Genomic DNA, 226,819 nt, shown 5'->3' with positions numbered 1-226,819 from the left:
TCTGCAGCATGTCGTAGGTTTTCTTGTCATCCAGCGGGATGAAGTCGATGTTGACCAGTTCCTCATCCGGTGCACCGTCGCGCTTCTGGATACGGTGGATGGTTTCCAACGCCCACTTGATGATGGTCAGGGTACGCAGACCGAGGAAGTCGAACTTGACCAGGCCGGCCTGCTCGACATCGTCCTTGTCAAACTGGGTCACCAGGCCACCGCCCTCCTCGTCACAGGCGATCGGCGAGAAGTCGGTGAGTTTGGTCGGCGCGATCACCACGCCCCCGGCGTGCTTGCCGGTACCGCGCACCACGCCTTCGAGCTTGAGCGACATGTCCCAGATTTCCTGGGCTTCCTCGTCGTTCTTGAGGAAGTCGCGCAGCGGCTCCTCCATCTCGTAGGCCTTTTCCAGGGTCATGCCCACTTCGAAGGGGATCATCTTCGACAGTCGGTCAGCCAGGCCATAGGACTTGCCCTGCGCCCGCGCCACGTCGCGCACCACCGCCTTGGCCGCCATCGAGCCGAAGGTGATGATCTGGCTCACCGCGTTGCGCCCGTACTTCTCGGCCACGTAGTCGATCACCCGGTCGCGGCCATCCATGCAGAAGTCGACGTCGAAGTCGGGCATGGAGATCCGTTCGGGGTTGAGGAAGCGTTCGAACAGCAGGTCATAGGCCAGCGGGTCGAGGTCGGTGATCTTCAATACGTAGGCCACCAGGGAACCGGCACCCGAACCACGGCCTGGGCCGACCGGCACGCCGTTGTTCTTGGCCCACTGGATGAAGTCCATAACGATCAGGAAGTAACCGGGGAAACCCATCTGGATGATGATGTCGAGTTCGAAGTTGAGACGGTCGATGTAGACCTGCTTCTTCGCTTCGTAATCCGGCGTGTCCTTGGGCAGCAAAACTTCCAGACGCTCTTCCAGCCCCTCGAAGGAAGCGTGACGCAGGTAGTCGTCGATACCCATGCCATTGGGCGTGGGGAAGTCGGGCAGGAAGTACTTGCCGAGCTGCACCTCGATGTTGCAGCGCTTGGCGATCTCGACGGTATTCTCCAATGCCTCGGGCAAGTCGGAGAACAGCTCCCACATCTCGGCGGCGCTTTTCAGGTACTGCTGATCGGAGTAATTCCGCGGTCTGCGCGGATCGTCCAACGTGCGCCCCTCACCGATGCAGACACGGGTCTCGTGGGCCTCGAAGTCGTCCTGCTTGATGAAGCGCACATCGTTGGTCGCCACCAGCGGCGCCTCGACGCGATCGGCCAGGGCCACAGCGGCGTGCAGGTATTCCTCGTCGCCGACACGGCTGGTGCGCTGCACTTCCAGATAGAAACGATCCGGGAAAACCGCCATCCATTCGCGCAGGCGCGTTTCAGCCAGCGCTTCGTCACCGGCCAGTAATGCCATACCGACCTCGCCCTCGCGAGCGCCGGACAGCGCGATCAAACCTTCCGCCGCATCCTTGACCCAGTCGCGCTGGATGATCACCAAGTCGTTGCTCTGCCCTTCAGACCAGCCACGGGAGATCAGCTCGGTGAGGTTGCGGTAGCCCTTGGCGTTCATCGCCAGCAGGGTCAGGCGCGTCAGCGGGCCGTCTTCCTCGGCGCTGGCCATCCAGATATCGGCGCCGCAGATCGGCTTGACCCCGGCACCCATGGCGGTCTTGTAGAACTTCACCAGCGAGCACATGTTGCTCATGTCGGTGACCGCCACCGCCGGCATGCCGGCCCCCGCGACGGCCTTGATCAGCGGTTTAACCCGCACCAAACCATCGACCAGGGAGTATTCGGTGTGCAGACGCAGGTGGACGAACGCTTGAGTCATGGGCGGCCTTGCAGGTGAAAACGACAAAGCGCGGATTGTAGCCTAAGAGGGTCTGGCTGAGGGCCAGAGGTTCAACAGGGATGGCATATCCCGGATTGCATCCGGGCTACGCAGCTACACGTTTTCCAACAAAGCGCGCACCGGGGCGAAGGAACGTCGATGAATCGGCGTCGGCCCCAGGCGCAGCAGGGCCTCGAGATGAACGGGCGTGGGGTAGCCCTTGTGGCCGGCGATGCCGTAACCAGGATAGAGGCGATCCATCTCGACCATTTCGCGGTCGCGACTGACCTTGGCCAGAATCGAAGCGGCGGCGATGGCCGGCACCCGGCTATCGCCCTTGACCACCGGCGCGCTCGGCACTGCCAGTTTTGGGCAGCGATTGCCGTCGATCAGTGCCAGTCTGGGTGTCACGCTCAGCCCTTCGACGGCACGCTGCATGGCCAGCATGGTGGCATGCAGGATATTCAACCGGTCGATCTCCTCGACCTCGGCGCGAGCGATGCACCAGGCCAGGGCTTTTTCGCGAATCTCGTCGAACAGCGCTTCGCGACGCGCCTCGGAAAGCTTCTTCGAGTCGTTCAGACCAATGATCGGCCGCGCCGGATCGAGGATCACAGCCGCCGTGACCACCGCGCCACAAAGCGGGCCACGGCCGACCTCATCGACGCCTGCAACCAACTCCTCGACCAGCGTGAAATCAAGCCCCAGTTGCATCAGCCGCGCCCTGCCAATTTGAGCACGGCATCGGCAGCCGACACCGAAGCGTCGCGACGCAACGCGCGGTGAATCACGTCGAAGCCTTCGGTCTGTACCTGGCCACCGTCGATCAACGGCGCCACGGCCTGCGCCAGAGCCTCAGGAGTCGCCGCATCCTGAATCAGCTCAGGCACCAGCAGGCGCTCGGCCAGGAGATTGGGCAGTGAGATATAGGGACTTTTCACCAGGCGCTTGAGGATGCGATAGGTCAGCGGCGCCACACGATAAGCCACCACCATGGGGCGCTTGTACAGCAGCGCTTCCAGAGTCGCGGTACCGGAGGCAATCAACACCGCATCGCAAGCTGCCAGCGCCTCGTGGGAACGGCCGTTGAGCAGGGTCAGGGGCAAATCGCGCCCGGCCAGCATCTGCTCCAGCTGTTCCCGACGCTCGGGCGTAGCGCAAGGCAGCAGGAAACGAATGCCAGGACGAAGTGCACGCAAACGAATCGCCGCATCGAGAAACAGCTCACCGAGACGCGCGACCTCACCACCACGACTGCCGGGCATCAAGGCCACCACGGGCTCATCCTGCGGCAGATCCAGCGCCTCGCGCGCAGCAGCACGATCAGCCTGTGGCGCAATGGCATCGGCGAGCGGATGGCCGACGAAGCGCACCGGCACCTGATGCGCGTCATAGAACTGCGCCTCGAAGGGGAACAACGTCAGCATCAGGTCGCAGGCTTCACGAATCTTCAGCACCCGCTTCTGCCGCCAGGCCCAGACCGAAGGGCTGACGTAGTGCACGGTCTTGATCCCAGCGCGGCGCAGCTTGAGCTCCAGCCCCAGGTTGAAATCAGGCGCATCGATGCCGATGAACACGTCGGGCTGCGCGGCGATCAGGTCACGGGCGAGCTGACGGCGACGGCCAAGCAGTTCGAACAGACGGCCAAGCACCTCGACCAGGCCCATGACGGCCAGGCGTTCCATCGGGAAATAGGATTTCAGGCCTTCGGCTTCCATGCGTGCACCACCGACGCCAATGAACTCGGCATCCGGGTGACGCGCTTTGAGGGCCTGCATCAGGCCAGCACCGAGAATATCACCGGACGCCTCACCAGCGACCAGTGCGACGCGAAGAGGTCTAGTCATGAGAATCAGCGGGTAATGCCGCGCGTAGAGGCCTGGATGGAATCGCGAAAGATCGCCACTTCCGGGAACTGGGCGGCAGATTCGGCCAATTCGGCCAGCGCCTGCTCGACGGTCAGCCCCTGGCGATAGACCAGCTTGTAACCCTTGCGCAACGCGGCGATGGCCTCGGCAGAAAAGCCGCGACGGCGCATGCCTTCGAAGTTCATGCTGCGCGCTTCGGCCGGGTTGCCGAAGACGGTGACAAACGCGGGGACGTCCTTGCCAATGGCAGTGCCCATGCCGGAGAAGCTGTGCGCACCGATATGGCAGAACTGATGCACCAGGGTATAGCCAGACAGAATCGCCCAGTCATCGACCCAGACATGCCCGGCCAACGCCGTGTTGTTGACCAGAATGCAGTGGTTGCCGATTACGCTGTCATGGCCGATGTGGGCATAGGCCATGATCAGGTTGTGATCACCAAGGGTGGTTTCGCTGCGATCCTGCACGGTACCACGGTGAATGGTCACACCTTCACGGATGGTGTTGTGATCACCGATCACCAGGCGAGTCGGTTCGCCCTTGTACTTCAGATCAGGCGTGTCTTCACCAATCGAAGAAAACTGGTAGATGCGGTTGTGCTTGCCGATCACTGTCGGCCCTTTGAGCACTACGTGCGGGCCGATGACTGTACCCTCGCCGATTTCCACATCGGGCCCGACAATGCTCCAAGGGCCGACGACGACGTCGTCGGCCAATCTGGCACTGGGGTCGATGATCGCGCGGGGGTCAATCGAACTCATAGCTTGCGTTCCGCACAGATGATTTCAGCGGAGCAGACTTCCTTGCCATCGACAGTGGCGCGGCACTCGAATTTCCAGATGCTGCGACGGTCGCTCAGGTACTTGGCCTCCAGCACCAGCTGGTCACCGGGGGTAACGGGAGAGCGGAAACGCAGCTTGTCGGAGCCGACGAAATAGTACAGGGTGCCATCGGCCGGCTTCACGCCCATCATCTTGAAACCGAGGATACCGGCGGCCTGAGCCATGGCCTCGATGATCAGCACGCCCGGCATGATCGGATGCTCGGGAAAGTGACCGTTGAAGAACGGCTCGTTGATGCTGACATTCTTGTAGGCGCGAACAGTCTTGCCTTCGACGTCCAGGTCCACCACACGATCCACCAGCAGGAACGGATAGCGGTGCGGCAAATATTCACGAATTTCGTTGATGTCCATCATGTCCGGTTAAGCCTGTAAGAAAAGAAAAGAGCACGGCAACGCCGTGCTCAGGCATCAGATGAGACGTTTGCCGCTTGGGTCACGGCGGCCAGCTGTTTTTCCAGCTCACGCAGACGTTTGGCCATCTCGTCCAACTGACGAATACGGGCAGCGCTCTTCTTCCACTCGCCCGCCGGCTGCATGGCGGTACCGGAAGAATAGGCACCCGGCTCGGTGATAGAGCGCGTCACCATGGTCATACCGGTGACGAACACGTTGTCGCACACCTCGATATGGCCGACCATGCCGACACCGCCGGCGATCATGCAGTTCTTGCCGATCTTGGTACTACCGGAAATGCCGCAGCAGCCTGCCATGGCGGTGTTGTCACCGATCTGCACGTTGTGCGCGATCATGATCTGGTTATCCAGCTTCACGCCATTGCCGATCAGGGTATCGGACAACGCACCGCGATCCACGGTGGTATTGGCGCCGATCTCGACGTCATCACCGATGGTCACGCCACCGATCTGCGCGATCTTCTGCCAGACGCCCTTCTCGTTGGCGAAGCCGAAACCTTCACCGCCGATCACGGCACCGGATTGAATCACCACACGTTTGCCGATCTGCACGTCGTGATACAGCGTCACGCGCGGAGCCAGCCAGCCGCCATCGCCAATCACGCTGCGCGCACCAACCACGCAATGCGCGCCAATGCTGACCTCGGCACCAATGCGGGCGCCGCTCTCGATGACCGCGTAGGCACCAATGCTGGCGCTAGGATCGACCTGAGCATCATCTGCGACCTGTGCAGTGGCATGAATACCAGCGGCGGCCTTGGGCTTGCGATCGAACAGGTGAGAAAGCTGAGCATAAGCCAGATAAGGATTGGCCACGATCAAGGCATCGCCAGCGTAACCGTCGGCATCTGCAGCGGTCAGCAGCACAGCACCGGCCTGGGTCTGGGCCAGAAACTTGCGGTACTGGGCATTGGCCAGGAAGCTCAACTGTTCGGGCCTGGCCTCCTGTAAGGTGGCCAGGCCCGTGATGACCTTACCTTGGGCGCCACGCAAGGTGGCGCCCAAGCGCTCAGCCAATTGGCCGAGGGTAATTGTCACAGTCATGCTTAACGCATCTGATTCATGCGCTCGATGACTTGGCGAGTGATGTCGTACTGAGGTTTGACCTCGATCACTGCACCGCGCTCGAGCACCAGGTCGAAGTTACCGTTCTTGATGACTTCTTCGACCGCCTTGTCCAGATTCGGCTTCAGCTTGGCCAGCATTTCGCGGTCAGCGATGGCCTTGGCTTCATTGAGCTCCTTGGACTGGAACTGGAAATCACGGGCCTTTTGCTTGAATTCGAGCTCGAGGCGCTCGCGTTCGGCCTGCTGCATCTTCTCGCCATCTTTGACCATGCGATCCTGGATGCGCTTGGCGTCGCTTTCCAGAGTCTTGAGCTTGTTCAGCTGCGGGCCGAATTTCTTCTCGGCATCGACGGCGTAACGCTTGGCTGCATCCGACTCGAGCAGCGCCATCTGATAGTTCAGCACGGCCACCTTCATTTCAGCGAACGCCGGAGTGGCGATCAGAGCGGCGGTGAACAGAACCAGTTGAGTCAACTTACGCACAATGCACTCCTGCAACAAAACTGTTGGCTTTCGGTGGTACGGGTTTAGAAAGTTTGACCCAGGGAGAACTGGAATACCTGGGTATCGGCATCATTAGGCTTCTTGATCGGCATGGCCAGGCTGAAACTCAACGGGCCGAGTGCGGTGATCCAGGTCAGACCAACACCCACGGAGCTGGCCATGCTGCTGAAGTCGATGTTACAGCTGTCGCTCAGGCGCTTCTGCGTCGAGCTGCAGTTGGTGTCGAATACGTTACCCACGTCCCAGAACAGAGCAGTACGCAACGAGCGCTGATCCTTGACGAATGGCAGCGGGAAAAGCATCTCGACACCGCCTTGCACCAGCACGTTACCACCGAACGGCAGCGGATCCTGATCCGGGTCACGCAGGGTGCCTGGCTTGGTACCGGTGCTCGGAGTACTACGTGGGCCCAGGCTGCTGTCTTCGAAACCACGTACCGAGTTGAAACCACCGGCGTAGTAGTGCTCGTAGAACGGCAGCTCAGCAGTGGAGCCGTAGCTGTCGCCGTAACCCAATTGGGTGTGGAAACGCAGGGTGTAGTTGTCGCTGATCGGGGTGAATATCTGGCCACGGTAGTCGAGCTTGTAGAACGACAGGTCGCTACCCGGCAGGGTGGTTTCCAGCACCAGGCTTTGCGAATGACCACGGTTGGCCAGCACACCACGGTTCAGAGTCGACTCGGACCAACCGATCGAACCCTTGAAGTTCAGGTAGTTGTCGCCTTCGGCATCGATGAAATCGAAGATTTCATCAACGGTGTAACGACCGGTATCGATGCTGTCCTGCTGCACGGTCAGACCATAAGTCAGACGCGAAGTCTCGCTGATCGGGTAACCGATGCTGATACCAGCACCCAGGCTGTCCACCGAGTAGCTGGATACATCGACATCGAGCTCATCGTAATCGGTGGTGCGATAGAAGGCGTTGTAGCCCAGGCTGACGCCATCGACCGTCCAGTAGGGGTCAACGAAGCCGAAGCTGTACCGGGTCTGGTATTCACTGCGGGTCAGACCGATGCTGACGCGGTTACCGGTACCCAGGAAGTTGTTCTGGCTGATCGAGCCGCCCAGGATCAGACCAGCGTTCTGCGCGAAACCAACGCTGGCGGTGATGGAACCGGACGGTTGTTCTTCGACGCTGTAGTTGACGTCGATCTGATCGTCGGTACCCGGCACTTGCGGAGTTTCGACGTTGACTTCCTTGAAGAAGCCCAGACGCTCGAGGCGAACCTTGGATTGGTCGATCAAGTAGGTCGACGCCCAGCCACCTTCCATCTGGCGCATTTCACGACGCAGCACTTCGTCCTCGGACTTGGTGTTGCCACGGAAGTTGATGCGGTTGACGTAGGCACGCTTGCCCGGGTCGACGAAGAAGGTGATCGACACGCTCTTATCGTCGTCATGCGCTTCCGGCACGCCGTTGACGTTGGCGAAGGTGTAACCCTCGTTACCCAGACGGCGGGTGATCAGCTCGCTGGTAGTGGTCATGATCTTGCGCGAGAAGACCTGACCTTCCTTGACCAGCAGCAGAGCGCGAACATCTTCTTCCGGCACTTTGAGGTCACCAGACAGCTTCACTTCACGGACGCTGTACTTCTCACCTTCTTCGACGTTGACGGTGATGTAGACGTGCTTCTTGTCCGGGGTGATGGATACCTGAGTGGAGCTGATATCCATGTTGATGTAGCCGCGATCCAGGTAATAGGAACGCAGGCGCTCGAGGTCACCGGACAATTTCTCGCGGGCGTACTTATCGTCGTTCTTGAAGAAGGACAACCAGTTGGTGGTCTTCAGCTCGAACAGGTCGCTCAGGTCTTCATCGGAGAAGACGGTGTTGCCGACCACGTTGATGTGGGAAATGGCGGCGACGGTGCCTTCGTTGATGGTGATTTTCAGCGCCACGCGGTTACGCGGCTGCGGAATCACCTCGGCTTCGATCTCGGCCGAGTAGCGGCCCTGAGCCACATACTGACGTTGCAACTCGTTGCGCACGCCTTCGAGGGTCGCACGCTGGAAGATCTCGCCTTCGGCCAGACCGGACTGGTTCAGGCCCTTGAGCAGGTCTTCGGTGGTGATGGCCTTGTTGCCCTCGATCTCGATGCCGGAGATGGAAGGACGCTCGACCACGGTGATGACCAGCACATCGCCATCGCGACCGAGCTGGATGTCCTGGAAGAAACCGGTACGGAACAGGGAACGAGTCGCGTCGACCAGCTGACGATCATCGATGCGCTCACCGACGTTCAGCGGCAGTGCACCAAACACGCTGCCAGCGGAAACCCGCTGCAGGCCGTTGACGCGTATATCGGAGATGGTGAAGGACTCGGCGTGAACTTCGGCGATCATCAATGCGGACAGTACCGCAGGTAGCAGCAGACGTTTCATGAAGTCCTTTCTTATTCCAACTGACGATAAAAACTGCCGCGTAAGGCGACACTTGTAAATCTCAAGAACGTAATTCAGCAATGCTTACAGACGGCTGAGATCGTTGACCAGGGCCAGCAACATGACCCCGATGACCAGACTGATACCAATCTGCATCCCCCAACCCTGAACCCGCTCAGACAAGGGGCGACCACGCACCCACTCGACCAGATAAAACAGCAGATGCCCACCATCCAGTACGGGAATGGGCAGCAGATTGAGAACACCCAGGCTAATACTCAGATATGCAAGGAATTTCAGGAAATCCCCTACCCCCGACTCAGCCGAAGCGCCCGCCACTTTAGCAATGGTTATCGGCCCACTCAAGTTTTTTACCGAGAGCTCCCCGAACAGCATTTTCTTCAGCGAATCGAGGGTCAACAGGCTCATCGCCCAGGTTTGCCGAGCCCCTTCGGCAATACCTTCGAGCGGCCCGTAACGCACTTCGCGCAACATCTCGGGCGGCCATTCAACGCCCTGTACACCGGCCCCCAGATAGCCACTGCGGGCCTCACCCTCGCCACGCGAAGCCAGGGTCAGCGCGACATCGCGCGCCTGCCCGTCACGATCGATACGCAGGGTGATCGCCTCGCCCGGCAAGGCGCGTACACGGTCGACCAGAGCCTGCCAGTCAGCCAGTGACTCCCCATCAAGCGCCAACAAACGATCCCCAGCCTGCAAACCCGCGGCCTGCGCCGGCCCTTGCGGATCGAGCTCAGCCAGCACCGGTTCCAGGGCCGGGCGCCAAGGACGGATACCCAGCGAGCCAATCGGGTCGGGCTCATCAACACCGCGCAGCCAGTTATCCAACTGCACCTGCTTGGGCGTCTCGACCGTGGAGCCAGGTTCCAGCACACGCAGATTCAGCGTGCCGCTCTCGCCAAGACGGCGAATCAACTGCAGATTGACCGCAGCCCAGCCACTGGTGGCCTCACCATTGACCGCAACGATCTCCTGCCCTGCCTGCAGGCCAGCTGCTTGCGCCATGCTGTCCGGCTGCACGGCACCAATAACAGGACGCACCTGCTGACTGCCCAGCATGGCGACGAACCAGAAGAACAGTAACGCCAACAGGAAGTTGGCCAGAGGGCCGGCGGCCACGATGGCGATGCGCTGGCGCACGCTTTTACGATTGAAGGATTGCTCGACCAACTCCGGCGGTACATTGCCTTCGCGCTCATCGAGCATTTTGACGTAGCCGCCCAGCGGAATGGCGGCAATCACGAATTCGGTGCCATGCCGATCATGCCAACGCACCAGCGGTGTGCCGAAACCGACCGAGAAACGCAGGACTTTCACCCCACAACGGCGGGCAACCCAGAAGTGCCCATACTCATGAAAGGTGACCAACACACCCAGAGCAATCAGGGTGCCGACCAGCATGTACAACCCACTCATTTCTCTCTCCAGCCCTTAGAGCCTGCTCAAAGCCAGCTGCGCGTCGGGCCTGCCGTGTTAAGAACAGGCTCAGAATACTCACTTACAGCCCGTAAAGTCGGTCGCGACCCCGGCCGTTCTTCGCCTGTTTTTTGGGGGCCACCATCGGTATTGCATGCCTCTAGCTCGCAAGGCTTTGAACAAACCCCATCAGCAGCGGGCGAGCCACTCACCGGCCAATACGCGCGCCTGGCGGTCGACCTCGAACACCACGTCGAGCGCTTCGACTGCCTGCACGGGCTGCGCGTTCAACACGGACTCAATCATACGCGCGATATCGCTGAAACGGATGCGCTGCTGCAGGAAGGCCTCGACAGCTACCTCATTGACCGCATTGAGCATGGCCGGCGCACTACCACCAGCCTGAGCAGCCTCGCGCGCCAGACGCAGGCAAGGGAAGCGCTGCTCATCCGGACGCTCGAAATCCAGGCGACCGACGGCAAACAAGTCCAGCGGCGCAACCCCGGAATCGATACGTTGCGGCCAGGCCAGAGCATGAGCGATGGGCGTGCGCATATCAGGGTTGCCCAACTGGGCCAGCACCGAACCATCGACGTAATCGACCAGGGAATGAATCACGCTCTGCCGATGGATCACCACCTCAATCTGCTCAGGACGGGCGTCGAACAACCAGCAGGCCTCGATCATCTCCAGGCCCTTGTTCATCATGCTGGCCGAATCGACGGAGATCTTGCGCCCCATCGACCAGTTCGGGTGAGCGCAGGCCTGTTCCGGCGTGACATGCTCAAGATCCGCCAATGGCGTCTCGCGAAATGGCCCACCGGAGGCCGTCAACAACACACGCCGCACACCGACCGCTTGCAGGCCGCGCGCGTAATCGCCCGGCAGGCACTGAAAAATAGCGTTGTGCTCGCTGTCGATTGGCAGCAGAACTGCACCGCTACGCTTGACGGCCTGAATGAACAGCGCACCAGACATGACCAGCGCTTCCTTGTTCGCCAGCAACACCTTCTTGCCAGCCTGCACGGCAGCCAGAGTCGGCCTCAGCCCGGCAGCGCCAACGATCGCCGCCATCACGCAATCGACCTCTGCCGCAGCGGCGATGGCACACAGCCCTTCTTCGCCAACCAGCACTTCGGTCGTCAGACCTGCGGCGCGTAGGCTGGCTTGCAGCGTCTGCGCCGAACCGGCATCAGGCACCACCGCATAACGCGGGCGATGTTGCTGGCAGAGCGCGCCCAGCTCCGCCAGACGTGAAAAACCGCTCAATGCAAAAACGCTGTAGCGCTCGGGATGACGCGCGATCACATCAAGCGTGCTGAGACCGATGGAGCCGGTTGCCCCCAGCACGGTAACGAGCTGCGGAGCGCTCACAGCGAACCCCAGCCAGCCAGCCACAGCAGCGCCGCGAACAGCGGAATCGCCGCCGTCAGACTGTCGATGCGATCCAGCACCCCACCATGCCCCGGCAACAGATTACTGCTGTCCTTGATACCGGACTGACGCTTGAACATGCTCTCGGTCAGATCGCCAACCACCGAAATCAGCACCACCAGCGCCGCACCACCGAGTGCCAGCAGCAGGCCGGAAACAGACCAGCCTTGCTGCAAACCCACCAGCAGCGTGATCAGCAGGCTGGCAGCGAGGCCGCCATAGAGCCCTTCCCAGCTCTTGCCTGGGCTGACCTTGGGCGCCAGCTTACGCTTGCCGAAGGTCTTGCCGGCGAAATAGGCACCAATATCCGCGCCCCACACCAGCACCATCACGGCGATGATCAAAGCGTTGGCCTGCGGCCATTGCTTGAGCAGTACCAATCCCTGCCAGGCGGGCAACAGGATCAGCAGGCCGATCAGCAAACGCCCGGGCAAGCCGCCCCAGTAACGACTGCTATCGGGATAGCCGAGCACCAGCCAGATCGCGGCCAACCACCAGAGCACCGCCAACAGCAGCAACACCGGCGCGAGGGCCGGTAGCAGATAGATCACCACCAGCAAGGCCGCGACCACTGCCGCATACCCCACCCGCAGCGCCTGAGCCTCGAAACCCGCCAAACGCGCCCACTCCCAGGCGCCCAAGGTCACCACTGCACCGATGAACAAGGCGAAGGCGAGGCCGTCGAGCAGGAAAAAACCGCAAAGGGCGATGGGCAGCAGTATCAGCGCTGTAATTATTCGTTGCTTGAGCATTAGGAGCGCGCCTCAGCCTCCACCTGCTCGCTGGTCTTACCGAAGCGACGCTGGCGGGTGGCGAAATCGGCCAGTGCTTTGCGCATGGCCTCGTGCTTGAAATCCGGCCAGTAGAGGTCGGAGAAGTACAGTTCGCTGTAAGCCAACTGCCAGAGCAGGAAATTGCTAATGCGATGTTCACCGCCGGTGCGGATGCACAGATCCGGAAGCGGCAGATCACCAGTCGCCAGACAGCCCTGCAGCAGTTCAGGCGTGATGTCCTCCACCTGCAGATGCCCAGCTTGCACCTCGCGCGCCAGGCGCTGCGCGGCCTGAGCGATATCCCACTGGCCGCCGTAGTTGGCAGCCACCTGCAGGGTGAAACGACGCTCACCCGCAGTCAGCAACTCGGCCTCACGCATGGCCGCCTGCAACTCAGGGTGAAACCGCGAACGGTCACCGATGATGCGCAAGCTGATGTCGTTATCCCGCAGGCGCTTGGCCTCTCGGCGCAGCGCGCCCAGAAACAGTTCCATCAGCGCCCCAACCTCTTCGGCCGGGCGCTGCCAGTTCTCACTGGAGAACGCGAACAGGGTCAGCACCTCGACACCCGACTCAGCACAGACCTCGATCACCGCACGAACCGCGTCGACCCCAGCCTTGTGCCCAGCCACACCCGGCAACAGGCGCTTCTTCGCCCAACGGTTGTTGCCATCCATGATGATGGCGACATGCCGCGGCACTGCCCCCTGTTTGTTTTTGTCCATGTATGGGCGCTCAGCCGTCAAACGGCCATCAGATCCGCTTCCTTGACCTCTAGGGCCTTATCCACATCGCCGATGAATTTGTCGGTGATTTTCTGCAGCTCGTCAGCAGCACGACGCTCTTCGTCTTCGCTGATTTCCTTGGCCTTGGACAGCTTTTTCAGGTCGGCCAGGGCATCACGACGCACGTTGCGCACGGCAACCTTGGCATCTTCAGCCACGCCACGTGCCTGCTTGGTGTAGCCCTTGCGAGTTTCCTCGGTCAGAGCCGGCATCGGCACGCGGATGGTAGTGCCAGCGCTGCTTGGGTTCAGGCCCAGGTCGGAAGTCAGAATCGCCTTCTCGATGGCGGCGCTGAGATTCTTGTCATGCGCGACGATCTTCAGGGTACGGGCGTCCTCGACGGTGATCGCTGCAACCTGGTTCAGCGGCATGTCACTGCCCCAGGCCGGCACCTTGATGCTATCGAGAATGCTCGGATGGGCACGACCGGTTCGAATGGAGGCCAGGTTACGACCCAGCGCTTCCAGGGACTTGCTCATGCGTTCCTGAGCGTCTTTCTTGATGTCGTTGATCATTGTGCATCCTCCTCGATCAGAGTTCCTTCGGCGCCGCCCACTACAACGTTCAGCAGAGCGCCTGGCTTATTCATGTTGAAGACCCGCAGCGGCATGTTGTGATCACGGCACAGGCAGATGGCGGTCAGATCCATCACGCCCAGCTTGCGATCAAGCACCTCGTCATAGGTCAGGCGCTCGAATTTCTCGGCATGTGGATCCTTGAACGGGTCGGCAGTGTACACGCCATCGACCTTGGTCGCCTTCAGCACCACGTCGGCATCGATCTCGATGGCACGCAGGCAGGCTGCAGAGTCGGTGGTGAAGAACGGGTTGCCGGTACCGGCAGCGAAAATCACCACCTCGCCGGTCTTCAGGTGGCGCATGGCCTTGCGGCGGTCGTAATGGTCGGTGACGCCGACCATGGAGATCGCCGACATGACGATGGCCGGGATGTTCGAGCGCTCCAGCGCATCACGCATGGCCAGGGCGTTCATCACCGTTGCCAGCATGCCCATGTGGTCGCCGGTCACTCGATCCATGCCCGCGGCGGACAGGGCCGCACCGCGGAACAGGTTGCCGCCACCGATCACCAGGCCGACCTGCACGCCGATGCCGACCAGTTGACCGACTTCCAGCGCCATGCGATCGAGCACCTTGGGATCGATGCCGAAATCTTCCGAGCCCATCAGGGCCTCGCCGCTAAGTTTGAGCAGAATGCGTTTATAGCGAGGTTGGCGACCAGTCGTCTGCTGAGCCATTGCAAGTCTCTCCTGCGGCGGTATGAATGCTGTAGCAGCACCTTGGCACTGCGTTTGTCCGGCACTTCGACAGTGCCAGCGGCCGTTCGTTGGATACGACCACTACTTATTAGTAGCCCTTATTCGGCAAAGAGGCCGCCCGCGCAAACGGGCAGCCTCTCTGGGGACACATACCGAACAACCGATTACTGCTTGCTGGCAGCAACCTGAGCGGCAACTTCGGCAGCGAAGTCAGTCTCGGCCTTCTCGATGCCCTCGCCCACTTCGTAACGAACGAAGGAAACGACTTCAGCGCCGGCTTTCTTGACCAGGTCACCGACCTTGACTTCCGGATCCATGATGAAGGCTTGCTCAACCAGGCTGGCTTCAGCCAGGAACTTGGCGATACGGCCTTTGACCATGTTCTCGACGATGTTTTCCGGCTTGCCAGCAATCTTCTCGGCGTTCAGTTGCAGGAAGATTTCTTTTTCCTTGGCAACCAGCTCTTCGGAGACCTGATCCGGCGATACAACGGCCGGGTTGGAAGCAGCAACGTGCATGGCAACGTGCTTGGCCAGTTCGTCGTTGCCGCCTTTCAGGACAACCAGAACGCCAATGCGGTGACCGTGCAGGTAGGCACCAACGGTTTCGCCGGTAACGGCAGTCAGGCGACGGATGTTGACGTTCTCGCCGCACTTGGCAACCAGAGCCTCACGAGCGGATTCGCGCGAAGCGATCAGCGGAGCGGCGTCGGTCAGGTTCTGCTCGAAGGCTTCGTCCAGGCTTTCTTTCACGAAACCTTTGAAGTCGTCCTGCAGAGCCAGGAAGTCGGTCTGCGAGTTGACTTCGATGATCAGGCCACGGCCGCCTTCGACACGAACGGCGATGGAGCCTTCGGCGGCGATGTTGCCAGCCTTTTTGGCAGCCTTGATGGCGCCGGAAGCGCGCATGTCATCAATGGCCTTCTCGATGTCGCCACCAGCGGCAACCAGAGCCTTCTTGCACTCCATCATGCCTTGGCCGGTACGCTCGCGCAGTTCTTTAACCAGGGCTGCAGTAACTTCTGCCATCTTGAAAATCCTCTTTGGTAGGTCTTCAACCATTCACCCGCATGGCGGGCGATCAAATCTGTGAGTGGCAAAAAGGGGGCTTAGCCCCCTTCTTGCACAGCGCGTAACGCTAGATGCTTTGCGTTACCGCTTAGCCTTCGGCGCTCTCGGCAGCTGCGGCTTCTTCGACGAACTCTTCAGTCGCGCCGCCAGCGTTGCTGCGACCACGGATCACGGCGTCGGCCATGGCACCCATGTACAGCTGGATGGCGCGGATGGCGTCGTCGTTACCCGGGATGATGTAGTCAACGCCTTCCGGGCTGCTGTTGGTATCGACGATGCCGATAACCGGGATGCCCAGTTTGTTGGCTTCGGTGATAGCGATGCGCTCGTGGTCAACGTCGATCACGAACAGTGCGTCCGGCAGGCCGCCCATGTCCTTGATACCGCCCAGGCTGCGATCCAGTTTTTCCAGATCACGCGAACGCATCAGAGCTTCTTTCTTGGTCAGCTTGGCGAAAGTACCGTCCTGGGACTGAACTTCCAGCTCACGCAGACGCTTGATCGAGGCGCGGATGGTTTTGTAGTTGGTCAGCATGCCGCCCAACCAGCGGTGATCGACGAACGGCGAGCCGCAACGAGCAGCTTCTTCGCGAACGATCTTGCCAGCGGAACGCTTGGTGCCGACGAACAGGATCTTGTTCTTGCCAGCAGCCAGCTTCTCAACGAAAGCCTGAGCTTCGTTGAACATCGGCAGGGTTTTTTCGAGGTTGATGATGTGAATCTTGTTACGCGCGCCGAAAATGTACTTGCCCATTTTCGGGTTCCAGTAACGAGTCTGGTGGCCGAAGTGCACACCGGCCTTCAGCATATCGCGCATGTTGACTTGGGACATGATAGTTCCTTGATAAGTCGGGTTAGGCCTCCACGTATCCCAGCTTCCAACCCTCGAACTTGTCGAAAGGCACCCAGGAAACCGTGTCGATACGTGTGTGGGTTTGAGCTTTCGGACGTACCGCCCGTAAAGCGGCGCGTTTTATACCACACAAAGCCGCGACAAGCTACAAACCTCACGCCACAACACCTCATCACCGGCATGTCACTTGCTTCGCCCTTCGCTGCCTGTGGGGCTTGCGCCGCGTAGCTGTTAATATAAGCGCCTTTTCCGTGTGCACCCGAGAGCCCGATATGACCGTCACCCTCAAATCCCCCGAAGAAATCGAGAAAATGCGCGTGGCTGGCCGCCTGGCCGCCGAAGTGCTGGAGATGATCGGTGAGCACGTCAAACCGGGCGTCACCACCGACGAGCTGGATCGCATCTGCCACGACTACATCGTCAACGTGCAGAAGGCCATTCCCGCCCCGCTCAACTACAAGGGCTTCCCCAAGTCGATCTGCACCTCGATCAACCACGTCGTCTGCCACGGCATTCCCAACGACAAGCCGCTCAAGGACGGCGACGTGCTGAACATCGACGTCACTGTGATCAAGGACGGCTACCACGGCGACACCAGCAAGATGTTCATGGTCGGCAAGGTCGCCGAGTGGGCCGAACGCCTGGCCAAGATCACCCAGGAATGCATGTATAAAGGCATCGAACTGGTCAAGCCGGGCGCTCGCCTGGGCGATATTGGTGAAGTGATCCAGAAGCACGCGGAAAAGAATGGTTTCTCGGTCGTGCGTGAATACTGCGGCCACGGTATCGGCGCAGTCTTCCATGAAGAGCCGCAGGTACTGCACTACGGCAAGGCCGGCACCGGCATGGAGCTCAAAGAAGGCATGACCTTCACCATCGAGCCGATGATCAACCAGGGCCGCCCGGAAACCCGCCTGCTCGGCGACGGCTGGACGGCCATCACCAAGGATCGCAAGCTCTCGGCACAGTGGGAGCACACCGTGCTGGTCACCGCCGATGGTTACGAGATTTTCACCCTGCGCAGTGATGACACCATCGCGCGCACCTCGGCTGGTCACTGACTCGCAGGGTGCGCCATGCGCACCATGAACCGAAGCGCTGCGCACAGCGCGCACCCTACGACCTCTATATAAGGAAGGCACCTGCATGCCGCAGATGGACCCCGAACTGTTTGACCCCGGTCAGTTCCAGGCCGAGCTGGCCCTCAAATCCAGCCCCATCGCCGCATTCAAGAAAGCCATTCGTGGCGCGCACGAGGTCCTGGATGAGCGCTTTCGCAGCGGACGCGACATCCGCCGCCTGGTCGAGGACCGCGCCTGGTTCGTCGACCAGATCCTGCAGGAAGCCTGGAAACGCTTCACCTGGAGCGAAGACGCTGACATCGCCCTGCTCGCCGTTGGCGGCTACGGGCGCGGCGAGCTGCACCCCTACTCCGACATCGACCTGCTGATCCTCCTCGACAGCGCCGACCACGAGATCTTCCGCGAGTCCATCGAAGGCTTCCTCACCCTGCTCTGGGACATCGGCCTGGAAGTCGGGCAGAGCGTGCGCTCGGTAGAGGAATGCGCCGAAGAGGCGCGCGCCGACCTGACGGTGATTACCAACCTGATGGAGAGCCGTACCATCGCCGGCCCCGAGCACCTGCGCCAGCGCATGCAGCAGGTGACCAGCACCGACGCCATGTGGCCGAGCAAACACTTCTATCTGGCCAAGCGCGAAGAGCGCAAGGCGCGCCACGGCAAGTACAACGACACCGAGTACAACCTCGAACCCAACGTCAAAGGTTCGCCTGGCGGCCTGCGCGATATCCAGACCGTGCTCTGGGTCGCGCGCCGCCAGTTCGGCACGCTCAACCTGCAAGCTCTGGTCGGCCACGGCTTCCTGCTGGAAAGCGAGTACGCCCTGCTCTCCTCCAGTCAGGAATTCCTGTGGAAGGTACGCTACGCCCTGCACATGCTCGCCGGTCGCGCCGAAGATCGCCTGCTGTTCGACCACCAGGCGAAGATCGCCGCCCTGTTCGGCTACAAGGACGGTGAGGGCAAGCGCAGCATCGAGCACTTCATGCAGAAGTACTACCGCGTGGTCATGGGCATCTCCGAGCTGTCCGACCTGATCAACCAGCACTTCGAGGAAGTCATCCTGCGCGCAGGTGAAAGCGGCCCGGCGACGCCGCTGAACAGCCGCTTCCAGGTGCGTGACGGCTATATCGAAGTCACCCACCCGAACGTCTTCAAGCGCACCCCCTTCGCCATCATCGAAGTGTTCGTGCTGATGGCGCAGAACCCGGAGATCAAGGGCGTTCGTGCCGACAGCATTCGCCTGCTACGCGACAGCCGCGACCTGATCGACGACGACTTCCGCAAGGACATCCGCAACACCAGCCTGTTCATCGAGCTGTTCAAGTGCAAGGAAGGCATCCACCGCAACCTGCGGCGGATGAACCGCTACGGCATCCTCGGTCGCTACCTGCCGGAGTTCGGCCATATCGTCGGGCAGATGCAGCACGACCTGTTCCACATCTATACCGTCGATGCGCACACGCTCAACCTGATCAAGCACCTGCGCAAGTTCCGCTGGCCAGAGCTGGCGGAGAAATTCCCGCTGGCCAGCAAACTGATCGACAAGCTGCCCAAGTCCGAACTGATCTACCTCGCCGGCCTCTATCACGACATCGGCAAGGGTCGTGGCGGCGACCACTCGGAACTGGGCGCGGTGGACGCCGAAGCCTTCGCCCGCCGCCATCACCTGCCGGCCTGGGACAGTGCCTTGATCGTCTGGCTGGTGCAGAACCACCTGGTGATGTCCACCACTGCGCAGCGCAAGGATCTGTCCGACCCACAGGTAATCCACGACTTCGCCCAGTTCGTCGGTGATCAGACCCACCTCGACTACCTCTACGTGCTGACCGTGGCCGACATCAACGCCACCAACCCCAGCCTGTGGAACTCCTGGCGCGCCAGCCTGCTGCGCCAGCTCTACACCGAGACCAAACGCGCCCTGCGCCGCGGCCTGGAAAACCCGCTGGATCGCGAAGAGCAGATCCGCCAGACACAAAGCGCCGCGCTGGATACCCTGGTGCGCAGCGGTATCGACCCGGACGACGCAGAACAACTGTGGAGCCAGCTCGGTGACGACTACTTCCTGCGTCACACCGCTGGCGACGTGGCCTGGCATACCGACGCCATCCTCCAGCACCCCAACAATGGCGGCCCGCTGGTGTTGATGAAGGAAACCACCCAGCGCGAATTCGAGGGTGGCACGCAGATCTTCATCTACGCGCCGGATCAGCACGACTTCTTCGCCGTGACCGTAGCCGCGATGAGTCAGCTCAACCTGAACATTCACGATGCGCGGATCATTACCTCGAGCAGCCAGTTCACCCTCGATACCTACGTGGTGCTGGATGCCGACGGCGGTTCGATCGGCGACAACCCGGCGCGTATCCAGCAGATTCGCGCGGGCCTGATCGAAGCGCTGAAGAACCCGGACGACTACCCGACCATCATCCAGCGCCGGGTGCCACGCCAGCTCAAGCACTTCGCCTTCGCTCCGCAGGTGACCATCCACAACGACGCGCAGCGCCCGGTGACCGTGCTGGAGTTGACCGCTCCGGATCGCCCCGGTCTGCTGGCACGCATCGGGCGGATCTTCCTCGAATACGATCTGTCACTGCAGAACGCCAAGATCGCCACTCTCGGCGAGCGCGTCGAGGACGTGTTCTTCGTCACCGACGCCAATAACCAGCCGCTGTCGGATCCGGAGCTCTGCGCCCGCCTGCAGGAAACCATCATCCGCCGCCTGTCCGAGCCCAGCGCTCAACCCACGCAATTTTCCATCTGATTTCCGGACGTACCGATGAATCCAGCTCTCGACCAGCTCCAGCCCTATCCCTTCGAGAAACTCCGTGAACTGCTCGGCAACGTGCAGCCTGCGGCGGACAAGCGCCCCATCGCCCTGTCCATTGGCGAGCCCAAGCACCGCTCGCCGGAGTTCGTCGGCAAGGCGCTGACCGACAACCTCGACAAGCTGGCGGTATACCCCACCACGCTGGGCCTGCCAGAGCTGCGCCAGAGCATCGCCACCTGGTGCGAACGCCGCTTCGGCGTACCGCAAGGCTGGCTGGATGCAGCGCGCCATGTGCTGCCGGTCAACGGCACCCGTGAAGCGCTGTTCGCCTTCACCCAGGCCGTGGTCGACCGCAATGCCCAGGGCCTGGTGGTCAGCCCCAACCCGTTCTACCAGATCTACGAAGGTGCGGCGTTTCTCGCCGGCGCCGAGCCGCACTACCTGCCCTGCCTGGAAGCTCACGGCTTCAATCCGGATTTCGACGCCGTGCCGAGCGGGGTCTGGCAACGCTGCCAGATCCTGTTCCTGTGCTCACCGGGCAACCCCACTGGCGCACTGATTCCGCTCGACACCCTGAAGAAGCTGATCGCCCTGGCCGATAAGCATGACTTCGTCATCGCCGCCGACGAATGCTACAGCGAGCTGTACTTCGACGAAGACGCGCCACCACCCGGCCTGTTGAGTGCCTGCGCCGAGCTGGGCCGCAGTGATTTCAAACGCTGCGTGGTGTTCCACAGCCTGTCCAAGCGCTCCAACCTGCCAGGCCTGCGCTCCGGCTTCGTGGCTGGCGATGCTGACATTCTCAAGCACTTCCTGCTGTATCGCACCTACCACGGCTGCGCCATGCCGGTACAAACCCAGCTGGCCAGCGTCGCCGCGTGGAACGACGAGGCGCATGTACGCGCCAACCGCGACATGTACCGCGAGAAGTTCGATGCCGTGCTGGACATTCTCGGCCCGGTGATGGACGTGCAGCGCCCTGATGGTGGTTTCTACCTGTGGGCCCGCACTCCGGGTGACGACACCCACTTCACCCGCGATCTGTTCGTCAGCGAGCATGTGACCGTGGTGCCCGGCTCGTACCTGTCGCGCGAAGTGAATGGTGTCAATCCGGGGGCCGGTCGCGTGCGCATGGCGCTGGTTGCGCCGCTGGCCGAATGCATCGAAGCAGCCGAGCGGATCGCGCGTTTCATTCGCAGTACCTGACGATTCGGTACGCGCGACCACAAGCTGAATCGGCCTGAAGAAGCGGTGCGCACGGCGCACCCTACGTGACCCGCATTTACCCGCCCGTAGCCCGGATGCAATCCGGGATCATCGACCGAATAGCGCGCTCAGCCCTTGTGCAAGCGCGCCTCGGCGATATCCAGGTCACGCAGGATCTCGCTCAGCAGGTCATCGTCCAGCTCGTTGTCCTTGCGCATCCGGTACAGCTCCAGACGCTGGGTGCGCAGCGCCTGCAAGCGCATGCGGTATTCCATGCGATCCATCTCGCGCTGATCCTCACGCAACTCTTCGGTATCACGGGTACGTGATAACAGGTCACGGTATTCGCTCATCAACTTGGCCTTGATCTCGACCGACGCGATGGCGCCATCGGCGTCCGCCGCACGTTCGTCCTCGCGCTCCAGATAGCGAATGGCCGACTCCAGCACCTTGGCGCGATGCCGGTTCAGCTCACGCTCATGCAACGCCGCATTGTCTTGCGGCAGTAGCGGCAGGATTCGCGGCAACGCGGCACTGGCCACCAGCAGTGACAGCAGAATCACACCGGCAGCGATCAGGATCAGCAGATCCCGCTCCGGGAAGGCCTCACCACTATTGAGCAGCAACGGCAGCGACATCACGCCCGCCAAGGTGACAGCCCCACGCACACCGCCCAGGGTCAGCACTGCACTGAGCGCCACCCGCGACTGCCCGGCAAACCGTGTCGGCAACCCTCGCCAGCGCCGAAATGCACCGGACGCACGCCAGTAGCTATACACCCAGACAAAGCGCAGCAACATCATCACGGCATAGATCGCCACCACGCACAGCAACGCCCACAGCGCAAAAGACCAGGAGTCGTCATGCGAGCCCAGCGCCGCGCCAAGGATGTCCGGCAGTTGTAGCCCCAGCAGCAGGAAGATCAAGCCATTGAAGGTGAATTCCAGCAGCGTCCACACGCTGCGATTGAGCATTCGCGTGGTGGTTTGCCGCGGCAGCAGATCCAGCCGGCTCTGCATCATGCCAGCCGCCACTGCGGACAGAATGCCGGACAGCCCCAGGTGCTCGGCAGCCACATAGGCGGCGAATGGCAGCAGCAGAAGCAACAGCACATGCGGCGCCGGATCTTCCCAGCCGCGGCCGATCATCCAGGCGCGCAGGCGCCCCAGCAGATAGCTCAGCGCGACGCCGACCAGCAACCCGCCGACAGCCACCAGGACGAACTGCAGGCTGGCGTCACTGATCGAGAAAAACCCGGTCAGCGTCGCCGCCACCGCGAACTTGAAGGCCACCAGGCCAGAGGCATCGTTCATCAGCGCCTCGCCCTGCAGCAGGTTGTTCAGGGTGGCGGGCAGGCGCCCGTGAGTGATCGCCGACACGGCCACCGCGTCGGTGGGCGACAGCACGGCAGCCAAGGCGAAGCAGGCCGCCAGCGGCACCTGCGGCAGCAACCAGTGAATGAAATAACCGGCCCCCAGAATGGTGAAGAACACCAGGGCGAAGGCCAACAGCAGAATCGGCGTGCGCAACTGGCGGAACTGCCCTTTGGGCATGCGCCAGCCATCGACGAACAACAGCGGCGGGATGAACAACAGCAGGAACAGCTCCGGCTCCAGACGCACATGCAGCCCCAGCACGGGAATCGCCAGCAAGGCGCCGATCAGTATCTGCAACAGCGGCAACGGAAGTGGAATGAACTGGGCGGTGATACGGGTACCGCTCACCACCAGCAACATGATCAGGATGGTGTAGAGGAGTTGCATGGGCCAGCCTCAAGGAAGATAGGCTCATTCTAGAGACTCGCGCGTCGACGATGCGAGCCATGTTTCAAAGTATGACCAAAGTAATGCAGCAGCCCGACCCGAGATTTCGACAACCGAAAAAGCGCCGCAGAACTGCTGCGCGTCGCGGCTGTTCATGGCTGACTTTGCCGTCATGAGCTATCTGTAACACGCTGGCCCAACAGAGACGCTATCGGGCACACATGGCATAATGGCCGGCCAAATTTCGAAGACAGACCGCACCCGCCCAGTGGGGTGCCAGATACATAGGAAGTGCAATGAGTTACGTCCTCTACGGCATCAAAGCTTGCGACACCATGAAGAAGGCTCGCACCTGGCTCGACGAGCACAAGGTCGAGTACGCCTTCCACGATTACAAGAGCGCGGGCATCGACCGCGCCAGCCTGGAGAAGTGGTGCAACGAGCACGGCTGGGAAACCATCCTGAACCGCGCCGGCACCACCTTCCGCAAACTGGATGACGCGCAGAAAGCCGATCTCGACCAGGCCAAGGCCATCGACCTGATGCTGGCCCAACCGTCGATGATCAAGCGCCCGGTACTCGAGCTGGGCGACAAGACCCTGGTCGGCTTCAAGCCGGATAGCTACCAAGCCGCATTGGCCTGATCAATCTCACCCCGATTTCGTTGCAAGGAAACCATTTCATGACCACCTCTCTGTTCAGCATTGCTTTCGGTGTCGGCACCCAAAATCGCCAAGGCGCCTGGCTGGAAGTCTTCTACGCCCTGCCGCTGCTCAACCCTGCCAGCGAGCTGGTGGCCAAGGCTGCCGAGAAACTCGGCTACCAGGGCGGCAACCAGGCCATCGCCTTCTCCACCACTCAAGCGGGTGAGCTGGCCGAAGCGCTGAAAGGCATCGACGCCGCCCAAGCGGCCCTGCTGACCCGTCTGGCTGAAAGCCACAATCCGCTGGTGGCCACGTTCCTGGCCGAAGACGCCGCGCTGAGCAGCACGCCCGAGGCCTATCTCAAACTGCACCTGCTGTCGCACCGCCTGGTCAAGCCGCATGGCCTGAGCCTGGCTGGTATCTTCCCCCTGCTGCCCAATGTCGCCTGGACCAGCCAAGGTGCCGTCGACCTGGCCGAACTGGCCGAGCGTCAGTTGGAAGCACGCCTGAAGGGCAACATGCTGGAAGTGTTCTCGGTGGACAAGTTCCCGAAAATGACCGACTACGTGGTACCGGCTGGCGTGCGTATCGCCGACAGCGCGCGCGTGCGTCTGGGCGCCTACATCGGTGAAGGCACCACCGTGATGCACGAGGGTTTCGTCAACTTCAACGGCGGCACCGAAGGCCCGGGCATGATCGAAGGCCGCGTCTCCGCCGGCGTATTCGTCGGCAAGGGTTCGGATCTCGGCGGCGGCTGCTCGACCATGGGCACCCTGTCCGGTGGCGGCAACATCATCATCAGTGTCGGTGAAGGCTGCCTGATCGGTGCCAACGCCGGTATCGGTATCCCGCTGGGTGACCGCAACACCGTCGAGGCCGGCCTGTACATCACCGCTGGTACCAAGGTGAACCTGCTCGACGAGGGCAACGCCCTGGTCAAGGTGGTCAAAGCACGCGAGCTGGCTGGCCAGCCGGATCTGCTGTTCCGTCGCAACTCGCTGACCGGCGCCGTGGAGTGCAAGACCCACAAGTCGGCTATTGAGCTGAACGAAGCCCTGCACGCCCACAACTGATCCCACGTAGGGTGCGCCGTGCGCACCACAAGCCCATGCGCGCCCCGGTGCGCATGGCGCACCCTACGGGATAGGCCCTCATGTCACTGATCTCCCCCTGGCGCGCCGACTTCCCCGGCATTCTCGCCCTCGAGGCCGAAGGCCAGACCTATCTGGACAGCGCCGCCACCGCGCAAAAACCGCAGGCGGTGCTGGACGCCCTGCTCGCCTACCTGGCTGGTGGCGTAGCCAACGTGCACCGCGCTCAGCACCTGCCAGGCGAACGCGCCACACGTGCTTTCGAGACCACGCGGAGCAAAGCCACACAATGGCTGAATGCCGCTAGCGCCAATGAAATCCTCTTCACCCGCGGCAGCACCGAGTCGCTCAACCTGCTTGCCTACGGCCTGCAGCACCTCCTGTCGCCTGGCGAGCAGATCGTCATCAGCGCCCTGGAGCACCACGCCAACCTGCTGCCCTGGCAGCAACTGGCCAAGCGCCTCGACCTTGAACTGGTGGTGTTGCCGCTGAACGATGCAGGCGATATCGACCTGAGCGCAGCCGCCAGGCTGATCAGCCCACGCACTCGCCTGCTGGCGGCCTCGCAACTGTCCAACGTGATTGGCCGCTGGCAGCCGCTGGCAGAGTTGCTGGCCCTGGCCCGCGCGCAAGGCGCCATCACCGTGGTCGACGGTGCCCAAGGCGCCGTGCATGGCCGCCACGACTTGCAGGCGCTGGGCTGCGACTTCTACGTCTGCTCGTCGCACAAACTCTATGGCCCGGACGGGGTCGGCCTGCTCTACGGCCGCAGCGATGCCCTGAGCAGGCTCCAGCACTGGCAGTTCGGCGGTGAAATGGTGCTGGACGCCGATTACCAGGATGCGCGTTTTCGCCCTGCGCCCCTGGGTTTCGAGGCCGGCACACCAGCGGTCTCGGCGGTCATCGCCCTGGGCGCGGCGCTGGACTGGCTGAACAACCTGGATCACGCCGCCGTAGCCGCTCATGAAACAGCACTGCACGGAGAACTGCTGGCAGGTCTCGCCAGCCGCCAGGGTGTGCGCCTGGTGGGTGAGCCTCGACTGGCCCTTGCCTGCTTTCATGTCGATGGCGTGCATAACGCCGACCTGGCTCACCTGCTCAGTGAACAGGGCATCGCCGTGCGCGCCGGGCACCACTGCGCCATGCCGCTGATGAAAGGCCTGGGCCTGAGTGGGGCGATTCGTGTTTCGCTGGGCCTGTACAACGATGGCGACGACCTGCAGCGATTCTTCAGCGCACTGGATAGCGCCCTGGAGCTTCTGCGGTGACGGAAAACATACCACCCGCCGCCCAGGACGCACTGAAGGCCTTCAGCAACTGCCCCGGCTGGGAGCAACGTGCGCGCTTGCTGATGCAATGGGGCGAGCGCCTCGAACCGCTCAGCGATGAAGAACGCCGGGAAGACAATCGCGTGCACGGCTGCGAAAGCCTGGTCTGGCTGCTAGCCGAACAACGCGATGGCAAGTGGCACTTTCGCGCGACCAGTGACGCTCGCCTGCTGCGCGGCCTGCTCGCCGTGCTGCTGGTACGTGTCGAAGGCTTGAACGGGGAAGAACTGAGCGAGCTCGACCTGGTCGACTGGTTCCACCAGTTGGGCCTGCAACGTCAACTCTCGCCTTCGCGCAGCAATGGCCTCAATGCCGTGCTGCAACGCATGCGCGAGCTCGCCAGCTAGGCAACTCACAACGCCGCTCTATGCAGCGCAACCGCGCTCGCGCAGCGTCAGCCCACGCAGGAAATTGCGCAGAATCTGGTCGCCGCACTCCCGGTAGTGCTTGTGCCCCGGCGCGCGGAACAATGCGCCGAGTTCGGCCTTGGTCATCGGCAAGTCAGCCAATTGCAGAATGGCCTGGATATCGTCATCGCGCAGCTCGAAAGCCACCCGCAGCTTCTTCAGCACGATGTTGTTGCTCAGGCGCTTGGCCACCGGCATAGGCGGCCGGCTTTCATCCTTGCCGCGCTTGTAGAACACCAGCCCCTCGAGCACATGCGCCAGCAGCACATCGTTGCAGGATTGATAGCCGGCATCGTCCTCTGGCAACAGACAAGCGGAAATCAGACTCGGTGCTACGGGGTAGTCCGCCAGCTCGCACAGCGATGCCAGCCTGGCGTCGCTGATATTCAGCAGGTAGCGCAGGCTACGCAGCACATCGTTATTGGTCATGTTTGGGACTCTTGGGAGACATGTAGGTCAATCCAGCACCGCCTGAGCCGGCGCACTGGGTCGCCACTCATCGGCGTTGCCAGTGTTGAGTGCCTGCTGCAAACGCTGCAGATCACCGCGCTCGGCGAAGCGGCGCAGGCTGACGTTGAACTGCTGCAACAACTCGGCGCCCTCGGCGTCGTCCTTGCGGAACATCAGGCGCAGCGGCTCGGTATTCAACTGACGGGGATGGTGGACGATGTTGCCGCTATCCTTGGGAAACAGACGACGCAGCATTGCGTAGCCAACCGCACGATCCTGCGGGTGCAGGTCGATACGCCCCAGCTCCAGCAGTCGGAAGCTGGTGTCTTCCTTGCCGCTCTGCTCCACGTTCAAGCGCCCGGCCTGCATGGCCGCGTCGAATGCCGGGCCGTAGGAATAGCCCAGAGTCGTACCGATGCGGTAATTCAGCAGATCATCGACGGTCGTCCAGTCGAAGGCATGGTCACGGCGATAGAACAGCACGATCTCTCCACGCACCATCGGGTCGCTGCAGACACCGTAGTTGAGCCGACTGGGCGTACAGCTGTAGGGCATGATCGCGTTCAAATGCCCCTGCTGCAGCATCAATACGTTGCGATCCCAGGGATGGAAGATGTATTCGACGGCGTAGCCGACATCAGCGAATACGGCACTGACCAGACGCCCCAAAGCGCCGCCATCAGGGCGCTCCTGATCGATATAGGGCGCCCAGTCGCCAGTGCCGATACGCACTTTCTGCAGTTCGGCCTGAGCCGGCACCGAGATCAGGGCGGCCAACAACGCAGACAGCGCCAGAGAGGCGAGCATCCGTGCCCGAGGCCCTCTCAGCGAGACGCAAATAAAACGCCGGGAGCGTTTTTTGACGTCGCACTGCGACGGCCCGCAGGGTTGCCGCCAAGAATGGCGGGCAACAGAGAACAGGTACGACACAGAACACCTCAAATTCCAACAACAGGCCATGCATCCTGCCTCGCCAACTGCTGCCACTCCTTTGGCCCAGCATAGTCAAGTACCACGCACACGCCCGCCTTTGTGGACGGGTGCCTCTGGCGGTCACCTTGCCGCAGTAGTACAAGTGAGGCCATCACTCGCCTGCGACGGTTTATCACGCAACCGGTTTGCGCTCTGCCGGACGCCGAGCCCCAGCCACCAGCTTGTCCACCAGCTTGGCCGCAGCAGCCATGCCAAAGCTGGCGGTGACCATCATCACGGCGCCGAAACCACCCGCACAGTCCAGTTTCACGCCCTCACCGACGAAACCCTTGGCCTGGCAGACCGTACCGTCCGGCTTGGGATAACGTAATTGCTCGGTGGAAAACACACAGGGCACGCTGTAGGTGCGCCCCGGCGTACGGGAAAAGCCATAGTCGCGGCGCAGCATGCTGCGCACCTTGGCTGCCAGTGGGTCGTTGAAGGTCTTGTTCAGATCGGTGACCTGAATCTGCGTCGGGTCGACCTGCCCACCAGCACCGCCAGTGGTGACGATCTGAATCTTGCGTCGCTTGCACCAGGCAATCAGCGCCGCCTTGGCCGGTACGCTGTCGATGCAGTCGATCACCCCGTCGAGCTGTTCGGTGATGTACTCGGCCATGGTTTCGCGGGTGACGAAGTCCGCCACGGCGTGCACCACGCAGGCCGGATTGATGGCGCGGATGCGCGCAGCCATCTCATCGACCTTGGCCTTGCCCACCGCGCCTTCGACGGCATGCACCTGACGGTTGGTGTTGGTGATGCAGACGTCATCCAGGTCGAACAGGGAAATCTCACCCACCCCCGAACGCGCCAGGGCCTCGGCCGCCCAGGAGCCGACACCACCGATGCCGACCACCGCCACGTGCGCCGCTGCCAGGCGCTGATAGCCCTCCTGGCCATAAAGCCGGGCTATGCCGCCGAATCGCTGATCGTCTGTGCTCATCTCACCCCCCTGAACGAAGCCGCGCATTATAGGGATAGCGCTCTGCCCACCCAAGTCCACCAGACAGCCGGAGGCACCCGCGCAGGCAGTAGTTTTTCAGGCAGCCTGCTAAGATGGCGGGCTTTCACGCCAGCTGCTGTACCGGAGCCATCATGACCGCCCCCCTCTCCCCGACGCTCGAACTCGCCTTCGACCTGATCCGCCGCCCATCCGTGACCCCGGTCGATGAGGGCTGTCAGGAACTGATGATGCGCCGCCTGGCCGCCTGCGGTTTCGCGGTGGAGCGCATGCGCATCGAGGAAGTGGAGAATTTCTGGGCCAAACACGGTGGTGACGGCCCGGTGCTGTGCTTCGCCGGCCATACCGATGTGGTGCCCACCGGGCCGCTGGACGCCTGGCAGTACCAGCCATTCGACGTCTGCGTCGATGCCGACGGCATGCTCTGCGGCCGCGGCGCGGCGGACATGAAAGGCAGCCTGGCGAGCATGATCATCGCTGTCGAGCGCTTCGTCGCCGACTACCCCAACCACAAGGGCGCCATCACCTTCCTGATCACCAGCGACGAAGAAGGCCCGGCTCAGCACGGCACCAAAGCCGTGGTCGAGCGCCTGCGCGAGCGCAACGAGCGCCTGGACTGGTGCATCGTCGGCGAACCGTCGAGCACCACTCTGCTCGGTGACGTGGTCAAGAACGGCCGTCGCGGCTCGCTCGGCTGCACCCTCACCGTGTACGGCAAGCAGGGCCACGTGGCCTACCCGCACCTGGCGAAGAACCCGATTCACCTGGCCGCTCCGGCGCTGGCCGAGCTGGCTGCCGAGCACTGGGATCACGGCAACGACTACTTCCCGCCGACCAGCTTCCAGATCTCCAACCTCAATTCCGGCACCGGTGCCACCAACGTCATTCCGGGTGAGCTAAAGGCGGTGTTCAACTTCCGCTTCTCCACCGAATCCACCGTCGAAGGTCTGCAGCAGCGCGTCACTGCCATCCTCGACAAGCACGGCCTGGACTACCACCTGGAGTGGGCGCTGTCCGGCCTGCCCTTCCTCACCCAGCCGGGAGACCTGCTCGACGCCGTGGCCGCCAGCATCAAGACCGTCACCGGCCGTGAAACCACGCCGTCGACATCCGGCGGCACCTCGGACGGGCGTTTCATCGCGACCCTGGGTACCCAGGTAGTCGAACTCGGTCCGGTCAACGCTACCATCCACCAGATCAACGAACGCGTACTGGCCAGCGACCTCGACCTGCTCACCGAGGTTTACTATCAGACCATGGTCAAACTCCTCGCATGAGTCTGATCTGTCCCATCTGCCAGGCGCCGCTCGAGTCCAACGGCAGCGGCCTGGCCTGTGCGAACCGGCACAGCTTCGACCGCGCCCGGCAGGGTTACTACAACCTGCTGCCGGTGCAGCACAAGAACAGCCGCGACCCTGGCGACAACGCCGCCATGGTCGAGGCGCGCCGACGTTTTCTCGACGGCGGCCACTACGCACCGCTGGCCGCGCGCCTGGCCGCACTGGCAGCTGAGCACCAGCCCGCACGCTGGCTGGATATCGGTTGCGGCGAGGGTTACTACACCGAGCAGATCGCTCGCGCCCTGCCTGCCGCTGACGGCTACGCTCTGGACATCTCCCGCGAGGCAGTCAAGCGCGCCTGCAAACGCACCGCGCAATTGAGCTGGCTGGTGGCGAGCATGGCCCGCGTGCCGCTGAGTGACGCCAGTTGCGAGTTGCTGGCCAGCGTCTTCAGCCCCCTCGACTGGGCCGAGGCCAAGCGCCTGCTCGCCTCCGGTGGAGGCCTGCTGCGCATGGGGCCGACCCGTGTGCACCTGATGGAGTTGCGGCAGAAGCTGTACGACGAGGTGCGCGACTACGACGACGAGAAACACCTGGCGCTGATCCCGCCCGGCATGCACCTGGCCCACAGTGAAACCCTCGAGTTCCCGCTGCACCTGAACGACGCTCAAGCCCGCGCCGACCTGCTGGCCATGACGCCACATGGCTGGCGTGCCAGCGCCGAACGCCGTGAAGCGGTGATCGCCGAGCCCTTCGAAGTCACCGTCGCCATCCGCTACGATTGGATCGTTAAAGACTAGGACTGACCGCCATGCGCCAACCCGATATCGAGATCTACCTGAAAGACGCCGAGCGCGACGCCGTGGCCCAGTGGCTGGGCGAAGCCCTTGGCCAATGCAGCGAGTGGCAACAGAAAGGCCAGACCTTCAAATGCAAGGCCGGCGATGTACCGGTGACCTGGCTGCCGAAAGCCGTGGGCAAATGGCACAGCCTGTACCTGGAAAGCGACGCCACGCCCTGGGCCGATGACCTGGCCTGCGCCCGCGCGGCCCATGCCGCACTCGGCGTGCAGGTTCGCTGCGCGCCCGGCACCTGGGTAGAAGACGAAAGCGATGAGGAAGCCGATCGCTGGATCAAGGTCGATGCCGACGGCGAGACAGAAATCATCTGGCGCACCGAATAACTCGGTAAATCGGGGAGATCGTGCCAGGCATTCGGGTAGGGTTTCGCGGGATCGCCCAGGTCGTGCGCGCCAAGGCCGTAATGCGGTTTTCGGTGCGCACGGCGCACCCTACCGAGGAGTCGCCAGACACAAAAGCCTCGTCCGATCAGCCCTACGCACCAGGCGCAAGATCGGTGCAACCGCATCCCCCTGTGCCTCGCCTGGGCGCGCCGCAAGCCCTGAAAAATATCCAAAGACCGTTTATCGGTAAAAATATCCTTTATTTTTCAAAAACTTAATTAGTTATCTAGCTAAGCATTGGCGTACTTCCTGCTTGCCATCACCGGCATAGTTCCCTAGGGTAGTTCGCATGTGGTCCTTGATTGCCCCCATCAGTTCATTGCTGAGCGGGGTCGCGTTACTCCTGCTTGGCAATGGTCTGCTCAACACCCTACTGACCCTGCGTGGCGTCGCCGAAGGCTACTCCACCACGATGCTCGGCCTGATCATGTCCGGGTACTTCGTCGGGTTCCTGCTCGGCACCTGGCTGGCGACACCGCTGGTCAGGCGCATCGGGCACATCCGTGCGTTCGCCTGTTGCGCCGCCCTGGCCGCCATCGCTGCCCTGCTCCACCTGCTGCTGATCGATCCGTGGGTCTGGCTGCTGCTGCGCGTGCTTTACGGCCTGGCGCTGGTAACGCTGTACATGGTCATCGAGAGCTGGCTCAACGCCCAGGCCCCCAACGAGAAGCGCGGCCAGGTATTCGCCGTGTACATGGCGGTCAACCTCGGCGCCCTGGCCCTGGCCCAGCAACTGCTGCACCTGGCCGACCCGGTGCAATTCACCCTGTTCGCCATCGCCGCCATCCTTATCAGCGCCGCGCTGATGCCCATCACCCTCACCCGCCAGGCGCAGCCAGCCCTGCCCGAGTCGCCGCCGACCAACCTGCGTCATCTGTGGCAGATCGCGCCGTTGGCCATCATCGCCGCCGGCCTGTCCGGGCTGGCCATGGGCGGTTTCTGGGGCATGGCACCGGTGTATGCCAGCCTCGCCGGTTTCGACACGTCCGGCGTCGGCCTTCTGATGACAGCGACCATTCTCGGCGGCGCCCTGCTGCAATGGCCCATCGGCATCTACTCGGATCGCCACGACCGGCGCCAGGTGCTGCTCTGGGTGGTGCTGCTGGCGGTCGTTCTGGCGCTGGTGATGAGCCTGCTGCCAGCAGGCACGCTGCTGCTAGGCGCGATCTTCATCTGGGGCGGCCTGGCTTTTGCCATCTACCCCATTGCCGTGGCGCAGTTGATCGACCAGTTGCGCAGCGACGAGATTCTCTCCGGCTCCGCCAGCCTGCTGATGGTCAACGGCATCGGCTCGGTATGCGGGCCGCTGCTGGCCGGGGTACTGATGGAGCAGCTCGGCGCCAGTGCACTGCCGCTGTACTTCGCCAGCACCCTCGGCCTGCTGGCGGCCTACGCCTTCTACCGACTGCGCCATGTCAGCGATCTGGTCAGCGGCGACGCCGCCCACTTCGTGCCCATGCTACGCACCAGCCCGACGGTGCTGGAGCTGATGCCCGATGCACCACCGCAAGACCACGAAGCCGCGGAGGAACCCTCCCCCAACGCCTCCTGAACACCTAAGGAAGGCTGTTTCGGCAAGGCCCCGAGCCTACCCCAAGCAGCCAGAACCCGGCCCGGCTCTGCTTGCATTCGAGCAGAGCCGCAGCGGCCACTTCTGGAGAAACAACGATGCTATTAGCTACCGACCTGGATGGAACCTTTCTCGCTGGCGACCCCGAAGATCGTCTGAGCCTCTACCAGACCATCGCAGCCCACCCCGAAATCAAGCTCGCCTACGTCACCGGGCGCAGCCTGGAGGCAGTACTGCCACTGCTGGCTGACCCGACGCTGCCGCAGCCGGACTACATCATCGCCGACGTTGGCGCGACCCTGGTGCATGGCGACAGCCTGCAACCGATCCAGCCGCTGCAAAGCGTGGTCGATGCGCGCTGGCCTGGCGAAAGCCAGGTGGCCAGTGCCATCGAACCGTTCGGCCTGGAACGCCAGGACGTGCCACAAGCACGGCGCTGCTCCTACTTTTGCACACCCGAGCAGGCGGCCAACCCGGCGCTGCGCGAAATCGCCGACGAACTGGGCTGCGACCTGTTGTATTCCGCCGAGCTGTACCTGGACTTCTTGCCCAAGGGCGTGAACAAGGGCAGCAGCCTGCAGGCGCTGGCCGACTGGCTCGACCTGGATCACGATCAGGTGCTGGCCGCCGGCGACACGCTCAACGACCTGTCGATGCTCAGCGCCAGCTTCCACGGCGTCTGCGTCGGCCAGTCGGAAACCGCGCTGCTGGAAGCCACGCGCAGCCACTCGCGCACCCTGCACGCCAACCGCCCGGGCTGCGGCGGCATCCTCGAAGCCTTCGCCCATTTCGGCTTCCTCGGCGAGCACGGCATCGCCGCCGAACGCCGCCAGGCCGCTCAGCCAGGCAAGGCCGAACTGGTGATGGTCTATCACCGCCTGCCCTATGAGGAATACCGCAATGCCGCCGGCAAGCTACAGCGCCGCCGCCCCACTTCACCCAACGGCATCATCCCCACGCTGCTCAGCTTCTTCGGCGATGGCCGCCCCGGCTCCTGGGTCGCCTGGGCCGTGCACGAGGACGGCGACGAGCCGTTCGACAGCCACACCACGGTGGACGCCGAGCGCTATCCCAAGCTCACAGCCGCGCGGGTCAAGCTGAGCAAGGAGGAAGTCGACGTCTTCTACAAGCGCTTCTCCAAGGAAGCCTTCTGGCCAACGCTGCACACCTTCTGGGAACGCGCCACCTTCAACGAAGACGACTGGCAGGTATTCCTCAAGGTCAACCGCGCCTTCGCCGAGCGCACCGCGCTGGAAGCGGCCGAAGGCGCCATTGTCTGGCTGCACGATTACAACCTGTGGATGGTGCCGGCCTACCTGCGCGAGCTGCGCCCGGATCTGCGCATCGCCTTCTTCCACCACACCTACTTCCCCTCGGCGGACGTGTTCAACGTACTGCCCTGGCGTCGGCAGATCGTCGGCAGCCTGCTGCAGTGCGACTACATCGGCTTTCATATCCCACGCCAGGTGGAGAACTTCGTCGACGTCGCCCGCGGCGTGTTCCCGCTGAAAACCCTGGAACGGCAAAACTGCGCGCCGCGCTTCATCACCTACGGCTGCGCCGTGGGCCTGGAACGCATGACCACTGCGCTGGACACCGGCACCCGCCAGGTCAAACTCGGCGCGCACCCGGTCGGGCTGGATATCGACCGGGTACGTAACGCGCTGGAAGCACCGAAGATCAAGGAACTGATGGGCCAACTGCGCGAGGAAATGAAAGGCGTGAAGCTGATCCTCTCGGTGGAGCGCCTCGACTACACCAAGGGCATCCTGGAAAAACTCAACGCCTACGAGCGCCTGCTGGCCGACAACCCGGAACTGCTGGGCAAGGTCACCCTGGTCACCGTATGTGTCCCCGCGGCCAAGGAGATGACCGTCTACAACGAACTGCAAAGCCAGATCGAACAGGCGGTCGGCCGCATCAACGGCCGCTTCGCCCGCATCGGCTGGACACCACTGCAGTTCTTCTTCCGCAGCCTGCCGTTCGAGGAAGTCAGCGCCTGGTACGCCATGGCCGATGTCATGTGGATCACCCCGCTGCGCGACGGCCTCAACCTGGTGGCCAAGGAATTCGTCGCCGCCCAGGGCCTGCTCGGCGGACGCGGCGTGCTGGTGCTGTCGGAATTCGCCGGCGCGGCGGCCGAACTCAAGGGCGCCCTGCTGACCAACCCGCACGACCCCGCCGACCTGGCGCAGACCTGCTACCTGGCGCTGAACCTGCCCAAGAGCGAAGCCCAAGCGCGCCTGCGCGAGCTGTTCGATATCGTCTGCTACAACGACATCCGCCGCTGGGGCGAGGATTTCCTCGCCGGCGTGCAAATACAGGAAGTGCCCGAGCCACTGACGCTGGCAAGCTGAAACGCATGCCGCCCAGCCGCTCCTACGGTGCTCACCTGCTCGGTAGGAGCGGCTTCAGCCGCGACACATCCAAACCACTTGCAGGGTGCGCCGCGCGCACCAAAGCGGGCGAAGGGATGATGACGAGGGATAGAAAGGGCTTACCCCTCCTGGCTATCGATCACGCAATTGATCATCCACGGCACACCGAAGCGATCGGTGAGCATGGCAAAACGGGTCGCCCAGAAGGTGGACTGCAATTCCATCTGCACCTCGCCACCGGCCGACAACGCCTCGTACAGGCGCTCGGCCTCGGGCACATTGTCCACCTGCAGAGAAATGGAGCAGCCCTTGATGCCTTGGTGCGGATACTGCGGAATGGTGTCGGAAGCCATCAGAATCTGGTCGCCGGTGGTCAGGCAGACATGCATCACCCGGTCATGAAATTCCGGCGGCACCTCACTGGCATCCGGGCTTTCGCCGAAGCGCATCAGCTCCAGCTTGCCGCCCAGCAGCTCGGCGTAGAAGTTGAAGGCATCCTCGCACTGGCCGTCGAACATCAGATAGGCATGTATCTTCATCGCTACTCTCCTTGACTGTCACTGCTGATGCGCGCGCGGATACGTTCTTCCTGCTCACGCAACTCGGGGGTGAACTCGGCGCCGAAATCCTCGGCTTCGAAAATCTGCCGAATCTCGATATCGGACTCGCCAGGCATCGGGTTGGGGCAACGCTTGACCCAGTCGATGCAGGCCTGCAACGACTCGACCTGAAAGATCCAGAAACCGGCCACCAGCTCCTTGGTTTCCATGAACGGGCCATCGATCACCGTGCGCTGCGCCCCGGAGAAACGCACCCGCGCACCCTTCGCGCTCGGGTGCAGGCCTTCGCCGGCCAACATCACGCCAGCGGCCGCCAGCTCCTCGTTATAACGGCCCATGGCCGTGAGCAGCTCCTCGGAGGGCATCAGGCCAGCCTCGGAATCCGCAGTCGCTTTGACAATCACCATAAAACGCATCGCCTTTCTCCTTGTTCGAGTCGAGGTCGCACGCAGGATGGCTCCCTACGGCTGACAATGAACCCAGGTCGGGGTTCTATGCAGTAGTCGAACAGGCGACGGACGAATCGACAGGCATGCTGAAATATTCTTGGTGCGCACGGCGCACCCTACGGGATCGTGCGGTTCGTAGGGTGCGCCGTGCGCACCGCGTCATTCGCCATATGCACCCTCATCCACCCGGGCATCACTGCCCCAATCCGCGGGATACACGCCTTCCTTCACCAACCGATGAAAGCTCGACCACGGCCAATCCGCCACCCGACCGACCAAACCATGCTTCACCGGATTGAAATGCAGGTAATCCATGTGCTGGCGGTAGTCCTCTTCGCCGCAGATGCGGTGCTCCCAGAAACGCCGCTGCCACAGGCCCGACTCGCGGCGCAGGCTACGGCTGAGGCTGACCGCCCCAGGCATCACGACCGCCTGAGAGGTCAGACGCTTGATCATCGACCAACGCAAGCCGAAGTCGGCATCGCCTTGCGGCAGGCGCCAGAGGCAATGCAGGTGATCAGGCAGCAGCACCCATCCTTCGATGGCGAAGGGATAGCGAATACGAACCTGTTCGATGGACTTACGTAAAGCAACGCGCAACGGCGCATCGGTCAGCAGGGTGTGACGCTGGTGGCTGACCAGCGTGAAGAAATAGCAGGCGCCAGCATCACGGGCGCGGCGGTAATTGGACATTCCTTGTCTCCTGAATCCTTGCCGGCAGATTCAGGATAGTCGGCGGTGCGCACGGCGCACCCTACGCAACCGTAATCCTCGTAGGGTGCGCCGTGCGCACCGAATCCAACTCGGATCAGACGCGGAAGCGGCTGACCATCGATTGCAGCTGGTTGCCCAGACGCGCCAATTCGGCCGAGGACTTGGCCGTCTCGTCACTGGCGGTAGCGGTCTGTTCGGCAACGTCGCGCACGTTCAGCACACTGCGGCCGATTTCCTCGGCCACCGCGCCCTGCTGCTCGGCGGCGGCGGCGATTTGCTGGTTCATCGACTGGATGTTGGACACCTTGTGGTTGATCACACCCAGCGCATCACCGGCCTTGCGCGCCAGAGCCACGCTGCCCTCGGTGAGGCTGCGGCTTTCCTGCATGACGCTGGCCACCTGCTGGGTGCCGCGCTGCAGGGCGGCGATCAGGGTTTCGATTTCTTCGGTGGACTGCTGAGTGCGCCGCGCCAGCCCGCGCACCTCGTCCGCGACCACGGCGAAACCACGCCCCGCATCACCGGCACGCGCCGCCTCGATGGCGGCATTGAGCGCCAGCAGGTTGGTCTGATCGGCGACGGACTTGATCACGTCCATGACGCTGCCGATCTTGTCGCTCTCCTGCTGCAGCAGGTTCATGGCGTCGGTGGAGCGCGCCATTTCCTGCGCCAGCTCCTCGATCTGCTCGATGGCCTCGGCCACCACCTGATCGCCCTGATGCGCTTCCCGATCCGCATCCGAAGCGGCCAGCGAGGCCTGCTCGGCATTGCGCGCCACTTCCTGCACAGTCGCGGACATTTCCTGCATGGCGGTCGCCACCTGATCGGTCTCCAGCTTCTGACTGTTGACCCCGGCACTGGTCTGCTCGGTCACGGCCGAAAGCTCCTCAGCGGCGCTGGCAATCTGGCCGACGCTGTCGCGGATGCCACTGATCAACTGACGCAGGGTATCGCCCATGCGCTGCACGCCCTGTTGCAACATGCCCAGCTCGTCGCGCCGTGTGGTCGGTGGCAGTGCCGTGAGATCGCCCGAAGCGATGCGTTCGACCACCGCCAGGGTGTCGCTCAGCGGGCGGGTGATCTGACGGGTGATGACCCAGGCCGAGAACACGCCCAGTGCCAGGGCCAGCAGCGTGGTGATGATCTGCAGGCTACGCGCGGCCGCGGTTTCGCTGTCGCGACGGTCGATCTGAACCTGTGCCAGCGCCTCGCTCAACCTGACGATCTCGTAACCCTGCTGGGTCAGCTCGACGCGCGCGGCAACGATGGTGTCGTTGGCCTGACGAAAACGCTGCACCGCCAGCCGATAATCATCCAAACCACCGCGCACGGTATCGATGGCCGCGCTCTGCTCGCCGGCGAAAGCCGCGGCCAGTTCATCGATGCTCTTCACCGCGCGCTCGACCTGGGCGGTCACCAACTGCTCGGTCTGCGCATTGGGATTGGCCGTGTAGCCGCGCACTTCGTAACGCGTCAGTTGCAGGTTTTCACGCACGTCACGCACGGCCTGATAACGGCCAGGACGGCGCTCGTCGTACTCGCTCATCTGCTGCACGACGCTGTAGAGGCTCTCCAGGTCGGCGAACGCCTTGCGTGCCTGCACGCCCATTGCTTCACGGGCGGCGCGCGCCTGGCGATAAGCCTCGACCATACGACTGAAGGACTGCTGATAAAGCTCGATCTGCTCGGCCTGCTGCGCCAGCAGACGCACGTTTTCCTCACTGCGGAAACGGCTGCGCACATCGGCATGGGCGGTGCTGTAGTCGGACAGCGACTTCTGCACCTGCTCGGCAATTTTCTCGTCGCCATCGTCCAGCATGTAACGCAGGCGATTGACCCGCAGCTCACTGAGCAGGTTGTTGAGGTGGCTGATGTCCGCCGTCCAGTCGCTGCGCTGGATCAGACTGCCCATGCTGTTCCAGGAAACGCTGGCGAGGACCAGGGTCAGTGCCAGCACCAGGCCGAAGCCAAGCGCCAGCTTGCGGGTGACGCCAAGATTGGCGAACCAGGTGTTCATAAACATTCTCCAACTGCGGATATTTCAGGTTTCGCTGGAGAATTGTTTTTGTTGAAGCCAGCACGGGGTCAGCAGACGCCCAAGGCGACCAACACGGCACAGTGGTTAAATCCTTTTGTCGCGCCAGTGGCCAGCGGCCACCACGCAGTGCTATTCAGGCCAGTAGCTGCAACGCCTCGCTGCTGCACTGCCGGATACGCGACCAATCACCGCGCTCGACCCAGTCACGCTGGAACATCCAGGTGCCGCCGACGCACATGACGTTGGGCTGCTCCATGTAACGCTGCAGGTTGTCCACGGTGATGCCGCCAGTGGGGCAGAAACGTACGCCACCGAAAGGACCGGCCAGCGCCTTGAGCGCTGCCACGCCGCCGCATATTTCCGCCGGAAACAGCTTGAAGCGGCGATAGCCCAGGGCATAACCGATCATCAGCTCCGACGCGCTGCTGACGCCGGGCAGCAGCGGCAACGGATTGTCCAGCGCGGCCAACAGCAGCTCACGGGTGCTGCCCGGCGTGACGATGAACTGCGCACCGGCATCGGTCGCAGCGGCCAGCATCTGCTCATCGAGCACGGTGCCCGCACCGACGCAGAGCTCGGGGCGTTCACGGCGCAGGCGGCGGATCGCCTCCAGGCCATGCTCGGAGCGCAGCGTTATCTCCAGCACGCGCAGGCCGCCAGCAGCCAGCGCATCGGCCAGCGGCAGGACATCCGCCTCACGGGCAATGGTGATCACCGGCATGATCCGCGCCTGAGCGCAGATGCGGTCGATCTCGGCGGTTTTTTCGGCCATGCGCGCACGCAGGCTCTGATCGAGGCTGGTCATCAGGGGCACCAATGGATTTCGAGAGGGGAATTCAGGAAGGCCCGAATCGGCAGACGGGCGATTTCGCCGGGCGCCAGCGCCTCGGCCAATGTCGCCAGCTTGGCCTGGCCCTGTATCGCCAGCAGCGGCAAACGGGCACTGGCCAGCACCGGCAGGGTCAGGGTCAGACGCTGGCTCGGCTCGCTCGGCGCCTGCATCGGCAAGACACGTCGCTCGCAGCCTGGCTGCAGCGCCTCGGCCAGGTTGGGGCTGGCGGGAAACAGTGAAGCCGTGTGGCCATCGTCGCCCATGCCCAGCACCAACACGTCGATGGGCGCCAGCTCGGCGCAGGCCGCATCGGCCAGTTCGGCGGCCTGCTGCAGATTACCGGCGACCTGATAGAGGCTGAGAAAACGCGCCTCGGCAGCCGGCCCGCAGAGCAGATAGCGGCGCACCAGCGCCTCGTTGCTGCTGGCATGATTGACCGGTACCCAGCGTTCGTCGGCCAGGCTCACCACGACCTGTGCCCAGGGCAGCTCCTGCTGGGCCAGGGCTTCGAAAAAGGCGATTGGGCTGCGCCCGCCAGAGACCACCAGGGTCGCCCGACCACGCGTGGCGATGGCCTGGCGCAAGGCCTCAGCCACCTGCTGGGCCAGCGCATCCGCCAGCGCCTGCGCACTGGCGTGATCATGGGCAAGCACGCCTTCGGGCAGCTTCAGTTCAGAGATCGCCATACCAGCTCCTCCCGTCGCGAGTGATCAAGGCCACCGAGGCCATGGGGCCCCAACTGCCGGCCGTATAGGGTTTTGGCGCTTCGCCGAGGCGCTTCCAGCCGGCGATCAACTGGTCGCACCACTGCCAGGCGTACTCGATTTCATCCTTGCGCACGAACAGGTTCTGATTGCCGCGCATCACCTCCAGCAGCAGACGCTCGTAAGCATCGGGAATGCGTGCACTGCGGTAGGTGTCGGAAAAGCTCAGTTGCAGCGGACCGTTACGCAGCTGCATGCCCTTGTCCAGGCCCTGATCCTTGGTCAGCACCTGCAAGGTGATGCCCTCGTCAGGCTGCAGACGGATGACCAGCTTGTTGCCGATCAACTGGCGCTGCTCCGGAGCGAAGATGTAGTGCGGCGGCGCCTTGAAATGGATGACGATCTGCGACAGTTTTTGCGGCATGCGCTTGCCGGTGCGCAGGTAGAACGGCACGCCCGCCCAGCGCCAGTTGCGGATATCGGCCCGCAGCGCGACGAAGGTTTCGGTGTCGCTGCGGGCGTTGGCGTTCTCTTCCTCCAGATAACCTGGTACCGGCTTGCCGCCGCTGCTACCAGCCACGTACTGACCGCGCACCACGCGCTGGCCAAGTTGCTCAGCGGCAATCGGCTCCAGTGCCTTGAGCACCTTCACCTTCTCGTCACGGATGCTGTCGGCGGACAGGTCGCTGGGCGGATCCATGGCGATCAGGCAGAGCAACTGCAGCAGGTGGTTCTGGATCATGTCGCGCAACTGGCCGGCCTGATCGAAGTAACCCCAGCGGCCTTCGATGCCGACCTGCTCGGCCACGGTGATCTCCACGTGGGAGATGTGATTCTGGTTCCACTGGGTTTCGAACAGGCTGTTGGCGAAGCGCAGGGCAATCAGGTTCTGCACCGTCTCCTTGCCCAGGTAGTGGTCGATGCGATAGACGCGGTTCTCCGCGAACACCCTGGCCACCGCATCGTTGACCGCGCGTGAGGAGGCCAGGTCATGGCCGATGGGCTTCTCCAGCACCACCCGCGTGCGCTCGGCCAGTCCAGCCGCTGCGAGGTTGGCGCAGATGCCGCCATACACCGAAGCGGGCGTGGCGAAATAGGCGATCAGTTGATCCTGTGCACCGACCTGCTCGGCCAGCGCCGGGTAGGTCTCGGCCTCGAGAAAGTCCATGCGCAGGTAGCTCAGGCGCGCCATGAAGCGCTCGACTTCGCTGGCTGTCAGCTCCTGGGCTGGTACATACAGATGCAATGCCTGCTCGATGGCTGCCAGATGCCGCTGCGGCTCGCCCTCGTCCCGGGCGAGCGCGAGGATGCGCGTACCCTCGTGGAGCAAACCGGCGCGATCGAGCTGGTAAAGCGCGGGACACAGCTTGCGCAGAGCCAGATCACCCAGCGCGCCGAACAGGGCCAAGGTGCAGGATTCAAGCTTCAAAGCGGCCATGATTTTATTCTTTTATCAAGATGCACTAGAGATACCGGGTGATAGTGGTTTTATCAAGAGCAAATATTGTTATAGCAACAACATTCCTCCGGATTGAGCGATAATCAGTGGTGAGCACAGGGCGTGATCAGTAGGATAAGCCGGCCTTCTTACCGATCACCGTCACCCCTGGCGCGAAATCGCAAATCCGTTCAACGCCTGCTAGGAGCCCCTATGGACCGCGTGCGCAACCTGCTGGAACAGATCCAGAGCCGCCTGGACGACCTGAACAAGGCCGAACGCAAGGTGGCCGAAGTGATCCTCCACGATCCGCAGCAGGCCACTCGCCTGAGCATCGCTGCCCTCGCCCAGGCTGCCGGCGTCAGCGAGCCGACGGTCAACCGCTTCTGCCGCTCGTTCGGCACCAATGGCTACCCGGAACTGAAGATGCAGCTGGCGCAAAGCCTGGCCAGCGGCGCCGCCTACGTCAGCCGCGCGGTCGCGGCCGATGATGGCCCCGATGCCTATACCCGGAAGATCTTCGGCAGCACCATCGCCTCGCTGGACAGCGCCTGCCAGAGCCTCGACCCGCAGCACATCAGCCGCGCCGTCGACCTGCTGATCCAGGCCCGGCAGATCCACTTCTTCGGCCTTGGCGCCTCGGCCTCGGTGGCGCTGGATGCCCAGCACAAGTTCTTTCGCTTCAACCTGGCGGTCTCGGCCCATTCCGACGTGCTGATGCAACGCATGATCGCCTCGGTGGCGCACACCGGTGACCTGTTCGTGATCATTTCCTACACCGGACGCACCCGTGAACTGGTCGAGGTAGCGCGCCTGGCTCGCGAAAACGGCGCCTCGGTGCTCGGCCTCACTGCCGCCGGCTCGCCACTGGCCAGGGCCAGCACCCTGAGCCTGGACATTCCGCTGCCGGAAGACACCGACATCTACATGCCGATGACCTCGCGCATCATCCAGCTCACCGTGCTCGACGTGCTTGCTACCGGCGTCACCCTGCGCCGCGGCGTGGATTTCCAGCCGCACCTGCGCAAGATCAAGGAAAGCCTAGGTGCCAGCCGTTACCCGGCGGATGAAGAGCCGCTGTAAGCACTAAAAAGCGGGTGCGCACGGCGCACCCTACGGGATCGCTGCACACGGGTAGGGTGCGCCATGCGCACCGCGATAAACCCGAGGCCGACGCGGCAGCCGATCCTGAGGGGCTTCTGGTAGGCTTGCCGGCTTTTCCGAACCTGCCAGGAACCCTCCATGCATGCACTGATCGCCCTCAGCCGCTTCGTCGGCAACACCTTCGCCGTCTGGGTGTTGCTGTTCGCCATTCTGGCGTTCTTCCAACCGACGTGGTTCCTGCCACTGACCAGCTGGATCGTGCCGCTGCTCGGGCTGATCATGTTCGGCATGGGCCTGACCCTGAAAGCCGCCGATTTCCGCGAGGTGGCGCGTCGCCCCTTGGCCGTGCTGGTGGGTGTGCTGGCGCAGTTCATCATCATGCCCGGCACGGCCTGGCTACTGTGCCAGCTGTTCGCCCTGCCGCCGGAAATCGCCGTCGGCGTGATTCTGGTCGGCTGCTGCCCAGGCGGCACCGCCTCCAACGTGATCACCTGGTTCGCCCGTGGCGACCTGGCACTGTCGGTGTCGATCACCTCGGTTACCACCCTGCTCGCGCCCATCGTCACGCCGACATTGATCTGGCTGCTGGCGTCGGAGTGGCTGCCGGTATCCTTCAGCGCGATGTTCATTTCGATCCTGAAAATGGTGCTGCTGCCGATCATCCTCGGCTTGATCGTGCAACGCCTGCTGGGTGAACGAGTGAAAACCGCCGTGGACGTGCTGCCGCTGATCTCGGTGCTGAGCATCGTCGCCATAGTCGCCGCCGTGGTGGCCGCCAGCCAGGCACGAATCGCCGAGTCCGGCCTGCTGATCATGCTGGTAGTGGTTCTGCACAACAGCATCGGCCTGACACTCGGCTACCTGGCCGCCCGCCTGTGCGGCATGCCGCTGGCGCAGCGCAAGACCATGTCCATTGAAGTCGGTATGCAGAACTCCGGGCTCGGCGCCGCTCTGGCCAGCGCCCATTTCAGCCCGCTGGCGGCCGTACCCAGCGCCTTGTTCAGCGTCTGGCACAACCTCTCCGGCGCCCTGATCGCCACGGTCTTCCGGCGCATGGGTCAGGACGCCGAGAAGAGCGCCAACTGACGCACCAATCCGGAGCACCTTGCCCGAGCCGCGCCAATATGCACAATATTGGCGCACGCGAGGACGACCTCCGCATCCTGATCACAGGGTGGCTCATCCGGGGACGGCCCCTTCAGCACTCACTGGAGGTCATCATGTCCTGGATCATTCTGCTGCTTGCCGGCCTGTTCGAAGTCGGCTGGGCCATCGGCCTGAAGTACACCGAAGGTTTCACCCGCCCCCTGCCGACCCTGCTGACCGTCAGCGCCATGCTGGTCAGCCTCGGCCTGCTCGGCCTGGCCATGAAGGAATTGCCACTGGGCACCGCCTACGCGATCTGGACCGGCGTCGGCGCCGTGGGCACGGTGATCGCCGGCATCATCCTGTTCGGTGAATCCATGGCGCTGATGCGCCTGGCCAGTGTCGCACTGATCGTTACCGGGCTGATCGGCCTGAAGATGAGTCACTAAAGCTGGTGCGCGCAGCGCACCCTACAGAGCAGCATCATCGCCTTACTGTAGGGTGCGCCATGCGCACCAATATCAACGCCAATCGCCGCGCAATGCCTCGACCTGAGCCTGCAAGGTTTCGCGCTTGGCCAGCTCCGGCGCGACCGGCGCACCGGCTACCAGACACACCCGCGACCACAAGCGCCGGAAGAAGCCCTTGTTCGGGTCACGACTGAAGAAGCTGCCCCACAGCCCCTGCAACGCCATCGGGATCACCGGCACCGGATTCTCTTCGAGAATGCGCTCGACCCCAGCCTTGAACTCGTTGATCTCGCCATCACCGGTCAACTTGCCCTCAGGGAAGATGCACACCAGCTCGCCGTTGCGCAGGTACTCGGCAATCTTCTTGAACGCGGCGTCATAGATCAGCAGATCCTCGTTACGCCCGGCGATCGGCACGGTGCCGGCAGTGCGGAAGATGAAGTTGAGCACCGGCAGGTCGTAGATCTTGTAGTACATGACGAAGCGCACCGGCCGGCGGATCGCACCACCGATCAGCAACGCATCGACGAACGACACGTGATTGCACACCAGCACCGCCGGGCCTTCTTCGGGGATCGCCTGCAGGCCCTTGTGCTCGACGCGGTACATCGAATGCCCCAGCAGCCAGATGAGAAAGCGCATGCTGAACTCGGGGACGATCTTGAAGATGTAGCTGTTGACCGCGACGTTCATCAGCGAGATCACCAGGAACAACTGCGGAATCGACAGCCCGGCCACGCTGAGGAAGAGAATCGCGACGATGGCCGACGCCACCATGAACAAAGCGTTGAGAATGTTGTTGGCAGCGATTACCCGCGCCCGCTCGTGCTCGACGGTACGCGACTGGATCAACGCGTACAGCGGCACGATATAGAAGCCGCCGAACAGACCGATGCCAAGGATGCAGCCGAGAATCCACCAAGCCTGGCCGTAACCCAGCAGCGCCATCCAGTCATGCAGCCCGTCGCCCTGCGGGAATCCGCCAGAGAACCACCACAGCAGCATGCCGAACAGGGTCAGGCCGATGGAGCCGAACGGCACCAGACCAATCTCCACCTTGTGCCCACTCATGCGCTCACAGAGCATCGAGCCCAGCCCGATACCCAGCGAGAACACGGTGAGGATCAGCGTCACCACACTCTCGTCGCCATACAGCCACTGCTTGGCGTAGGCGGGAATCTGCGTCAGGTACACCGCGCCGAGGAACCAGAACCAGGAGTTGCCGACCAGCGAGCGCGACACCGCCGGGCGCTGGCCGAGGCCGAGCTTCAGGGTCAGCCAGGTCTGACGGAAGATGTTCCAGTCGATGCGCAGCGACGGCATGGCCGGCTCAGCGCGAGGGATGCCCAGACTGGCCAGGTAGCCGATCAGCGCCACCACCACCACGGAGCCGGCGACGATAGGCGCATAGTGACTGCTGGCCATCATGACTCCGGCGCCGATGGTGCCGGCCAGAATCGCCAGGAAGGTGCCCATCTCCACCAGGGCGTTACCACCGACCAGCTCTTTTTCCTGCAGATGCTGCGGCAGGATCGAATACTTCACCGGGCCGAACAGCGCCGACTGCGTGCCCATGGCGAACAGCACGGCGAGCATCAGCGTGAGATTGTTGAACAGCACACCGGCGGCACCGGCAAAGAGGATGAACACCTCCACCAGCTTGAGCTTGCGGATCAACGCGTCCTTGGCGAACTTCTCACCGAACTGACCGCCGAGCGCGGAGAACAGGAAGAACGGCAGGATGAACAGCAACGCGCACAGATTGACCAGAAGGTCGCGGTCGGCGTCCGTGTTGAGCTTGAACAGAATGACGAGAATCAGCGACTGCTTGAAGATGTTGTCGTTGAAGGCGCCGAGCAATTGCGTCACGAAAAACGGCAGAAAGCGCTTCTTGCCGAGCAGAGCGAATTGCGATTGTTGAGACATCGTCCATGGTCCTCGCGGGGGTCGAATTGCCCGCACAGGCATTTGACTGCAATTGCCCAGGCAAAAGCCACAGCGCAAATGCGAACGCCTTGGCGATACGACTTGCCGGGCGCACACCTCGTAGGGTGCGCTGCGCGCACCGGGAATACCGCGATACCAGCTTGGTGCGCACGGCGCACCCTACGAAACCCATCCGGCCCAACCCGTAGGGTGCGCTGCGCGCACCGGGCATACCGCAATATCAGCTTGGTGCGTACGGCGCACCCAACGAGGCCAGCCCCAACGAAGCGCAACTGGAGCTACGTATCGACCTCGCCCCCATATGACAGGCGAAAAAAAACGGCAGCCCAATCGGGCTACCGTTCTCGAACTCGGAGAAAACGTCAGTGCCCTCGCACTGACTACAACCTCACCTGCAATCCCTAGGGAATGCCTGCGCAGTCTGACAAAAGCCAGAGGCAACGTCCGTTTAGCTTTGTTAACTGCCTGCAAAGAAATGTAAACGACGGATGACTGGGCAGTCCGCGCCACGGCACAATCGCGCCCCATGAACACCTATCACCCCGCCTGCTGCAGCGCGCTCGACGATCACGATCCTCTGCCACGCCCACTGGCCGGCGCGCACCTGATCAGCACCCGCTTCGACCCGGCGCAGTTCGCCGCAGGCGACTGCGAGCGTTGCGACATTCCCCCGGTACGCGGCGTGGCCAAGCGCCAGAGTGAATACCTGGCCGGCCGCCTGTGTGCCCGTGAAGCCCTGCGTCGCCTCAACGGCCATGCCATTGCCCCCGCCGTCGGGGAAGATCGCGCGCCACAGTGGCCCGCTGGCGTAAGCGGCTCAATCACCCATGGCGATAACTGGGCCGCCGCCCTGGTGGCCGCCAGCGACCGCTGGCGCGCCATCGGCATGGACGTGGAACGCCTGCTACCAACCGAGCGCGCCCTGCGCCTGCAAGGCGAAATCCTCACGCCAGACGAACTGTCACGCCTCGACGACCTAGACGACCAGGCCCGAGCCCTGCGCATCAGCCTGACCTTCTCGTTCAAGGAAAGCCTGTTCAAGGCGCTCTACCCGCTGACCCTGACGCACTTCTACTTCCATGACGCCGAGCTGCTGGACTGCGACCACGACAGCGCGCGCCTGCGCCTGCTGATCGACCTGAATCACGACTGGCGCACCGGCGCCGAACTGGACGGGCAATTCGCTCTGTTCGACGGCAGGGTGCTGAGCCTGGTGGCGGTAGAGGCCTGACGCCGCTCAAGCAGTGCGCACGGCGCACCCTACGAAATCGCGGGCCGTGCGCACCAAACCCAACACGAATCGCGCCCTACTCTCCCTGACGCCGCGGCCATACCAGGCTGAAGCGCGCACCGCCCAGGCTCTCGCTGCGGCTGATCTGCGCGCGACCGCCGTGCCAATAGATGATCCGGCGCACGATGGACAGCCCCAGGCCATGCCCGCCCGAGGAGCGCGTGCGGCTGTCGTCCAGACGCAGGAAGGGGCTGAACAGCCGCTCCCAGGCCTCCTCCGGCACACCCGGCCCGTCATCCTCGACATCGATGCGGCAACGCTTGTAGCCCACCTGGCAACTGATCAGCACCCGCCCTTCGGCGTAACGCATGGCGTTGCTCACCAGGTTCTGCAGGGCGCGGTGCAGGTAACGCGGCTCGGCCTCGACCCAACAGGCGGTATCGGCCTGCACGCTGAGAATCGCCCCGCACTCCACGCGCACGGTGTTGCTCAGCGGCGCCAACTCTTCGATCACCTGATCGATCAGCGCCTTGAGCTCCACCTGCTGGAAATTCAACGCCGGCGAGCCCTGCTCCAGGCGCGCGTAGGTCAGCATCTCGTCCACCAGCTTGTCGAGATCCTGAATATCGCTGTCCATGCCGTCCATGTACTTGCGCCGGGCCGTTTCGCTCTCGGCATCGGCGATCATCTCCAGGCCGAAACGCAGGCGCGCCACCGGCGTGCGCAGCTCGTGCGACACCGCACGCACCAGCTCGCGCTGGGTACTCAACGAGGTCTGCAGGTGCTCGGCCATGGCGTTGAAACTGCTGGCCAGGCGCCCTACCGAGTCGGCACCACGGGTCGGCACGCGTGCATCCAGACGACCACTGGCAATCCGCGTGGCGGCCCCTTCCAACACGCGTAAACGCTGCTCCAACGAGCGCACCAGCAAGTAGACGATCAAGCCGATCAGGCTCAACCCCAGGGCGCCGATAAACACCAACAACTGCGGCGGATAAGGGTTCATCTGATACAGCGGGCCGATCTCCAGCACCCAGGGTGTGTCGACGATGCCGGAGAACACATGGATGGAATCACCGCCCCTGCCCAGCGCCATTACCGTATCGCCCTCGTCGATACGCCGACGCTGATCGAGATCGAGCAGCGCCTCATCCAGGCGCACCAGATGCAGGTCGAAGCCGAACTGCTTGGCCGCCTTCAACTCAGCCAGCCGCTGCGGCTGCTCGTCGACCGGGTAACGGATCAGTTCATCAATCAGCAGATAGTTGGTGGCCCGCGCCAGCTGCTCGCTGATCTGCTGAATCTCACCGGTCAGCAACAGCGGCTGCTTGCCGTCGAGCAGGCCGTAGACCTTGGCCGAGTGCGGGCCGGTCTGCTGCACCAGCACATGGCCGCGTTGCAGCCGATTGCGCTCGCCCGCCTCCAGGTGCACTTCGTCCATTTCCTGCAAGCGCAGCGGAATGCCCAGCAAGCGCGACCACACCACCAGGGCACGGCGACGTTCCACCTCGCTCATGCCCAGCAGATTGTCCGCCATCAGGCGGAAGGTGCCGCGCGCCAGCCCTTCACGGTACTGGTCGCCACGCACCTCGTTGACCAGGTGCAAGGTGCCGACGCCGAGCAGCGCCACCAGCACCAGGGCGGCGAGCATGCCGCCATAGATACGCAGGAAGATGGAGTTCATCGCGCGGCTCTCTGGCTGCTGAGCAGACCGAAGCAATCCAGGCTGAGATAACGCCCCTCCTGGTACTCGCACTCGCGGCGCACACCTTCGTGGGCAAAACCCAGGCCGCGCAGCAAACCGCTGCTGGCCGGGTTTTCCGTATCCACCACGGCCTCGATGCGGTGCAGATCCATCGCGTCGAAGCCATAGGCGATCACGGCCTCGAGGCTCTCGCGCATCACCCCGCGGCGCCAGTGCTCGGGCATCAGCCAGTAGCCCAGCTCGGCGCGACGGTGGCGCCGCTCCCAGTCGTTATAACCGCAAGCGCCGAGCAGTTCTGCCGGGTTGTCCGGACGGCAGATGCCCCACCAGATGCCCGTGCGTTCGAGCAGCAGTTCGCGGTACCAGTCCATCTGCGCCTGCGTGGCTTCCAGCGTGGCATAGGAAACGCCGTAGTAGCGGATCACCTGCGGGTCGGAAAGGCCAAGGAAGATGGAGCGGATATCCTCCTCGACGATCTCCCGTAAACGCAAACGCCCGGTCTCCAGAACAGGAAACCGGGCGTCTTCGCTGGCGCGAACGCTGTTCGCCGGCTTGCTCAAAGCAGCGCCTCCGCCGCCTCGGCAACGAACAGATAGCCCTTGCTGCGCACGGTCTTGATCATGCGCGGGTGCATCGGGTCATCACCGATCTTGGGCCGAATACGTGAAATGCGCACGTCGATGGAGCGATCCTGGCCGTCGTACTCGATGCCACGCAGGGCGCCGAAGATTTCCTCGCGCGACAGGATGCGCCCGGCGTTGACCGCCAGCAGCCACAGCAGGTCGAATTCGGCGCTGGTCAGCTCGATGCCCTGCTCGCCGAGCCAGGCCTCGCGCATCGCCTTGTCGATGGCCAGCGGGCCGAACTGCAGCCGGCGCGGCTCGCCATCATCGCGCTCAGCCTCGCCGCCCTGGCGACGCAGCAGTGCACGGATACGCGCCAGCAGCACGCGGGGCCGCACCGGTTTGCACACATAGTCATCGGCGCCCATCTCCAGCCCGAGCACCTGGTCCATGTCGTCGGTGCGCGCCGTCAGCATCAGGATCGGCCCCTTGTAGCCCGCGCGCACCTTGCGGCAGATGGTCAGACCATCCTCGCCCGGCAACATCAGGTCGAGCATCACCAGATCCGGCTGCTCGGCGAGAATCCGCGCCGCCGCCTTGGCACCATCGGCTTCGATAGCGACACGCAGGCCATTACCCTCCAGGTATTCCCGGGTCAACTGCGCCAGACGCTGGTCATCCTCGACGATGAGGATCTGCCACGCTTCTTGTTCCACACCCACTCCCCTCTGCACCAGGCCACGGCCGGAAAACGACGCCCATTCTAGGGGCTGCCCCCGCTGCGCGCGAGCGTCAGGCGCAGCGACCTGCAGAACCATCAGCGGTAAGCACAGCACATGCCAAAAGCACTATATATAGTGGTAGTCTGTGCGCTGCCGAACAGCTTCGACATCGCACTGAAATCCACCCGTCATGGGCGACGAACGGTCACCCACAGGCAGAACCAGAAATGACGGGGGCTTGCCCGCCAACACCCACAAGGCACTCACACCTTATCCACAGGTTGTTCTTCGCCGAGTACCTTGCATTGCCTCACACAGCGCACTATCTTGTATCCCCATCGCGAAGCACCCACCAGATATTGGGTTGAAGCGAAATACCGGACACAAGAATCACGCATCGCGCAAGCCCTTTTCGCAGCGTTTTCCGGTAATTGCACCGACAGATTCAAGCAAGCCCAGGCCAAGCCTGGGCTACAGCCGCGGAGCATACTCTCGAAGGTGCCCGTGAGCTGGTCAGGCAACGGACATATTCGTTGACCGACCACTATATGTAGTAGGCGGGGTGTGATAATGCCCCGCTTTGACTTTTGCGCCAGGACGGCATCCGAAGTCGTGCCCTACCTGCCCGCTCTTGCAACACCCCGTGCCCGGCCTCGCTGCCGCGTGCGGCTCAGTTGTTAATGGAATGAACGGCGGACAGGGCGCGGTTTCTAATCGTGACGTCCAACCAGAAAATTACAGAACACGGAGATCCCCATGCAGACCGACATCACTCGCGAGAACCCGCAGGCCGTGGCGCCGCAGACCGACGATTCCTCCCAGAATCTGGCTGCAACCGCTCCCGGCCAGCTACGCGTGATCAAGCGCAACGGCACCGTCGTCCCCTACACCGATGACAAGATCACCGTCGCCATCACCAAAGCGTTCCTCGCAGTGGAAGGCGGTACCGCCGCCGCCTCGTCGCGCATTCACGATACCGTCGCGCGCCTGACCGAGCAGGTCACCGCCACCTTCAAGCGCCGCATGCCGTCCGGCGGCACCATCCACATCGAAGAAATCCAGGATCAGGTCGAACTGGCTCTGATGCGCGCCGGCGAGCAGAAAGTCGCCCGCGACTACGTGATCTACCGCGAAGCCCAGGCCAGCAAGCGCAAGAGCGCCAACGCCGGCAGCGAAATCGCCCAGCCGCACCCGAGCATCCGCATCACCGCCGCCGATGGCAGCCTGCAGCCGCTGGACATGGGCCGCCTGCAAACCATCATCCGCGAAGCCTGCGAAGGCCTGGCCGAAGTCGACGGTTCGCTGATCGAGCGCGAAACCCTGAAGAACCTGTACGACGGCGTGGCCGAGAAAGACGTCAACACCGCCCTGGTGATGACCGCTCGTACCCTGGTCGAGCGTGAGCCGAACTACAGCTACGTCACCGCCCGCCTGCTGATGGACAACATCCGCGCCGAAGCCCTGACCTTCCTCAACATCGCCGCCAGCGCCACTCACCACGAGATGGCCGAGCTGTACGCCAAGGCCCTGCCGGCCTACGTCGAGGCCGGCGCACAGTTCGAGCTGCTCGACCCGAAACTCAAAGAGTACGACCTGGAGAAACTGGGCAAGGCGCTGAACCACGAGCGTGACCAGCAGTTCACCTACCTGGGCCTGCAGACCCTGTACGACCGCTACTTCATCCACAAGGACGGCATCCGTTTCGAACTGCCGCAGGTGTTCTTCATGCGCGTGGCCATGGGCCTGGCCATCGAAGAGCCGAAGAACCGCGAAGACCGCGCCATCGAGTTCTACAACCTGCTGTCCTCGTTCGACTACATGGCGTCGACCCCGACCCTGTTCAACGCCGGCACCCTGCGTCCGCAGCTGTCGTCCTGCTACCTGACCACCGTCCCGGACGACCTGTCGGGCATCTACGGCGCCATCCACGACAACGCCATGCTGAGCAAATTCGCCGGCGGCCTGGGTAACGACTGGACTCCGGTGCGCGCGCTGGGCTCCTACATCAAGGGCACCAACGGCAAATCCCAGGGCGTCGTGCCCTTCCTCAAAGTGGTCAACGACACCGCCGTGGCGGTCAACCAGGGCGGCAAGCGCAAAGGCGCGGTCTGCGCGTACCTGGAAACCTGGCACATGGACATCGAGGAATTCCTCGAGCTGCGCAAGAACACCGGTGACGACCGTCGTCGTACCCACGACATGAACACCGCCAACTGGATTCCGGATCTGTTCATGAAGCGCGTCTTCGAAGACGGCAAGTGGACCCTGTTCAGCCCGAGCGAAGTACCGGATCTGCACGACCTGACCGGCAAGGCCTTCGAAGAGCGCTACGAGTACTACGAAGCCCTGATCGAGTACGGCAAGATCAAGCTGTACAAGACCATCCAGGCCAAAGACCTGTGGCGCAAGATGCTCTCGATGCTGTTCGAGACCGGCCACCCATGGCTGACCTTCAAGGATCCGTGCAACCTGCGCAGCCCGCAGCAGCACGTGGGCGTGGTACACAGCTCCAACCTGTGCACCGAGATCACCCTGAACACCAACAAGGACGAGATCGCCGTCTGCAACCTGGGTTCGGTCAACCTGGTCAACCACATCGTCGACGGCAAGCTGGACATCGAGAAACTCGGCCGCACCGTGAAGACCGCTGTGCGCATGCTCGATAACGTCATCGACATCAACTACTACAGCGTGGATCAAGCGCGTAACTCCAACTTCAAGCACCGTCCGGTCGGCCTCGGCCTGATGGGCTTCCAGGACGCCCTGTACCTGCAGCACATCGCCTACGGCTCCGACGCGGCCATCGAGTTCGCCGACCGCTCCATGGAAGCCATCAGTTACTACGCCATCCAGGCCTCCTGCGACCTGGCCGACGAGCGCGGCAGCTACTCCACCTTCGAAGGTTCGCTGTGGAGCAAAGGCATCCTGCCGCTGGACTCGCAGCAGATCCTGATCGAAGCCCGTGGCCAGAAGTACATCGACGTCGACCTGTCCGAGTCGCTGGACTGGGCGCCGATCCGCGAGCGCGTGAAGAAAGGCATTCGTAACTCGAACATCATGGCCATCGCGCCGACCGCGACCATCTCCAACATCATTGGCGTGTCGCAATCCATCGAGCCGACCTACCAGAACCTGTACGTGAAATCGAACCTCTCCGGCGAATTCACCGTGATCAACCCCTACCTGGTTCGCGACCTGAAGAACCGCGGCCTGTGGGACAGCGTCATGGTCAACGACCTGAAGTACTACGACGGCTCCGTGCAGCAGATCGAGCGCATCCCGCAGGATCTGAAAGACCTGTACGCCACGGCGTTCGAAGTGGAAACCAAGTGGATCGTCGACGCTGCCAGCCGTCGCCAGAAGTGGATCGACCAGGCTCAGTCGCTGAACCTGTACATCGCCGGCGCCTCGGGCAAGAAGCTGGACGTGACCTACCGCATGGCCTGGTACCGTGGTCTGAAAACCACCTACTACCTCCGTGCCCTGGCCGCCACCAGCACCGAGAAGTCCACCATCAACACCGGCAAGCTCAACGCAGTGTCCGCTGGTGGTGACGAAGGCTTCTCGGCCAAGGCTCAAGCTCCTGCCCAGCAGGCAGCCCCGGCCCCGGCGCCAGTACCGAAAGCCTGTGCCATCGACGAACCAGACTGCGAAGCCTGTCAGTAAGGCTTTCGCGTGGATCTGAGCGGCACCCGCGTCGTTGCCTGGTAGGCCGGCCCCCATCACGTACTGAAGTACGCTCAGGGGCTCCGACCTACCAGGCGCCTAGCGCTCACTCGCTCAGCTGCACGCTCGAAGGTCTGATGCCGTTCTAGAGCAAATCAACAGTCAGTCCCCTCTCCCGCTTGCGGGAGACGACTGCAGGGATGCAGGAGGTAGGGTGAAGCAGGAAGCCCGAACCGAGGGCTAGGGAGAGGGCAAAGCTCTTCCGTAGGAGCGGCTTCAGCCGCGAAATTCGCGGATAAATCCGCTCCTACCCGAGCCTTGCCCCTCTCACAAATTCCCGCCCCTCCTCCTCCGGGTCGAGAGGCAACGGTCAGCCAGCAATCCATCGCCTGCTGACCAGTGGTACCCGTTTACCCTTGCGCGCATCACGCAACGGAACATAATTCAAATTATCTGTATATCCATACAGGCCGGTTTATTCACCGGCCCTCACGCAGGAGCCAAGCCATGCTGAGCTGGGATGAATTCGACAAGGAAGACGGCGCAGAAGCAGCCGCCGCAAGCAAAGCCACCGCACAAAGCGCCGGCACCAACTTCGACAAGCTCGACAGCGAAGCTGCCGGCTCGGTCGAGCAGGCACGCGCCGTCGACGCCAACGACTCCGACGCCGTAGCCCGCGCCAAGAAAGCCCTGAACGACCTCGACATCCAGGAAGGCCTGGATGACCTCGAAGGCGCTTCCGCGCGCGTACAGGTCGGCGACAAGCAGATGATCAACGCCCGCGCCGACCTCAACCAGCTCGTACCCTTCAAGTACGACTGGGCCTGGCAGAAGTATCTGGATGGTTGCGCCAACCACTGGATGCCGCAGGAAGTGAACATGAACGCCGACATCGCGCTGTGGAAATCCACAGACGGTCTCAGCGAAGACGAGCGCCGCATCGTCATGCGCAACCTCGGCTTCTTCTCCACCGCCGACAGCCTGGTTGCCAACAACCTGGTGCTGGCCGTGTACCGCCTGATCACCAACCCCGAGTGCCGCCAGTACATCCTGCGCCAGGCCTTCGAGGAAGCGATCCACACCCACGCCTACCAGTACTGCATCGAATCGCTGGGCATGGATGAAGGCGAGATCTTCAACATGTACCACGAGATCCCGAGCGTCGCGAAGAAAGCCTCCTGGGGCCTGAAGTACACCCGCTCGATCTCCGACCCGCAGTTCCAGACCGGCACTCCGGAAACCGACCGCCAGTTCCTGCGCAACCTGATCGCCTACTACTGCGTACTGGAAGGCATCTTCTTCTACTGCGGCTTCACCCAGATCCTCTCCATGGGCCGCCGCAACAAGATGACCGGCACCGCCGAGCAGTTCCAGTACATCCTGCGCGACGAGTCCATGCACCTGAACTTCGGCATCGACGTGATCAACCAGATCAAGATCGAAAACCCGCACCTGTGGGACGCCCAGATGAAGGACGAAGCGACCCAGATGATCCTGCAGGGCACCCAGCTGGAGATCGAATACGCGCGTGACACCATGCCGCGCGGCGTACTGGGCATGAACGCCGCGATGATGGAGGACTACCTCAAGTTCATCGCCAACCGCCGCCTGACCCAGATCGGCCTGAAGGAAGAGTACCCAGGTACTACCAACCCGTTCCCGTGGATGAGCGAGATCATGGATCTGAAGAAGGAGAAGAACTTCTTCGAGACGCGAGTGATCGAGTATCAGACTGGTGGGGCGTTGAGCTGGGATTGATTTCAGGACGCTCAAAATCATTTATCAGCGATAACCATTTCACTAAATGATGAAATGGTTATCGCTAAGTGATGACGAAATACGGAAGGAACTCGACCTGGAAAGCCAAAATATTGGCAAACCTCGAGAGAGGCAGGAATAAGATCAAAAATTTGACGCGAGCTATAATAGCTCGATAAAATCGAGTTTGCGTAGATTCTTACGCAAATAAGAAACCCAGACCGCAAGCGGTCTGGGCTTTAACGGCAATCCAAGGGGGAAAGTTTCTGAGGCCTACCCCAAGGAAAGCACTTCAACCCGATTAGGATTGAAGCTGGGCGCGGATTGTACAGACCAGATCTACTGTCTTCAAACTTTTAGGACGAAATGCCTTAAAGCGCAAGACAAGAAATGCTCTCGCCCCATCCTCGTACGAGTCGGGCTTACCTTGCCAATTAGGAGAAATCTCATGGCAAATGGCAGCAAGCCCGGTGAAAACACCGGAAAAAATGGCGGTATCTATCAGGAACAAGGCCCACGTGGTGGTCTCAAGGACAATTATGCAACCGTCCCAGATCGCACCTCCTTGCCGCCTACCAGCCAACCAGGGCACACCTGGGTGCAGGTAGAACGCACACCTGATAGCAAGCGCTAACGAAAACGATGATGCGGGGCGGCTCCGCCCCGCACTCATCTACAGAGTTTCATGTTTGAATGAGAAAAAATGGGCGAATTTCGCGTTTTAACGAAAAATGCGTTTCGCCGGAATCGAAAAGGTCGAATCAAACCTTTTGTTTTTCTTAATCGAACAGTTCACACCTTAGTAAAGGTGAGCGGTCAAGACCATTACATGGCCAATACGGCACCATTCATGAAGGGAAACTGAAATGCATGACTACGCTGTTTTTGGCCATGACAGAGCAATGATCGGCAGATGGTTAGGTGTTGTATCAATTGCTGTTGCGGGTGGGATATCACAATTTCTGGCTTGGACAACCAACCTGACCGGAATTGATGCATTCACTAGAGCAACCATCGCCACTGGAGCCGTTTATTTCGCCCTACACTGGACGTTCAATAAATGGGCATGGAAAATCCCCTACTTCTCAATACCCGACTTAAATGGAACTTGGGCTCTTCAAGGCCAGACCTTGAATGAAGATGGCAGCACAAGGTTTGATTGGGAAGGAGAAATTGGTATTGAGCAAAACTGGAAAGAAATTTCCGTTCACCTCAAGACCAAGAACAGCCAAAGCCAAAGCTACACGGCAACATTATCCAGACGTCATGGCCCTACCGGCGGGTGGCTATTAAGCTATAGTTATCGAAACGAGCCTGAGCTTGAGAGAACTCATGAACTTAACTCTCACAAAGGCTACTGTGAGATTGAGATAGATAAAACTCTATCCATGGGAAAGGCCTCATACTTCAACAGCAGTGGCAGAAGAACTTTCGGCACTATCACACTGAGGAAGACAGCATGATTGACTTCGAAAGCCGACTTAAGTCACTGAAAGAACGCAGACAAGGCTCTCGCGAGAGGGCTATCTTTGAAACCATGGACTCCTACTCTGCCAATCGAGCAATTTTGACAGGGCAAGATGTCAGAAAAAAAGAGTTTTTTGAACTTCTCAAGGAATCTACAGGCATTAAATATGCTGTCGGTGCAATGGCTGCAGTTGACGAAGCAGCGACCAAAGTTTCGGTCCGGGAAGGTGACAGGGTCGCAGACAGCCTGATCAAAAGCTTAACTGGGGCGGGAGAGTCTGTCACCAAGAGACTTCAAGGCTCAGTCGCCTTGGATATCCACATAAAGGGACACTCCGATGTTGACATGCTGATTATTGTGACCAATCCCGTCAACATCGAACTCCCACAAGTAACATCAAATGGCTATTCTCCAGCCACTGACCCTAGAAGTCTCTTGCAAATAATTAGAGACGTTCGTACAAAATCAGAAAATATATTGCCTGCAAATTTCCCAAAGGCTGATGTCGACTGCTCAAATAACAAATCCATTTGCATAAGCGGTGGAAGTCTTTCTCGGGATGTAGATGTAGTTCCGGCACTCTGGTTTGATACCATCCAGTATCAGCGCTCATTTCAAGAACATGATCGCGGTGTAAAAATCTACCACAAAGGCGATGACAAACTACTGCTGAATTTTCCGTTCTCGCATATCAAGCTAATAAATGACCGAGACGCTCAATATAGTGGAAACTTGAAGTGCGTTATTCGGCTAATGAAGAATATGATTGCCGACATGCCAGAATACAAGAAACGCATAGTCAAGCAACTTAGTAGCTACGACTTGGCAGCAATTGGATATCACATGAATAGCGACCTTCAGGCCCCCTATTACATGAGACTCTCTCTTATTGAAAAAACAAGAGCCCACCTGAATCTCTTGCTTGCAGCAAAGGATTATCGCAACTCACTGTTCGTGCCAGACAAGAGCCGTAAAATATTTGACACCGAGGGAAAAACCGAGGCGCTGTCTATTCTAAGTAAAGAAATGGATGACCTAGCTTTTTCGATATTCAAAGAGCTTCGCCCCTTCCAAGGCGCATATGACTCATCCACTATATTGACTAAGTCAATTTTTTGATCGCTCCCACGCTCCGAGGGTAATTGCCGTAGGCAATCGGGGGCAGACCACGATTTATCGTCTCCTTCCAATACCTGTTTCGCCCTTACGGCGAGTCACTTGACTCGCTTCGCTCGCCCTTCGGGCCAGCCTGCGGCTGTTACTCCGCTGCGCTCCGTTTCTCTTTACTCGCGCAGAAAGTAACCAAAGAGAAAGCGCGCCCGGCATCCGGGTTTCGCTACGCTCAACTCCCCTCGCTCCGGCGCTGCTCCGAGGGTCGTCGCGAAGGGCCATCCCTGGCCCATCACTCCTCGCTTGGCATCCATGCCAAACGCCCCTCTCCACAGCACCTCCACTCGGCCTCCTGACGGGAATCGGGGATCGCGGTGTTTGAACGTGTTGTGGAAGGCAGAGCAAAAAAGCAAAAGCAGAGCTTAAAGCGAGAGCATTGCGGCCAAGCCGCAATGCTCTCGCTTTGTTTGGTGCTGGATCGCCGATCTCGCAGACGACGCCAAACGTCCCGTCAGGAGGCCGAGTGGAATCGTTGTGTAAGGGGTTGAGCGGCATGGATGCCGCGAGAGCCGCGATGGGCCAGGGATGGCCCTTCGCGGCGTGCCCCTGAAACAGCGGTGGAACGAGGGAACCCGACGAAGTCGGGCCGGATGCCAGGGGCAAGATCTCTTGGTTACTTCTGGGGCGTTTGCCAGAAGTAACCCGCCGTAAGGGCGGAACCGGTATCAAGCGCCACACATTAGCGGCGGGATCACGCAAAACAAACCATCACAACGGTGGATGAAAAGAGCGTCATTCGCCCTACGAAATCACCGTCCTTGACCACTACTACCCACATCCCTACCCTAAGCGGCAGCGCCTAAGAAACGCTTCACGCAGCGGCAATACTGCTCCCGAAAGCAGCGGTGTATTCCATTGAGGTAATGGATATGCCTACCCAATCCGCATCCCCCACCATCCCCGCCCTTCCCGGCGAAATCCTCATCCCCCAGACCTTCACCCGCCACCGCAGGCAACTACGCGCCCTGCTGATCGAACAGCAATGCTGGTTCTGCGCAATGGATCTTGGTCGACTGATCGGCCAACCGCATCTGGACGAACGCGCCACACGCTCACTCGATACCGATCAGCTACTCGATGCCGTAATACTCAACACCCACGGCCAACCGGAGACGACACGGCTGATCAGCGAGTCCGGCGTCTATGCCCTACTGATCCACTACTACCACCCCGAGAATCGCTGCATTCGCCGCTGGATCACCACCGACGTGGTGCCAACGCTGCGCGAAACCGAACACCCCAACGAGCGCCGTCCAAGACGCGAAAACCGCCAGGGGCTGTCGCTGCTGCATTGGCAAGGCGATACCTGGATACCTTACCGGCCTGCGTGACCAGCGCCACTCAGAGGGTGGATGGCCACAGGGTCATCCGCTTGACACGCTACTTTTCCAGCTCGTGCAGGATATCGGCGCTGGGTATCCGTAAAACGCCCGAGCGATAGGCTTTGAAGCCATAGGCAGCAAGTAGCCCGGACTCCACCTTACGAGGCGTTAAGAACGCCCCAAGCCGGCAAGCGTTACAATGCCGCCCGCCGATTCATGAGAGCCTGCCTTGCCATGTTCACCCTCACCCACCTGAACACCCCACCACCCGAATCCCTGAAAAGCCAGGTGCTGCAGATGGTGGTGGATTACTTCAGCGATATCAGCCCGGTGCCCCTGGCGCCCAGCAACCCGCTCTATCAGTTGTACCAGTACGTGATCGGCTACGAAGTGCATCTACATCTTCAGGCCATGAATGGTGAAGCGGATAGCCCCGCGCAGCTGCTGCTGGCTCTGGATGATGAAGACCCGTCCCAGGTGCTGGGTTTCACTCTTTATCTGCCAAGCCAGGATGACCCCGAAGCCTGCACCCTGAGCTATATGGCCGTACAGGCCAGCCACCGCCAGCACGGTGTCGCCCGGGCCATGCTGCGGCAACTCATCGAGCGCAGGCCGCATGTCGAACTGACGTGCGTGGCCAGCAAGGTGCCCTACTTCGAAACGATGGGGTTTCAGGTACTGGCCGCACATGGCTCGCAGGTGCTGATGAATACCCGTGACCAGCGCTCCGACGGTATGGTGGCGGTGCAGGATCTGGCGCCGGTGTTTCAGTCCACCGAAGTGCGGCAGATTCACGCCTACTTGGTAAAGCAGCACGGTAAGCAGGCAATGAGCGAGGCAGAAACACAGCGTGACTATTACCTCGATCAGTTGGCCTACGAGGCTCAACAGCTAGTCCGCGAGCGTCTCACGCCAACCATTCACTAGCAGAGTTTGGCGCCGCCACCTGAATCAGTCACCGCGGTCGGTAGCAGGAACCGCGGGAACGACCGCCAACTCACGCAGGATATCTGCAGTCGGTATCCGTAAAACGCCCGAGCGATAGGCTTTGAAGCCATAGGCAGTGGCCCGATAAACACAGGGTACTGACTGCCTGGCGCCCAGCAGCTCACGCAGCTCCTGCGCCTGCAGAACGCGCTGGCTACGCCCCTGATTGAGGTTCTCGACGAACATGATCGACGAGTGAAAGACGAAGGGGGAAACAGTCGGCCCTGCTGCAAGAGAAGAAATAAGTCCCTTCGCTACATACCGCTCAGAGCTGTGCGCGTTGGGCACAGCATCACCAACGAGCGAACAACGCAGCAGTCCGCCAACGGGAGAATCTTCGGGTTTGAAGATATTCAGAAGGTCGGCATCAGCGGTAAAGCTGAGCTGATAACTATTGGCACTCTGCCTGGAAAACCCGAGATAAACCAATTCGGCAGGCGGGATGTGATGATTCTTGGCGCAGCCCAGAAAGAATGGCAACACGGCTAGCGGTAGATACCTGATCACGACAGCTACCTTGTGCGCCAACCCCGCAACGATCACTGAATGCCTACTTCCCGAAAAATGTCTGCAACCGGCACCCGCATGGTTGCCGAACGATAAGCCTTGAAGCCAAACGCGGTCGCCGTATACACGCAAGGCACGAACTGTTTGTCTTGTAGAATGCGCCGCAACTCGTCAGCATTTAGCGTACGCCGGCTTCGCCCGCCATTCATATTCTCATAAAAACTCAATGCCGAAGAGTACACAAATAACTCGCCATTCCGAGTTGGTTGAGAGACTGAAACCAAGCCGCTTGCTGAATATTGGTTAATAGTAGGATCCACTGGCATCTCATCAACGCCAAGCGAGCATCGAAGTATGCTACTAATAGGACGTTCACCTTTCTCGAAAACGTTTAAAAAATCAATATTGGACAAGAATACCACTTCATAGAGCGAGACCTCTCCCTCACGACTAAGCTCAACATAGTTCAGCTCTGCAGCAGGTGAATTGTGATTTTTCGCACACCCAAGGAATAGCGGTACGACTATCAACCAAAGGTATTTATACACGACAACCACCGTCAATATAGCTAATAATGGACTCAAACAAAATATCAGAAGCAGATGCACCATCACGCACAGCATTGACAAACATACCTAAGGCAGAGGCGTGATTGATATCCATATGAGCATTGACATCCGGGCCACTGCCTATTTCCCACTGCTCACCGAAATTAGCGATCGAGTCAGAACTGTTAGGGCGTTTTGGAGTTGCTCGAACATTAATCCAGTAACCACTAACAGGCTCAGGCTTGCTGAAGTAAATATCAGATCCAAGCCAAACCAAAGCACCCTCCCCCACCGGGTCTAGGGTAATAAGCATTTCCACTTTATATTCTTTTTCGCTCAGAATCTTGGAAAGATGAGCACCATTCCATCCTCCCAGGCTATGCCCGACTATGTAGACAGGCATTGATTTGTCTGGAATTCCCTTATACACGTTTTTATCAATATCCTTACCACCTCTAACATCGCCATACCCCAAGTAATGCGATTGATAAAAATCGTAGCGCCCAGATCGCTTCATACGATTATCAAAATTATCAAATACCTCTTCGATGTTCTTATAAGGGCCTGCCATATAATACGATTCCTTATCACCAGCCCCGCCAATAAAGAAAACAACCACCCTACAATTGGTGGCTTCAACGACTTTAGGGCCCTGATTTTCTGAAGGTGTCAGTGTGGGCGACGCGGCCAGGGTTGCGGTCTTCCCGCTTGGTAGAACGACTGTTTGAGCTTCCATGCTCAGTCCTCAATGTAGATTTCGATGGTTTCAGCGCGGACAGAATGGGTCACCAATTTAGTGAAGCCGTTTTCATCTGATTGGCCGTATTCAAAGCGTCCGTCTTCGTGCTTGATTGCATAATTCCTGTAGGTCAACGGTCTTCCGCTGCGCTTATCGACCAACTGGAAACGATCACTGAAAGCAGCCTGAATGATCAGAGGCAACACCGGAACGAAGGGCGCTCCGCCGCCACTGCTACCGATGATCACCGTGCCTGAACCGGCAATGACCGTATTCCCATGCCCGCCGACACTGCCGAGCGTCGCGGCATTCAGGCCGTTGATGAATACGGTTGGGGAGACGTTGGACGCAATTGGGCTGCCACAGGCTGACGTGTCACTGAGCCGGGCGGCGCTCAGGCCGTCGAACAGAACATCACCGGAACCGCTGACGATGGGGTTGGTGCCATGCCCTGGAATCGGGCAGGCGGTGGGGTCGCTGAGGCGCGCAGCAGGTTTGCCGCTCATTCATACACTCCTTGATCCAAGATCTTCGATGAGAGAACGCTTTACTCCATGGCGGCATTCTAGTGATCTGGCCCGACTCGACGTTGAACCATTGCACAGGCCTGGAATAACGCTCCTTACAATGGCGTGTACGCTGATTGCTCTCATATGCCGATGTATCCCGACAGGCCGTTATCCATTGCAGCGCTGGAAAGCGGCCACACAAGAGCACAGGGCGATCAGGCGTGCGCAAACGCGTAACCGCCAACTTCTCGCTAGCCTTTGCCTTTCTTCTTGGCAATCGCCTTCACCCGCGCCGCAGCCTTCTGCACACAGGCCATCTTCTCGGGGCGTTTCATGCCCCGCCATTTGCGGATTTCCTCGCGCGTGCGCCCGCAACTGACGCACAGCTCGCTGTTGAGCTGACACAGCGACACGCAGGGGTTCTCAATGTCCTTGGCCACGTTTTCCCCTTGCCGGCTGCTCGACCGAAAACGCGATATGCGCGGCGACACTGGAAACGCTGATGCCCACTTCATCGAAGGCGGCCAACGTCAGCGCCAGCATTCTCGTCTTGTCCGAGCTGGCGAGTGCCCGTGCCTTGTTGGCCTCGGTATCGAACATCCAGGTCACCACCAGGCTCTGCGGAAACTGCTCGTAGTCGACATCATGGGTCAGCCACTGGAAGCCGACGATTTCGCTTTTTGCCGTTTCGCAGGCAATGGTCAGGGTGCGGATAAGCTCGCGCTCGATGCCCGCGTATTTTCGTTTCGACGATGCCATAAGGCCCTTCTGGGTCTGAGTTCGTTGCGGCGCCATGTTACCCGAGGCGCTCAACGCCAAAGGGAAAGGACACGGATTGATTTGCACCCGAGCCCTTTCGACTTATGCTCGCGCGCACAGCGGCGCAACGCCCGAAACGGCCCTGATCATTCAAGGAAGAAAAGATGCGAAATATCATTCTATTGAGCCTGTGCCTCGGCCTCGTAGCCTGCAGCGCCAACCCTCAGCGCCTGTATCAGGAACAAGTCGTCAACGCCTCGACTCCGCTGGCGAAAACACCGCAGGAGGCCCTTCGCAATACCTCCGCCCAGCCCATGCAGATTGCGCCCGGCTGGCGCCCCGAGCAGTGGAAGATCACCGCTCAGGAACCTCGCCTGCTGATCAACGGCACGCCATCGAACTACCGGGTATTTTCGGTTGACCTCAAAGCCGGCAAGCCCTTTCAGATCAAGGTGAACTCGTGGTGCGTTAACGCCTGCCTGGGCTTCAGCAAGTACGTGCTGGCGCCCTATCTGATCCTGCTGAACGATGAGTCGAAGGTGGTGGGTCAGGGCTTTGGCCAGGTGCGTGGCATCGTCGGTGTCATCGATCAGGATCTGACTGGGCAGGTCGACCGCGACGGCACCTACTACCTGATCGTCGCAGCAGATAACCGCAACCCAGGCAAACAGGTGCTGATCGACAACGTCATGGTGGTGGGCAGCAGCGTGCCGGCCAACGGCCCCCGAATCCAGGTCGGCATGGGCAGTTATCCCTTCGGCAGCGTCGCCCCCTTTCTGGTCGCGCCGCAATAGCGACTGGTCCGGATAACGGCAGGATTAAAACCGCGATAAAACGCCCCCTCCCTCACTAAAGACATCAGCCATGTATTACCCACGAGAAGAAAAAAGAGACTTCCTCGCCACGCTCTCCACACTGTCGTTGATCGCGATCGTTCCCCTGGCCATTCTTGCCCTCATGAGCAACCACGGCGCGACCTCGCTCTTCATGCTGCTCGGCAGTCAGCAGGCGCAGGCCAGCATTACCGAGATACAGAACACGCCCAACCCTGACCTGAACATCATCACCTACAGCTATGACGCTGACGGAACAACGTTCACGGATACCTACACCCAGAACAGGCAGAACGACCCCGCGTCATACGCCATCGATTACACGATCGCGGTGATCCACTCCACCTGGTCACCCTCGATCAGGATGACGCAGGCCAATTACGACGCCAGCGGTACGGACGCCAAGGTTTTCATCGGCTGCACAACGGCGATCATCCTGTTGCTGGGCCTGTCTTTCTTTGCCCTGACGCGACAGAGAAAGCATGCAGCAGAAGATTTCTATTATTGACCGCCTGCGCGCTGCTCATGGCCGTACAGCCAAGCGCCGCGCCCCTTGCACAGCCATCCATACGACGGGAGTTCCGATGCCCGGCATTACACATGTCGCCGATACCTTTCAGGCGTTCCTGAACGATCTGCAAGATCGCCGCACCCCAGCCCTGAAACAGCTATCCAGACTGCGCAACGGTTTCGAAGGCTGGTTCAAGATCGAGCTTTATCTGTGGCTGGCTGAACGCTACGGGCTGCTGCCTCAGACGGATGTCGGGGTCGAGTACAAAGTCTGGCTGGATCAGCGGCGCGGGCAGATGGATCGCGAAACCAAGCAATGCGACCTGTGGGCGCGTGATGCTGAGACCAACGGCTACCACTACATCGAACTGAAGGTGCCGTTCGCCAACAACAACCGCGGCAAGATGCTTCTCAGCGCCTCCGATGACTTCTGGTACATGTCACGCCTTCTCGCGGCCGACCAGTCTGCAGCGACCGGCAGTGTGATCCAGATAGGCGTGGGATTTGACGAGCAGACCTGGAAGCAGGCCATCGACGAAGCGGTCACTTACGCAGGCAACGACCCGGCATGTGTGCAACTCAAGGTAGGGGCCGTGCTGCTGGAGGACGCGCTCCCTCTACAATGGGCGGTGATGACCAAGTTATACCTGCCTCGCCGCAATACCGAGCGAGACAGGTAGGCGTCACACCAGGCTCAGTCATGCATGCCTGTAGAGGCTGCCGAGCCTCTAGCGCTTGGCGATGATATAGACCGCATGGACGATGCCTGGGATGTAACCCAGCAGCGTCAGCAGGATGTTGAGCCAGAACGCACCGCCAAAACCCACCTGCAGGAACACCCCCAGCGGCGGCAGGATGATAGCGATCAAGATGCGGATAAGATCCATGGCAAAGCTCCTTCTTGGCGTCCAAGACGCGGTCAGAACCATAGACCCTTGACTCAGGAGAGCGGTTCCCCCGGCTGCGCAGGCCCATCCCGGCTAAGGAGAAAGACCATGGCAGAGCGGCCGAAGGAGAAAAGCCGTGAAGGTACCCACCCTGCTCGTCGCGCCGGTGGTTGCCAGCAGAGTGCTATATCGGCAGGATTCGGGGGATAACAACAAGGAAGCTGAGTCCATGACTCCTCAAGACTATGACCGTCAGCGCATGCAATCCAACTTCCTCGAATCGTTGCTTGCGGTGTTGGTGATCGGGCTGTTCGTCCTGGCCATCTTTGGCATGGGAGGCGAGCTGCTGATCGCCATGGCCGTGGTAATTGCGGGTGTGCTGGTCAATCTCTATCGCCTGCACCACGCGATCACCGACTATTCCTGCCCCTCATGCGGGGAGTTGCCACATGAGCGTGTCGACGAACGCGCCGGCCGCCAGCACGACCCAGCAACGCCCAACTGCCTGCACTGCGGCAAGGAGCTGTCGGAGTAGCGTCGTCGGGCACCACGTGGAGTGCCCTGCTCCATCCATCAGCGCTTGATACAGGCGAACAGTGCATTGCCTGATGCGTTATCCCAGGGCATCAGCCGCTGGTAATCATGTTCCAGCACCTGCACCTCGAAGTACGGCTCCAGTAGCGCCTGCAACTCGACAAAACTCACTGCGACCATGGGATGTTCGTCGTCCCAGACCTCGGTCTGCCCATCCACGCTTCGCTCGATGCGCAGCCGTAGCGCCTGCTGCTCGCCCTCGCCGCGGTAGTACCAAGCGGAGCTGAAGCGAAACTGGCCCTCGGCGTAACGTGCGCTGTGGGAGACGAACGAGGTGTTGTCGATGCGCTGCTTGTCCACCGCGTTGAAACAGAACACCCCACCGCTCGCCAGGGCGCCATGCACGCTGGCGATGCAGGCCTTGAGCCGTTCGATGCTGGCGCTGTAGTGGATGGAGTAGAGAAAGCAGGTGATCAGATCCAGCGGCGTTTCCACGCTGAAACCGCACATGTCCTGCAGGTCGAAGCGCGCCTCGGGGCAGCGCAAGGCAGCGCGGTCGAGCATCGGTTGATTGATGTCGAGACCGGTACTGGCATAACCCGCATCGAGAAAATGCCGCACATGCGGGCCGGTGCCGCAGGCCAGGTCGAGGTGACGCTTGCCGCCATTGCCGAACAGTTGCTGCAGGCGATGGATACAGTGGCTCTGCGCCTGATAGTCGATATCCGCGCACATCAGGTCGTAGTAACCCGACAGGTCGGTGTAGAGGGCATTGCCGGACATGATGACCTGCCGGGATGTCGAGGGGCACGCATCATAGCTCAAGCAACGCGTCGATAGCGCATGCTTTCGACGTGCCGGCGCGCCCCGCCCGGCGCTACCGATTCAGGGCATACGCACCGTCAGGCTGACCAGCTTGAGCACGATGGGCCGAACCAGCATCACGCAGACGAATGCCACCGGCATCGCCAGGCTGTAGGCGCTCAGCACGGCTTGCAGATAGCCGTCGCCGATCCCCCTGTTGGCAGCAGTGATCACCAGGCACATGAGCATGGCCATGATCGCCGACATGAAGAAGGCGAACGCCACGGGCATGGCGCGGGCAGGCAGCTTCCAGCTTCGCGTGGCAGAGGGCGTGAGTTCGAGATCGGGCATGGGCGCGGTACCGGTTTGATAAGGTGCGAGGCACTCTAACGAGACCAGGGATTGCCGCGGTAGAGGGGCAAAGGTAAGTTGAGTATCAAGCTTAACTTACGGATTGATCGAGCATTGGAAAGCAAAAGCACGGATACCCTGCGCGGCCTGGAGAGCTTCGTCAAAGCCGTGGAAAGCGGCAGCATCGCCGCTGGCGCCAGGCTACAGGGCATCAGCGCCGCTGCAGCGAGCCAGAACATCGCTCGCCTGGAGCAGAGCCTGGGCACACGCCTGCTGACCCGTACCACCCGCAGCCTGGCGCTCACCGATGCCGGTGCGCTGTACTTCGAGCGGGTGCAGAGCGTGATCCAGGAACTGGAGCTGGCCCGCGCCGCCGTGGCCGACCTGCAGGACGAACCCCGTGGCCTGCTGCGCATCGCCGCCAGTGCCGCTTTCGGCCGCCACGTACTTGCACCGCTGATCCCCGGCTTCATGGCTCGCCATCCACGCATCCGCTGCGAATTGCTGACCACCGACGGCAGTGTCGACCACATCCAGGAAGGCGTGGACGTCAGCATCCACATCGAACAGCAGTTACAGGATGGCCTGGTCGCCCGGCACATCGCCACCGCGCAGACTCGTTTCTGTGCCGCCCCGTCCTACTTGCAGCGCGCCGGGCGGCCGAACGAGCCGGAGGATCTGCGCGATCACGACTGCCTGCTGTTTCGCATCGCTGTCGACGGACGTTTCCTGCGCTGGGGCTTCGTGCGTGACGGCCTGCACTTCGATGCGCAGGTCAGGGCAAGCATGAGCAGTAACGATATCGACGCCCTCGCCCTGTGCGCGGCAGCAGGTGGCGGCGTCACCCGCCTGGCCTCCTTCGTCGCCGAACCCTACCTGGCACGCGGTGAACTGGTGGAGCTGTTCTCTTCCGCGACGCCCACACGCAGCCGGGCGACCAGTGCCCCGCTGGATTACTACCTATGCGTGCGTGACCGCTACGAGCTGACGCCCAAGGTTCGCCTGTTCATGGATTACCTGCTGCTGGCCTTGCCGCCAGAACTGAAGCCGCGCCCTGGCGGCAACTGGCAGGGTAAATCCGACAGCGCAAACGACTAAGCAGATCCGGTGATGAGCATAGTGCTGCTCACATAAGAAACGGTTGGACGCGATCAATCCCCTCGCCCCTCAGGGGAGAGGGGAAAACTAGCAGTTTCGTAATGATTTCAGCCCTCTCCCCCAACCCCTCCCCCATAAATGGGAGAGGGGAGCAGGACGCACACGACCTTAAGTGAACAGCATCGCGGCGATGAGCACGCTGCTGGCCTGCCCACACGGACAGCGGAGAAGGAAAGCCGCCACTCATTAGCGAACGTCGCGAACCGCACATGCCCGGGACGTGTCTGGACAGGCCAGCGGCCTCGACTCACGCGATCATCAAACGGACACCTGAACCGCATATCGCCGACTATCCCGGCGAGGTGCAACAGACAACCGGATAACGGCATGCCAGGGGAATCAGGATGAAAGACTCAGCACGCGGCTTGCTGCTCGTCACCACTGGAATCGTGGTGCTCAGCTTCGATGGCCTGTTGGTACGTCTGGTGCAGGCGGACGGCTGGAGTATCGTGTTCTGGCGCGGGCTGTTGATGTTCCTCGCCCTTGGCGCGTTCTCGCTGTCGACCAGAAGCCGTGCGAGCATCCGCGCGCAGCCGCTGCTCAGTGCCACATCGGCCCTCCTGCTGGCACTGATCTCGATCTTCTTCGTGCTGGCGATCATCCACACCACGGTGGCCAACGTGGTGGTCATACTGAGCACCGCACCGCTGTTCGCCGCACTCCTTACCCGTTTCTTCCTGCACGAGCCGGTAGCACTGCGCACCTGGCTGGCGATCAGCGTGGCGACGCTGGGCATCGTGCTGGTATTCGCCGGCTCCTTCACGAGCAGCGATCTGCTCGGCAATGTCTATGCGCTGCTGTCTTCGGCAGCGCTAGGCGCCAACCTCACCTTGTTGCGCAGACACCCCAGCCTCGAACGCATGCCGCTGATTGCGCTGGGCGGCCTGGCCGCGGCGTTGATCAGCTTGCCCATGGCCCAGCCGTTCGGCCTGGACGGGGCCAGCTATCTGGCGCTGGCCGTCATGGGGCTGCTGCAAATGCCGCTGGCCACCTTGCTGATCAACAACGCGACACGCTACCTGCCCTCAGCCGAGGTTGCCTTGTTCTATTTGCTGGAAAGCGTGCTGGGCACCTTGTGGGTCTGGTATTTCCTGAGCGAAGTGCCGGCCCAGGCAACGCTGTATGGCGGCGCGCTGGTGATCGTCACGCTGATGGTGCACGCCGGTCTCACGTTACGCACACGCCCACCTTTGCCAGCCTGAATCGGCTGCGCGAATGCGCACGCCCATGTCGACCCCAGACAACCGAGCGTCGTCCTGGCGCTCTATGGTGAACGCCCTTTCGATCATTTCACTGGAGCGCCCCATGGCCAACAAACCGATCACCGTCCTGCGCGATACCCAGCCGATGCCTGTCGTCGACGCCTGCAAATGGGAGCGTATCGAGGGTGAGCCGCACACCGTCAACCTCAACGCCTACACCTCCGATGACGGCAGCAAGATCATGGGCACCTGGATCTGCACCCCCGGTAAATGGCGGGTGGAGTATGTGAAGTGGGAGTACTGCCACTTCCAGGAAGGCTACTGCATCATCACCCCGGACGGCATGCAGCCGATTCACCTCAAGGCTGGCGATATCTTCGTGGTCGAGCCCGGTATGAAAGGCACCTGGGAAGTGGTCGAGACAGTGCGCAAGTACTTCGTGTTCGCCTGACGCGGCCTGACAGCGGCAACCTTGCTTGAAAAACCCAGGAACCTGACCTATTCACAACGGTCAGTGCTCCTCCGCCGATCCGGCGGTTTCCAACCACGGACGACCCACAAGGTCTTTCAGCAAGGAACTCTCATGAATCGACTCAAACTGCCGCTGTTCACCCTCGCCTGCGCCCTGCCCCTGGCAGCCTGCGCCGCCACGCCCGAGGCACTCAAGCCCTACCCCGCTGCTGCCGACGGCTACAACCGCCATGTGATCGAGCTGCCAGCGCAGGCCGACGAAGCCGAGCACAAGGTGGAGATCATCGCCGGCAAAACCCTGGAAGTGGACTGCAACCAGCAGCGCCTGGGTGGCCAGTGGCAGGAAAAGACCGTGGAAGGCTGGGGCTACAGCTATTACGAGCTGGGCCAGGTCGGTCCGGCAATGAGCACGCTGATGGCCTGCCCGGACGGCAGCCGTAAACCGGCCTTCGTGCGCGTTGGCGGCGAGCCGCAACTGGTGCGTTACAACAGCAAGCTGCCGCTGGTGATCTACGCACCATCGGACGTCGAGGTGCGCTATCGCATCTGGTCGGCCGGCAGCGACGTCACCCAAGCACCGCGCCAGTGACAGGCGTCTCGCGCGATAGCCTTTCCCGTCACAGATAGCCCATCGGCACAGGTTGCCCAGCGCGGCTTATGAAAATAAGCCGCGCTGACGCCTTTATCACGCTGACTCCAACTCCCTTGCTGGTTATGCTCCGGCTTATCCCAGCAAGCATCTGTAGCGGAACCAGCCATGGATATCGAACACCTCTTCGCCGAACTGCATAGCCTGCCCAGCATCCCCAAGGTCGCGCAGGAGCTGATCCAGCAGTTCGACAACCCCAGCGCCAACCTGGAAAGCGTGGCACGCAACATCGAACGTGACCCGGTGATCGCCGCCAAGGTGTTGCGCCTGGCCAACTCGGCGCGTTTTCGTGGCGCTCGAGAAGCCACCAGCGTGGAAGATGCGGCCATGCGCCTAGGCTTCAACACCCTGCGCACGCTGGTGATGGCCTCGGCGGTGACCGGCGCGTTCAAGGTAGACACCGGCTTCGACCTGAAGGCCTTCTGGCTCAACAGCTTCCGCGTGGCGAGCATCGCCCGCACCCTGGCCAGGCAGTTGCAATTGGATGCCGACGCCGCCTTCACCTGCGGGATGATGCACAACATCGGCGAATTGCTGATCCAGGCTGGCGCGCCGGACTTTGCCCGCCGCCTCAACCGCCAACCGCAGCGCGAAGCCGCCGCTCATGCCGCCGAGGAAACCCTGCAACTGGGCTTCGGCTACCCGGAGGTAGGCGCAGAACTGGCACGCCGCTGGCAATTGCCGCAACTGATCCAGCACGCCATCGGCTACCAGGCCCGCCCCAGCCAGGCGCCGGACGACGGGGTCTATGCCCGGCTGGTGGCGCAATCGGTACTGATCGGCGAGACCATCGAACTCGACGGTGTGAGCGAGCAGGCTCAACAGAGCCTGGAAGGTCCACTGTTCGAGGAGGTCGACCTGAGCAAACTGTTCCAGGCGCTGCCCGCCGTGCTGGAGGCAGACAAGGCATTCGCCGAATTGCTGGGATGAAATGAACATCTGCCTGGCGACAACCCGCCGCCTCACTCAGGGTGCAGGCGAGAACTGACCCAGGGCCAGGCAGGGAAATGAAAGCCAGCGCGACGCTCAGCGTTAGCCGGGCTTCTTGTCGGTATCGGCCTTGGCTGCAACGGCCAAGGCCATGACCACTTCACGCACGACTTTGCGCTGCGGCATCGGCAGGCCCAGAAAGGCCTCGATGACCTCACGTTCCTGATAGAACTTCGGATCCTCCCAACGACCACGCTGCTCACGCACGGTGGCCGCAGCGCGCTCACCGAAGCGCAGCTCCTGCGGTTCGACACGCAGCCACTCGGCCAGCACCTGCAGCTTGTCCTGGGAAGGGATCGCCTCGCCGCGCAGCCAACGCGAAACGGCCTGGAAGGTCACGGAGCGCCCCCAGTAGCGCGAGTTGAACTCACGCTCCAGCACGGCTGGGCGATCTGGATAGCCAGCCGCGATCATGGCACTGCGCAAGCGCTGGGCGAATTCTGTTTTCTCGGTCATGGACGCGGACGTTAAATTCCGCTTCCATGCTTGATTGAACATTCAGTTGTATTTTAAATGAAATTCATGATTTCATCGCGATTCACAGGGTTTTATTTCGTGCACAAGGAGGCGCCATGATCAGTCCACTCAACCCCAGCTTCGAAGACATCCGCCTCACTGTGCAGCGAGCCGCGGATGGTCGTTTCTGGTTCGCCGCGCAGCCTATCTGCCAGGCACTGGAACTGGCTGACGAACACGCGGCGCTGCTGAGCCACTGCCGCCCCGACGGCATCTTGTTCGGCAACGAAGAAACGCCGCAGGCCATGATCGATCTGGAGAACCTGCTGCGCCTGAGCCTGCACAGCACCAGCCCACGAGCCGAGCGCCTGCGCGAGTGGTTGTGCCAGGCCCTGTTGCCGCACCTGTTCAGCAGCGCCAACCTGCCGAGCTACCGGCAACTGAACGCGGCAGACAAACGCCTGCGCGTGCTCAAATGGCACGACGACTGGTGGATGTCGGTGAACGATGTGATGCAGCTGTTCGGCAGCCGGCCGGAACTGCTTGGACTGAACGATGAACACCGTGGTGGCTGAGCACCAAGCTCGTAGGGTGCGCTGTGCGCACCGACTGTGCCCAGCCAACCGCTGCGGCGTAAGGGGTACCCGCTAACGGGCCGGCGTAACTCTGCCGGCCCGCACGGATCAATCGCCCACAGTCAGCGCCAGTGAGCCCTCGCTCACGACATGCAGCACTGCTTGTACTTCTTGCCGCTGCCACAGGTGCACGGATCGTTGCGACCGACCTTGGCGTCATCGCGGCGCACTGGCAGCAAGGGCTGCAGGTTCTGCTGCCAGTATTCGTAGAGCTCGACCGCTGCCGGCTCGATCATCGCCGTGCTGGCGTCGTATTCGGCGTCGGACATGGCCTTGAGCGTTTCCGTGCCGCTTTCGTCGCCATGCAGGGCGATCAGCTTCAGCGCCGCTGACGCGGCCTCGGACAACGCCTCCTCCAGCCAGCCTGCCACCGCGGCGCCGCGCAGATAACCCGAGCACCATTCCGAAACGATCAGCTTCTCGCCCTTGCCGTTGCTGTCTGCCAGGAAGATCGCCTCGTAGTCATCCGGCTCCTCGCTGAGCATGTAGGTCGCCTCGCTCATCAGCTCGACAGCCAGCCTCATGAAGCGCTCGCCATCCTTGTCGCTGGGCCACTGTGGCAGCTGGTCGGCCCAGATCGCCGCATACCAGACAGCAGGCGCGACCTGACGCGGGCTGGAGACGATGGCAGCGAAATAACCATCCAGCTCGCTGGCGGACAGGATCGAGTCATCATTGCCGTACTTGAGCAGCCACTGATCGAGCTTCTCCAACCCTCTGTTGTCCATCGCCACGCCTCACGCTGAAAAAAGGCCGCTACTGTCCCACAGATACGGGGATTCAGACAGCCTGAGCCGCCGTCCGGCACATCGCGGATGCCCCCGCCGCGATGGCCCGGTACAATGCGCGCCCAACCGTGCCTCAGCCCTAAATAGAAAAACCATGTCCTTGCCCAAGAACCACCTGGAACTGCTCAGCCCTGCGCGTGATGTCGAGATCGCCCGCGAGGCCATCCTGCATGGCGCCGACGCCGTCTACATCGGCGGCCCGAGCTTCGGCGCGCGGCACAATGCCTGCAACGAAGTGAGCGATATCGCCGGGCTGGTGGAGTTCGCCCGCCGCTACCACGCGCGGGTGTTCACCACGATCAACACCATCCTGCACGACGATGAGCTGGAGCCGGCACGCACGCTGATCCACCAGCTCTACGACGCGGGCGTGGACGCGCTGATCGTGCAGGACATGGGCGTGATGGAGCTGGATATTCCGCCCATCGAGCTGCATGCCAGCACCCAGACCGACATTCGAACCCTGGCACGCGCCAAGTTTCTCGACCAGGCCGGCTTCTCCCAACTGGTGCTGGCCCGCGAGCTGAACCTGCAGGAAATCCGCGCCATCGCCGATGAAACCGATGCCGCCATCGAGTTCTTCATCCATGGCGCGCTGTGCGTGGCCTTCTCCGGCCAGTGCAACATCTCCCACGCGCAGACCGGGCGCAGTGCCAACCGCGGCGACTGCTCGCAGGCCTGCCGCCTGCCCTACACCCTCAAGGATGAAAAAGGCGGCGTGATCGCCTACGAAAAACACCTGCTGTCCATGAAGGACAACAACCAGAGCGCCAACCTGCGCGCCTTGGTCGAGGCCGGCGTGCGCTCGTTCAAGATCGAGGGCCGCTACAAGGATGTGGCCTACGTGAAGAACATCACCGCCCACTACCGCCGCGAACTCGACGCGATTCTCGAGGATCGTCCGGACTTGGCCCGCGCCTCCAGCGGCCGCACCGCGCACTTCTTCGTGCCCGACCCGGACAAGACCTTCCACCGCGGCAGCACCGACTACTTCGTCACCGAGCGCAAAGTCGATATCGGCGCCTTCGACTCGCCAACCTTCACCGGGCTGGCGGTCGGCAATGTCGAGAAGGTCAACAAGCGCGACCTGATCGCCGTCACCCATGAGCCGCTGTCCAACGGCGACGGCCTCAACGTACTGGTCAAGCGCGAAGTGGTCGGCTTCCGCGCCAACATCGCCGAATTGAAGGGTGAGTTCGAGGAAGACGGCGAGAAGCGCTATCGCTACCGCGTCGAGCCCAACGAGATGCCCGAAGGTCTGTTCCGTCTGCGCCCGAATCACCCGCTCTCGCGCAACCTCGACCATAACTGGCAGCAAGCCCTGCAACGCACCAGTGCCGAGCGCCGCATCGGCGTGAGCTGGAAGGCCGAGCTGCGCGAAGACGCCCTCAAGCTCACCGCCACCAGCGAAGAAGGCATCAGCGTCGACGTTGCCCTGCCCGGCCCATTCGGCGCGGCCAACAAACCGGAGCAGGCGCTCGACGGCCTGCGCGACCTGCTCACCCAGCTCGGCACCACCATCTACCACGCCCAGGGCGTGACGCTGGATGCACCGCAGGCGTTCTTCGTGCCCAACTCGCAGCTCAAGGCACTGCGCCGCGACGCCATCGACAAGCTCACCGAAGCGCGCGTCGCCGCTCACCCGCGCGGTAACCGCAAGGCCGAAACCGAGCCGGCGCCGGTGTACCCGGAATCGCACCTGTCGTTCCTCTACAACGTCTACAACCAGAAGGCGCGCGATTTCTATCACCGCCACGGCGTACAGCTGATCGACGCCGCCTACGAGGCACACGAAGAGCCCGGCGAAGTGCCGGTGATGATCACCAAGCACTGCCTACGCTTCTCCTTCAACCTGTGCCCGAAGCAGGCCAAGGGCGTTACCGGCGTGAAAACCCGCGTCGCGCCGATGCAACTCGTGCACGGCGATGAAGTGCTGACCCTGAAGTTCGACTGCAAGCCGTGCGAGATGCACGTGATCGGCAAGATGAAAGGCCACATCCTCGACCTGCCGCATCCGGGCAGCGCCGCGACTCAGGTAGTCGGCCACATCAGCCCGGATGATCTGCTCAAGACCATTCGCCAGAAACCGGGCTACAGCCACTGATCCGAGGGTGCGCCATGCACACCCTCGGCAAGGCTCCAGCAGTGAAGGCCTAGTGCAGTTGTCGGGCGAAGCGCTCCACGGCGCCGAGCACTTGCTTGGCGCCCTGACGAATCTCCACGATCACATCACCCGCCTGATTGGCCAGTTGCAGGCCGGCCTCGGCCTGGGCGCGACTGTTGGCCATGTCGCGCACAGCGGCGTCCACCAGCTTCTGGTTGTCCTGCACCACCCCGACGATCTCCTCGGTGGCCTTGCTGGTACGGCTGGCTAGCTGGCGCACCTCGTCGGCGACGACGGCGAAACCACGCCCCTGCTCCCCTGCCCGCGCGGCCTCGATGGCTGCGTTCAGCGCCAGCAGGTTGGTCTGCTGGGCGATACCACCGATGGTCTGCACCATGGTACTGATCAGCACCGACTGCTTGCCAAGGGCCTCGATCCCTTCGGAGGCCGACGTCATCTGCTCGGCGATGCGCTGCATGGTCTGCACCGTCTCGGTCACCACCTGGGCACCGCGCTGGGCGGTGGTGTCGGTACGCTGAGAAATGCCGTAGGCGGTGTCGGCCGCGTCGTTGACCTCTTCTTCGCGGTTGACCTGGTCGGTGATCACCGTGGCGAACTTGACCACCTTGTACAGACGATTCTGAGTGTCGTGCACCGGGTTGTAGGTCGCTTCGAGCCAGACCACGTGACCGTGGCTGTCTACGCGCTTGAAACGCCCGGCGACGAACTCGCCACGGTTCAGGCGTTCCCAGAAGCGTGTGTACTCGGCGGAGGATGACTCCTGCGGTTCGCAGAAGATGCGGTGGTGTTGGCCCCTGATCCGCTCCAGGCTGTAGCCCATGGCACTCAGGAACTGCTCGTTGGCGTTGAGCACGTGGCCCTGCAGGTCGAACTCGATCACGGCGGTCGAGCGTAGCAGTGCGTTGATGAAATCCTCGTTCTCGCGCGCCTTGTTCATGCTCTCGGTTATCTCGCTACCGATGCACTGAACACGTTGCACGACGCCCCGTTCGTCCGCCAGAGGCATCCAGGAGGCCTGCACCCACACCAGCGCGCCATCGCTGCGCAGGAAACGATAGCGATCACTGATCGAATGACCGGAAACGATCGCCGCACTGAGATCCTTGTAGCACGGCAGATCCTTGACGTAGGCCGGCACGAAGTCGCTCAGCGGGCGCCCTTTCAGTTGCTCGGGCGCATAACCGACGAAACGGGCGAACTTGTCGTTGAAATCGACGATCCGCTGCTGGGGATCGATCGACAGCATGATCTTCTGCGCCTGTATGCCTTGGACGAGCTGCTTGTACAGCGACAGCTCGGTGTCTTTCTGCTGCAACTCCTTCTTCAACTGGTTACCGAACATGTGCCTTCTCCAAGCAGTCCTCTTCCTGTGAACGGCCGACCGGCGAATCAATCGAGGCCGGCGTCAACTCAAGCATAGAAGGCGATTGGCAAAGCGTGAAAAGCGGTGTGTCAGACCACCGTGCCGAGCACCTCGACGGCCCGCACGTCCAGATCGCGCCGCAGGTAGTCCATGCGCCGTTCGTGGAAGGCGCGCATGTGCGGCAACGCCATGTGCTCGGCCAACGCCGCCGGCGAGGCCCAGACCTCGTAGAAGATGAACAACGTCGGATCCTGCGCATCGCGCAGCATGTGGTACTCGATGCAGCCCGGCTCGGCGCGGCTGGGCTCGATATAGGTGCGGAACAGTCGTTCGAAGGCCTCGGCCTGCTCAGGTTTGGTATGGGCGTGAAGAATGAAGGCGTGCATGTTGGCTCCTGCCGTGAAGGAATGGCCACACTCTAGCGCACGCCAAGTCGTCATTTTCATGACTATCAGTCAACAATCCTTTGCCTGTGAGCGGCTGTTTCCATGGCAGGCCGATGGTTAATCTGCTCCCATCATTTCCGGGAGTCACTCATGAAAAAGATCCTGCTACTCAACGGCGGCAAACAGTTCGCACACTCCGAAGGCCGCTACAACAGCACCTTGCACGACACCGCCGTGGCGTATCTCGACCGCGCCGGTTTCGACGTCAAGACCACCTTCATCGACGGTGGTTACGACGTGGAAGAAGAAGTGCAGAAAATCCTCTGGGCCGACGTGGTGATCTATCAGATGCCCGGTTGGTGGATGGGCGCACCGTGGACGGTGAAGAAGTACCTCGACGAGGTGTTCACCGCCGGCCATGGCAGCCTCTACGCCAGCGATGGCCGTACCCGCTCCGATGCCTCGCAGAAGTACGGCAGCGGCGGCCTGATCCAGGGCAAGCAATACATGCTGTCGCTGACCTGGAACGCCCCGGTGCAGGCCTTCGAAGACCCGACGGATTTCTTCGAAGGCAAAGGCGTGGACGCGGTGTACTTCCCCTTCCACAAGGCCAACGAGTTCCTCGGCATGAGCGCCCTGCCCACCTTCATCTGCAATGACGTGATGAAGGTGCCGAACATCGAGCACGACGTGGCGCGCTACGAGCAGCACCTGGCCAAGGTGTTCGGCAGCAACTGATGCTTGCTGCTGCGGTTCATTGCCCGCCGAACAATGCCGTCCAGTAGATGCCGGCGTCACTCTGCGGGTCGCTGCCGTAGGCGGCGCCAAGGGCATCGAACTGCGGGTTCATGATGTTGGCGCAATGGCCCGGGCTGGCCAGCCAGCCTTCGACCACCTTGCCCGGGGTGTCCAGCGCGGCGGCGATGTTCTCGCCCACTCGGCCGCCGCTGTAACCCGCCAGCTCCGCGCGATCGCCCGGTGTGCGGCCATCACGCCCCTGATGAGCGAAGAAGTTGCCATTGGCCATGGCGCGGCTATGCGCTTCGGCGGCGCTGCCCAGCTCTGCGCTCCAGGCAAGCGGTGCCGCGGCGGCAAAGGCCTGGTTGCCGCACTGGCGCGCCTGGGCCCGAGCGGCGTTGATCTGCTGCAAGAGCTTCTCGCCCTCACTCTGCCAGTCGCCCAGACGCCCACTGAGCAGTGGCCGCGCCAGCAGAATGCGCCAGTCACGCCCCTGCTGACTGACACCGATATCGATGAACTGCGGATCGAGCAGCACGCGGCAGAAGCTTTCACTCAGCGCCTGCATCGCCGACTGGGCATCGCGCGGGCCAGACAGGGTAATGGCCTGCACGTTGACCAACGGGTAGCCAGCTGCACTCAAAGATTGCTGCAAGTCGCCAGTACCGTCGGCCGGCAACATCAGCCGTGGATCATTGGCCAGCGGCGGTAGTGGCTCGGAAGCCTGCACACCGCAACGCTGAACCTCGCTGCGATAGACGTTGATCGCCTCGATCAGTGCCCTGTCCTCGGCGGCCTGCAAACCAGGCACAGCCGTCACGGCCAACACGGCCAACAGGCAGCGGCTCCATCGCCATGTCATCATTGTTATTGTCATACCGCTCTCTCCCCACTAACGTCGTGATTCTGACGCACCATCCGGCGCTGGATCATAGCCGGCTTCCCGCGCTTGCCGAAGCCCCATGAAACGGGTATCCGAGAACAGCCGGCAGGCTTCCTGCATAGCCACTCACTGTCATGCATCACTCACTCCGGCAGTCGCCTCATTCGTTTTAGAGAACACCTGATGCCCGGTCACCACACACAGAACGAACAACACCGCCGTTTGGTTCTCAAAGCTCTGCTATGGATCACGCTGGGCGGTGGTTTGTTCTTCTCGGTCATCAATTTGCTGCATGACAACTGGCTGCTGGCGCTTCTGGAGATCGGCTATGCAGGCGTCTCGCTGTACCTGCTGCTCATTCTCGACCGCACGCGCAACCTGCAGCTATTGACCGCGATCTACCTGCTGCCGTTCTTCAGCATCATGATGGTGGCGCTGGCCCAGCCTCATACCAGCTTCGCCGTGTTCGGCTGGATCCAGACCATCCCGATCATCTGCTACATGCTGCTGGGCCTGCGCCTGGGCATGTATGTTTCGCTGCTGTTCGTCGGCATTGGCCTGTTCGTCTTCAGCCGCCGATTCTCTTCCGAGCAGTTGCTGCAGAACGTGGAGATTATCGCCAACCTCGGGCTGGCCAGCCTGGCGGTGATGGTTTTCGCGCATATCTACGAGCGCAGCCGCATCGGCAACGAGAAGCGCCTGACCGAACGCGCCACCACCGACGCCCTGACCGGCCTGCCGAACCGGGTCAAGCTGGTTGAGGTATTCGAACGCGAGCGTGCGCATGTACTGCGCAACGGTACGCCGCTTTCACTGATATTCATCGACATCGATCACTTCAAGCAGATCAACGATCAGTTTGGCCATGACGCAGGCGACCGTGCACTGGATCACTTCGCCAGGGTGCTGGCGCAGCGTCTGCGCATCAATGATCTGTTCTGTCGCCTGGGTGGCGAGGAGTTCGCCGTGCTGTTGCCTGGCAGCACGGTCGGGCAAGCACGGGAGATAGCAGAAAGCCTGCGCTTGCGCCTGGCGACGGCGCCGCTCGAGTTGGCCAGCGGATCACTCAGCATGACGCTCAGCGCAGGCGTCGCCAGTTTCGGCACGGACGGGCATTCGCTCGACGAGTTGATGCTGGCAGCGGATCGACGCACCTACGCCGCCAAGCGCGCCGGGCGCAATCGGGTCATCAGCGCAGAAGACGCTGGCGACACCCAGCCGGCCCTGAGCTGAGGCGCGGCCAATCAGGCGTATACGCTGAGGCCGCCCTTCTCCTGCAGCCACTGGCGATAGGTTTCCAGCGAATCGGTCTGCTGGTCGCCATTATGCCCGGCGATACGCACACTGCCGTCCAGGCCGGCATCCACCATTTTCTGCACCTGCGCCAGCAGCTTGGCGGCATCGTCGCGATCCAGCGTGGTCACGTCCGGCAGTTGAATCACCGAGGGTGTCGAGGGCTTGCTCTCGGCACTGCGCTGTATGCCGCTGCTGGAGGATGAGCTGCCGCCATTCATCGCGCGCAGCAATCCGCCTTCACTGCGCGCAACGACTTGCTTGGCAAAGCGCCGCAGGTCGCCCAGAGGATCCTGGCTGCTCTGGCCTTCGCTCTCAGCGCTGCCTGTGGTCGAACCTTTGTTGAGCTGACTGCCGTAGTAGCTGAGCATGGCAGGCATGCTGTTGTTGATGCTGGTCATGGGGCCTCCGCAAAAAGCGTTTGCCTCATGCAAAGCAGATTCCGGGCCAGACGCTGCAGCCCAATGACTACGCGGCTTACGCGCTGCCCTGCGGCAGTGGTTTGCCACCTCGAGGCAAGGCTTTGCCCATGCGCCTCACCCCAGCAGGTCGACCATCACCGCATTGCTGTAGATCAGGCAGCCATCCTCGGCGCTGTAGCCGACCAGGTGAAATTGGCCGCGCCCCTCCTCACCGCCGAGGTAGACCCGCCATTTGCACTCGCTCAACGGGCCGAAGCCATCCGGCATGACCAGTTCCAGCGTCTGCGTGTCGGCATCGATCATCGTGTCGCGCGTGCCGCTGCGCTGCAGTTGCTCCTCGGCTTGTTCCAGTCGCAGGTGCTCCGCCTCGCTGACATAGAACTGCAGGGTGCCGATGGGGATGGATTTGCTGTCGTTGTCGGCCTTACGCCAACCGTCGATGCTCAGGGTGTTCATCTGCACGTCTCCTCAGTGAAACCTGAGTTCAGGGCAAACGCCCGCTTACAGAACGTGGGACAAACGAGACCCTGGCATGACTCCTGACAAATGGACGAACGGCCTACCGTTTGCTTGTCGAGTCGATTGCGCTAGGCTCTGCACCTCAATTGAAAGGAGGTACTCCCCATGGCCCGCGCCACTGCCCGCCACATCCTGGTTGCCAGCGAAGACAAGTGCAACGAACTGAAAACCGCCATCGAAGGCGGTGCCGACTTCGCCCAACTGGCTAAAGACAACTCCTCCTGCCCGTCCGGCCGTAGCGGCGGCGACCTGGGTTCCTTCGGCCCCGGCCAGATGGTCAAGGAATTCGATACCGTGGTGTTCAGCGCGCCAGTCGGCGTGGTGCAAGGCCCGGTGAAAACCCAGTTCGGTTACCACCTGCTGGAAGTCACCAGCCGCCAGGACTGATTCGCAGCAAAGGAAGGGCCGTATCTGCGGCTCTTCTCTTGCCCAAGCCTTTTTCAGTACCCACGTAGTAGGGCTCTGGGTTTCACCATGAAGCGCGGTATTCGGCTCACTTCCATCCTGCTGGTGTTCATCTGCCTGTCCCTGGCGTTACTGACGGCCTGGCAGATCTGGTTTTCCCGTGAGCGCGCATTGCACGAGCTGAACGTGGCCAACCTCAACCTGGTTCAGGCCCTGGACAACTACAGCGAAGGCGCCATTCGCCAGTCAGAGCTGGTGCTGCTGGATCTGGCTGAACGCCTGGAGCAGGAAGGCAAGGATCAGGTGCACCTCGCACGCCTGCAGACCGTGGTACAGGAACAAAGCCGCGTCCTGCGGCTGGCCAGCACCATCATCATCTACGGTACCGATGGCAACCGGCTGCTGGTCTCTCGGGGCGACATCAACTCGCGCCCTAATGCAGCAGATCGTGAGTTCTTCATCCATCACCGCGATACGCCGTCCACCGACACGTTCATCGGCCCCACCATCAAAAGTCGTCTAAGCGGCGAATGGGTGTTCACCGTTAGCCGACGCCTGAACGATGCCAACGGCCAGTTCTCCGGCGTCGTCGCCATCACCCTGAGCGTTGAGCATTTCCTTCACCTGTTCGGCAGCCTCAACCTGGGTGCTCAGGGAGCGATGAGCCTGTCCACCAGCGATGGCCGGATTCTATTCCGCCATCCCTTTCGCGAGCAGGATATCGGGCTGAACTGGTCAGACTCGCCCATCATGGAAATGCTCCGCGAGCACAACCCCGTGACCGCCTTACAGACCTCACGCATCGACGGAACCGAGCGCTTGTATGCCTTCCGCCGCAACGATCGCCTGCCACTGATCACCGCCGTCGCTCTTGGCCGTGACGAAGCGCTGGCCGCTTGGCGCCGTGATGCCGAACTGTTCGCCACGCTCATCCTCATCTTGCTGCTCGCCATCGGTGTCATCGGCCAGCGCCTGATCGTCGACATCCGCCGTCGCTCGCGGGCCGAGCGCCAGTTGCTCAACGCCCGGGAAGAGCTGCTCGACGCCAATGCCCGCCTGGAGATACTGGCCTCGCAGGACGCCCTGACCGGCCTGGCCAACCGCCGCAGTTTCGACCAGACACTGGAAGTGGAGATTCGTCGTGCGCAGCGCCGTGGCTCATCGCTGTCGCTGTTGCTGCTCGATATCGATCTGTTCAAGCGTTACAACGACCGCTACGGCCACGTTGCCGGCGATGCCTGCCTGCGCACCGTCGCCGAGGTGCTCAAGCAGTGCGTGCGGCGCCCGGGCGATCTGGCGGCACGCTATGGCGGCGAAGAGTTGGTGGTGATTCTGCCGAACACCACGCGCGAAGGTGCCGAAGCCGTCGCGCAGAGCTTCATGGAGGCCCTGGAGCAACGCAATCTGGCTCACCAGGGCAGTCCGTTCGAAAGAGTCACCGCCAGTGCCGGCGTGGCCAGCCTGAAACCCGGCTCGCAAGACAGTGTCACCCTGACCCTGACCTTGATCGAGGCAGCCGACCAGGCTCTCTATCGGGCCAAGGCCAATGGCCGCAACCGCCTCGAGAGCACGGAGCTGGCAACAGACTGAGACAGGTGACAAGTCGGCCGAAGCGGTTCAGCATCGCCTTGAACTGTCAGCCCTGGATGAACGGTCACGATGAGCAACGGCACCCCGCACCCTCTGCAGCAACTGGCCCAGAACCTGCTCGGTAAACCTCTGCACGAACTCGAGCCGGAAGAAACCCACGTACTCGAACAGATCCGTCAGCGCCGCCCCATCAGCCGCGATGTCGCCGATGCATCGGACGAGCAGTCGTCCTTTGGCGAACGGCTGTCGGACAAGGTCGCCGCCGTCGGTGGCTCCTGGACGTTCATCATCTGTTTCGCGCTGACCATGCTCGGCTGGATGCTGATCAATACCGATGTGCTGTCGCACTTCGGCATGGCTTTCGACCCCTACCCTTACATCTTCCTCAACCTGATGCTCTCGACCCTGGCAGCGATCCAGGCGCCGATCATCATGATGAGTCAGAACCGCCAGGCAGCGAAGGATCGTCTCGCCGCGCGCCTGGACTTCGAAGTGAACCTGCGTGCCGAGCTGGAGATCATGCGCCTGCACGAGAAGATCGATCAGAAGATCCAGCAACGCCTGGATCAGATCCTCGAACGTCTACCGGAAAAGCACCCGCACGACTGAGCCAGTGCTTGTAGGGGGCGCCATGCGCACCAGCTCTGTTTCAGAAAGCGCTGCGCCCAACACGCGCCCTAAGGCAGCGTCGGCTCGCGCCGGCGCCAGCTATCGAGCAAACGCCCGCCCCAGACGTTGATCAACAGCCCCGCCATCACCAACGCCGCACCGATCATCTGCAACTGCCCCAGGCGCTCGCCCAACAGCAGCGCCGCCGAACTGATGCCCACCACCGGCACCAGCAACGAGAACGGCGCCACCTGGCTGGCTGGATAACGCGACAGCAGGCGGCTCCACAGACCATAACCGAGAAGGGTCGCCCCGAACGCCAGGTAAGCCAGCACCAGCATCGAATTCAGGTTAAGCGTGCGCAGCGACTGCCCGATCAGTTCCGGCCCTTCCAGCCACAGCGACAATGCCAGGAACGGCAGCGGTGGAATCAGGCTGCCCCAGACCACCAGCCCGACCAGATTGACCTTGCCCAGCTTGCGCGTGACCACATTGCCCAACGCCCACATCGAGGCGGCGGCGATGGTCAGGGCAAACCCGGCCAGGGTCATCGTCTGGCCGCCCTGCAAGCCGATCAGCACCAGGCCACTGGCCGCCACCAGCAAACCGAACAGGTTGCTGCCACGTAACCGCTCGCCGAGAAACAGCGCAGCGAAAAACAGGGTGAAGAAAGCCTGCGATTGCAGCACCAGTGACGCCAGGCCGGCCGGCATGCCGACGTACATGGCATAGAACAGGAAGGCGAACTGCCCCAGTGAAATGGTCATGCCGTATGCCAGCATCCAACGCAAGGGCACCTCAGGGCGGCGCACGAAAAGAATCGCGGGAAACGCAGCGAGCATGAAGCGCAGGGCGCCCATCAACATCGGCGGCATGCCGTGCAGGCCAACCTTGATCACCACAAAATTCACGCCCCAGACGACGATCACCAGCAGCGCCAGCAGCAGATCCTTGGGTGACATGGAAACAGTCCTCGAACGAAGGGCACTCATTAGACCCGCATGGCCAAAGGTGCGGCAGACACAGTGCCAGAAGAAAAACACCGCACAGTGCGCTGATCGCCCCTGATCGCCTGCAAGGCGTTCAGTCAGCGCATGGCCTTTGCTACTCTGCGCTCTCCCTCTCGCTCGTAACGCCCCATGACCCTGCATGACTTTCTGCTCTTCGCCCTGCCGGCGATCTTTCTCACCGGGTTGTCCAAAGGTGGCTTCGGCGGGGCATTGGGCGGTATCGCCGTACCCCTGCTGGCACTGGCGACCTCACCGAAACAGGCGGTGGCGGTCATGCTGCCGATTCTCTGCCTGGCTGACGTGGTGGGGCTGAAGGCCTATTGGGGCAAGTGGGACACGGCCAACCTCAAGGTCATGCTGCCGGGCGCCGTGATCGGCATCGTCATCGGTTCGCTGACCTTCGGTTTCTTCGACGAGCGTGCCATCGGCCTGCTGATCGGCACCATCGCCATCCTCTTCGTCGGGCTCGGCCTGGTGCTCGGCAACCAGCCGCCGCGCCCGCTGCACAAAGGCCGCGGCACGCTGCTGTCGAGCCTGGCCGGCTTCACCAGTTTCGTCGCCCATGCCGGTGGCCCGCCGGTGATGATGCACCTGTTGCCGCAGCAGTTGGAGAAGGTGCGTTTCGTTGCCACCATCAACCTGTTCTTCCTGCTGACCAACGCGGCGAAGCTGTTCCCCTATGCCGCGCTGGGCCAGTTCACCCAGGAAAACCTGCTGCTGAGCCTGATGCTCGCGCCCATCGTGCCGCTGGGCGTATGGAGCGGCCTGTGGCTGCAATCACGGGTCAACCACCTGTGGTTCTACCGCATCGCGCGGCTGGGCATTCTGCTGGCCGGCATACAACTGATCTGGCGGTACCTCTAAACCAGTAGGGTGCGCCGCGCGCACCGCTCTCGATCAAGGTTCGGCTGTGCGCCACAGTTCAGGCCAATCGCCGGGGTTGCCTCCCGCACACCGGCCCATGAAGCTGAACGAGGCCAGTTGAAAACGCGTGCCATCGAAACGCCAACTACCCGCCTCACCGCAATCGGCAATCCCCCGCCCCTTGTACAGATAGGCCAGCTCACCGGTCCTCGGCTCGAAGCTGACCCAGCCAGAAAGGTCTCCGCCATGCTCCAGCGGTATTGGATCGAGCTGAAGATCCTGCTCCGCGTAAGGTGGCTGGCGGTTGACGCGAAAGACGGCGAAATCGCAGTTGTAAGCCGCGCACCAGGTGCGAATGATGACCAGCGCTTCGTGGTCGCTGAGCGCGAAGGCCTCGGCTTCGGGCTCGCTGCCCATGTCCTCCTCGATCCACTGGCTGCGCGTCTGCGCCATCACCGCCTCGGCGATGGCTCGGCTTTCGTCTTCGCCAAGCGGCGTGGCACCGGGGTAGGCACGTAGACGCGGCGCCTGCGGCGCATCCGGTACCTCGCTGTCAGCACGGGTACCTGGGCGATACAAGGCGCTGCGAGTCTCCACACGGCCCTGTACGGCATCCATCAACAGCAACGCGGCGGAAAGCCCGCTGAGCGACACCTGCGCTTCGTCCTCGCCCTTCACGTCCATGCGCAATTGCCCACCATTGCGCAACTCGGTCAGTAACGCCTGAGCGCCGGCGCCCTCGGCCATCAGCAATGCTTCGCCGTCACGATTCACCTGCTGCAGCGCAGCGGCATTCGCCAAGGGTTTGCCATCGAGCAGCAAGGGGGAAAACTCACGCTGCTCGGTATCACGCAGGTAGAGCCTCAGAGGCGCCTGCGCGCCAGCATCACGCTGCAGGTGAAGGCCCAGCGGGTTGTAATTGAAACTTTCGGGAGCGCTCAGCGCCTGACAACCGCGCAGGTTGTCACAGGCGACCACCCAATCCTTGATTTCCCGGTACAGCGGCACCTGCTCGGGCGCCGCCTGGGTCATCCCCGTGGCCAGCATCAACCCGGCGATCAGCGTCCAACGCGACATGGGCAACTCCTTTTGGCGAATGCGCAGGGCCGCCATGTTGCGTCGCTCGGATCAGCCAGGCAAGCGCCATCAGAGGTTCAGCAGTTCGCGCAACTCCCTGGCCGTCGGCATGCGCGCCGAGACCCCGCTGTTGAAATCGAAGGACTTGGCGCTGGCCAGCGGCCCGACCACCACCGGATCGAAACCGGCGTCCGTCACCAGGCGTGCGGCTACCTCGAGCGCGGCCTGATCATCGGCCGCCAGGGGGATGGCGAGCTTTTCGCCGTCGCGATGTGCCTGGCTGCGCAGGTTGTAGGCGGCGATGGCGTTGAAGGCACGCACCAGGCGTACGCCCGGCAGGAATTTCTGCGAGGCCAAGCCGGCGCCCATCGCCACAGCCTCCTCGGCCATCGGCCCATCGCGTCCAGGGCGCGGATTGCCGGCGTCCAGCACGACCTTGCCCGCCAGCTCCGACGCGTAATCGCGCCCTACCTGCGGCGTGGCGCCGTAGGGCACCGCCAGCAGAATCACGTCACCGAAGGCCGCGGCTTCGCGAGGCGTGCCCACAGTCGCACGCTCGCCCAACTCATCGGCCAACGCCTGCAAACGCTCAGGGTGACGCGAAGACATCATCACCTCATGCCCGGCCTCCACCCACAACCGCGCCAGCGGGCTGCCGATATTGCCGGTACCGATGATGCCGATGCGCAGCGCATTCTCCTGAGCCAGAGCCGAACCGCCGCCCAGCATCAACCCTGCAGATAACAGGACGATACTCAGGCGATGAAATAGACGAAACATGATGACCTCCCGACTCGCAGCAAAAAGGCAAGCATAGGTAAGCCGGTACAAAGGTCGGACGATGATTCGCTACAACCTGTTACGTGCCAGTGACTATGCTTCATACAGTGAATGCGCTTTGCAGACGGCCCAGAGGGCGAGGAGGTGGTAGTGACCAGTACGTATATGTCCAGTCAATGATCCATTTCCCGGAGTCACCACCATGAGCAAGAGCCAGGATTCACACAAGGAAAGCAAGAAGAAGCCGCAGAAAACCGCGCACGAAAAACGCGAAGCCAAGCGCACGAAGAAACAGGGTCAGACCTTGCTGGGTAGCCACTCGACCCACGCCTGACCGTCCCCTCATCCGGCGCGGGCCCACTGCGCCGGGTTCTGTATCACCGTCGGCCGAAATTGCAGGTGCCGTCGGCCGCGCAAGGCACTAGAATCCGCAGCCTATCGATCGTCACGCCATGACCCGCGTTGACGCCGTCTCACCTATCGGCCAGGAGACCCCAGATGGGCGCCCAATGGAAAGCCAAACCCAAAGAAGCCGCCGCTAACGCCCGAGGCAAGATCTTCGGCAAGCTGGTGAAGGAAATCATGCTCGCTGCGCGTAACGGCGCCGACCCGGACATGAACCCCAAGCTGCGCCTGGCCGTGCATCAGGCCAAGAAAGCCTCGATGCCCAAGGACACCCTGGAGCGCGCCATCAAGAAAGGCGCTGGTCTGTCCGGTGAAGTGATCAACTACGAACGCACCCAGTACGAAGGCTTCGCCCCGCACCAGGTGCCGCTGATCGTCGAGTGCCTGACCGACAACGTCAACCGTACCGTCGCCGAGATTCGCGTACTGTTCCGCAAGGGCCAACTCGGTGCCTCCGGCTCGGTCAGCTGGGACTTCGACCACGTAGGCCTGATCGAAGCCAGCAGCGATGATGGCGCTGACCCGGAGCTGGCGGCCATCGAAGCCGGCGCACAGGATTTCGTACCCGATGACGAGGGCGCGACCCTGTTCATCACCGAGCCGACCGACCTCGATGCGGTGTGCAAGGCGCTGCCGGAGCAGGGTTTCACCGTCAACTCGGCCAAGCTCGGCTACCGCCCGAAGAACCCGGTGACCAACCTGACGCCAGAGCAGATGGAAGAAGTCGAAGCCTTCCTCGAGGCCATCGATGGCCACGATGATGTGCAGAACGTCTACGTCGGCCTGGCCGGCTGATGATCGTAGGGCGCCCTGAGCGGGCGCCCAGCGTTTCCCTTATGAAAACCACTCTGCATATCGCCGCCGCCTGCCTGTTCGACGAACAGGGCCGCCTGTTGCTGGTGCGCAAGCGCAATACCCGTTTCTTCATGCTCCCTGGCGGCAAGCGCGAGGCGGGTGAAGATGCGCTGAGCGCGCTCGAACGTGAGCTGTTCGAAGAGCTTGAACTGAGACTGGAGGCTGACGCGCTGCAAGCTGTCGGCCAGTTCCAGGCCCCCGCCGCCAACGAGGCCGACACCTGGCTGCAGGCGGACATCTTTCGCGCCGCCCTGCCCCATGCCGTTCAGCCCGCGGCCGAACTGGAAGAGCTGCGCTGGCTCGACACCACTCAGCCCCTCCCCGATGACCTGGCGCCGCTACTGCGCGAACAGGTGTTGCCGGCTCTGGCACGGCTTCAATCCCTGGCGGCGACCTCATAGGGCCATCGCGCAGCAATGTCAAAAACTGCTCCCGGCGTTTTTTTGTGGCCCGCCATCCTTGGCGGCCACCCTTGCGGGCCGTCGGCGGAGCCAACGTCAAAAATCGCTCACGGCGATTTTTTGATCCATGACAACGCAGGCGACAGCACCAGCGGTTAGGCTGCGCCGATAAACAGAACCATTCGCCTTGCCTGCAAACCCCATCGGAATCGAGGTTTGCCATGAGTATCACATCCGCCCAGATCTGCCAGGCCGCCGACCAGTTGCAGGGTTTCGTCGGCTACAACGCCAAGACCGGCCACTACCTGCTGCGTTTCTCCGAGGACAGTTTCGGCCTCGACGTACCGGCCGAGACCATCACCCCCACCTGCGAGTATGTCTGGCACGCCGACGAAGGCGAGCTGATGCGCCTGGATCGCCAGCGCCTGGCCTGGCTGCAGGAACAACGCATCGACGACCGAGTCAATCTCAGCGAGCCTCTGCGGGTTTATCTGCGCCGCAACGACCTACCGGAAATCCGCGCCGAACGCCGCCGCCTGGCACCGGCCTGAGTAACCCCAACCATGTGCCTGAGATGCGCCGTACGCTCAACTGGGGAATCTGGATAACAGCAGCAGGACAGGTTCGCTTGAGAGTAAGAGTCGCCTTGTTGGCAGCGGGCTACTAGGTGAGCGGATAACGATTCACTCGCCTGGTTCGGACAGCACCTGGGGCGCATTTTTCAGTCACAAGGCCATCCGCCAGATCGACTTGCAATAAAGGGCGCTCCCCATCCGCTGTCCATGCGTACCAGGCTCCTGGCAACACCAGAGCGTTCAGTCAGACGTATCGTCGCGCTCGGACTCGGCATCCTCGCGATTGCGCGCCTTGCCACGCGGGTTGGGCCCAGCCACGGCCGGGAACCGCGACGATGCATAGCGCACCACCAGAATCGCGAGGGCCAGCAAGAGGATCGCCCCCGACACCATCACCACGCCCCAGCTCGGCTTGTGCGTGTGGGAAATATCGGAAATCAGCAAACGAGTCAGCGCGGTGATCGCCACGTAGATCATGAAGCGGATCGGCATGTGGTTGGTCTTGAAATAGATCCCCACCATCGCCGCCAACTCCAGGTAGATGAACAGCAGCAGGATGTCATCGACCGTGATATGTCCCTTTTCCAGCATGCCGAGAAAGGCCATCACCCCTGCCCAGGCCGTGATCGCACCGATGGCAAACAAGGCCAGATAATGGAAAGCCTCCATCAGCAGATTGCCCAGGGACTCGGCCAGACCATGCATGCTCGTGCGCAGGCGCTCCACCCAATTCATTGCGTACTTCTCTCCCGAAACCAGCATGACGGCTCGAACGCCCAGGATAGGCGTTCGCCAGCGAAGATCATGCAGGAAAAAGACCAGCCTCAGGATGATGCGGGGATGTGACGAAAAGACACAGGCGACAGGAAGACAGTGTCGAGAGCGACCTGGGTTATCTAGCCACCTACACCACGGCCTGTCGCCTCAGGCCAGGCATAGCAATGTTTACCGGCCTCCTTAGCGCGATACATGGCCGTATCGGCAGCCGCAATCAGGCGACGACGATCCTCGCCGTGTTCGGCATAGCGCGCCAGACCGACACTCACCCCGACACGCATGACTGCATGTTGCTCCAGCAGCGGGCCATCCAGTGCGTCGATCAGACGCTGCGCCAGGCGCTCGACTGCCGCGGCATCACCAGCCGCGATCACGGCGAACTCATCGCCCCCGAGACGCGCCAACACCTCGCCCTCACGAATCACGTCTCGCCAACGCGCGACAACCGCTTTGAGCGTCGCATCGCCTGCGGCATGGCCGAGCTGGTCATTGATCGGCTTGAAGCCATCCAGATCGAGGTACAACAGGGCTACGTGACGCTCGCCGCGCCGGGCCAAAGCCAGCGCCTGATCCAGTGCCTCGTTGAATGCACGGCGATTGGGCAGATGAGTCAGGCTGTCGTGCTGCGATTCGAAAGACAATCGCTCGAGCAATTCGGCACGCTCACGCAGGTCGCGACGTAGATCGCTGAACAGTAAGGTCAGCAGCGCCACCATCAACAGTGCCCCACCACCGCCCCCCCAGAGTGCCAGCCCCGAGCGCCACTCGAGATCGGCTTTCTGCTCTCGAAGCGAGAGAGCCACGCCACGCTCGACATTACCGATGCGCTGACGCATCTCATCCATGTACAACTTGCCGTCATTGGCAGCCAGAACACGCAACGCCTCGACCTGGCCTTGCTCCCTACGCAGGATGATGGTCTGCGCCAGCTCGTCACGCTTGAGCTCGCTGAGCTGTGCGATGACTTTCAGATCGACCGCATAGACCTGCAGAGTCGGATTTTCCAGCATCTCGTGCAGCTGCTCGTCCAATCGACCGATGGCCTGTTCGTAAGGCACCAGGTACTGCTGATTGCCAGTCAACAAATAGCCACGCTGACCAATCTCGGCATCTTGCAAAGTGGAGAGCAACGTCGACAGGCGATAGAGAGATCGATACAAATCCTGTACAGACTGCCCACTCGAGAGACTGACCTGACTTCCCCAGATAGCCCCGATCAACAACATCAAACTCAGGTAGAAAAGCGCCACCAGTGCCACCAGCTTACGCTCGACACGACCAATCGTTTTAAACATGGAGACCTCAAGCCATAGGCAATACAGAGGTTTTCGCAGGGCGCTTACAAGGACTATAGGGCTGCGCTGGCGAACAGCACAAGCGCCGCACCGAAAACTGCTGAAATAAGTACGGCAGCGGCTCAACCATATACAAGACATGTACATGAATCGTATTTTCAAGCGAGGCGATGGTGTTCGAGAGCAGAAGAAACTGCCACCATCGTCCCAGGCCTTACACGCTGAAAACTAGAGGCCATCGAGTGCAATACTGGCCAAACGGCAGCGAGTCATTTATCCTGCCAAACACTGTACAAAAACCCAGTTAAACCAATACGCATGAAGGCAGACGAGGTGATGAATGGCCGTCGAAGTGGTGTACCGCAGCAGCCGCGATCCGGAGCGCTTGTTTATGGATAAAGCCGAAGCCGACCGTTACGACAAGATGCTGGAGTTGGCCGAGCGCCTGAGCGAAGTGCTGCACAAGGCGGTTCCCTCTCTCAGCGAAGAACAAGGCGAAGAGCTTGGCATCTTCATGGCCAAGAACCGCGAAATCTTCGCCAAGGCCTTCAAGAGCCAGCCCGATGCACTCGACGAGCTGGAAGAGAACGCTGCCAGCGAGTAAGCCATCCCTCTTGCCGCGCTGCCTCGTCGGGGTGGCGCAGCTTCTCTCCTGTCCCCTTCCCGCCTGTCACGACGCTCGATATTGCGCTGCTGCCTGCTCCAGCCAGTTGGGCAGATCACGCCGCCTGACCCCTTCGCTTTGCGCGCGAGCCAATTGCTCCAGCATGTACTGACGCTTACCAGCATCGCCCTCTGCCAGAGACAATGCCAGATCGCGGTCGCTCCACTGACGGATACGGCGAAACAGCCACCAGTGGAAATACAGGCCAGCAGCGGTGGTAACGACGATAATGAAATAATCCATGGCAATCCCTCTGTCGCAGTACGCTAATCCAGCCGGGTTTTACCGCCAAGTGCAGCGTTGCCGCAGGGCAAGGAGTCAGTTCCATGATTCGATGCAAACGGGTTTATCTGGAGGCCGAGGCGAGCGATGGACACCGCGTGCTGGTCGACCGCCTGTGGCCACGCGGCATCGCCAGGAACGCACTCGAACTGCATGACTGGCTACCCGATGTGGCACCCTCGACCTCGTTGCGCAAGGCATTCGGTCACCGGCTCGAAGCCTTCGACACCTTCCGCGATGCCTATCGTCAGGAGCTCAGCGGCCATCCCGAGTACTGGCAAGCACTGCTGCACTGGGCCTCTCAAGGCATGCTGACGCTGCTCTATGCATCACGTGACGAACAGCACAACAACGCTCAGGTGCTGGCGGAATTTCTCGAAGACGAGCTGCAACGGCAGTCTTCCCCCAGTTCTCCCGTGTGCTATCAGGGTGAACTCGACAGCGATTGACCGTGTCGACTCGGCACGCTAGCCTTCGGTCTTCTGCGTATAGTTCGAACCTCTTCAGATGATTCTTTTCGCGCATCGCCTCAATGACTTCGCCAGCGCCGCTTATCGCGTTGCTGTCGACGGCTGTGCGCCACCACCTGTCTGTCGCGCCGGCTACCCACCACCGCCGGCCTCCGTCTAAGCGGGCACGCGCCCCGCACCTTCCTGCTCCGTTTGCCATCGGCCTTGCCGAGACGCGTTTATGTGCGCGTGCGGAGCTCATGCGGATTTTCGACAGGTGTTCCATCATGCGTTTCCATTCTTTTTCTCTGTCCCACCATGGCGCAACGGCGCTATTCGTATTGCTCTGGTCTGGCGGGGCAATCTTCGCCCGCATAGGCCTGGATCATGCGTCCCCCTTCGCGTTCCTCGTCCTGCGTTTCGCCCTCGCCTTCGCCGCCCTGGGACTGATCGCAGGATATTCAGGCGTCTGGCTGCCCAAGCGCGGTTTGCGCTGGCCAACCGCCAAAGCCGGCCTGCTGATGATCGGTGGCTACAGCTTTTGCTACCTGCTGGCACTGGCCGAAGGCATCACGCCCGGTGTGCTTGCAACGGTTCTGGGCGTGCAACCCATTCTGACCCTGATGCTGCTGGAGCGGCGCGCCTCCCCTCTGCGCTTGCTGGGGCTGCTAACGGCTCTGGCCGGTCTGGCGATGATTGTCGCCGACAGCCTGCTGCAAAGCGCGGTGTCGACCTCCGGTGTCCTGTATGCCCTCGGCGCCCTGGTCGGCATCACCTGCGGCAGCATCGCTCAGAAAAACGTGCAACAGACGCCCATGCAGGCGTTGCCTCTGCAGTACGGCCTCTGCCTGCTGGGCAGCCTGCTCCTGCTGCCCAGCCAGGAGTGGCACGTGCAATACGATCTCGGGCTGATCATGCCGCTGGTGTGGATGGGGCTGGTGATCTCGGTCGGCGCACAATTGCTGCTGTACCGGCTGATCCAGACCGGCAACCTGGTCAATGTCACCAGTCTGTTCTATCTGGTACCGATGACTACCGCACTGCTCGATTACCTGCTGCTGGGTAATCAGCTGTCATCCGCGGCATTACTCGGCATGCTGGCAATCCTGCTGGGTCTGGCACTGGTCTTCCGTTTCGCCCCGAAACCCACGTAAACGCGCTGTCGCTAGGCGCCATAGAGCAGTCGCTCGGCCAAATGGTCGGCGACTCGCGCGGGCGAACGTTTTTCAGCCTGGGCATAGGCGTAGATCTCGGTCAAACGCCGGCTGATTTGCGCCAGATGGGCGGTAATCGCCGTGATTTCCTCGCAGCGATGACGCAACGCCACGTAGATCAGCCCTCCAGCATTGAGCACGTAATCCGGCGCGTAGAGGATGCCGCGTGACTCCAGTTGGTCGGCAATCCCGGCACTGGCCAGCTGGTTATTGGCAGCGCCCGCCACCGCCGCACAACGCAGATGGGCGACCGTCTGCGCATTCAACACACCACCAAGGCCGCAGGGGGCAAGAATGTCGCAAGGGGTGCTGAGCAAGGCCTCACTGGCAATCGGGTGCGCGCCCAATTGCTCGACGGCCAGTTGCACACGACCAGCATCGAGATCACTGACCAGCAATTCGGCGCCGGCTGCATGCAGAGCTTCGGCCAAGGCGAAACCAACATTGCCCAGCCCCTGCACGGCAACGCGCAGCCCTTCCAGATCATCGCTACCCAGACGCGCCTGTGCCGTTGCACGAATCCCGGCGAATACCCCCAGCGCGGTATGAGGTGACGGGTCGCCTTCGCTGAAGGTGCTGGTTGCATGGTTGGTGTATTGAGCGATGCAGTCCATATCGGCACTGGAGGTACCGCTGTCGACGGCAGTGATATAGCGCCCATTCAAGGTTTCGATGAAACGCCCGAAGGCCTCGAAAAGCGCCGCGCGACTTTTTACATGCGCAGGCCGGATGATCACCGCCTTGCCACCACCGTGATCGATACCAGCCAGCGCCGCCTTGTAACTCATGCCCTGAGCCAGGCGTATGGCATCGGCGATGGCGCTCTGTTCATCCGGATAGGCCAGGTAACGGCAACCGCCAAGTGCCGGCCCGAAGCGGGTGTTGTGAATGGCGATAACGGCCTTGAGACCGCTGGCCGGATCCTCGGCCAAGTGCAGGGCCTCGAGGCGGGCGGCTTCCATCATGCTGAACATGCTGAGCTCCCGGTTGGACGTCTGGGCTCAGTATAGGAGAGCCTCGCTGGACGACAGCCTCGCCAGCGGCTACAAAAGCAGAAGTCAGCGGAGAATGCGATGAGTCCACGCCAAGCCTGCTTAGAGTGCCTGCAACGTGATCCACCTGCTCTGTTAGAGGCGGCACTGTGGATAGCGGCCGAACACGACAACCAGCTTCAGCCCGCACATGTGCTGAGTGATCTGCACAGTCTGCAGCTGCAGGTCAGTGCCGGGTTGCCCGCCCTGCCTGCCCGCGAACTGGCTCAGCCACTGCTACGCCGGCTCGCCGAACTCGATTTCCAGGAGAACGATGAAGGCGTCACACGCCCACGTCATGCACTGATCCACGAAGTGCTGCGCCACCGCCGTGGCCAGCCGCTGCCCCTGGCCCTGATCGCACTGGAACTGGCACAGCGCCTGGACATTCCACTGCAAGGCGTGAACTTCCCCGGGCATTTCATGCTGCGTGTACCGGGCGCCGATCATCTGCTCGATCCCTGTGGCGGACGCCGCCTGTATACCCGCGACTGCCGCGATCAGCTCTACCGCCAGTTGGGCCCGGGTGCCGAACTCAGCGCCGTGCATCTGCAAACGGCCGATGCTCACACCATGCTACAGCGCCTGTCGCGCAACCTGCGCCTGCTTCACCTGCAACAGGACAACCTCGAGGCAGCGCTCAAGGACGCCGAACGCACCCTGCAACTCGGCCAACCGAATCTGCTCGATCACCTGGCCAGGGCGGACGTCTACCAAAAGCTCGATTGCCCGCAAGGCGAGCGCTACGACCTCGAACACGCACTGCTGTTCTGTGAAGAAGAAGGCCTACGCCTGCAGTTGAGTCAGCGCTTGCGCAACCTGGCAAGAGCGCCAGCGATGCACTGAGAGTGGCGGCATACGCCCCCTGCGAACGATCAGGTTCTCAGGCAGAAGCCGGCAGACCATGGAAGCTGAAGTAATAACGCAGGGCATCGATCATTTCGATGTAGTCGGCAGGCGGGGCTAGCAAAGCGAAGCCAGAGTCGTAGCTACCGGGCGTGACGTCTTCACGGCACCACTGGCAATTGGCGGAGAAGTCGATGAAATGCATGCCCTGCTGGCCGGGAATCTTCAGGCGCATATCGAAACGCGCGCCCACCAGCATCGGCAACTGACTGATCAGCATCAGGCCGTCCAGCGAGACATTACCGATGAAGCCCATCGGTTTGTCGGTGATGCGATTGAACACCTTCAGGTAGTAGGGCAACTGGTGGCGTTCGATTCGGCGTTGGCTGCGCATGCTGGCAAATCGCTACAAAGGGTCTTGAGTATGGCCCTACTACGGCCGCTTAACCACCTTCACGTACAGCGTTGGGCTATTCGCTCGCGCAACTGGCGACGAGCGGTGTCGGTCTCTTCATCACTGTAGTAAATCCGCTCGCCATTGGCATCGGTACGGTAGTAACTGAAGCCCTCGGGAATCTGCGCCAGACGTCGACGCAAATCCTGGCACTCCGAGGCTCGCTCCGCACGTTGCGCCGCTGCAGTGGCCGCGGCTTGCTGTTGCTCCTCACGACGCGCGTCGTGAAAGCGCTGAGTGCGTGCCTCACGCTCGCGTGTATGTTCGTCGCGCTCGACGACCTGAGGCCTCACCTCCACAGGCTCGGCGCCAGCCACGGGGCGCTGGCCGAAATGCACCCGCCCCTGCTCATCCGTCCAACGATAAATCTCCGCCGTCGCCAAGGCTGGCAACAACGTGGCGATCAGCAACAAGCGACGCATGTTCATCCTCCATGAAAGACACACGCCAGCTTATACCGCCGTACAGCGCGGAGAAACGATGCACGACAGGTGGTTTACAACGCCGCAGGACTGGCCTTGGCCGCCGGCATCGGGCTGTGGTGGCCCAGTTGCTCCAGCGTTTGCAGGCGGGCGCGAGCGCGGTAGGCGTATTCGCTGGCCGGGTAGCGCGCGATGATGAACTGATAGGTCTGCGCCGCATCGACGAACAGGTTCTCGCGTTCCAGGCACTGGCCACGCAGCAGGGAAATTTCCGGCTGCAGATAATTTCGCGAGCGGCTCATACGCTCGGCCTGCGACAGCTCCAATGCGACGCGTGCGCAATCGCCCTCGTCATAGGCGCGATAGGCATTGTTCAGGTGATGGTCGAGCGATACACGGGTACAACCCGTGGCTGTCAGTGCCACGGCTAGGATGATCAAGGTACGCATGGGCAATTCCTCCGATGTGCAGTGTATCGACAGCACAGGGAAAAACTGAACAGCGACAAACCTCCGATGGGTTTTGCTGCCCACGCCTTGGCGCTGCCCGAGGCGCTGACTAGACTGCGCGGCATCGGCCCGTCCGGCCAAGGAGCCCGCATGCCGCTCGTTCGCCTGCTTCCCCTCGTTATCGCTGCCAGCCTGGTGAGCGCCTGCGCCCCGACCACACCGCTGTTCATCGCCCAACTCACTACCAACGAAGTGGTCGAGTACAAGGCCTTGAAGACCAAGCGCATGACCGCCGCCATCGAGGAAGAAGGCGATCTGCTGACCTACAGCGCCCTGGCCATCCGTGACGCCCACAGCGACAAGGCTGAAGCGTTGTATCTGGATGGCTACCGCGACCGCCAGCTGAGCGGCGAAGTACGCGCCATCGCCCTGTATCAGATCGGCCTGATCTACATGAATCGCTTCAACGAACAGCGCGACGATCCCAAGGCGCTCAACTACTTCTACAAGGTGCTCAACGAATTCCCGGCCAGCCAGGCCGCCAGTCGTGCCGAGGAGCGCATCGCCACGATCCGCCAACGCGGCGACGAGCCGATCCACAAGACCTCGCGCGAGCTGTTGGCACACTGGCAGCCCAGCCAGAACCTCGACCTGTACAAACCCAGCCTCGACCCGGACATGACCCTGCTATCGCGCCGCGCCGTGCTCAAGGGCCGCGTTGACGAAGCCGAGCAGCTTTACATGCTCGGCCTGGCCGACCCACACGTACCGGCCGACATCAAAGAAAAGGCGCTGTACCAACTGGCGCTGATGCACATGGCGCCAGACAACCCGGCGGCCAACCGCGACAAGGCCATCGCCTACCTGCGTCGCCTGCTCGTGCAGTTCCCCGATGGCGAACTCAACGCCAAGGCCGCCCGCCATCTCGACCTGGCGCTGAACCCGGCAATACGCTGACGCATATCAAAGCCCACTCGCGCCGCCTGGTCTGTAATGTATCGACAGACTCCCAGACGAGGCCGTTGCCATGAAATTCGAACGACTACTGGTCGTCATCGACCCGGAACACGAGCAACAACCCGCCCTGCAACGCGCCGCTGCGCTGGCGCGCAAAACCGGAGCAGAACTGCATCTGCTGCAGGTCGACTACCACCCCAGCCTGGAAGCGGGCCTGCTCGACAACCGCCTGCTCACCCACGCCCGTGAAGCCATGCTGTTGCAGCGCCGCGAAGAGCTGACCGCTCGTGTCGCGGATCTGGGCGCCGAAGGCCTCAAGATCGCGGTGGACGTTCGCTGGGGCAAGCGCCGGCACGAGGAAATCCTCTCACGCGCCGCCGTTCTGCAGCCGGACATCCTGTTCAAATCGACCCATCCCAGCAGTGCGCTGCGTCGCTTGTTGCTCAGCGACACCAGCTGGCAGCTGATTCGTCGCAGCCCGGTTCCGGTGTGGCTGGTGCACGATGCGCAGTGGAACGGCCAGCGCCTGTGCGCCGCGCTCGACCCGCTGCACAGCGCCGACAAACCTGCGGCCCTGGATCACCTGCTGATTAACACCAGTCAGGCCCTGCAGGCGCAGCTCGGCCTGCAGGCCGAATACCTACATGCACAGGCGCCACTACCCCCCTCGCTGATGTTCGACGCCGAAGTAGCGCAGGAGTATGAAGACTACGTGACCACCTCTGCGCGTGAGCATCGCCAGGCATTCGACGCGCTGATCGCCCAGCACGCCATCGACAAGGCGCAGGCCCATCTGCTGGAGGGTTTCGCCGAGGAAGTCATCCCGCGTTTCGTGCGCAAGCACAATATCGACCTGCTGGTGATGGGCGCCATCGCCCGCGGCCATCTGGAAAACCTGCTGATCGGCCATACCGCCGAACGGGTGCTGGAACGGGTCGAGTGCGACCTGCTGGTGATCAAACCGGGCGGCAAAGAGTAGTGCACGGGAACAATGACTACAGCGCAAGGCCGTAGTAGCCTCCCCGGCATAGTTCACTAGGGAGTTCGTGCATGACCTTTCGCCGTACCAAAATCGTCGCCACCCTGGGCCCGGCCAGCAACTCGCCGGAAGTGCTCGAGCAATTGATTCTCGCGGGCCTGGATGTGGCCCGCCTGAACTTCTCCCACGGCACGCCCGACGATCACAAGGCCCGCGCCCAGCTGGTGCGTGAGCTGGCAGCCAAACATGGTCGCCACGTGGCGCTGCTCGGCGACCTGCAAGGCCCGAAGATCCGCATCGCCAAGTTCGAGAACAAGCGCATCGAGCTCAAGGATGGCGACCTGTTCCGCCTCTCCTCCAGCCACTCGCGCACTGCCGGCACTCAGGAAGTGGTCGGCATCGACTACCCGGCGCTGATTCAGGACTGCGATGTCGGTGACGAACTGCTGCTCGACGATGGCCGTGTGGTCATGCGCGTCGAACTCAAGGGCGCCGACGAACTGCATTGCCGCGTACTGATCGGCGGCCCGCTGTCCGACAACAAGGGCATCAACCGTCGCGGCGGTGGCCTGACCGCGCCAGCCCTGACCGAGAAAGACAAGGCCGACATCAAAGTCGCCGCCGAAATGGATCTGGACTACCTCGCCGTATCCTTCCCGCGTGATGCCGCCGACATGGACTACGCCCGTCGCCTGCTCACCGAGGCCGGCGGTACTGCCTGGCTGGTAGCCAAGATCGAGCGCGCCGAAGCCGTGGCCGATGACGAAGCCCTCGACGGCCTGATCCGCGCCAGCGACGCAGTGATGGTGGCCCGTGGCGACCTGGCCGTGGAAATCGGCGATGCCGAACTGGTCGGTATCCAGAAGAAAATCATCGCCCATGCCCGTCGCCTGAACAAAGCGGTGATCACCGCCACCCAGATGATGGAATCGATGATCCACAGCCCGATGCCGACCCGCGCCGAAGTGTCCGACGTGGCTAACGCCGCGCTGGACTACACCGACGCCGTGATGCTCTCTGCCGAAAGCGCCGCTGGCGAATACCCGGTCGAAGCCGTGCAGGCCATGGCTCGCGTGTGCCTGGGTGCCGAGAAACACCCGACCAGCCAGAAATCCAGCCACCGCATCGGTCGCCAGTTCCAGCGTTGCGACGAGAGCGTGGCCCTGGCAACCATGTACACCGCCAACCACTTCCCGGGCGTCAAGGCCATCATCAGCCTGACCGAGAGTGGCTACAGCCCGCTGATCATGTCGCGCATTCGCTCCTCGATCCCGATCTTCGCCTTCACACCGCACCGCGAAGCCCAGGCCCGTGTGGCGTTGTTCCGCGGCGTCTACACCGTGCCGTTCGACCCAGCCTCGCTGCCGGCCAACAAAGTCAGCCAGGCTGCAGTGGACGAGCTGCTCAAGCGTGGTGTGGTCGAGCCGGGCGACTGGGTGATCCTGACCAAGGGCGACAGCTATCATGGTACCGGCGGCACCAACACCATGAAGATCCTGCACGTCGGCGATCAGATGGTCTGATGCACCGTTGAACGAAAAGAGGCCGCTCCATGAGCGGCCTCTTTCGTTTCGCCATCTTGCTTCTATCGTAGGGTGCGGTGCGCGCACCACGAAACGCAGCCGCTTGGCGCACCCTACGTGCTCAAGCCTTGGGCAGCGTCACACCCGTCTGGCCCTGGTATTTGCCACCACGGTCACGGTAGGAAACCTCACAGGCCTCGTCGGACTGCAGGAACAGCATCTGTGCCACGCCTTCGTTGGCGTAGATCTTCGCCGGCAGGTTGGTGGTGTTGGAGAACTCCAGGGTCACGTGGCCTTCCCATTCCGGTTCCAGCGGCGTGACGTTGACGATGATGCCGCAGCGCGCATAGGTGCTCTTGCCCAGGCAGATGGTCAGTACATCACGCGGAATGCGGAAGTACTCGACAGTACGAGCCAGGGCGAAGGAGTTCGGCGGGATGATGCAGACATCGCTCTTGATGTCCACGAAGCTCTTCTCGTCGAAGTTCTTCGGGTCGACGATGGCCGAATGGATGTTGGTGAACACCTTGAATTCGTCGGCGCAACGTACGTCGTAGCCATAGCTGGAAACGCCGTAGGAGATGACGCGGCTGTCGTCGGCACCGCGTACCTGGCGCTCGACATAGGGCTCGATCATCCCGTGTTCCTGGGCCATGCGGCGAATCCACTTATCCGATTTGATGCTCATGGCGGGGAGTCCTGAGTTGGGCTATTGCGAAAAAAGTGAGCGCATCTTACCGAGGCCAGCGCCACGCTTCAAAGACTGCGGCACCCAGCGTTGAGGATTATTTGCAAAAAAGCTGCATCGAGCATTCGCACTCGGCGATAAAAACACGTATGGTGTCCCCACTGTGCTGCATGTGTCACCGCGAATCGCTACTAGATGCCTAGATTTCGATCCAAACATCGTCCGACTCCTAGTACTCGTTGCACTCAGTCCCGGCCTGGGCTTTTCCAGGGCTGCTATTACTTTTGTTAGGAGACATCACATGTCCAATCGTCAGACTGGCACCGTTAAGTGGTTCAACGATGAGAAAGGCTACGGCTTCATCACCCCGCAATCCGGTGACGACCTCTTCGTACACTTCAAAGCCATTCAGAGCGATGGTTTCAAGAGCCTGAAAGAAGGCCAGCAAGTTTCCTTCGTGGCCACCCGTGGTCAGAAAGGCATGCAAGCTGAGGAAGTTCAGGTTATCTAACCTGCACTGTCCTGCTTGAAAGAAAGCCCCGCCTAGTGCGGGGCTTTTTCTTGCCTGCGCGAAAGTGCCGCTCCCGGCCAGTATCGCGTTGTCGGATGTACGCAGGGCGGGTTAGGTGCCCGTGCTCCCCTCTCCCGCATGCGGGAGAGGGTCACCAGATGGCCGCTTCGCGGCCGCTCTCAGTCCTCACTGATCTCGATGCTCGGCATGGCTACCTTGCCAGCCAGGGCGATGCGCGCGCCGACCTTGCGCGCCAGATCCTGGTAGATCATGGCGATCTGGCTTTCCGGGTCGGCCACCGTGGTTGGCTTGCCGTCATCGGCTTGCATACGGATGGCCATCGACAGCGGCAACGACGCCAGCAGCTCGACGCCATACTGCGCAGCCAGCTTCTCGCCGCCGCCCTCGCCGAACAGGTGCTCGGCATGCCCGCAGTTGGAGCAGATGTGCACGGCCATGTTCTCCACCACACCTAGCACCGGGATGTGCACCTTGCGGAACATCTCCACGCCCTTCTTGGCATCGAGCAGGGCCAGATCCTGCGGTGTAGTGACGATCACGCTGCCCGCCACCGGAACTTTCTGCGCCAGTGTGAGCTGAATGTCGCCAGTGCCCGGCGGCATGTCCACCACCAGATAGTCGAGGTTGTCCCAGGCGGTCTGGGTGATCAGTTGCAGCAGCGCACCGCTGACCATCGGCCCGCGCCAGACCATCGGCGTGTTGTCGTCGGTGAGAAAGGCCATCGACATCACCTGCACGCCGTGGGCCTCGAGCGGCACGAACCATTTCTGATCCTTGACCTGCGGCCGGGTGCCAGCGGGGATGCCGAACATGATGCCCTGGCTGGGGCCGTAGATATCGGCATCGAGAATGCCCACGCGCACACCTTCACGGGCCAGCGCCAACGCCAGGTTGGCGGCCGTGGTGGATTTGCCCACGCCACCCTTGCCCGAAGCCACGGCAATGACGTTCTTCACGTTGCCCAGCGACGGCACCTGGGCCTGGCCCTGATGCGACTCGATCACGCAGTCGATCTGCACCTGCGCCGCCTCGACGCCATCGAGATTCTCCAGCGCCATCTGCAGCATCTGCGCCCAGCCGCTCTTGAACAGGCCGGCCGCATAACCCAGCTCCAGGCGCACCCGCACCTTGCCACCCTGGATATCCACTTCGCGCAGGCAACCGGCACTGACCGGATCCTGATCGAGATGGGGGTCGACGAGTTGACGCAGGCAGGCTTCCACCGCTTCGCGGGTAACGGCACTCATGGATGGCTCCGAAAGGTTGAGTGAAACAGGCGGGCATCATACCGCAGGCTGCCGAGGACGACGCCGCCTGCGTCAATCCATCCAGTGAGCGCAGCAGGGTCGGCGCAGGTGGCTTGCAACTGCCCGCTGCTTTATAGTTGCCGACTCCCTTTGTTTTACCAGTGCAGCCGATCATCATGAGCGAAGCCCGCAAGATTCTCGTTACCAGCGCCCTCCCCTATGCCAACGGTTCGATCCACCTCGGGCACATGCTCGAATACGTGCAGACGGACATGTGGGTGCGCTTCCAGAAACTGCGAGGCAACCAGGCCATCTACGTCTGCGCCGACGACGCGCATGGCTCGGCGATCATGCTGCGTGCCGAGAAGGAAGGCATCACCCCGGAACAGTTGATCGATGGCGTGCGCGCCGAGCACATGGCCGACTTCGCCGACTTCGGCGTGAACTTCGACAACTACCACTCGACCCACTCGGACGAGAACCGTGAGCTGTCCGCCGCCATCTACCTGGCCCTGCGCGACAAGGGCCACATCGCCACCCGCGCGGTGACCCAATATTTCGACCCCGACAAGGGCATGTTCCTCGCCGACCGTTTCATCAAAGGCACCTGCCCGAAATGCGGTACCGACGACCAGTACGGCGACAACTGCGAAAAGTGCGGCGCCACCTACTCGCCGACGGAACTGAAGAACCCGCGTTCGGCCATCTCCGGAGCCGTGCCCGTACTCAAGGAGTCGCAGCACTTCTTCTTCAAGCTGCCGGACTTCGAAGCCATGCTCAAGCAGTGGACGCGCTCCGGCGCGCTGCAGGAAGCGGTGGCCAACAAGATCGCCGAATGGCTCGATGGCGGCCTGCAGGAGTGGGACATCTCGCGTGATGCGCCCTACTTCGGCTTCGAGATTCCCGGAGAGCCGGGCAAGTACTTCTATGTCTGGCTGGACGCGCCGATCGGCTACATGGCCAGCTTCAAGAACCTCTGTGCGCGCCGTCCGGATCTGGACTTCGACGCGTTCTGGGGCAAGGACTCGACCGCCGAGCTGTACCACTTCATCGGCAAGGACATCGTCAACTTCCACGCCCTGTTCTGGCCGGCGATGCTCGAAGGCGCGGGCTACCGCAAGCCGACCGGCGTCAACGTGCACGGCTACCTGACCGTCAACGGGCAGAAGATGTCCAAGTCGCGTGGCACCTTCATCAAGGCGCGCACCTACCTGGATCACCTGAACCCGGAATACCTGCGCTACTACTATGCCTCCAAACTGGGCCGTGGCGTCGACGACCTCGACCTGAACCTCGAGGACTTCGTGCAGAAGGTCAACTCCGACCTGGTCGGCAAGGTGGTCAACATCGCCAGCCGCTGCGCCGGTTTCATCCACAGGGGCAACGCTGGCGTACTGGTTACCGCCAACCCGGAACCTGCGCTGTGGGAAGCCTTCCAGGTCGCCGCACCGAGCATCGCCGAAGCCTACGAGGCGCGCGACTTCTCGCGTGCCATGCGCGAGATCATGGCGCTGGCCGACCGCGCCAACGCCTGGATCGCCGACAAGGCACCGTGGGCACTGAACAAGGTCGAAGGCAAACAGGCCGAAGTGCAGGAAATCTGCGCGCTGGGCATCAACCTGTTCCGCCAGTTGATCATCCTGCTCAAGCCGGTACTGCCGAATCTGGCGGCCGAAGCCGAGGCCTTCCTCAACGTGCCGGCACTGACCTGGGACGACCTCAGCAAGCCACTGGCCGATCACCAGCTCAATCCGTTCAGCCCGCTGCTGACCCGTATCGAACTGCCGAAGATCGAAGCCATGGTGGAAGCCTCCAAGGAAGACCTGGCCGCCGAGGCCAGCAAGCCTGCAGGCAATGGTGAACTGGCGAAGGATCCGCTGGCCGCCGAAATCAACTTCGACGCCTTCGCTGCCGTCGACCTGCGCATCGCGCTGATCGAGAAATGCGAGTTCGTCGAAGGTGCCGACAAGCTGCTGCGCCTGTCGCTGGATATCGGAGACGAGAAGCGCAACGTGTTCTCCGGCATCAAGTCCGCCTACCCGGATCCGAGCAAGCTGGAAGGTCGCCTGACGCTGTACGTCGCCAACCTGGCGCCGCGCAAGATGAAGTTCGGCGTATCCGAAGGCATGGTGCTGGCGGCCGGCCCTGGCGGAGAGGAAATCTACCTGCTCAGCCCGGACAGCGGCGCCAAGCCGGGCCAGCGCGTCAAGTAATCACAACGTAAGAACCCGTTCACGATCTCGCGAGCTAGAGCCGTACAAGGCAAAAACAGGCGAGGACGCGGAGTTTACGAGCTGTAAATGAGCAGTCCGAGCCTGTTTTTAACGCAGTAGGGCCGACGCGCAGCAGATCGTGAACAGGTTCTAAGGAGAACGCGATGAAACCATGGATGGTTGTGCTGTTTCTGCTAGCCCTGACAGGTTGCTCCGACCCGTCAGGGCTGCCGCTCGGCGGCGCCCTGCATGGCGAACGCAACCAGGCCGGCAGCTACCTGGCCTACGAGCATCATGTCGGTATCGAATTGCCGGCAGAGCAGCTCGGCGAACGCCTGGCCAGCACCCGTGAAGCCTGCCTGAGCGCACAGTTCGGCGCTTGCAGCCTGATCGCCGCGCAGCAGAGCAGCGGCAAGTCGCCACGCGGCGAGCTGACCCTGCGCATCGTGCCGGATGGCGTCGAGCCGATCACTCGTTTCGCCAGTGAAGGCGGCGAGCTGACCAGCCGCAACACCCGCGCCGAAGACCTGGCCCAGGCCGTCTCCGACAACCGCCGCCAGCACGACCAGTTGCTGCGCCAACAGCAGACCCTGCTGCAATTCCAGGAGCGTACCGATCTGGCCGTCGCCGACCTGCTGGCCCTGGCCCGTGAACTGGCCGCCGTCGAGGTGCAGTTGCAGGTCATCGCTCAGGAGGCCGCTCAGCAGCAGCGCCGCCTGGACACCAACCTGCTGACGCTGAACTTCACCAGCCCCTATGAACATTCGCCCATGGGCCGCATCGGTGAAGCCTTCTCCCGCCTGAAGGACAACCTCGCCGAAGGTACCGCCAACGTCATCGAGTTCATCGGTTACGGCCTGCCCTTCCTGATTCTGCTGTTCCCACTCGCCCTGCTGCTGCGCTGGTTGTGGCGCCGCCTCACCCGCAAGGCCGAGTAAGGCGCTGCGACAGCCGGCGCGGTTGTACCACCGCGCCGCGCCCCGGATAATACGCGGCCGTATCCAGACATCCTCACGCGACGCGCATGACCGACTTCTTCTTCGCCCTGATCGGTGCCGCCCTGATCAGCCACTTCGCGCTCGGCCTGCCGCTGGCCGCCGACGCCCTGCGCCACCTGCGCTTGCAGGCGCTTGGCCCCTGCGCCGCGTTGCTGATCCTGTTCGCCGTGCCCCTGGCCAGGCTGAGCGAATATCTTCTGCAAGGCGCAGCGCTGTCCTATCTGTACCTGCTCGCATTCATCCTGCTGAGTGCCGGTCTGGCCTGGCTGCTGCCAACATTGCTGGCACGCTGGCGACCGGCCCTGGCTCAGCCTGGTCTGTGGCCCATTCTGCTGGGCAACGGCCTGGGCGCCATGCTGCTGGGCAGATCCCTAGAGACGTTCAGCAGCGCCCTGGCTTTTGGCCTCGCCGGTGGGCTCGGTTTCTGGCTGATCCTGCAACTGTTCGATGACCTACAGGTGCGCATCGAGCGCTGCGATGTACCGGTCGCCTTTCGCGGCACGCCGATCCTGCTGATCAGCGCTGGCCTGATGGGCCTGGCCTTCCTCGGCTTCAACGGCATGGGGGCACTATGAGCCAGGCCCTGCGCAGCGACGCCCGTATCCGCGCCATCGACGCCCTGCTGCCGCAGACCCAGTGCGGCAAATGCGGCCATCCCGGCTGCCTGCCCTACGCCGAAGGCATTGCCGGTGGTGAGGCGATCAACAAGTGCCCGCCCGGCGGTAGCGCCACCGTTCATGCCCTGGCGGATCTGCTGCAACGCCCCTATCTGCCACTGGAGCTGCCGGAAGTACCGGCGCAGATCGCCTTTATCCGCGAGGCCGAATGCATCGGCTGCACCAAATGCATCCAGGCGTGTCCGGTAGACGCTATCGTCGGCGCAGCCAAACTGATGCACACGGTGATCACGGACGAATGCAGCGGCTGCGAGTTGTGCGTCGCGCCCTGCCCGGTCGACTGCATCGACATCCTGCCGCTGACCGGCGCAGAGATCGAACGACAGCGTGAACGCGCCGACCAGTTCCGCCAACGCCACGACGCCCGCCAGGCGCGACTGCTGCAGAACGAGAAGAAGCGCCAGACCGAGCGCGCGACACGTGCACCAGCAGCGCTGGCGATACCGGTTACGCAACCTGTCGCCGGTAACGAAGACGCCTACAAACGTCTGAAAATCGAAGCAGCAATGGCCAAGGTGGTACTGGCCAAGGCCGAAAAGCAGTTTGCCCAGCACGGCACCGAGGAGTTACAGCGCCAGGTCGAGGTACTACGTGCTGCAGCCGACCAGGCACAGAGCGCTCTGGATGCGATGCCCGCGCCAGCGCCTGCAGCTCCGACACCTGGCGTCGCCGCGCTCAAGCAAGCCAAGATCCAGTTGCTCACCAGCCGCACGGCACTGGCCAAAGCCGAGCGCGAAGGCGCGGATGAAGCAACGCTGCAGCGCTTGCGACAAGCTCTCGTGCAAGCCGAGCAGGCCCTGCACACTGCCGAAGACAACAGCGGCAAGCCGGTGCCCAATCTCGTGCGTACCGACAAGCAACCGGTCGACAAGCAATTTCGTGACCTGAAAACCACGCACGCTTACGCGCGCGCCGAAGTGCAGCGCCTGGAGCGCCGCCTGGCCGCCGACCCGAACGCGGTCGACGAAGCGACCATAGAGGCCGCACGCCAGCGCCTGGCTACAGCCGAGCAACGCCTCAGTGATTACCAGCGCGGCTGAGTCCGGCTTCGACCCTCGCCCCGCGCTACTGCGGGTGCTGCTCGCCTGCCTGCCCGGCGCCCTGGCGCTGTTGTGGTTCAACGGCTGGGGCGTGCTGATCCAGCTGTTGCTGGCCTGCCTGACCTGCTGCACCTGCGACTGGCTGGTACGTCGCCTACGCCACCAGCCAGCGCCTACCTGCAACCTGCTTGAGCAACGCTGGCTGGCTGAAGGCAGCGGTCTGGTAAGCGCCGTCCTGCTGGCGCTCGCACTGCCCAGCTACGCCCCCTGGTGGCTGACCGTCGCCAGCGCCGCATTCGCCAGCCTGTTCGGCAAAGCGATCTTCGGCGGCTTCGGACGCAATCCTTTCAACCCGGCCATGCTCGGCTACGCCTTCGCCTTGATCACCTTCCCTGCCCAGATGACCCAGTGGCCAACGCCCGGTGTCAGTCATGATCTGCTCGCCGCCCTGAACCAGGTATTCGCCTTCGGCAATGGCCTGCCGGACGGCTGGAGCCAGGCCACGGTGCTCGACACGCTAAGCCACAATGATCGCCTGACCCTGGACGAACTGTTCGCCAGCCACCCCGCATTTGGCGGTGTCGGTGGTCACGGAGCAGAGTGGGTCAACCTGGCGTTTCTCGCCGGTGGCGCGTTCCTCCTGCAACAGCGGGCGATTCGCTGGCAGGCACCAGCGGGCATGCTTGGCGCACTGTTCGTCATCAGCCTGTTGTGCTGGAACGGCAGCGGTTCGGATTCCAACGGCTCACCGCTGCTGCATCTGTTCAGTGGCGCGACCATGCTCGGCGCCTTCTTCATCGCCAGCGAACCCGTCAGCGGCGCCAGCACGCCACGAGGCCAGCTGTATTTCGGTATCGGCGTCGGCCTGCTGACCTACCTCATCCGCACCTGGGGCGGCTATCCCGACGGTATCGCTTTCGCCGTGCTGCTGATGAACCTGTGCGTCACTCGCCTCGACAGGCTGGGGGCAGCCCGATGAAGCAGGGCCTGCTGCTTGCTGCCTTAGCCCTGGCCACCGCAGGGCTGCTCGCTGCCCTGCAGCATCTGGCCGCACCAGGCATCGAGCAAGAGCGCCAGGCCGCCAGCGAGCGCCAATTGCTCGACCTGTTGCCAGCCGGCAGCTACGACAATCGCCCATTGCAGGAAACCATCGCCCTGCCGGCTGGAGGCCTGCTCGGCAACCCACGCGCAGAGACCGGCTACCTGGCCCGTCTACATGGCAAGCCGAGCGCAGTGCTGCTGCCGATCAGCGCACGTGGCTATGAAGGGCCGATCCGCTTGCTGGTAGCAATCTCCATCGATGGCAGGCTGATCGCCAGCAAGGTGCTGGAGCAACGCGAAACGCCCGGTCTTGCCGATCTCACCGCCCCTCAACGCCGCTCATGGCTGCAGCACTTCAACAGCCTGACAGCGGACGATGATTGGCAATTGAAAGCCGATGGTGGGTCAGTCGACCATATCGCCGGTGCCACCATCACCTCGCGCTCGGTCAGGGACGCCCTGCAAGCCGCTCTGCGCTTTCATGCCGCCGAATTGGAAACGACTTTTCGTAGGGCGGGTGCAACCCGCCAGACCACTGACGGCGGTTTGCACCCGCCCTACGGCGTGCAGAAGCCTGCGCCTCTGGAAGGCCAGCCATGAAGCGCTTGCCTGCTCTGCTCGCCCTGGCGCCCCTGCTGGGCACTACCGACCTGCTGATCAAGGCCACCACAGCTGGACTGATCGGCCTGCTGACGCTGCTGGCCTGCGGCCTGGTCTTGGCGCCATTGCGCAACCGTCTGCACGGCGCTCATCTGATACTCGCAGCTCTGTTTTTCGGGGCACTGTGCCTCGGCGCTGCCGAAATGATTCTGCAAGCGCTCAGCGCCGAACTGGCGGCTGCCCTAAGTCTGTTCCTGCCGCTGTTGGCATTACCCTGCCTGGCGCTGGCACTGCAGGACGAGCACGGCCCCTGGGCTGGGCTGCGTTCCGGCTTGGCATTGCTCGGCCTGGCCCTGCTGCTCGGAACCCTGCGTGAACTGTTCGGCCATGGCAGCCTTCTGGCTTATGCTGACTGGCTGTTCGGCCCAGCATTCTGCGGCTGGCAACTGCTCGGTGGTCTGCCGTTGCTGACGCAGGCGGCCGGCACCTTTATCCTGCTCGGCCTGTTGCTCGCATTGTTCCGTCACTTCAAACCAGAAAAAGCCTGATGAATGCCGCCAAACGCCTCGAAATCTTCCGTCGTCTGCATGAAGACAATCCGGAACCCATGACCGAACTCGCCTACACCACGCCGTTCGAGTTGCTGGTGGCAGTCACGCTGTCAGCCCAGGCCACCGACGTCAGCGTCAACAAGGCCACCGCCAAACTGTTCCCGGTCGCCAACACACCGGAGGCCATCTACGCCCTGGGCGTCGAAGGACTGTCCGAGTACATCAAGACCATCGGCCTGTACAACAGCAAGGCGAAGAACGTCATCGAAGCCTGCCGTATCCTCATCGAGAAGCACGGCAGCCAGGTGCCCGACAACCGCGAGGATCTCGAAGCGCTGCCCGGCGTCGGCCGCAAGACCGCCAACGTGGTGCTCAATACCGCTTTCCGCCAGTTGGCCATGGCGGTGGACACGCATATTTTCCGCGTCAGCAATCGCACCGGCATCGCCCCAGGCAAGAACGTGGTGGAGGTAGAGAAGAAGCTGCTCAAGTTCGTGCCCAAGGATTATCTGCTGGATGCGCACCACTGGCTGATACTGCATGGACGCTACGTCTGCGTGGCGCGCAAACCCCGCTGTGGCGCCTGCCGTATCGAGGACCTGTGCGAGTACAAGGCCAAGACCTCCGACGATTGATTGGCTATAGAATTCAGCGATCTTCTGATTGAAAAAATCTTTTTTACCCGCCCTATTTTTGTCGCTATAAGGTGCGCAAATGGCCCCTAGAGCTGGCCTGGAGTGAAAAGATGAGCACTGACAAAGAAGATCTCGAGCTGGACGAAGACTTTGTCGCGGACGATGCAGACAATGCCGAGCCTGCGGTGGAAGTCGCCAAGACCAATCTGACCAAGCGCCGCATCATCGACAACTTCCTCGAAGAACGTCGCCTGCACAAGCAGCTGGCCGAATACGACTTCGACATCTGAAGGCTGGGCCCGCCGGTTTTGGCGCACTTCTTTCCGAGTGCGTCAGGGTTGCCTTCACCGAAAAACGCCGCGATCGTGCCTAGCAGTCGCGGCGTTTCTATTTGGGGTCTGCGTAGGCTGCGCCAGCACCGAGAGTCTGGTGTGCACAGCGCACCCTACATGGATGCGCTCAGCCGAACCTGGAAAAGTCCGGTTTTCTGCGCTGCATGAAGGCCGATAGTGCCTCGATGGCCTCAGGCGAACGTAGTCGCTGACCGAACAGAGCGCCCTCCTCCTCGATCACCTTGCGCAGTTCCTCACGCCCCGGCGCGCGCATCAGGCGCTTGCTGTCGAGCACTGCCGAAGGCGGGAGTTCGAGAAAGCGCTCAGCCATCTCGCGGGCCATGGCCAGAGTCGCGGCGCCATCATCCAGAACCTGATTCGCGATCCCCCACTCGGCGGCTTGCGCTCCAGAGAAGCTCTCGCCAAGCAGCAGCAATTCAGCCGCCCGTGCATGCCCGAGCAGACGCGGCAGAATCAGGCTGGAACCGTATTCAGGGCACAGGCCGAGATTGACGAAGGGCATCCTCAACTGCGCACTGCGGCTGACGTAGACCAGGTCGCAGTGCAGCAGCAGCGTGGTTCCAATCCCGACAGCCGGGCCGGCTACGGCAGCGACCACCGGTTTGGAAAAGTCGAACAGCGCACGCATGAAGTGGAACACTTCACTGTTCAAACCGGAGGGAGGCGCCTGAAGGAAGTCGGCCAGGTCATTGCCGCTGGTGAAGCAATCCTCGCCGCCGGTCAACAAGACCACGCGCACCGAACTGTCCTGATCCGCCTCGTCCAGCACGTCGGCCATACCGGCATACATGGCACGGGTCAGCGCGTTCTTCTTGTCCGGCCGCTGCATGCGCAGGGTCAGTAGACCGCGATCACGTTCGATATGCAGGTGTTCGCTCATGCCGAAGCTCCGTAGGGTGCGCCACGCGCACCGGCATTGGTGCGTATGGCGCAGCCACGCTATACGCGGGTCAGAAAGACGTCGGCGAGCATCTGGCTGCGCGGCAAACCGGCCATGTAGAGGCGCCGCGCGAAGCTGTCGACCGTCGAAGGATGGCCGCAGAGTAAGGCGAGGGTCTGACGGGAAACAAGGCGCAGTTCGGCCAAAGCAGCCGGCAACTGCGCCGCCGTTACCTGTTCGACCTGCAGTTGCGGATGTGCGTCGCACAATGCCTGAAGTTCCTGGGCCAGGTAATGCTCGGCAGGCTCATGAGCGACATGCAGAAGGCGAATGGCGCCGCCGTGCTCCTGGCGTAGCGCTTCGCGCAGCACGCCATACAGGGGCGCCAGACCGGTACCCGCGGCCAGCAGCCAGAGCGGCCGCGCCTGCCAGTCCGGGTCGTAATGCAACGCACCACCCCGCAGTTCCCCCAGACGCAGGCTGTCGCCAACCTGCAGATGACGGGCAGCATCGCTGAAGGCGCCTGGCAGGCGGCAATCGATATGAAACTCCAGCCATTCGTCCTCGCCCGGCAAGCTGGCCAGCGAATAAGGCCGCGCTACGCCGTCAGCGTTCCACAGCACCACGTGCTGTCCGGCGCGGTAACGTAGCGCGCGAACCGGCTTCAAGCGCAGACGCAGCACATGCGAGCTGGGCCAGTCCAGGGCGACGACCTGAGCGCCAATACCATCGCGCTGCGGATCGAACGGCTCGACTTCGAGGTCATCCACTACCAGGCACTGACAGGCCAGACGCCAACCCTCGGCTCGCTTGTCGAGTGCCAGCGCCTCGGGCTGGCGATCCAGCGGCTCCCCCGCCACGCAACGCACCAGGCAGGCATGACAACTGCCAGCGCGACAGCTGTAAGGCACGGCAACACCGCCCGCCAACAAGGCATCGAGCAGATTGCTCTGGCTGGCCACCTGCAGTTGCTGGGTGCCCACGCGCAACTCAGGCACCGGCACCCTCCCAGCTGGCATCACAACGATTACGGCCGCCGCGCTTGGCCTGGTAAAGCGCCTGGTCGGCACGCTGCAGAGCCTCGTCGAGATCATCGTCAGCGCACAACAGGGTCATACCGGCGGACAGGCTGAGATTCTCCACGTTCACGCCCACTGGCTCGGCCGTGGCGAAGGCCTCACGCAGACGTTCGCAACAAGCGGTGAACTGGTCAGCATCGGTATTGGGCAACAACAGGACGAACTCCTCGCCGCCATAGCGGGCAATGATGTCGCCGTCACGCAGACAGGCGCGGGCCACAGCGGCGAAGGTCTGCAATACGCGGTCGCCTGCGGCATGGCCATGAGCATCATTGATCCGCTTGAAATGATCCAGATCGATCAATGCCAGGCCATGTTGCCGCCCATTGCCCATGTGCTGCAACTCACGGCTGGCCAGGCGCAGGAAGTGGCGGCGATTGAACAGGCCAGTTAACTCGTCTGTGGCGACCAGATCCTCGAGCTGGCGCATCATCCCACGCAGCGTGTCCTGGTGCGCCTGCAGGGCGAAGCGGCGCTGACGCATGCGCTTGCGCATCGCCTGTACGTAGCTGGAAAACAGGCACAACCAGACCAGCATGATGAACAGCACCCACACCTGCAGCCAGGCCATGCTCGGGTCGACCAGTTGCATGCGATAGGCCTCGATCAGCACCATCGCGGTGAAACCGAAGAACGCAAAAGCAGCGCAGCGCACGAATACCCGCGGCGGCAATTGGAATACGCCGAACAGCAGGATCAATATGTAGAACACCAGCATGCTGCCACGGGCACTGTCGAAGAACGCCAGCACCGGTGGTTGCCAGGCCAACGCCACCAGCACCTGGGCTTCGGTCAGGCTGGGATCGTCGAAACGCAGATTACGCCCGGAGAGAAACAGCCAGAGGAACACCAGTTGGCTGCCGAATACACCGAGCGTCAGCCAGGCAGCGGTGCTGACCGAACCGAGAAAGAGACCGTTGAACACGGCAAACCAGCAGACGAGCGCCATCATCGCGTAGGAAGCGAAGGCCATGGCGAAGCGTTTGAGCAGAAGGTTCTGCAGGCTGCGTTGCGTTCCCCGGCGAGTCGTTGAGCTCATGGGCTCCGTCCCATACTGGCATCTTGCCGTACTCTACCCCCGTGATCACAAAAAGCCTAGGCCGCCGATAACCGCCCACAGCCCTGACCATCGACCTTCGGCGGCTGTGCCCGTCGCGGCTGGCGAGTTATACTGCCGCGCCTTTTTGGTCGCTCTAGAAAGCACAACGATGCAGCGCTTGGCTAAGGCCAAGCGCTACGCCGCAGCCGAGGTAGTTTTCTGGAGATGCCCTTTTGCCGCTGCGCCGGGTCAAGATTCGGCGCTTCCTTATAGATGTTCCCTGATAGAGGAGCGCCCCAATGACCGTGATCAAGCAGGACGACCTGATTCAGAGCGTCGCCGACGCCCTGCAGTTCATCTCCTATTACCACCCCGTCGACTTCATCCAGGCGATGCACGAAGCCTACCTGAAGGAAGAGTCCCCGGCCGCGCGCGACTCCATGGCGCAGATCCTGATCAACTCGCGCATGTGCGCCACCGGCCATCGCCCGATCTGCCAGGACACCGGCATTGTCACCGTGTTCATCAAGGTCGGCATGGACGTGCGCTGGGACGGCGCCACCATGAGCGTCGACGACATGATCAATGAAGGCGTACGTCGCGCCTACAACCTGCCCGAGAACGTGCTGCGCGCCTCGATCCTGGCCGACCCGGCCGGTGCCCGCAAGAACACCAAGGACAACACCCCGGCCGTCATCCACTACTCCATCGTCCCTGGTGACAAGGTGGAAGTGGACGTCGCGGCCAAGGGCGGCGGCTCCGAGAACAAGTCGAAGATGGCCATGCTCAATCCATCCGACTCGATCGTCGACTGGGTTCTGAAGACCGTGCCGACCATGGGCGCCGGCTGGTGCCCGCCCGGCATGCTCGGCATCGGCATCGGCGGTACCGCCGAGAAGGCTGCGGTGATGGCCAAGGAAGTGCTCATGGAGCACATCGACATCCACGAACTGCAGGCCCGTGGCCCGCAGAACCGCATCGAAGAGATCCGCCTGGAGCTGTTCGAGAAGGTCAACCAGCTGGGCATTGGTGCCCAGGGCCTCGGTGGCCTGACTACCGTGCTCGACGTCAAGATCATGGATTATCCGACCCACGCCGCTTCGTTGCCGGTGTGCATGATCCCCAACTGCGCCGCCACCCGCCACGCCCACTTCGTGCTCGATGGCTCCGGTCCTGCCGAGCTGGAAGCACCGGATTTGGACGCCTACCCGGAAATCGTCTGGGAAGCCGGCCCGTCGGCGCGCCGCGTCGACCTCGACACCCTGACTCCGGAAGACGTGCAGAGCTGGAAGCCGGGCGAGACCATCCTGCTCAACGGCAAGATGCTCACCGGTCGCGACGCCGCGCACAAGCGCATGGTCGAGATGCTCAACAAGGGTGAAGAACTGCCGGTCGACCTGAAAGGCCGCTTCATCTATTACGTGGGCCCGGTCGATCCGATCGGCGACGAAGTGGTAGGCCCAGCCGGCCCGACCACCGCCACGCGGATGGACAAATTCACTCGCCAGATCCTCGAACAAACCGGCCTGCTGGGCATGATCGGCAAATCCGAGCGCGGTCCGACCGCCATCGAAGCGATCAAGGACAACAAGGCCGTGTACCTGATGGCCGTCGGCGGCGCCGCCTACCTGGTGGCCCAGGCGATCAAGAAGTCCAAGGTGCTGGCGTTCGCCGAGCTGGGCATGGAAGCGATCTACGAGTTCGAGGTCAAAGACATGCCAGTCACCGTTGCCGTCGACAGCAACGGCGAATCGGTACACATCACCGGCCCTGCGATCTGGAACAAGAAGATCGCCGAAAGCCTGGCGGTGGAAGTGAAGTAATCCGCTCCAGTTGCAAGCGGAAGCCCGGCCCTGTGCCGGGCTTCTGCGTTTTCGGCAGTTGAGAACGAGCAAAACGGAACGATGGCGGCAAACGCGTGGCCTAAGCCGAAAAAGGAGACGCCATGACCTTTTCCATCATCGCTCGCTGCCCCCGTACCGGCCAATTCGGCGTCGCCGCCGCCACTGCCATGCCTGCCGTGGGCAAGTTGCTCAGTCATGCGGCCGCCGGCATAGGTGCCGTGGCGACCCAGGCGCAGGTCAATCCCTACCTAGGCCTCGACGGCCTGGAATTACTGCGACAAGGCTATTCGGCACCTGCCGCACTCAGCGTGCTGATGACCACCGATCCCTGCATGGAACTGCGCCAGTGCGCGTTGATCGATCGCCACGGCGATAGCGTCTGCTGGACTGGCGACAAATGCATTCCCTGGGCAGGTTCACTGGCCGGCGAGCAATTCTCCGTACAGGGCAATCGTTTGGTCGGCCCGCAGGTGCTGGATGCCGTAGCCGATACCTTCCGCCTCGGTGAAACCAGGCCGCTGGTCGAACGCCTGATCGATGCCCTGGCCGCGGGTGATGAACACGGCGGTGATCGCCATGGCGAATCCTCGGCGGTGATCTATGTGGTCGATCACGAGCAGTATCCACTGTGGGACATCCGCGTCGATCATCACCTCGATCCGGTAGCAGAGCTGCGGCGCCTGCACGAAGTATTCGCGCGTGACGTGCTGCCGGAAATTCTCGCCATGCCAACCCGTGCGAATCCGGCGGGCAAGGCGGCGGAAGACTCGGTCTGAGACCCTAACGCGCAGCCGTCCCGAAACGGCGTCGGTAATCGCCCGGTGACAAGCCCACCAGCCGGGCGAAGACCTTGCGAAAGGCCCCGCTGTCTTGATAGCCCACCTGCCACGCCACCTGCTCGATGCTTTGCCGGCTGTGCTCCAACAGGTCGCGGGCTCTGTTGACCCGTAGTTGCTGGCAATATTCCGTTGGTTTCAACCCGGTGGCGGCGCGAAAGCGCCGTAGAAAGGTGCGCTCGCCCAATCCCGCGCGAGCGGCCATGCCAGCCAGATTCGCCTCGACCATCGCTGGCCCCTGCAGCCATTGCTGGACGTTCAATACCGCGGCATCGCCATGATCGAAGCTGGGCACAAAGCTGCTGAACTGGCGTTGCGACTCGCGGTTGAGATCCACCACCAGAAACCGGGCAGTCTCGGCAGCGATGGTCGGCCCGAGCAGCCGCGTCACCAGCGCCAGGCCGAGGTCTGTCCAGGCCATCAGGCCACCTGCGGTGATCAGGTCGCCGTCATCGACCACCATCCGCTCGGGCAAGACCTGCACATTGGGATAACGCTCTGCCAACTCACCCGCCAAAGCCCAGTGAGTGGTCACCGAACGCCCCTCGAGCAGGCCCGCCTCGGCCAATGGAAAGGCGCCAGCACAGACCGATGCCAGCGTCACTCCTGAAGCATGCAGACGCTCCAGCCAACGGCAGTAAGCCATCTCCAACGCGTAGCCAGCAGAAGCATCCAGACAGGGCGGCAGGATCACCACCTGCGGCGTACCCTCGGCCTGCGGGTGGCTGTCGAATACACGCCGAACCTTGCCTGCATCATCGATCTGCCAGTGACTGACACGCAGCCGATCCGTACCCTCACGCTCCTGGCTGGCAGCCATATCGTTGGCCACCGTGAACAGATCGCCCAGGCCATACACCGCCGCCAGTTGCACACCGGGATACAGCAACAGCCCGATTTCCAGGCAGCGCCCGCTCATTGTCAGTTTTTCCCCGCAGATTGTCGGCCTCGCCCATCCTCGAACGTCAGCCGTAGCGATAAGGTTTGCCCCACATCATCCCACGGAGAGCAACATGAGCAAGCGTGCTTTGGTACTGATCGACATCCAGAACGACTATTTCGAAGCCGGAAAATGGCCGCTGCACGGCATGGAGGCGGCTGCCGACAATGCCGCCCGCGTCCTGGCGGCTGCGCGCAAGGCTGGCGACAAGGTGGTGCACGTACGCCACGAGTTCCAGAGCGACGACGCGCCCTTCTTTACCCCGGCATCCGAAGGCGCGCGCATTCATGCCAGTGTGCAGCCACGGGTGGACGAAGCCGTGGTGCTCAAGCACCAGGTGAACGCCTTTCTCGATACCGAACTCAAGGCACTGCTCGATGAAGCGGGTATCGAACAGGTCACCCTGGTCGGCGCCATGAGCCACATGTGCATCGACGCCGCGGCACGTGCCAGCAGCGACTTCGGTTACACCACCACCGTGGTACATGACGCCTGCGCAACGCGCGACCAGGAATTCGACGGCCAGTCGATTGCGGCCACTCAAGTGCATGCGGCCTACATGGCAGCGCTGGCCTTTGCCTATGCGAGCGTGGTTTCTACCACGCAGTACCTGGCCAGCACGCCCGATTCAAACTAGATAACAAACGGATGCATAGGTCATCCGGCATGACCTATGCCGTGCCCGAGAATCACCTTGTGGACGCAGAGTACGACACTCCACGCCCACTTTGCAGTGATCAACTTAGGCTCGCCACTCACAATAAACTGGATTTCTTCATCAGCGTTACTATGCTGCGCTCTTCACTCACGGCCAAGGAGATCGGCCATGTTCACCAGAGGTCTATTCAAGCAATCCCTCTTCATCAGCTCCATCGCTGGCATCTTTCTGACATGCCAGGTCACTTACGCCGCTCCCTCCTACTCGATGAAAGGCCCCCGCGACGTGACATGGGCCGACTTTCTCGGCTTGAACGTCCAACTACAATGGTTCCCCGAACAGTCCTACCGGTATCAGATCGCCAAGCTCAAGGAGCTGGAACTGCAATGGATTCGTATCGGCTTGAACTGGGATCGCATGGAGCCGCAAGCAGGGCAGTGGCAATGGACGGACTTTGATCGACTGATGCAGGTCGTCGAGGAAGAGGAGCTCAAGCCACTGATCTACATGGTGGGCTCAGCCCCCCATGCGACATCCGCACCAACAGGGGTAAGCAACCCCGATCAATATCCGCCAACCAATCCACAACTGTTCGCCAACAGTTTCGCGACCCTCGCTAGTCGCTATCCCTACGTGACAGCTTGGCAGGTATGGAACGAGCAAAATATTCCGCCTTTCTGGCAACCGATGGAAAATCCGTGGCAATACCAGCAGTTGCTGGAAAGCACCCTGACTACCCTGGCCATAGTCAGGCCGGATGCCACTCAGGTAATAGGTGGACATGCCTACTACAGCCAGATGCCCGTGTTGGGCGGCTATATGTTCGAAGCCCTGTACCACCTCGGCAGCCTCAACCCTAATCGCGTGAACGCCTATCACCCCTATACCCAAGAGGCGGAAGGTGACTATTCAGGTGCCGGCGATTTCATCATCAATGCCAACGGGCTCAACCAGAATCTGCGACTGCTCAGCGGTGGCCCAATTTGGGCGACCGAGTTTGGTTGGTCCAGCTACCCAGGACCTGTGGAGCTACAACCCATCATTGGCGAACAAGGTCAGGCCGACCACATGCTCCGCCGCTTGGCGCTGATGAGCGCCATGGATTACGACCGCATCTTCCTGTTTGCCCTCAATGATCTGGACGCTCGCGCCACAGTGCGAGATCAGTTCTACGGACTGCTACGCCTCGATGGCAGCGAAAAGCCCGCATACCAGGCGCTGAAACGCTTTCTGCAGGTTACCAGCGCAAGCATGACCCCTCTGGATCCGCCTGCGTTTGCAAATGCTCCTGAGGGAATGATCAGCATTGCCTGGCAGCGCGCCGACGGCCGCTGGCTTTGGATGTTCTGGGCACAAGAGGATGGAACGGTGCAGTTGCAACGTAACGGCAGCGGTACGCTCTACAACCCTCTCCAAGGCACCAACCAGAGTGTCAATTCCAATGGTGCTGGAATTACCATCAACGTCACGCGCGAGCTGCAGATGCTGGTGCTATGAGCCAAATCGCTGCAATTGCATCTCGCGCAGGCGACTGAGCGTACGGCGGAAGGCAAAACCGAGGTAGCCCTGGGTATAGAGTTCATCCAGGGCCACCTCGGCTTCGATGTACAGCGGCACACGGCGGTCGTAGCACTCGTCGACCAGGGCGATGAAACGTCGTACCGCATCGTCGTTGCGCGATAACGCCGGCAACTGCCGATCCCCTGCATCGACCCGTTCGGCAGCATCCTCGGTGCCACGGGCGATGCGCCCTTCACGCTGCTCGCCGCCCAGGCATGGCACCTCGCCAAGCAGGATGGCCGGAAAGCGCTCGCACAATTCGATGAAATCCACCGCCGCCAATGGCTGCTCGCACAGATCACGGAAACGACACCACAGCGCTGCCGGACTATGGCCGAGGGTCGATACGCTGCGATGAGCCAGCTCCACTGGCTCACGGCTGATGATCCGCCCCTCGCTCAAACGAGCGAACAGCTCACCCAAGGCTTGCGGCTGCCGTACCCAATAGCGCTGCACCTCGGCGCCGGGGTGCAGGCGATGATCCTGATCGCCATCCACCGCCACCACCTGCATATGCGCCTCGAGCGCGGCGATGGCCGGCAGGAAGCGCTCGCGGTTATAGCCCTCGGCATACAGTTGCTCCGGTGGCTGGTTGGAGGTCGCCACCAGCACCACGCCCTGCTCCACCACCAGACTAAGCAGGCGACCGAGCAGCATCGCGTCGCCGATATCGCTGACGAACAGCTCGTCGAAACACAGCACGCGCACCTCACGCCCCAGCTCCTCGGCCAACAGGCGCAGCGGATCGGCATTGCCGGTCAGCTGAAACTGACGGCGATGTACCCATTGCATGAAGTGATGGAAATGCTGCCGCCGCGCCGGCACGCGCAGGGCGTTGTAAAAGCTGTCCATCAGCCAGGTCTTGCCACGCCCGACCGGCCCCCAGAGGTAGACACCGAGCGGCCGTTCGCCTCGCTCTACAGCCTCATGGCAGTGCTGCAGCGCCTCGACCGCACGTCGCTGCGCTGTATCGACGACGAAGCCGGCTGCAAGCGCTCGCTCGTAGGCGGCCTGCGGCGAATCGTGTGGCACCTGCATCACGGTCAACGTAGCACCAGCCGGCCGTCGTCGAACTGCCGCGGCCAATCGCGCCGAGTGAATACCTGGCCCTGCTCGCGCACACGGCGCACTTCATCCAGATCCAGCTCGCAGATCAGCCAGTGGCTGCGCGTGGGGCACAGCTCCTCGCTCTCGGCGACGATGCCGCTGGCCGGCATGCCGTAGTCCGATGGCACGTACAGCGAGGCGCGGCCATAACCTTCGTCGAGCGACGGCGACCAGGGCGCCAGGCCGACAGTGGGCGAATGCAGCACGGCGATCTGGTTCTCCAGCGCACGGGCCTGCGCGCCGATACGCACGCGGTGAAAACCGGCCACGGTATCGGTGCAACTGGGTGCGAGGATCAGATCGACACCGGCTTCGGCCAGGGTATGCGCCAGCAGCGGAAACTCGTTGTCGTAGCAGATCAGAATGCCCAGCTTGCCCAGTGCCGTATCGAACACCTTCAGCCCGTTGCCCGCTGCAATGTGCCACTGCTCCACTTCGAAGCGGGTCATGATCAGCTTGTCCTGACTGCCCAGGCAGCCTTCCGGGCCGAACAGCCAGGCACGGTTGCGGTAGATGCCATCGTCGTCCAGCACGGCTACCGAACCGGGTTGCAGGTAGATTTTCAGCCGCCGCGCCAGACTCTCGCACAACGCCAGCCAGCGTGGCAGCAGCGACTGGATACCGGCGATGGAGCCGTGCAGATCGCCGCGCTCGGCTTCCGGCAACTGGCCGGTCAGCACCAGGCCGGCGTATTCCGGCAGCAGCAACAGTTCGGCACCTTGCCCGGCCGCTTCCTCGCACAACGCCGTCAGGTGCTCGGCATAGGCGTCCCAGGTGGCGAACAGATCGATGTGATATTGGCAGGCGGCGACCTTGATCATGAAGCGAGCTCCTTCAACCAGAACGACATGGGTTTGGCCGATTCCTCGGCTTCGTCCAGGTCGCGCCAGTAGTAATGGGTGTGCAATTCGGGGTGATGGCGATAGCCACGCCGCGTCCAGAACGCGTCCAGTGGCTGGTAGTCGGTTGGCCGGCGCGGGTGATCGGCCGGGCGCTGCACGGCGCAGAAGGCGCACCAGTCGAAACGGCCCAGCTCACGTGCATGAGCCTCGCGCTCGACGAAGAAGCGCACGCCCAGGCCACGCCCGCGCCAGGCTGGCAACACCACCGACTCGGCGCAGTAGAAGATCCGCGCCGGGTTCCAACCCGCGGCAATGAACGGCTGCTGGAATTCCTGAGTTTCATCGACCAGCGGCAACGCCGTGGAGGCACCGACCACCCGCCCTTCGTCACGTACCAGCACGCACAGGCTAGCCGCACTGCGTACGTAGGTGGCCAGGTACTCGGCCTCGTAGTCGAGGTTGCCGTCGTAGAGGTAGGGGAACTCACGGAACACCTGGATACGCAGGCGCGCCAGGTCGTCGATATGGGGCGCGATCTCGGCCCCGTGGAGCAACTGAATGTCCATGCGCAGTCGTTGGCCAACAGCAGGGTGACGCCGACGGCTATGCCGGCGGGAAGCGGCGAACTTATCATGCCCGCCAGCAAACCACTAACCACGCTACGAAAGGAACTTAGCCATGACCGCCACCGAACTGGTACAGGCCTACTACGCCGCCTTCAACGCCAGCGACATGCCCGCCTTCCTCGACCTGCTGGCCGAGGACGTGGTGCACGACATCAACCAGGGCGAACGCCAAGTCGGCAAGGCCACCTTCGCCGCCTTCATGGACAAGATGAACCGCTGCTACCGCGAACGCCTGACCGACATCGTGGTGATGCAGAACGCTGACGGCGACCGCGCTGCCGCCGAGTTCGTGGTACACGGCGAATACCTGGCCGACGACGAAGGCCTGCCACCGGCCAACGGCCAGACCTACGTGCTGCCGGCCGGCGCCTTCTTCGAGATCAGCAACGGCAAGGTCGCGCGCATCAGCAACTACTACAACCTCAATGACTGGATCGCGCAGGTCGGCTGAGAGGCACGCACCGCACAGGGCGCCCAGCCAGAAGGCGCCCGAAACATTCTGCAAAGGCTTAATACAGCGTTAAGCCAACCCCTCACACAATTGGCCCCAGGTTCATCACCGAGGTTCCGAGCATGGAACTACCCTGGGCGCATCACGATCGTCCCGTTGCCCGTATCGGGCGCGGCGATAGCTACGAACTCCACCTGGCGTCCCCCGGCAGCGCACGTCGCGCGGCCCTGGAGCAGTTCATCCGCCAGCGCTTCGAACTGCAGCACGGCGCACGCATCCGTCACTTCATGCCCTGCCTGTTCGGCCTGGAAAACCAGACCGGGCAGTTGCTTGGCGCGGTAGGCGTGCGCAGCGGCAACAGTGGCCCTCTGTTCCTCGAGCGTTACCTGGACGAACCGATCCAGACCGCCATCGGGTCGCGCCTGGGCAATACCGAACCCGGCCGTGGCGAACTGGTGGAGGTCGGCAACCTGGCCGCCGACAGCCCCGGCGCAGCACGCCTGCTGATCGTCGCCCTGACCGACCTGCTGGTGGCCCTGGGCTTTCGCTGGGTCACCTTCACCGGCACGCCGACCCTGCTCAACAGCTTCCAGCGCCTGGGCCTGACGCCCATCGCCCTCGGTGAAGCCGATCCGGCGCGCATGGGCGAGGAGCTGGCCGACTGGGGCAGCTACTACGACAACCGTCCGCTGGTCATGGCCGGCGACATCCACGGCGGACATCAGCGTCTGCTGCAGCTGGGCGCCTATCCGCGCCTCGGTCATCAACCGCTCTATGCCCTGGAGGACATGCCCAATGTGGTCTGCAGCTGAGTCCTTCTTCGCTCGTCTGGCCGAGTTCGGCCCACAGGTCGCACTGGCCGAGGGCGAGCGCACACTGACTTATGCCGAGCTGCTCGGCGCGGTCGCAGCGCGCGGCAGGCACCTGCGCGCCCTTGGCGCCCATCGCGTGGCATTGGCCATGGATAACGGTATCGACTGGGTACTGTGGGATCTGGCGGCGTTGCATGCCGGCCTGGTCTGCGTGCCGGTGCCGGCGTTCTTTTCCGCCGACCAGCAGCGCCACGTACTAGACAGTGCCGGTATCGACTGCCTGATCGGCAACGGTGCTCCCGGTTTCGCCAACGTGGAAGCCGATATTCATCGCCGCACGGTGGCACGCCCTGCCGCATTGCATGCCAATACCTGCAAGATCACCTACACCTCCGGCACCACCGGCCAGCCCAAGGGCGTGTGCCTGGATCTGGACACACAACTGGCGGTGGCCGACAGCCTGCTCAAGGCCAGCGCCAGCCGCGAGGTGCAGCGGCACCTGTGCATCCTGCCACTGGCGACCCTGCTGGAGAACATCGCCGGCGTCTACGCACCACTGCTGGCCGGTGCGCGGGTGGAACTGATGCCCATGGCGCAGATCGGCCTGACCGGCGCCAGTGGTTTCGACCTGGCGCGTTTTCTCCAGGCGCTGCATGTAGCTCAGCCGCACAGCCTGATCCTGCTGCCGCAATTGCTGCTGGCCCTGGTCAGCGCCGGCGAACGCAAATTGCCACTGCCCAGTTCATTGCGTTTCGTCGCCGTCGGTGGCGGCCGGGTTTCCGCGCAGTTGCTGGAGCGCGCCGATGCCCTCGGCCTGCCCATCTTCGAGGGCTACGGCCTGTCCGAATGCGCGTCGGTGGTGTGCCTGAACACACCCGAGCAACGCCGTATCGGCAGCACCGGCAAACCGCTCGGCCACCTGCAGGTGACACTGGCGGATGACGGCGAGGTACGGGTCAAGGGCGCGCGCATGCTCGGTTACCTCGGTGAGCCAGCGCCGCAAGGCGAGTGGCTGGGCACCGGCGACCTGGGTCACTTCGAGCAAGGTTTCCTGGTACTGCACGGGCGCAAGAAACATCAGTTCATCACCGCCTACGGGCGCAACGTCAACCCGGAATGGGTCGAGTCCGAGCTGGTGCAACAGCTGCCCATCGCCCAGGCCTGGCTGCATGGCGAAGCGCTGCCGGCCAACGTCGCTGTGCTGGTGCCGCGCTTCGCCAATACCCCGGACGCGCAATTGCAGGCAGCCGTGGACGCCGTCAACCAAGGGCTGCCGGATTACGCCCGCGTGCACCACTGGCTGCGCGCCGATGCCCCGTTCAGTGCAGGCAACGACCTGGCCACGGCCAACGGTCGCCTGCGCCGCGCCGCCCTGTTCAATCATTACCAAAGCGCCATCGCTGAGCTGATGGCAGAAGGAGTACACGCATGAGCTTCTACGAATCCCTGCTGGCCCAGACCCAAGCCGAGCGCGACTACCTGCTCGGTGCGCCGATCATCCGCCAGGCCATGACCGGCCAGGTCGCCCTGCGCAGCTATATCGCCTTCCTCACCGAGGCCTATCACCACGTCAAGCACACCGTGCCGCTGCTGATGGCCTGTGGCGCACGCCTGCCGGAACGCCTGGAATGGCTGCGCGAAGCCATCGCCGAGTACATCGAGGAAGAAACCGGCCACCAGGAATGGGTACTCAACGATATCGCCGCCTGTGGTGCCGATAAGGAAGCGGTGCGCCATGGCACCCCGCACCTGCCCACCGAGCTGATGGTGGCCTACGTCTACGACCGCATCGCCCGGCACAACCCGGTGAGTTTCTTCGGCATGGTCAACGTGCTCGAAGGCACCAGCATCGCCCTGGCCACCCAGGCCGCCGGCATCATCCAGGACAAGCTGCAGTTGCCGAACAAGGCCTTCAGCTACCTCAACTCCCACGGCAGCCTGGATCTGGAGCACATCGAGTTCTTCAAGAAACTGATGAACCGCCTGGACAACGATGACGACAAGGCTGCCGTGGTGCACACCGCCAAAGTGGTCTACCGCCTGTATGGCGACATGTTCCGCAGCCTGCCGCTGTCGGGCGAGGAGTAAGGTCATGCAACCAACGGATTGCCGTGTCCTGCTTACCGGCGCCAGCGGCGGTATTGGCCTGGCACTGGCGCATCGTCTGGCCAGTGAAGGCGCGCACCTGCTGCTGGTGGGCCGTCGCCTGGAGCCCCTGCAGCCGCTGCTGCAGCGCTTCCCCCAGCACGTGCAACTGGTGCAGGCCGATATCGGTACCCGCGCCGGGCGTGATGCCCTGGTCGCCGCCGCGCAGAACTTCGGCGGGCTGAACTGCCTGATCAATGCCGCCGGGGTCAACCGCTTCGGCCTGCTCGACCAGCAGGACGAGCAGCAGATCGCCGAACTGATCGGCCTCAACGTCACCGCCACGCTGCAGTTGACCCAACGCCTGCTGCCGCTGCTGCGCGCCCAACACCGCGCACTGGTGATCAACGTCGGCTCCACCTTCGGCACCATCGGCTACCCAGGCTTCACGGCCTACTGCGCCAGCAAGTTCGCCCTGCGCGGTTTCTCCGAAGCGCTGCGTCGCGAGCTGGCCGACACCAACGTGCGCGTCCTCTACTTCGCGCCACGTGCCACTCGTACGCCGATGAACGCCCCCAGCGTGGTGGCGATGAACGACGAACTGGGCGTGGCCATGGACGACCCGGAGCAGGTGGCCGCCGAGTTGCTGCAAGCCATCCGCCACGAGCAGGAGGAACGCTACCTGGGCTGGCCGGAACGCCTGTTCGTGCGCCTCAACGGCCTACTGCCACGCGTGGTCGACCAGGCCCTGCGCAAGCAGTTGCCGATCATTCAACGCTTTGCCCGCCACAAGCACTGAGGAGATTGCCCGTGAACCTGTTTCGTACCCTGATAATCACTGCACTCGGCTTCGCCGCCCTGCCCGCCTTTGCCCTCAGTGAAGGAGGCGAGGCGCAATTGCACCAGTTGCAGACACGCTGGGCAGAGATCAACTACCAGACGCCGGAGAAACAGCGCGAGGAAGCCTTCGCCAAGCTCGTCACCCAGGCCGACGCGGCACTGGCCAGCGAGCCCAAGGCCCCCGAGCTGCTGATCTGGCGCGGCATCATCCTCAGCACCCAGGCCGGCGCCAAGGGTGGCCTCGGCGCTCTGGGCCTGGTCAAGGAGGCCAAGGCCAGCCTGGAACAGGCGCTGGCCATCGACCCGCAAGCCCTGGCCGGTTCGGCCTACACCAGCCTCGGCAGCCTGTACTATCAGGTACCGGGCTGGCCGATCGGCTTCGGCGATGACGAGAAGGCCGAGCAGATGCTCCAGCAGGCACTGGCGATCAACCCGGAAGGCCTCGACCCCAACTACTTCTACGGCGACTACCTGCAACGGCAGAAACGCTACGAGGAATCCCGCGCCGCACTGGAGAAAGCCCTGGCCGCCAAGGATCGCCCCGGCCGTGAACTGGCCGACAAGGGCCGCCGCGCAGAAGCCACAGCGCTTTTGCGGCAAGTCGAGAGTAAACTCCAGTAACTCGGACGCACCCCTACAGGAGTTGCCATGCGCATTCTTCTCGTCGAAGACGACCAGGCCCTGGGCGAAGGCATTCGCACCGCGCTGAAACCCGAAGGCTACACCGTGGACTGGCTGCAGGATGGCGCCAGCGCGCTGCATGCCCTGAGCCACGAGAGCTTCGAGCTGGCCATTCTCGACCTCGGCCTGCCGCGCATGGATGGCCTGCAGGTGCTCAAGCACCTACGCACCAATGCCAACCCGGTGCCGGTGCTGGTACTCACCGCCCGTGACGCAACCAGCGACCGCATCGCCGGGCTCGATGCCGGCGCCGACGACTACCTGATCAAGCCCTTCGACGTGGCCGAACTCAAGGCGCGTCTGCGCGCCTTGCTGCGCCGCAGTTTCCAGCGCCCGCAACCGGCGCTGGAGTACCGCGGTATCAGCCTAGACCCAGCCAGCCAGGTGGTCGAATACCAGGGCCAGACCATCAACCTGCCGCGCAAGGAGTTCCTCTTGCTGCACGAGCTGCTGATCCAGCCCGGTCGCGTACTGACTCGCGACAAACTGCAACAGGCGCTCTATGGCTGGGACGAGGAAGTGGAGAGCAACGCCCTGGAAGTGCACGTGCACCACCTGCGCAAGAAATTCTTCCCGGAGCTGATCCGCACCGTGCGCGGCGTCGGTTATCTGGTGGACAAATGAGGTTGCTGAAAACCTTCGGCTCCATCCGCACCCGTCTGCTCGCCCTGCTCCTGCTGCTGGTTGCCGGCAGCTTCGGGCTGATCAGTCACAAGATCTACAACGACTCGGTGCATGAAGTACGCGAGCTGTTCGACGCCCAGCTGTCGCAGACCGCGCGCCTGCTCATGGGGCTGGTACGCCACGACCTCAGCGAGACCGAACGCCGCGAGATGCAGGCGGTGCTCGACGAAGCGCTGCTGCTGCACAGCTCGCGCAACCCGGACAACCTGCTCGGCCACGAATACGAAGGCAAGCTGGCCTTCCAGATGCTCGACGACGATGGTGAGTTGCTGTTCCAGTCGGCCAGCGCCCCGCCGGGGCTGCTCAACGACATGATCAAGCAGCTCGGCCTGGTATTGCCGGACAACGACCAGCCGATGCAGCAGCGCCTGGCACAACTGGCCCGCTACCTGATCGGCTACCACACCCTGACCATCGGCGAGCATAACTGGCGCGTGTTCGTGCTGCATGACAGCCGCGATTACCACTGGGTGCTGGCCGGCGAGCGCGAGGACGTGCGCGGCGAGCTGATCGACAAGATCGCCAAACGCAGCCTGCAGCCGCTGCTGATCGGCCTGCCCATTGTCGGTCTGTTGTTGTGGCTGACCGTGGGCTGGGGTTTGTATCCGCTCAAGCGCATGGCCGATGCCATTCGCGGCCGCGCCCCGGACAACCTGGCGCCGCTGGTCTTCCCGCCATTACCCAATGAACTGGAACCGATGGCAGCCGCGCTCAATCGCCTGCTGATGCAGGTCAACCAGCTGCTGGAACAGGAAAAACGCTTTATCGCCGATGCTGCCCACGAATTGCGCACGCCCTTGGCGGTGCTGCGTATTCACGCCCAGAACGCACTGGAAGCGCCAGACGCAAGCGACCGCGAAGGGGCGCTGAAACAGTTGGGTAGCGGTGTCGACCGCGCGACCCGTGTGGTCGCGCAACTGCTGACCCTGGCGCGGCTGGATCCCAATGGCGTGCGCCTGAACATGAGCGACATCGACCTGCTGGCCTTCCTGCGCAGTGAACTGGCCGAGCTGACGCCACTGGCGCTCAATCGCCAGCAAGAACTGATTCTCGACGCCCAGGAGCCCGCCGACTATCAGCTACCAGCCGATGCCCCGAGCCTGGGCATTCTGCTGCAGAACCTGGTGAGCAATGCTGTGCAGTACACCCCGGCTGGCGGCTGCATCCAGGTGCACTTGCTGGCCAATGCCCATGACCTGGTGCTGCAGGTGCACGACAGCGGCCCCGGCGTGCCTGCAGAACTGCGCGAGCGGCTGTTCGAGCGCTTCTTCCGTATCGGCGAAGGCCAGGGTGCAGGGCTCGGCCTGTCCATCGTGCGCCGCGTGGTGGAGTTGCATCAGGGCAGCATCGCCCTAGACGACTCGCCGCTGGGCGGCCTGCGCGTCAGCGTCAGGCTGCCGCGCCAGCGCGCTGCCATCGAGCACAGCGCCTAACCCGCAGCACCGACCACACGCAGTGGCACCTGACGCCCGGCCTTCTGCGCCAGGTAACGGGTGCAGCTGACGCGCAGGAAGGAGGCGAAGTTGACCACTTCGCCGCGAAAATCCATCACCTCTTCGTACAACTTGGTGATCAGCTGGTTGGTGGTCATGCCGTCGACTTCGGCGATCTCACGCAGGATGTCCCAGAACTGGTTCTCCAGGCGCAAGGTGGTCACCACGCCGCGGATACGCAGCGAGCGCGAGCGGGACTCATAGAGGATGGGGTCGGCCTTTACATATAGTTCGCACATTGGTCGTGCTCCTGAGAACCTGTTCACGATCTGCTGCGCGTCGGCCCTACTGCGTTAAAAACAGGCTGGAGCGCCAGCCCGGTCGGAATGCTCATTTACAGCTCGTAAAGTCGAGCGCGACTCCGACCGTTCCTCGCCTGTTTTTGCCTTGTATGGCTCTAGCTCGCGAGATCGTGAACAGGTTCTGAACGGTAGGGCGGGTGCAACCCGCCGCATGCGGACTGGCGGGTTGCACCCGCCCTACGTCTTGCCCGCGTCATAACCCGGCGCAGTTAGCGCGTAGCCCGGATGCAATCCGGGAAACCTGCTGCATGATGCGCCGAGGATTGCACCCGGGCTACACCTGCTTACAAACGGATTTCCGTGCCGAGCACCTTGAGAAACGCAGCCAACCAGGCCGGGTGCGCAGGCCATGCCGGTGCGGTGACCAGATTGCCCTGCACATGCGCCTGATCCACCGGGATCTCCACATAAGTGCCGCCCGCCAGCCCCACCTCCGGCGCACAGGCCGGGTAAGCACTGCACTCGCGGCCTTGCAAAATGCCGGCAGCAGCCAGCAGTTGCGGGCCGTGGCAGACCGCAGCAATGAGTTTGTCAGCCTGGGCGAAGGCTTTGACCAGAGCGACCACCTCGGCATTCAGGCGCAGATACTCCGGGGCGCGGCCACCGGGTACCAGCAAGGCGTCGTAGTCGTCAGCACGCACCTTGGCGAAGTCGAAGTTCAGGGCGAAGTTGTGCCCCGGCTTCTCGCTGTAGGTCTGGTCGCCCTCGAAATCGTGAATGGCGGTACGCACCGTCTGTCCGGCGGTCTTGCCCGGACACACCGCATGCACCGTGTGACCGACCATCAACAGTGCCTGGAACGGCACCATGGTTTCGTAATCTTCGGCGTAGTCGCCGACCAGCATGAGAATCTTCTTGGCAGCCATGATCGTCTCCTGAAGGTGGGTGGAGCGAAATCATTATTCGCCGCCCTGCCCACCCTCAGGTAACAACCGGGTACTACGTTGCAGGCTTACAGCGCCGGCACCTGCCATTCGATGGGGGCCATGCCGTTCTGCACCAGGAACTGGTTGCAGCGGCTGAAATGGCCATTGCCGATGAAGCCACGGTGCGCCGACAGCGGCGACGGGTGTGGCGAGCGCAACACCAGATGCTTAGTCGGATCGATCAGGCGCTGCTTGCTCTGCGCATGGCTGCCCCAGAGCAGGAACACCAACTTGGGCTGATGTTCGCTGACCACTTCGATCACCCGGTCGGTGAAGAACTGCCAGCCCTTGCCCGCGTGCGAACCAGCATTGGCGCGCTCGACGGTCAACGAGGTATTGAGCAGCAATACGCCCTGGTCGGCCCAGCTTTGCAGGTAGCCATGCGACGGGATATCGATGTTCAGGTCGCGCTTGAGCTCCTTGTAGATGTTCACCAGCGACGGCGGCGTCTGCACGCCAGGCTGCACCGAGAAACACAGGCCATGGGCCTGACCGGGGCCGTGGTAAGGATCTTGGCCGATGATCACCACCTTCACCTGATCCAGCGGCGTGGAGTTGAGCGCATTGAAGATCAGCGGGCCCGGCGGGTAAATCTCCTTGCCGGCAGCCTTTTCCGCACGCAGGAACTCACGCAGCTCGCTCATGTAAGGCTTGTCGAACTCCTCGCGCAGCGCGTGCTTCCAGCTGGCTTCGAGTTTGATGCGATCTTCGGTCATGCGGTTTTCCTGCTGGCTCAAAACAAGTGCTGGCACGCTAGAGAAGGGTGCCGGGCAAGTCAAGGCGACAGCTCTGCATCGGCTTTCGGCAAAGGCTCTGCTAGGATTTCAGTACGCCGCTGCGGTTCTACGGAAGTCCCCGCCATCATGTCGTTGTCCCCCGAAGCCATTCGCTTCGCCCTGCTCACCCGCTTTCTCAAAGGACAGGCCAAGGTGCCGCAAATGCCGGAAGCGGCCATGCGCATCCGCCAACTGCTGGAAGACCCGCGTACCTCGCTGGAGCAACTGGCACGCGTGATCAACAGCGACCCACCGCTATCGGCCTACCTCATGCAGTTCGCCGAGAGCCCGCTGATTCGCGGCGCCCGTCCGTGCGTCTCGATGCGCGACCTGCTCGCCCGCCTCGGCACCCGCCAGCTCGGCACGCTGGTGCTGGGCTTTGCCGCACGCAATCTGTTCATCAGCCAGGAAAAGGCCTTGCAGCAGGTGTTTCGTCAGCGCTGGCGCAAGGCACGCGAACGGGCAGCGTTCTGCGCCGTGCTGGCACAACGCTGCGATCAATCGCTCGACGACGCCATGCTCGCGGGTCTGTTGCAGGACATCGGCAGCCTGCCGCTATTGGCGGAGCTGGAGCACTGGCCGGACTTTCCGCGTGACGCACAGTCGCTGGATGGTCTTTGCGACTACCTGTCCGGCGATATTGGCGCCCTGGTGCTGACCCGCTGGCAGGTGCCGACCTCACTGATCGAATGCGCCAGGCAACGTAACAAATGGCTGCACGATCACGGCGGCGAAGCCGATCTGACCGATCTGGTACTGCTGGCCAGCGCGCTGCAGATACAACCGGCGAACCTACCCGAGCCACTACCCGCGCAGCGCCGCCTGGGTCTTGAACAACCATTGGCCGACCTGAGCGAGGCGCTGCAGGACGAGCAGCAACTGTGGCTGCGCATGCTGGCCTGAGGGCCTCCGGTTCCCGCCGACGTAGGGTGCGCCGCGCGCACCGTCTTCGAATCGCGCTCCGAGCGGTGCGCATGGCGCACCCTACCCCTGGTGCAACGCCCGGTAGTGACTGGGCGCCATGCCCACCACCTTGCGAAACAGCCGCGAGAAGTAATAGGGGTCGTCGTAGCCCAGTTGCTCGGCCACCTGGCGCACCTCCATATCGCCACGGTCGAGCAGGCGGCAGGCCAGGGCCATCTTCAACTGGATGAAATCCTGGATCGGCGCATGACCGGTCAGCGCACGGTAGGTCTTGGCGAAATGAAAGCGCGACAGTTTGAACTGGGCGGCCAGTTCATCAAGGTTGAGGCTATCGTGCAGATGCTCGCGCATCACCGCCTGCACCGCCTCGATATCCAGCACCCGTCCTGACTTGAGGTTGACCCGTGCCGGCAGCACCGCCAGGGAGCTGAGCATCGCCTGCAAACGGTGCGCGGCATGGATGAAGGGCAAGGCGTTGAGGCTCTGACGCTGCAAGCCCAATAACGCCTCGAAGTCGCCGAGCAATCGGGGTTGCACACCAATGCGCCGCAACGCCTGCGTACCCAGCAGGCCCAGGAAGTCCTCGCTGAGGCTACCGTCGAAGTGCACCCAGTAGATCGTCCAGGGGCTTTTCGCATCGGCGCCATAGGCATGCGCGACGTCCTTGGGCAACAGCAGTAGATCGCCGGCAGCGACCTCGAATCGTCCATCCGCCGTTTCCAGCCAACCCTGGCCGGAGCGGCAATAGATCAATAGATGGTCGTCGGGCTGCGCACGACGCATCTGGTGCTCGACCGCATCCGGATAAAAGCCGATGGCCAATGGATAGCAGCCCATGCTCAGCGGATGGCGAGCCAGCAGGCGACGCAAACGCGGCGGCGTGATGAAGCGCTGCCCGCCAAGTGGCAGCGGCCAATTGGAAGTCTCCACGCGCAAGCCCATGAGCCTTATCCCCTAACACAGTGAATCGAATCACAAGATCGTCCATCCCAAGACCAAGATCGTCAATCCACAAACGGGTAGCGAGTGGCTATAAAGAGCCCATACAAGAACAACAGGAGGTGAGCATGCCCCGTACCCTGCCGCAACTGATCGACGGCCAATGGCAAACCAGCCAGGCGCATGAGCTGATCGAAGTCACCGACCCGGCCACCCAGGAGGTGATCGCCCTCGCTCCCAAGGCCACCGCCGAGGAAATCGAGGCGGCAGTGGCCAGTGCGCAGAAAGCCTTCCTTGCCTGGCGCGAGGTGCCGGTATCGGAACGTGCCCGCCTGATGCTGCGCTACCAGCACCTGCTCAAGGAACATCATGACGAGCTGGCGGAAATCCTCGCCCAGGAAACCGGCAAGACCTTCGCCGACGCCAAGGGCGACGTCTGGCGCGGCATCGAAGTGGCCGAGCACGCCGCCAACATCGCCAGCCTGATGATGGGCGAGACGGTGGAAAACGTTGCCCGCGAGATCGACACCGCCAGCTGGATCCAGCCACTAGGCGTGTGCGTCGGCATCACCCCGTTCAATTTCCCGGCGATGATTCCGCTGTGGATGTTTCCGCTGGCCATCGCCTGCGGCAACACCTTCATCCTCAAGCCGTCGGAGCAGGATCCGCTGACGCCCAATCGCCTGGCCGAGCTGTTCATCGAAGCCGGTGCGCCGGCTGGCGTGTTGCAGGTGCTGCATGGCGGCCGCGAGCAGGTCGATGCGTTGCTGGTGCACCCGGCCGTGCGCGCGGTGTCCTTCGTCGGATCGGTAACGGTGGGCCAGCATGTTTACCGCACCGGCACCCAGCACCTGAAGCGCGTACAGACCTTCGCCGGGGCCAAGAACCATATGGTGATCATGCCGGACGCGCCCAAGGATCAGGTCATCAGCAACCTGCTCGGCGCCAGTTGCGGCGCGGCCGGGCAACGCTGCATGGCGATCAGCGTCGCGGTGTTCGTCGGCGAGTCGAAACAGTGGATCGACGAATTGGCCGAGCAGATGGCCGCACTGCGCCCCGGCCACTGGCAGGACAGTGGTGCCGCCTACGGCCCGCTGATCAGCCAGCAGGCGCGCCAGCGCGTGTTGCGCCTGATCGACGAAGGCAAGGCCGAAGGCGCCGAGTGTCTGCTCGATGGTTCACAGTGCACGGTCGAGGGTTACCCGCATGGCAATTGGGTTGGCCCGACCCTGTTCCGCGGGGTGACGACGAAGATGAGTCTGTACCGCGAGGAAATCTTCGGCCCGGTGCTGGTGTGCATGGAGGTGGACAGCCTGGAAGAGGCCATCGCACTGGTCAACGCCAGCCCCTACGGCAACGGCACCAGCCTGTTCACCCGCTCCGGCGGCGCTGCGCGGCACTTCCAGCATGCGATTGAAGTCGGCCAGGTGGGCATCAACGTACCGATCCCCGTGCCGCTGCCGTTCTTCTCCTTCACCGGCTGGAAAGGCTCGTTCTACGGTGACCTGCACGCCTACGGCAAACAGGCGGTGCGTTTCTATACCGAGACCAAGACGGTCACCAGTCGCTGGTTCGACGACACGCCACTGGAGGCCGGGCCGAACATGACTATCCAGTTGAAATGAGAACGGGATAACCCTTAGACCAATAGACGATCACGCAAGCCAGACAAGCGGCGTAAAACAGTGCCCTGCAGAACAACAATAAAGGAGCACTGCAATGCGCCGACTGACTGCCACCCTGGCCCTGTGGGCCGGGATCACCGCCTGTGCGCAGGCTGCCGAGCCGATCACCCTCGGCCTCAACTACCCGCGCACCGGCCCGTACAAGGAGGAGGGATTGGCGCAAATGCGTGGAGCCCTGCTGGCCATCGATGAAATCAACGCCGCTGGCGGTGTGCTGGGGCGGCCTTTGCGCCTGTCCAGCAAGGACACCGCCTCGCGTCCGGCCAAGGCCGAGAAGAACGTCGACAAGCTGGCTGCCGAGGGCGCTGCGATGCTCTTCGGCGGTGCCTCCAGCGCCGTCGCCATCGCGGCGGGCAAACGCGCCAAGGAGCACGGACTGCTGTATTTCGGCACCCTCACCTACTCCAACGACACCACCGGCAAGGACGGCCACCGCTACATGTTCCGCGAATGCAACAACGCCTGGATGAGCGCCCAGGTACTCGGCCAGTACTTGAGCAAGACCCAGCCGAACAAGCGCTACTTCTATGTCACGGCCGACTACACCTGGGGCCATACCAGCGAGGCGTCGCTGCGCCACGCCACGGCGACCGATGACGTTGGCCAGCATGCCAGCGTGCGCGTGCCCTTCCCCGGCGCCCGCCTGGCCGACTATACCGATGCCCTGACCCAGGCCGCCTCCAGCAATGCCGACATCCTCGCCCTGGTACTGTTCGGCGAAGACCTGGTGCGCGCCATGCGCATCGCCAAGGATCTGGGCCTGACCGAACGCATGCAGATCGTCGCGCCCAACCTGACCCAGAGCATGGTCGAACAGGCCGGCCCGGAGCTGATGCAGGGCGTGGTCGGCACCGAACCCTGGACATGGCGAGTGCCGGCGCTGGAAAAATCGGTGCGCGGCGAAACCTTCGTCCAGGCCTTCAAGAGCCGCTACGAGATGTACCCTTCCAGCTCGGCTGCCTCAGCCTACAGCATCGTCCAGCAATGGGCCGACGCCGCCAAACGTGCCAACAGCCTCGACAGTGAAGCCCTGATCAAGGCGCTGGAAGGCCACCGCTACACCCTGCTGAAAGACGAGCAGCAATGGCGCGCCTTCGATCACCATAACCTGCAGACGGTCTACGCCGTGCGGGTGAAACCGCGTGACGAGGTGCTCAAGGATCCGCTCAAGCAGGACTACTTCGAAATCGTCGACCGCCTCGACGCCAACAGCGCGCTGCCCAGCCTCGCGCAGTGGCAGGCCGAGCGCAGCGCCGGCGGCCACCCCCCGACCTTGCAATGAGATGCCATGGACTTCGAACTCAGTGATGAACAACGCCTGCTCACCGACAGCGCCCGCGCCTTCGCCACGCGGGAACTGGCGCCCCACGCCGCCGACTGGGATCGTGACCACCACTTCCCCGTCGAGGTGATCCGCCGCGCCGCCGAACAGGGCTATCTGGCCCTGTACATCGCCGAAGAGGATGGCGGCCTGGGCCTGTCACGCCTGTCCAGTTCGCTGATCTTCGAACACCTGGCAGCCGGCTGCGTGGCCACCACCGCCTACCTGACCATTCACAACATGGCCACCTGGATGCTCGCCAGCTTCGCCGATCAGGCACTCAAGGACGCCTGGTTGCCGGGGCTAATTTCCGGCCAGTCGCTGGCCTCCTACTGCCTGACCGAACCGGACGCCGGCTCCGATGCGGCCAACCTGCGTACCCGCGCACGCCGTGATGGCGACGACTACGTGATCGACGGCAGCAAGTGCTTCATCTCCGGCGCCGGCAGTACCGACGTGCTGATCGTCATGGCGCGCAGCGGCGAGGACGGTGCCAAGGGCATCTCCTGCTTCCTGGTACCCGCCGACGCCCCCGGCGTGCGCTACGGGCGCAACGAAGACAAGATGGGCTGGAAGGCGCAGCCAACCCGCACCATCACCTTCGAGGGCGTGCGCATTCCCGCCAGCAACCGTATCGGCCCGGAAGGCGAAGGCTTCGTCTATGCCATGAAAGGCCTCGATGGTGGCCGTCTGAATATTGCCAGCTGCTCGCTGGGTGCTGCCCAGGCGGCGCTGGAGCAAAGCCTGCGCTACGTCGAGGAACGCAAGCAGTTCGGCAAGCCACTCAGCCAGTTCCAGGCCCTGCAGTTCAAACTGGCCGACATGCTCACCGACCTCACCGCCAGCCGGCAGATGGTGCGCCTGGCCGCGCACAAACTCGACCATGAGCATGGCGAAGCCAGCCTGTATTGCGCCATGGCCAAGCGCTTCGCCACCGACCACTGCTTCAACGTCTGCAACGAAGCCCTGCAACTGCACGGCGGTTATGGCTATCTGAATGATTACCCGCTGGAACGCTGGGTACGTGACGCCCGCGTGCACCAGATACTGGAAGGCACCAACGAAATCATGCGGGTGATTATCGCCCGCCGCCTGCTGCAACAAGGCGGCATGCTCGATCGCCTGCTGTAGTTTGACTTTTAGTCCCCTCTCCCAGGAATGGGGGAGGGGTGATAATCGACGAGGAATCGTTATGAGCACTGCACTGGAAACCTACAAATCCGGCATCTTCGACCTGACCCACAAGCTCACCGTGGAGAAGCACGGCCACACCGCACTGATCACCATCAACCACCCGCCGGCCAACACCTGGGATCGCGACTCGCTGATCGGCCTCAAGCAGGTGGTCGAACACCTCAACCGTGACGACGAGGTCTACGCCCTGGTGGTGACCGGCCAGGGGCCGAAGTTCTTCAGCGCCGGCGCTGACCTGAACATGTTCGCCGACGGCGACAAGGCCCGTGCCCGCGAAATGGCGCGGCGCTTCGGCGAAGCCTTCGAGACCCTGCGCGACTTCCGTGGCGTGTCCATCGCCGCGATCAACGGCTACGCCATGGGCGGCGGCCTGGAGTGCGCGCTGGCCTGCGACATCCGCATCGCCGAACGCCAGGCGCAAATGGCCCTGCCGGAAGCCGCAGTGGGCCTGTTGCCCTGCGCCGGCGGCACCCAGGCGCTGCCCTGGCTGGTCGGTGAAGGCTGGGCCAAGCGCATGATCCTCTGCGGCGAACGCATCGATGCCGAAACGGCCCTGCGCATCGGCCTGGTCGAGCAGGTGGTGGACACCGGCGAGGCGCGCGGCACCGCCCTGCTGCTGGCTTCCAAGGTGGCGCGACAGAGCCCGGTGGCGGTGCGCACCATCAAACCGCTGATCCAGGGCGCCCGTCAGCGCGGCCCGAACACCTGGCTGCCGGAGGAGCGCGAGCGCTTCGTCGACCTGTTCGACGCCGACGACACCCGCGAAGGCGTCAACGCCTTCCTGGAAAAACGCGATCCGCAGTGGCGCAACAAATAATTCGCGGCTTCGCTCCGCCCGTAGGGTGCGCCGTGCGCACCGAGAGCCCCATGATGAATGTCACCTTCGAAGAACGCCCCAGCCTGCACGGCTACCGCATCGGCATCGCCAGCCTGGATGCCGAGAAAAGCCTCAACGCGTTGTCGTTGCCGATGATCAAGGCGCTCGACGACCGCCTCAAGGCCTGGGCGGATGATGCGGAGATCGCCTGCGTCGTGTTGCGCGGCAATGGCCCCAAGGCCTTCTGCGCCGGCGGCGATGTGGTGCAGCTGGTCAACCAGTGCCGCGAACAGCCAGGCGAAGTGCCGCCCCTGGCGCGGCACTTCTTTGCCGACGAGTACCGTCTGGATCACCGCATCCACACCTATCCAAAACCCTTCATTTGCTGGGCCCACGGCCACGTGCTGGGTGGCGGCATGGGCCTGATGCAGGGCGCTGGTATCCGCGTCGTCACCCCGAGCAGCCGCCTGGGCATGCCGGAGATCAACATCGGCCTGTACCCGGACGTCGGCGGTAGCTGGTTCCTGGCGCGCTTGCCGGGTCGCCTGGGGCTGTTCCTCGGCCTCACCGCAGCCAGCATCAACGCCCGCGATGCCCTGGATCTGAACCTGGCCGACCGCTTTCTGCGCGACGACCAGCAGGACGCCCTGCTAGCCGGCCTGGTGCAACTGAACTGGCGCGAACAACCCGGGGCTCAGTTGCACAGCCTGCTACGGGCACTGGAGAACGAAGCACGGCCGGAGCTACCGAGCGCGCAATGGCTACCTCGCCGCGAACGCATCGACGAGTTGCTCGACGTCGCCGACCTGCCGGCTGCCGTATCTGCCATCAGCGCACTGCAACAGGACGACGACGCCCTGCTCGCCCGCGCCGCCAAGACCTTGGCCCATGGCTGCCCGCTGACCGCGCACCTGGTCTGGGAGCAGATCCGCCGTGCCCGCCAGCTGTCGCTGGCCGAGGTGCTGCGCATGGAATACGCCATGAGCCTGAATTGCTGTCGCCACCCGGAATTTCCCGAAGGCGTGCGTGCGCGCCTGATCGACAAGGATCAGACACCGCATTGGCACTGGCCGGACGTGGCCGCGATCTCTCCAGCCGTGGTCGAAGCGCATTTCGCCCCGGTCTGGGATGGAGAACATCCGCTGGCGGATTTGTAGCACGCTCAGCGTGCCGGAACGCTCGGTGCGCATGGCGCACCCTACGTGTAGACGCATAAGGACAGGCACGACACTTACCCAAGGAATAGCCGCATGGCCAATACGCAGCAGCAAAAAGCCCTGGCTTTCCAGGCCCTGCACCAACGTGAACAACTGCTGGTGCTGCCCAACCCCTGGGATGCCGGCTCGGCGAAGATCCTCGCGGCGCTCGGCTTCGAGGCACTGGCCACCACCAGTGCCGGCCTGGCCTTCAGCCTCGGGCGCGCCGATGGCGAAGGCCTGATCAGTCGCGAGGACACCCTGTCCAACGCCCGCGCCATCGTCGAGGCCACGCCTTTGCCGGTCGCGGCCGATCTGGAAAACGGCTTTGCCGATGAGCCCCAAGGCTGCGCCGATACACTGCTGCAGGCCGCGGCCTGCGGCTTGGTGGGTGGCTCCATCGAAGATGCCAGCGGCAAGCCAGAGGTGCCCATCTATCCATTGGAGCTGGCCGTCGAACGTATCCGCGCCTCGGTGGCGGCCGTACGTAGCCTGCCCTTCTCCTTCACCCTCTGCGCCCGTGCGGAAAACTTCCTGCACGGTCGTGAAGACCTGGCCGACACCCTGCGCCGCCTGGAAGCCTATGCCGACGCCGGCGCTGATGTGCTCTACGCCCCCGGCCTGACCACTCGCGCACAGATCGATGCCGTGGTACGGGCCGTTGCACCCAGGCCTGTCAATGTCCTGCTCGGGCTGTCGAGCAGTGCACTGACATTCGATGACCTAGCCACGCTGGGCGTGCGCCGGGTCAGCGTCGGCTCCAGCCTGGCGCGCGTGGCGTTTGGCGGCTTTCTGCAGGCCGCACGCGGTCTGCGCCAGGGCGACACAGGTTTTGCCAGGAACGCTGCCCCCTTCGCCGAACTCAACGAGCTGTTCAAAGCCGGGCAATGACACTCAAAACAAGAAAAGGAGATGCCGCATGACCCAGATCGCCTTTATCGGCCTTGGCCACATGGGCCTGCCCATGGCCCGCAACCTGCTCAAGGCAGGCTACCCGCTGAAAGTCTTCGATTTGGTGCGCAGCGCCGTCGACACCCTGGCTGGCGAGGGCGCCCTGACAGCCGATAGTGCCGCCGACGCCATCGATCAGGCCCAGGTAGTGATCAGCATGCTTCCCGCCAGCCGCCACGTAGAAAACCTGTATCTGGGCGACGAAGGGCTGCTCAACCGGATGCCGGCCGGCACGCTGGTGATCGAATGCTCGACCATCGCCCCGGAGTCTGCACGCAAGGTGCACGCCGCCGCTCGCGAACGTGGCATCGCCCTGCTCGATGCGCCCGTTTCCGGCGGCACCGGCGGGGCGGCAGCCGGCACCCTGACCTTCATGGTTGGCGGTGAGGCCCAGGCGCTGGAAAAAGCCCGACCACTGCTCGCCGCCATGGGCAAGAACATCTTCCACGCCGGCCCGGATGGCGCTGGCCAGGTGGCCAAGGTATGCAACAACCAGGTGCTCGCCGTGCAGATGATCGCCACCGCCGAGGCCATGGCCATGGGCGTGGCCAACGGCCTGGAGCCGGCCGTACTGGCGGAGATCATGCGGCAGAGTTCGGGCGGCAACTGGACGCTGGAGAAGTACAACCCCTGGCCCGGCGTGATGGAGAACGCCCCCGCGTCGAAGGGCTACAGCGGCGGCTTCATGGCCGAGCTGATGGCCAAGGATCTCGGCCTGGCTCAGGAAACCGCCAGCCACAACGGCAACAGCGCACCGATGGGCGCCCTGGCGCTGCAGCTCTATCGCCTGCTGCTCAAACAGGGCAAGGGCAAGCAGGACTTCTCGGTGGTGCAACAGCTGTTCATCTGAGCGAGGTGGCGCGCTGGAAACGCGCCATCATCGCCTAATCAACGCTCGCGCAAGGCCTCGGCGCGGGCGCGGATGATCGGTTTGAGCAGGTAGCTGAGGATGCTCTTCTTGCCGGTCATGATATCCACCGAGGCGACCATGCCGGGGATGATCAACAGCGGATTCTCGTCACTGCCCAGATGACTTTGGCGGGTACGCAACTTGATCAGGTAAAAGCTGTTGCCGTCTTCGTCGGTGACCGTATCGGCGCCGATCTGTTCGAGGTCAGCTTCCAGGCCGCCATAGATGGTGAAGTCATAGGCAGTGAACTTGACCATGGCCTTCTGCCCGGGATGGAGGAAGGCGATGTCCTGCGGGCGGATGCGTGCTTCCACCAGCAAGGTATCGTCCAGCGGCACGATTTCCACCAGATCGCTGCCCGGCTGGATCACCCCGCCGATGGTGTTGACCAGCAACTGCTTGACGATGCCCCGTACCGGCGACGTGACCAGTGTACGCTTGACCCGATCCTCCAGTGCCTTGCCGGTGGCATTGGCCTTGCTCAGCTCGGTGCGTGCCTCGTTCAACTGCCCGAGCGCCTCGCTACGGAAACGCGAGCGAGTTTCGGCAATCTTGTTCTCCGCCTCCTTGATCGCCGACTCCGCACGGGGAATGGCCAGTGACGTGGCATCCAGCTGACCGCGCGTCTCCACTTCGGCACGGCGCAGGCGCAACACCTCCACCCGCGAGATTGCGCCTTCGGCCACCAGCGGCTCGGAAATGCCGATCTCCTGACGCAGCAGTTGCAGGCTGTTGCGGAACTGCGCCTGTTTGGAAATGAACTCCTGCAGCTCCTGACGGCGCTGCACCATCTGTTGCTCCAGGCCGCCCAGCTCATCGTTCAGCTGTTGGCGACGACTGAGGAACAGCGCCTCCTCGCTGGCGGCCTGCTCGGGGGCCAGCGCACGCAGTTCATCAGGGATCATCAACGGGCGATCATCGACCTCGGCGCTCAGGCGCTCCACGCGCAGTTGCATCGCAGTGCGATCCGCCTCGGTCTCGCCGACGTTGGACTCGAAGCGCGTGGGGTCAAGGCGCAGCAGCGGCGCGCCCACCTCCACGACTTGCCCTTCATGGATGAACAGCTCGGAAATGATGCCGCCTTCGAGGTTCTGCACCTTCTGCAGCTTGGACGAAGGAATCGCCTTGCCCTCGCCGCGCGTCACCTCGTCGATCTCCGCGAAGTGCGCCCAGAAACCGAGGAAGATGACGAATCCCAGCAACGTCCAGATGGTCAGGCGCACCACACGCGGGGCGTCCTCCACCAGCGCCTTGTCGACTTCAGGTAGTGGCTCGCCGGACAACTGCTCGCCACCCTGAAAGTACTGACGCAACATCGCAAATGCCTTAAGCGACACTGATCTGCCCCTTTTTCAGTGCTTCCATGACCGACTCCTTGGGCCCATCGGCGATGATCCGGCCACGGTCGATGATCAACAAACGGTCGACCAGCGACAACATGGACGCGCGGTGTGTCACCAGCAGCAGCGTCTTGTTGGCGAGCACCGCGCCGATCCGCTCCTTCAGGCGTTCTTCACCTGGGTTGTCCATGGAACTGGTGGGTTCATCGAGCAGCAGGATAGGCGGATCGAGCAGCAATGCACGCGCCAGCGCGACGTTCTGCCGCTGACCACCGGAGAGGTTCTGCCCACGCTCGCCGACCTGCAGTTCATAACCCTGCGGGTGCAGGCGCGCGAACTCGTGAACCCCGGCCAGCTCCGAAGCCTGCAGCACCAGTTCGTCCTCGACATAGCGCGCGCCAGCCATCAGGTTGTCACGCAGGGTACCGCTGAACAGCTGGATATCCTGCGGCACGTAGCCAACGTTGTGGCGCAGTTCGCTGACATCCAGCTGGCGGATGTCGGTGCCGTCCACCAGCAGGCTGCCCGAGTCGGCCTGGTACAACCCGACGATGAGCTTGGCCAGCGAACTCTTGCCGGAACCGCTGCGACCGATGATGCCGATCTTCTCGCCCGGCCGGACGATCAGGTTGATCTCGCTGAGCGCCGGGGTCTGCTGATGCGGGTAGGTGAAGCTGACCTGACGCAACTCCAGACTGCCTTGCAACTTGGAACGCACCAGTGGTTGCTCGCCCTCGTGACGCTCCTGCGGCAGATCCATCATCTGATCCACATTGATCATGGTCAGGCGCGCCTGCTGATAGCGGGTGAACAGGCCAGACAGCTGACTCAAAGGGCCAAGGGCACGCCCGTTGAGCATGTAGCAGGCGATCAGACCACCCATGCTGAGGTTGCCGGCCATGATCAGGTAAACACCGGCGACGATCATGATCACACCTGCCAGTTGCTGGATCAGCATGGTCAGGTTCATCGCCAGGCTCGACAGCATCTTCACCCGCAGCTCCAGGCGCCCCAGGGTGCCGATGGTCTGCTCCCACAGGTACTGGCGGTCGCTTTCGGCATTGTTGACCTTCACCGCATCGAGGCCGGCCAGAGTCTCGATCAGGCTGGACTGCCGTTCGGCGGCCAGGGCCATGGTGCGATCCATGGTCGCCACCAGCGGTTTCTGCAACAGCCAGCTGATGCCCATGGCCAGGGGGAAGGCCAGCAGCGGAATCCACACCAGGTGCCCACCGAGCAGACCGATCACCAACAGGATCAGCAGGGTGAACGGCAGGTCGATGACGCTGGTCAGGGTCAGCGAGGCGAGGAAATCGCGCAGCGTCTGAAACTCGTGGATGTTCTGGGCGAAGCTGCCGACGCGCTGAGGGCGGAACTTCATGGCCATGCCGACGATGCGCTCGAACAGCGTGGCGGAGATGATCAGGTCGGTCTTCTTGCCCGCCAGGTCGAGGCACAGGCCGCGCATGGTCTTGAGCAGCAGGTCGAAGATGTAGGCGCCGGAAATACCGATGGCCAGTACCCAGAGCGTGGCCGCGGCCTGGTTGGGCACCACTCGGTCATAGACGTTCATCACGAACAATGGCGCACCGAGGCCGATCAGGTTGATCAGCAGGCTGGCCGCCACGGCATCCATGTAGAGCCAGCGCGAACGCTTGAGGGTGTCGCGAAACCAGGACTGAGTACGCGGAATCAGGCTGCCCTGATCCAGATCGTATTTATGCTGGGGCTGAGCGAAGAACACCTGGCCACTGAAGTCTTCTTGCAACAGGTCGCGAGCGACCTTCACTTCACCGCCATCGCTTTCGCTGAGCAGCAAGCGCGCTTCGCCTTGCTCGCTCCAGCCCAGCAGCACCGCGCAACGCCCTTCCTTGAGCAACAATAAAGCCGGAAGCGCGATTTTGGGGATCTGCTCGAGGCTTCTGCGCAGCAAACGCCCCTGCAACCCCGCGCGGGCGGCAGCTCGGGGCAGCAGCTCTGCAGTCAGGCGCTGCTTGGGCAGCGGCAAACCACTGGTGAGCATGGCCCGATTGGCCGGTTTACGGTGCAGGACGCAGAGAGAAAGGAGCGAATCCAACAGCGGATCATCGTGCTGCCCGCGCGGATCGGAGTTGCTTTCAACACGACTGGCTTGTGGATCCACACCAGGACTCTCTTCAGTGATTCTTCGGATACATCTTCATGTCCCAAAAGCGGGAATGCCCGCAAAGGATAGACGCATCCTCAGCGGGCAGTTCACTGCATGGCGGGGCAATCAGTTCAGGCTGGGCAGCGTCGCCTTGGGCTTGAGGTCGGACTGAACCACGGTCGCCATGGGCGCCACAACCCCTTGGCTCTTGAGCAACTCACCCATGGTGGCCTTGATGCGGTACTGAGTAAACAGCTCGCTGTAACGCAGATCGGTCAGACGTCGCGAAGCCGTGAACAACTCGTTCTCGCTGTCGAGCAGATCCAGCAGCGTGCGCTCACCAATGCTGAACTGCTTCTGGTACGACTCACGAACCCGCGTGCTGTATTCCACGTACTCACGGGCGATGGGCAATTGCTCACGGGCATTGTTCAGTGCGTTCCAGGACAGGCCCAGGTCTTCGTTCAATACGCGCATGGCGTTGTTGCGAATATCCAACGCCTGGTTCACCTGGTAGGACTTGGACTCCAGGTCGGCCTTGTTGCTGCCGCCGGCGAACAGGTTGTAGCGCATGCGCAGCATGGCTTGCCATTCGTTGGAGTGGCCATTGACGCCATCGATATCGTTGTCCGCATTACGCGACAGCTCCGCATCGAAGCGCGGATAGAAGAGCGATTTGGCCGCCTCGTACTGTTTCTCGGTCGCGGCCACGTCGGACTCAGCAGAACGCAGGATAGGGCTGTTGGCCACCAGCGCCTGACGCGCCTCCTGCAGGTTTTCCGGCAACTGGCCCGGCAGGCCGGACGGCTCGACCAACTCCGTTGGATCCAGACCGACGACGCTATAGAAGTTGGTACGAGCATCGGCCAGGTTGGTCTGCTCGGTAATCAGATTGTTACGCGCCTGAGCCAGGCGGGCTTCAGCCTGATCCTGGTCGGCCAATCGACCGACACCACGCTGGCTGCGCAGGCTGATCTGATCATAGATACGTTCGTGGCTGCGCAGATTGTCTTCTGCCAGGCGCACCATCTCTTGGCGGCGCAGTACATCTATATAGACTTCGGCCACATCCAGCGCGGTGCGCTCGGAAGTTCCCAGCAGTGCATAGGCACGGGAATTGACTGTGGCTTGCTGACGCCCCACTTCGTTCTGAGTAGCGAAACCGTCGAACACCATCTGGCTCAGGCGCAGGCTGGACTCACCGCGGGTCAGGGTTTCGAAACCGTGGCGCCCTGCAGCACGGGTCGAGGTGTTGTCGGTGCCTTCACGCCCATAACCTGCCAGCAGATCCACGGAAGGCAGGTAACCGCCACGGGCAGCCTCGAGCTGTTTGTCGGCGGCCAGACGACCATTCACACCGGCCTGAATTTCAGGGTGCACACCCATGGCATGTTGCATGGCTTCTGGGAGGGTCTGGGAGTAAGCAGGCAGGCTAATCGCCAAGGTAAGCGGCAGAACGTGGAACAGGCGCAAACGCATAAACTGGCTTCCTTAACAGGTAATGTGGGCGTCCTAGAGCGCCCGGACGGAACGAGTCGCCAAGGGCACCGATAACGTGACTCAAGTCACATTGCAAAACACCAGACGAAGAGCAAATATCAAAGTGACATCAGCGCGGCGATTGTTTAGGATGCCGGCGAATAGGTCAATACTCTGACGCAAAACACCAGGTCAAAAAGTTTTAGCCAAAATTTTGGCGATACTGTTTCAACACCTTTACACCCTATTTGCCAGCCTAGCGCCGGGCCAAGAATCGAGAAGGCCAGAACGACGAAAGGCACGTTGAGAACCATCTCAGGAGAGTCACACGATGAGCAGTGTCATTGCGACCGTCCAAAGCATTGTTGGCCAGGTCTTTGCCGTTTCTCCGGATGGCGCTCGTCGCCTCCTGGTAGAAGGCGACCGACTCTTCAAAGGCGAGGAGGTTCTCACTGGCGCCAGCGGCATGGTCACCTTGGCACTGGCTGACGGACGTACTCTGGATCTGGGGCGCGACAGCCAATGGAGCGAGTCGGACACCAGCGTTGCTGCGCAAGATGCGCAACCCTCTCAACAGGTCGTCAGCCCCGGCGATGAAGTGGCGCAACTGCAACAGGCCATCGAGGCGGGTATGGACCCGACTCAGACCCTCGAAGCCACGGCGGCGGGCCCCAGCTCGGCTGGCGGTAGCAGCGGTGGTGCTGGTGGCGGTCACAGCTTCGTCATGCTCGATGCCACGGGTGAGGTATTAGAAGCCACCGTCGGCTTCGAAACCAGCGGCCTGGGTGGTTTCGCCAGCCCGGACGAGCAAACGCAGGAACCGCTGCAGAACCAGGCCCCCGAGTTCCTCGATGAAAACGGCGCGGTGCAAGGCCCGCTCAACCTGCAGACGGCCGAAGACACGCCAATCAGCGGCGCATTCAATACCCGTGACGTGAACGGCGACCTGGTGACGCTGACCGTCACCCGTGCACCGACCAACGGCACCCTGATCTTCAACGCCAACGGCACCTGGACCTACACACCGGCGCAGGACTACAACGGCGGCGACAGTTTCGAAGTGACCGCCACCGATGGCCGCGGCGCCTCCACGCCGCTGACCGTCAACCTGACCGTCACCCCGGTGAACGATGCACCGGTCGCCACCGGCACCTACGACGCCACCATCGACGACAGTGCCGCTGCCGATACCTTCGCCGACATCAAGGGCCAGTTGGCCGCCACTGACGTCGACGACACCGTACTGACCTGGAGTGGCAGCGCGAAAGGTGCTTACGGCGAACTGACGGTTAACCCCGATGGCAGCTACACCTACGTAGTGGACGCCAAGGCTGTGAACGGCCTGCAAGATGGCGAGCAGGCCAGCGAAAGCTTCGTGGTCACAGTCAAAGACCCATCCGGCGCCAGCGATACCCGCGTCATCACCATCAATTTCAATGGCGCCAACGACACCCCCATCGCCACCGCCAGCAGCGCCGAAGTCACCGAGGATCAGACGGTCAACGGTACCCTGCAGGCCAGCGACGCCGACAAGGGCGCCGTGCTGAGCTATGAGCTGACCGGCAACGCACCAGCAGGCTTCACTCTCAATGCACAGACTGGCGAGTGGACACTGGATGCAGGCAATGCCGCCTATCAGTCCCTGGCCGAAGGCCAGAAACTGACCCTGAGCGTGCCTTTCGAAGTCAGTGATCAGTTCGGTGCCAAGACCAGCAGCACCCTGACCATCACCGTCACTGGCGTGAACGATGCGGCCATTCTGGGCAGCGCCAACGTGCAACTGACCGAGACCAATGCTCCGCTGAGCACCAGCGGCACTCTGTCCATCAGCGATGTCGACAGCCCGGAAACCTTCGTCGCCCAGAGCAACATCGCCGGTCAGTACGGCAGCTTCAGCATCGATGCAAACGGCAACTGGTCTTATGTCGCCAACTCTGCCTTCAACGAACTGAACGTTGGCCAGTCCTACAGCGAATCCTTCAAGGTCGCCAGCGCTGACGGCACCGAGAGCAGCGTTACCATCACCATCAACGGCAGCAACGATGCTGCGGTGCTCAGCAGCGCCAACGTGCAGCTGACCGAAACCAACGCCCCGCTGACCGCCAATGGCACCCTGACCATCAGCGATGTCGACAGCCCGGAAACCTTCGTCGCTCAAAACAATGTCGCTGGCCAGTACGGCACCTTCAGCATCGATGCGGCTGGCAACTGGAGCTTCGTCGCCAACTCCGCCTTCAACGAGCTGAACGTCGGCCAGTCCTACAGCGAATCCTTCGACGTCGAGTCCGCCGACGGCACCAAGAGCAGCGTCACCGTCACCATCAACGGCAGCAATGACCGTCCGGTAGGCGTGGCTGACAGCATCACCCTGGACGAAGACACCACTGCCACCGGCAACGTGCTGAGCAACGACACCGACGCGGACAACGCCAGCCTGAGCGTCACCAAGTTCAGCCTGACCGCCCTACCCTTCGTCAGCGCCAATGCCGGTGAAACCCTCAACCTCGGTATCGGCAAGCTGACCATCCAGGCCAATGGCGACTTCACCTTCGTCCCGGCCAAGGATTACAACGGCCCGGTGCCGTCCGTCACCTACACCCTGAGCGACGGCAGCCTCACCAGCACCGCGACCCTGCGCTTCGATATCAACCCGGTCAACGACGCCCCGGTCAACACCGCCCCTGGTGCCCAGACCCTGGCCGAAGATGGCAGCAAAACCTTCAGTGTCCTGAACGGCAACAGCATCGCGGTCAGTGATGTGGATGGCGACCGCCTGACCACCACCCTCTCCGTCGAGCATGGCGTGCTGACCCTCGGCCCGCTGAAAAACGGCATCACCTTCAGTGGCAACGGCACCGGTAGCATCACCCTGGTCGGTTCGCAGGCCGCCATCAGCCTGGCACTGCAAGGCCTGAAATACACCCCGGCCAAGGACTACAACGGCCAGGACACCCTGACCATCAACACCACCGACGGCAAGCTGAGCGACAGCGACAGCGTCACGCTCACCATTACCCCGGTGAACGATGCTCCGGTCGCCACGCCGACGTCCGAATCGACCAGTGAAGACGCTCCCGTCATCGGCGGGCAACTGGCGGCCAGCGACGTAGACGGCGACACCCTGACTTACAGCGCCCAGGGCGCCCTGCCCGGCGGCTTCGTTCTGAACAGCGACGGCAGTTGGACGCTCGATCCGGGTCACGCGGCCTACCAGCACCTGGCCGAGGGCAAGTCCACCACCCTGACCATCAGCTTCACCGCCACCGACGGTACGCTGTCGAGCAGCAGCACGCTGACCATCACCGTCACCGGTGTGAACGACACGCCGGTGATCACCGCTGCCACCGCGCAGGCCAACGAAGGCGATGGCCAGATCAGCGGACAGATCGATGCCAGCGACGTCGACGACGGTGCCGTACTCAGTTTCAGTACCAGCGCCAACATCGCCGGTCTGACCCTGGGCAGCGACGGTCAATGGACTTTCGATGCAAGCAACAGCGCCTACGACTACCTCAAGGCGGGCGAGAAGCTGGTTCTCGAAGTTCCGGTCACCGTGACCGACGAACATGGCGCCAGCGCCGGCAGCACCCTGACCATCACCCTGACCGGCACCAACGACGCCCCAGTGGCCAATGCCGTGAGCGCCTCGGGTAACGAGGATCAGGCCGCGCGCATCCAGGTGAACCTGTCCGGCAGCGATGTCGATGGCAATGTCACCGGTTTCACCCTGGGTTCGATTCCGGCCAATGGCACCCTCTACGCCAGCGCCAACGGCGGCGCCGCACTGAAGACCGGCGACAACGTCACGGGCCCGGTCTACTTCGTCCCGAACAAGGACTGGAACGGCACCACCACCTTCGAATACAGCGCCGTGGACAACGACGGCGCCACCTCGGCAGACAAGGCAACCGCCACCATCACCGTGGCACCGGTCAATGATCGCCCGGTCGGCGTCAACGACAGCATCAGCCTGGACGAAGACACTACCGCCACCGGCAACGTGTTGAGCAACGACCGCGACGTGGACGGCGATAGCCTCAGCGTCACCAAGTTCAGCCTGACCAGCCTGCCTTTCGTCAGCGTCAACGCGGGTGAAACCCTCAACCTCGGTATCGGCAAGCTGACCATCCAGGCCAACGGGGATTTCACCTTCGTCCCGGCCAAGAACTACAACGGCCCGGTGCCGTCCGTCACCTACACCCTGAGCGACGGCAGCCTCACCAGTACTGCCACCCTCACCTTCAATATCACTGCGGTCAACGATGCCCCGGTCAATACCACGCCGGACGCCCAGACCCTGGCCGAAGACGGCAGCAAGACCTTCAGCCTGCTCACGGGCAACAGCATCGCGGTCAGTGATGTGGACGGCGACCGCCTGACCACCACACTTTCCGTCGAGCATGGCGTGCTGACCCTCGGCCCGCTGAAAAACGGCATCACCTTCAGTGGCAACGGCACCAGCAGCATCACCCTGTCGGGTTCTCCGGCCGCCATCAGCGCGGCCCTGCAGGGCCTGAAATACGTGCCAGCGGCCAACTACAACGGCCAGGACACCCTGACCATCAGCACCAGCGATGGCGCGCTGAGCGATACAGACAGCATCACCCTGAACATCACCCCGGTGAACGATGCGCCGATCGCCATGCCGAGCGCCGAAGCGACCACCGAGGACGCCCCGGCCATCGGTGGCCAACTGGCTGCCAGCGATATCGACGGTGACAGCCTCTCGTTCAGCCTGAACAACCCGGCACCAGCCGGCTTCGCACTGAATCCGAATGGCAGTTGGACTTTCGACCCCAGCGATGACGCGTACCAGAGCCTCGGCAAGGATGAGGTACTGGTCATCCAGGTGCCTTTCACCGTCACCGACGGTGCCCTGTCGAGCAGCAGCACCCTGACTATCACCATCACCGGCGTGAACGACGTGCCCGTGGTCACCGGCGCCATCAGTGTCGGTACCGACGAAGACGCTGCCGGCCAAGTCATCGACCTGCTGGTCAACGCCAGCGATGCCGACGCCAAGGATGTGCTCAGCATCGTCAACCTCAGTGAAACCAGCGGCAACGACGCCTCCGGCGTCAGCCTGCAGGGCAACACCCTGGTGATCGACCCGTCCAAATACAACTACCTGGCCGTCGGCGAAAGCGTCACCCTCGTCTATGAATACCAGGTCAGTGACGGCAAGGGCGGCCTGGTCAACACCAGCGCCACCATCACCATCGATGGCGTCAACGATGCCCCGGTGGTCAGCAGCGCCGTCACCGAGATCACCCATGAAGATGCCAGCGACTTCAGCGTCGACCTGCTGGCCAATGCCACTGACGCCGACAGCAGCGACACGCTGAGCATCAGCGACCTGCAACTGAGCGGTAATCCGGATGCTTCGGGGGTCTCTCTGGTAGGCAACAACCTGCAGGTGAACCCGAACGCCTACAACTACCTCGCCGTCGGCGAGAAGGTGGTACTCACCTACAGCTACAACGTGATCGACGGCAACGGTGGTATCACCCCCACCACCGCCACGATCACCATCGAAGGCCGCAACGACGCCCCGGTGTTCGACAGCAGCGTGCAGCGTGCGACCTTGGCCGAGCGCGCTGATGGCGCACCTAACGAGAACACCGGCAACCTGACCGCCAGCGGCAGCATCGGCTTCAGCGATGCCGACCTGAGCAACACGCACAGCGTCAGCACCCAATTGGTCAGCGCCAAAGACGGCAACGACAACGATGTCAGTGCTCTCGGCAATCTCGGCGCCCTGATCAGCGATGCGGCCACCAATGATGGCCAAGGCACCGTGCAGTGGAACTACAGCGTCGCCGCCGGTGCACTGGACTACCTCGGCGCAGGCGAGACCGTCACCCTGGTGTACCGCGTCACCGTCACCGACAGCAGTGGTGCCGAGACCTCCCGCGACGTCACCATCACCCTGACCGGCAGCAACGACGAGCCGGTAGTGACTGGCGTTGCCACCACGCTGACCAACGAAGATGCACCTGCCTACAGCCTCGACCTGCTGCAGCATGCCTCCGACGAGGACGCCAACGACGTTCTCAGCGTCGGCAACCTGCAACTGGTGGGTGGCGGCAACGATGCCGGCGTCACCTTCGACGCCGCCAGCAACAGCCTGAAGATCGACCCGTCCCAATACGATTACCTGGCAGTCGGCGAGAAAGTCGTCCTCGACTACAGCTACGAAGTCAGCGACGGCAACGGTGGCGTCGTCAATGCCACTGCCTCGGTCACCATCGAAGGCCGTAACGATGCCCCGGTGGTCACCGACACCAGCGTCACCGTCGCCGAAGAAAGCCTCGGCACGCCGCTGAACATCGCTGCGCCGACGGATGTCGACCTCAGCGACGTATTGACCATCACCGTCACCGGTCTGCCCACCGTGGGTACCGTGACACTGGCCAACGGCACCCCGGTTAACAACGGTCAGACCCTGACCAGTGCCGAGCTGCAAGGTCTGAAGTACAACGGCCCGGCCGACTACAAGGCGGGCGACCCGGTCGGCGAGTTCAAGTACAGCGTCAACGACGGCACCACCTCCGTCGAAGGCAAGGTCACCCTGGGCGTCACCCCGGTCAACGACGCACCGGATGCCAATGACGACTTCGGCGTCATCACCGGTCTCAAGGGCAACTACTACGGTTACCGTGAAGGCGTCGACGGTGGTAACCTGGGTAACCTGGCGGGCGTGACTGCCTTTATCGCCGGTCGCACCCCCAGCGCCACCTTCACCGCCACCGAGTTGAACTACGGCAACGGCGTGAGCAACAACCTCGGCAGCGACCAGCAGTTGCAGAAATTCCTCGGTGCCGATGCCGGCTCGCTGAACACCGACCCGGCCAACACCTCGGACGCCATCATCGAGATGAGCGGCCAGATCAGCCTGAACGCCGGCACCTACCAGTTCCGCGTCACAGCGGACGATGGCTACAGCATCGTCATCGACGGCAAGGTGGTTGCCGAATTCAATGGCAACCAGAGCCCCACCGCGCGCGAATCGGCCACCTTCACCATCACCGAAAGCGGCGCACACAACATCCAGATCATCTACTGGGATCAGGGTGGTCAGGCCCAGTTGAAGGTCGAGCTACGCCCGGAGGGCGGCAACTACAGCGTGGTCGGCGGGGCCCAGCTGAGCCAGGCCGGCAGCGATCTGCTGACCACCAACGAAGACCAGGCACTGGTAATCGAACCGTCCACCCTGCTGGGCAACGATACCGATGTCGACGGCGACACCCTCAGCATCGTCAGCGTTCAGGATGCCGTGAACGGCAGCGTGGCGCTGGTGAATGGCAAGGTGGTATTCACCCCGGCGCCGGACTTCAACGGTACCGGCTCCTTCACCTATACCATCAGCGATGGCAACGGCAAGTTCGATACCGCCACCGTCACCGTTGGCGTCAAACCGGTCAACGATGCACCGATCGTCGATAACCAGAGTCTCACTGTAGATGAGAAGAGCGTCGGTACTCCTCTGGGCCTCCAGGCCCCTACCGATATCGATGGAAACCCGCTGACCATCACCGTCACCGGCCTGCCGACCCTGGGTAGCGTCACCCTGGCCAACGGCAGCACCGTAAGTAATGGCCAAACCCTGACCAGCGCCCAGTTGCAGGGGCTGAAGTACAACGCTCCGGCTGACTACAAGGCAGGCGATAGCGTTGGCAACTTCACCTACAGCGTCAATGATGGCAGCGTCAGTGTGAACGGCAGCGTCACCCTGGCGGTGAATCCGATCAATGACCTGCCCGTGCTGAACAACCCCAGCGTCAGTGTCGACGAAGACCAGAGCCTCGCCACCCAGCTGGATGTCAGCGACGTCGACGGCGATAGCGTCAGCTACACCCTCAAGACGAGCACGACTCACGGCACTCTGGTGTTCGACAATGCCACTGGCCAGTACACCTACACACCGAGCGCCAACTACAACGGTTCAGATTCATTCACCGTCACCCTCGATGACGGCAAGGGCGGCGTGGTCGACGCCGTGGTTAGCATCACCGTCAACCCGGTGAACGACGTTCCCACCTCCAGCCCGGTGAATCTGATCACCGTTGAAGACAACGCCGTGACCGCCAAGGTCTACGCCAACGACGTGGACGGTGACACCCTCACCTACAGCATCGCCAACGGCGACGCCCCGCAACATGGCACCGTCACGCTCCAGGCCGATGGCACCTTCACTTACACACCGGCCAAGGACTACAACGGCTCAGACGCCTTCACCGTCACCATCGACGATGGCAAGGGTGGCGTGACCACCAGCCTGGTCAGCATCACCGTCCAGCCGTTCAACGATGCGCCGGAGACGACCAACCAGACCAAGGTAACTGACGAAGACCAGAGCGTCAGCGGCCAGATCATCGCCACCGACGTGGACGGCGACAAACTGAGCTACGTGATCCAGTCCGGCGTCGCCCATGGCTCGATCCTGCTCAACACCGTGACCGGCGCGTACACCTACACGCCGAACAAGGACTTCAACGGTACCGACTCCTTCACCATCCGGGTCTACGATCCGAAGGGCGGCTATGCCGACTCCGTGGTGACGGTCACCGTCAACCCGGTCAACGACGCACCGATCGCCAAGCCGCAGTTCCTGAACACCGTCGAGGACAACGCCGTCACCGCTCAGATCGACGCACGCGATGTGGACGGTGATCGCCTCACCTACAGCATCGCCGACGGCAATGGCCCGCAGCACGGCACCGTCACGTTCGATGGCAATGGCTACTACACCTATACACCGGCGAAGGACTACAACGGCACCGACGCCTTTACCATCACCATCGACGATGGCAACGGCGGCATCGCCACCAGCCTGGTCAGCATCAACGTCCAGCCGTTCAACGATGCGCCGGAGACGACCAACCAGACCAAGGTAACTGACGAAGACCAGAGCGTCAGCGGCCAGATCGTCGCCACCGACGTGGACGGCGACAAACTGAGCTACGTGATCCAGTCCGGCGTTGCCCACGGCTCGATCCTGCTCAACACCGTGACCGGCGCGTACACCTACACGCCGAACAAGGACTTCAACGGTACCGACTCCTTCACCATCCGGGTCTACGATCCGAAGGGCGGCTATGCCGACTCCGTGGTGACGGTCACCGTCAACCCGGTCAATGATGCGCCGACCTCCGGCCCGCAGTTCCTGACCACCGACGAGGACACGCCGGTCGACGGCCGCGTGAGCGCTCGTGATGTCGACGGCGACACCCTGACCTACAGCATCGCCAACGGCAACGGCCCGCAGCATGGCACCGTGGTGATGAATGCCAACGGTACCTACACCTACCAGCCGGCCAAGGACTTCCACGGCACCGACTCCTTCACCGTCACTATCGATGATGGCAACGGCGGCACCACTACCAGCCTGGTCAGCGTCATCGTCAATGCCATCAACGATGCCCCCATCGCGCCGAACAGCAGTGTCTCGGTAAACGAGGATGGCACCCTGAATAGCAGCATTCAGGCCACCGACGCCGAGGGCGACAGTCTCACCTACGCGATCAAGACCGGCACTTCCAATGGCACTCTGGTACTCAACCCGAATACGGGTGAGTACACCTACAAACCCAACGGCGACTACAACGGGCAGGACAGTTTCGTGGTCACCGTCAGCGACGGCAAAGGTGGTGTCACCGATACCCTGGTGAGCATCACCGTCAATCCAGTCAATGATGCCCCGGCCGCTAGCGACGACAGCACGACCACCCGTGAAGACACCTCAGTCACCATCGATGTTCTGGCCAATGACCACGACATCGACGGCGATACGTTGAGCATCACCGGTGCCAGCGCGCAGCACGGCACAGTCAGCGTCGTCGATGGCAAGCTGGTGTACACCCCCACCGGCAACTACAGCGGTGCGGACACCATCAGCTACTCCATCACCGATGGCAAAGGCGGCAACAGCAGCGCCACCGTACAGGTGTCTATCCAGGCGGTGGCCGACGCACCGAACCTCAGTGCCCAGACCCCGGCAGGCACCCCGCACGCCACCGGCCTGACCCTGCAGAGCTGGAACGGCCTCGCCCTGGGTAACAGCGGCAACGGCGCAGCCCCCACTACACTGAAAGCCACCATCGATGCCGCTGGTACCCCAGCCAGCAGCACCAATGCTAACGATGCCCATCTGGACAACGTCAATGCCGGTGTGGCCAACAAGTTCTCCGGGCTGATCTACCTGCAAGCTGGCGAGACCTACACCTTCAGCGGTGTGGGTGACGACAGCGTACTGGTCGCCGTGGGCGGCACCACCGTGGCCAGCGCCACCTGGAGCGGCAACAGCGGTCAGTTCAGCGGCAGCTTCACTGCCCAGCAGAGCGGCTACTACACCCTGGACATCTACCAGCACAACCAGAGCGGCCCGGGTAACCTGGACGTCAACGTCAAGGTTGGCAACGGGGCGGTGCAGGATCTTTCCACTGCCAACGCATTGCTCTACCGCAACACCAGTGACCTGAACCAGGATGGCGTGCGCGTATCGGAACTGCACGGTAGCGATGGCAAGGGCTACTACCAGGTCTATGGCTACAACGAAGGCGCCGAGGACAGCAGCATTCCTCTGTCGCACCTGACAGCGTCGCTGAACGATACAGATGGCTCCGAGAGTCTCGCGATCTCGATTTCGCAGATTCCGCAAGGCGCGACCCTTAGCGATGGCGTTCACAGTTTCACTGCAACGACAGGCGCCACCTCGACCGACATCAGCAGTTGGAACCTGGGCAACCTGAGCATCACCCCGCCCGCCAACTACAACGGCACCTTTGATCTGAAGATCACCGCAACCGCCACCGAGGGCGCCAACGGCGACCATGCCAGCACCAGCCTCAACCTGCCGGTGACCGTGCACGCCATCAACGATGCACCGACCAGTGCAGATAACACCGTCACGACTGATGAAGACACGTCGCGCAGCTTCACCAGCGCTGACTTCACCTTCAATGATGTCGATGCAGGCGACAGCCTCAAGGCCATTCGCATCAACAGCCTACCGGCCAGTGGCAACCTGAGCCTGGGTAACGAAGCCGTGACCATCGGCATGATCATCACCGCGGCGCAGATCGCTTCCCTGGTCTACACCCCGGCGGCCAATGCCAGTGGCAACAGCAGCTTCAGCTTCTCGGTTCAGGATCAGAGCGGCGCCTTCTCCACCACGCCGAACACCATGATCATCCAGGTCGCGGCCGTGGATGATGCCCCGGGTCTGTCCAATACCACCGTCAGCTTCGCCGAGAACATCGCCTCCGGCAGCACCATCGCCAACCTCAACGACCGCTTCACCGGTACCGACCAGGATCGCGACGGCGAGCCGCTTTTCTACAGCATTACCGGCGGCAACGACGCCGGCCTGTTCGCGATCAACTCGAGCACTGGCGTCATCACCCTGGCCAGCGGCAAGTCTCTGGACTACGAGACCGCCACCCAGCACCAGTTGCAGGTTACCGCCACCGACGGCAAGACCCCGGCGACGGCGACCGTGACCATCAACGTCACTAACGTCAATGACAACGGCGTGGTCATCAGCGACAGCGACTCAGCGGCCAACACCGTCGCCGAGAATGCCGCCAACGGCACCAGCGTCGGCCTCACCGTACTGGGTAGAGACGGCGACGTCGGCGCGAGCATCACCCAGTACGAGCTCACCGACAACGCCGGCGGCCGCTTCGCGATCAACGCCAGCACGGGCGTGGTGACCGTGGCCGATGGCAGCAAGCTCGACTACGAGAACGCCACCAGCCACAACATCACCGTCAAGGTGACCAGCTCCGATGGCAGCAGCAACACCCAGGTGTTCACCATCAACCTGAGCAACGTCAACGACAACGGTGTGGTCATCACCGACGCCAACCCGGCGGCCAACACCGTCGCCGAGAACGCAGCCAACGGCACCACCGTCGGCCTCACTGTTCAGGGCACCGATGCTGACGCTGGCGCCACCGTCACCCAGTACGAGCTGACCGACAATGCCGGCGGCCGCTTCGCGATCAACGCCAGCACGGGCGAGGTGACCGTGGCCGATGGCAGCAAGCTCGACTACGAGAGCGCCCGCAGCCACAACATCACGGTCAAGGCAACCAGCTCCGATGGCAGCAGCAGCACCCAGGTGTTCACCATCAACCTGAGCAACGTCAACGACAACGGTGTGGTCATCAGCGACACCAACAGCGCCGCCAACCAGGTCAATGAGAATGCCGCCACTGGCACCACCGTAGGCCTGACCGTACGCGGTGTGGATGGCGATGCTGGCGCAACCGTTACCCTGTACGAACTGATCGACAACGCCGGCGGCCGCTTCACCATCAACGCCACCAGCGGCGTGGTCAGCGTGGCCGATGGCAGCAAACTCGACTACGAGAGCGCCACCAGCCATGACATCGTGGTCAGGGCCACCAGCTCCGACGGCAGCACCGCGACCCAGACGTTCACCATCCAGGTCAATAACGTCAACGAGGCCCCGGCGGTCGTCTCCGGTGCCAACGTGACCGGCACCGAAGACAACAACTATGTCTTCGCCTGGAGCGACTTCCGGGTCAGCGACGTCGACGCCAACAGCAACCTCTCGATCAAGATCGAGAACCTGCCGGGTGAAGGCAGGCTGCAGCAACTGGTCAATGGCAACTGGAGCAACGTCACCCCCAACACCACGGTCGGCAAATCGGTGATCGACGCCGGTGGCCTGCGCTTCGTGCCGGATGCCAACGAATCCGGGCATGACAGCTTCAGCAGCAACGGCGTGGGGATGAACAAGCAGACCTACGCCGAGTTCAAGTACAGCGGCAGCGACGGCACCCTGACGACTGCCAGCAGCACCATGAGCATCGACATCACGCCGGTCGCCGACGGGCCGACGCTCAGCGTCAAGTCGGCAGCGGCCAGCAAGCTGTTCACCACCACCTGGGAATCGGCGCCGAACAGCGACAACACCTCGCAGGATGTCGCCGGGCCGACCTTCGAGAACTGGACCCTGGTCACCAGCGGCGACAAGCGCGGTGGCGGCACCAACGTGTTCGAGGTCTGGGCCAACAACGACCGGATGGAGAACCAGGCTGGCGACATGATCACCGTCAAGCTGCCGGGTACCGGCAACAATGACGCGCTGGAGCTCAACGACGCCGGCGGCAGCATGTCCCAGACCCTGGGCATCACCCGCAACGTCACCACCGAGGTTGGCAAGGTCTACGACCTGTCCATGGACTATGCCGGCCGCCTGGGCTTCGACACCACCTTCACCAAGATCGCGGTCTATCTGGGCAGCACCCTTGTAGGTGAATACGGCTCCACCAGCAGCCAGACCAGCCTGAACTGGGAGAACATCCACTTCAGCTTCGTCGGCACCGGCAAGAACGAAGCCCTGATCATCAAGTTGGCCGGCAGCTCCACCGACGCGTCTGGCCGTGGTGCGCTGATCGACAACATCACCCTCTCCTCGTCCCAGGGCGTGGTGGCCGGTGATGGCGGTGTCAGCGGCAAGACCAGCATCGCCCTGGCCAACTACATCAGCGGCGCGCTGACCGACACCGACGGTTCCGAGAGCCTGCGCTACGACCTTTCCAGTCTGCCTGCCGGCGCCAGCATCGTGGTCGGCAACAGCACCCTGGCGGCAGTCAATGGCGTGGTCTCCCTGACGGCGGCGCAACTGGCCGACGCCAAACTGCAGGTCAGTGGTGCCGTACGCGGCGAGATCGGCCTGGACATCAAGGCCGTATCGGTCGAACCCAACGGCAGCACGGCCAACAGCGCCAGCCAGCACCTGACGCTGAAAATCGTCGAGGGCGGTGTCAGCCATGACAGCCTGACCAGCAACACCATCACCGTGGCCGATACCAGCACGCCGCTGTCCTCGGGCCTGACTGGCGAGTACTGGGGCTATGCCGAGAGCGGCAGCACGCGACCTAACCTCACCAGCCTCAAGCTGGTGGAGGACTACATCGAGTCGCGCAGCGGCAACAGCACCAGCCTGGTCGGTTCCAACGACAACGCGGCGGCTTCGTCGGTCAACGCCACCTTCGTCGCCAACCAGATCGACTACGGTCTGAAGAACGGCAACACGGTGTTCAGCGATGACCTGGGCGACAACCGCAGCGTGAGCAGTGGCAACAGCATCGGCAACACTACCACCACAATCCAGAACAACCTGTACGACTTCCTCACGGCAGCCGGTACCGGCAACGTCTCCGACCTCAAGGCCGGTGGCGCAGGGCTGGGCGACACCTCGGACGCGATCATCCGCGCCCACGGTTTCCTCGACCTGGTTCAGGGCGGTACCTACGACATCCGCGTCACCGCAGATGATGGCTACCGTCTGATGATCGGTGGCCAGGTAGTGGCCGAGGCCAACTACATCCAGAGCACCACCACCAAGGTGTTCAGCGGCGTTGGCCTCAGTGGCGACCTGCAGGCGCTGGAATTGCTGTATTGGGATCAGGGTGGTGCAGCCAGCCTGAAGGTGGAGTTCAAGCTCAGCGGCAGTGCGGACTCCAGCTACAAGGTTCTGGGCGCCCCCGGCAGCGGTCTGGATATCTTCCAGGCGCCGGGCAACGGCCAGGAACTGGTGCAGACCGACACCGGCTGGGCGCTGCACACCATCGGCACCACCAACGGCAGCGAAGCCAGCGACCTGATCAACGGCAGCAAGTACTCCGACATTCTCAATGGCGGCAACGGCCACGATGTGCTCTACGGCAACGGTGGACACGACCTGCTCAATGGCGGTGACGGCAACGACCTGCTGATCGGCGGGGTCGGCAACGACACCCTGATCGGGGGAGCAGGTGCCGATACCTTCATGTGGAAGTCTGGTGACTTCGGCAATGATGTGATCAAGGACTTCAATGCGGCCGATGGCGACCGTATCGACCTCAGCGAATTGCTGCCCGATACCGCCAATGCCAACAACCTCCTCGATTACCTCAAGGTCGATACAACCACCAACACGCTGCAGGTCAGCACCACCGGTGACGTGGCCAACCACGTCGATGTGACCATCAAGCTGGAAGGCGTGAACCTGAGTCAGTACGGTTCCACCTCCTCGCAGATCGTCAACTCGCTGGTGGCCGGTGCCGACCCGCTGGTGAAGACCGAGCACCACTGACGGCTGACCTTCCAACCGCGCGTCACGCGCGGTGGGAAGGCGTGCCCATCCAACCGATCTTGTCTATGCGTCGTCCGGCGCGTATAGGTGTATGTCCGGTGATCGACGTCTCATCAGGAGGCATCCATGCTTTACGTGCAGCGCGACGATCAGGGCAACCTGATTCGCGTCGAAGCGGCCGAGTTCGAGGGTTTTACCCAGCAACTGCCCGCCGATGACCAAGACATATTGGCCTGGTATTCCAATCAGGCCATCGAGACCAGTCTGCTGCAGCTGCGTCAGAGCGACCAGGAAATGGTTCGCGTACTGGAAGACCTGATCAGTGTGCTGATCGCCAAGGGCATCATCCGCATCACCGACCTGCCACCGGCCGCGCAGTCCAAGCTGCTCAGCCGCAACCAGGCACGGGAAGCCCTCGGCAGTCTGTCGCGCCTGATCCAGGAAGAAGTGAGCACGGGCCTGATCTGAGGCCAGCCACCGACGTGCCGCCCCTCACCCGCCGCGCTGCCTCGGTTCAGGCCACAGGGGATGTCGGCGGCCACGGCATCGGCGCACCGATCAGTTGGCCCTGCACACCCTGAATCCCCATTTCCCGCAGTACCTGCAACTCCCCCTCGGTTTCCACACGCTCGGCGATCAGGGGCAGATCGATGCTGTGCGCGGCGCGCTGCATGGCGTCGATGAACAGGCGCTTGTCAGCCTCCTGATCGATGGCGCGGATATAGCTGCCATCGACCTTCAGATAGGCCAGACCGAGGCGAGCCAGGTTGCCGATCATGCTGAAGCGACCACCGAAATGCTGCAGGCTGAGGCTGAACCCCAGGCTGCGCAGTCGTCGGGTCAGTTGCTCCAGGGCAGCCTGTTCCGGTAACTGATCCTCCTCCAGCTCCAGCACCAGACGCGGTGCGAACTCGGCATGCCGTTTGAGCAGTTCGAAAACCTTCTCCAGAGCCTTGGGTTCGCGCAGCAGCGCGCCGGAGAGGTTCAGTGCCAGCGACTGTGCATGGCCAGCCAGGTGCTGCAACACCGCCTCCAGCATCAGCAGATCGAGGCGCGACGACCAACCAAAGCGCTGCAACCAGGGCAGGAAACGTCCGGCAGGAATAGTCGCCCCCAGCTCGTCGCGAATGCGTGACAGCACCTTGTAGTGCAACACCTGGCCGGGATCGCGGGCACTGACCACCGGCTGGAAATACAGCTCGATCTGACGCCGGCTCAAGGCCTGATCCAGCAGCGAGCGCCAGACATGGCGCTCATCACCGACACTGGCGATATCATCGCGCGAAGCCAGGGCCCAACACTGCTCGCTCAGGCCTTCGGCCCTGGCCAGCGCCTCGTCGACCAAGCGCAGCAACTCGCCACATTCGTCACCGGGCCGGAACGGCGCCAGACCGATATGCGCCATCGGCGTCAGGTCACTGCCGCAGGTCATGGCCAGGCTGGCAAACGCTGTCTCCAGACGCATGGCCAACTGCTCGCCCTCCTCGGCGACCAGGCCCGGCGCCAGCAGCGCGAAATCACCGCCACGGCTGCGGGCCACCAGGCAACCGGCGCCCAGCGTTGCGCCTTCGCGCGACAGCAGGTCGGCCACCGCCAGCAACAACTGATCGGTACGCTGACCGCCCAGGCGCTGGTTGAGCCCGGCCAGGTCACGCACCCGGATCATCAGCAGGTAACCCACGTTGGCCTGGTCTTCGGCCCCCAGGCGCACCTGCAGCTGCATCTCGAAATAGCGACGGTTGGCCAGCCCGGTCAGGCTGTCCTTGTAGGCCTCGTCACGCAGCCGTTCGCTGCGCTCGGCCTGCTCCTGGAACAGCGCCTTGAGCTTCTCCACCATCTGATTCATCGCCTCTACCACCCGGCGCAGTTCGGGAGTGCGTGGCAGCATCGGCAGGCTGAGGAATTCGCGGCGGGCAATCGCGTGGGATTGTTCGACCATGTAATCCAGCGGCTTGAGCTGGCGACGCAGGACGAAGGCGCCAACCCCGGCACTGAGCAGGCCACACAGCAACAGCCAGCCAAGGCTACCAAGGGCGCTGCGCCATAGACGGGCGATGGCGAACATCGGATGGCTCTGCACCTCCACCCGCGCCGCCTGCTCCCAACCACGACTGACGAGGGCATCGCCGACCTCGGGTTGCAGGCCAATCAGGTCGACGAACCACTGCGGCGCTTCGATATCGGCGGCGTCAGGCACGCCGCTGCGCTCGACCAGCGTGTTGCCGCTGGCGATGTCGATCACCCGGATGCTCTGGAAATAACCGCTGTCGAAGATCGAGCTGACCATCAGCTCCATCATCGCCGGGTCGTCCACGTGCGGCGTCAGCGACAAACCCAGCGCGGTCGCGGCGTCCTGCGCATGCGAACGCAACTGGTTGACGTACTGCTCGCGGGAGCTTTCCAGGCCGACCATGAAGCTACCGGTGAAGGCGACCACCAGGAACAGGCAGATGGCAATCAGCAATTGTTTGAACAGCGACATCTCGACTCCTATCGACCCGGCTCCACCGGGAATCCCTCGGCGGCCATCTTCTTCAACAATTCCTGCCAACGCGACAGGCGCTTGGCGTCTCCCACCTGCTTGCCGCCCCCCTTGCCAGCGAGCCACAGCCCCTCGGCGTTGAAGGCGTAGACCGGCAACAGATCAGAGCGCTCACTGGCGGGGCGAATGACATTGATCAGGTTATCCAGCACCAGCGGCATGGCGTCCGGTGTGGCGTAGTAGGTCAGCACCATGTGCGCCTGATTCAGGCGAAGTGCCTTGACGTAGGTGATGCGCAGCTTTTCGCTGGCCACGCCCGCTTCGCGCAGGGTGAAGTACTTGGCGATGGCGAAATCTTCGCAGTCCGCCGCACCCTTACGCAGGGCCTCGACCGGGGTCGCCCAGTAGTCGTTCTGCTGCCAGATCTCGATGTCATCACGAAAACGCAGGCTGGCATTGAAGAAGCGGTTAACCGCTTCCAGCTGTGCCGGCTCGTCCAGCTCTGGTAGGCGCTCCAGCAGCGCCTGCCATTCATCGATGCGCGCCTTGCCGTCGCCGAGAGGCCCGTAGAGCTTCTCGGCACGCTGGCTGATCAGATTGAAATCCCAGTCCGCGTGCAGCACACCGGCAAGCAAAATCAGCAGCAACGGCGCAGCCAGGAACGACTTGCGCCGGCCCCGCCCCCATCGACCTGCGCCTGCGCAACCTCGAAACATCGGCAATCCGTCTCGGGGCTTACGGCCCCTGGAACACGGCGGGAATGGTGCGGGCTGAGCCGAAAAAAGACAATGGCACTTCGCCGTTATCCCGGCGAAAGTGCATAGCGCTCAATGGGCAGAAGTCAGCGCAACCGTTGCAGGTGCAACATGCCGAACAGCAACACCTGCAGACGCTGCCACCACTGCCCAGGTAGTCCTTGCAAACGCGAACGGAACAGCAGCAGTTCGCCGACATGCGCCAGCAGCACCAGCAACGCCGTCCAGTTGACCCAGCCACCGAGCGGCGCGGCGAAGGGATAGAACAGATTGAGCAGCGCCACCAGCCAGAACATGGCCAGGGCACCCTTGGCGAAAGACAGCAGGTTCATCGTGAGCCTCCGAGGGGATGAACCTGGGAGTGTGCCGAACCTTTTCATCGTGAGCCGCCTCCCTTTCGACTGGTGCCAAGCGCTGCTCCCGTTTCAGACTGGCTGATGTAGAGGTAGACGTGACGCCGCCCTACGGGATACATCCTCAGCGCAGGGTCAGGCCGAACGCCTCGTCGCTGAAGTCGAAGCAGTTGAGGAAGCGACGAATCTCCAGCAGGTTGCCGTCGACCTTCACATCGCCGAGTAGCGCGCCCTTGACCAGGCCGCCTTCACCGGTCAGCAGGGTTTCCATGAAGCGCTTGTCCATGCTCAGACGCAGAGCGGTGCCCTCGGGAATGCCCTTGTGCAACTGCGCGACGCCACGCCGAACCTCCAGCGCCCATTGCTCGTCCACGTCGGGGAAGCTGAAGCCCAGGGTCAGCTCGACATCGTCCGCCTTCTCCGGATCGATGCGCGTGACCCAGTTCTGCAGGAAACTCTGCGGCGTGAAGCTGCGCACCATGTCCGGCGAGAGGAACACCTTGCGCATCGCCACCGAGCGCTGACGAATGGCCTCGCCGTCGAGCTTGCCTTCCAGCTCCATGGCGCTCATCAGGTACCAGTTGCGCCAGTTGATGTTCATGCTGGCGTAGCCCAGCTTGCGGAAGCTACGCGCCTTGATCTCGCGCGCCAGCTTGTCTTCGTGGTCGACACGGATGGCGTAACCGGCCAGCTCGGCCGCCCACTGGTAATCGCCCTTGAGGTAGGCGTTGCCGGCCTCCAGCAGCAGCTTCTCGCGGCCACCGGCGAGCGCCATCAAACGCTCGGCCTGCTGCCGCGGCGGGGTCGGGTCGAGTGCCACCGGGTCACCCTGGAACCAGCCCAGGTAACCGTTGTAGATCTGCCGCACGCTGTGCTTCACCGTGCCGTAGTACTCACGCAGATAAGGTGTGTAGCCGGCCAGGTGCGGCGGCAGTTTGACCTTTTCCACCAACTCGTCCGGCGTCAGGCCCTTGTTCATCCAGCGCACGGTCTGGTCGTGGATGTAGGCGATGCCATCACGAGTCATGCGCAGCACCTCCTCGACCTTGTCCTGACCACTGACCGGGCGCCCATGCAGCGGAACCATATGCTCGGCACGGTAGGCGCGCATCTTGTCCAGGCTGTCGACCCACAGTACGGGGTCGCGGAACTTGGTGCCGCGCAACGTGTGGATATTCGGCAAAGTCGGCCCCTGCACCACCTCGGCGCTGATCAGCACGCGGTTGTCCGGCAGGTAGAGGACAATCTCGTCCGGTGCTTCACTGGGTACGTGGAGGAACTGCACATCGAGACCGGCGATATTGGTATCCAGGCGCTCACCGAAGGTCACGGTCGGCGCGATGAAGGACGACGCCTCGGGTTGGGCCAGCGGGCCGATACCGGCATTCATCCCCTCCTGATCACTAGCGGGCAGGAACGAGCCAAAGCTGTACGCCGAACGCACGCCGAGAATCGGCCCGACCAGGGCGCCCTGCGCTACCACGTTCTGCAGCAAGGTTTCGTGGGCGTAGATCTGCACCTCGCCGCGCTCCACCTGCTCGCGGCTGACGAAGGCCTGCACGCCGTTGATGTGATCCGGATGGAAGTGGGTATAGACGACTGCCTTGACCGGCTTGTCGGTGAGCTTGCAAAACTCGGCCATGACCTTGCGTGACTCGCTGACCGACTCACCGGTATCGACGATGATCAGCCCTTGCGGCGCCTCGATCATCACCACGTTGCCCAGTTGCCAGCCGACCGCCGAATAGACGTTGTCGGCGACGCGATAGACCTGCTGGGCGAATACCCGGGTGTGGGCCGCCAGTTCGGCGTTGATGCTGGGTTCGATGCGCTCGGCCGGCAGTTCGGCAACGGCGCTCAATGGCAGGGTGGCGGCCAGCAGCAGGCCGCTGAAGCGAGAGAAGGAACTCATGGCATTGGGCTGTCTTGTTGTTGGAATGCTGGCAGGTTGGCAAAGGCCATCCGATAATTCCAATGCATTTGAACAGACCAGTTAATGCAGGAAGCGCATGAACGATCTACGCCAGCTCCGTCACTTCGTCGCCCTCGCCGAACATGAACACTTCGCCCGCGCCGCCGCTGCCGTGCACCTCAGCCAACCGGCGCTGAGCCGCAGCATCCAGGCGCTGGAGAGCCAGCTGGGCTGCACCCTGGTGGATCGCCACAGCCGTGGTGTCAGCCTCACCGCCCATGGCCAGCTAGTGCTGGAGCACGCCCGTCGCCTGCTGGCCGGCAGCCTAGCGTTGAGCAACGCGGTCAATCAGTTGGGCAACCTGCAAGCTGGCGAGCTACGCCTGGGCGCCGGCCCTTACCCGGCTGCTCGGCTGATACCACAGGCACTGGGACAGTTACTGCAACGTTACCCACGGGTGCAGGTAAAACTGGATATCGCCAACTGGCTGGAGCTGCGCGACAGCCTGCTGGACTCGGCCATCGAGTTGTTCGTCGCCGATATCCGCGAGTTGCAGGACGACGCTCAATTGCGCATCGAACCGCTGCGCGTGCATCAGGGCGTACTGTTCTGCCGCCCGTCTCATCCGCTGCTGCAGCGTGGCGACCTGAGACTGCGCGACCTGCTCGACTTCCCTCTGGCCGGCACACAACTGCCACAGGTGGTCGAGCGCAGCCTGGGCCAGGCCAGCGGACGAGCGCAGCCGTTGAGCGTGCAATGCGACAACTTCCTGGTGCTCAAGCGCCTGGTGGCCGACAGCGATGTGCTGAGCATGGCGCCCTGGGACGTGATCGCCGACGAAGTCGACAGCGGCCAGCTCGCCATGCTGCCGCTGCAACCCCAGAGCCTGCATCAGCATTCGGCCTATGGCCTGGTCAGCCGCGCCGGCCATAGCCTGTCGCCAGCAGCACAGGCCATGGTCGAAGCGATTCGCCGGGTGGATGAACAGACACCACGCGCCGGGCGCGTGGCGGATTGAGGGAAGGCTTACCAGCGGCGCTCGCCGCTACGTCGTTGTTCGTTGTGGCTGCGCCCATTGGAGAAGCGCTGCTGCGTGTTGCGACCTGCGTCCCAGCCACGCTGAATCTGCCCACCGCGATGTTCCTGACGACGCGGGTCACGGCGATAGTCATGGCGCGGCTGGTCGTAGCGTTTGTAGCTGTCGCGGCGCTGTTCATGACCATAGTAGTGACGCGGCGGCGGTGCCGGCACGTAACGTGGAGGGGCCGGGTAATAGTTATGTCGACGATCTTCGTAGTAGTAGCGCGGCGCCAGGTAAACCGGTGGCGCGTAGTAATCACGCCGGTAGCCGTCGTAGTAACGGTAGGACTGACCATTGTGATAACCGCGGTCGTAGCCACCGCCGTAGACGGCACAACCGGAAAGGAGCAAGAGCAAGGCGGAAAACAGCATCTTGTAGGGCATGGCGGCCTCCTGTGACCGCTGGGACGACGCCGACCGATGTCGGCCTCCGGGATGGTGATCCCTGAGGCATCAGACAGCGCCGACCTGAACAGGTGCGATTCACTTCGTCGGCTGTGATGGGTGACGCAAATGCGCGCCCGATCCCTGCGCACGAACGACGACTGGCACGCCATTCGCTTGCAGCCGCAGCGGAAAGCCGATCCGCACGACGGATCGCAGGTGGTAGCGAATCGCAATGGCCGACTAGGGTTCCGGCTCGCCGCAAGGCGAGTGGCTGGTCCGAGAGTGGGCGACCTCATGCAGCGGCGGGAAGCCGAGGGGTTACACGGCGGGATAAAAGCCCGGGAGAACGCGCAGCACGGCTGCCCGCTTTCCCATTCCGTTGATTACTCGAGGTCATGCCCATGCGTTCTCTGCTTACCGCCCTGCTCTGCGCCTGCCTGCTCGGCGCCCCGACGGCCCAGGCCGCGCCGAAATCCTTCAAGTTGTGCTGGTCGATCTTCGCCGGCTGGATGCCCTGGGGCTACGCTGCTGAACAGGGCATCGTGAAGAAGTGGGCGGACAAATACGGCATCGACATCCAGGTGCAGCAGGTGCCGGATTATGTCGGCTCCATCGAGCAGTACACCGCCGGCCAGTTCGATGCCTGCACCATGACCAACATGGACGCCCTGACCATTCCTGCTGCCGCCGGCAAGGACAGTACCGCGCTGATCATCGGCGACTTCTCCAACGGCGCCGATGGCGTACTGCTGCGTGGCACGGGCAAGCGCATACAGGATCTCAAGGGCAAGACCGTGCTGCTGGTGGAGAACTCGGTTTCTCATTACCTGCTCAGCCGCGCGCTGGAATGGGCGCGGCTGGAGGAAAGCGACGTGACCATCCAGCACGTCTCCGACAGCGAAATCGCCGACGCCTTCCTCGCCGGCCAGGGCGATGCCGTGATCACCTGGAACCCGATCCTCGCCGAGATTCGGCGCAAGGCCGAGGTCAGCCAGGTGTTCACCTCCAACCTGATTCCGGGCGAGATTCTCGACCTGACCGTGGTCGACAGCCAGACCCTGGCGCAGCACCCGGAGTTCGGCCGTGCACTGACCGGTGCCTGGTTCGAAACCCAGCGTCTGCTGGGCCTGCCCACGGCAGCCGGACGCGCAGCCAGGACGAAGATGGCCGTTGCCGCCGAGACCAGCGCCGAGGACTTCGACGCGCAACTCAGCACCCTGCGTTCGTTCTACTCGCCACGCACCGCGCTGAACTTCACCCGTACCGGCAAACTGCCAGATCTGATGCAGCGCGTCGCCCGTTTCGCCGACGCCCACGGCCTGTTGGGCCAGAGCGGCCAGGGTCTGAGCAACCTGGGCATCGCGTTCAGCGGCGAGCAGACCCTGGGCAATGCGCAGCGCATCCTGCTGCGTTTCGATCACGACTACATGCAGTTGGCCGCAGACGGCAAGCTCTGAGCCCCGACGCCCCAGCAGGCAGCACGACATGATCGAGTCGCACCAGCACGGCGCACCGCATCATCGAGAGCCGACAAGCCAGCGCCGTCTGCTGCGGTTCGTGGTGCATGGCACGATGTTCGCTAAGAACAGGTTGTGCAGGAACAACCCGGCTTGCCGGGATCGCGGCACCACAATTTGCCAATAGCCGGCTAGGGTTCCGGCTCGCCACAGGCGAGCGACTGGTCCGAGAGCTAGCGACCTCCAGCGAGGTTACACGGCGGGACAAAAGCCCGGGAGAACGCGCCCCATCCGTGGGGAACCGCCGCGAACTCCTGTCCGCCCCTGTCAAACTGGAGGTTCATCATGGGTACGCCCCACTCGCATCAGCGGCAACCAGCCGCCAACCCCAACGGTCCCACGCCAGTGCGCCGCTGCGCCCGCTAGCTGCGCACGCATTCCGCTCCAGGCACGACGAGGACTATCCATGCGCCTGATCAACCGCCACCCCGATCGCAGCGGCCGCCTGCTGCTGATCCTGCTGCCCTTCGCCCTGCTGTTGTTCGTCTACTTCAGCGCCTCGGCTACCCGCCTGGCCGAGAACCCCAATGACAAGCTGCTGCCCAGCGCCAGCCAGATGATCGACGCCGTCGATCGCCTGGCCTTCAGCGAAGACAAGCGCAGCGGCCAATACCTGTTCTGGCAGGACACCACCTCCAGTCTGCAGCGCCTGGGACTGGGTCTCGGCATCGCGGCAATACTGGGCCTGGTGCTGGGCATCGCCGCCGGCAGCATTCCACTGTTCGGCGCGCCGCTGTCGCCACTGCTCACGGTGCTGTCGATGATTCCACCGCTGGCGATCCTGCCGATTCTGTTCATCGTCTTCGGCCTCGGCGAATTGTCCAAGGTGATGCTGATCGTCATCGGCATCACCCCCTGCATCGCCCGCGACATCGAACAGCGCGCCCGCGAAATTCCCAGTGAACTGCTGATCAAGGCACAGACCCTGGGTGCCAACACCTGGACGCTGATCCTGCGCCTGGTGCTGCCGCAACTGATGCCACGCCTGCTGATCTCGCTGCGCCTGATGCTCGGCTCGGCCTGGTTGTTCCTGATCGCCGCCGAGGCCATCGCCAGTACCGACGGCCTCGGTTACCGCATTTTCCTGGTGCGCCGCTACATGGCCATGGACGTGATCCTGCCCTACGTCATCTGGATCACCCTGCTGGCCTGGCTGATGGATTTTGGTCTGCGTCAGGTACTGCGCCTGTGCTTCCCCTGGCATGAAGGAGGTAAGGCATGAGCCTGCTCAGCCAACATATCGTCCCGTTGAGTGAACCTGCCATGAGCGACTCCGGCACTGCCCCTGCCAACCCAGCGCAAGCTGCCTTTATCGAGGCGCGTAACCTGTGGCAGGAATACGGCGACCTGGTCGTGCTGGAACGCCTCAACCTGAAGGTCGACGAAGGTGAATTCTGCACCCTGGTGGGTGCATCCGGCTGCGGCAAATCCACTTTCCTGCGCATGCTGCTTGGCCAGGAGCGTCCGAGCCGGGGCGAGCTGTTGCTGGGCGGCCAGGCGCTGCCTAGCGAACCTGATCCGAGCCGGGGCGTGGTGTTCCAGCGCTACTCGGTATTCCCTCACCTGAGCGTGCTCGACAACGTCGCCCTGGGCCTGGAGCTGCCGAGATCAAAACTGCTTGGCCGCCTGTTCGGCGCCGCCAAGCGCGAAGCCCGCGAGCGTGCCGCTGAAATCCTCACCAAGGTCGGCCTCGGCCACGCGCTGAATAAATACCCCAGCGCGCTCTCCGGTGGCATGCAGCAACGCCTGGCCATCGCCCAGGCACTGGTGATGCAGCCGCGCATGCTGCTGCTCGACGAGCCTTTCGGCGCCCTCGACCCCGGTATCCGCAAGGACATGCACGCGCTGCTGCTGGAGCTGTGGCAGGAGACCCGTCTGACGGTATTCATGGTCACCCACGACCTGTCGGAAGGCTTCAGCCTCGGCACTCGCCTGCTGGTATTCGACAAGGTGCGCCATGACCCGCAGGCGCCCAACGCCTACGGCGCACGCATCACCTACGACATCCCGCTGAACGAGACGCGTCGGGCGCAAACACAATTGCCTGACGAGTTGGCCGAGCGCATCGCCGCCCGTTGATTACAGCGGTTGTTTCGGTGCGCACAGCGCACCCTACGCAGCGCAAACCGCGCGATAACCCGTAGGGTGCGCCATGCGCACCGCCTCTGCCGTGACAGCACCGTGACTAAATTGCTGTCGACTGATCGCAACGCTCGACAGGTTGTAGCGCGGATGAAATCCGGGGATCACCAACACATTTCCCCCGGATTGCATCCGGGCTACGGAGCCACCAGCTCGGTGCGCACAGCGCACCCTACGCAGCGCAAGTCGTGCGATAACCCGTAGGGTGCGCCATGCGCACCGACTGCGCCTCCGGCCAGGGAGGCGCAGCCTCTACTAGCTCAACACCTCAAGATAGCGCGACAGCGTTTCCCCCTCCGCAGCGAACCAGCGCTGCGCCTCGTCGGTAGTCGGCGTGGCGAGCTCCGCGCGCCAGCCCGGCTCCAGCGTATCGATGATGAAGGTACGCACCACCGCGCGCCCGTCCGGTCGCTGCAGGTGCTGACAGACACGACCCGCACCAGGCAGCTCGAAGCCCTCCAGCGAAACCATCTGTCCCACTCGTGCCGGCAAGGTGGAAAGCGCCACCTGATAACGCCCCTGCCCATCGGCATAGGCCAGCGAGGTTTCGCAGTCGAACAACGGTGCCAACGCTTCACCATCACCCTGCGCCCGCTCGGCGCGCTCACGCAGTTGCAGGGGTGATTCACCTGGCTCCTCACGCCGCCCGTGCACCCAGCCAAGCTGCTCACCGCAGAGAATCAGGCCACCGCCGCGCTGCAGCACCTCGCCAGTTTCGGCGTCGCACTCCTCCAGCAAACGCAGACCGATCAGCGGCCCGCTGCTGGCCTGCAAACGCCAGTCCTCGACATAGGCGCCCGTGGTGCCGAACTCGATCATGCAATTGCCGATGCGCTGCAACTGTGCCGGTTCCGGCCAGCGGTTGTGCAATTGCAAGGAGACGCCGCCGTGCCAGCTCAGATAGCCGTTCTCCCAGACGCTGTCGGCCATCCACCCCTCGTGGTTGGCGAGCTGGCGCAGCTCAGCGGCGTCGTAGTCCTGCCAGGCGCGCAACGGTAGCGCGGGCGCGTCCGGCAGGCGCAGGTCGATGGTGAAGGCGCGGCTTTGCAGCCAGTGCACCTGCGTACGCTCGTCACTGCGGCCATCGGCGAAACTGATGGTGCGCCGACGAAAGTGCCCGAGCATCCAGTCCGGCACACCGCCCTCGGCGCGCTGCGGGTAACGTGCAGCCAGCTCCAGCAGGTTCATGCCGTCACCTCCCGGCGGCCTTGACCGAAGCTGGACAACCCCGCCGCACCATCCGGCAGTTGCAGCGAACCGTCCTCCAGACGCTCACGCAGATAGCGGAAGGTCTGCGCCGTCTGCGCGAACAGGTGATCACCGCAGCTCACAGGCTCGTACACACGCTCACCGCGAGGCGGCAGGCCGGCAATCGGCGCGATGCGCGTCGGGTAGTCGCAGGCGCAGAACAACGGGAAGGCGAAGCGCTCCTCGCTGACCTTGCGTACGCGGTGCGAGGTGGCGACGAAATGGCCGTTGCTGAGCACCTCGAGCATGTCGCCGATGTTGATCACGAAGGCGTCCTCAACCAACGGTACGTCGATCCACTGCCCGTCGCCATTGAGCACCTGCAAGCCTTCAGCGGTGGGCAAGAGGATGGTGAAACACTCGTAGTCGGTGTGCGCGCCAATACCAGGCCGGTCGGCCACCGGATCGGGATCGAGTGGGTAATGGATCATGCGCAACTGGCTGGTGGGCTGCCGGGTGATGCCGGCGAAGGTGTCCTCGGCCAGCCCCAGTGCCAGGGCGAAGCCGCGAAACAGCGTGTCGCCCAAAGCCAGCGCCGCCCGATAGTAAGTGCTCACCTCGCGCTTGAAGTCCGCCGAGTCCGGCCACTGCGTCGGGCCCAGCAGCGGATAGACCTGAGGCGCCTCGGTGTAGTCGTAATTGACGTCGTAGGCCTCTTTCAGATCCTTGCTGCCGCCGGCGAACTGCTCCTCGCCCTCAGGCACGTAACCGCTGTGGTTGCTCGACTGGCCAATATAGAAACGCATCTTCTCGTCCAATGGACGGGCGAAGAAACTGCGCGCCTGGTGGATCAGCCCTTCACGCAGATCACGTGAAATACCGTGCCCGGTAATCTGCAGGAAGCCGACCTCACGGGCGGCGCGGCCCAGCTCGTCGGCAACGCGCTGGCGTTCGGCGAGGCTCTCGGCATAAAGACCGGCAACATCGATCAGAGGAATGGACGTGAAATGGGTATGCACCATGGCAATCTCCCTTGAACAAGTGAGTTACCTGGTCGTCCAGACGAGCAGCGGGTCGGGTCGTCCCGAAGGCGGCAGCGAGGTCGCCCCTGCGAGAAGATAGATAGCGATTTCCATGCCACCGCCGGGGCGCCATCACCCGGCGATGCCATAAGCTGAATCGCCCTCGAACGGTGCAATTGGCACCCGCCCAGCCCCATCAGGCAGCACGCAAGCCGCAAGTAACATCGCCAGAGCGCCCAGCCGCGGGCTTCGGCGAGCTGGCACGCTATTCGCTAAAGCCTGGGTGTGCAGGTTCTAACCGGGGTTTCCCGGAATCGCGGCACCACAATTTGCGAAATGGATGGCTAGGGTTCCGACTTGCCAGGCAAGTGCTGGTCCGAGAGTCATCGACCTCCAGTGAGGTTACACGGCGGGATAAAAGCCCGGGAGAACGCGCCTTTCGAACGATTCGAAACGTGCCGCGACTCCTGCCCGTACTCAACATGACTGGAGGTTCCAAATGCGCAAGTACCGTCTGCTCTCCTTCGCCGCTGCCGGTCTGGCCGCGGTGCTCAGCTTCAGCGCTCACGCCGAGAAGAAAGACAGCTTCAGCGTCTGCTGGACGCTCTACGCCGGCTGGATGCCCTGGGGCCAGGCCAGCACCTCCGGCATCATCGACAAGTGGGCGAAGAAATACGGCATCAGCATCGATGTCGTGCAGCTCAACGACTATGTCGAATCGATCAACCAGTACAGCGTCGGTCAATTCGACGGCTGCACCATGACCAACATGGACGCCCTGACCATCCCCGCTGCTGGTGGCGTTGACTCCACCGCGCTGATCGTCGGCGACTACTCCAACGGCAACGACGGCCTGCTGATCAAGGGCGAAGGCAAGACCCTGGCCGACATCAAGGGCATGCGTGTCAACCTGGTGGAACTGTCCGTGTCCCACTACTTCCTCGCCCGCGCCCTGGAAACCGCTGGCATGAGCGAGCGCGACGTGACGGTGGTGAATACCTCCGATGCCGACATCATCGCCGCCTATACCACCCCCAGCGTGCAGGCCGCTGCGACCTGGAACCCGATGCTCGCCGAGATAGTCGCCCAGCCCGGCAGCACCCAGGTGTTCGACTCCTCGAAGATCCCCGGTGAAATCCTCGACATGATGGTGGTCAACACCCAGACCCTGAAGGACAACCCGGACTTCGGCAAAGCCCTGGTCGGCGCCTGGTTCGAAATCCTCGAACTGATGCAATCCGGCACTCCGGCAGCTACCGAAGCCCTGACCGAAATGGCCAAGGCCTCCGGCACCGACCTGGCCGGCTACCAGTCGCAACTGGCGACCACCAAGCTGTTCTACACGCCGAAGGAAACTCTGGATTTCATCACCAGCCCGGCCCTGCCGGAGACCATGACCAAGGTCGCCAACTTCAGCTTCGAGCACGGCATCCTCGGTGAAGGTGCGCGCAGCGCCGATGCCATCGGCATGACCTTCGCCGGCGACGTGAGTACCGGCGACAGCGCCAACATCAAGCTGCGCTTCGACCCGAGCTACGTGCAAATGGCCGTCGACGGCAAGCTCTGACCGCCATCCCCCACACCATCGCAATGATGATCAGGCGCCACTGCCGGCGCCTGACGATCCGGCTTTGACCCCGAGGTACCCATGAACACTGCCCTTACCCTGCGCCCGAGTCTGTACGAAGAAACCGTACCCGGCGGCGGCCATACCTCTTTCATCCTCAAGCGTGGCCAGCTGCTGCGCATCACCGATATCGAAGGCGGCGCCAACGTCAGCCTGCTGCTGTTCAACGCCATTGAGAAAAGCGAGCGCCTGAATCTGCCCGATACCCTCAAGTGCCAGCACACCGCCAAGCTCACCGCCGGCCACTGCCTGTACTCGGACATGGGCAAGGTGCTGGCCGCCATCACCGCCGACACCTGCGGTTGGCACGACAGCTTCGGCGGCGTGCTGAATACCGACGAAGTATTGGAGAAGTACGGCCAGGGCCGCTATCAGGAACTGCGCAACGGCTTCTTCCGCAACGGCATGGACAACCTGCTGGTGGAAATGGGCAAGTGGGATCTGAACCTGCTCGACCTGCTGATGAACCTCAACCTGTTCAGCCGCGTGGATGTCAATGCCGAGGGCGCCTTCCACTTCCAGCCCGGCAACAGCCAGGCCGGCGACTACATCGAGCTGTACGCGCCGATGGACACCTTGGTGGTACTCACCGCCCTGCAACACCCGATGGATCCCAACCCGCAGTATGCGCCCAAGCCAGTGCAACTGAGCTGGAGCAAAGTCGACAGCGACGGCATCACCGTGCTCTGCCGCACCTCGCGTCCGGAGAACGGCCGCGGTTTCCACAACACCGAACGCCAGTACATCTGAGGGCTGCCGAAATGACCCTTACCGCCAGCAACCTGCATCCCGAAACCGCCGTGTTCCGCCATACCATCCCGGCGGGCGAACCCTACCTGTTCGAGGTCAAGGCTGGGCAGACCCTGCGCCTGCACGACCTCGAAGGCAACCAGGCGATCGACACCCTGTTCTTCGCCGCACGCAACCCACGTGAACGCTTCGACCCGCAGCGCACCCTGCGCAAGCAGAACAACGTCTACCTGACCACCGGCACGGTGCTCTACTCCAACCTCGGCAAGCCGCTGCTGACCATCGTCGCCGACACCTGTGGTCGCCACGACACCCTCGGCGGCGCCTGCGCGCAGGAGAGCAACACCGTGCGCTACGCCTTGGACAAGCGCTATATGCACAGCTGCCGCGACAACTTCCTGCGCGCCAGCCTGCACGACGGCCGCCTGAGCAAGCGTGACATCGGCGCCAACATCAACTTCTTCATGAACGTGCCAGTCACCCCCGAAGGCGGCCTGACCTTCGAGGACGGCATCTCCGCGCCCGGCAAGTACGTGGAGCTCAAGGCCGAGACCGACGTCATCGTGCTGATCTCCAACTGCCCGCAACTGAACAACCCGTGCAATGGCTGGAACCCAACCCCCGCCGAAGTGCTGGTGTGGAACTGACGTAGGGCGGGTTTCACCCGCCCTACAAAATTTGTCCCCAGCACGCGCGACACGTATCACCGGACTTTTCGCCACGGACGACCGTGGCACATGACGAATGACGGCGGGACGGCCCGCCACGCCCTTCGAGGGTCAATGAAGATGTTCGACAAACTCCTGATCGCCAACCGTGGCGCCATCGCCTGCCGCATCCTGCGCACCCTGCGTGAGCTGAATGTCGGTGGCGTGGCCGTGTACTCCGAAGCCGACGCTGCCAGCCTGCATATCCAGCAGGCCGACGAGGCGTTTTCCCTCGGCGACGGCCCGGCCGCGCAGACCTACCTGGTGGTCGACAAGATTCTCGCTGCCGCCAAAAGCTGCGGCGCTAAAGCCATCCACCCCGGCTACGGTTTTCTCTCCGAAAACGCGGCCTTCGCCGAAGCCTGCGAAGCGGCCGGCATCGCCTTCGTCGGCCCCACGCCTGAACAACTGCGCGTGTTCGGCCTCAAGCACACCGCCCGTGCCCTGGCCAAACAGCACGGCGTGCCGATGCTCGAAGGCACCGAGCTGCTGGAAAACCTCGACGCCGCCCTGGTCGCCGGTGAACAGGTCGGCTACCCGGTGATGCTGAAAAGCACCGCCGGCGGTGGCGGCATCGGCATGCGCGTATGCCGCTCGGCAGAAGAGCTCTCCGACGCTTTCGAAGCGGTCAAACGCCTGGGGCAGAACAACTTCAGCGACAGCGGCGTGTTCATCGAGAAGTACATCCAGCGTGCCCGCCACCTGGAAGTGCAGGTGTTCGGCGACGGCCAAGGCGAAGTGCTCGCCCTCGGCGTGCGTGACTGCTCGGTGCAGCGCCGCAACCAGAAGGTGCTGGAAGAAACCCCGGCGCCGAACCTGCCTGCCGGCATGAATGAGGCGCTGTGCGCCGCAGCGATCAAGCTGGCCAAAGCGGTGAATTACCGCAGCGCCGGCACCGTAGAATTCGTCTACGACAGCGAGGCCGAGCGCTTCTACTTCCTGGAAGTGAACACCCGCCTGCAGGTCGAGCACGGTGTCACCGAACAGGTGTGGGGCGTCGACCTGGTACGCTGGATGATCGAGCTGGCGGCCGGCGATCTGCCGACGATGAGCGAACTGGCCGCAACCCTCAAACCCAGCGGCCACTCCATCCAGGCACGCCTGTACGCCGAAGATCCGGGCCGAGACTTCCAACCCAGTCCTGGATTGCTGACCGCCGTGAATTTCCCCGAGGCGGATGGCAAGGCCTTGCGCATCGATACCTGGGTCGAGGCCGGCTGCGAGATTCCGCCCTACTTCGACCCGATGATCGCCAAGCTGATCACCTGGGCGCCAACCCGCGAACAAGCCAGCGCCGCGCTGGACAAGGCCCTGGCCGACTCCGTGCTGTACGGCGTGGAATGCAACCGCGACTACCTGCGCCAGATCCTCAGCGACGTGCCCTTCGCCAGCGGCTCGCCATGGACGCGCTGCCTGGAAAATCTCGTCTACCAGGCCAGCACCTTCGAAGTGCTGAGCGCCGGCACCCAGACCACCGTGCAGGATTTCCCTGGCCGCCTCGGCTACTGGGCCGTCGGCGTGCCGCCATCGGGGCCAATGGACAGCCGCGCCCTGCGCCTGGGCAACCGCCTGCTCGGCAACGACGAAGGCGCCGCAGCGCTGGAAATCACCATGAGCGGCCCGCTGCTGCGCTTCAACACCGACGCAGTGATCGCCGTGACCGGTGCCGAGATTCCGCTGAGCATCGATGCCGTGGAACAGCCGATGAACACCGCACTGCTGATCAAGGCCGGCAGCACGCTCACTCTCGGCACCATCGCGGGTGCCGGCGCGCGCTCGTACCTGAGCATTCGCGGCGGCATCCAGGTGCCGGATTACCTGGGCAGCAAGAGCACCTTCACCCTCGGCCAGTTCGGCGGCCATGGCGGCCGCGCGCTGCGAGCGGGCGACGTGCTGCACCTGCTGCCACTCGCTGATCGCAATACCGGCGCGCAACTGGCAGCCGAACTGTATCCGCCCCTGCCTGCCGTCCGCGAAATCCGCGTGATCTACGGTCCTCACGGTGCGCCGGAATACTTCACGCCAGCCTATATCGACACCTTCTTCGCCACCGACTGGGAAGTGCACTTCAACTCCAGCCGCACCGGCGTGCGCCTGATCGGGCCGAAGCCCGAGTGGGTGCGCGAGAGCGGCGGCGAGGCCGGCCTGCACCCGTCGAACATCCACGACAACCCCTACGCCATCGGTGCGGTGGATTTCACTGGCGACATGCCGGTGATCCTCGGCCCGGACGGCCCGAGTCTGGGTGGCTTCGTCTGCCCGGTCACCATCATCGAAGCCGACCTCTGGCAGCTCGGCCAGCTCAAGGCGGGCGACAAGGTACGCTTCGCGCCGGTGGATATCGCCACGGCGCGGGGGTTGGCCAAGGCACGCGGCACAGAGGTCAGCAAACTCGCGCTTGTCTCCCCTCTCCCGCTTGCGGGAGAGGGGCCGGGGGAGAGGGCTGCGCCTGCCATCTCGCACGCGCCCTCTCCCCAACCCTCTCCCATAAATGGGAGAGGGGACTTGTCCGTGGTCGACCTCACCTCGCCCATCGTGCTCAACATCGGCCAGGACGACACCCGTCTGGTCGCACGCCTGTCCGGCGACACCCACCTGCTGCTGGAAATCGGCCAGCCGGAACTCGACCTGGTGCTGCGCTTCCGAGGCCATGCGCTGATGCAGGCGCTGGAGGCCAAGCAGCTCGACGGCGTGATCGACCTGACGCCCGGCATCCGCTCGCTGCAAGTGCACTACCAGCCGGAAACCCTGGCATTGCAGGCGCTGCTCGATATCGTCGCCGGCGAATGGGACGCCGTCTGCGCTGCGCGCGACCTCAAGGTGCCGTCGCGTATCGTCCATCTGCCGCTGTCCTGGGACGACCCGGCCTGCCAGCTGGCCATCGACAAGTACATGACCACCGTACGCAAGGACGCCCCCTGGTGCCCGAGCAACCTGGAGTTCATCCGCCGCATCAACGACATGCCGAACCTCGACGAGGTGTACCGCACCGTGTTCGACGCCAGCTACCTGGTCATGGGCCTGGGCGACGTCTACCTCGGTGCGCCGGTGGCCACGCCGCTCGACCCGCGCCATCGCCTGGTCACCACCAAATACAACCCGGCACGCACCTGGACGGCGGAAAACTCGGTGGGCATCGGCGGCGCCTACATGTGCGTGTACGGCATGGAAGGCCCCGGCGGCTACCAGTTCGTCGGCCGCACCCTGCAGATGTGGAACCGCTACCGCGAGGTCGAAGCCTTCAACGGCAAGCCCTGGCTGCTACGCTTCTTCGACCAGATCCGCTTCTACCCGGTCAGCGCAGACGAACTGTTGCAGATTCGTCGCGACTTCCCCCTGGGCCGCTTTGACCTGCGGATCGAGGAAAGCGAGCTGGCACTGGCCGACTATCAGCAGTTCCTCGATGACGAAGCCGACGGCATCGCTGCCTTCCGCCAACAGCAACGCGCCGCCTTCGACGCCGAGCGGCAACGCTGGATCGACAGCGGCCAGGCGCACTTCGAGGTCGAGGAAACCGCGCCGGAACAGGGTGAGGACGCCCCGCTCGCCAGCGGCCAGCACGGCATCGAAAGCCACATTGCCGGCAACCTCTGGCAGGTGCAGGTCGAGGCCGGCACCAAGGTGCAGGCGGGTGACGTGCTGGTAATCCTTGAATCGATGAAGATGGAGATCCCGCTCACCGCGCCCATGGCCGGCACCGTACGCGAAGTGCGTGTGCAGCCCGGATCGCCCGTGCGTGCCGGGCAACGCGTGGTGGTATTGGAAGAGGCCTGAAAAAGTCGCCGCTGAAGCGCCTCCCACAGGGGCCTGACCAGCCTTTGTGGGAGCGGCTTGGCGGCACTCCGCTTAAACAGCGATCACGTAGGAGCGGCTTCAGCCGCGATCCACACAAACGCCAACTACCTGTGGGAGGGGCTTCAGCCGCGACAGCCTCATGCCCCACCGCAATACCCGAAAAACCAATCGCGGATAAATCCGCTCCTACAGTCCGTAGCCCGGTTGCAATCCGGCCCCCCGGCTTTCATCCGGGCCACATAACAGCGCCGATTGTGATCACAACTGGCGCTTTGCCCTCCCGGCAAGCTAGCATCACATCACTGACCCGCTCCCGGATTCACCCATGTCCCTGCGCCCCAAACGGCACACGCAAACCTCGTTGGTGTTACTGCTCCTGTTCCTGCTTGGCAGTGGTTTTCTCACCACCTCGCTGCTGAGCTACTACGCCTCGCGCGACTCGATTCGCGACAGCATCATCAACACCGAACTGCCACTGACGTCAGACACCGTCTACTCGGAAATACAGAAGGATCTGGTGCGCCCCATCCTCATCTCCTCGATGATGGCCCGCGATACCTTCCTGCGTGACTGGGTACTGGCCGGCGAACAGGACACCGGGCAGATGACCCGATACCTGCGTGAAGTGCAGGAACACTACGGCGCCTTCACCAGCTTCTTCGTCTCCGACAAGAGCAGTACCTATTACCAGTCCAAGGGCGTGCTGAAGAAGGTCAAAGCGAACGAGCCGCGCGACGTCTGGTACTACCGCGTGCGCATGCTGCCGGAACCCTACGAGATCAACGTCGACGTCGACATGGCCAATGCCGACCGCCTGACCATCTTCATCAACTACAAGGTGTTCGACTACGACGGCAACTTCATCGGCGCCACTGGCGTCGGTCTGGCTGTCGATGCCGTGGTCAAGCTGATCGATGATTACCAGGCGCGCTATTCGCGCAGCGTCTACTTCGTCGATACCACCGGGCGTATCACGCTCACCGGTGCCCAGGGCGGCCCCATGGGTGCCAAGGTCGGCGAGAAGCTGACCGACATCCCCGGTCTCGACGGCCTGATGGAAAAACTGCCGACCCCGCAGAGCGGCCAGTTCGAATATCAGGAACAGGGCCGCGAACACTTCCTCAACGTGCGTTACATCCCCGAGCTGGAGTGGTATCTGTTCGTCGACAAGCAGGACAAGGCCCTGGCCGGTATTCGTCAGGGGCTCTACATCAACCTGCTGCTGTGCTTGCTGGTCACCGCCATCGTGCTGACCCTGGTGAGCCTGGCGATTCGTCGCTACCAACAGCGCATCGCCGCCTTGGCCACCACCGACAGTCTCACCGACCTGCCCAACCGCCGCGGCTTCGACATCCTCGCCGAGCAGGCCCTGCAGGAGGCGCAGCGCGACAGCAGCCCGCTGTGCGCCGTGCTGCTGGATCTGGACAACTTCAAGCTGATCAACGACCAGTACGGTCACCTGGCCGGTGACGAGGTATTGCACAGCTTCGCCCAGCAACTGCGCGGCAAGCTGCGCCAGTCCGACATTCTCTGCCGCTGGGGCGGCGAGGAATTCATCCTGCTGCTGAAGAACACCGACCGCCAGGCCGCCCATGACCTGGCCGAAAAACTGCGCCAGCAATGCGCCGAACAACGCTATGAAGTCGACGGCCAGCCACTGCAGGTGACCGTCAGTCTCGGCCTCAGCCAATGGCAAAGCGGCGAAAGCCTGCATACCCTGCTCGGCCGCACCGACCGCGCGCTATACCGCGCCAAGCAAGCCGGACGCGACCGCGTCTGCATCGATAGCTGATGGACAGCCAACATTGCCCGCTGTGCGGCAAGAACAATCAGTGCAGCGTAGCGGCCGGACGCACTGACGAGCCCTGCTGGTGCTTCGATGCGAAGATCGACCCGGCCGCGCTGCAGCGTCTGACGCCCGAGCAACGTAACCAGGCCTGCCTGTGCCCGGCCTGCGCCGGCGCGCTGGAGGCCGCCGAGCGCGGCGAACAGAACTGAGCCATGCGCCTGGATCGTTTCCTCAGCAACTTCCCCCGCTTCAGTCGCCAGGACAGCCGCCTGCTGATCTGCGCCGGACGCCTGCGCGTGGACGGCGAGGTCATCCGCGAGCCGCGCCATGAGGTGCGCGATTTCCAGCGTGTGGAGCTGGACGACGAGCTGCTGCAAGCGGGACGCAGCGCGCGCTACTGGATGCTGCACAAACCGATCGGCGTGGTCAGCGCCACCGAACACGACGAGCACCGCACCGTGCTCGACCTGCTCGATGAGCCGGACAAGCATGACCTGCACCTGGCCGGACGCCTGGATCTCAACACCAGCGGCCTGCTACTGATCACCAACGACGGGCGCTGGTCGCGGCGCATCACCCAGCCACAACAGCGCAAGCCCAAGGTCTATCACGTCACCACCGAGCAGCCGATCACCGCCGAATACGCCGAGGTCTTCGCCCAAGGCCTGTACTTCGCCTTCGAAGACCTCACCACCCTGCCCGCCCAACTCGACGTGCTGGACAGCCACCACGCCCGCCTGACCCTGTTCGAGGGTCGCTACCATCAGGTCAAGCGCATGTTCGGCCACTTCCGCAACCGCGTCGTCGCACTGCACCGCGAAAGCATGGGCGAAATCGTCCTCGACCCACAGCTGGCTCCCGGCCAGTACCGCGCCCTGACAGCTGCGGAAATCGCCAGCGTCTGATCCCCCTAATCGGACTAGCCGACCAACGGCAGCCCCAATGAGCTATAAAGATGTGACTCGCCCTTGCACCACTGCATGGGAGCTGCTTGAATCGAATCATAAGTCCTTACGTGACCAAATAGTCACGACAGGATATCTAAGCGTTTCTTCGGTTACTGGTGCTCTGCACCGACTGGATTCCTGCCTGGTAACACCTCCCTCTCCCAGCCCCTGAAAGGCCCGGAGCGCATGTGTGTTTCGATCCTAACTGTTTGAAAATCCTATAATTCCAAGATTCCTCAGCCTGACATCAGCTTGTCACGTCCAGGCGCTTATCTGACTGCCTACAACTCGCGAACGGTTCGCCGCTCGCTCTGACTTACTTGCGCCAGGAGGAAACGACATGAGGGCACAGACCGCAGTCGTCGAAGTCAACGGGAAGCACAAGGTACACACGGAGTTTTACGGCAATCCGGCAGCAAGCAAGACCATCATCCTGGTCAACGGCTCACTGGCGACCACCGCGTCTTTCACCCAGACGATCAAATACCTGCAACCGCAGTTCAACGTGGTGGCCTTCGACCTGCCCTATGCCGGCCAGTCGAAACCACACAACACCGACTTCACGCCCATCAGCAAGGAAGACGAAGCGGCGATTTTGCTCAAGCTGATCGATCACTACAGCGCGAATTACCTGATGTCCTTCTCCTGGGGCGGTGTCGCCTCCATGCTCGCCCTGGCCCAACGCCCGGCCACGCTGGAGAAAGCGGCGATCTGCTCCTTCTCGCCGATCCTCAACGTGCCGATGCTCGACTACTTGCACAAGGGCCTGCGCTTCCTCAATGCGATTGATCGCGACAACATCGCCCTGCTGGTCAACAGCACCATCGGCAAGCACCTGCCGTCGCTGTTCAAACGCTTCAATCACAAACACGTCAGCACCCTCGACGAGCACGAATACCGGCAGATGTATGCGCACATCAAGCAGGTGCTGAACATGGAAGCGCACTGCAGCATGGAGTGCCTGCAGGCCATCGACATTCCGCTGCTGTTCGTCAACGGCGACCGCGACGAATACACCTCGGTGGAAGATGCCTGCCTGTTCGCCCAGCACATCGACAGCGCCCAATTCGCCGTGATTGACGACGCCGGCCACTTCCTCGACATGGAACACAAGGCCGCCTGGCTGCAGAGCCAACGCGTGCTGCTGGACTTCTTCAACGCCCCCAGCAAACGCCTGCAACTGCCTGCCAAGGGCGACCTGCGCGACCTTCAGGCGATGGCGGTATGACGGGCAGCACGCGCGGAGCGGATGCGTCTATCGCCCTGCTCCGCGCTTTATTCCTGGGTCGAGTTCCGGTATAAAGGCACCCGCTGCGGGTGTCGTATAATGGTAATACCCTAGCTTCCCAAGCTAGAGCCGTGGGTTCGATTCCCATCACCCGCTCCAAAATCGCAAAGCTAAAGCCCTGTTTCTACAGGGCTTTTTCGTTTCCGGGTTTTGGAAGTGTCGATAAAGTGTCGAAGATGGGATTCAGCCGCACCGCGTCCTGCAGGTGATCCGGCGACAAGTGTGCATAGCGCATGGTCATCGTCACGGAAGAGTGCCCAAGCACCTTCTGCAGCGTGAGGATATTGCCACCGGCCATGACGAAGTGACTGGCGAACGTGTGCCGCAGAACGTGCGTGGCTTGTCCGGCCGGAAGCGTGATCGAGGTCGACTCCAGGACCCGGCTGAAATGACGAATGCAGTTCGGGAACGGCCCGTACTCCTTGAAGTAGTCCAACAGCATCCGCTCCAGGGGGGGAGCAATCGGGATGGTTCGTGTACGCCTCGACTTGGTGTTGGCGAAGGTCACAGCGCCATTCTTCACCCTGGACGGCACCAGTCCCTGAGCCTCTCCCCAACGTGCCCCGGTAGCCAGACAGACACGGGCGATCAGCGCCAGGTGACGGCAGTTCGGGTAGTTGTCGAAGACATCCAGTAGCTCGGTTATCTGATCCTGGGAGAGGTACGACAGCGGCCGTTCCTGTAGGCGTAACGGGCGCACCTTGGCCAACGGGTTCGGGTAGTCGATATCGCCCAGGCGGTGCAGCTCGTTGAATACCGACTTCACGTAGCCCAGCCGGTTGTTCAGCGTTTTGCCGTGGATACCTTCGGCCAGTTGCTTGCCGCGCAGGGTGCAGAACTGATCAGCTGTGAACTTCACCGCCAGCGGGTCGCCCAGATCACGAGCGATGTTCGCCAGTACCTGCTTCAAGCGCTTGGAGTCGGCCAGGGTGTGGCCGTGCAGATCGTAGTAGCGTGTGAACACTTCGGAGAGCTTGCGGCGATCCTTTGGCTTGGGTGCCCATTCGGGCGTTTCCATCACCTTGGCTTTGCAGGCTGTTTCGAAGCGGGTGGCCTCTGTCTTGGTCTTGAATGTCTTGCGGAAGCGGCGCCCCTTGATGGGCTCAACATCAACCTTCCAGCGTCCGTCAGGCAGTTGGATGATCGCCATCAGACCGCCCTGCCCCACCTGACATGCCGTTCCTCCAGGATGTTCTTGAGGTGCTTGTACAGCCCGTCCTCGTCCATCCCCTTGGCGGCGTAGTGGTCACGAATTACCGGCCAGCATTCCCAATCCTTGAGCCGGTAAAAGCCCTTTCTAGCGCCCACTCGCTCCCGTGCCAGCAGGCTTACGAAGTTTCCCAGGAACAGTTCCACGTTCTTGCCGGAGAAGCCCCGAGAGGTCTTGTAGTTGCGCTTGTACTCAGTGTCATCGAGCAGCGAATCGACCGGCAGATCGACGCGGGCGTCTTCGCGTAGCAGCGTCCAGATGGGTTCGTAGTAGCCGGGGCGAGCCAGCAACTTGAACTGCTGCATGCCGTAGCGCCAGAGGCCGTCGAGGTGCGGTGTTAAGGCGGCGTAGCTGTTGGTATCGATGGCGTTGCCGGTGTGCAGATCAACGGAGCCACTGGCAAATTGCTGGATAACCGAATGGTGGTAACGCAGCTCGACACGCCACACTGTCTGGTCTTGGTTGTAGTTGTCCGGGTCGCCTTCGTCGAAGCTGTCACGACGTCGCCAGACGCCTTCCCAGTAGTCGAGTTTGTCGGTGGCCTTGGCCTGTTCGGTTTTGTTGTAGATGGCCAGCTGGACGCCACCGGCAGAGCCGAACATGTAGGTCTCACCACGACCGTACACGCTGCTTTTCGTGTCCCAGGTGATTTCCTTGATGCCGGAGATATCACGAGCCGAGCGGGCGCGGCAGTGCATGCGTGCGACCAGATCAGCGGGCGGTTGCCAGCCTTGAACATCCAGGGCGAGATGCACCGCGCATTGGTTGCGTTCAACGTGCGTGAGAATCTGCTCAGCATAGAAATCCATGCGGGCCTGTAGGCGCTCGGGCGACAAGGCGTCGATGGCATGCGGGGACACCTCGACCTTGAGGTGTGGGCCGATGTTCTCGACCTTGGCGTTGTAGTTCTTGAGCAGCAGCACGAAGCCCAGGTCGGCGTTCTGCAGCTTGTACTGATAGCCCGAATCCTTGCTCACCCGGCCTGCATGCCAGCGCTCTCCCGCGAAGTCGACGATGGTGCCGGGTTTGTCGAACAGGCACAGCAGCTCCGGCCGGAGCAGGCCACGGTAGAGCTGGCGGACGGTATCCACGCCACAGTGCAGCAGGCGGACTTTCGACAGGTCGACGATACGGGCGTTGCCCGGGTCTACGAACAGCCGACCGTTCACGTCTTCACGTGCCAGCATGTCCATGCGAAGGAAGTCTTTTGGCTTTTTCACTCAGTCACCTATTGCTGATTACTGCGGAAGTTTTCGTCTTACTTTCTGACGTGTTACAGGGGCGTCAGCGCGAGGCGCGTGCCTCGCTCGCGCCTTCGTTCTGAACTGAACCACTCCGGCGCTCGCTCATACGCGCCACGCCGCCGTCGCGCGCACGCGCGCCTCGTGCCTCGGCGTGCGTTCGTGCGCTAGCGGCTTCGCACGCCTTTCTCTCCATCCAGTGCTCGGGGTATTCAATTCGGTCTTGTCGGTCGATCAGGCACGGTTGTTCCTGGACGTAGGCAGGCACCTGAGGACGATCAAAGGGCGGAAGGCTGGCGTACCAGAGGAAGGCGCTCAGCAGCGCCAGGAACACAAGGTGCAGGCAGTCAGCGAAGTGCAGCGGGCGGGTCTGGATCAACACCAAGGGCTTTGCCCTTGTCATCCCACTCTTGCCGCCGAGGGCTCGGGAGCGCGGGGCGGTGAAGCTGCCCCACTCTCCCGTGGTCAGGCTTGTTTTCATGGCGCGGGGTCAAGGGTGCGCTGCGCCCGTGCTTCCGTTCGCCGGAACGGTGGAGCTGTTCCGACGAGCCGGGAGCGCGGCCCCTGACCCGGAACCATCGGCGGAATGGGTCAGGGTCATGCGGCCCAGTACGTTGCCGGAACCATGCCGGTCGCGGTACCGCATCGCCCTGATAGTGCAAATGTCGTCGAAGTAGAATTCGTTCGGGTTGCCCGTGCTGGAGCTGACCTCGACGGCGAGGAAACAAGGAGCGCCTTGCATGCTGTCCCGAGGGATCAGCACGCCGACGATATCGGCGCACTGCCAGAAGGATTCCGTATCCCCTTCCCACCTCAGTTCCAGCAGGACGGTTTGGCCGACGTAGCTCAGAGCCGTAGGCGTATCCAGGGTCAATCCGCGCTTAGCCATGGCGGCGCTCTCCTTCCGTGGGTTGCTGGGCTTGGATCAGTTGCGGGAGCTGCAAGCGCTCCAGCACCTTGGCAGTGGTGTGACCACGACCGTGAATGACTCGGGCGGTCTGGATCAAGTGGAAGTGCACTTCCAGCGGGTGCTCGTGGCCGCCTTCGAACGGCATGGTCAGGAAGTAGCCGTCTTCAAACACGCCCGGCACTGGCAGTACCAGGCCAATGACGTGGTAGCAGCGCCACCGGCGTTCGCCTTCATCTTCCCAGTACAGTTCCATGAGCACGGTCTGCCCCAGGAGACCAACAGCGGTAACCGGGTCGAGCTGGAAAGGTTGCTTAGCCATGGGCGTAGTCCCCTTCCTTGAACTCGGCTTTGCCTTTGGTCAGATCGGCCCGCAGGCGAGCCAGGTTGACCATGCGGAAGTCGGCCAGCTTGAGCGTCGGGATGGTGCCGGTAGCGGCCCAATCGGCCACCTCTTCCACTGACACGCCACTCAGCTCGGCAAAGGTCTTGAGGCTGCACAGGTCGAGGCTTTCGTCTGCTTTGCTCATAGCGTCCATTCCTGTTCAAGCAGTTGTTGGTGCAGCAAGGCCACGTTGACCATGGTGCGCTTGCCTACCTTGCGCGACGGCAGGTAGTTACGTTCGATCCAGGTGCGCACAACGATGGGTTCGTCGCCCATGCCGATCCACTCGGCAAACTTCTGCCACGGCATCAAGGGCGGGGCACCGTGCAGCTTTTGGGGGTCAAGACCTTCCGTATCCATCGGCTTTAATCCACTATGTTCGGCAATTTTCAGAGAGCAGCAAAGGAATCTATTTCCTTTGCGGAAATTATTACCGCGCATAGCAGGGCTAAGCAATTATTTCCTTGCTATTTATCGATGAATAATCTGCATATGACCACCAGCGCTGATAGAGCAAGGCTACTAATCAAGAAGATCGGCCCGAAGAAGGCCAGCGAGGCAGGCGGCGTCAGCCACGATAGGTGGCTGAGTGTGAGCAAAGGTGCGGTGCGAGTAAGCACCGAAGAGATTGACGTACTGATCAAGCTCTTCCCCCAGTACGCCCTGTGGCTGGCAAACGGGCAGGTAGCACCAGAGATTGGCCAAACCAGTCCTGACTACGACGAAGCCAACCGAAACTTGAACCAACCCAACGCGGGATAGCGATCACCCTGGAAGCTGCTAGGCGCTGGTTCGCCCGCGAGGTTTGAGATGGAAAGATCAGCAGATAGAGCACGGTTATTGATCAAGACGGTTGGCCCCAAGAAGCTGAGCCAGATGAGCGAGACGGATCACAGCCGATGGCTGAACGTGAGCAAGGGAGCTGTGCGAGTGAGCACGGAGGAAGTAGACGTGCTGGTCGGGCTTTACCCCCATTACGCCCTATGGCTGGCCAGCGGGAAGACTGCGCCAGAGATCGGCCAGACCAGCCCAGCCTATGACGAAGCCAACCGAAACTTGAGCCAACCCAACGCGGGATAGCGATCACCCTGGAAGCTGCTAGGCGCTGGCACGCCCGAAAGGATCTCGGTCAACCATGAAGAAACTGATATGCACCATCCTGTGCCTTGTCGCGTTCACGCAGGCCAAGGCAGCCGAAGAAGTCGCCTTCTACGTAGGGCAAGCCCATGACGAATGGGCTTTCAAAGTAACGGGGAAAGGCCGAGCGCTAGCAGGAAAGAGCCTTATCTATACAAGGCTCGACGAGCTGCAGATCGTAAACAATCCAAAACACTCAAAAACCAGATACATAGAGAGTGTTGAAGTCGCCTACGCCTACATCAACAAAGACGGAGTATGGGACTTCAAATCGGTTAATAGCTTTCACCCCGTCAATAAGAACGTACGCCCTGGGGAGAAACTTACAATCAAAGACCTTGAGGCAGGGCTGGATTTAGGTAGCAAAAGAGCTCGTGATTACTGGGTACTCGTAACGCTCTGGCTAAGCAAAAGAGAAACTGTACACGCTCATTCAAGACGAGACATATTCAAATAACCTGAAATCACAGGCGCTTAAGGTTATCAGTTCCAAAATAGCAACGAACAAACTTAACAATTTCATCAGCAACAGGCTTGAAGTGTTCAAACTCTTTCATGTACTCGGTCAGCAGATTACGAGACCATACTGCATGAGCATCCATATCATGAAGTGACGGAAATTTTGCCGCCAAGCTCTTCGATTCTTTCTCAAGCAACCTCATAAGAATAGATTGATTGTTACCTACAATCTTTAAATATTCAGACAGCAACTCCACCATTCTTGATGGCAGCAATGGATTCTCTAAGAGCTGTGTAATTCTCTGAGTCATCTCACAGCACTGTTTATTGAGATAAAGCCTATCAACCTCATGCAAACTCCAATCACCCACATACACCTGAGAGTACAATGCACTACCGCTCCCGTCTTGCGAGCCAGAAGTTTTTTTGATTGATTCAATAGTGTGAATCTTCATTGGACAGTCAGTCGAATTATAAAGCCTCTTATCAGGATCAAATTTCATATCAAAAACACTGGCAGCATAGGAGTCCAACAAATAGCAAGCATTCGCATTAAATAATGCATAGAATTTGAAATCCTCTCTAAGTGGGACTTCGCCTTTTCCAACAAAAAGCGACATCACTTCACTCATAACCTTCAACTGTTCCTTGAACACCTCCGTCCGAATGGGCTGTAGCACTGTACGGCGGGCTTGACGATAGGTAAGGACAGCTAACACCCCCGCCAACAACCAAAAGACAATTTGCACAATATCTTTTAAAACCACCAAGTAATCCATTTGCCCCTCCACAGAAACAAAATTCTTCGCAACATAGCAACCTAGCGAGCAAAGAAAACAACAAACCAATTTCAAGACAAAATAGAACTCCCCAGCTCCCCCACCAAACACCCCGCTTACTAAAACCTTATTTCCGACTTAAATCCGAGCGACATGTGAGAATCAGGAATAACTTTAATAATAGCCTTAAAGTAATTCCGAGTGACTTCAATACACCAATTTAAAAACCTAGAGTCTTTCTCAATCAACTCAAGCCAGCTTTTACCTTTATCCAAGGCATCGGGAACACAAACCAACCCTTTACGCTGAAGATCTTTAACAAAATCAGGATACCCCTCAATCAGTGAGTTCTTCCCATCGGAGAGAGAAAAAGACTGATCTTGTTTAAGAGTCTCTCCTTTAGCATGAACAATCTCATTTCTAATGTTATTTAACAGAATAAATTCCTGCCATACTTTTGTCCCTTTTGGAGGCTTTTCACCAAATGCCTTAAAAATAAACTCTATCTTGTCTTCTAGACCCCTACGTTCTTTCTCTAGCGCCTGCAACCCCTCGCAAGCTTTAATCTCTTGCTCTGTTATGGAGTGTAAAAAAGAAACGCAGAATACATAACTAGATCGAAAAAACCCTTTGCTTTCTCGGTCTTTATTGGGGCACGCATCCTTATGATCTACAGCTATCTTATACCACTCCGTCAAATCATGAGTTAACGCCTCAATACTTGCAGCACAAAGAATTACCACAGCAACTCCTTGCTCAAATCTTGAGCACTCAAGAGCCCGATCAAATAAAGCTGGCGCATGATAAGGAATAAATATCCGATGATTAGAGCTCTGCATAATACTGACCAATACTCAAAACAATTAAGATTAATGGCGACAACATAGTTCGTGTTGCAACATTTAATTATGAATAAATCACAACCTCAAAGACCGCACGCCCCAGAATCACCACGCATGTGATGGCCAGACGCTACTGACTGGCACCATGGCTGTCTAGCGAGAGAGTCGAAAAAGTGTCGAAATCACTGCAAGGGATAGCAGAGAAATGCCGCAAAGGATGGGCTGCAAGACCAGTAAAGCCGGGCTTTGCGGATCAAAGCGAGGCCCCGGAAAGGGTTCGATTCCCATCACCCGCTCCAGACAGCCAAGAAAAAGCCCCGTCATCACTGATGGGGCTTTTTCGTTTCACTAATCCAGTATCCAATCAGGAATTCTACTTACAGCCACGGCCTCTTCTCCTACGGATTAAAGCCGTCCTGACCATTCACCCATTTACCGGAACTTCTGCTCCCCCACGCCCACAGAAAACCATGTGAGTTTTTCTGGAGGCCCCTGGCGATGGAACAGTGGAATATCTGGCTTGAACGTGATCTCTGGCTGAACGTAGCGATTGTGCTGGTCGCCACGTTACTGATCTACAGCGTACTACGTACCTTGGTGAACACCCTGCACAAGCGGCTCAAGGCCTGGTCGAAGGATCAGGACGGCAGTTGGCCGCATTTCATTGCCATGGTGATCGGTCGCACCAACCGCCTGCTGCTGCTGGCGTTCTCCCTGCTGTTGGCGCTGCGCCTGGCGGATTTGCCGCTTACCTGGCAAAGCGCGTTGAGCCATACCTGGTTCGTCGCCCTGGCCTTGCAGGTGGCGCTGTGGGTCGATACCGGCGTGCGCCTGTGGTCGCGCAGCCTGGTGATGGGCAAGAGCGGGGGCCACTACAACCCGGTGATGACCACCATCATCAGCATCATGGTGCTGATCGTGGTGTGGTCGGTGATGCTGCTGTCGATCCTGGCCAACCTCGGCGTGGATATCACCGCACTGGTGGCCAGCCTGGGGGTCGGCGGTATCGCCGTGGCACTGGCGGTGCAGACGGTGCTCAGTGACGTGTTCGCCTCGCTGTCCATCGGCGTCGACAAACCGTTCGAGATCGGTGATTTCGTGGTGTTCGGCGAGGTGGCCGGCAGCATCGAGCACATCGGCCTGAAGACCACGCGCATCCGTAGCCTCAGCGGCGAGCAGGTGGTGTGCGCCAACGCCGACCTGTTGCGGCAGATCGTGCACAACTACAAGCGCATGGACACCCGACGTATCGTCTTCAAGTTCGGCATCAACTACGACACGTCGAGCGAGAAGGTGCGCCAGGTGGCGGAGAAGGTCGGCGAGATCATCCGCGCCACGCCCAAGACCCGATTCGACCGCGCGCACTTTCTCGGTTTCGACGAAAGCCAGCTGACCTTCGAGGTGGTCTATATCGTCCTCACGTCGGACTACAACCAGTACATGGACATCCAGCAGGAGATCAACCTGCACTTGCTCGATGCCCTGCGCGAGCTGGATGTGCGCTTCGCCCTGCCCCGTCGCGACCTACGCCTAGTAGGCGAGAAGATGCCGGTGCTGAAGGTCGCAGGCCTGCCGCAGCAGGTGGAGAGCGATAGCGACGCCAGTGATCAGCGGTTGCCGCGCTTCAGTTGACGTATAACAGCGAGCGAATCGAGCGATCTACGCAACAAACCTGTCACCGCTGCGCTGTATATCCGCGTATGACGCAACGATAGAGTGGGCGAAAAGGAGACTTCGCCCATGCTCACCGAATCACTCGAACTGCAGTACTTCTTCGACCCGTTGTGCGGTTGGTGCTACGCCAGTGCACTAGCGCTGGAAGGGTTGGCCGAACAGCATGGCGCCGCACTGCGCATGATGCCCGTTGGCCTGTTCATGCAACCGCGCCCCATCGCGGCGATTGCCGAGCACGCCTGGCATAACGACCAGCGCATCGCCGAACTCACCGGCCAGCGTTTCACCGAAAACTATCGCAATCAGGTGCTGCTGGCGCCCAAGGGTGTGTTCGATTCGACTGCACTGACGCGGGCACTGGTAGCGCTGGGCGAGCATAGCGCCATACTGGAACCACGCCTGCTGCATGCCGCGCAATGCGCCCGCTATGTCGACGGTGTGGACACCTCTGATGCCGCCAGAGTCGCGGAGATTGCCGTGGAGGTTGCAGCAAGCGCTGGCCTGTCGCTCGATACCGACGCTTTTGCAACGCGACTGCGCAATGACCCAGCGCTTGCGGCGATCACCCAGCGCCGCGTGTCGGATGCCAAACGAGCCTTGCAGATCATGCCTCCTGGCGGCGTTCCACAGTTACTGCTGCGGGTGAACGGGCACAGCCAGGTGATCGTCGGGCAGGATCTCTATACAGGCGCCGAAGCGTTGTTGGCTCGTATCGACGCCGCGCGCTGAGGAAACGCTCAGACCACGCCCACGCCTGCATCGAAGATGGCCAGAAGCCAGCCCAACAGGGCCTCTGGCCATCATCCAAGCCATTGAAAAATTAGCATTTATCCCTTCACATCGCTTCGACGCGCCGCTACGCTGCGGCCCCATGATTCGATGTCTACTGCCTCTGTTCTGCTGTTTCCTCACCCTCTCGCTCAACGCTGCGCCGCGTGACTTCAACGAAGCCAAACGCCTTGCCCGGCCGCTGTATGCCCAGCAATCCACCGAGTTCTACTGTGGCTGCAAGTACAGTGGCACTCGGGTCGATCTGCGTTCCTGTAGCTACACGCCGCGCAAGAATGCCACTCGCGCCCAGCGCATCGAGTGGGAACATATCGTTCCGGCCTGGGTGATCGGCCATCAGCGCCAGTGCTGGCAGAAAGGCGGACGCAAGCACTGCGCGGCCAACGATGTACAGTTCCGCAAGGCCGAAGCGGATCTGCACAACCTGGTGCCGAGCATCGGCGAGGTGAATGGCGACCGCAGCAATTACGCCTTCGCCTGGCTGCCACAGAAGCCGCATCAATACGGCCGTTGCGAGACGGTGGTGGACTTCAAGGCGCGCAAGGTGATGCCGCGTCAGGCCGTACGCGGAATGGTCGCACGCACCTACTTCTACATGGCTGACCGCTACAAGCTGCGCCTGTCGAAACAGGATCGTCAGCTCTACGAAGCCTGGCACAAGGCCTACCCACCCAAACCCTGGGAACAGCAGCGCAACCAGCAGGTGGCTTGCGTGATGGGTTGGGGCAACCCGTACGTGGGCAAGGTGGATATGAGCCGCTGTGCTCGCGGGCGCGGATAGGGATCAGGGACTTGTGCGGTGCCCGCTCAGCGCTCTCGATACCATGCGCGTTGATTCGGCGCTGGACGGCTTTTAAGCTCTGCCGCACATAGCACCCGCCGCGCCCACAAGGACGTCCCATGATTCCCATCAGCCCCACGGCCATGCTGCTCGGAGCGCTGTTCCTGCTGCTCGCCATCATCTGCGTACCCGGCCTGCTGGGCTTGCTCGGCGCCAGCCTGCATCCACGCGCCAGGGCTTACATGCTGGCAAGACGCAAGCGCTTTGGGTTTCTCGCCGTATTCTTCATCGTCGGCAGCCTGCCAGCCTTTCAATTGCTGACCTGGCAGTTGCAGGACTGGTACGAAGCACGCGCACTCGTTCAGCGCCTGGAATCCGAACAGGTGCTCGGCGAACTGGTGCTGCCAGCCGGAACACGGGTGAAGATCGCGCGCCTGGAGCCTGACACGAATCTGAGTGGCGATCCCCTCCCCTATGGTTTGCAGAGCCTGCAGCATGCCGAGTTCGACAAGGCACCAGGCAAAGTGCGTGATGTGCGGGTGCACAGCCTGTCTCTGGACGAAACACGAGCCAGCGCGCAACTGGTAGAGGATGCACGTATCGACGGTTGGCTGTGCTCGTCGCAAGCCGATGTCACCTTCCGCTACCCGCTTGGCACACAGTTCAAACCAGCGGATTGGCAGCTGGACAGCTGCACCCTGGCAGCGGGCAGCGAGGTGGCAGGCGCCATCTGGCCAGCACCGGTATCCGTGCAGGCGCTGCAAGACGGACGCTGGCAGTTGGCGACCGACGACACGCCGATCCACTTCCAGGGGCTCGAGCTGCGTATCTGGAACCTATGGCTCGACGGGCCCTATGGTGAGCTTCAGGGCTGGCAAGCCGAGTTGACCCAGCCACTCGAACTCGGGCCGATGCAGTATCCGGCTGACACGCGTGTACGCGGTTACCAAGGCAACCTGTTGTTCAGCCCGTACGACGAAGCGCCAGCCATGGATCGCCGTGACGGCCAGCCGCTCAAGCCGAATGTGTCGGTGGAGCAGAACGCTGCCGGCGAGGTACTGGGCATTCATGAGAATCAGGACGTGGGCGTGATCGATTGGTTCAGGCTCGTGCCCTGAACCAATCGCAGCTAAAGACGCCTCTAGCGGGAGCGTATGGGGCGTGCCGTGCGTACCACTTTCGTAGCCCGGATGTATCCAGAGATGCACGCGGGGATCACGCGTAGGGCGAACCGGAACGCCAGCCGCTCGTAGCGAAGCGAACAGTCCGCCATTTGCGACAACCTCCATCCAGCGTAGTGCTTCGCGACGACTGCATGGATGCAGGAGATAGAGCGACGCAGGAGGCCAAAGCCGAGTACGCCCTCCGTCACTGGAGGCTCATGGCTGAGACCGTAGGGTGCGCCGTGCGCACCGCTGGTGAAACGAAAGATATCGCGGCTGAAGCCGCTCCTACGGATTGGTGCTCCTGCGGCACCATTACTGCGACAAGCGCTGCAACTCGCGACGCACCATGTTGGCGAACTCCGGTGGGCTGAGCTGGTACAACTCCTGCGCCACCCAGGCCAGCCAGTGCCCTTGCAACTCGGCCTTGCGCGACAGCAGGCGTTGGGCCTCGGTTTCGGCGCGGGCCTGGTGCTCGCGGTGGTAGTCGGCGCGGCTCGGTTTTTCTGTGTTCACGGTGCTGCCCTTTTCCTCATACCAGGCTGAGCAGGCATAATCGCGGCCTGTCCGCCCATTTCGACCGTCATCAATGCGCATCCACGTCAGCTTCATCGACCGCGTCGGCATCACCCAGGAAGTCCTGGCGCTGCTCGGCGGGCGCAATCTGAACCTCGATGCGGTGGAGATGGTACCGCCAAACGTCTATATCGATGCACCGACCCTGAGCGCCGAAGTGCTCGAGGAGCTGCGCGGCGCGCTGCTGCAGGTGCATGGCGTGCAGAGCGTGGAGGTGGTGGACATCCTGCCCGGCCAGCGCCGGCGACTGCAGCTCGATGCGCTGCTCGCTGCGATGCCCGACCCGGTGCTGGCGGTGGATGATCGCGCCACCGTGCTGTTGGCTAACCCGGCGCTGGTCGACATGTGCGCCCGCCCTCCCGAGGGCTTGAGCATCGCCACCCTGTTCGCCGATGACGCGCTGCAACAATCGCTGCTCACCGCGGGTTTTCACCAACCGCTGCGCGAGGTGCATTTCGCCGGCCAGCCGCTGCTGCTCGATGCCCAGCCGATCACCGAAGACGGTCGCCTGACGGGTGGCCTGCTCACTCTTTATGCGCCCAGCCGCATGGGCGAACGCCTGGCAGCGCTGCATCACGATCATTCCGAAGGCTTCGACTCGCTGCTCGGTGAGTCATCGCCGATCCGTGCGCTCAAGGCTCGCGCCTTGCGCGTGGCCTCGCTCGACGCGCCGCTGCTGATTCACGGCGAAACCGGCACCGGCAAGGAGCTGGTCGCACGCGCCTGTCATACCGTCAGCGTGCGCCGCAGTGCCCCTTTCCTGGCGCTGAACTGCGCCGCCCTGCCGGAGAATCTGGCCGAGAGCGAGCTGTTCGGCTACGCCCCCGGCGCCTTCACCGGCGCACAGCGCGGTGGCAAACCGGGGTTGCTGGAGCTGGCCAACCAGGGCACGGTGTTCCTCGATGAAATCGGCGAGATGTCGCCTTATCTGCAGGCCAAGCTGCTGCGTTTTTTGAGCGACGGTAGCTTCCGCCGCGTCGGTGGTGACCGCGAGGTGAAAGTCGACGTGCGCATCCTCAGCGCCACCCACCGCGATCTGGAGAAGATGGTCGCCGAAGGCAGTTTCCGCGAGGATCTATTCTACCGCCTCAATGTACTCAATCTCGAAGTGCCGCCGCTGCGCGAGCGCGGCCAGGACATTCTCTTGCTAGCCCAGCACTTCATGGCCCAGGCCTGTGCGCAGATCCAGCGCCTGCCCTGCCGCCTGGCGCCGGCCACCTTCCCGGCGCTGCTGGCCGGGCGCTGGCCCGGCAACGTGCGCCAGTTGCAGAACGTGATCTTCCGCGCTGCCGCCATCTGCGACAGCAACTGGGTGGAGATGGATGATCTGGATATTGCCGGCACCGAGGTGGCGCCGAAGGTCGAGGGCGAAGTCGGCAGCCTGGAAAAGGCCATGAACGACTACGAGAAGGCGCTGCTGGAAAAACTCTACGACAGCCACCCATCCAGCCGCCAGTTGGCCGCACGCCTGGGCACCTCGCACACAGCCATCGCCAAACGCTTGAAGAAGTACGGGATACCGGGCAAGCACTGACGCACTCGCCCCGTAGGGAGGGTTAGGCGCCTGTCTGAAATACCAATGACCCCGCAAGCTCCGGTGCGCCGTAACCCACCATTGTTGCAACACGGAAGATCGTCCGGTGGGTTACGCGGATCAGATCGACGCGGTGGCGTTGGATACCTTGATCACCCCGCAGGCCACGCGCGCTCCGCCGCCACCGAGAGGCTGCGGATGATCGGAATGATTGTCGGCGCCGGCATGGATCATCAACGCACGACCATTGAGCTCTTCCAGGCGCTTCAGCCGAGGCGCCAATACCGGCTGGCTGGCGCTGCCATCATCGGAGACGTAGAGCGCAGGCAAATCACCAAGGTGGGCATTGTCTTCCCAGGGGAAACCGTGACGGCCGGCGTTGTCCGGATCCCAATGGCCACCGGCAGCGCCAGCCGGGGTCAGCTTGCCGTCGACCTGCGCGGCATCACAGCTGGCGTTCACATGCACATGGAAACCATGCAGCCCAGGCTCCAGGCCGTTCAGCTCGGGGGTGAACACCAGGCCATAGGCGGACTGGCTGATGGTTACGGTTCCCAGCGGCGTACCTGAACCACTCTCGGTGGCCTGCGACATCGTCACGCTGACCGTCTCGCTGGCGTGCAGACTGGTGGCACCCAATAGCGCGAATGCCAGTGGAATCAAGGGTTTCATGAGTGCAGACGCTCCTTTGCAGTGAGTAGTGCTATACCGACCTCCCGCACCACCCAGCGGTTCCGACAACACCGCCGTATCGATTTCGAACCACCGTAACGATTTCGCAACAAAGCCTTGTAACCCACGGCCCGCCTGGCACGACCTCAACTTTTCCAAAAGCGACACCGACATTCGTAGCGATATCGTTACAAGGGGGCGCACACAAATCCCAGAAAAATACTTAAGCCATTGTTTTAATTGATATTTTTAACATTGGCACCCGCATTGCTATAGCTCTCTACAATCTTGCCCGCCATCTAGAAGCGGGCGCCATCACCCCTTGAGGAGTTCACATGAGCGAGTTGCGTTTCACTGCTGATCACGAATGGCTGCGTCTGGACAACGATGGTCTGGTGACCGTCGGCATCACCCATTACGCCCAGGACGCGCTCGGCGACGTGGTGTACGTGCAACTGCCGGAAGTGAAGGCCTTCGCCCAGGGCGAGGAAGTAGCCGTGCTGGAATCGGTGAAAGCCGCCAGCAACATCGTCATGCCGCTGGATGGCGAGATCGTCGAGGTCAACGGTGAGCTGGAAGGCAGCCCGGAGCTGGTCAACGAGTCGCCACTGGAAAAAGCCTGGTTCTTCCGTATGCGCCTGGCCGACAACGCCGTGCTGGCCGACCTGCTCGACAAGGCCGGCTATGATCGTCTGTTGAACGCCAACGCCGACGCCTGAGTGACTGCCATGACCAAGCTCGATACCCAGAACGAATTCATCGCCCGCCATATCGGCCCGCGCGACGCCGATACCGCAGCCATGCTCGAACTGCTTGGCTATGACTCGGTGGACGCGCTGACCGCCAGCGTGATCCCCGAGAGCATCAAGGGCACCAGCATCCTTGGCGAGCAGCCGGGCCTGTCGGAAGCCGACGCCCTGGCACGCATCAAGACCATTGCCGCCAAGAATCAGCAGTTCAAGAACTTCATCGGCCAGGGTTACTACGGCACCCACACGCCGAGCCCGATCCTGCGCAACCTGCTGGAAAACCCGGCCTGGTACACCGCCTACACCCCGTACCAACCGGAGATTTCCCAAGGCCGCCTGGAAGCGCTGCTGAACTTCCAGACCCTGATCAGCGACCTTACCGGCATGCAGATCGCCAACGCTTCCTTGCTCGACGAAGCTACCGCTGCCGCCGAGGCGATGACCTTCTGCAAGCGCCTGTCGAAGAACAAGGCCAGCAACACCTTCTTCGCCTCCCAGCACTGCCACCCACAAACCCTCGACGTGCTGCGCACCCGTGCCGAGCCGCTGGGTATCGAAGTGGAAGTGGGCGACGAAGCCGCCATCACCGACGCCAGTGCCTACTTCGGCGCCCTACTGCAGTACCCGGCGAGCAACGGTGACATCTTCGACTACCGCGCCCTGGTCGAGCGTTTCCACGCCGCCAACGCCCTGGTCGCCGTCGCCGCCGACCTGCTGGCCCTGACCCTGCTCACCCCGCCGGGCGAGTTCGGCGCCGACGTTGCCCTGGGCAGCGCCCAGCGCTTCGGTGTACCGCTGGGTTTCGGCGGCCCGCACGCCGCTTACTTCGCCACGCGCGACGCGTTCAAGCGCGACATGCCGGGCCGCCTGGTCGGCATGTCGGTCGACCGCTTCGGCAAGCCGGCCCTGCGCCTGGCCATGCAGACCCGCGAGCAGCACATCCGCCGCGAGAAGGCCACCAGTAACATCTGTACCGCGCAAGTGCTGCTGGCCAACATCGCCAGCATGTACGCCGTGTACCACGGCCCGAAAGGCCTGACCGCCATCGCTCAGCGTGTACACAGCTTCACCGCCATCCTCGCCCTGGGCCTGACCAAGCTGGGTCACAGCGTCGAGCAGCAACACTTCTTCGACACCCTGAGCATCAAGACCGGCGCCAAGACCGCCGAGTTGCATGCCAAGGCCCGTGCCGCCGGCATCAACCTGCGCGAGATCGACGCAGAGCGCCTGGGCCTGTCGCTGGACGAAACCACCGACGAAGCGGCTGTGGCGGCGCTGCTGAACCTGTTCGCCGCCGGCCAAGCTGCCCCTGCCGTCAGTGATCTGGCTGCGCAGATCGCCGGCCGCCTGCCGGAGAACCTGCTGCGCCAATCGGCGATCCTGCAGCACGAAGTGTTCAACCGTTACCACAGCGAAACCGAGTTGATGCGCTACCTGCGCAAGCTGGCTGACAAGGATCTGGCGCTGGATCGCAGCATGATCCCGCTGGGCTCCTGCACCATGAAACTCAACGCCGCCAGCGAGATGATCCCGGTGACCTGGCCGGAATTCGGCAACCTGCACCCCTTCGCTCCGGTCGAGCAGGCCGCCGGTTACACCCAGCTGACCAACGAACTGGAAGCCATGCTCTGCGCCGCCACCGGCTACGACGCCGTGTCGCTGCAGCCCAACGCCGGCTCCCAGGGCGAGTACGCAGGTCTCTTGGCCATCCGCGCCTACCACCTGAGCCGTGGCGACGATCAGCGTGACATCTGCCTGATCCCGCAATCGGCCCACGGCACCAACCCGGCGACCGCCTCCATGGCCGGCATGCGCGTGGTGGTGACCGCCTGCGATGCGCGTGGCAACGTCGACATCGCCGATCTCAAGGCCAAGGCCGAAGAGCACAAGGATCGCCTGGCTGCGATCATGATCACCTACCCGTCCACCCACGGTGTGTTTGAGGAAGGCATCCGCGAGATCTGCCAGATCATCCACGACAACGGCGGCCAGGTTTACATCGACGGCGCCAACATGAACGCCATGGTCGGCCTCTGTGCACCGGGTCAGTTCGGTGGCGACGTCTCGCACCTGAACCTGCACAAGACCTTCTGCATCCCGCATGGCGGTGGCGGCCCGGGCGTTGGCCCGATTGGCGTCAAGTCGCACCTGGCGCCCTTCCTGCCGGGCCATGGCCACATGGCACGCAAGGAAGGTGCAGTCAGCGCCGCGCCGTTCGGCAGCGCCAGCATCCTGCCGATCACCTGGATGTACATCACCATGATGGGCGGCAACGGCCTCAAGCGCGCGTCGCAGATGGCCATCCTCAACGCCAACTACATCGCCCGTCGTCTGGAAGAGCACTACCCGGTGCTGTACTCCGGCGAAGGCGGCCTGGTGGCGCACGAGTGCATCCTCGATATCCGCCCGCTCAAGGAAACCAGCGGCATCAGCGTCGACGACGTGGCCAAGCGCCTGATCGACTTCGGCTTCCATGCCCCGACCATGTCCTTCCCGGTAGCCGGCACGCTGATGATCGAGCCGACCGAGAGCGAGTCCAAGGAAGAGCTGGATCGTTTCTGCGACGCCATGATCGCCATTCGCGAGGAAGTCCGCGCGGTCGAGCAAGGCCGTCTGGACAAGGACGACAACCCGCTGAAGAACGCCCCGCACACTGCCCTGGAACTGGTTGGTGAATGGCATCACGCCTACAGCCGCGAGCAGGCCGTGTACCCGCTGGCGAGCCTGATCGAGGCCAAGTACTGGCCGCCGGTGGGCCGCGTGGACAACGTCTACGGCGACCGCAACCTGGTCTGCGCCTGCCCGTCCATCGAGGCGTATCAGGACGCGTAAGCACCGCCCCGTAGCCCGGATGCAATCCAGGGAAGCTGTCAAAAGCTCCCGGATTTCATCCGGGCTACATCCAACCCGTTTCTTTCGGCTCCCCCTTCATCGGGGCGGGCTGACTTCATCCCGAGAAAAACGATAAAGAGGGCCTCATCATGTTCAGCAAGCACGACCAACTGCAGGGCTATGACGATGCCCTACTCGCAGCGATCCTGGCCGAAGAACAGCGCCAGGAAGACCATATCGAGCTGATCGCTTCGGAGAACTACTGCAGCCAGCGCGTCATGCAGGCGCAAGGCAGCGGCCTGACCAACAAGTACGCCGAAGGCTATCCGGGCAAGCGTTACTACGGTGGTTGCGAGCATGTGGACAAGGTCGAGGCGCTGGCCATCGAGCGAGCCAAGCAACTGTTCGGCGCCGACTACGCCAACGTCCAGCCGCACTCGGGCTCTTCGGCCAACAGCGCCGTGTACCTCGCACTGCTGAACGCGGGCGACACCATCCTCGGCATGAGCCTGGCCCACGGCGGCCACCTGACCCACGGCGCCAAGGTGTCGTCCTCGGGCAAGCTGTACAACGCCGTGCAGTACGGCATCGACGAGAACGGCCTGATCGATTACGACGAAGTCGAGCGTCTGGCCGTCGAGCACAAGCCGAAGATGATCGTCGCCGGCTTCTCGGCCTACTCGCGCGTGCTGGACTTCCCGCGTTTCCGCGCCATCGCCGACAAGGTGGGTGCCCTGCTGTTCGTCGACATGGCCCACGTCGCCGGTCTGGTTGCAGCCGGCCTGTACCCGAACCCGGTGCCCTTCGCCGATGTGGTCACCACCACCACGCACAAGACCCTGCGCGGCCCGCGTGGCGGCCTGATCCTCGCGCGTAAGAACGAGGAAATCGAGAAGAAGCTCAACTCCGCCGTGTTCCCCGGCGCCCAGGGCGGCCCACTGATGCACGTCATCGCGGCCAAGGCCGTGTGCTTCAAGGAGGCGCTGGAGCCAGGCTTCAAGGCCTACCAGCAGCAGGTGATCGACAACGCTCGCGGCATGGCCGAGGTGTTCGTCCAGCGCGGCTATGACGTGGTCTCCGGCGGTACCGATAACCACCTGATGCTGATCAGCCTGGTCAAGCAGGGCCTGACCGGCAAGGCGGCCGACGCAGCGCTGGGCGACGCCCACATCACCGTGAACAAGAACGCAGTGCCCAACGATCCGCAGTCGCCATTCGTCACCTCCGGCATCCGTATCGGCACCCCGGCAGTGACCACCCGCGGCTTCAAGGAAAGCGAATGCCGCACCCTGGCCGGCTGGATCTGCGACATCCTCGACGACCTGGAAAACCCGGCCGTGATCGAGCGCGTGCGCGGCCAGGTCGCCGACCTGTGCGCTACCTTCCCGGTCTACGCTGACTGACACCCGACGAACGACGGGTCGCGCTGCGGCCCCAACCGGTGCGCGCGGCGCACCCAACAGGAAACCGACATGACCACTGAAACCCTCGCCAAGACTCCGCTGCACGCCCTGCACCTCGAACTCGGCGCGCGCATGGTGCCCTTCGCCGGCTATGACATGCCCGTGCAGTACCCGCTGGGCGTGATGAAGGAACACCTGCACACCCGCGAGGCCGCCGGCCTGTTCGACGTCTCGCACATGGGCCAGATCCTGCTGCGTGGCGAGAACGCCGCGCGCGCCCTGGAAACCCTGGTACCGGTGGACATCATCGACCTGCCGGTGGGCCTGCAGCGCTACGCCATGTTCACCGATGCCGATGGCGGCATCCTCGACGACCTGATGGTCGCCAACCTGGGCGACGACACCCTGTATCTGGTGGTCAACGCCGCCTGCAAGGATCAGGATCTGGCCCACCTGAAGCAGCACATCGGCGAGCAGTGCCAGATCGAGAGCCTGTTCGAGGAGCGCGCCCTGCTCGCCCTGCAAGGCCCGAAGGCGGTCGACGTGCTGGCCCGCCTGGCGCCGGAGGTGAGCAAAATGACCTTCATGCAGATCGCCCGCGTGCGCCTGCTGGGCAGCGAGTGCATCGTCAGCCGCAGTGGCTATACCGGCGAAGACGGCTTCGAAATCTCCGTCGCCGTGGATCAGGCAGAAGCCCTGGCGCGCAGCCTGCTGGCCGAAGTGGAAGTCGAAGCCATCGGCCTCGGCGCCCGCGATTCGCTGCGCCTGGAAGCCGGGCTGTGCCTCTATGGCCATGACATGAGCACCAGCACCACGCCGATCGAAGCCAGCCTGCTGTGGGCGATTTCCAAGGTACGTCGTGCAGATGGCGAGCGCGCTGGCAACTTCCCGGGCGCCGAGCGTATCTTCGCCCAGCAGCGCGAAGGCGTGCCGAGCAAGCGTGTCGGCCTGCTGCCGCAGGAACGCGTGCCGGTGCGTGAAGGCGCGGAAATCGTTGATGCCGACGGCAACGTGATCGGCCAGGTGTCCAGCGGTGGCTTCGGCCCGAGCCTGGGCGCGCCGGTGGCCATGGGTTACGTCAAGGCCAGCCACATGGCCATCGATAGCGAAGTCTGGGCCGTGGTGCGCGGCAAGCGCGTGCCGATGAAAGTGACCAAGACCCCATTCGTGCCGCAACGCTACTACCGCGGTTAAGCGCTCTCGTGGCCCGGATACGCTCCGGGCTACGTGGTTAGTGCCCCTGCGTAGGGCGGGCGGAATCCGCCAGATCAGCCGTGGCGGGTTTCACCCGCCCTACTCTTCACCGCACGTCGGTGAAGATCAGGCGATTGCCGAATGGATCGGTCAGCGCCAGATCACGGCCCCAGGGCTGCGCCACGATATCCGGTCGAGCGAAGTCGTAGTCCTTGCCGCGCAGCTCACTCAGCAATCCATCCAGGTCATCACAGGAGATGCGCAACGCTGCGCCCGGGCAGCAGTCGCCATGGTGCTCGGACAGATGCAGCACGCAGCTTCCGCGTGACAGTTGCAGGTACAGCGGCAGGCTCGGCTCGAAGCGGTGTGACCAATCCTCGGCGAAGCCCAGGTAATCGATATAGAACGCCCGCGCTCGCGCCTCGTCGAAGCTGCGCAGAATAGGAATTGGAGCGGCCAGTTGCATGGTGTTATCCAGCGAAGGGAGGGCCCATCAGCTTTACTGCAACAACGAGCCGGCGCAAGCGCATCAGCCCCTGATCCGCTCGTACGGCACACGCTCGCGTCCGGCACGCAGCGTCTGCGCCCACCAGTTCAACTGCACCAACATATGGGCCATGGCCGAGTTGGCGCGACGTGGCTCACCCAGCCGCCCCTGTTCGTCGAACTGCTCCCAGGCATTGGTGAAGCTCACCGAGCCACGCACCGTCATGGCGTGCAGCTCCGCCAGCACCTGACGCAGTTGCTCCACTGCTCGTAGCCCGCCGGATACCCCGCCATAGCTGACGAAGCCCACCGGGCGCGCCTCCCAGGAAGCCGGCACCTCGTCGATGAACTGCTTGAGCGCTGCCGGATAGCCGTGGTTGTACTCCGGGGTGACGATCAGAAAGGCATCTGCACGCAGCAGCTGCTGCTGCGACTGATGGCGCAGCTGTGCAGCTTCAGGTTCCTCGCCAGGCTGGCGGAACATCACGGCCGGGTCGACCAGGCTCAACTCGAACTCACTGCGTTGCTCGATCTGCTCACGCGCCCAGGCCACCACCTGATCGCAGAAGCGCTCCTCGCGCACGCTGCCGTAGATCAGAACCAAACGAATGCGATCCTGCATGGGAATCCCCTCGGGGTTGTCTATCAAGGCCTGCGAGGGTAAAACCTCAACTTAACTTGAGGTCAAGAGGGATTTTCATGTTGGCGCCACACGAACGTCTCGAGCGACCACTCACTGTCGGCCAGGTAGCCGAACGCAGCGGGGTGAGTGTTTCCACCCTGCACTTCTACGAGGCCAAGGGGCTGATTCACAGCCATCGCAACGCAGGTAATCAGCGCCGTTATCCACGGCAGATCCTGCGTCGGGTTGCCTTGATCAAGGTGGCGCAACGCCTGGGGATTCCACTGGCGGACATCGGCGCGATCCTCGCGACGCTACCGCACGATCACACGCCCACAGCAGCCGACTGGCAACGCTTTTCACAGCATTGGAAACAGGAGCTGGACGCCCGCATCGAGCGTTTGAGCAGGTTGCGCGATCAACTCACCGGCTGTATCGGCTGCGGCTGTCTATCGATGGACGACTGCCCGCTGCGTAACCCCGGGGATCGCCTGGGTAACCAGGGCAGCGGCCCGCGCCTGCTCGAAGGCGATTAGGTTCTGTAAGAAGGGTCGTCGAGCGCAGGTCAGGCGAGGCAAAAAAGGGTGAGGAACGGTCGGAGTCGCGGTCGACTTTACGAGCTGTAAATGAGCATTTGACCGGGCTGGCGTTCCAGCCCGTTTTTAACGAAGCATCACCGAGGCGCAGGCACTTTTCGTACAGAACCTAATCCTCCAGGCAATTGCGCCGATTGCTGAAGACCTCTCGCTGAATATCACGCACATCCAGCGATATCGCCGGCACCTGCGGCAGACGCTCTACCAGCGCGCGTACGATGCGCCGGGACAAGGCGCGCTTGTCCGCATCGCTGCGGCCAGCCAGAACGTAGAAGATCAGGTGCACGAACAGCCCCGGCTCACCGCCGACGCAGTGGTGTTCGTACAGACTGAGACGAACCTTGACCTCACCCGGCTGGAATAGACCGCTGTCTGCCGCCTGGTCGTGCACCAGGCGCACCAGTTCCTGCGGCGCTATCAACTGGCCTACCTCGTGGGCGGCCTCGATCAGGCAATGCGGCATGCGTTCTCCCAGGATAATGCGCGACTCGTCATACGTTATCACACAACAACATCGATACCAGCGGCCTTGCAACCAGGGTCGGAAATCCCTCTACAGAACCGTATTGAGCCAGGAAGCTCGCGTACCCAGGGTCTATCAGACGACCAGGGGTTGCTACTTTCGTCTAGCCATACGTTGACAAGAGGAGAAAAGGCTGTCGATAATCCAGCTAGTTGTATGACGACATATGACACTAATAACAACAAGAACCAGGGCCAGAACATGATCAACCTCACCTCTCCCCCTGCGCAGCAGCACCCAAGCCGCTCGGCAAACGCCATCGCCACACGCCATAGAACCGGATTCGCCGGAGGCTGACCCAGCCCCTGGCAATGATCGGTCTCGTTCGGCCGGTCTATCGCCCTCCACAGGGCAAACACAACATTCCCATCATGCAGGTCCCGAGCAGGCCAGCAGGGGATGGTTCGTTCAAAAACTGGGAGCACAACAACAATGACCGCACGCAACATCATTCCATTGGCTCTGCTTGGCAGCACGGCTCTGGCCCTGGTTCTGCCGACTGCCACGCACGCCGCCGGCTTCGTCGAAGATGCCAAGGTCACCCTCGGCCTGCGCAACTACTACTTCAACCGCAACTACCTGAACGGCACCGATCCGATGATCGGCCCGGCAACCAATCGCGAGCGCCAGGGACAGGCCGAAGGCTGGACGCAGAGCTTCATCCTTGATGCGCGCTCCGGCTACACCCAAGGCACCGTCGGCTTCGGCCTCGACGTGTTGGGCCTGTACAGCATCAAGCTGGACGGCAACCGTGGCGCCGCCAACACCCAACTGCTGCCGATCCACGATGATGGCCAGGCTGCTGACCAGTTTGGTCGCACCGCCGTAGCGGCGAAAGCCAAGCTGTCCAAGACCGAGCTGAAAGTCGGTGAGTGGTTCGCCGTGCTGCCGATCCTGCGTGCCGACGACGGCCGCTCGCTGCCGCAAACCTTCCAGGGTGCCCAGCTGACTTCCAACGAGATCGACGGCCTGACTCTGTACGGCGGCCAATTCTGGAAAAACAGCCAGCGTCACGATGCCAGCCGCGAAGAGATGTCCTTCGGTGGCGTAGAGGGTGATGACTTCAACTTCGCCGGTGGTGAGTACCGTTTCAACGGCAACAACACCATGGTCGGCGTCTGGCACGCTCGCCTGGAAAACGTCTACCAGCAAAGCTACGTGCAACTGACTCACAGCCAACCGGTCGGTGACTGGGTACTGGGTGCCAACCTCGGCTACGTGACTGGCAAGGAAGAAGGTTCGGCCAAGGCCGGTAACCTGGACAACAAGGTGTATCAGGGCGCGTTCACCGCCAAGACCGGCAACAACACCTTCACCGTGGCCTATCAGCGCCTGAGCGGCGATACCAAGTTCATGCGTATCGACGGCGCCAGCGGCGGCACCCTGGTCAACGACGGTTTCACCAACAGCTACGACAACCCGGAAGAGCGTTCCTGGCAGATTCGCCATGACTACAACTTCGCCGGCCTCGGCATTCCTGGCCTGACGATGATGAACCGCTACGTCAGCGGCGATAACGCCACCCTCGGCGGTCGTACCAATGCCGAAGAGTGGGGTCGCGAGTCCGAGCTGGCCTACACCATCCAGGAAGGCTCACTGAAGAACCTCAGCGTGCGCTGGCGTAACTCCGACGTCCGCCGTGATGGTAATGCCCAGGATATCCACGAGAACCGTCTGATCATCAACTACCCGCTGTCGATCCTGTAATACCGGACGCATCACTGCGTCCTATTGACTCCTGTGTGTTTACGGCACTTTACGCCCGTCCTCGTGACGGGCTTTTTTTGTCTGCCGACCATCCCTGCCGACACCGCCACCACAATGCCAGGAGCTGCTCCCGGTAACTGCGTAGGGTGCGCCGCGCGCACCGCCCTTCACACAGCAAGCCGACATACGCTGCGTCAGCGTAAACGCCCCACCATCTGCGCCAGCACGCTCAACACATCCTGCCCGAGCTTCTTCGAGCGCGCGCCATTCCAGCCGGTGCGCGGCTGCGGGTTGTCGTCGTGATCCTTGAACGGCATCTCGATGGTGAACGACAGGCAATCGAAGGCCTGCCCCACGGCGTTACAGGCCAGGGTCAGGTTGGCCTGGCCCGGCTCGTCACGCGGGTAGCCGAAACGGGTTTGAAATTCGGCGTCGATGCCAACCAGGCGACTGCGGAAATCCGCCTCCAGCTCGGCCAAACGCGGTGTATAGCCTGGGTTGCCTTCGCAGCCTGCGGTGAACACATGAGGAATTTCCTCATCGCCATGGATATCGAGAAACAGATCGACGCCGATGCGTTGCATATGCTGCAGCACGAACAGGACTTCCGGGCTGCGCTCGGAACTGGCCGATTGCCAGGCCCGATTGAGATCCTGCCCCGCATAGTTGGTACGCAGATGACCGCGATAGGCGCCATCCGGGTTCATGTTCGGCACCAGATACAACTCGGCCTCGTCCAGCAGCGCAGCAATCTCGGCGTCCTGCGAATCCTGCAGCCGCTCGATCAGCCCCTCCATGAACCACTCGGCCATGTGCTCACCGGGGTGTTGCTGGGCAATGATCCATAGCTTGCGCGGTGCGGCCGCTTGCCCAGCGATGCGTAGCAGCTGGATATCGCGCCCTTCCAGGCTTCGGCCGCAGGCGACCAGCTCGGCGCCACGCTCCAGCGCGTTGGCGACCAGGCGCTCATGGCGTGCCCGTGGATAGGGCTCGAAATAGGCGAACCAGACCTGCTCGTGCTCGGCCTGCAGCTCAACGTGCAACTGACCGTCCGCATAGCGGGTCGGCACGCGGAACCAGTCGTGTTGATCGTAACTGGCCACGGCCTGGTAGCCATCCCAGGCACGGTTATAGGCGGACTGCCCGGCATTGCTCAGCACGAAGGCATGCCGCTGCCCTGGCACCAATCCGTCCACCTTGAAATGAAACCACTGAAAATGATGGCTGTTGATATCCGGCCGCATGGCCAGCACGACCTGCTGCGGGTTGCTGGCGTCGATGACCTGGATATTGCCGCTGTCGAAATCCGCGCTGGTTTTCATGGCTGCCTCGTGAACGAAATCATCCACCAGCATTGCAGCTCATCGCCGCAGTGTGAAGCCGCACGAAGACAGACTGGCCATCCAGAGCGAACTATGACGGGCGAGGCCGGCCTAATAGCGACTTGCCTTGATTCTTGCCTACGGAGCCACCGCCATGCCCAGTTCGATCAGCCTGCTTCACGCCACGACCGCCCTTCTCGCCTTCGCACTGCTGGCCGGTTGCGCCGGGCGCGAGCCAGACTCCAGCACGCCGGCGAAGCAACCGCAGATCGAACAGCCGGTCACCCTCGACGAGCAGGATCAGCTGCGTCAGCAGGCGCAACGTGGCGACCTGGAGAGCCAGTTCCAACTTGGCAGCAGCTATTTCGTCGGCCAACCGGAAAAGAATCTCAAGCAGGCCGAGTACTGGTGGAAGCAGGCAGCCGACAAGGGCCACGCCATGGCCGCAGTGAGCCTGGCCTATCTCTACACCGGGCGTGACGCCCCCGAGTTCGCCAACCAGCGCGACATGCTGCGTTATCTCAACCAGTCAGCGGCGGCCGGCAACCCGATGGCCCAGCACATTCTCGGCAACCTCTACCGTCGCGGCGAAGGCGGCGTAGCACGCGATCCGGATCAGGCCCAGCGCCTGTACCAGAGCGCCTGCAAACAAAACTACGAGCCCTCTTGCTCGGCCCTGAACCCGTAACAGGTACAGCCTTCAGGGCTGCAGATCGAACAGCGCCTTGCCACTTTCCATGTCGCAGGGCGCCGAGAAATGCTCGTGGAAGATCAGCCAGCGGCCACCCTGACGACGCAGGCACTGCGTCACACGCATCCAGCAGCTGTCCATCTCACCTTTCTCGTTGGTGCCGCCGCAGTGCAGCAGGTAATGCGTCACGCCCAGGTCAGCCTCGGCGGTGAAGGTTGGCGCATGCGGGTCGAACATGCCGGGGCCGCTGCACATTTCCATGCAAGCCTGCCAGTGCGCCTGGTACGTCGGGCGTCCCTGGAAACGCAATGGGCCGACGGCGTCGTAGGCCACCACATCCTCGACGTAGTGGCTCATGATGCGCGCCACATCCTTGCTGCGGCAGGCTTCGGCCCAGCTGTTCAGGGCGTCTTGCAGTTGATGCTGACTCATGTCGACTCTCCTCGTTGGGTGGGATGACTCAGTGGCGAGCGGCCGGGTCGATATCCAGCTGGCGAACCGGACGCACTTCAACGCAACCAACGCGTGCAGCGGGAATGTGCCCGGCAAGCTGGATGGCCTCGTTGAGATCGCGCGCCTCGATCAGATAGAAGCCGGCGAGCTGCTCCTTGGTTTCGGCGAACGGACCATCGGTGATGGCCAGCTTGCCGCCGCGCATGCGCACGGTGGTCGCGGTCTGCACCGACTGCAGCGCCTCAGCGGCGAGCATGCGCCCACTCTCCTGCACACGCTGGGCATAGGCGTGGCATTCACTGTCATGGGGGCTGTCCGGGGAGCTGTGCAGCTCCTGCTCATTGGCGTAAACGAGGCAGAGGTATTTCATGGCGCGCTCCAGTTCCGATGCAGTGGGTACTGGATAGTCGAACGCGGCGAGCGCATTTCGACATTGGCCGGAAAAACATCACCGAAGCAGACGAACGGTAGGGTGCGCCGTGCGCACCAGCCTCTAAGAGCCTGTTCAAAGTCTCGCGAGCTAGAGCCAGGCAATACCGATGGCGGCCCCGCGAATCGAGCGAAGAACGCTCGGAGTCGCGTTCGACTTTACGAGCTGTAAATGAGCATTACTCACTTCGTTCGCCCTCCGGGCCGCGCTGAAGCGCGTTAGCTGCAAGCAGCTTCTGACCGGGCTGGCGTTCCAGATTGATTTCAACGCTGCATAGCCGACGCGCAGCAGACTTTGAACACGCTCTAAGGATTGAGCCCGCCCCTACTTGCGCACTGGCAATTCGAAGTCTGCCGGCAAGCTCAGCGCGCTACTCGGGCACTTCGACGCTGACGTGAATCGCATCGTGTCGCCAGAACTCCAGGTCGCAATCGATGATGCGCCCGTGCTGGTCACGGTTGACCCGGATGATGCGCAGCGCCGGGCTGCCCGGCGCCACACGCAGACAGCTCGCCGCCTCGGCATGCAGCGCGGTGGGCACCATGTCGAAGCGCACGCGACCATAATGAATGCCGTATTCGTTGGCATAGAGATCGGTCAGCGAACGGGTAAGGTCGAAGTCGAGAATGCCGGGAAAATAGGCCGGATTGAGGTAGTGCTCGACATACAGCACCAAACGCCCATCGATACGCCGTGCCCGGCACACCTGATAAACGCTGGATAACGCCGGCAGCTCCAACACCTGGCAGATCTGTGCGCTGGCCGGCATCAGCCGCGCACTCAGGACTTCTGTGGCAGGCACACGTCCCTGCTCGGCGACCATGGCATGGAAATGCGTGCGCACCAGGGGGTTGTACGCTACCCGCGCCGGCGAGACGAACCAGCCGCGGCGCTCCTCGCGGTAGACCAGCCCCTGCGCCTCCAACTGGCCAAGCGCTTCGCGCAGGGTGATACGCGTGGTATCGAACAGCTCGCTGAGCTTGCGCTCGGCCGGCAACTTGCTGCCAGCGGGCAACAGGCCCCGATCGATCTGCTCCTGCAAGGCGCGACAAATGAGGGTGACGGCCCGCGGCGCTTCTTCGCGCATCAATATTTCCCCTTTTGGACTAGTCCAGCCCCAACACAGGGCAAAAGTCACTTGCTCGGACGGGTTACGAGCCTAGGCAGTCTAGATGACTGATAGATGACAACCCTGCTGCAAGCACGCTGCATGCCATCGCCACATCGACTCACTGCCCGTGAAATCAGCCACTTATCCATGGTCTACGCTTGAGGAGCGCGCCAGCTGACTGCACCTGGACATCTACACCCCATGGCTGGACATGAAACTGTCATCGAAGGCACCTAGATTGGCGCGGACATTGCTGATCTAGACCAACACTCTCACTGCAAAGGAGTTTCCGATGAAACAACTGCTGCTGGCTTCACTGATGGGCTCGGCCATCGCTCTGGCGACTTCCGCCATGGCCGAAAGCACTGACCTGCAGGCACTGGAACAGGCCGCACGCGCAGAAGGCGCGGTGAACAGCGTGGGTATGCCCGACAGCTGGGCCAACTGGAAAGACACCTGGGCCGACCTGGCCAAAATCTACGGCCTCAAGCACCAGGACACTGACATGAGCTCGGCGCAGGAAATCGCCAAGTTCGCTGCCGAGAAGGACAACGCCACCGCCGATATCGGTGACGTCGGCGCGGCCTTCGGCCCCATCGCCGTGCAGCAGGGCGTGACCCAGCCGTACAAGCCGAGCACCTGGGAACAGATTCCGGACTGGGCCAAGGACAAGGACGGCCACTGGATGCTGGCCTACACCGGCTCCATTGCCTTCATCGTCAACAAGCAACTGGTCAAGGACATTCCGCGCTCCTGGGCCGACCTCAAGACCGGCACCTACAAGGTTTCCGCCGGTGACGTGAGCACCGCCGCGCAAGCCGTGAACGGCGTCCTGGCTGCCGCCATCGCCATGGGCGGCAACGAGAGCAACGTGCAGCCGGCGCTGGATTTCTACGGTGAGCTGGCCAAGCAGCGTCGCCTGTCGCTGGCCAACCCGACCATCCAGACGCTGGAAAAGGGTGAAGTGGAAGTCGGCATCGTCTGGGACTTCAACGGCCTGTCCTACCGCGACCAGATCGACCCCGAGCGTTTCGAGGTGCTGATCCCCTCCGACGGTTCGGTGATCTCCGGCTACAGCACCATCATCAACAAATGGGCGAAGAATCCCAACGCCGCCAAGCTGACCCGCGAGTACATCCTCAGCGATGCCGGGCAGATCAACCTGGCCAAGGGCAACGCCCGTCCGATCCGCGCCGAGCATATCGACCTGCCGGCCGAGGTACAGGCCAAGCTGCTGCCGCAGGAGCAATACGCCAAGGTGCAGCCGATCAAGGATGCCGCGGCCTGGGAGAACACCTCCAAGATGCTGCCGCGCCTGTGGCAGGAACACGTGATTCTGCACATGAACTAAGGCAACCCGAACCGTAGGGCGGACTCAGGAGCGAAGCGAACAGTCCGCCATTGTTCAATCCCAAGGCGTACTGCTTCGCGACGACTACATGGATGTAGGAGGTAGAGCGACGCAGGATGCCAAAGCCGAGTACGCCCTACGGCAGCCCCCTCCGGAAGCCGGTGATACGTCGTCGAACGAGAGAAAGCGATGAAGCACAACGTCATCCTAGTGGTGCTGGATGGCCTGAGTTATCAGGTGGCCCAGCATGCGCTGGGCCACCTGCTGGCTTACTGCCAGGCCGGACGCGCCACGCTGTACAAGCTCGACTGCGCGCTGCCGGCGTTGTCCCGCCCGCTCTATGAGTGCATCCTCACCGGTGTCGCGCCCATCGACAGCGGTATCGTGCACAACGATGTGGTACGCCTGTCGAACCAGCGCAGCATCTTTCACTACGCCCGCGACGCCGGCCTGACTACCGCCGCTGCGGCCTATCACTGGGTCAGCGAGCTGTACAACCGCGCACCTTTCCAGGCCGCCCGTGACCGCCACACCCGCGACGAATCGCTGCCGATACAGCACGGTCACTTCTATTACGCCGACCACTACCCGGACTCGCACCTGTTCGCCGATGCCGACAGCCTGCGTCAGCGCCATCAGCCCAACCTGCTGCTGGTGCACCCGATGAACATCGACGATGCCGGCCACAAGCACGGCCTCGACAGCCCGCAATACCGCAATGCTGCGCGCATGGCCGACGTGCTGCTGGCCGAATACATCCAGACCTGGCTCGACGCTGGTTACCAGATCCTGGTGACCGCCGACCATGGCATGAACGCCGACCGCAGCCACAACGGCCTGCTGCCGGAAGAGCGCGAAGTACCGCTGATCGTCCTCGGCAGTGCCTTCAGCCTCGACCCGGCAGCCCGCCCGCAACAGACAGAGTTGTGCGGCACCATCTGCCAGTTGCTCGGCGCAGCCCACGACAAACCCTGGTGCAGGGAGCTACTCGCATGAAGTCGTCCATATCCAGCAAAGGCTGGGCACTGCTGTGCCTGGTGCCCTTCGCCCTGTTCTTCATCGCCTTCCAGATCGCCCCGCTGGCCTGGGTCGCAAGCAACAGCCTGAATACGCCACAAGGCTGGGGCCTGGGCAATTTCCAGCAGGCCTTTTCCTCGCCGTTCTATCGCCAGGCCATGCGCCACAGCCTGGAGGTCGCCTTCTGGTCGAGCCTGTTCGGCATCGTCATCGCCATCATCGGCAGCTACTCGCTGCGCCAGGTCAGCAGCCGTCTGCGCGACTTCGTCATGGCTTTCTCCAACATGACCAGCAACTTCTCCGGCGTGCCGCTGGCCTTCGCCTTCATCATCCTGCTCGGTTTCAACGGCGCACTGACCATCCTGCTCAAGCAGATGGGCGTGATCGAGGACTTCAACCTCTACTCCAAGACCGGCCTGATCGTGCTCTACACCTACTTCCAGATTCCGCTCGGCGTGCTGCTGCTCTACCCGGCCTTCGACGCCCTGCGTGAAGACTGGCGCGAGTCGGCCGAGCTGCTCGGCGCCAGCAACTGGCAGTTCTGGCGCCACATCGGCCTGCCGGTGATTACCCCGGCGCTGCTCGGCACCTTCGTTATCCTGCTGGCCAACGCCCTGGGCGCCTACGCCACGGTGTACGCGCTGACCACCGGCAACTTCAACATCCTGCCGATCCGTATCGCGGCGATGGTTTCCGGCGACATCTTCCTCGATCCGAACATGGCCAGCGCACTGGCCATGGTGCTGGTCGGCCTGATGACCCTGATCACCATCGTCCACCAATGGCTGCTGCGCCGGAGCTACCATGTCGCCCGCTGAAAAACGCTCGCCGCTGTTCCACCAACTGGTGGTCTACCTGTTATTCCTGATCCTGCTGCTGCCGCTGCTCGGCACCCTGGTGTACTCACTGTCCACCAGTTGGTCGGCGACCATCCTGCCCAGCGGTTTCACCTTCAAGTGGTACGTGGCGCTGTGGAGCGATGCACGTTTTCTCGCCGCCTTCGGCCGCTCGCTGCTGGTGTGCTTCGGCGCCCTGGCACTGGCGCTGCTGCTGATCCTGCCGCTGCTGTTCGTGGTCAACTACCACTTCCCCAAGCTCGACGGCGTAATGAACGTGCTGATCCTGCTGCCGTTCGCCATTCCGCCAGTGGTGTCTTCGGTGGGCCTGATGCAGTTGTTCGCGGCAGGCCCGCTGCCGATTCTCGGTACGCCATGGATACTGATCGGCTGCTACTTCACCATCGCCCTGCCCTTCATGTACCGCGCCATCACCAACAACCTGCAGGCGATCAACCTGCGCGACCTGATGGACGCCGCCCACCTGCTCGGCGCCAGCACCTGGCGAGCGGCCTTCATGGTGGTGCTACCGAACCTGCGCAAGGGTTTGATGGTTTCGGTGTTCCTGTCCTTCAGCTTCCTGTTCGGCGAATTCGTCTTCGCCAACCTGCTGGTGGGCAGCCGCTACGAGACGCTGCAGGTATACCTGTACAACATGCGTAACGACAGCGGCCATTTCACCAGCGCCCTGGTGATCTCCTATTTCATGTTCGTGCTGCTGATGACCTGGGCAGCCAATCGTCTGAACAAGGACAACTCATGAGTTTTCTGCATATCCACAACCTGCATAAAAGCTACGGCCCGACACAGGTCTTCACCGACATCAATATCGAGATCGGCCAGGGCCAGTTCATCACCCTGCTCGGTCCGTCCGGCTGCGGCAAGTCCACCCTGCTGCGCTGCATCGCCGGCCTGACGGCGGTCGACGGCGGACAGATCCTGCTCGATGGCCAGGATCTGGTGCCCATGCCACCACAGAAGCGCGGCATCGGCATGGTGTTCCAGAGCTATGCGCTGTTCCCCAACATGACCGTGGCGCAGAACGTCGCCTTCGGCCTGCGCATGCAGAAAGTACCGACGGCCGAAGCCAACCAGCGCGTCGCCGAGGCGCTGGAACTGGTGGAGCTGAACGACTACGCCGGACGCTACCCGCACCAGCTCTCCGGTGGCCAGTGCCAGCGCGTGGCCCTGGCCCGCTCGCTGGTCACCCGCCCGCGCCTGCTGCTGCTCGACGAGCCGCTGTCGGCACTGGATGCGCGCATCCGCAAGCACCTGCGTGAACAGATTCGCGCCATTCAGCGCGAGCTGGGCCTGACCACCATCTTCGTCACCCACGATCAGGAAGAGGCGCTGGTGCTGTCCGACCGCATCGTGCTGATGAACGACGGCCAGATCGTCCAGAGCGGCGACGCCGAAACGCTGTACACCGCGCCGGCCGATGCCTTCGCCGCCGGCTTCATCGGCAACTACAACCTGCTCGACGCCGATGCTGCCAGCCGCCTGCTGCTGCGCCCGGTGAACAGCAGCGTGGCGATTCGCCCGGAAGCCATCCAGATTGGCGGGCTCGGTATCGAAGGCACCATTCTCAGCCACAGCCTGCTGGGCAACGTCGTGCGCTACCGGGTCGAGGCCCGAGGCGTGGAACTGCTGGTGGACGTGCTCAACCGCTCCGCCGCTGACTTGCACCGTGAGGGCCAGAGCGTCAGCCTGGCGATTGGCGCCGATGCAATCCGGGAGGTGGCGTAATGGCCCTGGCGATTTTCGATCTCGACGACACCCTGATCCATGGCGACTGCTCCACCCTGTGGTCGCTGGAAATGGTCAAGCTCGGCTGGGCCGACGGCGAATCCTTCCTCGCCCATGAACAGGAGCTGATGCGCCAGTACGCCGCCGGCACCCTGGCCATGGAGGACTACATGACCTTCACCCTGTCGCCGCTGGTCGGCCGCACGCCCGAGGAGATCGCTCACGTGGTCGAGCCCTTCGTCGAGGATGTGATCGAACCGGTTCTCTACAGCGATGCCAGCCGCGCCCTCGCCGCGCACCGCGCTGCAGGCGACCGCCTGCTGGTGATCTCGGCTTCGGCGCATTTCCTGGTCAGCGCGATTGCCGAGCGCTTCGGTATCGACGAGGTATTGGCCATCGACCTGGAGCAGCAGCACGGCTTCTACACGGGACGCACCGAAGGCGTGCTGACCTATCGTGAAGGCAAGGTGATCCGCCTGGAAAGCTGGATGATCGAGCAGAACGAGACGCTCGCCGGCTCCTGCTTCTATTCCGACTCACGCAACGATCTGCCGTTGCTGCAGGTGGTGGACAACCCCCTCACCGTCAACCCGGATCCGACCCTGCGTGCGCACGCCGAACAAGCCGGCTGGCCGATCCTCACGTGGCGCTAGCGCGATACGTGGGAGCAATAGAAAAAATGCCGTTCACCCAGGTGAACGGCATTTTCATTGGACGCAAAGGCGTTATCGGCAAACGACGCGGTAAAGCTCATCGCTACGCTCGAGCTGACGCAGACGCGGGTTGTTCTCACTGACCGACACCATCTCCGCACTGTCACAGTTGAGCAGATAGGTCTGGTGGGTGAGCCGATCCACATACTCCTTCTCGAAGCGATAGAGGATGAACTGCTTGATGCGTTGTCCATCCTGCTCAGCGCTCTGGATGTTACCGGTATCCACCACGCTGAACCCCACGGTCATCGGCATCAGATAAGTCCAGGGTCGCAGAATCTGCTGCTCGACCTCATATTCGACGACCGCCGAGCCTGCGGGCAGTTGACTCTGCTTGTGCTCGGCCCAGGAGTATTCGTAGTAGATCTGATAGCCCAGCATTCCCAAACCAGCGAAAGCAGGAACGATCCACCCTGGCAGTTTCTTTCCACTCAACGAGCGCAGCAGGAAACCAATACTCGCGGCCCCAAGGCCGGCGAACACCAATGCAACCAAGTGCCAGATCATAGATTTTTCCGAAAATAAGGCGGGCTTCCTTTTCAGGGGAAGCCCGCTTGGATCGAACCCGAACCGAATGCTCGTCCCGGTTCGTCAGGGGGTGTCAATCAGTGGCTGATGGCACCGCCAGCACCCTTCGGATAGCGGACGCTTTCCACCAGATCCTGGACTTCCTGAGGTGGTGGCGCCGTTACGCGGGAAACGGCGAATGCCACCGCGAAGTTGATCAGCGCACCCACGCTACCAATGGACAGCGGGGAGATCCCCAGCAACCAGTTGTCAGGCGTGTTCGGCAGAGTATTGGTGCCCGGAATGAAGAACCAGCCCAGGTAGATGAAGATATACACCACCGTGAACAACAGGCCGGCAACCATACCCGAAACCGCGCCAGCGCTGTTAATACGCTTGGAGAAAATCCCCATCATCAACACCGGGAAGATCGACGACGCGGCAATACCGAAGGCCAGCGCCACCACCTGCGCGGCGAAGCCTGGTGGATTGAGCCCAAGGTAGGTCGCCACCAGAATCGCCACGGCCATGGAGATACGCGCCGCGAGCATTTCCGATTTTTCACTGATCTTCGGATTGATGATCGTCTTGATCAGGTCATGACTGACCGCCGAGGAGATCGCCAGCAACAGCCCCGCCGCCGTCGACAGCGCCGCCGCGATGGCGCCCGCCGCGATCAGACCAATCACCCAACCTGGCAGGTTGGCGATTTCCGGATTGGCCAGAACCAGAATGTCGGAGTTCACTTCCAACTCGTTGCCATTCCAGCCGCGCTCAGAGAAGTCGGCAGTCGGGTTGTACATCTGGATGCGACCGTCGTTGTTCTTGTCCTCGAACTTGATCAGGCCGGTGTTTTCCCAGTTCTTCACCCACTCCGGACGCTCGGCGTACTCCAGCGACGGCTGCTCCACACCATTGGGATAAACGGTGGTGATCAGGTTCAGACGCGCCATGGACGCGACCGCCGGTGCAGTGGTGTACAGCAGGGCGATGAACACCAGTGCCCAGCCAGCGGACGAGCGTGCATCGGAAACCTTCGGTACGGTGAAGAAGCGAATGATCACGTGCGGCAAACCAGCCGTACCGATCATCAGCGACAGGGTGAACAGCACCATGTTGAACTTGTTGGAGACATCCGCGGTGTAGTCCTGGAAGCCCAGCTCACGCACCACTTCGTTGAGCTTGCTCAGCAGCGGCATACCGGATTCGGTATGGGTGCCGAACATGCCCAGCTGTGGCAGCGGGTTACCAGTCAATTGCAGCGAAATGAACACCGCCGGAATGGTGTAGGCGACGATGAGCACGACGTACTGGGCCACCTGGGTGTAAGTGATGCCTTTCATGCCACCGATGACGGCGTAGATGAAGACCACCGCCGAAGCGATCCAGATACCGGTGGAGTTGCTGACTTCCAGAAAACGCGCGAACGCCACACCCGCACCGCTCATCTGGCCGATCACGTAGGTGATCGAGGTGAGCAGCAGAGCGATGACGGCGGTAAGGCGTGCTCCCTTGCTGTAGAAGCGATCACCCACGAAATCCGGCACGGTGAACTTGCCGAACTTGCGCAGATAAGGCGCCAGCAGCATGGCCAGCAGCACATAGCCGCCGGTCCAGCCCATCAGGAAGGACGAGTTGACGTAACCGACGGAAATCAGACCCGCCATGGAAATGAAGGAAGCCGCCGACATCCAGTCGGCGGCGGTCGCCATGCCGTTGGGAATGGGGCCTACGCCGCCGCCAGCGACATAGAATTCCTTGGTTGAGCCGGCTCGTGCCCAGAGCGCAATGGCGATGTAGAGGGCGAACGACGCCCCCACGAAGAGGATGTTGATTGCGAATTGACTCATGCGGGCTTACTCCTCAAGGCCATATTCTTTGTCGAGTTTGTTCATCCTCCAGCTGTAGTGGAAAATCAGAACGACAAAGGTGAGGATCGAGCCTTGCTGAGCGAACCAGAAACCAAGATCCGCTCCACCGACGGAGATGCCCGCCAGCAGTGGCCGCAAGATGATGCCGAAACCGTAGGAACACAGAGCCCAAACCACCAGACTCCAGAAGATCAGGCGCAGGTTCGCCGCCCAATAGGCCTCAGCGTTGGATTTCTCATCTGCCATAGGTATTGCCTCTTTCATTGTTGTTATTGGAGTTAGAGGCCTCGATCCTACAAAGGAACGCTGACAGTCGGACTAAGACATTAGTCTGAAACACCCAATCGCTATATTGACTTCCTCAACAAGCCATCGCTCTAGCACGGGCGTTCCAGCACTTTCTCAAGCTTTTCCATGCCACAGACAGGCAGCCCATTCAGCTTTTGATGTTGTAACTTGGCATTTCGACAGAGTTGGCAAGCCAGGTCGTTTGCAACGCTGTTCATCGATACGCAGCAGACTTTGAACAACTACTCAGAACCTGTTCACGATCTCGCGAGCTAGAGCCATACAATACCGATGGCGGCCCCGCAAACAGGCGAGGACGCGGAGTGTACGAGTTGTACATGAGCAGTACTCACTTCGTTCGCCCTTCGGGCCGCGCTAAAGCGCGTTAGCTGCAAGCAGCTTCCGACCGGGCTGGCGCTCCAGCCTGTTTTTAACGCAGTAGGGCCGACGCGCAGCAGATCGTGAACAGATTCTCAGAGCACTCGCATGATCGTCCCGCAAGCCTCGATCAATACCGCCACCAGTTCACGGGCATAACCGGGTAACTGTGGTCTGGCATGCAATGCCACCTCGACCGGCGGCACGGCGGGAAAGCCATCGGCCTCCCCCAGTTCGCGGTGCTCCGAGGTGATCAGCCGGCGTGGCAGCAAGGTCAGGCCCAGCCCACCTTCCGCCGCCGCACTGACTCCAGGCAAACTGCTGCTGACGTAGGCGATGCGCCAGGGCTTACCCATGGCATCCAGCGCATGGGTCATCTCCAGGCGATACAGGCCGTTGGGGGGAAACACCGCCAGCGGCACCGGATTGCGCGCCTGCACCGGGCGGGTACGGCTATCCAACCAGGCCACCGGTTCGGCCCAGCTGGCCAGGCCCTTGGCGCTGCCGGCACGTTGCTTGATCAGCGCCAGATCCAGCTCGCCGGCATTGAAGGCGCGCCATACGTCATGGCTCAGGCCGCTGGTGATCTCCAGACGGATACCGGGATGCGCGTCAGCGAAATCGGCCAGATAAGGCGTCAGGCTGTTGGCTGCGAAGTCGTCCGGCACGCCCAGGCGCACCTCACCTTCCAGGGTGTTCTGCCCCAGCGCCAGCAGCGCCTCGTCCATCAGCGCGACGATACGCTGTGCATAGCTGAGCAGGCGCTCGCCCTCGGTGGTGGTGACCACGTAGCGGCCACTGCGATCGAGCAGTTCGGCGCCGATCTGCTCTTCCAGACGGCGGATCTGTTGGCTGACGGTGGACTGGGTCAGGTGCAGGCTGGCCGCGGCCCGGGTAAAGCCGCCGGTCTGCACCACGGCGAGAAAACTGCGCAGAAGAACCGGATCGAGCACGGCGACATCCCATCATGAAATCCACTGACCAGCATTCTACTATTTAATTTACGAATCGGTTCACGATCTCCTTATAGTGTCCCAGTCAGTTTCCCGCGCGGGGTCGAGCCCTGCGTCATCAACCCGTAGAGGCCATCGCCCGATGAGCAAGTCTCCCTACTATTACGCCCCGCATGGCGGCCACCCAGGTCAGGAGCAACTGCTCACTGACCGCGCCATGTTCACCGAAGCCTACGCCGTGATTCCCAAAGGCGTGATGCGTGACATCGTCACCAGCCACCTGCCGTTCTGGGACAACATGCGCATGTGGGTCATCGCCCGCCCGCTGACCGGTTTCGCCGAAACCTTCTCGCAGTACATCGTCGAAGTCGGCCCGAACGGCGGCAGCGACAAGCCGGAACTGGATGCCACTGCCGAGGGCGTGATCTTCGTCGTCGAAGGCGAGTTCAGCCTGACCCTCAACGGCACTCAGCACGCCATGCGTCCGGGCAGCTACGCCTTCATCCCACCACAAAGCGACTGGTCGCTGCGCAACAACGGCAGCGAAGCCGTGCGCTTCCACTGGCTGCGCAAGGCCTACCAACCGGTCGAAGGCGTGCCCTATCCGGAAGCCTTCGTCACCAACGAGCAGGACATCGAACCGATCGTCATGCCGGGTACCGAAGGCCGCTGGAGCACCACGCGCTTCGTCGACATCAAGGACATGCGCCATGACATGCACGTCAATATCGTCAACTTCGAGCCGGGTGGCGTGATTCCGTTCGCCGAAACCCACGTCATGGAGCACGGCCTGTACGTGCTGGAAGGCAAGGCGGTGTATCGCCTGAACCAGGACTGGGTCGAGGTCGAGGCCGGTGACTTCATGTGGCTGCGCGCCTTCTGCCCGCAGGCCTGCTATGCCGGCGGCCCGAGCCGCTTCCGCTACCTGCTGTACAAGGACGTGAACCGCCAGATGCCCCTGACCCTGGGCGGTCTGAAGCGCTGAGGGATGCCTCACCCGTAGGGTGCGCCGTGCGCACCGTGATACCGGTGCGCATGGCGCACCCTACAAGAGCGGCCCATCGCTACCGCACGAGCACGCCCACCAGCCACAAAAAAGGCCACCCCTTGGGGTGGCCTTTTTCACTCATGTAGCAACCGATCAGCTGTGGCGGATCAGATGATCGAAGGCCGAGAGCGACGCTTTCGAACCTTCGCCCATGGCGATGACAATCTGCTTGTACGGCACAGTCGTCACGTCACCGGCAGCGAACACGCCCGGCACGTTGGTGTTGCCCTTGGCATCGACGACGATCTCGCCAAAACGGTTGAGCTCGACGGTACCTTTGAGCCAGTCACTGTTGGGCAGCAGACCGATCTGCACGAAGATGCCTTCCAGCTCGACGGTGTGCAGTTCCTCGGTGGTGCGATCCTTGTACACCAAGCCGTTGACCTTCTGCCCGTCGCCCTTGACCTCGGTGGTCTGCGCGCTCTTGATCACAGTCACGTTCGGCAGGCTGTAGAGCTTCTTCTGCAGCACGGCATCGGCACGCAGGGTGTCGGCAAACTC

General features: G+C 62.3%; 219 protein-coding genes, 1 tRNA gene and 3 riboswitches (2 of these 223 only partly in view). Of the genes, 117 read left to right on the top strand and 103 right to left on the bottom strand.

From position 1 onward, the window contains the following. The 16 genes from dnaE to rpsB form a co-directional block, all read right to left on the bottom strand. Positions 1-1,816, bottom strand: the 5' portion of a protein-coding gene (dnaE, locus tag HS968_RS08755) for a DNA polymerase III subunit alpha (protein ID WP_182370995.1). Its footprint begins 1,715 nt before the window's first position; the window shows 1,816 of its 3,531 coding nt (coding positions 1-1,816); it begins with the start codon at positions 1,814-1,816; its stop codon lies beyond the left edge, outside the window. Between the two features lie 114 nt (positions 1,817-1,930). Beyond that, a complete protein-coding gene (rnhB, locus tag HS968_RS08750) occupies positions 1,931-2,530 on the bottom strand; it encodes a ribonuclease HII (RefSeq protein WP_182370994.1) in 600 nt (199 codons plus the stop codon). Continuing rightward, positions 2,530-3,663, bottom strand: a complete 1,134-nt coding sequence (lpxB, locus tag HS968_RS08745; RefSeq protein ID WP_182370993.1) for a lipid-A-disaccharide synthase — start codon at positions 3,661-3,663, stop codon at positions 2,530-2,532. The genes rnhB and lpxB overlap by 1 nt, the downstream gene beginning before the upstream one ends. A 5-nt stretch (positions 3,664-3,668) precedes the next feature. After that, complete coding sequence (gene lpxA / locus HS968_RS08740) at positions 3,669-4,445, bottom strand: acyl-ACP--UDP-N-acetylglucosamine O-acyltransferase (RefSeq protein ID WP_182370992.1); 777 nt, start codon at positions 4,443-4,445, stop codon at positions 3,669-3,671. Next, complete coding sequence (fabZ, locus tag HS968_RS08735; RefSeq protein ID WP_017363778.1) at positions 4,442-4,882, bottom strand: 3-hydroxyacyl-ACP dehydratase FabZ; 441 nt, start codon at positions 4,880-4,882, stop codon at positions 4,442-4,444. The genes lpxA and fabZ overlap by 4 nt, the downstream gene beginning before the upstream one ends. A gap of 47 nt (positions 4,883-4,929) precedes the next feature. Beyond that, a complete protein-coding gene (gene lpxD, locus HS968_RS08730) occupies positions 4,930-5,985 on the bottom strand; it encodes a UDP-3-O-(3-hydroxymyristoyl)glucosamine N-acyltransferase (RefSeq protein WP_182370991.1) in 1,056 nt (351 codons plus the stop codon). Between the two features lie 2 nt (positions 5,986-5,987). Continuing rightward, on the bottom strand, positions 5,988-6,491 hold the full coding sequence (locus HS968_RS08725; RefSeq protein ID WP_017674783.1) for an OmpH family outer membrane protein: 504 nt from the start codon (positions 6,489-6,491) through the stop codon (positions 5,988-5,990). 44 nt (positions 6,492-6,535) lie between these two features. After that, positions 6,536-8,896: an outer membrane protein assembly factor BamA gene (gene bamA / locus HS968_RS08720; RefSeq protein WP_119693760.1), complete on the bottom strand. Its 2,361-nt coding sequence runs from the start codon at positions 8,894-8,896 to the stop codon at positions 6,536-6,538. Between the two features lie 84 nt (positions 8,897-8,980). After that, positions 8,981-10,333, bottom strand: coding sequence for a sigma E protease regulator RseP (rseP, locus tag HS968_RS08715; RefSeq protein ID WP_182370990.1), 1,353 nt, complete (start codon positions 10,331-10,333; stop codon positions 8,981-8,983). A gap of 189 nt (positions 10,334-10,522) precedes the next feature. Beyond that, the gene (gene ispC, locus HS968_RS08710; RefSeq protein WP_182370989.1) at positions 10,523-11,707 is read right to left on the bottom strand and encodes a 1-deoxy-D-xylulose-5-phosphate reductoisomerase; all 1,185 of its coding nucleotides are present in this window, start codon (positions 11,705-11,707) and stop codon (positions 10,523-10,525) included. Next, the gene (locus HS968_RS08705) at positions 11,704-12,519 is read right to left on the bottom strand and encodes a phosphatidate cytidylyltransferase (protein WP_182370988.1); all 816 of its coding nucleotides are present in this window, start codon (positions 12,517-12,519) and stop codon (positions 11,704-11,706) included. Before HS968_RS08705 ends, ispC begins: the two co-directional genes overlap by 4 nt. Continuing rightward, entirely contained in the window at positions 12,519-13,265 is a 747-nt protein-coding gene (gene uppS, locus HS968_RS08700) for a polyprenyl diphosphate synthase (RefSeq protein ID WP_106739563.1), read from the bottom strand. Before uppS ends, HS968_RS08705 begins: the two co-directional genes overlap by 1 nt. Before the next feature lie 17 nt (positions 13,266-13,282). Further along, positions 13,283-13,840, bottom strand: coding sequence for a ribosome recycling factor (gene frr, locus HS968_RS08695; RefSeq protein ID WP_182370987.1), 558 nt, complete (start codon positions 13,838-13,840; stop codon positions 13,283-13,285). Continuing rightward, positions 13,837-14,580: a UMP kinase gene (pyrH, locus tag HS968_RS08690; RefSeq protein ID WP_004424012.1), complete on the bottom strand. Its 744-nt coding sequence runs from the start codon at positions 14,578-14,580 to the stop codon at positions 13,837-13,839. The genes frr and pyrH overlap by 4 nt, the downstream gene beginning before the upstream one ends. Positions 14,581-14,765: 185 nt before the next feature. After that, entirely contained in the window at positions 14,766-15,629 is an 864-nt protein-coding gene (gene tsf, locus HS968_RS08685; RefSeq protein WP_106739561.1) for a translation elongation factor Ts, read from the bottom strand. 130 nt (positions 15,630-15,759) lie between these two features. After that, complete coding sequence (gene rpsB, locus HS968_RS08680; RefSeq protein WP_099523488.1) at positions 15,760-16,503, bottom strand: 30S ribosomal protein S2; 744 nt, start codon at positions 16,501-16,503, stop codon at positions 15,760-15,762. A gap of 293 nt (positions 16,504-16,796) precedes the next feature. Between rpsB and map the strand changes: the two genes are divergently transcribed. From map to dapC, 3 genes are all read left to right on the top strand, one after another. Next, on the top strand, positions 16,797-17,585 hold the full coding sequence (gene map, locus HS968_RS08675) for a type I methionyl aminopeptidase (protein WP_119693757.1): 789 nt from the start codon (positions 16,797-16,799) through the stop codon (positions 17,583-17,585). Between the two features lie 85 nt (positions 17,586-17,670). Continuing rightward, the gene (locus HS968_RS08670; protein ID WP_182370986.1) at positions 17,671-20,364 is read left to right on the top strand and encodes a [protein-PII] uridylyltransferase; all 2,694 of its coding nucleotides are present in this window, start codon (positions 17,671-17,673) and stop codon (positions 20,362-20,364) included. Positions 20,365-20,379: 15 nt separating this feature from the next. Next, a complete protein-coding gene (dapC, locus tag HS968_RS08665; protein ID WP_182370985.1) occupies positions 20,380-21,576 on the top strand; it encodes a succinyldiaminopimelate transaminase in 1,197 nt (398 codons plus the stop codon). 128 nt (positions 21,577-21,704) lie between these two features. Here dapC and HS968_RS08660 read toward each other — a convergent pair whose 3' ends face one another. Continuing rightward, positions 21,705-23,339, bottom strand: coding sequence for a Na+/H+ antiporter (locus tag HS968_RS08660; protein ID WP_182370984.1), 1,635 nt, complete (start codon positions 23,337-23,339; stop codon positions 21,705-21,707). A gap of 296 nt (positions 23,340-23,635) precedes the next feature. Between HS968_RS08660 and HS968_RS08655 the strand changes: the two genes are divergently transcribed. The 4 genes from HS968_RS08655 to HS968_RS08640 all read left to right on the top strand — a co-directional run bounded on the left by HS968_RS08655 (position 23,636) and on the right by HS968_RS08640 (position 26,749). Next, positions 23,636-23,983, top strand: a complete 348-nt coding sequence (locus HS968_RS08655; protein WP_179624464.1) for an ArsC family reductase — start codon at positions 23,636-23,638, stop codon at positions 23,981-23,983. 38 nt (positions 23,984-24,021) lie between these two features. Further along, complete coding sequence (gene dapD, locus HS968_RS08650; RefSeq protein WP_182370983.1) at positions 24,022-25,056, top strand: 2,3,4,5-tetrahydropyridine-2,6-dicarboxylate N-succinyltransferase; 1,035 nt, start codon at positions 24,022-24,024, stop codon at positions 25,054-25,056. An 80-nt stretch (positions 25,057-25,136) separates the two neighbouring features. Further along, entirely contained in the window at positions 25,137-26,342 is a 1,206-nt protein-coding gene (locus tag HS968_RS08645) for an aminotransferase class V-fold PLP-dependent enzyme (protein WP_182370982.1), read from the top strand. Further along, on the top strand, positions 26,339-26,749 hold the full coding sequence (locus HS968_RS08640; RefSeq protein WP_182370981.1) for a SufE family protein: 411 nt from the start codon (positions 26,339-26,341) through the stop codon (positions 26,747-26,749). The genes HS968_RS08645 and HS968_RS08640 overlap by 4 nt, the downstream gene beginning before the upstream one ends. 18 nt (positions 26,750-26,767) lie before the next feature. Here the strand turns inward: HS968_RS08640 and HS968_RS08635 are convergent, their stop codons facing one another. The 3 genes from HS968_RS08635 to tcdA form a co-directional block, all read right to left on the bottom strand. Next, positions 26,768-27,238 (bottom strand): YehS family protein, encoded by a 471-nt coding sequence (locus HS968_RS08635; protein ID WP_182370980.1) that lies wholly within the window; start codon positions 27,236-27,238, stop codon positions 26,768-26,770. A gap of 27 nt (positions 27,239-27,265) precedes the next feature. Then, positions 27,266-28,066 carry a substrate-binding periplasmic protein gene (locus tag HS968_RS08630; RefSeq protein ID WP_182370979.1) on the bottom strand — a complete coding sequence of 267 codons (801 nt, stop codon included), beginning with the start codon at positions 28,064-28,066 and terminating at the stop codon, positions 27,266-27,268. Between the two features lie 298 nt (positions 28,067-28,364). Next, positions 28,365-29,174 (bottom strand): tRNA cyclic N6-threonylcarbamoyladenosine(37) synthase TcdA, encoded by an 810-nt coding sequence (tcdA, locus tag HS968_RS08625; RefSeq protein ID WP_182370978.1) that lies wholly within the window; start codon positions 29,172-29,174, stop codon positions 28,365-28,367. Between the two features lie 152 nt (positions 29,175-29,326). Between tcdA and dapE the strand changes: the two genes are divergently transcribed. The 5 genes from dapE to ggpS all read left to right on the top strand — a co-directional run bounded on the left by dapE (position 29,327) and on the right by ggpS (position 35,642). After that, on the top strand, positions 29,327-30,469 hold the full coding sequence (gene dapE / locus HS968_RS08620; protein ID WP_179624457.1) for a succinyl-diaminopimelate desuccinylase: 1,143 nt from the start codon (positions 29,327-29,329) through the stop codon (positions 30,467-30,469). Further along, positions 30,466-31,272, top strand: coding sequence for a putative RNA methyltransferase (locus HS968_RS08615; RefSeq protein WP_182370977.1), 807 nt, complete (start codon positions 30,466-30,468; stop codon positions 31,270-31,272). The genes dapE and HS968_RS08615 overlap by 4 nt, the downstream gene beginning before the upstream one ends. Positions 31,273-31,283: 11 nt before the next feature. Continuing rightward, on the top strand, positions 31,284-31,655 hold the full coding sequence (locus HS968_RS08610) for a hypothetical protein (RefSeq protein WP_182370976.1): 372 nt from the start codon (positions 31,284-31,286) through the stop codon (positions 31,653-31,655). 349 nt (positions 31,656-32,004) lie between these two features. After that, complete coding sequence (locus HS968_RS08605) at positions 32,005-33,267, top strand: MFS transporter (protein ID WP_182370975.1); 1,263 nt, start codon at positions 32,005-32,007, stop codon at positions 33,265-33,267. A 116-nt stretch (positions 33,268-33,383) separates the two neighbouring features. Further along, positions 33,384-35,642 carry a glucosylglycerol-phosphate synthase gene (ggpS, locus tag HS968_RS08600; RefSeq protein WP_182370974.1) on the top strand — a complete coding sequence of 753 codons (2,259 nt, stop codon included), beginning with the start codon at positions 33,384-33,386 and terminating at the stop codon, positions 35,640-35,642. Positions 35,643-35,782: 140 nt separating this feature from the next. On the opposite strand, the gene HS968_RS08595 is transcribed toward ggpS, so the two are convergent. The 7 genes from HS968_RS08595 to zwf all read right to left on the bottom strand — a co-directional run bounded on the left by HS968_RS08595 (position 35,783) and on the right by zwf (position 42,398). Beyond that, positions 35,783-36,202 carry a VOC family protein gene (locus HS968_RS08595; protein WP_106739544.1) on the bottom strand — a complete coding sequence of 140 codons (420 nt, stop codon included), beginning with the start codon at positions 36,200-36,202 and terminating at the stop codon, positions 35,783-35,785. Positions 36,203-36,204: 2 nt separating this feature from the next. Further along, on the bottom strand, positions 36,205-36,639 hold the full coding sequence (locus tag HS968_RS08590) for a YciI family protein (protein ID WP_182370973.1): 435 nt from the start codon (positions 36,637-36,639) through the stop codon (positions 36,205-36,207). Positions 36,640-36,831: 192 nt separating this feature from the next. Beyond that, positions 36,832-37,365: an REP-associated tyrosine transposase gene (locus tag HS968_RS08585; protein WP_182370972.1), complete on the bottom strand. Its 534-nt coding sequence runs from the start codon at positions 37,363-37,365 to the stop codon at positions 36,832-36,834. A 115-nt stretch (positions 37,366-37,480) separates the two neighbouring features. Then, on the bottom strand, positions 37,481-39,403 hold the full coding sequence (locus HS968_RS08580) for a methyl-accepting chemotaxis protein (RefSeq protein WP_182370971.1): 1,923 nt from the start codon (positions 39,401-39,403) through the stop codon (positions 37,481-37,483). A 154-nt stretch (positions 39,404-39,557) separates the two neighbouring features. Continuing rightward, the gene (locus HS968_RS08575; protein ID WP_272970962.1) at positions 39,558-40,229 is read right to left on the bottom strand and encodes a bifunctional 4-hydroxy-2-oxoglutarate aldolase/2-dehydro-3-deoxy-phosphogluconate aldolase; all 672 of its coding nucleotides are present in this window, start codon (positions 40,227-40,229) and stop codon (positions 39,558-39,560) included. After that, positions 40,229-40,942 carry a 6-phosphogluconolactonase gene (gene pgl / locus HS968_RS08570; RefSeq protein WP_182370970.1) on the bottom strand — a complete coding sequence of 238 codons (714 nt, stop codon included), beginning with the start codon at positions 40,940-40,942 and terminating at the stop codon, positions 40,229-40,231. The genes HS968_RS08575 and pgl overlap by 1 nt, the downstream gene beginning before the upstream one ends. After that, the gene (gene zwf, locus HS968_RS08565) at positions 40,929-42,398 is read right to left on the bottom strand and encodes a glucose-6-phosphate dehydrogenase (protein WP_182370969.1); all 1,470 of its coding nucleotides are present in this window, start codon (positions 42,396-42,398) and stop codon (positions 40,929-40,931) included. Before zwf ends, pgl begins: the two co-directional genes overlap by 14 nt. A gap of 222 nt (positions 42,399-42,620) precedes the next feature. Between zwf and HS968_RS08560 the strand changes: the two genes are divergently transcribed. The 3 genes from HS968_RS08560 (at position 42,621) to sugE (ending at position 45,037) form a co-directional block, all read left to right on the top strand. Continuing rightward, positions 42,621-43,481 (top strand): MurR/RpiR family transcriptional regulator, encoded by an 861-nt coding sequence (locus HS968_RS08560; RefSeq protein WP_182371591.1) that lies wholly within the window; start codon positions 42,621-42,623, stop codon positions 43,479-43,481. Positions 43,482-43,640: 159 nt separating this feature from the next. After that, positions 43,641-44,588 carry a bile acid:sodium symporter family protein gene (locus HS968_RS08555; RefSeq protein WP_182370968.1) on the top strand — a complete coding sequence of 316 codons (948 nt, stop codon included), beginning with the start codon at positions 43,641-43,643 and terminating at the stop codon, positions 44,586-44,588. Positions 44,589-44,722: 134 nt separating this feature from the next. Next, positions 44,723-45,037 carry a quaternary ammonium compound efflux SMR transporter SugE gene (gene sugE, locus HS968_RS08550; RefSeq protein ID WP_119693735.1) on the top strand — a complete coding sequence of 105 codons (315 nt, stop codon included), beginning with the start codon at positions 44,723-44,725 and terminating at the stop codon, positions 45,035-45,037. Positions 45,038-45,109: 72 nt separating this feature from the next. Here sugE and HS968_RS08545 read toward each other — a convergent pair whose 3' ends face one another. After that, a complete protein-coding gene (locus tag HS968_RS08545) occupies positions 45,110-46,984 on the bottom strand; it encodes an MFS transporter (protein ID WP_182370967.1) in 1,875 nt (624 codons plus the stop codon). A gap of 547 nt (positions 46,985-47,531) precedes the next feature. Between HS968_RS08545 and HS968_RS08540 the strand changes: the two genes are divergently transcribed. After that, positions 47,532-48,236, top strand: a complete 705-nt coding sequence (locus HS968_RS08540; protein ID WP_182370966.1) for a 4'-phosphopantetheinyl transferase family protein — start codon at positions 47,532-47,534, stop codon at positions 48,234-48,236. Positions 48,237-48,312: 76 nt separating this feature from the next. On the opposite strand, the gene HS968_RS08535 is transcribed toward HS968_RS08540, so the two are convergent. From HS968_RS08535 to HS968_RS08525, 3 genes are read right to left on the bottom strand one after another with little or no spacing between them, the layout of a single operon-like run. Beyond that, positions 48,313-49,920: an ATP-binding protein gene (locus HS968_RS08535; RefSeq protein WP_182370965.1), complete on the bottom strand. Its 1,608-nt coding sequence runs from the start codon at positions 49,918-49,920 to the stop codon at positions 48,313-48,315. Next, on the bottom strand, positions 49,917-50,501 hold the full coding sequence (locus HS968_RS08530) for a GNAT family N-acetyltransferase (RefSeq protein WP_182370964.1): 585 nt from the start codon (positions 50,499-50,501) through the stop codon (positions 49,917-49,919). The genes HS968_RS08535 and HS968_RS08530 overlap by 4 nt, the downstream gene beginning before the upstream one ends. Then, the gene (locus tag HS968_RS08525; protein WP_182370963.1) at positions 50,498-51,220 is read right to left on the bottom strand and encodes a response regulator; all 723 of its coding nucleotides are present in this window, start codon (positions 51,218-51,220) and stop codon (positions 50,498-50,500) included. Before HS968_RS08525 ends, HS968_RS08530 begins: the two co-directional genes overlap by 4 nt. A 762-nt stretch (positions 51,221-51,982) precedes the next feature. Here HS968_RS08525 and HS968_RS08520 point away from each other — a divergent pair. From HS968_RS08520 to HS968_RS08490, 7 genes are all read left to right on the top strand, one after another. Continuing rightward, complete coding sequence (locus HS968_RS08520; RefSeq protein WP_182370962.1) at positions 51,983-54,892, top strand: ribonucleoside-diphosphate reductase subunit alpha; 2,910 nt, start codon at positions 51,983-51,985, stop codon at positions 54,890-54,892. A 507-nt stretch (positions 54,893-55,399) separates the two neighbouring features. Then, entirely contained in the window at positions 55,400-56,650 is a 1,251-nt protein-coding gene (locus HS968_RS08515; RefSeq protein ID WP_013716524.1) for a ribonucleotide-diphosphate reductase subunit beta, read from the top strand. A gap of 448 nt (positions 56,651-57,098) precedes the next feature. Further along, complete coding sequence (locus HS968_RS08510; RefSeq protein ID WP_182370961.1) at positions 57,099-57,284, top strand: hypothetical protein; 186 nt, start codon at positions 57,099-57,101, stop codon at positions 57,282-57,284. Positions 57,285-57,516: 232 nt separating this feature from the next. After that, positions 57,517-58,113, top strand: coding sequence for a Cap15 family cyclic dinucleotide receptor domain-containing protein (locus HS968_RS08505; RefSeq protein WP_182370960.1), 597 nt, complete (start codon positions 57,517-57,519; stop codon positions 58,111-58,113). Further along, positions 58,110-59,237, top strand: a complete 1,128-nt coding sequence (locus HS968_RS08500; RefSeq protein WP_182370959.1) for a nucleotidyltransferase family protein — start codon at positions 58,110-58,112, stop codon at positions 59,235-59,237. Before HS968_RS08505 ends, HS968_RS08500 begins: the two co-directional genes overlap by 4 nt. A 920-nt stretch (positions 59,238-60,157) precedes the next feature. Then, positions 60,158-60,619 (top strand): BRO-N domain-containing protein, encoded by a 462-nt coding sequence (locus HS968_RS08495; RefSeq protein ID WP_182370958.1) that lies wholly within the window; start codon positions 60,158-60,160, stop codon positions 60,617-60,619. 225 nt (positions 60,620-60,844) lie between these two features. Continuing rightward, complete coding sequence (locus HS968_RS08490; protein ID WP_182370957.1) at positions 60,845-61,537, top strand: GNAT family N-acetyltransferase; 693 nt, start codon at positions 60,845-60,847, stop codon at positions 61,535-61,537. A 24-nt stretch (positions 61,538-61,561) separates the two neighbouring features. On the opposite strand, the gene HS968_RS08485 is transcribed toward HS968_RS08490, so the two are convergent. The 6 genes from HS968_RS08485 to HS968_RS08460 all read right to left on the bottom strand — a co-directional run bounded on the left by HS968_RS08485 (position 61,562) and on the right by HS968_RS08460 (position 64,659). Continuing rightward, positions 61,562-62,080 carry a hypothetical protein gene (locus tag HS968_RS08485; RefSeq protein ID WP_182370956.1) on the bottom strand — a complete coding sequence of 173 codons (519 nt, stop codon included), beginning with the start codon at positions 62,078-62,080 and terminating at the stop codon, positions 61,562-61,564. 56 nt (positions 62,081-62,136) lie between these two features. Further along, on the bottom strand, positions 62,137-62,652 hold the full coding sequence (locus tag HS968_RS08480) for a hypothetical protein (protein ID WP_182370955.1): 516 nt from the start codon (positions 62,650-62,652) through the stop codon (positions 62,137-62,139). Continuing rightward, complete coding sequence (locus HS968_RS08475) at positions 62,645-63,388, bottom strand: alpha/beta hydrolase (RefSeq protein WP_182370954.1); 744 nt, start codon at positions 63,386-63,388, stop codon at positions 62,645-62,647. The genes HS968_RS08480 and HS968_RS08475 overlap by 8 nt, the downstream gene beginning before the upstream one ends. 2 nt (positions 63,389-63,390) lie before the next feature. Further along, a complete protein-coding gene (locus HS968_RS08470; protein ID WP_179624430.1) occupies positions 63,391-63,897 on the bottom strand; it encodes a PAAR domain-containing protein in 507 nt (168 codons plus the stop codon). Between the two features lie 254 nt (positions 63,898-64,151). Next, complete coding sequence (locus HS968_RS08465) at positions 64,152-64,340, bottom strand: DUF1289 domain-containing protein (protein WP_179624429.1); 189 nt, start codon at positions 64,338-64,340, stop codon at positions 64,152-64,154. After that, the gene (locus HS968_RS08460; RefSeq protein WP_182370953.1) at positions 64,324-64,659 is read right to left on the bottom strand and encodes a hypothetical protein; all 336 of its coding nucleotides are present in this window, start codon (positions 64,657-64,659) and stop codon (positions 64,324-64,326) included. Before HS968_RS08460 ends, HS968_RS08465 begins: the two co-directional genes overlap by 17 nt. A 164-nt stretch (positions 64,660-64,823) precedes the next feature. On the opposite strand from HS968_RS08460, the gene HS968_RS08455 reads away from it, so the two are divergent. From HS968_RS08455 to HS968_RS08445, 3 genes are all read left to right on the top strand, one after another. Next, a complete protein-coding gene (locus HS968_RS08455; protein WP_182370952.1) occupies positions 64,824-65,453 on the top strand; it encodes a hypothetical protein in 630 nt (209 codons plus the stop codon). 70 nt (positions 65,454-65,523) lie between these two features. Beyond that, positions 65,524-66,000: a hypothetical protein gene (locus tag HS968_RS08450; RefSeq protein ID WP_182370951.1), complete on the top strand. Its 477-nt coding sequence runs from the start codon at positions 65,524-65,526 to the stop codon at positions 65,998-66,000. Next, positions 65,975-66,682 carry a hypothetical protein gene (locus HS968_RS08445; protein ID WP_238338922.1) on the top strand — a complete coding sequence of 236 codons (708 nt, stop codon included), beginning with the start codon at positions 65,975-65,977 and terminating at the stop codon, positions 66,680-66,682. Before HS968_RS08450 ends, HS968_RS08445 begins: the two co-directional genes overlap by 26 nt. A gap of 48 nt (positions 66,683-66,730) precedes the next feature. Here the strand turns inward: HS968_RS08445 and HS968_RS08440 are convergent, their stop codons facing one another. Continuing rightward, a complete protein-coding gene (locus HS968_RS08440) occupies positions 66,731-66,889 on the bottom strand; it encodes a YqaE/Pmp3 family membrane protein (protein WP_009615518.1) in 159 nt (52 codons plus the stop codon). 229 nt (positions 66,890-67,118) lie between these two features. On the opposite strand from HS968_RS08440, the gene HS968_RS08435 reads away from it, so the two are divergent. Further along, positions 67,119-67,424, top strand: coding sequence for a hypothetical protein (locus HS968_RS08435; RefSeq protein ID WP_182370950.1), 306 nt, complete (start codon positions 67,119-67,121; stop codon positions 67,422-67,424). A 38-nt stretch (positions 67,425-67,462) separates the two neighbouring features. Here the strand turns inward: HS968_RS08435 and HS968_RS08430 are convergent, their stop codons facing one another. Beyond that, positions 67,463-68,206, bottom strand: a complete 744-nt coding sequence (locus HS968_RS08430; RefSeq protein WP_182370949.1) for a class I SAM-dependent DNA methyltransferase — start codon at positions 68,204-68,206, stop codon at positions 67,463-67,465. A 102-nt stretch (positions 68,207-68,308) separates the two neighbouring features. After that, complete coding sequence (locus HS968_RS08425) at positions 68,309-68,578, bottom strand: DUF2798 domain-containing protein (protein ID WP_119693708.1); 270 nt, start codon at positions 68,576-68,578, stop codon at positions 68,309-68,311. 114 nt (positions 68,579-68,692) lie between these two features. On the opposite strand from HS968_RS08425, the gene HS968_RS08420 reads away from it, so the two are divergent. From HS968_RS08420 to HS968_RS08400, 5 genes are all read left to right on the top strand, one after another. Beyond that, positions 68,693-69,676: a LysR family transcriptional regulator gene (locus tag HS968_RS08420; protein ID WP_407681646.1), complete on the top strand. Its 984-nt coding sequence runs from the start codon at positions 68,693-68,695 to the stop codon at positions 69,674-69,676. A gap of 404 nt (positions 69,677-70,080) precedes the next feature. Continuing rightward, positions 70,081-70,938 carry a DMT family transporter gene (locus HS968_RS08415; RefSeq protein ID WP_119693707.1) on the top strand — a complete coding sequence of 286 codons (858 nt, stop codon included), beginning with the start codon at positions 70,081-70,083 and terminating at the stop codon, positions 70,936-70,938. 103 nt (positions 70,939-71,041) lie between these two features. After that, positions 71,042-71,389, top strand: coding sequence for a cupin domain-containing protein (locus HS968_RS08410; protein WP_106739512.1), 348 nt, complete (start codon positions 71,042-71,044; stop codon positions 71,387-71,389). Positions 71,390-71,521: 132 nt separating this feature from the next. After that, positions 71,522-71,998 (top strand): serine protease inhibitor ecotin, encoded by a 477-nt coding sequence (gene eco, locus HS968_RS08405; protein WP_182370948.1) that lies wholly within the window; start codon positions 71,522-71,524, stop codon positions 71,996-71,998. Between the two features lie 168 nt (positions 71,999-72,166). Next, positions 72,167-72,988, top strand: coding sequence for an HDOD domain-containing protein (locus HS968_RS08400; protein ID WP_182370947.1), 822 nt, complete (start codon positions 72,167-72,169; stop codon positions 72,986-72,988). A 102-nt stretch (positions 72,989-73,090) separates the two neighbouring features. On the opposite strand, the gene HS968_RS08395 is transcribed toward HS968_RS08400, so the two are convergent. Beyond that, complete coding sequence (locus tag HS968_RS08395; RefSeq protein WP_179624420.1) at positions 73,091-73,504, bottom strand: helix-turn-helix domain-containing protein; 414 nt, start codon at positions 73,502-73,504, stop codon at positions 73,091-73,093. A 116-nt stretch (positions 73,505-73,620) separates the two neighbouring features. On the opposite strand from HS968_RS08395, the gene HS968_RS08390 reads away from it, so the two are divergent. Continuing rightward, positions 73,621-74,079: a BRO-N domain-containing protein gene (locus HS968_RS08390; protein WP_182370946.1), complete on the top strand. Its 459-nt coding sequence runs from the start codon at positions 73,621-73,623 to the stop codon at positions 74,077-74,079. A gap of 143 nt (positions 74,080-74,222) precedes the next feature. Here the strand turns inward: HS968_RS08390 and HS968_RS08385 are convergent, their stop codons facing one another. Next, positions 74,223-74,867, bottom strand: a complete 645-nt coding sequence (locus tag HS968_RS08385; protein ID WP_182370945.1) for a YecA/YgfB family protein — start codon at positions 74,865-74,867, stop codon at positions 74,223-74,225. Positions 74,868-75,021: 154 nt separating this feature from the next. Between HS968_RS08385 and HS968_RS08380 the strand changes: the two genes are divergently transcribed. After that, complete coding sequence (locus HS968_RS08380) at positions 75,022-77,031, top strand: peptidase U32 family protein (protein WP_182370944.1); 2,010 nt, start codon at positions 75,022-75,024, stop codon at positions 77,029-77,031. Between the two features lie 49 nt (positions 77,032-77,080). Here the strand turns inward: HS968_RS08380 and HS968_RS08375 are convergent, their stop codons facing one another. Then, complete coding sequence (locus tag HS968_RS08375; protein WP_182370943.1) at positions 77,081-78,394, bottom strand: methyl-accepting chemotaxis protein; 1,314 nt, start codon at positions 78,392-78,394, stop codon at positions 77,081-77,083. A 110-nt stretch (positions 78,395-78,504) separates the two neighbouring features. Continuing rightward, positions 78,505-78,801 carry a putative quinol monooxygenase gene (locus HS968_RS08370; protein WP_182370942.1) on the bottom strand — a complete coding sequence of 99 codons (297 nt, stop codon included), beginning with the start codon at positions 78,799-78,801 and terminating at the stop codon, positions 78,505-78,507. Between the two features lie 150 nt (positions 78,802-78,951). Between HS968_RS08370 and HS968_RS08365 the strand changes: the two genes are divergently transcribed. Then, positions 78,952-79,539: an NAD(P)H-dependent oxidoreductase gene (locus HS968_RS08365; RefSeq protein ID WP_182370941.1), complete on the top strand. Its 588-nt coding sequence runs from the start codon at positions 78,952-78,954 to the stop codon at positions 79,537-79,539. Positions 79,540-79,555: 16 nt separating this feature from the next. On the opposite strand, the gene HS968_RS08360 is transcribed toward HS968_RS08365, so the two are convergent. Next, the gene (locus HS968_RS08360) at positions 79,556-80,404 is read right to left on the bottom strand and encodes a CAP domain-containing protein (RefSeq protein ID WP_238338921.1); all 849 of its coding nucleotides are present in this window, start codon (positions 80,402-80,404) and stop codon (positions 79,556-79,558) included. Between the two features lie 201 nt (positions 80,405-80,605). Here HS968_RS08360 and HS968_RS08355 point away from each other — a divergent pair, with 201 nt between their 5' ends. After that, complete coding sequence (locus HS968_RS08355; protein ID WP_182370939.1) at positions 80,606-81,655, top strand: GGDEF domain-containing protein; 1,050 nt, start codon at positions 80,606-80,608, stop codon at positions 81,653-81,655. Positions 81,656-81,666: 11 nt separating this feature from the next. Here the strand turns inward: HS968_RS08355 and HS968_RS08350 are convergent, their stop codons facing one another. Beyond that, the gene (locus HS968_RS08350; RefSeq protein WP_182370938.1) at positions 81,667-82,116 is read right to left on the bottom strand and encodes a hypothetical protein; all 450 of its coding nucleotides are present in this window, start codon (positions 82,114-82,116) and stop codon (positions 81,667-81,669) included. A 135-nt stretch (positions 82,117-82,251) separates the two neighbouring features. Next, positions 82,252-82,593 carry a hypothetical protein gene (locus HS968_RS08345; RefSeq protein ID WP_182370937.1) on the bottom strand — a complete coding sequence of 114 codons (342 nt, stop codon included), beginning with the start codon at positions 82,591-82,593 and terminating at the stop codon, positions 82,252-82,254. 168 nt (positions 82,594-82,761) lie between these two features. Here HS968_RS08345 and HS968_RS08340 point away from each other — a divergent pair, with 168 nt between their 5' ends. The 3 genes from HS968_RS08340 to HS968_RS08330 all read left to right on the top strand — a co-directional run bounded on the left by HS968_RS08340 (position 82,762) and on the right by HS968_RS08330 (position 85,260). After that, positions 82,762-83,043, top strand: a complete 282-nt coding sequence (locus tag HS968_RS08340) for a peptidylprolyl isomerase (protein WP_037004350.1) — start codon at positions 82,762-82,764, stop codon at positions 83,041-83,043. A gap of 87 nt (positions 83,044-83,130) precedes the next feature. Continuing rightward, on the top strand, positions 83,131-84,651 hold the full coding sequence (locus HS968_RS08335; RefSeq protein ID WP_182370936.1) for a sensor domain-containing diguanylate cyclase: 1,521 nt from the start codon (positions 83,131-83,133) through the stop codon (positions 84,649-84,651). 69 nt (positions 84,652-84,720) lie between these two features. Further along, positions 84,721-85,260 carry a DUF1003 domain-containing protein gene (locus HS968_RS08330; RefSeq protein ID WP_182370935.1) on the top strand — a complete coding sequence of 180 codons (540 nt, stop codon included), beginning with the start codon at positions 84,721-84,723 and terminating at the stop codon, positions 85,258-85,260. Between the two features lie 68 nt (positions 85,261-85,328). Here the strand turns inward: HS968_RS08330 and HS968_RS08325 are convergent, their stop codons facing one another. After that, positions 85,329-86,222: an EamA family transporter gene (locus HS968_RS08325; RefSeq protein ID WP_182370934.1), complete on the bottom strand. Its 894-nt coding sequence runs from the start codon at positions 86,220-86,222 to the stop codon at positions 85,329-85,331. 177 nt (positions 86,223-86,399) lie between these two features. Between HS968_RS08325 and HS968_RS08320 the strand changes: the two genes are divergently transcribed. Next, positions 86,400-87,134 (top strand): sulfite exporter TauE/SafE family protein, encoded by a 735-nt coding sequence (locus tag HS968_RS08320; protein WP_182370933.1) that lies wholly within the window; start codon positions 86,400-86,402, stop codon positions 87,132-87,134. A 33-nt stretch (positions 87,135-87,167) separates the two neighbouring features. Here the strand turns inward: HS968_RS08320 and HS968_RS08315 are convergent, their stop codons facing one another. Continuing rightward, positions 87,168-88,211: a DUF1176 domain-containing protein gene (locus HS968_RS08315; protein ID WP_182370932.1), complete on the bottom strand. Its 1,044-nt coding sequence runs from the start codon at positions 88,209-88,211 to the stop codon at positions 87,168-87,170. A gap of 69 nt (positions 88,212-88,280) precedes the next feature. Beyond that, on the bottom strand, positions 88,281-88,991 hold the full coding sequence (locus HS968_RS08310) for an NADPH-dependent F420 reductase (RefSeq protein WP_182370931.1): 711 nt from the start codon (positions 88,989-88,991) through the stop codon (positions 88,281-88,283). 202 nt (positions 88,992-89,193) lie between these two features. On the opposite strand from HS968_RS08310, the gene HS968_RS26505 reads away from it, so the two are divergent. The 4 genes from HS968_RS26505 to HS968_RS08295 all read left to right on the top strand — a co-directional run bounded on the left by HS968_RS26505 (position 89,194) and on the right by HS968_RS08295 (position 91,203). Beyond that, positions 89,194-89,325, top strand: a complete 132-nt coding sequence (locus HS968_RS26505) for a hypothetical protein (RefSeq protein WP_267895730.1) — start codon at positions 89,194-89,196, stop codon at positions 89,323-89,325. A 164-nt stretch (positions 89,326-89,489) separates the two neighbouring features. Continuing rightward, on the top strand, positions 89,490-90,191 hold the full coding sequence (locus HS968_RS08305; RefSeq protein ID WP_106739492.1) for a YebC/PmpR family DNA-binding transcriptional regulator: 702 nt from the start codon (positions 89,490-89,492) through the stop codon (positions 90,189-90,191). Between the two features lie 41 nt (positions 90,192-90,232). Beyond that, positions 90,233-90,652, top strand: coding sequence for an NUDIX hydrolase (locus HS968_RS08300; RefSeq protein ID WP_119693687.1), 420 nt, complete (start codon positions 90,233-90,235; stop codon positions 90,650-90,652). A gap of 221 nt (positions 90,653-90,873) precedes the next feature. After that, positions 90,874-91,203, top strand: a complete 330-nt coding sequence (locus HS968_RS08295) for a DUF2025 family protein (RefSeq protein WP_106739490.1) — start codon at positions 90,874-90,876, stop codon at positions 91,201-91,203. 264 nt (positions 91,204-91,467) lie between these two features. On the opposite strand, the gene HS968_RS08290 is transcribed toward HS968_RS08295, so the two are convergent. Then, positions 91,468-91,962 carry a phosphate-starvation-inducible protein PsiE gene (locus HS968_RS08290; RefSeq protein ID WP_119693686.1) on the bottom strand — a complete coding sequence of 165 codons (495 nt, stop codon included), beginning with the start codon at positions 91,960-91,962 and terminating at the stop codon, positions 91,468-91,470. A 161-nt stretch (positions 91,963-92,123) separates the two neighbouring features. Beyond that, on the bottom strand, positions 92,124-93,299 hold the full coding sequence (locus HS968_RS08285) for a diguanylate cyclase domain-containing protein (protein WP_182370930.1): 1,176 nt from the start codon (positions 93,297-93,299) through the stop codon (positions 92,124-92,126). A 340-nt stretch (positions 93,300-93,639) separates the two neighbouring features. Here HS968_RS08285 and HS968_RS08280 point away from each other — a divergent pair, with 340 nt between their 5' ends. Then, on the top strand, positions 93,640-93,903 hold the full coding sequence (locus HS968_RS08280; RefSeq protein ID WP_182370929.1) for a YebG family protein: 264 nt from the start codon (positions 93,640-93,642) through the stop codon (positions 93,901-93,903). Positions 93,904-93,969: 66 nt separating this feature from the next. Here HS968_RS08280 and HS968_RS08275 read toward each other — a convergent pair whose 3' ends face one another. Beyond that, complete coding sequence (locus tag HS968_RS08275; protein ID WP_119693683.1) at positions 93,970-94,206, bottom strand: hypothetical protein; 237 nt, start codon at positions 94,204-94,206, stop codon at positions 93,970-93,972. Positions 94,207-94,289: 83 nt separating this feature from the next. Here HS968_RS08275 and HS968_RS08270 point away from each other — a divergent pair, with 83 nt between their 5' ends. After that, on the top strand, positions 94,290-94,694 hold the full coding sequence (locus HS968_RS08270; protein ID WP_182370928.1) for a DUF488 domain-containing protein: 405 nt from the start codon (positions 94,290-94,292) through the stop codon (positions 94,692-94,694). A 287-nt stretch (positions 94,695-94,981) separates the two neighbouring features. Continuing rightward, positions 94,982-95,848 carry a DMT family transporter gene (locus tag HS968_RS08265; protein ID WP_182370927.1) on the top strand — a complete coding sequence of 289 codons (867 nt, stop codon included), beginning with the start codon at positions 94,982-94,984 and terminating at the stop codon, positions 95,846-95,848. 11 nt (positions 95,849-95,859) lie between these two features. On the opposite strand, the gene HS968_RS08260 is transcribed toward HS968_RS08265, so the two are convergent. Then, positions 95,860-96,882, bottom strand: coding sequence for a Leu/Phe/Val dehydrogenase (locus tag HS968_RS08260; RefSeq protein WP_182370926.1), 1,023 nt, complete (start codon positions 96,880-96,882; stop codon positions 95,860-95,862). A gap of 99 nt (positions 96,883-96,981) precedes the next feature. Between HS968_RS08260 and HS968_RS08255 the strand changes: the two genes are divergently transcribed. Further along, entirely contained in the window at positions 96,982-97,785 is an 804-nt protein-coding gene (locus tag HS968_RS08255) for a SirB1 family protein (protein WP_182370925.1), read from the top strand. 37 nt (positions 97,786-97,822) lie between these two features. Here HS968_RS08255 and HS968_RS08250 read toward each other — a convergent pair whose 3' ends face one another. The 3 genes from HS968_RS08250 to HS968_RS08240 form a co-directional block, all read right to left on the bottom strand. Beyond that, positions 97,823-98,179, bottom strand: coding sequence for a PilZ domain-containing protein (locus tag HS968_RS08250; RefSeq protein ID WP_119693678.1), 357 nt, complete (start codon positions 98,177-98,179; stop codon positions 97,823-97,825). Positions 98,180-98,238: 59 nt separating this feature from the next. Further along, positions 98,239-98,661, bottom strand: a complete 423-nt coding sequence (locus HS968_RS08245) for a DUF4124 domain-containing protein (RefSeq protein WP_182370924.1) — start codon at positions 98,659-98,661, stop codon at positions 98,239-98,241. Between the two features lie 74 nt (positions 98,662-98,735). Further along, on the bottom strand, positions 98,736-99,110 hold the full coding sequence (locus HS968_RS08240) for a tetratricopeptide repeat protein (RefSeq protein ID WP_179624345.1): 375 nt from the start codon (positions 99,108-99,110) through the stop codon (positions 98,736-98,738). A 150-nt stretch (positions 99,111-99,260) separates the two neighbouring features. Here HS968_RS08240 and HS968_RS08235 point away from each other — a divergent pair, with 150 nt between their 5' ends. From HS968_RS08235 to pyk, 3 genes are all read left to right on the top strand, one after another. After that, on the top strand, positions 99,261-100,067 hold the full coding sequence (locus HS968_RS08235; RefSeq protein ID WP_119693675.1) for a tetratricopeptide repeat protein: 807 nt from the start codon (positions 99,261-99,263) through the stop codon (positions 100,065-100,067). A 70-nt stretch (positions 100,068-100,137) separates the two neighbouring features. Further along, a complete protein-coding gene (locus HS968_RS08230; RefSeq protein ID WP_182370923.1) occupies positions 100,138-101,046 on the top strand; it encodes a universal stress protein in 909 nt (302 codons plus the stop codon). A 71-nt stretch (positions 101,047-101,117) separates the two neighbouring features. Beyond that, on the top strand, positions 101,118-102,569 hold the full coding sequence (pyk, locus tag HS968_RS08225) for a pyruvate kinase (RefSeq protein ID WP_106739476.1): 1,452 nt from the start codon (positions 101,118-101,120) through the stop codon (positions 102,567-102,569). 121 nt (positions 102,570-102,690) lie between these two features. Here pyk and dcd read toward each other — a convergent pair whose 3' ends face one another. Then, on the bottom strand, positions 102,691-103,257 hold the full coding sequence (gene dcd, locus HS968_RS08220) for a dCTP deaminase (RefSeq protein ID WP_004423764.1): 567 nt from the start codon (positions 103,255-103,257) through the stop codon (positions 102,691-102,693). A 301-nt stretch (positions 103,258-103,558) separates the two neighbouring features. Between dcd and HS968_RS08215 the strand changes: the two genes are divergently transcribed. Further along, on the top strand, positions 103,559-103,768 hold the full coding sequence (locus tag HS968_RS08215; protein WP_003245585.1) for a cold-shock protein: 210 nt from the start codon (positions 103,559-103,561) through the stop codon (positions 103,766-103,768). 179 nt (positions 103,769-103,947) lie between these two features. On the opposite strand, the gene apbC is transcribed toward HS968_RS08215, so the two are convergent. After that, on the bottom strand, positions 103,948-105,036 hold the full coding sequence (gene apbC, locus HS968_RS08210) for an iron-sulfur cluster carrier protein ApbC (RefSeq protein ID WP_182370922.1): 1,089 nt from the start codon (positions 105,034-105,036) through the stop codon (positions 103,948-103,950). A gap of 176 nt (positions 105,037-105,212) precedes the next feature. Here apbC and metG point away from each other — a divergent pair, with 176 nt between their 5' ends. The 9 genes from metG (at position 105,213) to HS968_RS08165 (ending at position 113,081) form a co-directional block, all read left to right on the top strand. Next, entirely contained in the window at positions 105,213-107,249 is a 2,037-nt protein-coding gene (metG, locus tag HS968_RS08205) for a methionine--tRNA ligase (protein WP_182370921.1), read from the top strand. A 164-nt stretch (positions 107,250-107,413) separates the two neighbouring features. Then, positions 107,414-108,187 (top strand): DUF4349 domain-containing protein, encoded by a 774-nt coding sequence (locus tag HS968_RS08200; protein ID WP_179624340.1) that lies wholly within the window; start codon positions 107,414-107,416, stop codon positions 108,185-108,187. An 86-nt stretch (positions 108,188-108,273) separates the two neighbouring features. Continuing rightward, the gene (locus tag HS968_RS08195) at positions 108,274-108,822 is read left to right on the top strand and encodes an Rnf-Nqr domain containing protein (protein ID WP_179624339.1); all 549 of its coding nucleotides are present in this window, start codon (positions 108,274-108,276) and stop codon (positions 108,820-108,822) included. Beyond that, on the top strand, positions 108,819-109,964 hold the full coding sequence (locus tag HS968_RS08190) for an RnfABCDGE type electron transport complex subunit B (RefSeq protein WP_182370920.1): 1,146 nt from the start codon (positions 108,819-108,821) through the stop codon (positions 109,962-109,964). The genes HS968_RS08195 and HS968_RS08190 overlap by 4 nt, the downstream gene beginning before the upstream one ends. Continuing rightward, a complete protein-coding gene (locus HS968_RS08185; RefSeq protein ID WP_179625237.1) occupies positions 109,948-110,943 on the top strand; it encodes an RnfABCDGE type electron transport complex subunit D in 996 nt (331 codons plus the stop codon). The genes HS968_RS08190 and HS968_RS08185 overlap by 17 nt, the downstream gene beginning before the upstream one ends. Continuing rightward, a complete protein-coding gene (locus HS968_RS08180; protein ID WP_179624337.1) occupies positions 110,940-111,605 on the top strand; it encodes an RnfABCDGE type electron transport complex subunit G in 666 nt (221 codons plus the stop codon). The genes HS968_RS08185 and HS968_RS08180 overlap by 4 nt, the downstream gene beginning before the upstream one ends. Next, on the top strand, positions 111,602-112,153 hold the full coding sequence (locus HS968_RS08175; RefSeq protein ID WP_179624336.1) for an Rnf-Nqr domain containing protein: 552 nt from the start codon (positions 111,602-111,604) through the stop codon (positions 112,151-112,153). The genes HS968_RS08180 and HS968_RS08175 overlap by 4 nt, the downstream gene beginning before the upstream one ends. Next, complete coding sequence (nth, locus tag HS968_RS08170; RefSeq protein WP_182370919.1) at positions 112,153-112,791, top strand: endonuclease III; 639 nt, start codon at positions 112,153-112,155, stop codon at positions 112,789-112,791. The genes HS968_RS08175 and nth overlap by 1 nt, the downstream gene beginning before the upstream one ends. 110 nt (positions 112,792-112,901) lie before the next feature. Next, positions 112,902-113,081: a PA3496 family putative envelope integrity protein gene (locus HS968_RS08165; protein WP_106739468.1), complete on the top strand. Its 180-nt coding sequence runs from the start codon at positions 112,902-112,904 to the stop codon at positions 113,079-113,081. 169 nt (positions 113,082-113,250) lie between these two features. Here HS968_RS08165 and HS968_RS08160 read toward each other — a convergent pair whose 3' ends face one another. Genes HS968_RS08160 through HS968_RS08150 form a run of 3 tightly spaced genes read right to left on the bottom strand, consistent with a single transcriptional unit; the run spans position 113,251 to position 116,142 of the window. Further along, positions 113,251-114,024 (bottom strand): enoyl-CoA hydratase, encoded by a 774-nt coding sequence (locus HS968_RS08160; protein ID WP_179624335.1) that lies wholly within the window; start codon positions 114,022-114,024, stop codon positions 113,251-113,253. A 59-nt stretch (positions 114,025-114,083) separates the two neighbouring features. Further along, the gene (locus HS968_RS08155) at positions 114,084-115,022 is read right to left on the bottom strand and encodes an iron-sulfur-binding ferredoxin reductase (protein ID WP_182370918.1); all 939 of its coding nucleotides are present in this window, start codon (positions 115,020-115,022) and stop codon (positions 114,084-114,086) included. Beyond that, the gene (locus HS968_RS08150; RefSeq protein WP_182370917.1) at positions 115,015-116,142 is read right to left on the bottom strand and encodes a GGDEF domain-containing protein; all 1,128 of its coding nucleotides are present in this window, start codon (positions 116,140-116,142) and stop codon (positions 115,015-115,017) included. The genes HS968_RS08155 and HS968_RS08150 overlap by 8 nt, the downstream gene beginning before the upstream one ends. Positions 116,143-116,441: 299 nt before the next feature. Here HS968_RS08150 and HS968_RS08145 point away from each other — a divergent pair, with 299 nt between their 5' ends. Together HS968_RS08145 and HS968_RS08140 are read left to right on the top strand one after the other, a co-directional pair. After that, entirely contained in the window at positions 116,442-117,965 is a 1,524-nt protein-coding gene (locus tag HS968_RS08145) for a fumarate hydratase (protein ID WP_119693663.1), read from the top strand. A 122-nt stretch (positions 117,966-118,087) separates the two neighbouring features. Continuing rightward, positions 118,088-118,762 (top strand): DUF1028 domain-containing protein, encoded by a 675-nt coding sequence (locus tag HS968_RS08140; RefSeq protein ID WP_179624332.1) that lies wholly within the window; start codon positions 118,088-118,090, stop codon positions 118,760-118,762. 4 nt (positions 118,763-118,766) lie between these two features. On the opposite strand, the gene HS968_RS08135 is transcribed toward HS968_RS08140, so the two are convergent. Next, a complete protein-coding gene (locus HS968_RS08135) occupies positions 118,767-119,741 on the bottom strand; it encodes a GlxA family transcriptional regulator (RefSeq protein WP_182370916.1) in 975 nt (324 codons plus the stop codon). A gap of 94 nt (positions 119,742-119,835) precedes the next feature. Here HS968_RS08135 and HS968_RS08130 point away from each other — a divergent pair, with 94 nt between their 5' ends. Further along, entirely contained in the window at positions 119,836-120,399 is a 564-nt protein-coding gene (locus HS968_RS08130; RefSeq protein ID WP_182370915.1) for a cysteine hydrolase family protein, read from the top strand. Positions 120,400-120,588: 189 nt separating this feature from the next. After that, a complete protein-coding gene (locus HS968_RS08125; RefSeq protein ID WP_182370914.1) occupies positions 120,589-121,917 on the top strand; it encodes a beta-galactosidase in 1,329 nt (442 codons plus the stop codon). Here HS968_RS08125 and zapE read toward each other — a convergent pair. From zapE to HS968_RS08110, 3 genes are read right to left on the bottom strand one after another with little or no spacing between them, the layout of a single operon-like run. Beyond that, positions 121,912-123,018 (bottom strand): cell division protein ZapE, encoded by a 1,107-nt coding sequence (zapE, locus tag HS968_RS08120; RefSeq protein WP_182370913.1) that lies wholly within the window; start codon positions 123,016-123,018, stop codon positions 121,912-121,914. The two genes, HS968_RS08125 and zapE, sit on opposite strands and share 6 nt — an antisense overlap. A 5-nt stretch (positions 123,019-123,023) precedes the next feature. Beyond that, positions 123,024-123,908 carry a carbon-nitrogen hydrolase family protein gene (locus HS968_RS08115; protein ID WP_182370912.1) on the bottom strand — a complete coding sequence of 295 codons (885 nt, stop codon included), beginning with the start codon at positions 123,906-123,908 and terminating at the stop codon, positions 123,024-123,026. Further along, positions 123,905-124,495, bottom strand: a complete 591-nt coding sequence (locus HS968_RS08110) for a GNAT family N-acetyltransferase (protein WP_182370911.1) — start codon at positions 124,493-124,495, stop codon at positions 123,905-123,907. The genes HS968_RS08115 and HS968_RS08110 overlap by 4 nt, the downstream gene beginning before the upstream one ends. A 112-nt stretch (positions 124,496-124,607) precedes the next feature. On the opposite strand from HS968_RS08110, the gene HS968_RS08105 reads away from it, so the two are divergent. The 8 genes from HS968_RS08105 to HS968_RS08070 all read left to right on the top strand — a co-directional run bounded on the left by HS968_RS08105 (position 124,608) and on the right by HS968_RS08070 (position 131,541). Continuing rightward, positions 124,608-125,006: a nuclear transport factor 2 family protein gene (locus tag HS968_RS08105; protein ID WP_182370910.1), complete on the top strand. Its 399-nt coding sequence runs from the start codon at positions 124,608-124,610 to the stop codon at positions 125,004-125,006. A gap of 122 nt (positions 125,007-125,128) precedes the next feature. Beyond that, on the top strand, positions 125,129-125,818 hold the full coding sequence (locus HS968_RS08100; protein ID WP_119693653.1) for a thermostable hemolysin: 690 nt from the start codon (positions 125,129-125,131) through the stop codon (positions 125,816-125,818). Next, the gene (locus HS968_RS08095) at positions 125,802-127,250 is read left to right on the top strand and encodes an AMP-binding protein (protein ID WP_119693652.1); all 1,449 of its coding nucleotides are present in this window, start codon (positions 125,802-125,804) and stop codon (positions 127,248-127,250) included. The genes HS968_RS08100 and HS968_RS08095 overlap by 17 nt, the downstream gene beginning before the upstream one ends. Continuing rightward, positions 127,247-127,906, top strand: a complete 660-nt coding sequence (locus tag HS968_RS08090; protein ID WP_119693651.1) for a TenA family transcriptional regulator — start codon at positions 127,247-127,249, stop codon at positions 127,904-127,906. Before HS968_RS08095 ends, HS968_RS08090 begins: the two co-directional genes overlap by 4 nt. A gap of 4 nt (positions 127,907-127,910) precedes the next feature. Continuing rightward, positions 127,911-128,702 (top strand): SDR family oxidoreductase, encoded by a 792-nt coding sequence (locus HS968_RS08085; RefSeq protein ID WP_119693650.1) that lies wholly within the window; start codon positions 127,911-127,913, stop codon positions 128,700-128,702. A gap of 11 nt (positions 128,703-128,713) precedes the next feature. Beyond that, positions 128,714-129,364, top strand: a complete 651-nt coding sequence (locus HS968_RS08080) for a tetratricopeptide repeat protein (RefSeq protein WP_182370909.1) — start codon at positions 128,714-128,716, stop codon at positions 129,362-129,364. Between the two features lie 27 nt (positions 129,365-129,391). Next, on the top strand, positions 129,392-130,048 hold the full coding sequence (locus tag HS968_RS08075) for a response regulator transcription factor (RefSeq protein WP_182370908.1): 657 nt from the start codon (positions 129,392-129,394) through the stop codon (positions 130,046-130,048). Next, on the top strand, positions 130,045-131,541 hold the full coding sequence (locus HS968_RS08070; protein WP_182370907.1) for an ATP-binding protein: 1,497 nt from the start codon (positions 130,045-130,047) through the stop codon (positions 131,539-131,541). The genes HS968_RS08075 and HS968_RS08070 overlap by 4 nt, the downstream gene beginning before the upstream one ends. On the opposite strand, the gene HS968_RS08065 is transcribed toward HS968_RS08070, so the two are convergent. The 3 genes from HS968_RS08065 to ung all read right to left on the bottom strand — a co-directional run bounded on the left by HS968_RS08065 (position 131,538) and on the right by ung (position 133,545). Further along, complete coding sequence (locus tag HS968_RS08065; RefSeq protein WP_119693647.1) at positions 131,538-131,840, bottom strand: ribbon-helix-helix domain-containing protein; 303 nt, start codon at positions 131,838-131,840, stop codon at positions 131,538-131,540. The two genes, HS968_RS08070 and HS968_RS08065, sit on opposite strands and share 4 nt — an antisense overlap. A 347-nt stretch (positions 131,841-132,187) precedes the next feature. Continuing rightward, positions 132,188-132,772 carry a DJ-1/PfpI family protein gene (locus HS968_RS08060; RefSeq protein WP_182371588.1) on the bottom strand — a complete coding sequence of 195 codons (585 nt, stop codon included), beginning with the start codon at positions 132,770-132,772 and terminating at the stop codon, positions 132,188-132,190. Between the two features lie 83 nt (positions 132,773-132,855). Continuing rightward, the gene (ung, locus tag HS968_RS08055) at positions 132,856-133,545 is read right to left on the bottom strand and encodes a uracil-DNA glycosylase (RefSeq protein WP_182370906.1); all 690 of its coding nucleotides are present in this window, start codon (positions 133,543-133,545) and stop codon (positions 132,856-132,858) included. 147 nt (positions 133,546-133,692) lie between these two features. On the opposite strand from ung, the gene HS968_RS08050 reads away from it, so the two are divergent. Then, entirely contained in the window at positions 133,693-134,508 is an 816-nt protein-coding gene (locus tag HS968_RS08050) for an HDOD domain-containing protein (RefSeq protein WP_119693644.1), read from the top strand. 81 nt (positions 134,509-134,589) lie between these two features. Here the strand turns inward: HS968_RS08050 and HS968_RS08045 are convergent, their stop codons facing one another. Continuing rightward, a complete protein-coding gene (locus HS968_RS08045) occupies positions 134,590-135,471 on the bottom strand; it encodes an AraC family transcriptional regulator (RefSeq protein WP_182370905.1) in 882 nt (293 codons plus the stop codon). 125 nt (positions 135,472-135,596) lie between these two features. Here HS968_RS08045 and HS968_RS08040 point away from each other — a divergent pair, with 125 nt between their 5' ends. The 7 genes from HS968_RS08040 to mmsB all read left to right on the top strand — a co-directional run bounded on the left by HS968_RS08040 (position 135,597) and on the right by mmsB (position 143,482). Continuing rightward, positions 135,597-137,093 carry a CoA-acylating methylmalonate-semialdehyde dehydrogenase gene (locus HS968_RS08040; RefSeq protein ID WP_182370904.1) on the top strand — a complete coding sequence of 499 codons (1,497 nt, stop codon included), beginning with the start codon at positions 135,597-135,599 and terminating at the stop codon, positions 137,091-137,093. A gap of 94 nt (positions 137,094-137,187) precedes the next feature. Further along, complete coding sequence (locus HS968_RS08035) at positions 137,188-138,435, top strand: ABC transporter substrate-binding protein (RefSeq protein WP_182370903.1); 1,248 nt, start codon at positions 137,188-137,190, stop codon at positions 138,433-138,435. Between the two features lie 6 nt (positions 138,436-138,441). Further along, positions 138,442-139,605: an acyl-CoA dehydrogenase family protein gene (locus HS968_RS08030; RefSeq protein ID WP_182370902.1), complete on the top strand. Its 1,164-nt coding sequence runs from the start codon at positions 138,442-138,444 to the stop codon at positions 139,603-139,605. A gap of 61 nt (positions 139,606-139,666) precedes the next feature. Further along, entirely contained in the window at positions 139,667-140,485 is an 819-nt protein-coding gene (locus tag HS968_RS08025) for an enoyl-CoA hydratase (RefSeq protein WP_119693639.1), read from the top strand. 53 nt (positions 140,486-140,538) lie between these two features. Next, positions 140,539-141,642 carry an enoyl-CoA hydratase/isomerase family protein gene (locus tag HS968_RS08020; RefSeq protein WP_182371587.1) on the top strand — a complete coding sequence of 368 codons (1,104 nt, stop codon included), beginning with the start codon at positions 140,539-140,541 and terminating at the stop codon, positions 141,640-141,642. A 93-nt stretch (positions 141,643-141,735) separates the two neighbouring features. After that, on the top strand, positions 141,736-142,572 hold the full coding sequence (locus HS968_RS08015) for an isocitrate lyase/PEP mutase family protein (protein WP_182370901.1): 837 nt from the start codon (positions 141,736-141,738) through the stop codon (positions 142,570-142,572). 28 nt (positions 142,573-142,600) lie between these two features. Further along, entirely contained in the window at positions 142,601-143,482 is an 882-nt protein-coding gene (gene mmsB / locus HS968_RS08010; RefSeq protein WP_182370900.1) for a 3-hydroxyisobutyrate dehydrogenase, read from the top strand. Positions 143,483-143,520: 38 nt separating this feature from the next. Here mmsB and HS968_RS08005 read toward each other — a convergent pair whose 3' ends face one another. The 3 genes from HS968_RS08005 to HS968_RS07995 all read right to left on the bottom strand — a co-directional run bounded on the left by HS968_RS08005 (position 143,521) and on the right by HS968_RS07995 (position 148,489). After that, positions 143,521-144,858 (bottom strand): HlyD family type I secretion periplasmic adaptor subunit, encoded by a 1,338-nt coding sequence (locus tag HS968_RS08005; protein ID WP_119693636.1) that lies wholly within the window; start codon positions 144,856-144,858, stop codon positions 143,521-143,523. Positions 144,859-144,868: 10 nt separating this feature from the next. Then, the gene (locus HS968_RS08000) at positions 144,869-147,025 is read right to left on the bottom strand and encodes a type I secretion system permease/ATPase (RefSeq protein WP_119693635.1); all 2,157 of its coding nucleotides are present in this window, start codon (positions 147,023-147,025) and stop codon (positions 144,869-144,871) included. A 111-nt stretch (positions 147,026-147,136) separates the two neighbouring features. Further along, complete coding sequence (locus HS968_RS07995) at positions 147,137-148,489, bottom strand: TolC family outer membrane protein (protein WP_182370899.1); 1,353 nt, start codon at positions 148,487-148,489, stop codon at positions 147,137-147,139. Between the two features lie 331 nt (positions 148,490-148,820). Here HS968_RS07995 and HS968_RS07990 point away from each other — a divergent pair, with 331 nt between their 5' ends. Both HS968_RS07990 and HS968_RS07980 read left to right on the top strand, forming a co-directional pair. Beyond that, the gene (locus tag HS968_RS07990; protein ID WP_238338920.1) at positions 148,821-163,601 is read left to right on the top strand and encodes a retention module-containing protein; all 14,781 of its coding nucleotides are present in this window, start codon (positions 148,821-148,823) and stop codon (positions 163,599-163,601) included. A gap of 126 nt (positions 163,602-163,727) precedes the next feature. Further along, a complete protein-coding gene (locus HS968_RS07980) occupies positions 163,728-164,069 on the top strand; it encodes a hypothetical protein (protein WP_013714560.1) in 342 nt (113 codons plus the stop codon). Positions 164,070-164,115: 46 nt separating this feature from the next. Here the strand turns inward: HS968_RS07980 and lapD are convergent, their stop codons facing one another. From lapD to HS968_RS07960, 4 genes are all read right to left on the bottom strand, one after another. Next, complete coding sequence (gene lapD / locus HS968_RS07975) at positions 164,116-166,083, bottom strand: cyclic di-GMP receptor LapD (RefSeq protein WP_182370898.1); 1,968 nt, start codon at positions 166,081-166,083, stop codon at positions 164,116-164,118. An 8-nt stretch (positions 166,084-166,091) separates the two neighbouring features. After that, positions 166,092-166,799: a cysteine protease LapG gene (lapG, locus tag HS968_RS07970; protein WP_394337714.1), complete on the bottom strand. Its 708-nt coding sequence runs from the start codon at positions 166,797-166,799 to the stop codon at positions 166,092-166,094. Between the two features lie 125 nt (positions 166,800-166,924). Beyond that, positions 166,925-167,170: a DUF1145 domain-containing protein gene (locus HS968_RS07965; RefSeq protein WP_182370897.1), complete on the bottom strand. Its 246-nt coding sequence runs from the start codon at positions 167,168-167,170 to the stop codon at positions 166,925-166,927. Between the two features lie 145 nt (positions 167,171-167,315). Next, complete coding sequence (locus HS968_RS07960) at positions 167,316-169,103, bottom strand: alkyl/aryl-sulfatase (protein WP_182370896.1); 1,788 nt, start codon at positions 169,101-169,103, stop codon at positions 167,316-167,318. A gap of 97 nt (positions 169,104-169,200) precedes the next feature. Here HS968_RS07960 and HS968_RS07955 point away from each other — a divergent pair, with 97 nt between their 5' ends. After that, positions 169,201-170,121, top strand: a complete 921-nt coding sequence (locus HS968_RS07955; RefSeq protein ID WP_182370895.1) for a LysR family transcriptional regulator — start codon at positions 169,201-169,203, stop codon at positions 170,119-170,121. 8 nt (positions 170,122-170,129) lie between these two features. Here the strand turns inward: HS968_RS07955 and HS968_RS07950 are convergent, their stop codons facing one another. Then, entirely contained in the window at positions 170,130-170,567 is a 438-nt protein-coding gene (locus HS968_RS07950; protein WP_182370894.1) for a hypothetical protein, read from the bottom strand. A 232-nt stretch (positions 170,568-170,799) separates the two neighbouring features. After that, positions 170,800-170,917: riboswitch (guanidine-I (ykkC/yxkD leader) on the top strand. A 48-nt stretch (positions 170,918-170,965) separates the two neighbouring features. Between HS968_RS07950 and HS968_RS07945 the strand changes: the two genes are divergently transcribed. The 3 genes from HS968_RS07945 to HS968_RS07935 all read left to right on the top strand — a co-directional run bounded on the left by HS968_RS07945 (position 170,966) and on the right by HS968_RS07935 (position 174,166). Then, positions 170,966-172,027: a putative urea ABC transporter substrate-binding protein gene (locus HS968_RS07945; RefSeq protein ID WP_182370893.1), complete on the top strand. Its 1,062-nt coding sequence runs from the start codon at positions 170,966-170,968 to the stop codon at positions 172,025-172,027. A 180-nt stretch (positions 172,028-172,207) separates the two neighbouring features. Then, positions 172,208-172,308, top strand: a riboswitch (guanidine-I (ykkC/yxkD leader). A gap of 185 nt (positions 172,309-172,493) precedes the next feature. After that, a complete protein-coding gene (locus HS968_RS07940) occupies positions 172,494-173,309 on the top strand; it encodes an ABC transporter permease (protein ID WP_182370892.1) in 816 nt (271 codons plus the stop codon). 41 nt (positions 173,310-173,350) lie between these two features. Beyond that, entirely contained in the window at positions 173,351-174,166 is an 816-nt protein-coding gene (locus HS968_RS07935; protein WP_182371586.1) for an ABC transporter ATP-binding protein, read from the top strand. Between the two features lie 318 nt (positions 174,167-174,484). On the opposite strand, the gene HS968_RS07930 is transcribed toward HS968_RS07935, so the two are convergent. Together HS968_RS07930 and HS968_RS07925 are read right to left on the bottom strand one after the other, a co-directional pair. Beyond that, positions 174,485-175,417 (bottom strand): hypothetical protein, encoded by a 933-nt coding sequence (locus tag HS968_RS07930; protein ID WP_182370891.1) that lies wholly within the window; start codon positions 175,415-175,417, stop codon positions 174,485-174,487. Beyond that, a complete protein-coding gene (locus HS968_RS07925; protein ID WP_182370890.1) occupies positions 175,414-176,439 on the bottom strand; it encodes an isopenicillin N synthase family dioxygenase in 1,026 nt (341 codons plus the stop codon). Before HS968_RS07925 ends, HS968_RS07930 begins: the two co-directional genes overlap by 4 nt. A gap of 333 nt (positions 176,440-176,772) precedes the next feature. After that, a riboswitch (guanidine-I (ykkC/yxkD leader) is annotated at positions 176,773-176,870 on the top strand. A 68-nt stretch (positions 176,871-176,938) separates the two neighbouring features. Between HS968_RS07925 and HS968_RS07920 the strand changes: the two genes are divergently transcribed. The 9 genes from HS968_RS07920 to HS968_RS07880 all read left to right on the top strand — a co-directional run bounded on the left by HS968_RS07920 (position 176,939) and on the right by HS968_RS07880 (position 187,441). Next, positions 176,939-178,006: a putative urea ABC transporter substrate-binding protein gene (locus HS968_RS07920; protein WP_119693620.1), complete on the top strand. Its 1,068-nt coding sequence runs from the start codon at positions 176,939-176,941 to the stop codon at positions 178,004-178,006. A gap of 81 nt (positions 178,007-178,087) precedes the next feature. Then, a complete protein-coding gene (locus HS968_RS07915) occupies positions 178,088-178,816 on the top strand; it encodes an urea amidolyase associated protein UAAP1 (RefSeq protein ID WP_182370889.1) in 729 nt (242 codons plus the stop codon). An 11-nt stretch (positions 178,817-178,827) separates the two neighbouring features. Next, positions 178,828-179,463: an urea amidolyase associated protein UAAP2 gene (locus HS968_RS07910; RefSeq protein WP_021488404.1), complete on the top strand. Its 636-nt coding sequence runs from the start codon at positions 178,828-178,830 to the stop codon at positions 179,461-179,463. Between the two features lie 141 nt (positions 179,464-179,604). Next, complete coding sequence (uca, locus tag HS968_RS07905; protein ID WP_182370888.1) at positions 179,605-183,297, top strand: urea carboxylase; 3,693 nt, start codon at positions 179,605-179,607, stop codon at positions 183,295-183,297. A 346-nt stretch (positions 183,298-183,643) separates the two neighbouring features. Next, positions 183,644-185,110 carry a sensor domain-containing diguanylate cyclase gene (locus HS968_RS07900; protein ID WP_182370887.1) on the top strand — a complete coding sequence of 489 codons (1,467 nt, stop codon included), beginning with the start codon at positions 183,644-183,646 and terminating at the stop codon, positions 185,108-185,110. Next, positions 185,110-185,316 (top strand): cysteine-rich CWC family protein, encoded by a 207-nt coding sequence (locus tag HS968_RS07895; RefSeq protein ID WP_182370886.1) that lies wholly within the window; start codon positions 185,110-185,112, stop codon positions 185,314-185,316. Before HS968_RS07900 ends, HS968_RS07895 begins: the two co-directional genes overlap by 1 nt. Positions 185,317-185,319: 3 nt before the next feature. Continuing rightward, positions 185,320-186,012: a pseudouridine synthase gene (locus tag HS968_RS07890; RefSeq protein WP_182370885.1), complete on the top strand. Its 693-nt coding sequence runs from the start codon at positions 185,320-185,322 to the stop codon at positions 186,010-186,012. A gap of 382 nt (positions 186,013-186,394) precedes the next feature. Further along, positions 186,395-187,282 (top strand): alpha/beta fold hydrolase, encoded by an 888-nt coding sequence (locus tag HS968_RS07885; RefSeq protein WP_179624288.1) that lies wholly within the window; start codon positions 186,395-186,397, stop codon positions 187,280-187,282. A gap of 85 nt (positions 187,283-187,367) precedes the next feature. Then, positions 187,368-187,441, top strand: a tRNA-Gly gene (locus HS968_RS07880). Between the two features lie 25 nt (positions 187,442-187,466). Here the strand turns inward: HS968_RS07880 and HS968_RS07875 are convergent. From HS968_RS07875 to HS968_RS07845, 7 genes are all read right to left on the bottom strand, one after another. Continuing rightward, on the bottom strand, positions 187,467-188,492 hold the full coding sequence (locus HS968_RS07875; RefSeq protein WP_182370884.1) for a phage integrase: 1,026 nt from the start codon (positions 188,490-188,492) through the stop codon (positions 187,467-187,469). Beyond that, on the bottom strand, positions 188,492-189,739 hold the full coding sequence (locus HS968_RS07870; protein ID WP_182371585.1) for a hypothetical protein: 1,248 nt from the start codon (positions 189,737-189,739) through the stop codon (positions 188,492-188,494). Before HS968_RS07870 ends, HS968_RS07875 begins: the two co-directional genes overlap by 1 nt. A 97-nt stretch (positions 189,740-189,836) precedes the next feature. Continuing rightward, positions 189,837-190,274, bottom strand: a complete 438-nt coding sequence (locus HS968_RS07865) for a hypothetical protein (RefSeq protein WP_182370879.1) — start codon at positions 190,272-190,274, stop codon at positions 189,837-189,839. A gap of 9 nt (positions 190,275-190,283) precedes the next feature. Further along, on the bottom strand, positions 190,284-190,682 hold the full coding sequence (locus HS968_RS07860; protein WP_182370877.1) for a hypothetical protein: 399 nt from the start codon (positions 190,680-190,682) through the stop codon (positions 190,284-190,286). Then, positions 190,675-191,022, bottom strand: a complete 348-nt coding sequence (locus HS968_RS07855; protein ID WP_182370875.1) for a hypothetical protein — start codon at positions 191,020-191,022, stop codon at positions 190,675-190,677. Before HS968_RS07855 ends, HS968_RS07860 begins: the two co-directional genes overlap by 8 nt. Beyond that, positions 191,015-191,230, bottom strand: a complete 216-nt coding sequence (locus HS968_RS07850; protein ID WP_182370873.1) for a hypothetical protein — start codon at positions 191,228-191,230, stop codon at positions 191,015-191,017. The genes HS968_RS07855 and HS968_RS07850 overlap by 8 nt, the downstream gene beginning before the upstream one ends. Next, positions 191,227-191,445, bottom strand: a complete 219-nt coding sequence (locus HS968_RS07845; protein ID WP_064494269.1) for a hypothetical protein — start codon at positions 191,443-191,445, stop codon at positions 191,227-191,229. Before HS968_RS07845 ends, HS968_RS07850 begins: the two co-directional genes overlap by 4 nt. Before the next feature lie 132 nt (positions 191,446-191,577). Here HS968_RS07845 and HS968_RS07840 point away from each other — a divergent pair, with 132 nt between their 5' ends. Together HS968_RS07840 and HS968_RS07835 are read left to right on the top strand one after the other, a co-directional pair. Further along, complete coding sequence (locus HS968_RS07840; protein ID WP_182371584.1) at positions 191,578-191,847, top strand: DNA-binding protein; 270 nt, start codon at positions 191,578-191,580, stop codon at positions 191,845-191,847. 373 nt (positions 191,848-192,220) lie between these two features. Beyond that, positions 192,221-192,679 carry a hypothetical protein gene (locus tag HS968_RS07835; RefSeq protein WP_182370871.1) on the top strand — a complete coding sequence of 153 codons (459 nt, stop codon included), beginning with the start codon at positions 192,221-192,223 and terminating at the stop codon, positions 192,677-192,679. Positions 192,680-192,686: 7 nt separating this feature from the next. Here HS968_RS07835 and HS968_RS07830 read toward each other — a convergent pair whose 3' ends face one another. Both HS968_RS07830 and HS968_RS07825 read right to left on the bottom strand, forming a co-directional pair. Beyond that, positions 192,687-193,460 (bottom strand): hypothetical protein, encoded by a 774-nt coding sequence (locus HS968_RS07830; protein ID WP_182370869.1) that lies wholly within the window; start codon positions 193,458-193,460, stop codon positions 192,687-192,689. A gap of 119 nt (positions 193,461-193,579) precedes the next feature. Then, positions 193,580-194,299, bottom strand: a complete 720-nt coding sequence (locus tag HS968_RS07825) for a hypothetical protein (protein ID WP_182370867.1) — start codon at positions 194,297-194,299, stop codon at positions 193,580-193,582. Positions 194,300-194,800: 501 nt separating this feature from the next. On the opposite strand from HS968_RS07825, the gene HS968_RS07820 reads away from it, so the two are divergent. From HS968_RS07820 to HS968_RS07805, 4 genes are all read left to right on the top strand, one after another. Beyond that, positions 194,801-195,934: a mechanosensitive ion channel family protein gene (locus HS968_RS07820; RefSeq protein WP_182370865.1), complete on the top strand. Its 1,134-nt coding sequence runs from the start codon at positions 194,801-194,803 to the stop codon at positions 195,932-195,934. 108 nt (positions 195,935-196,042) lie between these two features. Continuing rightward, entirely contained in the window at positions 196,043-196,705 is a 663-nt protein-coding gene (locus HS968_RS07815) for a DsbA family protein (protein ID WP_182370863.1), read from the top strand. Between the two features lie 142 nt (positions 196,706-196,847). After that, a complete protein-coding gene (locus HS968_RS07810) occupies positions 196,848-197,546 on the top strand; it encodes an endonuclease (RefSeq protein WP_182370854.1) in 699 nt (232 codons plus the stop codon). 119 nt (positions 197,547-197,665) lie between these two features. Further along, the gene (locus HS968_RS07805) at positions 197,666-198,664 is read left to right on the top strand and encodes a hypothetical protein (protein ID WP_182370852.1); all 999 of its coding nucleotides are present in this window, start codon (positions 197,666-197,668) and stop codon (positions 198,662-198,664) included. A 360-nt stretch (positions 198,665-199,024) separates the two neighbouring features. Here the strand turns inward: HS968_RS07805 and HS968_RS07800 are convergent, their stop codons facing one another. After that, a complete protein-coding gene (locus HS968_RS07800) occupies positions 199,025-199,225 on the bottom strand; it encodes a hypothetical protein (protein WP_182370850.1) in 201 nt (66 codons plus the stop codon). A gap of 73 nt (positions 199,226-199,298) precedes the next feature. Between HS968_RS07800 and HS968_RS07795 the strand changes: the two genes are divergently transcribed. Further along, positions 199,299-200,819, top strand: coding sequence for a sigma-54-dependent transcriptional regulator (locus HS968_RS07795; protein ID WP_182370848.1), 1,521 nt, complete (start codon positions 199,299-199,301; stop codon positions 200,817-200,819). 120 nt (positions 200,820-200,939) lie between these two features. Here HS968_RS07795 and sodC read toward each other — a convergent pair whose 3' ends face one another. Beyond that, entirely contained in the window at positions 200,940-201,491 is a 552-nt protein-coding gene (gene sodC, locus HS968_RS07790; RefSeq protein ID WP_182370846.1) for a superoxide dismutase family protein, read from the bottom strand. A 335-nt stretch (positions 201,492-201,826) separates the two neighbouring features. Here sodC and gcvH point away from each other — a divergent pair, with 335 nt between their 5' ends. The 4 genes from gcvH to gcvT all read left to right on the top strand — a co-directional run bounded on the left by gcvH (position 201,827) and on the right by gcvT (position 207,669). Beyond that, positions 201,827-202,210, top strand: coding sequence for a glycine cleavage system protein GcvH (gene gcvH / locus HS968_RS07785; protein ID WP_106739411.1), 384 nt, complete (start codon positions 201,827-201,829; stop codon positions 202,208-202,210). Between the two features lie 9 nt (positions 202,211-202,219). Further along, positions 202,220-205,072 carry an aminomethyl-transferring glycine dehydrogenase gene (gcvP, locus tag HS968_RS07780; protein WP_182370844.1) on the top strand — a complete coding sequence of 951 codons (2,853 nt, stop codon included), beginning with the start codon at positions 202,220-202,222 and terminating at the stop codon, positions 205,070-205,072. A gap of 149 nt (positions 205,073-205,221) precedes the next feature. Continuing rightward, positions 205,222-206,475: a serine hydroxymethyltransferase gene (gene glyA, locus HS968_RS07775; RefSeq protein WP_182370842.1), complete on the top strand. Its 1,254-nt coding sequence runs from the start codon at positions 205,222-205,224 to the stop codon at positions 206,473-206,475. Positions 206,476-206,544: 69 nt separating this feature from the next. Next, complete coding sequence (gcvT, locus tag HS968_RS07770; protein ID WP_182370840.1) at positions 206,545-207,669, top strand: glycine cleavage system aminomethyltransferase GcvT; 1,125 nt, start codon at positions 206,545-206,547, stop codon at positions 207,667-207,669. Positions 207,670-207,775: 106 nt separating this feature from the next. Here the strand turns inward: gcvT and HS968_RS07765 are convergent, their stop codons facing one another. Further along, complete coding sequence (locus HS968_RS07765) at positions 207,776-208,135, bottom strand: glyoxalase superfamily protein (RefSeq protein WP_182370838.1); 360 nt, start codon at positions 208,133-208,135, stop codon at positions 207,776-207,778. 63 nt (positions 208,136-208,198) lie between these two features. After that, the gene (locus tag HS968_RS07760; RefSeq protein ID WP_182370836.1) at positions 208,199-208,777 is read right to left on the bottom strand and encodes an NADPH-dependent FMN reductase; all 579 of its coding nucleotides are present in this window, start codon (positions 208,775-208,777) and stop codon (positions 208,199-208,201) included. A gap of 77 nt (positions 208,778-208,854) precedes the next feature. Here HS968_RS07760 and soxR point away from each other — a divergent pair, with 77 nt between their 5' ends. Further along, positions 208,855-209,313, top strand: a complete 459-nt coding sequence (soxR, locus tag HS968_RS07755) for a redox-sensitive transcriptional activator SoxR (RefSeq protein WP_182370834.1) — start codon at positions 208,855-208,857, stop codon at positions 209,311-209,313. Positions 209,314-209,482: 169 nt separating this feature from the next. On the opposite strand, the gene HS968_RS07750 is transcribed toward soxR, so the two are convergent. Next, complete coding sequence (locus HS968_RS07750) at positions 209,483-209,836, bottom strand: 5-carboxymethyl-2-hydroxymuconate Delta-isomerase (protein WP_106739404.1); 354 nt, start codon at positions 209,834-209,836, stop codon at positions 209,483-209,485. Between the two features lie 492 nt (positions 209,837-210,328). Here HS968_RS07750 and HS968_RS07745 point away from each other — a divergent pair, with 492 nt between their 5' ends. Beyond that, a complete protein-coding gene (locus tag HS968_RS07745) occupies positions 210,329-211,603 on the top strand; it encodes an OprD family porin (RefSeq protein WP_182370832.1) in 1,275 nt (424 codons plus the stop codon). A gap of 194 nt (positions 211,604-211,797) precedes the next feature. Here HS968_RS07745 and HS968_RS07740 read toward each other — a convergent pair whose 3' ends face one another. Continuing rightward, positions 211,798-212,925, bottom strand: coding sequence for a M14 family metallopeptidase (locus tag HS968_RS07740; protein WP_182370829.1), 1,128 nt, complete (start codon positions 212,923-212,925; stop codon positions 211,798-211,800). 154 nt (positions 212,926-213,079) lie between these two features. Between HS968_RS07740 and HS968_RS07735 the strand changes: the two genes are divergently transcribed. Beyond that, positions 213,080-213,613 (top strand): tetratricopeptide repeat protein, encoded by a 534-nt coding sequence (locus tag HS968_RS07735; RefSeq protein ID WP_182370827.1) that lies wholly within the window; start codon positions 213,080-213,082, stop codon positions 213,611-213,613. A gap of 12 nt (positions 213,614-213,625) precedes the next feature. Here HS968_RS07735 and HS968_RS07730 read toward each other — a convergent pair whose 3' ends face one another. The 3 genes from HS968_RS07730 to HS968_RS07720 form a co-directional block, all read right to left on the bottom strand. Continuing rightward, on the bottom strand, positions 213,626-214,048 hold the full coding sequence (locus HS968_RS07730) for a YybH family protein (RefSeq protein WP_182370825.1): 423 nt from the start codon (positions 214,046-214,048) through the stop codon (positions 213,626-213,628). Positions 214,049-214,076: 28 nt separating this feature from the next. Next, the gene (locus HS968_RS07725; protein ID WP_182370823.1) at positions 214,077-214,439 is read right to left on the bottom strand and encodes a YciI family protein; all 363 of its coding nucleotides are present in this window, start codon (positions 214,437-214,439) and stop codon (positions 214,077-214,079) included. 430 nt (positions 214,440-214,869) lie between these two features. After that, positions 214,870-215,586, bottom strand: a complete 717-nt coding sequence (locus tag HS968_RS07720; protein ID WP_179624254.1) for a UTRA domain-containing protein — start codon at positions 215,584-215,586, stop codon at positions 214,870-214,872. A gap of 316 nt (positions 215,587-215,902) precedes the next feature. On the opposite strand from HS968_RS07720, the gene HS968_RS07715 reads away from it, so the two are divergent. The 6 genes from HS968_RS07715 to HS968_RS07690 all read left to right on the top strand — a co-directional run bounded on the left by HS968_RS07715 (position 215,903) and on the right by HS968_RS07690 (position 221,213). Then, positions 215,903-216,961, top strand: coding sequence for an ABC transporter substrate-binding protein (locus HS968_RS07715; protein WP_182370821.1), 1,059 nt, complete (start codon positions 215,903-215,905; stop codon positions 216,959-216,961). 189 nt (positions 216,962-217,150) lie between these two features. Then, positions 217,151-217,957 carry an alkaline phosphatase family protein gene (locus HS968_RS07710; RefSeq protein WP_182370818.1) on the top strand — a complete coding sequence of 269 codons (807 nt, stop codon included), beginning with the start codon at positions 217,151-217,153 and terminating at the stop codon, positions 217,955-217,957. Continuing rightward, the gene (locus HS968_RS07705; protein ID WP_182370816.1) at positions 217,954-218,796 is read left to right on the top strand and encodes an ABC transporter permease; all 843 of its coding nucleotides are present in this window, start codon (positions 217,954-217,956) and stop codon (positions 218,794-218,796) included. Before HS968_RS07710 ends, HS968_RS07705 begins: the two co-directional genes overlap by 4 nt. After that, entirely contained in the window at positions 218,783-219,577 is a 795-nt protein-coding gene (locus tag HS968_RS07700; protein ID WP_182370814.1) for an ABC transporter permease, read from the top strand. Before HS968_RS07705 ends, HS968_RS07700 begins: the two co-directional genes overlap by 14 nt. Further along, a complete protein-coding gene (locus HS968_RS07695; protein WP_182370812.1) occupies positions 219,574-220,560 on the top strand; it encodes an ABC transporter ATP-binding protein in 987 nt (328 codons plus the stop codon). Before HS968_RS07700 ends, HS968_RS07695 begins: the two co-directional genes overlap by 4 nt. Further along, entirely contained in the window at positions 220,560-221,213 is a 654-nt protein-coding gene (locus HS968_RS07690; RefSeq protein WP_182370810.1) for an HAD family hydrolase, read from the top strand. Before HS968_RS07695 ends, HS968_RS07690 begins: the two co-directional genes overlap by 1 nt. A gap of 72 nt (positions 221,214-221,285) precedes the next feature. On the opposite strand, the gene HS968_RS07685 is transcribed toward HS968_RS07690, so the two are convergent. The 4 genes from HS968_RS07685 to HS968_RS07670 form a co-directional block, all read right to left on the bottom strand. Then, positions 221,286-221,780, bottom strand: a complete 495-nt coding sequence (locus HS968_RS07685; RefSeq protein WP_182370808.1) for a hypothetical protein — start codon at positions 221,778-221,780, stop codon at positions 221,286-221,288. 98 nt (positions 221,781-221,878) lie between these two features. After that, positions 221,879-223,630 (bottom strand): sodium:solute symporter family protein, encoded by a 1,752-nt coding sequence (locus HS968_RS07680; protein WP_119693581.1) that lies wholly within the window; start codon positions 223,628-223,630, stop codon positions 221,879-221,881. A gap of 6 nt (positions 223,631-223,636) precedes the next feature. Next, entirely contained in the window at positions 223,637-223,897 is a 261-nt protein-coding gene (locus HS968_RS07675; protein WP_106739382.1) for a DUF4212 domain-containing protein, read from the bottom strand. A 515-nt stretch (positions 223,898-224,412) separates the two neighbouring features. Continuing rightward, positions 224,413-225,270: a LysR substrate-binding domain-containing protein gene (locus HS968_RS07670; protein WP_182370806.1), complete on the bottom strand. Its 858-nt coding sequence runs from the start codon at positions 225,268-225,270 to the stop codon at positions 224,413-224,415. A gap of 142 nt (positions 225,271-225,412) precedes the next feature. Here HS968_RS07670 and HS968_RS07665 point away from each other — a divergent pair, with 142 nt between their 5' ends. Continuing rightward, on the top strand, positions 225,413-226,255 hold the full coding sequence (locus HS968_RS07665) for a bifunctional allantoicase/(S)-ureidoglycine aminohydrolase (protein WP_106739380.1): 843 nt from the start codon (positions 225,413-225,415) through the stop codon (positions 226,253-226,255). A gap of 156 nt (positions 226,256-226,411) precedes the next feature. Here HS968_RS07665 and ahpF read toward each other — a convergent pair whose 3' ends face one another. Then, positions 226,412-226,819, bottom strand: partial view of an alkyl hydroperoxide reductase subunit F gene (ahpF, locus tag HS968_RS07660; protein ID WP_119693579.1) — the final stretch only. The gene runs 1,149 nt beyond the window's last position; 408 of the gene's 1,557 nt are visible here — the last part of the coding sequence; the start codon falls outside the window, past its right edge; its stop codon occupies positions 226,412-226,414.

Origin of the sequence: Pseudomonas berkeleyensis, assembly GCF_014109765.1 — a bacterium.
Classification (GTDB): Bacteria; Pseudomonadota; Gammaproteobacteria; order Pseudomonadales; family Pseudomonadaceae; genus Aquipseudomonas; species Aquipseudomonas berkeleyensis.
This window is presented reverse-complemented; position numbering and strand designations above follow the sequence as displayed.

What these genes read in the sequence shown, in the direction of transcription:
- HS968_RS08190 (WP_182370920.1), top strand. Translation starts at nt 108,819, where the DNA reads ATGAGCCAGGCCCTGCGCAGCGACGCCCGTATCCGCGCCATCGACGCC.
- HS968_RS08280 (WP_182370929.1), top strand. Translation starts at nt 93,640, where the DNA reads ATGGCCGTCGAAGTGGTGTACCGCAGCAGCCGCGATCCGGAGCGCTTG.
- HS968_RS07665 (WP_106739380.1), top strand. Translation starts at nt 225,413, where the DNA reads ATGAGCAAGTCTCCCTACTATTACGCCCCGCATGGCGGCCACCCAGGT.
- lpxA (WP_182370992.1), bottom strand. Translation starts at nt 4,445, where the DNA reads ATGAGTTCGATTGACCCCCGCGCGATCATCGACCCCAGTGCCAGATTG.
- HS968_RS07810 (WP_182370854.1), top strand. Translation starts at nt 196,848, where the DNA reads ATGATTCGATGTCTACTGCCTCTGTTCTGCTGTTTCCTCACCCTCTCG.
- HS968_RS08375 (WP_182370943.1), bottom strand. Translation starts at nt 78,394, where the DNA reads ATGTTCGGTAACCAGTTGAAGAAGGAGTTGCAGCAGAAAGACACCGAG.
- HS968_RS07840 (WP_182371584.1), top strand. Translation starts at nt 191,578, where the DNA reads ATGACCACCAGCGCTGATAGAGCAAGGCTACTAATCAAGAAGATCGGC.
- HS968_RS08195 (WP_179624339.1), top strand. Translation starts at nt 108,274, where the DNA reads ATGACCGACTTCTTCTTCGCCCTGATCGGTGCCGCCCTGATCAGCCAC.
- rseP (WP_182370990.1), bottom strand. Translation starts at nt 10,333, where the DNA reads ATGAGTGGGTTGTACATGCTGGTCGGCACCCTGATTGCTCTGGGTGTG.
- HS968_RS07890 (WP_182370885.1), top strand. Translation starts at nt 185,320, where the DNA reads ATGCGCCTGGATCGTTTCCTCAGCAACTTCCCCCGCTTCAGTCGCCAG.
- HS968_RS07745 (WP_182370832.1), top strand. Translation starts at nt 210,329, where the DNA reads ATGACCGCACGCAACATCATTCCATTGGCTCTGCTTGGCAGCACGGCT.
- HS968_RS08335 (WP_182370936.1), top strand. Translation starts at nt 83,131, where the DNA reads ATGAAGCGCGGTATTCGGCTCACTTCCATCCTGCTGGTGTTCATCTGC.
- HS968_RS08145 (WP_119693663.1), top strand. Translation starts at nt 116,442, where the DNA reads ATGACCGTGATCAAGCAGGACGACCTGATTCAGAGCGTCGCCGACGCC.
- HS968_RS08605 (WP_182370975.1), top strand. Translation starts at nt 32,005, where the DNA reads ATGTGGTCCTTGATTGCCCCCATCAGTTCATTGCTGAGCGGGGTCGCG.
- metG (WP_182370921.1), top strand. Translation starts at nt 105,213, where the DNA reads ATGAGCGAAGCCCGCAAGATTCTCGTTACCAGCGCCCTCCCCTATGCC.
- HS968_RS07940 (WP_182370892.1), top strand. Translation starts at nt 172,494, where the DNA reads ATGCGCCTGATCAACCGCCACCCCGATCGCAGCGGCCGCCTGCTGCTG.
- sodC (WP_182370846.1), bottom strand. Translation starts at nt 201,491, where the DNA reads ATGAAACCCTTGATTCCACTGGCATTCGCGCTATTGGGTGCCACCAGT.
- HS968_RS08230 (WP_182370923.1), top strand. Translation starts at nt 100,138, where the DNA reads ATGAAATTCGAACGACTACTGGTCGTCATCGACCCGGAACACGAGCAA.
- HS968_RS07850 (WP_182370873.1), bottom strand. Translation starts at nt 191,230, where the DNA reads ATGAGCAAAGCAGACGAAAGCCTCGACCTGTGCAGCCTCAAGACCTTT.
- ggpS (WP_182370974.1), top strand. Translation starts at nt 33,384, where the DNA reads ATGCTATTAGCTACCGACCTGGATGGAACCTTTCTCGCTGGCGACCCC.
- HS968_RS08440 (WP_009615518.1), bottom strand. Translation starts at nt 66,889, where the DNA reads ATGGATCTTATCCGCATCTTGATCGCTATCATCCTGCCGCCGCTGGGG.
- glyA (WP_182370842.1), top strand. Translation starts at nt 205,222, where the DNA reads ATGTTCAGCAAGCACGACCAACTGCAGGGCTATGACGATGCCCTACTC.
- HS968_RS08125 (WP_182370914.1), top strand. Translation starts at nt 120,589, where the DNA reads ATGTTCACCAGAGGTCTATTCAAGCAATCCCTCTTCATCAGCTCCATC.
- HS968_RS08290 (WP_119693686.1), bottom strand. Translation starts at nt 91,962, where the DNA reads ATGAATTGGGTGGAGCGCCTGCGCACGAGCATGCATGGTCTGGCCGAG.
- HS968_RS07820 (WP_182370865.1), top strand. Translation starts at nt 194,801, where the DNA reads ATGGAACAGTGGAATATCTGGCTTGAACGTGATCTCTGGCTGAACGTA.
- soxR (WP_182370834.1), top strand. Translation starts at nt 208,855, where the DNA reads ATGTTGGCGCCACACGAACGTCTCGAGCGACCACTCACTGTCGGCCAG.
- HS968_RS08065 (WP_119693647.1), bottom strand. Translation starts at nt 131,840, where the DNA reads ATGTGCGAACTATATGTAAAGGCCGACCCCATCCTCTATGAGTCCCGC.
- HS968_RS08595 (WP_106739544.1), bottom strand. Translation starts at nt 36,202, where the DNA reads ATGAAGATACATGCCTATCTGATGTTCGACGGCCAGTGCGAGGATGCC.
- HS968_RS08515 (WP_013716524.1), top strand. Translation starts at nt 55,400, where the DNA reads ATGCTGAGCTGGGATGAATTCGACAAGGAAGACGGCGCAGAAGCAGCC.
- HS968_RS08255 (WP_182370925.1), top strand. Translation starts at nt 96,982, where the DNA reads ATGAGTCCACGCCAAGCCTGCTTAGAGTGCCTGCAACGTGATCCACCT.
- HS968_RS07815 (WP_182370863.1), top strand. Translation starts at nt 196,043, where the DNA reads ATGCTCACCGAATCACTCGAACTGCAGTACTTCTTCGACCCGTTGTGC.
- HS968_RS08385 (WP_182370945.1), bottom strand. Translation starts at nt 74,867, where the DNA reads ATGGACAACAGAGGGTTGGAGAAGCTCGATCAGTGGCTGCTCAAGTAC.
- HS968_RS07680 (WP_119693581.1), bottom strand. Translation starts at nt 223,630, where the DNA reads ATGAGTCAATTCGCAATCAACATCCTCTTCGTGGGGGCGTCGTTCGCC.
- dapD (WP_182370983.1), top strand. Translation starts at nt 24,022, where the DNA reads ATGACCACCTCTCTGTTCAGCATTGCTTTCGGTGTCGGCACCCAAAAT.
- HS968_RS07835 (WP_182370871.1), top strand. Translation starts at nt 192,221, where the DNA reads ATGAAGAAACTGATATGCACCATCCTGTGCCTTGTCGCGTTCACGCAG.
- sugE (WP_119693735.1), top strand. Translation starts at nt 44,723, where the DNA reads ATGTCCTGGATCATTCTGCTGCTTGCCGGCCTGTTCGAAGTCGGCTGG.
- HS968_RS08400 (WP_182370947.1), top strand. Translation starts at nt 72,167, where the DNA reads ATGGATATCGAACACCTCTTCGCCGAACTGCATAGCCTGCCCAGCATC.
- HS968_RS08545 (WP_182370967.1), bottom strand. Translation starts at nt 46,984, where the DNA reads ATGTCTCAACAATCGCAATTCGCTCTGCTCGGCAAGAAGCGCTTTCTG.
- HS968_RS07830 (WP_182370869.1), bottom strand. Translation starts at nt 193,460, where the DNA reads ATGGATTACTTGGTGGTTTTAAAAGATATTGTGCAAATTGTCTTTTGG.
- lapD (WP_182370898.1), bottom strand. Translation starts at nt 166,083, where the DNA reads ATGTCGCTGTTCAAACAATTGCTGATTGCCATCTGCCTGTTCCTGGTG.
- HS968_RS08555 (WP_182370968.1), top strand. Translation starts at nt 43,641, where the DNA reads ATGCATGCACTGATCGCCCTCAGCCGCTTCGTCGGCAACACCTTCGCC.
- HS968_RS08470 (WP_179624430.1), bottom strand. Translation starts at nt 63,897, where the DNA reads ATGAGCGGCAAACCTGCTGCGCGCCTCAGCGACCCCACCGCCTGCCCG.
- HS968_RS08520 (WP_182370962.1), top strand. Translation starts at nt 51,983, where the DNA reads ATGCAGACCGACATCACTCGCGAGAACCCGCAGGCCGTGGCGCCGCAG.
- HS968_RS07950 (WP_182370894.1), bottom strand. Translation starts at nt 170,567, where the DNA reads ATGCCCTACAAGATGCTGTTTTCCGCCTTGCTCTTGCTCCTTTCCGGT.
- lpxD (WP_182370991.1), bottom strand. Translation starts at nt 5,985, where the DNA reads ATGACTGTGACAATTACCCTCGGCCAATTGGCTGAGCGCTTGGGCGCC.
- HS968_RS08495 (WP_182370958.1), top strand. Translation starts at nt 60,158, where the DNA reads ATGCCTACCCAATCCGCATCCCCCACCATCCCCGCCCTTCCCGGCGAA.
- map (WP_119693757.1), top strand. Translation starts at nt 16,797, where the DNA reads ATGACCGTCACCCTCAAATCCCCCGAAGAAATCGAGAAAATGCGCGTG.
- HS968_RS07855 (WP_182370875.1), bottom strand. Translation starts at nt 191,022, where the DNA reads ATGGCTAAGCAACCTTTCCAGCTCGACCCGGTTACCGCTGTTGGTCTC.
- HS968_RS08315 (WP_182370932.1), bottom strand. Translation starts at nt 88,211, where the DNA reads ATGTCGCGTTGGACGCTGATCGCCGGGTTGATGCTGGCCACGGGGATG.
- HS968_RS08160 (WP_179624335.1), bottom strand. Translation starts at nt 114,024, where the DNA reads ATGAGCGAACACCTGCATATCGAACGTGATCGCGGTCTACTGACCCTG.
- HS968_RS07685 (WP_182370808.1), bottom strand. Translation starts at nt 221,780, where the DNA reads ATGATCTGGCACTTGGTTGCATTGGTGTTCGCCGGCCTTGGGGCCGCG.
- HS968_RS08135 (WP_182370916.1), bottom strand. Translation starts at nt 119,741, where the DNA reads ATGAGCGGGCGCTGCCTGGAAATCGGGCTGTTGCTGTATCCCGGTGTG.
- HS968_RS07750 (WP_106739404.1), bottom strand. Translation starts at nt 209,836, where the DNA reads ATGCCGCATTGCCTGATCGAGGCCGCCCACGAGGTAGGCCAGTTGATA.
- tcdA (WP_182370978.1), bottom strand. Translation starts at nt 29,174, where the DNA reads ATGAGCACAGACGATCAGCGATTCGGCGGCATAGCCCGGCTTTATGGC.
- rpsB (WP_099523488.1), bottom strand. Translation starts at nt 16,503, where the DNA reads ATGTCCCAAGTCAACATGCGCGATATGCTGAAGGCCGGTGTGCACTTC.
- HS968_RS07870 (WP_182371585.1), bottom strand. Translation starts at nt 189,739, where the DNA reads ATGCTGGCACGTGAAGACGTGAACGGTCGGCTGTTCGTAGACCCGGGC.
- HS968_RS08630 (WP_182370979.1), bottom strand. Translation starts at nt 28,066, where the DNA reads ATGCTCGCCTCTCTGGCGCTGTCTGCGTTGTTGGCCGCCCTGATCTCG.
- HS968_RS08175 (WP_179624336.1), top strand. Translation starts at nt 111,602, where the DNA reads ATGAAGCGCTTGCCTGCTCTGCTCGCCCTGGCGCCCCTGCTGGGCACT.
- HS968_RS08105 (WP_182370910.1), top strand. Translation starts at nt 124,608, where the DNA reads ATGACCGCCACCGAACTGGTACAGGCCTACTACGCCGCCTTCAACGCC.
- HS968_RS08295 (WP_106739490.1), top strand. Translation starts at nt 90,874, where the DNA reads ATGAGTATCACATCCGCCCAGATCTGCCAGGCCGCCGACCAGTTGCAG.
- pyk (WP_106739476.1), top strand. Translation starts at nt 101,118, where the DNA reads ATGACCTTTCGCCGTACCAAAATCGTCGCCACCCTGGGCCCGGCCAGC.
- HS968_RS08325 (WP_182370934.1), bottom strand. Translation starts at nt 86,222, where the DNA reads ATGTCACCCAAGGATCTGCTGCTGGCGCTGCTGGTGATCGTCGTCTGG.
- HS968_RS07920 (WP_119693620.1), top strand. Translation starts at nt 176,939, where the DNA reads ATGCGCAAGTACCGTCTGCTCTCCTTCGCCGCTGCCGGTCTGGCCGCG.
- HS968_RS08095 (WP_119693652.1), top strand. Translation starts at nt 125,802, where the DNA reads ATGTGGTCTGCAGCTGAGTCCTTCTTCGCTCGTCTGGCCGAGTTCGGC.
- HS968_RS07980 (WP_013714560.1), top strand. Translation starts at nt 163,728, where the DNA reads ATGCTTTACGTGCAGCGCGACGATCAGGGCAACCTGATTCGCGTCGAA.
- HS968_RS08100 (WP_119693653.1), top strand. Translation starts at nt 125,129, where the DNA reads ATGGAACTACCCTGGGCGCATCACGATCGTCCCGTTGCCCGTATCGGG.
- HS968_RS07930 (WP_182370891.1), bottom strand. Translation starts at nt 175,417, where the DNA reads ATGAACCTGCTGGAGCTGGCTGCACGTTACCCGCAGCGCGCCGAGGGC.
- HS968_RS07695 (WP_182370812.1), top strand. Translation starts at nt 219,574, where the DNA reads ATGAGTTTTCTGCATATCCACAACCTGCATAAAAGCTACGGCCCGACA.
- HS968_RS07760 (WP_182370836.1), bottom strand. Translation starts at nt 208,777, where the DNA reads ATGCAGGATCGCATTCGTTTGGTTCTGATCTACGGCAGCGTGCGCGAG.
- HS968_RS08090 (WP_119693651.1), top strand. Translation starts at nt 127,247, where the DNA reads ATGAGCTTCTACGAATCCCTGCTGGCCCAGACCCAAGCCGAGCGCGAC.
- HS968_RS08500 (WP_182370959.1), top strand. Translation starts at nt 58,110, where the DNA reads ATGATTGACTTCGAAAGCCGACTTAAGTCACTGAAAGAACGCAGACAA.
- HS968_RS08490 (WP_182370957.1), top strand. Translation starts at nt 60,845, where the DNA reads ATGTTCACCCTCACCCACCTGAACACCCCACCACCCGAATCCCTGAAA.
- HS968_RS07825 (WP_182370867.1), bottom strand. Translation starts at nt 194,299, where the DNA reads ATGCAGAGCTCTAATCATCGGATATTTATTCCTTATCATGCGCCAGCT.
- HS968_RS08575 (WP_272970962.1), bottom strand. Translation starts at nt 40,229, where the DNA reads ATGACCAGCCTCGATCAGAGCCTGCGTGCGCGCATGGCCGAAAAAACC.
- HS968_RS08045 (WP_182370905.1), bottom strand. Translation starts at nt 135,471, where the DNA reads ATGGGCTTGCGCGTGGAGACTTCCAATTGGCCGCTGCCACTTGGCGGG.
- HS968_RS08540 (WP_182370966.1), top strand. Translation starts at nt 47,532, where the DNA reads ATGAACACCTATCACCCCGCCTGCTGCAGCGCGCTCGACGATCACGAT.
- HS968_RS08115 (WP_182370912.1), bottom strand. Translation starts at nt 123,908, where the DNA reads ATGATCAAGGTCGCCGCCTGCCAATATCACATCGATCTGTTCGCCACC.
- HS968_RS07900 (WP_182370887.1), top strand. Translation starts at nt 183,644, where the DNA reads ATGTCCCTGCGCCCCAAACGGCACACGCAAACCTCGTTGGTGTTACTG.
- HS968_RS08110 (WP_182370911.1), bottom strand. Translation starts at nt 124,495, where the DNA reads ATGGACATTCAGTTGCTCCACGGGGCCGAGATCGCGCCCCATATCGAC.
- HS968_RS08450 (WP_182370951.1), top strand. Translation starts at nt 65,524, where the DNA reads ATGTATTACCCACGAGAAGAAAAAAGAGACTTCCTCGCCACGCTCTCC.
- apbC (WP_182370922.1), bottom strand. Translation starts at nt 105,036, where the DNA reads ATGAGTGCCGTTACCCGCGAAGCGGTGGAAGCCTGCCTGCGTCAACTC.
- HS968_RS08310 (WP_182370931.1), bottom strand. Translation starts at nt 88,991, where the DNA reads ATGTTTCGTCTATTTCATCGCCTGAGTATCGTCCTGTTATCTGCAGGG.
- HS968_RS08350 (WP_182370938.1), bottom strand. Translation starts at nt 82,116, where the DNA reads ATGACCAGCATCAACAACAGCATGCCTGCCATGCTCAGCTACTACGGC.
- HS968_RS08285 (WP_182370930.1), bottom strand. Translation starts at nt 93,299, where the DNA reads ATGTTTAAAACGATTGGTCGTGTCGAGCGTAAGCTGGTGGCACTGGTG.
- HS968_RS08015 (WP_182370901.1), top strand. Translation starts at nt 141,736, where the DNA reads ATGGCCAATACGCAGCAGCAAAAAGCCCTGGCTTTCCAGGCCCTGCAC.
- HS968_RS07765 (WP_182370838.1), bottom strand. Translation starts at nt 208,135, where the DNA reads ATGCAACTGGCCGCTCCAATTCCTATTCTGCGCAGCTTCGACGAGGCG.
- HS968_RS07955 (WP_182370895.1), top strand. Translation starts at nt 169,201, where the DNA reads ATGAACGATCTACGCCAGCTCCGTCACTTCGTCGCCCTCGCCGAACAT.
- HS968_RS08035 (WP_182370903.1), top strand. Translation starts at nt 137,188, where the DNA reads ATGCGCCGACTGACTGCCACCCTGGCCCTGTGGGCCGGGATCACCGCC.
- HS968_RS08370 (WP_182370942.1), bottom strand. Translation starts at nt 78,801, where the DNA reads ATGCACGCCTTCATTCTTCACGCCCATACCAAACCTGAGCAGGCCGAG.
- pyrH (WP_004424012.1), bottom strand. Translation starts at nt 14,580, where the DNA reads ATGGCTCAGCAGACGACTGGTCGCCAACCTCGCTATAAACGCATTCTG.
- dapE (WP_179624457.1), top strand. Translation starts at nt 29,327, where the DNA reads ATGACCGCCCCCCTCTCCCCGACGCTCGAACTCGCCTTCGACCTGATC.
- uca (WP_182370888.1), top strand. Translation starts at nt 179,605, where the DNA reads ATGTTCGACAAACTCCTGATCGCCAACCGTGGCGCCATCGCCTGCCGC.
- HS968_RS07945 (WP_182370893.1), top strand. Translation starts at nt 170,966, where the DNA reads ATGCCCATGCGTTCTCTGCTTACCGCCCTGCTCTGCGCCTGCCTGCTC.
- HS968_RS08260 (WP_182370926.1), bottom strand. Translation starts at nt 96,882, where the DNA reads ATGTTCAGCATGATGGAAGCCGCCCGCCTCGAGGCCCTGCACTTGGCC.
- HS968_RS08660 (WP_182370984.1), bottom strand. Translation starts at nt 23,339, where the DNA reads ATGCAACTCCTCTACACCATCCTGATCATGTTGCTGGTGGTGAGCGGT.
- lapG (WP_394337714.1), bottom strand. Translation starts at nt 166,799, where the DNA reads ATGTTTCGAGGTTGCGCAGGCGCAGGTCGATGGGGGCGGGGCCGGCGC.
- HS968_RS08200 (WP_179624340.1), top strand. Translation starts at nt 107,414, where the DNA reads ATGAAACCATGGATGGTTGTGCTGTTTCTGCTAGCCCTGACAGGTTGC.
- frr (WP_182370987.1), bottom strand. Translation starts at nt 13,840, where the DNA reads ATGATCAACGACATCAAGAAAGACGCTCAGGAACGCATGAGCAAGTCC.
- HS968_RS08410 (WP_106739512.1), top strand. Translation starts at nt 71,042, where the DNA reads ATGGCCAACAAACCGATCACCGTCCTGCGCGATACCCAGCCGATGCCT.
- HS968_RS08430 (WP_182370949.1), bottom strand. Translation starts at nt 68,206, where the DNA reads ATGTCCGGCAATGCCCTCTACACCGACCTGTCGGGTTACTACGACCTG.
- HS968_RS08610 (WP_182370976.1), top strand. Translation starts at nt 31,284, where the DNA reads ATGCGCCAACCCGATATCGAGATCTACCTGAAAGACGCCGAGCGCGAC.
- HS968_RS08615 (WP_182370977.1), top strand. Translation starts at nt 30,466, where the DNA reads ATGAGTCTGATCTGTCCCATCTGCCAGGCGCCGCTCGAGTCCAACGGC.
- HS968_RS07925 (WP_182370890.1), bottom strand. Translation starts at nt 176,439, where the DNA reads ATGGTGCATACCCATTTCACGTCCATTCCTCTGATCGATGTTGCCGGT.
- HS968_RS08670 (WP_182370986.1), top strand. Translation starts at nt 17,671, where the DNA reads ATGCCGCAGATGGACCCCGAACTGTTTGACCCCGGTCAGTTCCAGGCC.
- HS968_RS08215 (WP_003245585.1), top strand. Translation starts at nt 103,559, where the DNA reads ATGTCCAATCGTCAGACTGGCACCGTTAAGTGGTTCAACGATGAGAAA.
- HS968_RS08380 (WP_182370944.1), top strand. Translation starts at nt 75,022, where the DNA reads ATGTCCTTGCCCAAGAACCACCTGGAACTGCTCAGCCCTGCGCGTGAT.
- HS968_RS07690 (WP_182370810.1), top strand. Translation starts at nt 220,560, where the DNA reads ATGGCCCTGGCGATTTTCGATCTCGACGACACCCTGATCCATGGCGAC.
- zwf (WP_182370969.1), bottom strand. Translation starts at nt 42,398, where the DNA reads ATGGCCGCTTTGAAGCTTGAATCCTGCACCTTGGCCCTGTTCGGCGCG.
- HS968_RS07725 (WP_182370823.1), bottom strand. Translation starts at nt 214,439, where the DNA reads ATGAAATACCTCTGCCTCGTTTACGCCAATGAGCAGGAGCTGCACAGC.
- dcd (WP_004423764.1), bottom strand. Translation starts at nt 103,257, where the DNA reads ATGAGCATCAAATCGGATAAGTGGATTCGCCGCATGGCCCAGGAACAC.
- HS968_RS08075 (WP_182370908.1), top strand. Translation starts at nt 129,392, where the DNA reads ATGCGCATTCTTCTCGTCGAAGACGACCAGGCCCTGGGCGAAGGCATT.
- HS968_RS08360 (WP_238338921.1), bottom strand. Translation starts at nt 80,404, where the DNA reads ATGATGACATGGCGATGGAGCCGCTGCCTGTTGGCCGTGTTGGCCGTG.
- HS968_RS08395 (WP_179624420.1), bottom strand. Translation starts at nt 73,504, where the DNA reads ATGACCGAGAAAACAGAATTCGCCCAGCGCTTGCGCAGTGCCATGATC.
- nth (WP_182370919.1), top strand. Translation starts at nt 112,153, where the DNA reads ATGAATGCCGCCAAACGCCTCGAAATCTTCCGTCGTCTGCATGAAGAC.
- HS968_RS07705 (WP_182370816.1), top strand. Translation starts at nt 217,954, where the DNA reads ATGAAGTCGTCCATATCCAGCAAAGGCTGGGCACTGCTGTGCCTGGTG.
- HS968_RS08130 (WP_182370915.1), top strand. Translation starts at nt 119,836, where the DNA reads ATGAGCAAGCGTGCTTTGGTACTGATCGACATCCAGAACGACTATTTC.
- HS968_RS07995 (WP_182370899.1), bottom strand. Translation starts at nt 148,489, where the DNA reads ATGCGTTTGCGCCTGTTCCACGTTCTGCCGCTTACCTTGGCGATTAGC.
- HS968_RS08020 (WP_182371587.1), top strand. Translation starts at nt 140,539, where the DNA reads ATGAATGTCACCTTCGAAGAACGCCCCAGCCTGCACGGCTACCGCATC.
- HS968_RS07935 (WP_182371586.1), top strand. Translation starts at nt 173,351, where the DNA reads ATGAGCGACTCCGGCACTGCCCCTGCCAACCCAGCGCAAGCTGCCTTT.
- HS968_RS08535 (WP_182370965.1), bottom strand. Translation starts at nt 49,920, where the DNA reads ATGAACTCCATCTTCCTGCGTATCTATGGCGGCATGCTCGCCGCCCTG.
- HS968_RS08585 (WP_182370972.1), bottom strand. Translation starts at nt 37,365, where the DNA reads ATGTCCAATTACCGCCGCGCCCGTGATGCTGGCGCCTGCTATTTCTTC.
- HS968_RS08645 (WP_182370982.1), top strand. Translation starts at nt 25,137, where the DNA reads ATGTCACTGATCTCCCCCTGGCGCGCCGACTTCCCCGGCATTCTCGCC.
- HS968_RS08455 (WP_182370952.1), top strand. Translation starts at nt 64,824, where the DNA reads ATGCGAAATATCATTCTATTGAGCCTGTGCCTCGGCCTCGTAGCCTGC.
- HS968_RS07740 (WP_182370829.1), bottom strand. Translation starts at nt 212,925, where the DNA reads ATGAAAACCAGCGCGGATTTCGACAGCGGCAATATCCAGGTCATCGAC.
- ung (WP_182370906.1), bottom strand. Translation starts at nt 133,545, where the DNA reads ATGACCGAAGATCGCATCAAACTCGAAGCCAGCTGGAAGCACGCGCTG.
- fabZ (WP_017363778.1), bottom strand. Translation starts at nt 4,882, where the DNA reads ATGATGGACATCAACGAAATTCGTGAATATTTGCCGCACCGCTATCCG.
- HS968_RS08165 (WP_106739468.1), top strand. Translation starts at nt 112,902, where the DNA reads ATGAGCACTGACAAAGAAGATCTCGAGCTGGACGAAGACTTTGTCGCG.
- HS968_RS08425 (WP_119693708.1), bottom strand. Translation starts at nt 68,578, where the DNA reads ATGCCCGATCTCGAACTCACGCCCTCTGCCACGCGAAGCTGGAAGCTG.
- HS968_RS26505 (WP_267895730.1), top strand. Translation starts at nt 89,194, where the DNA reads ATGAGCAAGAGCCAGGATTCACACAAGGAAAGCAAGAAGAAGCCGCAG.
- HS968_RS07915 (WP_182370889.1), top strand. Translation starts at nt 178,088, where the DNA reads ATGAACACTGCCCTTACCCTGCGCCCGAGTCTGTACGAAGAAACCGTA.
- HS968_RS07845 (WP_064494269.1), bottom strand. Translation starts at nt 191,445, where the DNA reads ATGGATACGGAAGGTCTTGACCCCCAAAAGCTGCACGGTGCCCCGCCC.
- HS968_RS08655 (WP_179624464.1), top strand. Translation starts at nt 23,636, where the DNA reads ATGAGTTACGTCCTCTACGGCATCAAAGCTTGCGACACCATGAAGAAG.
- HS968_RS07710 (WP_182370818.1), top strand. Translation starts at nt 217,151, where the DNA reads ATGAAGCACAACGTCATCCTAGTGGTGCTGGATGGCCTGAGTTATCAG.
- gcvT (WP_182370840.1), top strand. Translation starts at nt 206,545, where the DNA reads ATGACCACTGAAACCCTCGCCAAGACTCCGCTGCACGCCCTGCACCTC.
- HS968_RS08085 (WP_119693650.1), top strand. Translation starts at nt 127,911, where the DNA reads ATGCAACCAACGGATTGCCGTGTCCTGCTTACCGGCGCCAGCGGCGGT.
- HS968_RS08245 (WP_182370924.1), bottom strand. Translation starts at nt 98,661, where the DNA reads ATGCGTCGCTTGTTGCTGATCGCCACGTTGTTGCCAGCCTTGGCGACG.
- HS968_RS08320 (WP_182370933.1), top strand. Translation starts at nt 86,400, where the DNA reads ATGACCCTGCATGACTTTCTGCTCTTCGCCCTGCCGGCGATCTTTCTC.
- HS968_RS08150 (WP_182370917.1), bottom strand. Translation starts at nt 116,142, where the DNA reads ATGAGCTCAACGACTCGCCGGGGAACGCAACGCAGCCTGCAGAACCTT.
- HS968_RS07675 (WP_106739382.1), bottom strand. Translation starts at nt 223,897, where the DNA reads ATGGCAGATGAGAAATCCAACGCTGAGGCCTATTGGGCGGCGAACCTG.
- HS968_RS08345 (WP_182370937.1), bottom strand. Translation starts at nt 82,593, where the DNA reads ATGAACACCCTGAGCATCGACGGTTGGCGTAAGGCCGACAACGACAGC.
- HS968_RS08140 (WP_179624332.1), top strand. Translation starts at nt 118,088, where the DNA reads ATGACCTTTTCCATCATCGCTCGCTGCCCCCGTACCGGCCAATTCGGC.
- HS968_RS08235 (WP_119693675.1), top strand. Translation starts at nt 99,261, where the DNA reads ATGCCGCTCGTTCGCCTGCTTCCCCTCGTTATCGCTGCCAGCCTGGTG.
- HS968_RS08040 (WP_182370904.1), top strand. Translation starts at nt 135,597, where the DNA reads ATGCCCCGTACCCTGCCGCAACTGATCGACGGCCAATGGCAAACCAGC.
- HS968_RS08590 (WP_182370973.1), bottom strand. Translation starts at nt 36,639, where the DNA reads ATGCGTTTTATGGTGATTGTCAAAGCGACTGCGGATTCCGAGGCTGGC.
- HS968_RS07885 (WP_179624288.1), top strand. Translation starts at nt 186,395, where the DNA reads ATGAGGGCACAGACCGCAGTCGTCGAAGTCAACGGGAAGCACAAGGTA.
- HS968_RS08705 (WP_182370988.1), bottom strand. Translation starts at nt 12,519, where the DNA reads ATGCTCAAGCAACGAATAATTACAGCGCTGATACTGCTGCCCATCGCC.
- HS968_RS08365 (WP_182370941.1), top strand. Translation starts at nt 78,952, where the DNA reads ATGAAAAAGATCCTGCTACTCAACGGCGGCAAACAGTTCGCACACTCC.
- HS968_RS08475 (WP_182370954.1), bottom strand. Translation starts at nt 63,388, where the DNA reads ATGGAAGCTCAAACAGTCGTTCTACCAAGCGGGAAGACCGCAACCCTG.
- HS968_RS07860 (WP_182370877.1), bottom strand. Translation starts at nt 190,682, where the DNA reads ATGGCTAAGCGCGGATTGACCCTGGATACGCCTACGGCTCTGAGCTAC.
- HS968_RS07700 (WP_182370814.1), top strand. Translation starts at nt 218,783, where the DNA reads ATGTCGCCCGCTGAAAAACGCTCGCCGCTGTTCCACCAACTGGTGGTC.
- HS968_RS07735 (WP_182370827.1), top strand. Translation starts at nt 213,080, where the DNA reads ATGCCCAGTTCGATCAGCCTGCTTCACGCCACGACCGCCCTTCTCGCC.
- HS968_RS08300 (WP_119693687.1), top strand. Translation starts at nt 90,233, where the DNA reads ATGAAAACCACTCTGCATATCGCCGCCGCCTGCCTGTTCGACGAACAG.
- HS968_RS08240 (WP_179624345.1), bottom strand. Translation starts at nt 99,110, where the DNA reads ATGCGTACCTTGATCATCCTAGCCGTGGCACTGACAGCCACGGGTTGT.
- HS968_RS08355 (WP_182370939.1), top strand. Translation starts at nt 80,606, where the DNA reads ATGCCCGGTCACCACACACAGAACGAACAACACCGCCGTTTGGTTCTC.
- HS968_RS08580 (WP_182370971.1), bottom strand. Translation starts at nt 39,403, where the DNA reads ATGAACACCTGGTTCGCCAATCTTGGCGTCACCCGCAAGCTGGCGCTT.
- bamA (WP_119693760.1), bottom strand. Translation starts at nt 8,896, where the DNA reads ATGAAACGTCTGCTGCTACCTGCGGTACTGTCCGCATTGATGATCGCC.
- lpxB (WP_182370993.1), bottom strand. Translation starts at nt 3,663, where the DNA reads ATGACTAGACCTCTTCGCGTCGCACTGGTCGCTGGTGAGGCGTCCGGT.
- HS968_RS08050 (WP_119693644.1), top strand. Translation starts at nt 133,693, where the DNA reads ATGTCGTTGTCCCCCGAAGCCATTCGCTTCGCCCTGCTCACCCGCTTT.
- HS968_RS07805 (WP_182370852.1), top strand. Translation starts at nt 197,666, where the DNA reads ATGATTCCCATCAGCCCCACGGCCATGCTGCTCGGAGCGCTGTTCCTG.
- HS968_RS08390 (WP_182370946.1), top strand. Translation starts at nt 73,621, where the DNA reads ATGATCAGTCCACTCAACCCCAGCTTCGAAGACATCCGCCTCACTGTG.
- HS968_RS07795 (WP_182370848.1), top strand. Translation starts at nt 199,299, where the DNA reads ATGCGCATCCACGTCAGCTTCATCGACCGCGTCGGCATCACCCAGGAA.
- gcvP (WP_182370844.1), top strand. Translation starts at nt 202,220, where the DNA reads ATGACCAAGCTCGATACCCAGAACGAATTCATCGCCCGCCATATCGGC.
- HS968_RS07990 (WP_238338920.1), top strand. Translation starts at nt 148,821, where the DNA reads ATGAGCAGTGTCATTGCGACCGTCCAAAGCATTGTTGGCCAGGTCTTT.
- HS968_RS08030 (WP_182370902.1), top strand. Translation starts at nt 138,442, where the DNA reads ATGGACTTCGAACTCAGTGATGAACAACGCCTGCTCACCGACAGCGCC.
- HS968_RS07730 (WP_182370825.1), bottom strand. Translation starts at nt 214,048, where the DNA reads ATGAGTCAGCATCAACTGCAAGACGCCCTGAACAGCTGGGCCGAAGCC.
- HS968_RS08460 (WP_182370953.1), bottom strand. Translation starts at nt 64,659, where the DNA reads ATGGCATCGTCGAAACGAAAATACGCGGGCATCGAGCGCGAGCTTATC.
- HS968_RS08005 (WP_119693636.1), bottom strand. Translation starts at nt 144,858, where the DNA reads ATGTTGCGTCAGTACTTTCAGGGTGGCGAGCAGTTGTCCGGCGAGCCA.
- rnhB (WP_182370994.1), bottom strand. Translation starts at nt 2,530, where the DNA reads ATGCAACTGGGGCTTGATTTCACGCTGGTCGAGGAGTTGGTTGCAGGC.
- HS968_RS08415 (WP_119693707.1), top strand. Translation starts at nt 70,081, where the DNA reads ATGAAAGACTCAGCACGCGGCTTGCTGCTCGTCACCACTGGAATCGTG.
- zapE (WP_182370913.1), bottom strand. Translation starts at nt 123,018, where the DNA reads ATGCAGGTGCCACACGATTCGCCGCAGGCCGCCTACGAGCGAGCGCTT.
- HS968_RS07875 (WP_182370884.1), bottom strand. Translation starts at nt 188,492, where the DNA reads ATGGCGATCATCCAACTGCCTGACGGACGCTGGAAGGTTGATGTTGAG.
- gcvH (WP_106739411.1), top strand. Translation starts at nt 201,827, where the DNA reads ATGAGCGAGTTGCGTTTCACTGCTGATCACGAATGGCTGCGTCTGGAC.
- dapC (WP_182370985.1), top strand. Translation starts at nt 20,380, where the DNA reads ATGAATCCAGCTCTCGACCAGCTCCAGCCCTATCCCTTCGAGAAACTC.
- uppS (WP_106739563.1), bottom strand. Translation starts at nt 13,265, where the DNA reads ATGGACAAAAACAAACAGGGGGCAGTGCCGCGGCATGTCGCCATCATC.
- eco (WP_182370948.1), top strand. Translation starts at nt 71,522, where the DNA reads ATGAATCGACTCAAACTGCCGCTGTTCACCCTCGCCTGCGCCCTGCCC.
- HS968_RS08025 (WP_119693639.1), top strand. Translation starts at nt 139,667, where the DNA reads ATGAGCACTGCACTGGAAACCTACAAATCCGGCATCTTCGACCTGACC.
- tsf (WP_106739561.1), bottom strand. Translation starts at nt 15,629, where the DNA reads ATGGCAGAAGTTACTGCAGCCCTGGTTAAAGAACTGCGCGAGCGTACC.
- HS968_RS07960 (WP_182370896.1), bottom strand. Translation starts at nt 169,103, where the DNA reads ATGAGTTCCTTCTCTCGCTTCAGCGGCCTGCTGCTGGCCGCCACCCTG.
- HS968_RS08340 (WP_037004350.1), top strand. Translation starts at nt 82,762, where the DNA reads ATGGCCCGCGCCACTGCCCGCCACATCCTGGTTGCCAGCGAAGACAAG.
- HS968_RS08505 (WP_182370960.1), top strand. Translation starts at nt 57,517, where the DNA reads ATGCATGACTACGCTGTTTTTGGCCATGACAGAGCAATGATCGGCAGA.
- HS968_RS08445 (WP_238338922.1), top strand. Translation starts at nt 65,975, where the DNA reads ATGCAGCAGAAGATTTCTATTATTGACCGCCTGCGCGCTGCTCATGGC.
- HS968_RS08275 (WP_119693683.1), bottom strand. Translation starts at nt 94,206, where the DNA reads ATGGATTATTTCATTATCGTCGTTACCACCGCTGCTGGCCTGTATTTC.
- HS968_RS07910 (WP_021488404.1), top strand. Translation starts at nt 178,828, where the DNA reads ATGACCCTTACCGCCAGCAACCTGCATCCCGAAACCGCCGTGTTCCGC.
- mmsB (WP_182370900.1), top strand. Translation starts at nt 142,601, where the DNA reads ATGACCCAGATCGCCTTTATCGGCCTTGGCCACATGGGCCTGCCCATG.
- pgl (WP_182370970.1), bottom strand. Translation starts at nt 40,942, where the DNA reads ATGGCGATCTCTGAACTGAAGCTGCCCGAAGGCGTGCTTGCCCATGAT.
- HS968_RS08265 (WP_182370927.1), top strand. Translation starts at nt 94,982, where the DNA reads ATGCGTTTCCATTCTTTTTCTCTGTCCCACCATGGCGCAACGGCGCTA.
- HS968_RS07720 (WP_179624254.1), bottom strand. Translation starts at nt 215,586, where the DNA reads ATGCGCGAAGAAGCGCCGCGGGCCGTCACCCTCATTTGTCGCGCCTTG.
- HS968_RS08270 (WP_182370928.1), top strand. Translation starts at nt 94,290, where the DNA reads ATGATTCGATGCAAACGGGTTTATCTGGAGGCCGAGGCGAGCGATGGA.
- HS968_RS07965 (WP_182370897.1), bottom strand. Translation starts at nt 167,170, where the DNA reads ATGAACCTGCTGTCTTTCGCCAAGGGTGCCCTGGCCATGTTCTGGCTG.
- HS968_RS07895 (WP_182370886.1), top strand. Translation starts at nt 185,110, where the DNA reads ATGGACAGCCAACATTGCCCGCTGTGCGGCAAGAACAATCAGTGCAGC.
- HS968_RS08635 (WP_182370980.1), bottom strand. Translation starts at nt 27,238, where the DNA reads ATGACCAATAACGATGTGCTGCGTAGCCTGCGCTACCTGCTGAATATC.
- HS968_RS08330 (WP_182370935.1), top strand. Translation starts at nt 84,721, where the DNA reads ATGAGCAACGGCACCCCGCACCCTCTGCAGCAACTGGCCCAGAACCTG.
- HS968_RS07865 (WP_182370879.1), bottom strand. Translation starts at nt 190,274, where the DNA reads ATGAAAACAAGCCTGACCACGGGAGAGTGGGGCAGCTTCACCGCCCCG.
- HS968_RS08180 (WP_179624337.1), top strand. Translation starts at nt 110,940, where the DNA reads ATGAAGCAGGGCCTGCTGCTTGCTGCCTTAGCCCTGGCCACCGCAGGG.
- HS968_RS08510 (WP_182370961.1), top strand. Translation starts at nt 57,099, where the DNA reads ATGGCAAATGGCAGCAAGCCCGGTGAAAACACCGGAAAAAATGGCGGT.
- HS968_RS08305 (WP_106739492.1), top strand. Translation starts at nt 89,490, where the DNA reads ATGGGCGCCCAATGGAAAGCCAAACCCAAAGAAGCCGCCGCTAACGCC.
- HS968_RS07715 (WP_182370821.1), top strand. Translation starts at nt 215,903, where the DNA reads ATGAAACAACTGCTGCTGGCTTCACTGATGGGCTCGGCCATCGCTCTG.
- HS968_RS08435 (WP_182370950.1), top strand. Translation starts at nt 67,119, where the DNA reads ATGACTCCTCAAGACTATGACCGTCAGCGCATGCAATCCAACTTCCTC.
- HS968_RS08070 (WP_182370907.1), top strand. Translation starts at nt 130,045, where the DNA reads ATGAGGTTGCTGAAAACCTTCGGCTCCATCCGCACCCGTCTGCTCGCC.
- HS968_RS08250 (WP_119693678.1), bottom strand. Translation starts at nt 98,179, where the DNA reads ATGCGCAGCCAACGCCGAATCGAACGCCACCAGTTGCCCTACTACCTG.